We start from the raw sequence: 225,018 nt of genomic DNA, 5'->3' as shown, positions 1-225,018 counted from the left end.
TCTCCGGGACCACAAACGCGATATCATCGTTTGTTTCATCGCCGTTGCGTTCTTCAACATTACGAACTACATGTTACTGTCGTATATGCCGTCTTACCTGAATGAAGTCATGGGCATCTCAAGCTCAACGAGTACGATTTTGATTACCGGTGTCATGTTCATCATGATTCCGCTCGCGTACTTCTTCGGTAAACTCAGCGACAAAAAAGGGAATCGTAACATCGTCCTGTTTGCATTGGCCGGTCTGTCGATTCTGTCGATTCTCGCGTTCTACCTGATTGGTCTGAAGCCACTCTTGTTCGTCGGAATCGGAATCTTCATTCTTGGATTCTTCCTCGCCATCTTCGAAGGAACGATGCCAAGTCTGTTGCCGAGTATCTTTTATACAGACGTCCGTTACCGGACATTGTCTGTCACATTTAACGTTTCCGTCTCGATTTTCGGCGGAACGACACCACTTGTCTCGACATGGCTCGTCCATGCGACACAAAATCCGCTCGCACCGGCGTATTACCTGACAGCTGTCAGCGTGATCGGCTTCATCACGTTCTTCTTCTTCTTCAAGAGCACATCGGGTAAAGCCTTAAAAGGTTCCCACCCGACCGTCTCGACGGAAAAAGAACTGCAAGCCGTTGCCAAAAAACCGGATGATGCTTTATGGTGGACTGAATAATCGATTAAAAAAGACCGGTGTCGCTTCTGCGATGCCGGTCTTTTTGCTTATTTTGAAACGGACGTCTGCGTCAATGCTACACCGTTTGAGGCAATGACTTCCTTGTACCAGTAAAATGAATCTTTTCGTGACCGGGCTAGCGTCCCTGAGCCATCATCGTGTTTGTCGACATAGATGAATCCGTAGCGTTTGCTGTACTCGCCGGTTGACGCACTGACGAGATCGATACAGCCCCAGCTCGTATACCCCATCATGTCAACGCCGTCCTGAATCGCTTCCATCATTGCTTTCAAGTGGCCTTCGAGATAGGCAATCCGGTACGAATCATGAATCGCACCGTCGGCTTCGACTTTATCGTAGGCACCAAGTCCGTTTTCAACGATGAACAACGGAATCTGATACCGGTCGTATAATTTATTTAATATGATCCGCAACCCTTCCGGATCGATTTCCCAGCCCCAGTCGCTCGCTTTCAAGTACGGATTTTTGACCCCGCTCATGATGTTTCCACCGGCATCGTTTCCGTCTTTCTCCGCTTTTTCCGTCCGTGACATGTAGTAGCTGAGCGAGAAGAAATCGACGGTGTAGTCACGCAACAACTCAAGATCGCCGTCTTCGACAACCAGTTCGATGTTGTTTTCAGTGAAGAAACGGTCGGCAAACGCCGGATAGGTCCCACGGACGTGAACATCCCCGCAGAAATAGTTCATCATCCGTTCTTCTTCCAGTGCAAACTGGACGTCGACCGGGTTTGAGCTGAACGGATAAACCGGAGCGGCGATCAGCATGCAGCCGATTTGCATCGTCGGATCAATTTCCCTGGCGGCCTTCGTCGCCAGACTGCTCGCGACGAACTGGTGATGCAGGCCTTGATAGGTCGACTGCAACATGTTTTCGTCTTCGCGGACCGCCATCCCGAGACTGAGCATCGGCATGAACTGGGCACCATTGATTTCGTTAAAGGTCAGCCAGTACTTGACCTTTCCTTGATAACGCTCGAACAGCACCCGGCTGTAGCGTTCAAAGAACGTCACGAGCCGGCGGTCGCGCCAGCCGCCGTATTCTTTTGCCAAATGGAGCGGCAGTTCGTAATGCGAAATCGTGACGAGCGGCTCAATGCCGTGTTTCAGCAATTCATCAAAGACGTTGTCATAAAACTGCAGACCCGCTTCATTTGGTTCCGTTTCGTCCCCGTTCGGAAAGATCCGGCTCCAGGCGATCGACATCCGGTACGTCTTGAAGCCCATTTCGGCAAACAGGGCAATGTCTTCCTTGTAGTGACTGTAAAAATCAATGCCGTCATGATTCGGATACGTATACTCTTCTTTTAACTCGAAATCGAACTGCGGATCATGGATGACCTGCATCCGGTGTTTGCCGCCCGGCATGACGTCGGCAATCGACAATCCTTTGCCGTCTGTTGCGTACGCCCCTTCGAGTTGATTGGCAGCCGTTGCGCCGCCCCATAGAAAATCGGATTTGATCTGTTTCATGAATAATTCCTCCTCTGATTGGTTTTAGACTAAGATGCGTAAGACATCGCGTGACGGTTCGACCGTTCCTTGATACGTCGGCAAGACGTCGAGATAACTCGCTGTATTCGTCACGATGATCGGCGTGATGACGTCATATCCGGCTTGTTTGATCTGCTCGATGTCGAAGCGGATCAACGGATCACCGACCCGGATAGCCTGACCGCTCTCGACGAACGACTCAAAGTGTTGTCCGTTCAACTGGACGGTGTCGAGACCGATATGGACCAAAATCTCGACGCCGGTGTCCGACCGTAAACCGATGGCGTGTTTCGACGGATAAACCGTCACGACTTCCCCGTCAAACGGGGCATAAACGATACCTTCATCCGGAATGATGGCCAACCCTTTTCCCATTGCACCGCTTGAGAAGACGGCATCATCGACTTGTTCCAGCGAAATGATTTCGCCTTTGACCGGTGCGAGGACCGGCAAGCCGACCTGTTCACTGATGACCGGCATATCTTGTGTCACCGGTTGTTTTTCATTGGCGAAGAAATACGTCAGCGTAAAGGCGACGACTGCTGCGACAGCAAGACCGATGAGCGCTCCTCCAAACGCAAGGTTGAGACCCGTCTGAGGAATCATGACCGGAATGCTGAAAACGCCGAGTCCGCCCATTGCGTAGGAAGCCGTTCCGAGCGCACCGCCGACCAGTCCGCCGACCGCTCCACCGATAACACCAAAAATAAATGGTTTTTTACGCGGTAACGTCAACCCGTACATCGCCGGTTCCGTGATCCCGAAGATACCGGCAATCGTTGAAGATGTTCCGAGTCCTTTGATTTTCGGATCTTTCGCGCGCATAGTGATGGCGAAGACGGCTCCGACCTGACCGAACGTTGCCATCAGGACACCGACCGTGATTGTATCGAATCCGTTGACGGACAGATTATTGATGATAATCGGGACCAGTCCCCAGTGGAGACCAAACATGACGAAGATCTGCCAAAAGGCTCCGATGAAGGCAATCGCGATGATCGGGCTCAAGTTGTAGAGGAACGAGTAACCGGCTGCAAGCCCTTGGCTCGCGTATGTCGCAAGCGGTCCGATCGCAAGGAACGTTACCGGAACGACGATCATCAGGACGAGCATCGGTGTCGTAAAGTTTTTGACCGCTTCATGCGAGTGACGGTTGAAGAATTTTTCAAGTTTCGATGAGACATACGTCGCCAGAATAATCGGAATGACGGATGAAGCATAACTCATCAGAACGACCGGAATCGTCAGGAAGGTCAGACTCTCGCCGGAAGCTTGCAAGGCAACGATCGACGGATAGACGAGCGCCCCCCCGATAATCATCCCGATATACGGATTACCGCCGAATTTTTTCGCCGCCGAATGCCCGAGGACGACCGGCAGGAAGTAAAACAGGGCGTCCGCCGTCGCGTTCAGGACGATGTACGTGCCCATCGTCGGCGTCAACAGACCGGTCGCGACAAGAATCGCGAGTAACCCTTTTAAAAGCCCGCTGCCTGCCATTGGACCAAGGATCGGTGTGAAAATCCCGGCAATCGTATCGATGAAGCGGTTGAATAGACTGGTTTTTTCCGTTTCTTCCGAAATCTCATGACCGATTCCGTTCAATTCGTTGTAGACGTCGCCGACATGGTTTCCGATGACGACCTGGAACTGCCCGCCGCTCTTGACGACAGTAATGACACCATCCACCTGTTTCAACGCTTCGGCATCGGCTTTTTGTTCATCCTTTAATTTGAACCGTAATCGTGTCGCGCAGTGAAAGACTGTCTTGACATTGTCTTCGCCCCCGACCAATCGGACGATGTCTTGCGCAAGTGCTTGATATTTGCCCACTTGACTCACTCCATTCTTATTGTTGGAATAAAAAAACCTAAACGACGACAAGTGAAAAACACCTGTTATCATTTAGGTTTGGCCCGTCGATGCGGTAACCATCCTTAGGATCGATTCTGTTTCATGAGATTTTCGATATGAATCATCAAGTAAAGCCGTTCATCTTTCGAAACCATGTAGTCATACTTTCCAGTAATCAGGTTGGCAATCTTTTCGACACACTCAAATGCCAGCGGATATCGGGATTTGACCATTTCGTACAGTTCTTCGTCCCCTCCGGTGTTCAGCTTTGTCTTTGAGACAATCCGCTGGACAAAAAACTTTAAATGGGTTAAAAACCGGGCATACGCGTGGGACTCTTCATCCAGTTCGACTTGAAAATGATACGTGATGATCGTCATGATGGCCTGCGTTGCCTTTGTCATTTCGGTAACGATGTGCAAACTTTCACCTTTGACGCCGGACATCGAGGCGTTGACCAGATGCAGCGCAATCGAGACCGATTCCTCTTCGTCGAGATTGACGCCATGCCGTTCATTGATCAGGCGGACGGCTTCTTTTCCGGCAGCAAATTCCGGACCGTAAAACCGTTTGACTTCCCAGACGAGTGGATTCCGGATCATGATTCCATCTGCATACCGTGACAGTGCGTAATGGATATGATCGGCCAGTGTCACGTACACCGTATCATGGAGCGATTTGTCGAGTTTGACTTCGGCCATCTTGACGATCTCCTTGACCGTCTCGATTTCAGCCTGCGGCATCTCGTTCAAAAAATCGATGAATCGTTCCCGGCTCTCTTTACTCTCGAGCGTAAAGACTTTTTCGATCCTTGATTCGTCAATCACATCGCCCATTCGTTTTTGAAATGCGATTCCCCGCCCCATGACGACATGTTCCTGTCCGTTCGATTCAATCGCCACGACATTATTATTAAACACTTTCACGATTTGCACGGAATCCCTCACCTCCACTCTAGAGCATCGTATTGAAAAGAAAAAACCTAAATTCATATCCATCGCCGCAACATGCAACAGATATCAATTTAGGTTTTGCCTGCTATCGCAGTAACAATCCTAGTTGGTTTATTCTTTTCATTACTAGAATACGATGGAAAACGGATGGCGTCAATCATTTTATGAAGCGCTTTCAAAAATAATAATGAATACCCGCCCCACCGGAAAAGAGGAGCGGGTATTTCTCGTCAGGATGTCTGTTTCAATACCAGTTTTACCTGCTGGATTTGATAGTTTTCGACGTGTAACAGTTCGAGATCGTATGTCTCCATCTCGAGCCGCTCACCAGCTTGATAGTCCGTTCCTTGTGCTTGAATGAAGCCGGCAATCGTATCGATTTCATCCGCGTCAGTAAACGTCAGGTTAAACCGTTCCTGTAAATCTGCCAGCAACACGGTCCCCGACAGATGATATTCCGTCTTCGAAACCGTCTCGATGTCGGCTTGTTCATCTTCGTCGAATTCATCGCGGATTTCGCCGACGATTTCTTCGAGCAAGTCTTCCATCGCAATCATTCCGGCAGTCCCGCCGTACTCGTCGATGACAAGCGCGATGTGGGAACGCGTCACCTTCATCTTCAGCAACGTTTCCTGGAGCGGTGTCATTTCGGACACGGCCGGAATGTCTTTCATGTACTTCTTTAAGTCGCGTTGTTGATAGTTCGCCTGATCGGTCAGGACTTCCTTGACGTTGACGTACCCGATGATTTTATCTTTATCAAAATCCTCGATGACTGGGTAACGCGTGTATTGATTGTCCGTCATGATTTGTAAGACTTCGGCCCACGTCATGCTGAGCGACAGCGTCGTCACGTTCATCCGGGGCACCATGATGTCTTTCGTCACCCGCTCGTCGAAGGCAAAGACGTTTTGCATCAACGCGAGTTCCGTCTGGTTGATTTCACCGCTCTTGAAGCTTTGCGACATGATGATTTTCAACTCTTCTTCCGAGTGAGCTTGTTCGTGCCCGGTCGGCTGAACGCCGAACAGACGTAAGAAAATTCGTGCCGAACCGTTCATCACCCAGATGAATGGATACATGATTTTACCGAACACATACAAAGCCGGTGCGAGCAGTAACGTCATCCGTTCCGCGTACTGGATGGCGAGTGTCTTCGGAGCAAGTTCACCGATGACAACGTGCAGAAATGTCACCGAAACGAACGCAATCGTATAGGAAAGAAACGTCGACAGTGCTGCCGCGACGCCAAACTCGTCAAAGACCGGTCCGAGCAGTTTCTCGACGGTCGGTTTCCCGAGTGCTCCGAGTCCCAGTGCCGTGATCGTGATTCCGAGCTGACAGGCGGACAAATAATAATCGAGGTCACTGGCGACCTTCTTGGCCAGGACCGCTCCTTTGTTTTCTTCCTGAATCATTTGATCAAGTCGTGACATCCGAACCTTGACGACCGCAAACTCCGATCCGACGAAAAACGCCGTCAAGACAATCAACAACACCAGTAACGCCAAATTCAATACCAACAATATGTCCAATTCTTTCCCCTGAATCAGGGGGTCACCTCCAATAAAATAATTTGAATCGAGAAATGATTCCACAATTTAAAACCGTACAGTGAAACGTTCTAGTTACAATCATAACGAATCTTTTTCCGGATTTCAATTGTTTTGCCTCAGGTAATGACTTGATTATTCAGAATAATCTGATTGAATTTTCTAAAAGGAGTACTTTTGATACTAGGTTTCTTACCATGGTTTAGCGGCTATATAAGAGCTATGCACATCAACATCTCAAGTTAAAGTAGTTTAATACAAAGCTTCTTGAAATCAAATGATGTTCGTAAAATCGTCAGTGGAGAGGTAGTGGATTATTATGGAAAAAACAAGAAAAGGTTTCTCGTCGTACTTGCGACCAGAGGCAGACGGAGCAGGTCGAAACATCTCGTGGAGTTCAATCATCGCGGGGGTCGTATCATTTTTTGCACTTTTAATTACATTCAGCTTAATCGGTTCAGCGATCGGCTTTGGTGTCACGGACGTCACGTCCGACAAACCGTTTGACGGTGTCGGCATCGGATTAGCCATCTGGGCCATCCTGTCGTTGTTAATCTCATTGTTCGTCGCCGGTTTCGTTTCCGGTGTGACATCATCACGTGCCGGACTCGTTCACGGTTTTCTCACATGGTCGACAAGTGTCATCCTCTTGTTCGCTTTGTTGACATTCACGACAATCAACACGTTCCAAACAGTTGGTTCCGTGCTCGGTACAGTCGGTGGTGCAGCAGGTCAAGGTGTCGGCGCCATTGCCAGCACAACATCAGATGCTGTTTCAAAAGGATTCAGCTCAGTGACAGATAACGTCTCAAACGTTGATACAAAAGAACTGGAAGGTAATGTCGATGAAATTCTAAAAGATACAGACATTAAAGAACTACAACCAAACTACTTGCAAGGTCAACTCGATGCAGTCAAAGATGATGCGACTGCAGCAGGGAAAGATGTCTTAACAAAACCGGAAGATTTCGATAAAATCGTCAGCGATCTTGGTGACAAATTGACAGCACGTTCAGAAAAAATCCAAAACTCGGTCGATGAAGATAAAATCGCTGAAGCCGTTGCTCAAAACACAGATCTCTCACAAGCAGAAGCAGATAAAGCAACGAAAAACATCGTTGACGGTTTAAACCAGGCAACAAGCGAAACAAGCAAACAAATCGAAAACGCAAAACAAACACTTGATGAAACATCAGCTGATCTCAAGAAAACAGTTGAAGATGTCCGTGTTCAAACAGAACAAGCGACACAAACAGCATCTAAAGTTTCAATCTGGGGCTTCGTCGCTCTCATCTTAACGATGATCGTGACATCAATCGCCGGCATCACAGGTTCACGTGTTGCATCACGCGGTCGTATCGCCAACAAATAATCGAATACATGCAGCCGAAGGTCCCAGAGACCTTCGGCTTTTTTGTTTGACAATCGTTTTGAATCTGTTAGGCTGTTAACTAACGACCGTTAGGAAGGTGAATGAATGAAAGCTTCATTATTATTGCAAACTGCCCTTCGGCATTTTGCACAACACGGCTACGAAGGCGCTTCCTTACAAGAGATTGCCCAGGAAGTCGGCATCAAGAAACCTTCGATTTACGCCCACTACCGTGGAAAAGACGATTTGTTTCTCACAGCGATGACACATGCGCTCGAGACACAGAAAACACATCTCGCCACGTACTTCATCTCGACGCGCCATCTCTCGCTCGAAGCGAGCCTAAAAGGTTTTTTTGATTGGTTTCTCGAGGAAAGCACCCAAAATGATCAGCTGAAATTCATTTTACGGATTGCCTACTTCCCGCCTGTCAAACTAGAGCGGGAAGTAACGGATTTGATTAATCCGTTTTTTGATTCGATGCAACGCCACTTGACCCGTTTGTTGCGGGAACGCGACCGACAAGAACAGATTTTATATTCGGATGATTACGAAAGTGCCGCCCTCGCCTACTTGACGGTGACGGAAGGTACGATGACGGAGTTCGTCTACAACGGTGTCGAAGCCTATCAACGACGTTTTACTGCCGTCTGGCCAATTTTTTGGCGGGGACTTGTCCGCTAACTAAAAAAGAAACAGAGGAATTCACCATGCAAAATAACAAATTGATCTTAGGCACCCTGCTGCTTAATCTTTTTATCGCGTTTTTAGGAATTGGTCTTGTCATTCCCGTCACCCCGACCATCATGAACGAACTGAACATCTCCGGTTCGACCGTTGGTTACATGGTCTCAGCATTCGCCTTTGCACAGCTCGTGTTATCGCCGCTTGCCGGTCGTGCCGTTGATAAATATGGCCGGAAACCGATGATCATCATCGGTCTGTTCATCTTCAGCATGTCAGAACTGTTATTTGGTCTCGGTCAATCGGTCGAAGTCTTATTCGCGTCGCGGATTCTGGGCGGGGTCAGTGCCGCCTTCATCATGCCGGCTGTCACAGCGTTCATCGCCGACATCACGACGAATGCAACCCGTCCAAAAGCCCTCGGCTACATGTCAGCGGCGATTTCGACCGGTTTCATCATCGGTCCGGGAATCGGTGGTTTCCTGGCGGATATTGGGACTCGTGTCCCCTTTTTCTTTGCCGCAGCCTTTGGACTCGTCGCGATGATTTTGTCGGTCTTTACGTTACGCGAACCGGAACGCCATTATGAACAGACGACAACACCGCAACAAAAAACCGGTTTCCGGAAAGTCTTTTCACCGCTCTACTTCATCGCCTTCATGGTGTTGCTGATTTCTTCATTCGGACTCGCTTCGTTTGAGTCACTGTTTGCGCTGTTCGTCGACCGGAAGTTTGGCTTTACGGCGAAAGACATCGCCCTCGCGATTTCACTTGGTGCCATCGTCGGTGTCATTGTCCAGGTCGGCTTATTTGAACGTCTGACGCGCTGGTTCGGTGAGATCCGGCTCATCCGCTACAGTCTGATCGGTTCGACGTTGCTCGTACTTGTCATGACGTATGTGACAAGTTACCTTTCGATTATTCTCGTGACGATGGTCGTCTTCGTCGGCTTTGACTTAATGCGTCCTGCGGTCACGACGTATCTGTCAAAAATCGCCGGAAACGAACAGGGTTTCGTTGGCGGGATGAACTCAATGTTTACGAGCATCGGGAATATTCTCGGACCGGTAATCGGCGGCATCCTGTTTGATGTCGATCTCAACTACCCGTTTTATTTTGCGACCGTCATGCTTGCAATCGGGATCGCCTTGACATTCGTCTGGCGGGAACAACAGCCGGCTGATCTGACGGCTGAAGAAAAAACATCATGACAAAAGGCCCGCACGTGTTACGTATTCTTAAAGGAATTCGTGTCCGTTCGGGCCTTTTTTGAATTATGATTGTCAAACAAGCAGATTAGCCAGATTTTTCAGATCGGAAACAACATACGTTGCGACAGTTTGATCCGCCGGCATGTCCGCAATCAGGCAGGAGTCAATTCCAGCTTGATGTCCCGATAGTACGTCAAGTTCTCGGTCACCAATCATGATGGTTTCAGCTGGTTCCATCTGATAGTGTTTCATCAGATACTGAATTGCGGCCGGATCCGGCTTTCGGGCAAATCCCCGCTCCGCCGTCACTACATCCCGGAAGACCCCGGTCAATCCGTTCGCCTGTAACAGTTTAAACGTCGATGCTCCGCGATGCGTCAGGATGTAGTTGTGTCCGTCATGTTTTTGAATGGAGCGGCAGAGCTGCGATATGTCGGTAAACGGTTGAGCCGATTTAAGTTCTGCCTGTGCTTTTTGTTCTTTGAACTGTGAAATCGTGTCCGCATCAAGGCCATACTTTTCATAGGCCGTTTTCGCCGAGATTTTCATCGCTTCCAAAATCGACTCAATCGCAACATTCTGTCCCTGCCTGCGTAACGTCTCCTGCAAGACAGTAGCCATGACCGGATAGGTATCAAACAGCGTCCCGTCAAAATCCCAAATTACATGCCGGTACATGGAATCGCCTCCTGCCGGACAATCCAGTCCTGTACTCGGGTCAGTTTATCCGTTTCCGGATTTTTCAAATAGTCGAAGGCTTTTAAGACAAGCGGTGACGCGTTCGACGCTTCGACGTCCGTCCGGCTGACCCAGGACGAACCGGTCGAATCCTGCCCGTCAAATGTCTTTGGTACAGACCGTTCCCCAACTGCTTCTAACACGCGGAAAAATACGCCGATATGATGCAGATGCGACGCCCGGTGCCAGTCGGACTGAAGGAAAATCCAAGCAACTGTTTGGAACGGACCGTCAGCCCGGTTTCCTCTTGGAATTCACGGTCCAGCGCGTCCGGCAACGTCTCGAAATCTTCCAGACTCCCACCCGGCAAATCATACCGGTACGTGTACGGTCCACCCTGCTTATGAATGACGAGCAGTTTTCCTTCATTATAATAGATGCCGTATGTACCGAATGCCCGGTGAAATGTCGGTTCGTTTGTATTCATGATTCATCCTCCCTCATATACGTTGTTAACCATCGCTCGACCGATTGTAACGTCCCTTCTAAATGGCCGCCGAACGTAGGATCACTTTCCGTTCCAAGCAGCGTGACCTTGTCCTGCAACGCATCTTCCAGTCGAATCGGTCGATAGTCCGGAAAATCGGTTAACGGTTCAGCATCTGCTTTCACTGCCGTCTCCGGTTCCTTTGCCCAATCCTGATACAAAACGGCAATCGGATGACCGGCTTCCTCTCCGAATAAACGGATCAACTGTTCGATGACCTGCCGCTTTACTGCTGTTTCTCCAAGCGTTGCACGCTCCGTTGCCGTCAGGCGGAAAAATCCGAATAGGGCTCCGGGGCCGGTCGGCGGTGACGCATCATGGATTTCCTGCAGCACACCGGACCAGCTGATGGCGAAACCGGATCGACCGCTTTGCCGCCAAAATGGGGTATCGTACACGGCGACCACCTTCGCTTGCCCGGCCATCCAGGTTGGTGTTGTCCTCAGTTGATCGTGCACGGATTCTGGTAAAGCGGGACGCCATTGGATCAGTCCGCTGAGTCGCGGCGGGAGTGTCACGATAACGTGATCAAACGTTTGCCGGATTCGACTCCCACTCTGCTCCATCGTCAGTTCAACCTGATCCGTTGCCTCAATCGCCGTCACACGGTGCGCCAGTTGAATCGTTCCGGGATGCAGCCGTTCCGCCAGCGCCTCCGTCACGCTGTGCATTCCGTTTACCAGTCTGTGCGATAAAACCGTTTGACCGTCCGGTAACCGGTGTTGTTCGACTTGCCCCGGTGACCGTTCGAGCATCATCGTCTCTTCGATCGCCTGAACAAGGACCGGCAGTTGCAGACGCTCAATCAGCGTCGTCATCAACCGTTCTGTTTCCGGCCAATACCAGGTCGGTCCGAGATCAAACGCATAGGACTGATCTTTAAGCGTCAACGTTTTCGTCAGAACCCGGCCGCCGATCCGGTCACGTGCCTCAAAAATCGTGACCTCATATCCCCTTTCCTGCAGACGCCAAGCGGTGTACAAACCGGTCAGACCGGCACCGACGACAGCTATTCGTGGCATGTTCATCCCTTCTTTCTCATGTTTCTTTCTAGTGTACCGAATATTTTTTGGAAGGCACAGAAAAACAGAGCGTCATCCGACACTCTGTTCGCTGTTGCTTAGGATGATTGCATATGTTGCCAGTCGTCTTCATCAAAGATCGACTGGACCCATTCGGTGGAAACATATAATGATTTGGCGATGGCTTCGTCGGATTTCCCGAGTTTACGCAGCAAATGGACGATTCGAATCCTTCGCTCGAGTTCACGCTCGTCAGGTAACAATTCCGGCATCATGTCGGCGCCTCCTTTCTCTCTTTAAGCCAACCGTCATCGTTTTGTCTAAGTTACCCGTTTATCGGTTGAATATTCCGATAATTCAAGAGGTTCGATGATTTTTGATAAAGAGTCTCAAAAAAGTAACAGTATGTTTTTCATTTAAATGTAAAACAGACTTTACAAAAAGTAAAACACACTTTACAATTTAAGTATCAACTAATGAAGGAGAAACTGTGATGAAGCTGACGAACCGGGTTAAATCGTTGCGAAGCAGCAACGGATGGACGCAGGAACAATTTGCTCAGATGATCGGTGTCACGCGTCAAACCATCATCTCGCTTGAAAAAGGCAGTTACACCCCGTCTCTGTTGCTCGCGATGCAAATTGCACGGGTATTCGCACTACCGGTCGAATCGATTTTTTATCTAGAGGAGGAATCGGAATGAAACGTGTTATCATTCAATCGTGTTTAAACATTTGTATGTATTTTTTAGCAGCTGTTTTCATTAGTTCTATTCACGATCAACTAAATATTTTTCAAAATGATCCGGTCAACGGTGCCGGCTTCAATCTGACGTTGGACCTTTCCATTATTCTTCCCGTTATATTGGTCGCAATCGGTCTTTCGGTCACCGGCTACTGGATGCGGACAGATAAGAAGAGTTCGTTTTCCAAGTGGTCGTCGTCGACGACTGAGTTTTCTGATGAAGATGAACGGGAGGAAGTCATTACAGGAAAGGCGACACGTGCCGCATACGTGAGCTTTTTAATCACCTTACCGCTATTGATGATTGCCTTGTTGTTTGATGTTCCGCTGATGTCGATTTTTCCAAACTTTGCGTTTTATGCCATTGCGCTCGTCTTAACAGCAGGAACCTTTTCTTACATGGCGGCCTGGGTCTATCATTACCAACGCTGACCCTTCATAAATACTTGACGAAAAAGTACTGGGTCTGTCCTTCCGCCGGATGATCGTCGAGACGACCGTATTCCTCGAATCCGAGTTTTTTATAAAAGCCCGGCGCCTGAAAATTGAACGTATCGAGTAGAATCTTACTGCATGATTTTTCTTCGGCAATCGATTCGATTTTTGCCATAAGTTGTTTCCCGACACCGCCTGTTCGGTTTTCCGGGTCGACCCACAAAAAATGCACCTGCAGATGATTCCACACATAGCTTGCCGTAACACCACCGAGGAGTTCTTCGTCTTCATTCCATGCCAAAAAACAATATGGTTCCGCTTCCGTAAAGAGCGTTGCCGGAACGTGTTGGCGGTTATATGTAATCAGTTGCTCCCGGATCCATTGCCCATCTTCCGTCGTACCGCTTGTGATTTCCATCATTCAAAACCCCCGATTGAAATATTTTACAATACGTTCTCATCATATCATGGAGAGAAAAGAAAAAGAGGCGCCGCTTGGCACCTCTTTTTTTTACTTCTTAAATTCTTTTTCTGTACCATCGGCAAACTCGATCTCGATTTCAAGACGGGTCGCGTCATTGATGCCAAAGACTTTCTCGACTTGAGCAATCGCGTCATCATTTGACGTATCGGCATCAAGGTTCAGTTCGTCGAGCTTGGCATCCAGCGTCTTCATCGCTTCATTGCCTTGCGCCTGCTCACCGTTCATCTTGTAATCGGCTTCCGTCCCGTCGTTATCACGGTCATAACTAATGTCGACGGCGTCCATCATGTCCGAAGTATCTGCCTCGACTGACAGACTGACGAATCCGTAATCTTTGTCGGCATTGTCCGTCACTGTATCCTGATCTTGTGTACCTGACGTATCGTCGTTCATCGTGCTGTCATCCGTCATCGAATTATCATTTGTCGTTGTCGTTTCCTCGACTTTTTCAGTTTCCTGATTGTCCGAATTGCCGCATCCTGCGGCAAACAGGGCAAGACCAAGAACCGGTACCAAATATGTCTTCTTCATTAGAATGACCCCCTCTTTTTTTGACTATCCCCTGGGTCAAGACACATAAATCATTTTAATGTGCGATTTCAGAAAAAGATTCACTCGTCACTTCACAATCAAAACCGGACCTTTGACGCGTTTGGCAATCTTATGACTGACACTACCGAGCATCATCTCCTACAGACTGTTTAACCCCCGGCTGCCGATAATCGTTAAATCGACCTGCTTTTGATTGGCGTGATCCACAATTGTCGGACCCGGCTCACCGCGAAGAATCGTCACGTAATAGGAGACATCCGCTGCTTCGAGCTTTTCTTCGACCGGTGCCAGTCTTTTTCTGCGGGCCACTTCAAGCCCTGCCGTTCCTTCCGTATGCAGGACATCGTCTTTAATTTTTCCAAAATCGGCGACGAAAACGACTTCCACCTGACTGTCCGGACTGAGCTGGGCAATCTTAATTGCTTCTTCCGCCGCCCGGACGGAATGGTCCGAACCGTCGACGGCTAATAAGATATGTTGATACATAACCGTTCCCCCTTAACTCAATGTGTGGAAATTTTCGGGATCGGATCCTGATGAACCGCCAACCGATCAATCAGTTTCTTACTTTCCGGATTCAATCCAATCAGTTCGACTTTGTTTTGATTCGCCATCAAGCGGAGCATCACCTTGTCAATCGCTCCGACGGCCGAATCATCCCAAATTTGGGTGCTGCTGAAATCAATCCGGATTTGTTGGTTCGTCCCCTCATAATCAAACGAAGCGATGAAATGATCAACCGACGCGAAGAATAACGGACCTTTGACGGTATATACCGTTTTTCCGGACGTTATCTGTTGCTTGATCTTGATTTTCGAGACTTTGGCGACAAAGAACAGGGCACTTAACACGACACCTGCCATGACGCCGATTGACAGATCATGTGTGGCAACGACGATGCTGACTGTCGCGAGCATCACGAAGGCATCGGCTTTCGGAGCTTTACGGAGATACGTAAACGACGACCAGTCAAACGTGCCAATTGAGACCATGATCATGATTCCGACAAGAACCGGCATCGGAATTTGAACGACCCAGTTTCCGAGGACGATGATCAAAAACATCAGGAACAGCCCGGCGATAAGTGTCGACAGCCGCCCACGTCCTCCTGACTTGACGTTGATGACCGATTGACCGATCATCGCGCAACCCGCCATTCCGCCGAAGAAACCGGTGATGAAGTTCGCAATCCCCTGCCCGCGGGCTTCCTTGTTTTTTTCGCTTTCCGTGCCCGTCATATCGTCGACGATCGTCGCCGTCAGCAATGATTCCAGCAAACCGACAATCGCGAGTGCCAGTGAGTACGGGAAAATGATTTGAAGCGTCTCGATGTTCAACGGGACGTCCGGTAAGAAAAACGACGGTAATGACCGTTGAATCGTTCCGAGATCACCGACCGTCCGCAAATCAATATTCAAGTAGATCGCCGCAATCGTCAGCACGATGATTGCGATCAGCGGTGCCGGGATCGTTTTAAGAAAACGCGGTAACAGATAGACAATCGCCAGCGTAATGGCGACGAAGACGTACGTCATCGTGGAAATCCCGATGAAATGCGGGACTTGGGCCATAAAAATCAGAATCGCCAGTGCATTGACGAACCCGATCATGACGGCACGCGGAATGAATTTCATGACCCGTGCAATCTTGAAGACCCCAAAGAGAATTTGAATGACTCCGGTTAAGATCGTTGCAGCAAGCAGATAATCGAGTCCGTGCTCCTTGACGAGCGGAACCATCAACAGGGCCATCGCACCGGTCGCTGCTGAAATCATCCCCGGCCGGTCACCAACAAAGGCAATGATGACAGCGATACAAAACGAAGCGTATAATCCGACCATCGGATCGACTCCGGCGATGATCGAAAAGGCAATCGCCTCCGGAATTAACGCCAGGGCGACGACGATGCCTGCCAACACATCACCTCTGATATTTGAGAACCACTGTTCTCGTAGACTCATTTTCATTTATTTCTTCCACCTTTCTGTTGAGAACTGTTTCTTTCTCAACATCCTGTCCTGTTTTGAATATCCACAGTCTAGCACCATTAGTTTCAAAAAGGAACACTTTTGGTCTGATTTATTTTGCAACAATCAACTTAACCGTATGAAAAAGGAGTTCATCCGAATCGATGAACTCCTTTTCGCGTATCTTATTTAGTTGCGTCAGTCCGCCAGACATTTCTTGCAGTGTTGGTAATTTTTGTTGCCGCCGGATAAGTTACAGACATCAGTAAACCCAAGGTTCTTGAGCACGTTTTGTGCCGCGTTTCCGGTCACACCTTTGTTGCAATACACGATCGTCGGTAGAGTTGGATCAAGTTCTTTCGCCCGTGTCCGCAGTTCACCGAGCGGGATGTGAATCGCCCCGTCCACACAACTTTTCTCGAACTGGGTTTTGGAGCGCGTATCGATGATTTGGAACGACTTGCCGTTTGCGACTTGTTCGATCAACTCATTTGGTGTCATCAAACGGGCTGTTTTTTTAATTGCATTGTCAAGTGCCATCCCGGTATAGAGCACCGGATCCTTTGTCGTCGCAAACGGTGGCGCATAGGCGAGATCGAGATGGAACAGATCCTCCGCCTTTGCCTTGAATGTAATCGCCGTCGCGAGGACATCAATCCGTTTGTCGACCCCTTGCGGACCAACGATTTGTGCCCCGAGGACACGGCCCGTTGCCCGGTCAGCAATCGCCTTGATGACCATCTCTTTTCCGCCCATGTATTCCGGACGATCCGGTTTAATATTATGGAGGACTTCAATGTCATATCCGGCTTCCCGCGCTTCTTTTTCCGTCAATCCGGTCTGCGCGACCGTCAGATTAAACGCTTTGAAGATGCCAGTTCCAAGAATGCCGCGGTGTTCCGCTGCTTCACCGGTGATGACCATCCCGGCAATCCGGCCCATTTTGTTGGCGGTCGAACCAAGTGGGCGGTAAATCGCTTCTCCGGTAATGACGGAGAAACTTTCCGCGACGTCGCCGACAGCATACACATCCGTCAGATTCGTCTGCATCTTCCGGTTGACGGCAATCGCACCCGTCTGACCCATCTCAACACCAATCTGTTGCGCGAGTTTGGTATTCGGTTTCACTCCGACCGACAGGATGACGAGATCTGTTGCAATCGACTTGCCGCTCTCGAGCGCCACTTCCGTTACACGCTCCGTCCCGTTGAATGCCGTCACCGATTCACCGAGCAACAATTCAACACCTTTGTCTTTTAAATGATCAGCAACCCGCTCCGCCATATCACGGTCAAGCGGCGGCATGACTTGCGGCAGACGTTCGACGAGCGTCACCTGAATTCCGCGGTATGTCAACTGCTCGGCCATCTCAAGACCGATGAAGCCGCCGCCGACAATCGTTGCCGTTTTTGGATCATGCTGTTCGATGTACGAGCGAATCGCATCAGCATTCCGGACATTACGAACCGTAAAGACGTTGTCATGGTCAACACCTGGTAAGGGCGTAACGATGCTTGACGCACCGGTCGCAAGGACCAGCGTATCGTACGTATCGGTAAACTTGTCACCGGTCACGAGATTCACGATGGTCGCCGTTTTCGTTGCATGATCAATTGATTCGACTTCATGTCGTGTATGGATGTCGATGTTATAACGTTTTTTGAAGAATGCCGCATCGCGTGGTGTCAATTCGTCGATGTCGGCAATTTCACCGCCGACGAAGTACGGAATCCCGCAGCCGGAATAGGAGATATCCTGGTCGCGATCGTAGATTGTAATCTGTAAGTTTTCATTGTTCCGGCGCGCTTTTGCACCAACCGATGTCCCGGCCGCAACAGAGCCGATAATTAACAATTTCATCTGAAATTCCTCCTCGTTAATAAAGCAGTAAGCTGATATATAACCCAAGCAATGTAATCGCAAGCGTCGGAATCGTCAGGATCGTCCCGATTTTAAAGTATTGTCCCCAACCGATTCGGACACCTTTCGAACGTAGGACATGTAACCAAAGTAAAGTCGCAAGACTGCCGATCGGGGTAATCTTCGGACCTAAATCGGACCCGATGACGTTGGCATAAATCAAGGCCTCACGAATCACACCTGTCGCCTGGCTATGTTCAATCGCCAAAGCATCAATCATCACGGTCGGCATATTGTTCATGACGGAGGATAATAACGCAGCGAGGAAGCCCATCCCGAACGTCGCGCCGGCAAGCGTCGTCGCAAATCCGTCGATGCCGACGGCCAGTATTTTCGTCAGTCCGGCATTTTGCAGACCATAAACAACGATATACATCCCGAGTGAGAAGAAGACAATCGCCCATGGTGCACCGGCGATGACTTTTTTCGTCCGAATGTTCGAGGAGCGCCGTGCCATCAATAAAAAGAACGAGGCGATGACACCGGCAACCAAACTGACCGGAATGCCGATCAAGTCACTCGTGAAATAGCCGACGACAAGCAATACGAGCACAAGCCACGATAACTTGAACATCCGCTGATCTTTGATTGCCGTGCTCGGCGCGACGAGTTGCGTCACATCATAGGTCTTCGGAATACTTTTGCGGAAGTACAAATACAACACAAGCAGACTGCCGATGACGGAAAAGACGTTGACGAACACCATACGCGACGCATATTCTGTAAAGCCGATGTCAAAGAAGTCGGCCGAGACGATATTGACGAGGTTCGAGACGACGAACGGCAGACTCGCCGTGTCCGCAATGAAGCCGGAAGCAAAGACGTACGCCAAAACGACATAATCCGGTAATTTTAAGTAGCGGACAATTGCGAGAACGATCGGCGTCAAAATCAACGCTGCGCCGTCATTCGCAAACAAGGCCGCCACAATGGCACCAAGCAGTGTCAGATAGACAAACAGTTTGACACCGCCGCCTTTGGCGATCCGTGCCATATGAAGCGCCGCCCATTCGAAGAAGCCGATTTCGTCTAAAATCAACGAGATGATGATCAGAGCGATAAAGGTAAATGTCGCGTTCCAGATGATACCCCAGACAGTCGAGACATCATCGAGATTCACAACGCCGGTCAGTAAGGCAATCAATGCCATCCCCATGGCGGAGTAGCCGATGCCGAGACCTTTTGGTTGTTTGATGATTAAGAATAACGTGATCAGGAAAATTCCGATCGCAAGTAGATGTGTGCCGGTCAATGCGTTCACTTCATTTCTCTGTTAATTTTTCTTTTTCTGTACATAACCAATCTGTTATGTTCAAAATCGCTTTATTTCTGACTTAACACTGTTTCCGTTGAACATCCGGTAAAGGAGTTGTCGTTAAGATTGTCAGCAGCAATGCATACCGGGGATGATCCGGATTGAGACGAAAATACGTCCACTGCCGTTCACGACGTTCCAAAATCAAATGCGCCTGCCGTAACAATTTTAAGTGCCGGCTCACGGCCGGTTGTGAAATGGCAAACAGTTCAACAAAATCACAGACACAATGTTCGCGGACTGCCAAACGACGCAGGATTTCAAGACGTGTTCCATCACTAAGCAATTTCAGGAACTGACTCATCTCAACGACCGGTGTCACGGTTAGAGTCATGGGAAGACCTCCTTTTTTTAGAGTAAACAATAAGAAAATCGTCAGTCGACAGTTGCAGACGGACGATTTATATATAACCACTTTATTATATAACCTTTTTGTTATGCAATCCTTTTTTTGACTGGCGCCGGACAAAACGCGGATACAGCTGATTGACTGTCAAAAAGTAGACAAAAAAGACAGTGAAGTAAAAATTGATGAATTTTTTCATTTCTTTGGTACTCAGCCAGATTGATTCATCGTACATCAACCGTCCCGATGCCGTGATGACGACAGGATGCGTCGCAAGCGTCAGACCAATCAGGACGAATAAGCAAACACCAAGATCATTGAGCCAGACTTGGGTGCTGCCTTTTGGATTACGAAACATCCAATCCCTCCTTTATTTTGGAATCGTTTCAGCCAGTTCCAGTAAAATCCCCTCCGGTCCCCGGACATAACAAAGACGGTATGTTTCTCCAAACTGTTCGACCGGATGAATGGCTGTATATCCCTGCTGTTCTACAAGCCGGATCATTTCGTCAAGCGACTCGACGTTGAGGCAAAGATGACGAAGACCCCTTGAGTAGACTTCGTTAGATGACGGATGAGAATCAACCGGTGACTGATAGTGAACGAGTTCAAGCCAGGTCTCTCCATTCGGAATACCGAGTGCGACACACGTTGTTTTCGCTTCATGCAGACCCGTCACCCGGTCGAGTTGCGGTCCGGACGCCTCCCATTCACCTTTGACGACGAATCCCAGGCTGACGAAAAAGCGTGTTGCCTCTACAAGGTCCAAGACGTTAATGCTGACATGATCCATCCGGTTGATGTTCATACCCGGTTTTCCTGTTTACGTTCTTGCCGGCTCACTTCAAAGTCCGGCTTTAATAAAGAGAAAATCCGTCCGTCATGCGACGTTCCGCCTTGGAACAGATAGCCGCGTAACATCCCTTCTTCTTCAAAACCGATTTGCGTCAACAGCTGGACTGATGCTTCATTTTCTACAAAAATCACCGCCCCCATCCGGTACAACTCAAGTGTCTCAAATGCATATTCCAAAACAGCTTCAATCGCTTCCGCCGCGTAGCCGCGCCGCCAGTGTGCCGGATCAAGTTCAAAGCCGATTTCCGCCTTTTTACTGTACAGACTGAGATGATTCAGTCCGATGGTGCCGATGAACGTTCCACTGTCACGGGTGACGATCCCCCAGCGGATGCCTTGCCGGCTGGCAAAGGTGTGTTTAAACGAACCGATGATGTTCAAAGCATCGTCTTGTTTCTGAAGCGAATCCATCCCGTAAAAGCGGGTGACGTCCTCGTTCGACAGAATGCAAAAGATGGCCGGCGCGTGTTCGTCTGTGACTTCAATCAGTTGCAGTCGTGCAGTTTTTAGTATTGGAAAAGGCATAGGGGATTCCTCCAGTATTTAAATTTGTAAGTTATGTACTGATACTTAACTGTTTAATATTTGTATCCTAGTCATGCTTTAAGTGCTTGAATTCATGCGTGTCGTTTTTATTGTGAAATCCACTCAATTCCACACGTCCTTCGGGATTGACCTTATACTCATACGCAGCATCCGGTTCGTTTTGAAAGGGTACGGTCGAGATGGTCCACTTTTCGCCCGGAAATTCCTTCGCGAGATATGGTTTGACGACTGTCACGTTTTTCTGAATCTGCGCCTTGATGTCTTCCTCATCCGGCTGATTCATTAAAAAACTGCCGAACATCAGACAGAGCACTCCTGCAGTCATCAAAGCCAGCATACGCTTTTTTCCCGTCTTCACTAAGCCGAACACTACAATCGGAAGCACAATCAAACCGAATATCTCGTAAAGAATCCATTCAATGAGTTCATGTGGTCCCATATCCGTAACCTCCTTTTCTCTATTGCTACTTATTACCGTTCCTTTTTCAAAATCCCTGCTTTTTCCATAAAAAAACAGGTACCTATTTTAGGTACCTGCTTGATTCATTACACGTTAAAACGGCTCGACAATCGTTTTAAGTCTTCCGCCATCGTCGCCAGTGATTGTGACGCTGACGAGATTTCCTGCATCGATGCCATCTGTTCTTCCGTCGAAGCCGAGATGTTTTCCGTTCCGGCGGCCGTACTTTCCGTCACGCCTTGAATCTCGCGCATGATCGCAGAAATCTGTTCGCTTCCGGCTGCCATTTCCTGCACAGCGCCGGACACTTCCTCGACTTGCCCTGTCACTTCGCTAATCGAACGTTCGATCGCCTGGAATGAAGCACTCGCTTCACCGGCCACTTGAATTCCGTTCGTCATCTCAGTCGTCACCTTTTCCATCGAAACAACGGATTGTTCTGTTTCCTGTCGGATAACTTGGATCAAGCTCTCGATCTGCTTCGCCGCAAGAGCAGATTGCTCTGCAAGCGTCTTGACTTCCGCTGCAACCACCGCAAATCCGCGTCCCTGTTCACCGGCACGCGCCGCTTCGATCGCCGCGTTCAGTGCCAACAGATTCGTCTGTGCGGCAATTCCCGTGATCGAATCGGTAATCTGTCCGATTTCCTGCGACCGGTTTCCGAGACCGACGATGACTTGACCGAGTTCCGTGAAATCGGTGTTGATCCGCTCCATCTGTTGACCGAGTTGCCGGACGACTTGTCCGCCGTGCGTGACTTTATCCATCGCGTCACCTGTCGCATCTGTCATCTGTTGCGCGTTACCGGCGACTTGACTGACGCCGGACGTTAAGTCCTGAACAGTCCGTGATGCACCGGAGACTTGGTTCAATTGCTGGCTTGCACCACTCGCGATTTCTTCCATCGTCACGGCGACCATTTCCGTCGCTTTCGTCGTCGCTTCCGCATTCGTGCTTAGCTCATCCGATGCTGTCGCAACGTGTTTTGATGTATCCGTCATCTCAATGATGACCTGGTGAAGTTGCTCCGTCATCGTGTTGAATGATGTCGTCAATTGACCAAGTTCGTCTTTTGAGACGTAATCACCTCGGACCGTTAAATCACCTTCACCCGACTGCTTCATCCACCCTTGCAACGAACGAATCGGTTGTGTGATCAGACGTGTGATGTAAATGGCGAGACCTGCAAACAACATCAGGGCGATGACGAAAATACCAAGCATGATGTAGAACGCAGTTTGTTGTTCCTGCTGGTTCAACGCGTTGATGTCTTTCGCTTGTTTCGTCATCGTCTTCATCAGACTTTTTGCCGAGTTCGCGACGTTCTCCCGAACTTGCTCCAGGTTTTCTGAATAACTCTTATACGCGTCTTCATTTTCATTTCGTGACGCAAAGTCTTGGACCATACTCATACCATTATCATATGCCAGTACATTGTCCTTTAATGTTTCCAATTGCTTACTTGATTGTTCCGTCATCTTGGCTGTACGTTCGTATGTATCTAAAGACGACCGGATTTGCGCTTGACGTGTATCAATTTCGCCTCCCAATTCTTCAATCCGCTTCGGATCCGTCGTTAGAATCATTTCGACCAGAAATGAATCAAGCGCCCGGGTATCAATCCGGATTTGAGCGACTTCCTGGACCGGCAACAGATTTTCCTGATACATCGCTTCCGATGCCTTTGACATCTGATTCAGGAAATAAAGCCCGGCGCTTGCCAGTAAAATCATGGCGATGATTGCTGTCGCAATCAATAGTTGAATCTTTTTACGTACCGTTAAATTTTTCATGTTCTCATCCCTCCATCTCCTTTATCGGTAACTTGTTCAAATTATTCAGTGTTTTTTCATGATTGGCGTGAGCAATGTGTTGTCCTGAGCCCTTGATTACGACAGCGGGTACCGGATTCGATATAATCAGAATCATACAGAAACAAAAGGAGTGAAGTCTGTGCAGTCTGTCTCGAATGAAATCACGCAGTTCCGCGGAACACACTATGACTTCGGCCGCGAACAGGGCCGTTACGTCAAACGCAACCAACTGTTGCATAACCGCGAAGACAATTGGAAAATCCGGGTTCCCCGTTTTCAGGTCGACCCTGTCGAAACGAAAGAGATGTTTCTCCGCTATGCCCCGTATATTTGGGATGAGTTGCTCGGGTTACAGGATGAACTCGAATTATCGCTCGCCGATACACTGCTTCATTTTGGTCACTACCGGGTCGAAGGACCGAAAAGCGGCTGTTCGATCATGACGGGTGATAATTTCCTCGTCCGCAATTATGATTATCATCCGATGACGTACGATGGACGGTTTTCCGTTTTTCAACCGACGGATGGCGGCTCCGCTATCATCGGACCGGCGTCCCGCGTCACCGGACGAATGGACGGAATGAACGAACATGGCCTTGCGATGGGGTACAACTTCATCAACCGCCGTCGTCCTGGAGACGGCTTCGTCAGTTTCATGATTGGACGGATTATCCTCGAGACATGTACCTCGGTCGAAGATGCAATTTCGCTCGTAAAGGAGATGCCGCACCGGGGGTCGTTCAGCTATGTCGTCCATGACCAATCGAACCGCTCATTTGTCATCGAGGCGACGGCACGGGATATCGAAGTCCGCGAGACGAATCTCTGTACGAATCATTTTGATTTGTTGCAACACGAAAACCGGTTCCATCTCGACGATTCAAAACGGCGGATGATGGAACTGAAGACGCACCAGCATTTGATTCAGGACGCGGAATCGGCTTTCCGGCTGTTGAACGATTCCGATAAAGGAGTTTTCTCCGACCTGTACAGTCACTGGGCAGGGACGATTCATACATCGGCCTATTTCCCGTCCGACATGAAAGTCTGGTTTGCGCTCGGCGGCGATCAGGAGCCGGTTGAGTTCAATTTTAAAGACTGGCTTGCCGGAAATGACTTTACCTCAACCCACATTCATGGTGAACTTGAAACCGATATCCAGTTCGCCAATACGCTTCAAACGTGGCGCTGAAAACAACCAAACTCCTCTGTCATCCCATTGGGACAGCAGAGGAGTTTGGTTGTCAGTTCAGCGTTTTTGTCATATGTAAATCCGTTGTGAGAAATCCCGTCGTTTCATAGAGATGAATCGCACGCGTGTTATGCGCAAAAACGTGTAATTTGATTTTTTTGATGTTCATCCTCCGGGCGACCTGTTCGAGCATCTCCATCGCTTGCCGGCCATAGCCTTTTCCTTGATGAACGTCATCGATTTTAAAGTCGAAGATAAAGGCGGTCCGTCCGTGCGTCGATTCGCTTACTTGAAACCAGATCATGCCGACGTCTGTCTGTTCGATGTCGTCCAAAATCGAAAACAGATAATGCTGTTTTGTATGAATCCCGTCCGGCAACAATTGCCCGTACTCAGCTGCCGAACGGTCAACAGCTTCCACTTCTGCCCATGTTCCGGCCTTGACCTTCTCCTGCGCGTACTCTTGGATTGCTTCCGGTAGATACGCTGCGTATGCCGTTTCCGACATTTTTTCAAATTTAACCATCGTCCCTCTTCCTTTCTCTTTCCCGTCAGTTTGAACGGTAGCTTACGCGTTGATCAGACACCAAGGTATTGGACCAGTCCTGTGCAAGCATCGCATAAACCGCAACATCATGATACGCGTCGTACAATTTCTCCGCATCACGAAGGATTCCTTCCTGCTGAAAACCTAAACGTTCCGGTATCTTCCGGCTTCGTGTATTGCCGACCGCACATTCGATGACGACCCGGTTCAGTTGTAATGTCGTAAAACAATAGTCTGTGATAAAAGCGACGACAGGTGTCATCAATCCTTTGCCGCGCCCGTTCCCGGTCAAATAATACCCAATCGACGTTTGCCGTAACATCTGATTGATTTCGTGTAAGGCAATCGTCCCGACGAGCTCACCTTTGAAGTAAATGCCGCAGGCAAAGCCGTTGCCGTTCGCATAGTCCGTCAACCAGGCCGGAATGATTTCGTTCCGGTAGATGTCGGGTCCGGTCGCCCCGTCGACCCAGCGGAGCCATTGCCGCAAGTGGTCCCGGTTGGCGTCGATCAACGCATACAGCTCGTCGGCGTCCTGTCGTTCGATTAATTTTAAGCTCAATTGATCGGTAATATGATGCATGAACATCTGATTTCACTCCTTATGTACGTCTAAAGCTATACTTTAGACGTCGACGCTCAAAATACCTGCTTTAGAATATGGTGTTGACTCGATTGTGACAAATTTTTATGGATGACTTGTTTCGGTTTCGTCGTTAACGCCCGCTCGAGGAAGTTTGCTTGTAATCGTTCGCCGATGACGATGATTTGCTCCTAACCGAGCGGTCAATTTAGTTTCTCGACTTCACCTGATAGTTCCCCGTCAATTTTCCTCCATCGTCATAGCGACCGAACAATCGACGTTGCGCCGTATACGCCAAAAACTTTGCTAGACGTTTTTCATACTCCGGGCTGTCTCGCTTGCTGACCTGGATATAACTGATCCGGACACGGATGTAGAGCTCCGGCAACGTCCGGAAAAATTGATAGGTGTCCGGATCTTTTTTCAGTTCCCTGATAATGGATTGATCGATGTCGAACGGTATCGTCAAGTCAGGTGTCACCTTTAACCCCTGTTCCTGCATCTTTCCGAGTGCTGTCAGTCGGCGGACCCGTTCTTTATTCAGTTCAGTCCAGTGACTGTTTGTCCGACGTGGCGTAAATCGCTGAAGCAGTAGGTCCCCGTCCCTTTTTTAATCCCGTCGATCCAACCAAAACAAAGAGCTTCTTCGACGGTTTCGATATAATCCAACTGATATTTTTCTGCATCCTTTTTATCAAATATAAGCCAAACTTCGGTCTCCGTTAAATGATGATTCTCCAACCAACTATGCCACTGTTCAATATGTTCGATATAAAGCCGTGTTGTGATGTCCATTGGTCGCCCCTTACTTCAATCAAATCATTTTCAGTTTCGTCTCGAACTCACTTCCCCTCCGCGAACGACCATATCCATTGACCTTTAATCATCAATTGCATCGATGGTCCTGCGGCATCGGTCTCCGATGTTAACTACTTCTTCATGTTTACTAGTTTTCCTGTTTCCGTCGCTTTACCGATTAATTTTCAGACAGAAAAACGCTAACAGGTAAAATCGGCAGAATCAACCGTTTTTACCTGTTAGCGTAAATTCATCAAGCTTCTGTTAATAAGGATTGAGCCTGTTCGAGGACCAAGTCCCCTTTCATCAGACCATAGGCCATCTGATTGATGATCGCGACCCGAACCCCTTTTGGTTCTGCTACTTGACGAATCTTTGTTTCTAAATACCGGACTTGTGGTCCGATTAAAATCACGTCCGTCTGATCCAGATGATGCGATAATTCACTTTCGGGAATGGCTTCGATTGTCACATCAAGTCCTTGCATCACCGCCTGTTCACGCATTTTCCGAACTAAGATCGACGTCGACATGCCGGCCGAGCAAACGAGTAAAATGTTCATGATTTTTCCTCCAGTCGTGTGAGTCGCGTATACAGTTCGACCATCTCGACAGCTAAATCTCTGACGGTCATCGCTGTCATCAAATGGTCTTGGGCATGAATCAACAGAATCGATAACGGCGTCTCAAGCCCTTTTGCTTCGTCCTGCAGTAAGGTCGTTTGGGCACGATGCGCCTGCAGACTTTCCTGATTGGCTTCTTCCAGTTTAGATTGTGCTAACGCAAGGTCTCCTTTTTTAGCGGCCTGAATCGATTCCATTGCTGCCGAACGGGCATTACCTGCATGAAGAATCATTGTAAACGATAGGATTTGCAGTTCTTCTGTCATCAGCTTGCCATCTTCCCTTCTGTTTGTTTTTTCATCGCCCGGACACCGGCTGCGACGAACGGGACATAAATCGCTGTCGCGAGCGTCAAATTGACGACTTGTAGTGCGATTCCGCGCCAACTCCCGCCTGTTACGAGATATCCGCTGATTAAAGGCGGTGTCGTCCACGGTAAAATCGCGACGGTTTTTGGCACCAGTCCGGTCGACAGCGCGACATAGGACACGATCGTCAATGTGACCGGAACCAGGATGAATGGAATCAACATAATCGGGTTCAAGACGATTGGTAAGCCGAAAATCACCGGTTCGTTGATGTTGAATAATCCAGCGGGTGTCGATAACTTGGCGACTTCACGGTACGGATGATTTTTCTGTTCGCGGATGACAAAGAAAATGGCAAAGAGAAGAGCAAGCGTCGTACCGGAACCCCCTATGAATACGAAGGAGTCGAGGAAAGGTTTCGTCACCGTATTCGGGACATCGTAAGCAGAAGTCCCGGCTTGGAATGCTTCCAGGTTCTGCTGAATCAACGGCAGATAAATCGGTTCGATGACGGCTCCGATGATGTTTGTCCCATGTAAACCGAAGAACCAGAGAATATGATTTAAAAAGGCAATCGCGATTGCAGCCGGAAGTGTATCCCCGAACCCTTGCAACGGTTTTTGAATACTGTTGAAGATGACTTCAAACAGACTCGACTCAATGGCAAGCGTCATGAATAATTGGAAACCTCCGACGAGGATCAAAATCAACGTTGCCGGAATCAACGCCTGGAACGAGCGGACGACACCATCCGGAACCCCATCCGGCATCGAGATCGTCAACCGTGTCTTCAGTAAGATGCGGAACAGCTCGGTCGTCAAAAGAGAAAGAATGATGGCGACGAATAGTCCTTGCGCGCCGAGCCAGGCAAAACTGAGTCCCCAGTCTTTCGTGACCGGAACGAGAATGATATAGGAGGCGACGGAAATCAACCCTGCCGACAACGGATCGACATCGTAACTTTTAGCCAGGCTGTAGGCGATCGAAAAAGCGACCAGCAATCCTAAAATCGCAAACGATCCGTTCCAGATGTTCCCCCCTAACCCTTGCCAGTTTCCTTCTCCAAACAGCCCGTTCATCCAACCGACGAAATCAAGACTGCCGATGGCGGGGAAGTTATTGATCAGTATCGCGAGAGACCCGACGATGATCAGAGGCATAATGGCGACGAATCCATCCCGTATCGCGACGAGATGGCGTTGGGCCCCGATTCTTCCTGCGATTTCAATGAATTTATTCATGTCCGTTGCGCCTCCTTGGATTGAAATTGTGGTAACCATGCTGCGTGCGCAAGCAACATCTCCTCGAGTAGCGGTTGCGCCCGCTTTTCATCTTGAATCAATGGATTCATCAAAAAGGCTAAGTAAGCGTCTTTGACGGATCCGCTTAACGCGGCTTGAATCGTCAGTTCTTCCATCTGCTTCATCTGCAGAATCAATCCTTTGACGGATAATGGTATTGGTCCGACCGCAATCGGGAGTGGACCGTCTTTCGTAATGACGGCGTTGACTTCGATGACGGCATCGACCGGTAAGTCGGAAATCGCCCCACGGTTTAATGTATTGACGGTCTGGATGTCTCCTCGGTTATTGTAAATCGAATCCATCAGGGAACAGGCAGCATCACTGTAATACGCGCCACCGCGTAATTCGAGTTCAGCCGGTTTTTCGTCCAACTGTTCATCCTGATAGGCTTCGAACAATGTCCGTTCGACTTCCTGGACAATCTCGGCCCGGGTGCCGTTCGTGTTGTAGGCGGCGAGGTCCTTCTCGAGCGTCTCAGCGGTTTGGAAATAGTACTGGTGGTAGGGATTCGGCAACATGTTGACGGCTTGCAAGAAGGAGTCGGACCAACCGAGGCTGACAATATTCGCCGGTGAAAAATCAAGCTGATTCGACATCAGACGCTGCATCACCTCTTGCGTTCGGTCGCTTCCGTCGACAAAGACCCGGCGACCAAAGACAAAATGGTTTAAACCGATAAACTCGATCGAGACGCGTTCCACATCGACGTGCAAGACTTCGGCAGTCGAGTTCCGCATGTTAAACGGAATGTTGCAGACACCGATGACTTTTTGGTGGGGACCGTGCTTCAATAACGCTTCCGTCACGATACCGGCTGGATTCGTAAAGTTAATCAGCCAGGCATCGGGACAGATTTCGTGCATCTCTTTTGACAGTTCGAGCAGGACGGGAATCGTCCGGAACGCTTTGAAAATCCCGCCCGCGCCATTCGTTTCCTGACCGATAAAACCGTGTTTCAAAGGAATCCGTTCATCGAGTGCCCGTGCCTGCAACCCTCCGACGCGGATTTGTGTGGATACGAAGTCTGCTCCTTCCAGGGCATGACGGCGATTTAATGTTGAACTGACACGAATCGGCAAACCGGACCGGTGAATCATCCGCTCTGCAAGCCGGGTAATGATGTCTAACTTGTCTGTTCCGGATTCGATATCACATAAGACGATTTCAGAAACCGGAAAGGATTCATACCGTTTGATGAACCCTTCGATTAATTCAGGTGTATAGCTTGATCCACCTCCGATGATGACGACTTTGATCCCCATGATAACAACCTCCCGTTTTTTTGTAACCGCTTCCTCTTTTTCTTGATTGTAATGTATCATACAAAAAGAACAAATGTAAATACAAATATCAAATGTATTAATACAAATTTTCGTAACTTGTTATAACATTTGCATTCAGTTGTCTTTTATCGCTACAATAAAAGAAAACTCGTGAAGGAAGGTCCGTCATGGAAACCAACCAATCGTTACACTCCTATATCAAAGAAGAGTTGTTAGAACGTATTAAATCGGGACTCTATCAAGCCGGTCAACAATTACCGACCGAATATGAGCTCTGTGAAGATTTTGATGTCAGCCGGACGACTGTCCGGGCCGCCTTGAATCAATTGACGCTCGAAGGGTACCTGATTCGGCAACAAGGTAAAGGGACGTTCGTCGCCGATCAAAAGGTACGCCAAACCTTATCGGATACACCTGACAACTATACCGAACAGCTCGCTGTCCAAGGCAAACGGGGGCATGTTGCGGCCGTTGATTTGACGGTCGTCCCGGCAAACGCGGCAATCGTCGCCAAGTTAAATGTCAAACTCAATGATCCGATTCAACGGATCGAACGGATTCGCCGGGCCAATGACGAACCGACGCAATACGAAATCTCCTATATCCCCTGGCACATTGCGCCCGGCATCACGAAAAAACAAGCGGAACATTCCCTGTACACGACGCTCCGCGAAACCTTTTCAATTTCCGTCGCCAAAACGACTGAGTCCCTTGAAATCACGTTGGCAGACGAACGAATCAGTGAACATTTAAACTGTGAACTCGGCATGCCGTGTTTTTATATCGAAACGGTTGCTGAAAACAGTGCCGGTGAGCCGATTGAGTATTCGCGGTCTTATTTCAGAGGTGACAAGACAAACTTCGTCATCGAACGGCACTATGCCGCGGGTGACGTCTTATGAACATTTTCATTAATGCCGATGATTTTGGTTTGACACGCGGTGTGACGGACGGCATCGTCCGGGCACACGAACAGGGCATCGTCCATGCGACAACGCTGATGATGAACGGGCTGGCCGTCCCCTATGCCGTGCAACAAGCAAAACGTTTTCCACAGTTACAGGTTGGTATTCACCTCGTCTTGACTTACGGACGTCCATTGACGACGACGACCACGACATTAACGGACGCGTCCGGTCACTTCCGCTTTACCAACCAATATGCGGAACAGGTCCCCCCTTCTCAAGAAGACGTCTTGACGGAATGGACCGCCCAAATCGAAGCTTTTTTAGCAACCGGTTTGCCATTGCATCATATCGACAGTCATCATCATATTCACGGGTGGAATCCGTTGCAGGAAGTCGTGTTAGAGTTGGCCCGGCGTTACGGGGTGCCTGTCCGTTTTGCCCCGACGCTTGCCGCTCATACGGACTATCTGTTGACGGACACACTGTATACCGGTTTTTATGGCGAAGGAATTTATCTCGACTTGTGGCAGGAACTGCGTTCACTCGATAGCGATTCGGTCGAAATCATGGTCCACCCGGCTTATGTCGATGCCGATCTTCAAGACGTCAGTTCGTATACGACACAACGGGAGGAAGAACTCGCATTATTAACAAGACTTACGTTGCCTGACGACATGACCTTCATGAGCAGATGACAAACCCCGCTTTTGAAAATACGCCAAGGTCTTCGATCAAATCGATTGCCTTAGCGTATTTTTTGTATAGAAATCTTTTAAAACCATTTGCCATTTGAGTCTTTGCTTGCTACACTCAATCCGACTACTTATTAAAATATTTTAAAAAGTGTAAAGGAGATTGCTTATGGCTGGAACCAATACCGATTTATTAAAACAACTCCGTCAAGCCATCCTGTTTCAACAGATCAATACGATTCCGGAACTGAGCCGGATGTTGTCGGCCAGTTTTCCGACGGTCAAAAAGCACGTGGACATCTTGATCGCACATGGAGAAATCGACGAACAGATGTCGGAATCGTCAAATGGCGGCCGCCCGGCAAAACAGTACCGGTATCGGGCCGATCATACCCATGGACTTGCCCTCTACCTTGAACTCGATGCGATCGGCTTTCGGATATTCGATGCACTCGGAACGGTTCTGTCGTTTGGCACCAAACCGGTCGGGGCAGATGAGCCGCACGTCCCGGCTTTGATCCGTCTGATTCAGCGACTGCTGGAAGAGAATACGCGGATCACCTTCTTGAGCGTCGGGGTTGCCGCATCGGTCGAAGACGGGAAAGTCTTTTTTGCACCGGACTATCCGTCCCTGCAACAGATCGATCTGAAACAGACGCTCGAATCCGAGTTCCGGTTACCGGTCGTCGTCGAAAACGACATGAATGCGGCTGTGGTCGGATTCCACGAAGCAGATCAGAACCGTCAACAATCATTGATTTATTTGTACTTAGGAAAAAACGGTCCCGGTTCCGGGATTTTGATCAACGGTCAGCTCGTGCGCGGAAGCAGTCATTTTGCCGGTGAAATCTCCGTCGTCCCGCAATACGACAAGATGACATTCGGACAAGCGATTGCCAAGCGGCAAACCGCCTTGGATGCCCGGACGATTGATGCGATCAGCCGCTTGACGGCGACGTTTGCCGCGACATTGAATCCGCGTCTGTTGATTTTTAACGGGGAGGAACTGACGGAGCACGATTTGGAACAAATCCGGTTCAAGACAACCGAATACATCCCGGAAGCACATATCCCGCTCTTGATCCGGAGTAACTGGGAAACCGATTACCTGAACGGTTTGACCCGAATCGGATTACAGCTTCTGACCGAACAACCTTTATCAGCGAACAGGAGGAATTCTTCATGAGTGGTGTCTTATTACTCAGCATCATCTATCTGGCATTCATCAGTTTAGGGTTACCGGACTCGTTGCTCGGGGTCGCCTGGCCCGTCATGCGGACGGAGTTCGGGGCCGATCTCGAAGTCGCCGGCTGGTTGTTCATGACGATTGCCGGCGGAACGATCATCTCGAGTCTGTTCAGCGGCAAGATTCTCAACCGGTTCGAGACGAGTCATGTCACAGCCTTTTGTGCCGCGATCACGGCCGGCAGCCTGCTCGGATTTTATTTTGCCCCTTCGTTACTGTGGCTGTTTCTGCTTGCGGTTCCGCTCGGTCTCGGTGCCGGAGTCGTCGATGCGGCGCTCAATCATTTTGTCGCGACCCGTTACAAAGCCCATCATATGAACTGGCTCCATTGTTTTTGGGGCGTCGGCGCAACGACCGGACCGTTGATCATGGCGGCGATGATGAGCGGATCCGGCGACTGGCGCAGCGGATATTTGACCGTCGCCCTGACACAGTTTGGTCTCGCTCTCCTGCTCCTTCTCAGTCTACCGCTCTGGAAACAGGCACCGGTCGCTGTCTCGGACGTACCGGACGATTTGTCGTTAACTGATACGCCGTCGAAACGGTTAGTCGGACTACCGTTTGCGTTAGCTTCATTTGTCCTTTATTGCGGTGCCGAAGCCTTGATTGGTTTATGGGGCAGCAGTTACCTCGTTCAAGTACAGTCGTTTTCCGTCCAAACGGCAGCGACGTGGATTTCCGTCTATTACGGCAGCATCACGGTCGGGCGGTTCTTGAGCGGTTTCTTATCGCTACGGATGACGAACCGACAGTTGATCCGGGTCGGACAAGGCACTGCACTGCTCGGCAGTCTGTTGTTCTTTATTCCGGTCAACGGTCTGATGTTCACCGGTTTCATCCTGATCGGACTCGGACTCGCTCCGATTTACCCGGCGATGTTGCACGAAACACCGGTCCGGTTCGGACGGGATGCAGCGAAACGATTGATGGGGATCCAGATGGCATTTGCCTACAGCGGCAGCACCTTTTTACCGCCTCTGTTCGGTGTCCTCGCCTCGCTCCTGACGTTGCAGTTGTTCCCGGTGACAGGATTCGTCATGATTTTATTCTTGTTGCTCTGTTCAGAACGTCTCAATCGTGTCCTTGCCAAGCGAGCGTTGTCGCGCGCGTCTTAACTCATTAGAAAAGGAGTTTTCTATCATGAAAATTGAACATATCGCCATTTGGGTCAAGGATCTCGAACGGATGAAACACTTTTACGAAACATACTTCGAGGCGCAGGCCAATGCGTTGTACCATAATCCGCTCAAAGGATTTTCGTCCTACTTTCTCCACTTTAACTCAGGCCCCCGGCTCGAATTGATGCACCGGACGGATATCGATCACGATGCGCCGCGCGACCGGTTCGGTTACGCGCACATTGCCTTTTCGCTCGGCAGCCGGTTCGCTGTCGATCAACTGACGGCACGGCTCGAGCGGGACGGCTATTCCCGGCTCGACGGGCCACGTCTGACAGGCGACGGTTACTACGAAAGCGTCTTTCTTGATCCCGAAGGACTGACGATTGAATTGACCGTCTGACACTAATTCAAAAACACCATGCTGTTTCGTACGCTTCCGGTCAAGGAGACGTCGAACTTCATGGTGTTTTCTTTTGCATGTGTCCGGCCAATCATTCTGTAAACAGTTTGTACCTGTTTTTCCCCGATGATTTTGCTTCGTATAACGCGATATCCGCTTGGCGGAGCAGCGTTTTCAGACTGATGTCAGCGTCTTTGTAGGCGACGATTCCGATGCTGGTCGACAGTTCATATGTGTCCCACGTACTCAACCGGACAAGAATTTCATCTGCTTGATCGATCAATGCTTGCTGAGAATCAAAGTGCGTAAACCGAATGACGAATTCGTCTCCGCCCAAGCGGACGGCATAGGCTTCTTTTTGTCCTGCAATCAGTGTCTTCAATCGTCTTGCGACCTCCTGCAGAACAGCGTCCCCGGCATCGTGCCCGTACAGATCGTTGACATTTTTGAAGCCGTCCAAATCAAGGAAGAACAAAGCGCCTTCCGTCTGAGGATGTTGGTCGAATTGATGTGTCAAATACCGCCGATTGTACAGATCCGTCAACATGTCACGCCAGGCAAACCGCTCGAGTTCCAGATAATACGAAAACAGGCGGACGATCCGTTGCAGTAACTCGATACTCTTGCTCTCGAACAAACTGACTTCATCATTGATGGCGCACAATGTACCGAACTTTTCTCCGTTCGCAAGCGAAATCGGAATCCCTAAATAGGACTGAACATTCGCCCCTTCCAGTTCTTCCCTCATGCCGTCGAGACTGCGGTCTTTTGTGACATCTTCGTATATAAGCGGTTGTTTCGTTTGAAAATCGATTCGTTGGCAGAGCGAGTAATTCAAATCAATGACCATTCCTTCTGTGACCGGCATCCGGGTCTGCTCTTCGGACAGTTTAATGATCAATTGCTCGGTCTCATTGATGGCTGATAAATAAAACAGCTGTTCCGGCAGAATTTCTTTTGCAAGATCCAGTAAATCATCTGCTAAATCATCAAATTTCGTGTACATTTTCAGTTCTTCAAAGTGTATGTTCATTCAGCACCTCGACACGTCATAGTTTTTAAACACTTCGTCTGAGTTTTTTTATAGACAGCATCTGCTGATCTATTTCATTTTACCATATATCGGATATTGATTTACTGTTCAACTCAAAAAAACACCGCCTTGTCGCACAGTCTCTCAACAGAGAAACTGGTACAAGGCAGTGTGTTTTGGTCGCATTCACGCGCGGTTTTTCCGCAGCAGATACAAGAAGTACGGTACACCAATGATTGCTGTGATCAATCCGGCCGGAATTTCAAGCGGCGGATGAATCCCGCGCCCAATCGCATCGGCGACGACCAACAGTCCGCCGCCAACGAGGACGGCCATCGGAATCAACAGGTGGTGCCGGTGACCGATCAAACGTCGGGCCATATGCGGGGCGACGAGTCCAAGGAACCCGATTGATCCGACCATCGCGACGGCGACACCAGCGAGAACAACAGCAAGCGCGAGAAAGACATACCGAGTTCGTTTCATCCGTAACCCGAGACCGATCGCCGCGTCTTCACTGAGTGACAGAATATCGAGTTGCCGGTGTCCGGACCAGATGGCGAGTCCGAGAATCAGAAAGACCGGCGCCAGGACATACACTTCAGTCCAGCCTTTGCCGAACAGACTGCCGGCAAGCCAAACGAGTGAATCATTCGTCTGGAGCGGAAACTTGATCAACAGATATTCCGTTCCCGACGCACAAATCGCACTGACGGCGATGCCGAGCAAAGCAAAGGAACTGTGTTGCAGCTTGCCGTGATCGGCAAGTAACATCAGGGCAATCATCACGAGTGCCGCTCCGCCCATCGCTGCAAGCGGCGTCAAAACGAGCGGACCGTCCGGAAGTAACGCAATTGTCAAAACGGCAAACAAGGCCGCTCCGTTCGTCACGCCGATGACGTCCGGGGAGACGAGCGGATTCCGGATGATCGCTTGCAACAAAACACCAGATAGGGCAAAACAACCGCCGGCGAGTAACGCGAGAAGTGTCCGCGGCAACCGGTAGTTCCAGACGATGAAGGCACTTCCATCTCCTTGCAGGGCTGCGACGATTTCACCCGGTTTCAAGTAGACGGAACCGACGCCGAGCAACAGAAAACTGAGCACAGTGACAAGGAGCGACATGAGGACGAGACCAAGCCATGGTTGTTGACGGAGTCTGTTCATTTACGCCACCCCTTTCGTCTGACGTTTCGCTAAATACAAGAAGAACGGCGCCCCGAGTAATGCCGTCACGATCCCGACCGGTGATTCATAGGGATAAGCGATGAACCGGGCGAGGACATCGGCAGACGTCAGCAACAGTCCGCCGCATAACGCGGACACCGGCAGGACATACCGGTAATCCTCCCCGACCAGGCGCCGGACGATGTGCGGGACCATCAGACCGATGAAGCCGATGGCTCCGGCGACGGCAACCGTCACACCGGCCAGCAAGACAACAGCGACGGCTGCCAGCATCCGGATCCGGGTGATGTTTTGCCCCAGTCCGACGGCGACGTCCTGACCGAGTTGGAAAATGGCCAGCGATTTGGCCAGGCTGAAGGCTAAGATCAAGCCGATGATCGACCACGGCACAATCAACCGGACTTCAAGCCAGCCGCTGTCACTGATCGAACCGGATAACCAGTACAAGACATTCGTGATCCGGTCATTGAACAAAATCAACCCTTTCGTCAAAGACGTCAGCAACAAGTGGATCGCCATCCCGACGAGGGCCAGTTTCAGACTCGTCATGCCGCGGACGGAAGCAAACGAAAAGACGAGCAACCCGCCAATCATTGCACCGAGGAAAGCGAAGTACACGAGATTGGCCGTCCCGAGCGCCGGGAACAGCAATAACGCGAGAACCACGAACAACGAGGCTCCGGCGTTGACACCAAATACCTGCGGGGAGGCGAGCGGATTCCGGGTGACCGCCTGCATCAATGCTCCGGCGACGGCTAGGTTTGCCCCGAGTATCAGTCCCAGTACTAATCGTGGTAATCGAAGTGTCGTCAGGACCAATGTTTCTTTTGACAAATCACCGGATGACCATTCCCGGATGGCTTCGAGCGGCCGGATCGTCGTCACGCCGAGAAACAGACTGAGATAGGAGCTGAGTCCAATCAGCACAATAAGTAGAACGAGCAAACGGATCAATCGTGTTTTCCGAATCATCAACGGCTTCCCCTTTCATCAACAAAAGCCAGATTGCTCTGGCTCGTGTCGTCGTTTACGATTTTTTCGGATACAGCAGTTGAATCGCTTCGTCGACGATTTGTTCCGCTGCGTCCAGTCCGCGGTAACGAGTCCACAAGTCACGATTGACTTCGTAGACTTCACCTTTTTTCACAGCCGTGATTTGATTCCAGAGCGGATTCTTTTTCCACTCGTTGAGCAGTTTCGGGTCGGCTTCCGCCATGAAGATGACGTCCGGATCCCATTTGACAATCTGCTCCAGCGTAATCGTCACGGTTGGTTCTACTGTTTTCGTGATGGCATTATCGATGCCGAGTTTTTCAAGCAGTTCCCCGTCAAACGATGTCTCTCCGTGTGCCGTCAATGAATCGGACCGGAAGACACCGACCATGATTTTGCGTTGATCGTCCGGATCGACTTTTTGTTTGGCGACTGCGAGTCGCTTGTCATGCAATTTCAGACGTTGCTCCATTTGATCGGTCTGCCCGACGGCTTCCGCGATGCTCTTGAATGATGCAAGGTTTTCCTGATAGGTCGCATTCCGGCTTTTTAAGATGATCGTCGGTGCGATTTGCTGCAATTGTTTGTAGATGCCTTTATGCCGGTTGAAATCTCCGATGATCAAGTCCGGTTTCAGCGAGCTGATGACTTCGAGATTCGGTTGCTGGCGTGTCCCGACTTCCGTAAAGGAAATCTTCTTATCGAGCAGCCCCGATACATCATCCTTGTTTTCCTGTGCGATGCCGACCGGTTCAATACCCAGTTCGTCGAGCGCGTCGACGAACGAGAACTCAAGGGCTACGATCCGTTTCGGATGGTCCGGCACGTTCGTTGTTCCTGCTTCATGCGTGACAGCGTGCGTCTTTTTCGTCGTCTCTTCTTTCGCTTGTCCGGCACACGCCGCAAGCATCAGACAACCCATTACTAAAAGCGCTAATGCGCCGGTCATTCGTTTTCGTAACATGAGGAGCCTCCTTCTTCATCCGGAATGAGAATCATTCTTAATTAATCCTGTTTCAGCATAACAAAGTTCATCACGAAACAAAAGACCAAATCTTATTTTCAGATAACATGTATCCTGTCATGAACGGGAATATGCGATAATGGAGTCATCGATTAAAGGAGGAATTGTCTTGTCTACATTTATTAAAGACGTAGCCGGCCGGATCCATTATCCGCTCGGTCATACGTTAACGTTTGCCGATTTACCGGCGCTGCTTGAAGCCTTTGCCTATCACCTGCCGTTTGATAATGCAGCGGTTCTTAAAAAAGAGTCGGTTCCGTTTGACCAGAACCGACTACGACAGACCTTCATCGAACGTCAGGCGGGCGGTGTCTGTTATGATCTCAACCATTTGCTGTACGAAGTGTTACGAATCAAAGGGTTTGACGTTTCACTTCTCAAGGCGACCGTCTTCGATCAGGAAAATGACGTCTGGTCCGCGACCGGTCCGACCCACGTCGCCGTCCTGCTGTCGCACCAGGAGCAGACCTATCTCGTCGATACGGGATTCGGTGTCAATCTCGCCTTACGCCCAATTCCTCTGACTGGAGAAACGATCACATCACCGAGCGGCAACTACCGGATTGCCCCGAACGGCGCCGGTTATCAGCTGGAGATGTTACGGACCGGTCAGGATGACGAGTTTGTCATCGGGTACCATTTCTACACGCAACAGACGATCGAACCGGCTGCTCTATCCGACATGGAACAGATCATCCAGGAGCATCCGGCTTCCCCCTTCAACAAACGCAGTCTGCTCGCCATCCGTATGGCCGATGGACACCGTATTCTGACACGACAGGCGTTGACGACCTGGACCGACGGCAAGAAAACGATTCAACCGGTCACATCCGACGACCAGTACGCGGCCTTTAAACACGACTTCTTTTAAGGAGATGAGGAGACTTGTATCGCTATACACTCTGTTTGATTCGCAAGAACGATCAGTGGTTGCTGCTGAACCGGCAAAAACAACCGGCAATGGGGATGTGGAACGGGGTCGGCGGTAAAATCGAAGCCGGTGAGTCACCGGCGGAATCCGTCACCCGGGAAACGTTTGAAGAAACCGGTCTGACTCTGACCGATGTCCAGTTTTCGGGGACGATTCTTTTGCAGGCGGACGAGACGGTCGGGATTTATCTGTTCCTTGCCGAACTTCCGCCTGATCAGCTCCTCGTGACACCGCTCGCGATCCGGGAAGGCATTCTCGACTGGAAACAACTCGACTGGATCCTCGACCCGGACAATACCGGTGTCATCAGTAATCTGAAGACTTACCTGCCGCACGTCTTAAAACAGACGACACCACAGCTCCACACGTTTCACTATGACGGGCACCGGCTGCTTGAGCACCATATTTCTGAACTGGAACAAACCATCCGTTAAAAAAGACATCCGTTTGCCTGCTGCTGACCGAAATCAACAGTGCAAACGGATGTCTTTTAAGTTTCAGTTAAAACCAAGCAGTTCCAAACCGGTCACGATCAATCCGACCATTACGATTCCGGGTAACAAGTTCGCGACCCGGATTTTGGTGATGCCGGCTAGATTCAAGCCGATTGCTAAAATCATCACACCGCCGGTCGCCGTCATCTCCACGATGAATTGCTGAAGGATAGCGTCCGGAACAAATTGCGTAATCGCCACTGCGCTGAGAGCAATTGCTCCTTGATAAACGAGAACCGGAATCGCCGAAAAGATGACGCCGATCCCGAGAGTCGAGCTGAGGACAAGTGCCGTGAAGCCGTCAATCAATCCTTTTGTATAGAGGACGTCATGGTCCTGACGTAAACCGCCGTCAAGCGCCCCGAGTACGCCCATTGCTCCGATGACGAAAATCAACGTGGCTGTGACGAAACCTTCTGCGATATTCGATGGATGACCCCGTCCGATTTTTAGTTCAAGCCATTCGCCGACTCGGTTCAGCTTTTCATCAATTCGTAACCATTCACCGATTGCCCCGCCTAAGACGAGACTGCCGATGACGATCAGGAAGTTCTCACTCTTCAGCCCCATCTGAACACCAAGCACGACGACAGCGAGTCCGATTGCCTGAACAACCGTTTCCTTCGTCCGTTCGGGAATTTTATGAAACAGCAGACCGAGTAGTGTACCGATGACGATTAATCCTGTATTGACAAGTGTGCCGGTTAAGACCATCCTGCGTCCTCTTTTCTAAGTAATCATATTTACATATGGTATTTGAAATAATTATATATCCGGTACTTCTTTTGACTGGACCTGCTTTAAACTGTGGATCGTCATTCCAAGCATGACAAGCAGCATCCCGAACAACGCGAGACCGGTCGGAAAGACGGCGTGTAAAAACAGCATCTCCCCGAGGACGGTGAACAGGATTTCAAACGACTGTGTCGCTTCGACCGCTGCAAGACGGACCGGTTCCGTCCGGACGAGTGTCGTCGCGTAAAAGAACAGTGATGTCGCGATGACGCCGGAGAATAAGGCGACCAGTCCCGACTGACCGACTTGTCCCGCGGACGGTAAGCCGACCTGCACGTAGGCAATACCGGACAGGATGAACCAAAACGGCAGACTGGCAATCGTCATCCCGAGAATCCGGTCAAAGACATCCAACTCGTTGCCGTACCGCTCCATCATCTTCCGGTTGCCGAGCGGATAGGCAATCGCAGCACAAAGGACCGGAATAATCCCAAGCAACAGTGTCTTAAGCGACAGTCCTTCCGCGACTGACAGTTGCATCAGGAAGACACCGGCGACGATCAACAACGAATAGCGCAGTGACGCCCAGGGAATCGATTGCTTAAAGAGTGGCGCCAGCAACGGTCCTGCTAGAATCGTCACCTGCCACGTCCCGGCAATCAGCCAGCCGGGCGAATAGTCAGCAGCAAGACAAATCCCGCTGTAAAAAATCCCGAAGCCGATCGTCCCGTAGGTCAGCCAAAAGCGCGGCGCTTCTCGGAGTGCCGACCAGACACGACCGAGCCGACGCCGGTAGGCGACAATTAGTATCAATAACGGCAACATCAAATAAAAGCGTAAGGCCGCACTGTATATCCAGTGCCCCCCGCTCCCTTGCATCGACTGGTTCAGGATGAAGGTGACGGCAAAAAACATCGCCGCGAATATCCCGATCACGATTGGTCGCATGGTGGTTCCTCCTCTAAGGCGGCGACCAGGTGTCGTCCTAGACCATTCCAATTTTGTTCCGTTGCGCGGACGAGTGCTTCGATATTCGCGCTTTGACAGGCTTCAATGATTGTTTGGTGATCCGTGACCGAATCATGACCGTGGCGGCTGAACTGTGCATACTCGAGCCGGCGGATCAGCGGCGTCAGACGGTTCAGTGTTTCCGTCAGTTGATCGTTTTGACTCCGTTCGAGGAACAGACCATGAAAGGCATCATCCAGTCGTAGGGCCGACTCCGCGTCCTGACGTTCAATCGCTTCTTCAAATGTTTTCTCGATCTCAATCAATTGTTCGATGTCTGTTGCTTGCAGCAACGGGAATGCCAGGCGTGCTGCCAACGCATGAAGCGTCGCGACAATCGGAAACGTCTGGCAGGTTTGTGTCGCATCAAGTAGCGTGACGTTCGTCCGCGAGCCGCGTTTCATCGCGACCAGTCCCTCCTCCTCCAGTTTTTTCAGCGCTTCGCGGACCGGTGTCCGGCTGACGCCAAACGCTTCCGCAAGCTCCTGGTCGTTCAGCTTTTGACCCGGTGCAAGCGTCAAAGTAATGATTTGCTGTTGCAGTCGTTGATAGACTTCTTCACTTAACGAGAGTCGTTTAATCGGTTGAGTTTTCATGAAACTAATATATTACATATCAATTCCGGCTGTACAGTCTTTTTTCCAAAAAAAATGAAGCAACCAAAATCAGTTGCATTCTAAAGGCGTGCTCTGTTTCTTATGCCGCAAGCGGTCGTTTCAAATGACTGAGATCATGCCGCTTAAGCAGCAGCTGAATCAGAATCGCCAAGGCAACAAACACTTGCGTCAAGAGATTCGGGATCGCGAGATTCACATTCAGAACATCCGCGGCGATACTTGAAAAATCCCACAAGGTGTGGAAAAAGATCAACGACCACAGATTGTTGAGCTTCAGTGCAATCAAGGCAAAAAACAATCCGAACAAAAACGTATTGCCGAGTTGAAAAATCATCGCACTTACCGGAATGAAAGCAATCAAATTCAAGAGATGAAACGACGAGAACAAGGCGGCACTGATGACAATCGCCCGGTACGGGTGTTGCTCCGGATGGAGGTGGCGTAAGATGATTCCGCGAAATAACACTTCTTCGTTAAAGCCGACGAACAAGGTCGTCACGAAGATGATGGCGACGAGCTGAATCGTTGCTGCAGACAAATCGTCATAGGAGGCGACGAACGCATTAACGACGAGCACGACTTGATACAACACGATCAACAAAATCGGAATGTACCAGACGAGTCCCCGGATTTTTAACGGGGAGAAACCGACGGCTGCAAACGAACTGTTGCGACGGATGAACCAAACTAAAAAGACTGCGGTCAAGATTTCACCAAAAATCGCAATCCGCAACAATTCCGGATCCCCGTAGTAGATGCCGAACCCAAATGCCGAGACGGCCATGACAAGCGCCATGATCAAAAAGACGACGGCTGCCGAGATGATGATCGTCCGTTTTTCCACCTTTGTCCCCTCCTTACATGAGTGACTGGTTTTCCGCTCCTTTTACCTTTTATTTACCTCGTTCCCGTAAACATAATCCTGACTTTCCTCATTACCTTGCAATGCATGATAGCATGACGTACAATTACCTTGTATTACATGATAGTGAAACGAGGAATAGCGATGTCATCAACCCAAATGTTAAAAGGCATTCTTGACGGTTGTCTCCTCGCCTTGATTGCCGAGGAAGAAGTATACGGTTATGAACTGGCAACAAAACTCGCCGCCCACGGTTTTGCGGACGTCAGTGAAGGGACGATCTATCCGTTGTTGATGCGGATGCAAAAACGGGGTTGGATTGAAGCGACGCAACGGGTCTCACCGAGCGGACCAAAACGAAAGTATTATGCCATCACCCACACCGGACGCGAGGAACTTGTAGCGTTCACGACGCGCTGGCAGCAACTGGCGGCGAGCGTACAGCATATTTTAAAGGAGGACTCCTGAATGCAGACGTTATCTGACGAATCAAGACGGTTTCTAGAAGATTTAACACTCTACTTGCTCGCCTCCGGAAAAAACGAACAGGCGACGCAAGACATCGTTACCGAACTCGAGGATCATTTACAGGAAGCCGAGGCGGACGGTAAGTCGGTTGCGGCCATCACCGGTGACAGTCCGGCCGCCTATATTCAATCCATTGCCTCAGAGATGACGACCGATTACCGCGAATCGTTTTGGCTGCTGTTTCAAATTCTCGCAGGCGTCTTCAGTTTTCTGTTGTTTCAAGACTTGCTCGACGGACCGTTGTCCTACAGTCTGTACTTTTTAGTCGGCTTCATCATCTTGATCAGTTCTTTGCTGATCGTTTTGAGTCGATGTTTACGCTACAGCGCGACGCACACTCCTTCGAAACGTCCATTCCTGGTGTTTGGTCTGTCCACAGGCGTAATCTTCTTGTTGCTGATGGGACTGTTTTTAACCGACACACAGGTCACGTCACCGACGATTCACTTTTCCTGGTTGACCAGTTCGATCATTGGTCTCAGCGCCTTCCTCCTCATCGGATAAAGTGCGTACCGGGCGAAGACCTGGATCTTGCCACTTGGGCTCCTGGCTTATTTGTTGCCGCAATTTTTCCTGCGTTATCAGCTCGATTGGTCCGCTTTATCCGCTGTCGGTGTCGGCTATATCTGCGGTTCTATTTTGATGACCGGACTATTTTTTTACGAAAAAAATCCAAAAAAACGAATCAGACTTGAATCGTTTACCAAACAGATCGGAGATGGAACATTGAATATTTGGGATCAAGAAGACGATTATGGCATTCTCGCGCCCTTATCAGAACAGGACATCCAACAAATCGAGCATGAACTGCAGATTACATTTCCTGAAAGTTTTCTCAGCGTATTAAGAAAGCAGAACGGGGGTTGTCTCTTGTATAACGCTGTCTCGGTAGATTTTGAAAATACGTGGTCGGAACCTGGAGAAGCCAGTTACTTACCCATTCGGTACCTCGAAGGTCTCAGCTACGACTCGTTCACCGAGTCGACTAAACTTGTTTTGCCGGAATGGGGCATCACAGGGAAACATGTCACTATCGGTGACGGTGAAGGAATCTATATTTACTACTTAAACTTTGATCAACAGGATAATAATCCGTCCGTGTGGTACCTTGACACTTCCGATGAATCCACACGCGAAGTGGCTCCAACCTTTCAAGATTTTCTGTCCCGGTGGATGATTCAAGAACCAGACTTAGAACCACTTGATTTAGAGGCGTTTTATGCCAGTTATCCTTCGATGGAAGAAATTAATCTTTCTATTCAAAGTGAGGATATCGATACCGTCTTATATGCATTCGGTAGTTGGATGACGATTGGTTTGGAACAAGAACGGTTAGTCCACGAAATGATGAAACGAATTAACACGACGACGGATCCGGACCTCCTTGACTTCTTCGCCCAAAGTTTGACGAATTTAGTGTTGAATACAGGGGCGGACGTTTACGTTTCCAATGAACAATTGGCAAGACTCCTGGAATCAAAAGGAGTTGATTCCGATTTAAATGTTTACATCAACTGGTTACGCGCTGAAGATTAACATTCATTCCGGGAGGTCTACATCATGTCTGAAACCTTTTTGTTTTTGATCATTATCGCTTCTCTGACCATTTGGATCAGCCTGTCAAAAGAAGTATCTAAATCATCTCAAGATTTTAACCGTCCCAAAATGCTGACCTTATTGACCGCCGGATCAATCTCTACGATTATTTTAATCATTGCGCTTGTACAGCCATGACAGCCGTCTGATGTGAAAAACTGTCTTCACAACACGACAGAAATTGAGGTGCTTCAGTATGAAGATTAAAACGTTTCTCCTCGGCTTCATCAGCGTCTATCTTTTGCTGAGCGTTCCTGCACTCTTAGGCATCGGGTCTGTCATCGACTGGGTCCCGGAAGCAACTTTCGCTCAAAAATTTAATGGAATCGTAATCGACGGTCTGACGCGTCACGCTCTGATTAAAAGTGTCCTGGCTACAATCATCAGTCTGTCCGTAAGCCTGTTGTTCTTTAAATACAGGTTCCGTAAAAGACGGTGACGGGACGCCTGCTTCCTTTCCAACGATTTTTTCCAAAAACAAGACGTCCCTCTTTCGAGAAGGACGTCTGTTACTGTTTTATGTGATGCTGCTCGACTGTGCTTCATACCGTTCCCGTGTCCAGCGGTACAGCCGGCTCGTCACGGTCCGCCCGTCAATCCGTTCCATGACGAACGGTCGGTCCAACACATGTTCAAATCCCAGTTTTTCGACGACCCGGCGTGACGGACTGTTAAAGTCAAAATGCGCACACCAGACAAGATCGACTTTCATCGTCTCAAATGCCACTGCGAGGGCGGTCCGGACGATTTCCGGCATCCGTCCCTGCCCCCAGTAGTCGGGATGAAGGACAAATCCGAACTCGACCTGCTTCAAGTCGGCCAGTTCCTTGACCGGACGCCGGTCATGAAAACCGAAGCTGCCGATGACCCGTCCCGTCGCCTTGTCGACGATTGCATAGCCGTCGTTCACCTCTTGAAAGATGTTGATGACGTCCTGACTTTCAGCGAGCGACGCATGCGGTGCCCAGCCGGCGTTTGGTCCGACACGCGGATCCTTCGCATAGGCATAAAGACTGTCGGCGTCACTTTTCTGCCAGCGCCGTAACCGGTGCCGTTCTGTTTCAATGATTTCCACTTTTCTATCCCCTTTCGCTTTTATGAAGCCTGCTGTTTTTCAGCGATTTTTTCTTTTCGGAACAAGCCAAGGTAAACCAGTCCGAGGCCGAGACAGACGATCAGTCCGATGTAGACACTCATCATGAACGGCGCAAGGACCGCTCCGAGGATGAGCGTCGACCGCGACAATAAATCGGCTCCGGCGTGAGACGTGCCGGCAAAGGCCGAGTAGGCGCCGCGTTGGTCGGCCGGCATCATATTTGCTTTTTCCGCGTTCAGTGTCGGTGAATAGAGCAGCTCCCCCATCGTCGCGATGAAAATGAACGTCAGTAACAGCGTCAATGAATTCGCACTCGTCACCGTCGCGTAACCGATGATGTAAAGGGCCAGTCCGCCGACGAGCGCCTGCTTATTTGTAAAGCGGTTGGACAAACGCTGGATGAAAAACGTCAGACAGACGACAAGAATCGTATTTTCGATATTGATCAGACTGAGCATCCGGACACCATTGACACTCAGATCGCCGATTGTCACCGTATCAAATTCGTCCGCTAATCGGACGGCGACATAACTGCCCATCGAAAACTCGGCGGCGAGAATACACATCGAACCGAAGACAACCTTGACAAACGGCCGGTCACGCAAGGCAATCTGATAACTTTTCCCGAGATCCCGGAACACATTCAGGAGCGGTTGTTTCTGCCAGACGTGTTTCGACTCGTCAAGCAGGAAATGATAGGCGACCGGCAGTAACAGCGATGTACACGTCAGCAGGCTGAACAAAAATAGCCGGTTGCTGACGTAAAGCCACCCGCCGAGCGCCGTCCCGAGGGCAATCGACAGATTGATCAACCAGTAGTCGATCGCATAAACGGCCCGCCGGTTTTCCGGTGTCGTTGCGTCGATGATGATTGCACTCATCGCCGGCCGTCCGATGTTGCTCGTCACGGTAAATACGGCATAGGCAATCGTAAAGAGCAGCATTTGATTGGCGGCGAGACTGATCGTCATGACTAAAAACATTAATCCGGTCGCCGTCGTCGACAGGACGAGCAGGCGTTTCCGCGGAAAGCGATCCGCGAGGTAACCACCAATCAAGCCGATCAGGAAGCTGATAATCACTGTCCCGATTAAAAAGATCCCGGCAAATACTTTGCTGTACGCCTGAACAAATAACAGGGCCATAAACGGCATGATGGCGAACGAAATCGTCCGGTTGATAAACGATGTGACCAATCTGACTTTAATTGGCCGAGGCATTTCTTTCCATTTCATATTGTCACCTTCCATTCTCTACCTGTATGATAAACAAGACACAGTGACTAAAAAATGGACATCGTCAAGAAAAGATGTCCCCTTTTAGAACGGAGGAATGAGATGGACGCTTATCTGTTCACGTTATGGAAATCCTGCCGGGAAGGATCGTACTCGATTGCCGAACTCGCCGACACGATCCATTTAAGTCCCAAACAAACGAAACGGTATTTGAACCGCTGGCAGGAAGACGGTTGGCTCGACTATACAAGCGGTCGGGGCCGCGGGCATCTGACGGTACTTGTCTGGCTCCGTCATGTCGAACGCGAATATGCGAAACAGATGCTCGAACGGATCGAACGCGAGTCGGTCGATGCCGTGACGGAAGAACTGAGCTGGGACTGGTCACCGGCGCAGACGGGACGCTTCATGCGAAAGCTTGAGCAAAAGTTCGGCTATACACAAGAGTCCTCGGATGCGTTACTGATTCCGCGAAGGCGCCCCTTTTTGACGACCGATCCGCTCGAAGCCGCCGATATCCACAGTGCCCACCTTGTTCAAAACGTCTTCAGTCGGCTGTTCGCAATTGACGCCGACGGTAAACTGCAAGGGGAACTGGCCCACCATTACGCCTGGAACGGCTCTACCTTATCGCTCTATTTACGAAAAGACGTCCGCTTCCATGACGGATCACTCTTAACGAGTAAGGACGTCACGAAAAGTCTCCGCAAACTGGTCGCTTATCCGGCCTATGCCAAGTCATACCGGCACGTCTTACATATTCAGTCGAACGGTCCTTATCAGGTCGATTTGACACTCGATCAACGGCGGCATTCGCTGTTACCGAAACTGGCGACGATTCATACGAGCATCGGCAAGGACAACGTCGGAACAGGACCGTTCCAGCTGACCCGAAACGATCCGAAAAAGACGGTGTTATCTGCCTTCCCGAATTATTACGGCATCCGCGCCCTGCTCGACCGGATTGAGTTCATTCAGATGCCCGATGCCTATGATCCCGTCTACCGGACATCACGGTCGGACTCCGGTGAAACGGATACGATTTCGACCCAGTCCGGTTTCGGCCTCGTCTTTTTGAATCCGCGTCCCGGCGGCCCGTTCGAGCACCCGGAAGCCCGGCACTACCTTCACCGGTTGATTGCCGCGATCCGTCCGTCGATTCAGTCGGTCAGTGAACGGAGTTTTCCGAACGACCGCGGGTTCCTCGAACAGTTCAGCTCTGTCCACCCGCTTCCGGATGGTCCTGCCGTTACGTTTACGCAACCGCTCCGGATAAAATTGACCGACTTTACGGATAAGGTGACCCGCTGGTTATGCGAGACGCTCGATGCGCACGGTATTCCTTATGAGTTTGTACCGGTCGGCTTTAAGGAGAGTATCACCAATTTCCATGCCTTTGAGACGATCGACCTCGCCGTCCATGCGGAAGTATTCGAACGGAACTTACCGGTCGCCTTCCATCAGTTTTTGACGAATGATTTTTCACCGCCTGCGAAGCTGTTTCACCGGATGCCGGACATGGAGACCTGGCTGACCCAATATGATGAAACCCCGTTCGAAGATTGGATAGTTCTGCACCAGGCGGTCGAACGGCATTTGATCGACTCGTCCTACTTTATTCCGTTGTATGATGATACGCGGATCATTCCGTTTCCGATTGAGCTGCAAAATATTACGATTGATTCGTTCGGCTATTTGGACTTCTCAAAACTGTGGATTTCCTCTTGACCTCCGACCTTCCTCGGAGGTTTTTTGTCGGTTGCTTGACGAATTGATGGCATACTTGTGACAAATATCACGTACTATTTTAAATCTAGTATTTCATCTATTGCATTAAAACAAGTCTTGACGGATACTGAAATCGAACCTGATCTGACATCCATTATCCGAAAAGGAAGTGTCTTTATGTTAACGTCATCGACAATCGCCATCATCAAATCAACCGTCCCGGTGCTCGCTGAACACGGTCACAGCATTACACGTGTCTTCTATCAACGACTGTTTGAAAATCATCCGGAAATGAAACATATCTTTAATCAATCGAATCAAAAAAATGACCGCCAGTCGCAAGCTTTAGCGACAGCGGTCTATGCGGCAGCTGCTTACATTGATCAGCTCGAAACGCTCAAACCGACGTTATTGCCGGTCCTTCATAAGCACCGCAGTCTGCAAATCAAACCTTTCATGTACGACATCGTCGGAACGGAACTGATCGGGGCAATCCAGGATGTCCTCGGAGACGCGGCGACACCGGAGATCATCGAAGCCTGGACGATTGGCTACGGGGAAATCGCCAAGCTGTTCATTTCGCTCGAAGCGGAGCTCTATCAGCAGGATGAACAAGCGACTGCCTTTGAAGGCTATCAGCCGTTCGTCATCGAACAGATCACACGTCAGTCAAGCGACATCCAATCGTTTACGTTACGTCCGGCTGACGGACGACAGCTCGCACCGTATCAAACCGGTCAATACGTTACGGTCCGCCTCCAGGCACCGGATGGTCTTTGGCAAAACCGTCAGTACAGTTTAACGACGATCGCAAACGGCACGTCATATACGATCGGTGTCAAACAGGACGGGTCCGTCTCGAACCAAATGCACGGTTTGTCCGTCGGCGACAGCGTGTTGCTCAGCGCGCCGGCCGGTTCGTTCACGTTACCGGACGCGCCTACTCCATTCGTCGGTCTCGCCGGCGGTATCGGTTTGACGCCACTGCTCGCAATGACTGAAGCAGCGCTTGCGGCAGGTCGCGACACGACGTTATACGTTGCCGTCCAGGACGATCTTGACCGGCCGTTCGCCGAACAATTGGCACGATTTGAAGAACAAGGCGCAACAATCCTCCGTTTTGCAGAACGAAATGCGTTGCCGGGCACGATACCGGGACGCTTGTCGATTGACGACGTAACGCAGATCAACCGGACAGCGGACGCATTCGTCTGCGGACCGGAAGCGATGATCCAGTTCGTCCGCCGCCACTGGAGCGGTCAGCCGGACAAGCTGCATTTTGAAGTCTTCGGACCAAGTCTCGCGCTCGAAGCACCGACTGCCGTTTCGTAACTTTCCTTTAGTCTAGTCAGAAAAAAACGACGCTGCCCGTTCCTGCGGGCAGCGTCGTTTACTTTTAGCGCGGTTCCGTTCGAACCGGTTGTATGTACAGGCTTACTTTTCGAGCTCCGGTGTAATCCGGCGCCACAAAACATTCAACATGACCGTCATTCCACCAATTGGAATCAAAAACATCAAGGCAAGCATCGTCATTCCATCCATCCTGCACATTCTCCTCTGTAAGCGTTTTTTTAAGTATAACGCGTCCGCTTTCTGTCGCCCTCAGCCTGAAGACCGATTTGTTATCCGACCTCATCCTGTCGCACTTCCGTCGCCGGTGTTTTACGCTGAAGACGAAGGAGCAGCAAGACGAGCAGACCGGTTCCGGAAAAGAACAGAAACACGGTGTCGATCGCAAATACGGTCGTCAAATACGCGGATAATCCGAAAAACAGCGCCGAACTGAAGGTCGAAGCGGCGACCATCGCCGAACGGATCCGTCCGAGTAAGGCATCCGGTGTCGTCTGCTGCAGTAACGTCGAGAACGGGATTCCGAACAGACTGAGCGCCATCCCGAGCAATAACATGCCGCTGAACGCAAACGGCAACGTCGTCGTCAGTCCGATCAGCAACGTGAATCCTCCCTGTAACGCCATCGACAGGTAAAACATCTGCATCAGGTCGAGCCGGTCCGCAAGTTTGGCATAGATGAGCGACATGCCGATTCCGCCGATGACAAGTGCCAGTTCGAGCAGCGAAAACGTATTCGCCCCGCCCTGGATGACGTCTTTCGCAAACGGCGCGAGTAACGCGTTGACCGGTGTAATCATCCAGTTCGCGAGAATCCCGAAGACTAAAATCCGGATTAAGCGGGTGTCACGGGTGAGATACGTCAACCCTTCCCGTAAATCCACCCAATAGGTCAGTTTCGGTTTGTCCGCCGCTTCCTCCCCGGACCGTAACGGGAACAACAGGAACCAGGCAAGCAGGTGCAAAACAGCCTCCATCCCTAAAATCACTGTAATTGAAAATCCGGTGATCAACAGCCCACCTGCCAGTAAGCCGGCAAGCGTTCCGACCCGGTCGAGCGTACTCAAGTAAGCATTAGCGACCGGCAGCTGTTCGGACGCGACAATCCGGGTGACGACTTTAAACGCGGTATTGCCGCCGATGACTTGCAGGAACGTCTGGACGGCGAGCAAAGACAATAACGGCACAAGCTGGGCATCCGTCTGCGTCAGGATATACCAGGCGGCAACAAGCAGGAAGCAACGGATCAGGACGGTCGCTTTCAGCAGGCGGACCGGTTCAATCCGATCAATCCACGGTCCGACCAGACTCGAACTGATGAAACGAATCACAAACACGGCGCCGATCACTAACGAGACGGCTGCCGGCGACAACAGCTGGGCACACGTCCAGTAAATCGCAATATAGGAGATACTGGCGCCAACGACAGCAATCAGGTCGGACACATAAAAATAACGAAACAGCCGGTTCATGCCAACGTCTCCTCTCCAGACGGATTTCACCGTCATTTTCTCTCTTCTCAGTTTACACTTTTTTACATAATCCAGACAGAAATCTTTCCATATTTTACAGTCTTACATGTTCCCGACATCTGCTCGTCATATTTAGTTCATCTTGTTATCGACTTCTAATCGGACTGTAACGAAGATTTCGTCGTCAGTCCTCTATACTGAAAGCAGAAGGAAGTGAAGAGCCATGAGAATGCATACACGAACAGTTACCCAGCACGAATCGACGGATCATCCATCGGAAGAACGGCTCGGCTATTACTTTTTATTGATCGTCTTGCCGCTAGGTCTGGCGCATCTCGCCCAGTCGCTCATTCCGTCAGTCGATTCCCATCAGTCGTTTTTATTGTCCACGCTTACGATTTGCGCGATCAGTCTGTTTTCGATTCTCGGAAGCCGGACGGATGGCAGCCCTAAAACTACATTCTTCAGCTACGCGCTGTTTTTAGTCGTCAGCTTAACGTCGACGTTTGTCATGCCGCTGATTTGAGATGAACTACATATACGTTTCATCCGCTTCAGACAAAAAAAGCCAGTTTCCGCTATCCGGAAACTGGCTTTTTGTCGAATTTAGTTGTTTGCACCGACATACGTAAAGAGTGGTCCGCGCAGTTCAAACGAATAATCTTCCGCATTGACGATGCCGACGATTTGGTCACTGTCGAGCAGTTGGTCGAGGAATGTCGCCATTTCCGCCGCCGTATGATATTTGGCGACGTTTTTGCTGTAATCAAATCCTTGTTCCCCGCGTGACCGGTCGGCGAATTCCGTTTCCGTCGCAGCCGGTGCCAGGACTTTCGCCCGCAGTTTCGCGCCGGCATTTTTCAGTTCCTGTGCGAGTCCTTCCGTATAGGCGCTGACATAAAACTTCGTCGCGCAATACGTGACCGCGTTCGGAACGATCCGGTAGCCGCCTCCGGACGAGACGTTGAGGACCGTCGCTCCTTCGACGTCATGATAATCATGGACATAACGGCTCGTTAAGACGGTCAGTGCTTCGATGTTCAGTCGGAGCATCTTTTCTACTTTCGGGACTGACACATCCTTGACGTTGTCGAAGTCACCGAACCCGGCATTGTTGATCCACGTCTCGATGTCGAGGTCTTGTAAGGAATCATACAGTTCATGGACATTCGCCGATTCCGTCAAATCAACGGAACGGAGAATGACGTCACTGTCCGGTGCCAGGGCTTTGACTTCGTCGCGTAATTTTTCCAGTTCATCCGTCCGGCGGGCAACGAGGACCAATGACTTCCCTTTTTGTGCGAGTACTTTCGCTGTTTCGTATCCGATGCCTGAGCTGGCTCCTGTAATGACCGTGTATTTCATCTGTAATTCCCCATTTCTGTTTGGTATAGTAAAAGTCTACAAGTTAGAGTGAACTCTAAGTCAAGCAAGAAAGGTCTGACACGATGTATACGATTTCAGAAATCAGCCAACTGACCGAAACGACGGCCTATACAATCCGCTATTACGAAAAAGAAGGATTGTTGTTCCCGACCCGGACCGCAAGCGGAGTCCGACGTTATGATGAAGCCCAGCTGGCCTGGCTCCGTTTTGTCCTCCGCCTCCGGGCGACACATATGCCGATCGATCAGATCCGGGAATATGTCGAACTGTTTCTCGCCTCATCCGAAACGCACGACACGTCGCTTGAGCGGCTGCGTCTGCTCGAAGTACACCAGCAAAACGTCCGAAATCAGCTCGCGGAACTCATCCGGACGGAACAGATGATTACGGAAAAAATCGCCGTTTACCAACAACTCCATCCGACGGTCAAAGAACCACTTTAAGAAAAGGCTTGCCGAAGCCGGGTAAATCCGGTTTCGAGTGTTTCCGGATCCAGCTCCCCGTAAGCATCGCCGACACTGATTTCTGTTGAACAATACCCGTCTTTGTCGACGAGATAACCCACGAAGCCGAGTCCCGTTTCTTCCTGAACCTGTTCCAGTTTCGGGGACACATCCGCCGCCTGACCTTCAAAGTGCAGGTGGAACATGTTCGAGACCGGGACTTCCGGTGTCGTATGCACACCCGGCAACGCATTGAACCGTTCCGCCAGTTGTTTCGCATCCGCATAGTACTGCCCCATCCGGTCCTTTCGCAGTTCATAATAATAATCGGCCGAAACGATATACGGATACAAGCTGATCAAGTCCCCGCCATACCGCCGTTTCCAGATCCGGGCCGTCTTACAAAACGCTGCCGGTCCTGCAAGAATCGCCCCGGCAATTCCGCCGAGTCCTTTATAAAATGAAATGTAGACACTGTCGAACAGACCGGCGATGTCAGCTGCCGTCTTCTCGTAATACGGCATTATTTCAAACAGACGGGCGCCGTCAAGATGCAGACGGATTCCCTGTTCCCGGCAATACCGGCTGATCGCATCCAGTTCACTGAAGGCCGGAGCGACCCCGCCGATTTCCCGTTGCGGTAATTCGAGCAACAGACAGGCAATCTCCGGCAACGCTTTGATTTCGTCGAGTGTCATCAACCGGTCGGCTTCTCCGACAAGAATCGTTTTAATCGGATGCAGTTCCTTTAATCCGTCCTGCTCATGAATTTCGAGATGACAGAGCGGATGATAGGCGACGATCCGGTTATCCGTCTCATCCGACCAAATCCGTATGGCCACCTGTTGCGCCATCGTACCGCTCGGGAAAAAGACGGCGTCCTCCATCCCGAGTACATCGGCAAACTTTTCTTCGAACGGTTGGATGATGGATCCCGTCCCGTATTGATCACTTGCCGTCTCGTCCGCGGTTTCTTCAAATGCTGTTTTTAACACGCCGACATTCCGTTTCCCGTGCCCGCTGATTTGTCCCGTTGCTTGTTGAAAACTGGTGCGTAAGCGATTCATCTGGTAACCTCCATTTTTTTAGGAAATAATGACTAATTTTTGAAAAAATCAGAACGTTTTCCTGTCTTATTTGCTATACTCAGTTCAGACTTGTTTATCAACCGTTTTGACGGTATCAAAGAGGTGGTCTCATGCAAACTTCGTTCCGATTAAAAATCGGTTTGTTTCTTTCCGGGGTTTTACTGGCCGTGTTCGCCATCCAGTCCGTTGTTCCTCGTTTTCTGACGTCGTTCGTTTCTCTTTTCGACAGTCGGACGACCAGCTCCTGTACGACACGCTGTGGCGACACGCATAATCTTCCGCTTCCGTCCGATCCACTCGTCGTTAACTTTGACCCGATTGCCGAGACCGTCGCAACAGAGCCGGACCCGCTATTTTTACGAACAGGTTTCGATTCTCCAGTCGTCGCACCACCGTATCCGTTCATCTTCATTTTCCTGATGGTTGCATCCGTCCTGTTGCTCGTCTATTACATCAAAGTCATCCGACCGACCCGCTTCCAACCGCTGCTGTTAACGCAAAGTCGCGTCGAGGTGCTTTATTATCCACACCATGAATTACCGGCAGAAGTTATTCGCCAACATATGCTGCTGTTTAACCGCCGGCTTCCGCAATCGATGCAACGGCGCGAGCAGGAGACGATGACCGAGTGGTTCGCACGGATCAAGTTTCCATCGCCGGTCAATCCCCATTACTTAGAAGTCCGTTATGGCGGACACGTCTCGATTCCGGTCCACCAGTTAACCTTTTTTAAGCAAACGACCGAAGACTTTTTGCGTCATGTCGGCTCGACGATCATTTGATCCAGCAGCGCCTGATTCCAGACCAGGCACTGCTGAATCAGGTGATTTTTTTGTGTTCGTTAAAAGATTCCCTAATTCATCAGTATTCGGTCCATTTCCGGACAGAAACTGATATTTTTCAAAAAAATTGGGTATTATAGACTATATAGTTAACTAACAGCTTATAATTTTTTGAACTGTTTTTGAAAGAGAGCGAGGCGAAACGAGATGATTACAGCACAAGAAGCGTACTTCATAAAAAATGGTCTGAACGAACAGTTTGAAGACCCTCGAATCGACTGCGACTTTTCCATTTTCTCGCTCGAACCGTTTCAACTCTTGTTACATGTACATGATGACGAGGTCGATGAATTGAGTACGGAAACGAGGTATGTCCTAAGTCGAAAGATTCGGTCTCAGCTGCATCAATTAGACGCGAAAGTCGGCGGTACACCCGTCAAGACGGTGTTCGTCATTTCTGCGCCATTGATTTCCGACCGTTCCTATTGTGTGATTTTGCAATGATCCGAAAGACCAACTATGGATTAAAAAAGCTCTGATCCCATTTTCGAATGGAATCAGAGCTTTTTCGTTGGAGAAACGTTCAACTCGCTTCATGGCTTGAAATTTGATTGCGTCCGCTTGACTTCGCCCGGTACAGGGCTTGGTCGGCCAGGACGATCAAGTCGCCTTCCGTCAACGTCTCGCTCGGCCGGACGACGGCAAGTCCGATACTGACACTGAGCTGGCAAAGCGGTTCGTACGCACTGTGTTCAATCTTCAACCGGAGGATTTCACTGCGGATCCGTTCGGCGACATGTGTGATTTGCTCGACATGCTCCGTCAAGATGACGGCGAATTCTTCTCCTCCGTACCGCGAGACCAGTCCAAACTCACCCGCCTGTTTTTTTAATGTAGCGGCGACTTTCTGCAGACACCAGTCGCCTTTCAGGTGACCGTACGTATCGTTGTACAGTTTGAACTCGTCGACATCAATCAAAATCAAGCCGACGTCCATCTGCTGTTCCCGGGCGGTCGTAAAGCATGCTTCCAAATGCTCATCGAACGCGCGCCGGTTGGGAATCGAGGTTAAGGCATCATGTAACGAGCGGTGGATCAACGCCTGTTGACTCCGCTCGAGGCGGAACGTCTGCAGGAAGGCCATCAACAGCAGGACAGCGACACTGACGACGATGACGATGACCCATTTGGCAGACGCCGACGCCTGTTTGGAACGGTCCGTAGCTTCCTGGATGATTTTATCGATGTCCTGATTGATTTTTGCATTGATCGGCCGGAACTGATTGATATAGTCCATGCCGCTGTAACGTTTCAGTGTCGCCCGTTCGATTTGATTGCTTTGAATCCATTGAATCTGCTGTTCATAAAAACCGTCCGTTCGTAAAATCAGTGGAATCGCCTCATCTGCCAGCAATTGCTTGAGAATCGGATGGCGTTGATCGAGCATCTTCAATGTGGCAATCGTCTCTTTCAGTTCGGCATTCGTATTTTTGAATTGCTGGAACGTCTGATCATTTTGGTCAAGCAAATAACTGCGCACTGTCAACTCCTGATCGAGCAGCAATGGGAACAGTTGCGAAGCAGCATTCGAAATCGGGATCGCTTCCATCATAATCCGATTGTTTTCTTGTTCAACTTTCAGGAAAGCATTGTAACTCCAGATACTTGTAAACATCAATGAAAACAATGCGAGTAACAGGTAAAATTGTAACGTCGATAATTTCAAGTTCAGTCTGACCTCTTTCTTTTCCGTCGGCAGCAACTGAGGAATGCTGGCGATACGGGACGCTACCTTATTATCGGTATCTTGGGATCAAACCATTAGCGCTCTACTCGAAATATTGCCCGTTGCCTGCACATTTCAAACAAATTACCAGTTCAGGTTGCACATTCATCCTGGTTTTTCCTGTCCGTCTCGCTGGACATGATTTTTCCATTCCGTTAAAACGACTTGCGCATGTTGCGCCGCCTCGGTCATATTGTTATTTTTCCACCACGCATACATCAGACCGCCTGCTCCGAGGAGCGCCGTCAGAGCGGTTTCGATTTGATTCGTCTCAAACGGCAGCGGTGTATAGCCGAGTGCAAGTAACGTCAAATTCACGAAACTGTAGAGCGGCACGATCAGTCGGATCAGGGCGATTGAACGTTCCTTCATCGTTGAAGTCCAAACAGATGACGCCACGTGACCGGACCAATGACACCGTCTGCCGTTAACCGGTGCTGCCGCTGAAACTGCTCAATGAGTTGCGTTAATTTCCGATCGAATTGACCGGTCAACGGCAACCGGAGCCGTTTTTGAATCAGCCGGATCAGCGTCCGGTCCATCCGCTTTGCTCCTGCATATAGCGGTCGACCGGGATAACGCGGTCCGAGTAACGGTTTCGCTTGACCGTTGACCGCATCATACAATTGAAAATGCGGATAATCGGGAAAATTGCCCCAGTCACCGCCCCACTGCATCTGATAACGTTTCATCGCGGCGACGAGCCGTTTCAGCCGCGGATCTGGCGGTGCGAGAAACTCCGCCCGTTTGCCGCCGTCCGCATAGACAAAAAGATCAACGGCAACCCCGAAGTTATGGTTTGATCTTCCCCCTTTCGCATAAGTGACGATTTTTCCCGGACGGGTCCGCCCGTTGGCATACAAGGCATCCTGTTCCTGTTTTGTCCGGTAAGCTTGTGCAATACCGATCGGCAGTCCTTCTGCCGCCAGTTCCGTAATGACGGCGCGGGTAATCGCGACGACGTCCGGATCCATTTCTCTTGTCAGTTTTCGGTTCGCTTGTACGAGGAGCCAGTCAAGTGATGGTGTCATAAAGTCCTCCTTGATCAGATAAGTTCTGCGAGCAGTAATGCCAGTTCCCCTTGATCGGGAACAGCTTGTTCAAGCCGTTGTTTTTGCTCCGCTTCTGCCTGCTGCTGTTGCCGGCGTTCCCGTTCGACCCAATCCGGCAACCGACCGCGGTCTGTCAGGCGGGACGTTCGCTTCCGGGAAGATGCACGGCGGCGTTGTTCATGACGGTCAATCTGTTCCTGCGTCAACAAATTCCGCTGTTTCAGACTGTCGATGATGACCTTAATGTAGTTGAAGTTGCGGATGTTCGCCGCCGATGCCTGTTCGATCGCATGGTGCAGGACAACCGGACTCGTTTCTTTTAACAAACGCTCAAGTTGCCTGCCAATCGACGGGGTGACACGACCGATTCCCCTCTCAAAATGAGTGATGATTTCCTTGACTCCGGGTGATGGTGGTTCTTTTTTTAAAGACGGTTTTTTAACCCCTTTTTCTTTGGAGGCGACAGATGTCTCCCCGGAAGTCGTCTCATGACTAGGGACCTGTCCGGAAGCACCCGGGGACCCCGCCCGGATCCGGTAGCCGTTTGACGTTTGTCCGCCGTGCCGGTCAAACCGTTCGACCTTTTCAATCCATCCTTTTTCGACGAGTGTCTGGAGACAGTTTTTGACGGTCGTCTTGCCGCACGGAACGGCGTCCGCGAGCGTCTGATGCGACGGGAACGCGAGTCCGTCCCGTCCGGCATAACTTTGCAGCAGCAGATAGACCATTTTTTCATGGACGGAGGAAAAAGCGGCTCCGTCGCGTAACAATTGATGCTCGACACGTAAGTAAGGTTGCATAAATTTGTCCCCCTTTAGATTCAGGAGGAATTTCCTCCTTTCTATCAAGAAATAACAGGACGAATCACTTGGTTGTTCGGATTTTTTTAGACAACAAACAGGCACGACTTGATCGGAAGCGACTGTTCCGAAAAAATCGTGCCTGACGGTTAGAGGAATCTGAAATACAAATACGGCAGTACACCGGCGAGCAGGATGCTGAAGACGACCATACCCAGGATGACGAAGATTGCTTTTGAGATTGATAGCTGTTGTTTTCGATAAGACAACATGACAGCTTTGACAATCGTCCAGATCATTAATCCACTCAAGAGACATGAGCCTATCAGGAGAATCAGCACTTCCATATCAATCACCCTTTCCTGTTCTAAGTAATTATTTTATCTTGAATTAGACGATTTTTCCTTGACGGACCGTTTAAGCTTGCTAGACTGAACAAGAGAACGCTTACACCATATAAAAGGAGTTTTTCTAATGTCACGCCAACAGACCCTGCTCACACGTCTCGACCAGATTGGCCAACAGCTGGAACAAACAAATGACGCCTGGTTATTGCTCGGACTCGGTTCCGTCGGTCGGGAGCTGGAACGGCTTGATGCCTATTCCGACCTCGATTTTTTCGTCATTACGAAACCGGGTCAAAAACAACGGTTCCTCGACCGGCTCGACTGGCTGGAATCCGTTCATCCGCTCAGCTTTATCTTTCAAAATACCGTCGACGGGTTTAAGTTATTGTTCGCGGACGGGATCTACGGGGAGTGTGCGATTTTCGAACTCGATGAGATGCCGGACATCGCTTTTTCCCCGGGACGGATTGTCTGGCAGGATCCAACATTTCCGGGCGTCGACTTGACGGTTTCAAAACAATCACCTCCACCGATCCGGCGCGATACACTCGACTTTGCACTGAACGAAGCCTTGACGAATCTCTATGTTGGACTGTGCCGCTATGCCCGCGGCGAACGGTTGTCCGGTCTCCAGCTGGTCGAACAGCATGCTTTTTCAAACTTTTTGTCGATTCTGCATTTAATCGAGCCGGAAGTCGTCTATTATCCCGACGCCTACGGCAATGAACGCCGGGCCGAGAAACGGTTCCCCCAGACGCAGGAACGGTTCACCGATGTCCTGCAAGGATACGCCCGCGTCCCGGAATCGGCGCTTGCACTGCTTGACTGGCTCGAGCAGATTCTGCCGGTCAATTCCTCGATGGCTGCTGAAATTCGGCGGCTGGCTGCGGAGTGTCAAACGAAACACCCTAATTGAAAGCAGACTCAGAGCCGTTTTAAGGAAGTGGAGTTGTCTTACTGTCGTGCCGTACTCGATTCAGCCAACTTTCCAAAAACCCGTCAAACGGAAAGACCTGTCTTTGAATCTTGTCTTGCAGCCGGCGTAACGTCCGTTCCGCTACTTCGATGACGTCAACCGCATAGTGATATGTCAGTTGATTTTCTAAAAACTCTTCTTCGTCGACGACCGTCCACTGACCGGTTGTATCCCGGATGAGATCCAGGTCAAGATCAACGAACCGGAGACCGGACGTTGTCCGTAGACCAGCACATGCTGATTGGTTTCCTGTAACAAAGTCGTTTCCCAGTTGCAGTGAAGCGACCCGTCATATTTCACGGCTTGGACTTGAATATTTGAATGAATAGACGAATGAATTTGGTTCCTCCTCAGTCTTTTTTCAAGCGGGACGTGACGATAAAACCGTGTTCATTCGTACCGGACACTTGAAAATGCGGTGTATCCGGAATACGGATTGACCGCATTTTCGTGTATTGAACAAAATATGTTTGATTTCCTATTTTCATCTTGTACGCGTTCTCTTGTTCGACATAGCGTATGTATTCCTCCAGCACCAAATCTTCCTCGTACATCTTGCTGCTGTGCGGTAAGCCGACATAACGAATATGCCACGGTTCAAACGAAATTCCCGTTACTGCTTCCTTTCCTTTTGGATACCGGATGATAAAACCGAACTTATGGGCATTTTTCGCAAGCCATCTGCCTTCTTTGGATTGACTCATCTTCCCGCTTGTCGAACCGAGATCGACCGACAGACCCGTTTGGTGCTCGCTGTGACCAGCAGGCAACGCAAAGTCCGCACCATATTCTTCATACAGCCGCTGTTGCAGCTTCCCGCTTCGGTAGGCACTATTGATTTGAAAATGTCTGACTCCCACTTTTTCCGCACGACGTATCATCTGTCGTAAAGCTGTCCCGACATGCTGTTGTACTAATAAACCCGCTTCGATATGTGTCTCCGTTGCCGCCTTCGGGATTTTGCCAAGATTGCGCGGATCTTCCTGAATCTCCGTTTGTTTATTGATCAATACTAAATCTCCTTGATACAACGATGCATCCTTCAATGAAATTTTGTTCGTCAAAGCCGGTGTTCGTGTCAGATAAAATTGAAATAGAATAAGTACAATCAAAAGCACGCCGATTAGTTTTTTCATGTTAAACCCTCTCCTTTTCTTCATTACAGACAGCATAAAGAAAAGGGTTTAAATGAAAGTCGGGAAAATTCTTAAGAATTTCTTAAATCAGCCGGAAAAACGATTTCAAATCGAATCTGTCCTGCGCTTTGCTGTAAGTCAATCGTCCCTTCATGTCTTTCGACAATCGTCTTTGCTATGAACAGGCCAAGACCGGTTTGTTTCGTCGGTATGTTCCGGACTTGATCGACTGTATAAAACATATCAAACAGGTACGGCACATCCGCCGCTTGAATCGTCGGACCGGCATTCGTGATCTGAATCACAATTTCCGCGCCGCGGCGGAATGCACTGATGTCAATCGGATAATCTAGATTGCCGTAACGTATCGCGTTATTAAGCAAATTCTCAAACACCCGGGCCAGTTCTTTTCCGTTTCCCGTCATGTTCAAGGACGGACTAATCTGCTGATTTAGACGGGCGTTGACACGACTGATCAACGGATACATTTCATCCAGGAGTTGGAGCAGGAGATGATACAAATCGACCTCTGTCTGTTCCGTTGTCTTCAGTGATAAATCAAGTTTTGAGATATCAAACAAGGTTTCAAGGAGTTGTTCGAGATCCCGGGATTTTTTATAGGCAATTTTTATGTAGACAGCCCGTTCTTCCGGGGTTGTCGTCGGTTGATTCAGTAAATCCAAATATCCGGTCACCGATGTCAACGGCGTCCGTAAATCATGGGCCAAATTGGCAATCAGCGTTTCTTTACTGCGTTGCGCCAACGTCTCTGCCTGAATGGCCGTCCGTAAGCCTGAGCTTGCCGCATTCAAGTCGTTTGCGATTTGGCGGAACTCATCTTTCGATGCAATCTCGATACGATGTGAAAAATCACCCGCTGCCAACTGACGAATACCGCTTGAAATGTCCTCAAAATATTTGGTATATGTCCGCGTCAGCAGATAAAAGATGAGAATCGAAAATGGAATGTACAGCGCTAAAAAGACATAGATGTCACCGACTTCGCGCATCCAAAACCGGTATCGCATATACGTGTCCCCGTAAAAGACGTGATGATGGTAATAATATTGTAGCGCCTTATAGATTGCGAATGTGATGACCGAAGCCATCAACAGACTTTTGATAAACAGATAGATGATTCTGGTCCGGAAGCCATTGATGAACTTACGCATTGACTTTATACCCGACGCCCCAAACGGTCTCGATCAACCGTTTGGTCTTATTGGTGTCGGAAATCTTTTTCCTTAATGTCCGAATGTGGACCATGACCGTGTTGGCCCCGTCAAAGTAATCTTCCTTCCAAACCCGCTCAAAGATTTTTTCCGTACTGAAGACCTGATTCGGAGAACCGGCAAGCAACCAAAAAATATCAAATTCCTTTGGCGTCAAATTGACAGGCTGTTCATTAACAAGGACTTTCCTTTGGTCGGCATCGAGAATCACGTTTTGCAGTCGAATCAAATTACTCTCAAATGGTTTCGACTGTCCCGTCCATTGAAAGGCACGCCGTAACTGGGCGTTGACCCGGGCGACCAGTTCAAGCGGATTAAAAGGTTTCGTCATATAATCATCTGCTCCGATCACAAGCCCGCTGATTTTATCAAAATCCGACTGTTTGGCGCTTAAAAAGATGACCGGCGTCTGATCGATTTGCCGGATTTGTGTCAAGACTTCGTGCCCGTTCATGTTCGGCATCATAATGTCCAGGATGACGAGATCAACCGGATGTTGCCGGAAGCGTTCTAGACCTGACATACCGTCATAGGCGAGCAATGTCTGAAATCCTTCGTTTCGTAAATGAATCGAGACGAGTTCGGCAATTTCGACCTCGTCTTCGATGATGAGAATCGTTCGTATTGGCATAAGCTGTCCCCTTTTCTAAACTTGAACAGCTTAAATGATGGCATATCGGTTGATTCATTCCCCTTTTTTCAAAACATATTCTAACAGGTATTTCCATTTCCTTTTAAAATCTTCTCAATCCAAAATGACATTTTTTCCTTCCTTCGTTAACCGGGCTAAGGAATCCTTCATTTGAAGAATCGTCTCTTCCGAATGCCGCTCCTAAACGCCGAGCTCTGCGACGACGAGAAGCGGTTCCTTCGACCGGTAGGACCGTGTCGGATTGCCGGGAAAGCGCTGATCCGTTAAGTTCGGATCATCTTCAAACGGTCCAAGCGGTTCGGCGAGATAAATCCGTTCCCGTTCGTCACCTTTGGCAAGCTCGGCTCCCCACTTTGCAGCTTCAAGTGTTGCGGTGAAATAAATATAATTCGAGCGTTTTTCCTGATAGTTAGACAGGTAATTAATTTGTAATTCATCTCCGACTCGTAATACGGCTTTTGTCCCATGCAGAAACGGTCCCTGGTCGAGCACTTTGGTTTGTCCGGTCATTACTGTTCACGTCCTTTACTACAATCTTATTTGAAGTGTAGAACAGAACAAAACGTAAAAGTAGTCTGTTTTCGTCTACAGATTCGCGGTATAATTCCAGTAGAGAAGAATGAAAAACTCCCGACATACGTCACGTTCCGGTTGGAGCGGTGCGTTTTGTTCGGGAGTTTTTCGTTTAATAATGATAACGGCATTGAAGGATTTCCACTTGTTCACTCGTCGACCTGTAAACGAGACGATGTTCCGAGTCAATTCGCCGGCTGTAAAAGCCTTGTAAATTTCCTTTTAATGCTTCCGGTTTGCCTATGCCAGTCAAATTGCCGTTTCGTTTTACGTCTTCAATCAGTGTATTGATCCGCTTCAATTTTTTTCTGTCTTCTTGTTGCCAATACAGATAATCTTCCCATCCATGATCCGTAAAAAGTAGACGGACTTTACTCATCAATCAACGTTCTTTCTGTCAGCTTTTTTTGTTCCAGCTGTTCGATTGACTCCAGTAGACGGACTGAATTTTGAGGACTTCGCATTAAATAGATGGTCTCCATCAAACGATTATATTCTTCTTCAGAAAGTAAAACGGCATTTTCGTTATTTTTTCGTGAAATGATGACAGCTTCCTTATCATCATGCACTTGATCTAAAATCTGTTTAAAATTTTTCCGGGCATCACTGTATGTGACAATCGACATCATTAGTTCCTCCTTACGTGGTTTTCTCTATTTTTATTGTACATGATTTCGTACAACTACTCAATCTTCGTTTCTGTTTCCTTTCACAATAGAAAGCCCGGCTCCCTTCCAGATTGACAACTTTTGTCAAAATGGTATCGTAAAAGTATCACGTTCAAGGATGTGGAAAATCATATTCATCGTCGAGCTGCTCGTCAACGCCTGCATCGCGTTTACCGGGTTTTATATGATATCAAAAATCATTCATTCCACCCGATTCTCATCCTATACCGTTAAGTCGCTGATCATTGGTCTTGCGACCGGATTACTCGGGGTAATACTGATGTTCAAGGGCATCCAGATCAATGAGTCGTTACGGATGGATTTACGTCATTTGCCGCTCGTCCTGCTCGCTTTTTACGGCAGCCGCTTCCCGCTTGTCATTGCCACCTTGATCATCGCCGGTTCCCGTTTTTTGTTTGGTGTGACCCCGCAAGCATTTATTGCCTTTATCGCCATCATTGCCATCAGTACCGGGATGATTTGGATTCATCGCCAACTCCTGAATCAGCCGTTTCGGCAGAATCTCGCCCTCAATGTCTGGGCGCTGTTGATGATTACATTCGCCGTTCTGATTAATTTGGGCTTTAACGATGCCTCGCTTCGTCTGTTACTTGCGACCTGGACGATCGGTCTTGCCGTTGGTGTCCTGTCGAGTATGCTGACGCTTGATTTCCAGACGCTGAACCGCCAAGTCGAACTGTACAAACAGTCTTCAGAACTTGATCATCTGACTGGACTGTATAACCGACGGGTCTGGGACAGCAGGACAGCAGGACTGGAACAGGAAGGTCGCATTTATAACGTGCTTGCCCTCGACATCGACCACTTTAAACATGTCAACGATACATACGGTCATGGAAACGGGGATCTCGTGTTGCAACAGTTCGCGAATATCCTAATGGAAGAAACGCGTCACCACGATATCACGGCACGGATCGGCGGAGAGGAATTCATGCTTCTGGTCTATGACCTGACTCCGTGCAAAGTCATCAAAGTCGCGAACCGGATTCGGGAACGAATTGCGAATGAACGGTTCCAACTGGACGGATTTCCTGCCATCACGGTCACAGCTTCCATCGGAATTGCTCACGGAAAACAGATTCACATCCAGCACATGAACGGACTAGCGGACGAAGCCTTATATACGGCGAAACAGCAAGGAAGAAATCGGGCGATCCTGTTCAATCAGCTCGATCAGCCGGACGTTGAGGTATCGCACACTTCAACGGAAACAACTACTTAATGACATATCATCGGAGGTTTTACTTATGTATGAACCGAAAAGGGAATTCATCACGACTTCGGAAACAATTCTTTTTGTCAGCAGCCTATTCATGTGGATATATGTGATCCAATACTTCGGCATCGCCGATTCATGGTGGTGGATGTTGCCGACTATGACGTTAGTTTTATTTTTACGCTCGTTCGTTGGCCGACGGGTCGATTTGAGCATTAATTGGGCTGATGATGAGGAAGAATCCAGAAAGTCCGAATCAAAACAAGGGTAAACAAAAACAACAGCCCGGTTTCTCTCACTTTTTTAGGAGCAGAACCGGGCTGTTGTTCATTTACTGCTCTAAATAACGTTCCCGCGTTAAGACCATCAGAATCGAATCAACTCGTCGTCCGCCAACTTCGAGATCGTCCTCTTCTACACCGGTCACCTGAAAGCCCAGTTTTTCATAGACGTGCCGCGCCCGCGGATTAAAGTCAAAAACGCTTAACGTCAAGCGATCAAGCGATGTCTGTTGGAACAGGTAATCAATCAGCAACCGGGTCGCTTCCGTTCCAATCCCGCGGTTTCTGCCGGCTTCTCCAATCAGAATCCGGAAGTTCATGCTGTGGTCGCTTGACTGATACTCATTGACGACGACCTCTCCGACCAGCGTGCCGGTTGCTTTGTCGATGACTGCCAAATCCAGACGATCCGGCTGGTTATACCTCGTTCCGTACCAGGTTTTAAGCGTCTCCCGGTCAAAATCCGCTTCACTTCCGGTCAGTTTAAGGACTTCCGGATCTCGCAAACATTGTTCGATCAAAGGGAGATCTTTTGCTGCAAACGGCCGGAGGATGGTCGTGGTTCCTACTAAGGTTGGTTTTATTGTTAAATGAATCATCAGTTTCTCCTTATCATTCTTTTTTAGCCTCAAACTAACCGACTCCTGGGAACCTTTTCCTTTTTCCGGACGTAAAGAATGATAACGCACTTTCAGGAGGAGATAGTATGTATGAATATCAATATATCCGGATTGACTTCAAACGATTGTCCGGAAATCCAAAAGAAGATTACCAGGAAGTCATCAATCAACAGGCGGAAAAGGGTTGGCGGTTCGTTCAGCTTATCGCTCCGGATTTCGTGACGTCCGGTGTCGGTGTCGGAACCTATTACGAACTCATTTTTGAACGTCCGTCTTCTTTAAGCCGTAACAGATGAGGACTTGTCCCTATCCATTATACAAGACATGCAAATCAAAAATGACACTTCCTTACAATTTTGTACGTTTTATTTACAATTCCAGTCCTTTATACTGGATGTATTCTAACCGTATACAAAAAAGGAGTAATGCTCTCTATGAAATTCCCCAAATGGCTCCTTTACCTCGGTGCACTTCCGACGTTCATTTTTTCCTTTTATGCCATCACGAATCCATCCTTTCGCGCTGATATCGCAGGATCGTTACCGATTGCGGCCCCTGTCCTTGCTGTCATTCTTACTTTATTTGTCGGTTACTGGACCCTGTTCTTTATTTTTGTGAATGGCCTCCGCCGGCACCTCGACTTAATCGTTTTATCCGCCCTGTTGCTGATTTGTTTTCTGTTAACAAGCTTGTTTGCGACACTCGACTATTTCCTCACGTAATGGGTGTACCCCAGTCATCTTCCGGATGACTTTTTCCATTTTCTTCTTGCTTTCTTCCTTTCTGTCCCTTAATATCAATTGTAATAAATTTCTATATATTCAAAAAACATTTGGGGAGGATGACGCATGCGTGAAACCTGGAAACACCCTGCTCTATTGTTGTCGAGCGTCGGCATCTCCAATCTCGGGGCATGGGTCTATTTTATCGCCCTGAACCTGATTGTCCTCGAACGGACGAATTCAGCGTTCGCTGTCTCGATTCTCTACATGCTTGTCCCGATTGCCGCCCTGTTATCAAGTTTTTGGTCCGGCACGGTCATCGATCGCGTCGATAAACGAAATCTGATGGTGCTGCTTGATGTGTCCCGGGCCGTCTTGATTGCTATCTTACCGTGGATCGACTCGTTATTCGTCTTGTATACACTGGTTTTCTTGATCAATATCGGCAGCTCGTTGTTTGAATCGGCTTCTCTGATCTACATGACGAAACTCGTCTCGAAAACCAACCGGCAACGGTTTAATGCCTTAAAAAATTTCATCCAATCCTGCGGCTTCATTCTTGGACCGACGATTGCCGGTCTCTTGTTCCTCGTCGGCTCCCCGACGTTCGCCATCTATCTGAATGCCGGTGTACTTGGTATGTCGGCACTGATTCTGTTTTCCCTGCCGGATATCGAAAAACAGGCAATGATTTCCGGTGCCGAGCGGCTCAGTTTCAGCATGATCGTCGCCGACTGGAAAGAAACGTTCCGTTATGCGCGCAAACACCGCTACATCACACTCGTTTATGCCCTGTTCTGTGTGATGACGATTTTCATGTCCGGGCTCGATTCACTCGAAGCAACGTTCGCGACCCGGGTTCTTGATTTTTCCGAGAGTACATACGGCTTTCTCGTCAGTATCGCCGGGCTCGGCATCATTGCCGGTTCCATCATTAACGCGACGTGTACGAAATGGCTCAGTTTACGCTTCCTGATCGGCTTCGGAGCCATCGCGACTCCGGTCGGTTATCTCATCTTTGCGACGGCGACCGATTTCAGTTTCGCGGCAATCGGTTTTTTCCTGCTGACGTTTGCGTTATCGTTCGCGAATACCGGATTCTTGTCGTTTTATCAAAACAATGTTCCCGTTTCGATCATGGGACGATTCTCCGGCGTCATCAATGTCGCGGAATCCATCTTGATCATCGGACTGACGTTGTCGATCGGTCTTTTAGCCGAAACGTTTTCAATCCGGTCAACCTATATCGTCTGCTCGCTCGGCTTTTTACTGATTAGTCTCGTGTCGTTACCGATCGTCTTTAAACGGACCAAACAAGCGCTGTATGCGATGACGGTCGACGACGAAATCAAAGCATCTTGAACCGGACAGGTCAACGGGGAATGATTCCTTGTTGCCCTGTTTTTTTTTCGTCCAGGCGACAAGCGGACATGCTATAGTCAAGAAAATGGGTATCCGCTGAAGGAGGGATTTACATGACGGGAATCGACTGCCTGTTGTATCTGCATCACGAACTGGACCGGTATACCGAAACCGAATTACATTACATTTCGCAACCCGGTGTCTGGTCGCTTAGTCAAATGTATGATCATATTTTACTTGTCGCCCATGAATATCTGGACGAAGTCGAAATCTGTGCTTCGCTGACGACCGATACAGCGGACGGTAAAACACCGTTCGGAGAAGAATTATTCCGTCAAAATGCCTTTCCACCCGTCAAAATCAGACTGCCGGACGAGATGAACGCCCCGCCGGACAATACGGACAGCCGGAATCGCTTAAAAGAACGTCTGCTTGAACTGATTGAACGGATGGAAGACTGGTCGAAACGGCTCGATCACATCGAACCGCAACGGAAAACAAGACACGGTGGTTTCGGTTCGTTGAATGCGCAGGAATGGTATCAACTGATCGAAATGCATACCCGGCACCATTTCCGGCAGAAAAAAGAGCTGGAGCAAATTTTTCTAAGCTGACGGTTATTTCACGTGAATACTATGTCTTATACTAAAACCTCCCGATGCCATGATCCGGGAGGGGTTTTTGAGGGCTTGCTATTTTTGACTGATATGAGTTCGTTTCGTTTTACAATGTCTTTGTCAGGACCAAATCGATTTGTTTATCTTCTCCCATATAGAATGCGTGTGCTCCGGTTTGTACAAAACCAAAACGTCGATAAAAGCGTAACGCCCGGTGATTTTCTTCCCACACCCCTAACCAGACTTGCTCCATCCCCTGTGCTTGAGCAATCTCGAATGTTTTCTCAAGCAACTGCTTTCCAAGACCTGTCCCCTGATATGCTGAACGGATATAAATCCGTTCGAGTTCCAACGACTTCCCTTCCGTCGGCTCAGTTTGAGCTTTTCCGATGTTCAGCTTTAAATAGCCGGCAATTTCCTCATCACTTTTAATAAAATAGAAAAACGAATCTGTACGTTCAAGCTCCCCTGTTAATTTTTCGAGATTATAGGATTGGTTGAGATAATCCTCTAGATGCTGCGGATCATTTTGGGAACCAAACGTCTCCGAAAAGGTTTCTATGCTAATCACCTGTAACGTTCTGACATCCTTGACGTCACAGCGGACAAACTCAATCGTTTCTTTCACCCTATTCACTCCTTCAAATAATGTCGAGTTCCACCTTTTTTGACAAAGTCCCATTCCCGCTCGATATTTTCACGGACGCGCTCCGTCAACTCCAGTAACCGGGCTTGTTCTTCTTCACTCAAACCAGCTAAAGCAACCCCTTTCGAATAAGCGTGTTCCTGAAGAATCACCGGACACGTTGCCTGTCCTTTTGCAGTTGCATACAGTTTTTTGATTTTTTTGTTCACGACATCCGGTCGTTTTTCGATGAATCCGGCTTTTTCTAATTTTTGAATCGATCGGGCGGCTGTCGTCCGGTCCACGAGAATCAGTTCAGCCAGTTTTTCCTGAATGATTCCTGGATTTTCACAAATCCGGACAAGATAAATGTATTGTCCTTTTGTCAGTTCCAGCTCTTTGAATTCAACATTACTGATGGAATCGAGTGCCCGCGCAATCATTCCAATTTCACGTAATATTTCTCCCATATCGTCTCCTTTTTTTGTCTGAAGAATTATATAATTTTATTATATTGTTTTTTGTTGCAAATGCAACATTTTTTTAATTTGTATGATTTTGTTAAAAACCCTTTTATCCAATTGACAAAAAGTGTATATTAAAATCATCTATTCGTTTAAAGGAGGATCTACCTATCCCGTGAAATTCTTTAGAACAAACCGGACCAAAGAGTTGTCATGGATTCCGGAGCAGGAATGGCAAACCGTCTGCGCCAAACGATCCATTCAAATTCAGCAGCATCCGAACGAACAACTCGTCGGTCTTGCTTACAATAATCAACAGCAGGTCGTTCAAGTGACACGTAACATTCATGCACCGCTGTTCAGTTATTACGTGACGTTACTGGAAAATCGTCACACGCATAAAACGGTTTTATCGAAACGTTCGCATATGACGATTCAACACTTGTCGACACGTCTATTCGACTCGAATGAATTTGCTGAATTCAGCTTGCTCGACATCCATGTCCGCGAGGAAGGTCTTGGCGAACGTGGTTTACTGCTCGAATCGCTAATTCATGATATTCAACATAAATATACCCATTACCGGGTCAGCGGAGACTTTACCGCCATTTCTTACGGTGGACGCGTCTCTGCCGAATGCTTTACCCGTTACGGCTTTACGATTGAACAGGATCGGTTGATTTTAAAAAATTTTCATGACCGACTGTTCGTCAGCTAATCATGGCTCAGGAGGTAACTGGTTTGGATTTAATCAACCGAAAGTGGTTCAACAATATCGTCCACATGCTTGGATTCTTTTTAATGGTCACGGCTTATCGCGACTTATGGAAACGTCCGAAGACACGCGGTCCCAAATGGCTTTGGGGCATCCTGATTTTTCTCGTTAATTATCTTGGACCGATTTTCTATTTGGTTTGGGGACGGCATGTCCCGACACCGAAAATAGCATCGCGTGTCAACTAAAAAAGCATCTTTCGTCCACCCGGTTGTCGGGTCAAACGAAGGATGCTTTTTTATCAGGCGCAAGTGGTAGGAGATCAACCGATTTTGTGTTAATTTGAATATATGAAACCGCTTGATAATCAACAGCGGCTTTCATTATTTTACCGTTTATTCGGTGACAGAAAAGAGGGATCTGATGACTTCACACCTGTCTACTCCATCCTACCGTCATTGGCAGGCCATCCAAAAACTGCATCACCGCTATATGAAGGAAGTCAACGCGGTCCTGAAAGATTGGGGCTTATCGAAATCACAGTTCGATATGCTTGATACGTTATACCGGGAACAAAGTGCGACACAAAAATCACTCGAGACGACACTTGAACTGTCGAGTGGTGCCATCTCCCAAACCTTAAAAAAACTATTCGAACTTCACCTCATCACCCGCAAACGAATCGATCGGGAAAAACGGTTGGTCTTGACACCGTCAGGCGAAACGATCGTCCAGGAATCGTCCCCTGTCGTCGAAGTCATTCATGAACAGTACTTCAAACAGTTTACGATGGATGACCATGAGTCGTTTGACCGTCTTCTCCATAAGATGCAAAGCAATCATTTTTAATCCGGAAGGAGCTCTTCCAATGATTCTTCGACATTTTACACACCGCCGCTTTTTACCGGCCATCGTCGCCCGCGGCGGGCTGTCCGTAAAGGATACAGGTGGACACTACTTACAATTCGAATGGAACCCTCCGAGTGACCGGTTGTTACAGACGATGCATGACATGCGCTCTTCCGGTGAACTGACGTGGGACGAGACGGATACCGTTGCGCTTGACTTCGATTTCGTCAAGATGCAGGCGGCAGACATTGAAGTCCTTGAGCAAGTAAAGGATGTTATATGGAACGTCGACCCTGACTCAAGCGTCGGTCCCTCCCGCTTCGTCAAAAGCTTTTTATCGCTCGGCTACTTGACGGAAGAATCACGAGAACAGTTATCCGAATACTACTGAAGAACAGGTCACTTGATCTGTTCTTTTTTGGTTCACCTTCAGCTTCGTCGACTGTACATAAACAGCGTCACCGGGAACGTCATGACTTGAATGAACAGCACACACAATAGTGCAGTTAGGACATCTTCGATGATTCCCCACTGCACGAGCATGACTACCGCAAACACATAGAGGATACTCAACGCATATGACACCTGACCACTTTTCATCTTAATCGCTTCTTGCCGCTCGTCATACGTATCAGCGGAAGGAAAGACGAATTCAATCGCCAATTGACTGATTCCGACGAGGATGAGGATGATACTGTGCGGGCTCGGTCCATCAACAAGAGTCAGATAGGTACCGTAGACAAGTAGAATGGCGAACAGTACCCGATTAATCAAAGGCATTCGTTTCATTTAACATCATCTCCTTTTTTCTTTGCTTCTGGTCTGAAAATCGTTTCGATCGGACAATCAAACAGAGCAGCGATTGAAAACGCCAGCTCGAGCGACGGATTATAACGCTCTTTTTCGATGGAGATAATCGTCTGCCTTGATACACCCAGTGCTTTAGCGAGTTCGCCTTGCGACCACTGACGGGCTTCCCGTAACACCTTCACGCTATTCTTCATTCCTGTCACCTCTCGCTTCCAATAATAGGTAAAGTGAATCCTTGTGTCAAGTTTCCTTTACAGGCAAGATAAAAGAAAAACCACTCAACCGTCTCGATTGAATGGTCGATGACACATCAGAAATCCTATTTCCGGATCGTCCGGTACCGTGGATGTGTCGCGAGCACCGCATGTCGGATCGCTTCGACATGTCCATCCGTCGCTTCCGTAAACGATTGGAGCGTCGGATAATCACCGACCAGCTGACCGTGATCCAAAATCACGAACCGGTCGCTCAGCGTCTGCGCCGCCTGGACATCATGCGTGATGAAGACGTAGGCGAGACCAAGCGTCGCTTTTAACTCCCGTAACAAGTCGAGAATCATCGCCTTGTTGACCATGTCGAGACTGCTGACGGCTTCATCCAGGATAATCAGCTTCGGATTCGTCGCAATCGCGCGGGCGATGCAGATCCGTTGCAACTGTCCGCCGCTGAACTGATGCGGATATTTCGTCAAATCCGCTTCAGTCAGTCCGACCTGTTCCAGCAAGGTGATGAGCCGTTGCTCGAGTGCATCCGGCGTCAAACGCAGGAAGTTCGTCAACGGCTCGGCAATGATTTGTCCTGCTGTGAGTTTCGGATTGACGGCAGCAAATGAATCCTGAAAGACGACCTGGATGTCCTGCCGTGAAGACAGATTCTGATAGATATCCTGTCCTTCAAACAGCACCTGTCCCTCTTTCGGCCGCTCAAGTCCGAGCAGAATCCGTCCGAGCGTACTTTTACCGGCACCGCTCCGGCCGAGTAGGCCGAGGCACGTCCCGGCTTCAAGTGTCAGCGAGACATCCTGTAAGACGGTCTGCTCCGGCTGCCGCGACAAAAAACGCTGATTGCCGTACCGGTGCGAGACGTGTTTGATCTGCAGAAGACTCATGCGTTCATTCCTCCCGCCTGAAGACCGTGCTGTTCTAGCAACCGTCGTGTATACGGATGTTGCGGCCGGTCGAACAAATCAAAGACATCCGCCTGTTCGACGATTTCCCCTTCCCGCATGACGAGAACGTGATCCGCCATTTCAGCGATGACGCTCAAGTCGTGCGATATCAACAGAATCGCCGTGTCGTATGTCGCCCGGACTTTCTCCAGATAATACAGCACCAGCTTTTGATTGTAGACGTCAAGCGCCGTCGTCGGTTCGTCGGCAATCAGGACATGCGGACGCAGGCAAACCGCAAGCGCAATCATGACCCGTTGTAACATCCCGCCGCTCAGTTCGAACGGATAGGCTTTTAAAATCCGGTCCGGCTGTTCAAGATTGACTTCAAGCAGCGCTTCAATCGCCCGCTCCTTCGCTTCGCGTTTACTGCACTGGTCGTGTGTCCGGATCGTTTCCATCAATTGATGACCAATCGTGAAGACCGGTGTGAAGGCACTCATCGGATTTTGCATGATGAAGGCGATTTGACCGCCACGGACACGACGAAGCGTCCGGTCGGACAATGTCATCAAATCGGTCGCATCGAGCAGAATCCGTCCTGATTGACGGATGACCTTTTCATCGAGCAGCCGCAACAGCGCGAGACTCGTCACGGTCTTCCCGCAACCGCTCTCACCGACCAGTCCGGTGATTTGTCCGGCCGCGAGCTGAAACGAGATATTTTGGACAAGCGGCTGACCGTCCGCGATCGTCTCAATCGTCAGATGTTCGACGGATAATACAGGTTTCATCCGGGTGCCTCCTTTCATTTTGATTATTTGTTCATACCGAACCGTTCCGATAATGATTCTCCGAGCAGGTTAAAGCTCGCAATGACGAGCATGATCATCACACCCGGATAAATCATCAGTTCCGGATTCGTCCGGATATACGATTTTCCTTCGTGAATCATCGCTCCCCATTCTGCTCCGGGGGACTGGACGCCAAGACCAAGGAACGACATCGCTGAGATGTCCATGATGGCCCAGCCCATCTCGAGGGTGCCGATGACAAGCAACGGCGGCAGGATATTCGGCAACAGGTGCATCCGGAAGATTTTCCAGTGCGAGGAGCCGTTGACGCGTGCCGCAGCGATGAAGTTCTTTTCCTTCAGCGTCATGACAAGCCCACGGAACATCCGGGCATAGTAAACCCACTGGACAAGCATCAGGGCGATGATGACTTGTTTCAGTCCCGGTCCGAAAATTCCGACGAGACCGAGGACGAGAATCAGACTCGGGAACGCCATCACACCGTCACAAAACCGCATCAGCAGTTGGTCGACCCAGCCGCCGATGTAGCCGGCGAGCGTGCCGATCAACAAGCCGATTAACAGCGATGACGCAAAAATCAGGACGGCAAATCCGAGCGATACCCGGGCGCCGTATAACAGACGCGATAACGTACAGCGTCCGAGGTGGTCGGTCCCGAGCGGATACGTCCAGGACGGGTCCTGCAGTTTCACCGCCAGATTGACGAGATACGGATCATGCGGCGCAAGCCACGGTGCGGCCAGTGCCGCGAGAAACAGCAGACCTAAAAAAACAGAACAGCCGATCAAAATCAGCTGTTGGTTCGACAGGCGGTCCAGCAGACGTGGTCGTCCGAGCGGCACATTCATCGTCTGTTCCCTCCTTTCCGGGCAATCCGCGGATCGATTGCCAGTTGCAACAAATCAACGAGCAGACTGCTGCCGATAAATAATAAAGCAGCCAGGAACACATACCCTTGAATGATCGGCATATCCCGGTCAAAAATCGCTTCGATGAAATAACGGCCAAATCCTGGCCAGGAGAAGACGGTCTCGACGATGATCGTTCCCGTCAACAGTTTCCCGAGATTCATGCCGAGTCCGGTGATCATCGGAGGAATCGCGACCCGTAAGACGTGTTTCCCGAGGATGACCGTTTCACGGATTCCGCGTGTCCGGGCAAACTGGACGTACGGTTCGCGCATTGTCTCGATGACACTTGTCCGCAACAGCCGTGTGTAAAGGGCAATCAACGGTAACGCAAGCGTGATCGCCGGCAAGATGACGTGACTCGGACTGCCGATGCCGCCGACCGGTAACAAATCGAGCTGGACGGCAAAAAAGAAAATCAGCAGATAGCCGAGCCAAAATGACGGAATCGACGCACCGATGAAAGCAATCACCCGGCTGAGATGATCAAAAAAGCCGTTTTTGCGAATACCGGCGAGAAAACCGAGCGGAATGCTGACGATGATCGCCAGAAATAGACTGGTCGTCGCCAGTTGCAAGGTCGCCGGCAATCGCAGAATGACTTCGTCCAGTACCGGTTTTCCCGAGACATAGGACGTTCCGAAATCAAACCGGGCCAGCCGGGCGACTGTCGTCACGTATTGTGTCAAAAAGGATTGATCGAGTCCGAACTCGGCCCGTTTTTGGGCGAGCACTTCTTCTGTCGGTTGAATATGGGCGGCAGACAGATAGGCTTCCGCCGGATCAACAGGTGACAAATGAATCATTGCCGTCAGCAGTAAAATCGCGAGGAGCAGAATCGGAATGACCGACCCGACCCGTTTGAGAATATAGACGCCCATTCCGTTCACCTCCCTTATTTAATGCCGATTTGTGCGAACGGACTTTCATCGCGGTTTGCCGCAAACTTGAAGTTCGTGACATCCGACTGGTAAATCGCCATCTTCTTCAAATACGAGATCGGGACGAGAGCACCTTGATCTTGCAGCGACGGCAGAATTTCGGCATACATCGCCTGACGTTTCGTTTCATCCGTCGTTTTTAGGACATCTTTCATCTCTTTCAATAACTGATCCTTGTTCGGGTAAGCGGAAATCGCTTCTTTGAAGCCGAATCCGTCAGTCCCGATGATATTAACGAACGTGTGCGGATCATATGGTGCACCGAAGTTACTGTACATGTTGATGTCAAACTTATTGTCTTTGAAACGCTGGACCTGATCCGGTAGCTCAACACCGACGATCTTCAGATCGACGCCGATATTCGCCCACTCCGATTGTAACGTCTCCGCCATCGCTTTTTGGACAAGTTCCGCTGCATCGTACATCATCTCGACCTGTAACGGTTGACCGTCTTTTTCGCGGACCTTTTTCCCGTCCGGCAGTTTCCAGCCGGCTTCGTCGAGTAGCGTTTTAGCCTTTTCGACATCAAAGTCCCGTTTTTCAACGTTCAGTTTTGATGTATACGGCAGGTTCGGCGGCAGGATGAAGTCAGCCGGTGCTTCAAGACCGGATGTAATACCTTCAACGAGTGTCTTTTTATCAAAACCGTATTGCAGGGCTTGACGGACGCGTTCGTCTGCCAGCTGTTTTTTCTTCGTGTTCATGATCAACAGACGTGTCGCAACCGGCTCCGACATCGTCGTCTTGTAAGATTTTGTTGCTTTCAGTTGATTATAGGCGTCAACACTGATCGCCCCTTCTCCGAAAATCAAATCGATGTCGCCTTTTTCAAAAGCGAGTACGCGGCTTTCGGCATCCGGAATGATGTCGACCTTGATTTTTTTCACTTTCGGCTTCGGTCCCCAGTAGTTTTTGTTGACCTTAAACGTCGCATATTGATCCGCCTTATACTCGTCGAGCACCCAGGGACCGGTTCCGACTTCTTGTTCGACACCTTTTGACGTGTCGCCGTTTTTCGGGAAGCCCGCTTCGCCGAGGAATCGGACCGGACGGACGACCGCCAGTTCCTGAATCGTCGGATAGTACGCTTCCGATAAGGTCATCCGGAACGTCTGCTTGTCGACAGCTTCCGTTTTTTCGATTTTGGAGATGAAGCCAAGCCAGCTATGTAAGGCTTTGTTTTTAAGGACTGCATCAAAGTTCTTTTTGACGATCGTCGCATCAAACGTCGAACCGTCCGAGAACTTCACATCGTCACGCAACGTGAACGTATACGTTTTGCCGTCTTTTGAAATGTCCCATGATTTCGCGAGGAACGGTTCGAGCTTTCCGCCTTCCGCGTAATGGACGAGCGGCTCATAGACCATCGACTGGGCAAACAGTTGCGACGGGTTATAGACATGCGGATTCATCTCGCCGATGTCACGCGGCCAGGCCAGCGTCAATGTATCTTTGTTTTTCTTATCGTCAGCACCTTCGTTCGGATTTGAGCAACCGAACAACAGTGTCGTAATCGAGAGGATGGAAACAGCTTGAATAATGGATTTCTTACGGCGTGAAACGTTCATAGTAAACAAAACTCCCATTCGTATTGATAATCATTTTCAATTGTAAGAGTCCGTGCTAAGAATTGTCAATGGATAATCCGTGGAAGCGTTGATTTTCCTGTGCTTTAAATTGATTTTGATTCTTTTTTATATTTTACGTAACTATCATTTACAAGTTTAAAAATCCTGTCTGAAACAAGAAAAAAGACTACACTCATGCTCGTTAAAATATATTTGCCAGATACGAAGTGTTTTTGATCTGGGTAAGCAAGTGGATGGTACCAGTTGTAGAAGGTAAAAATAAAAAGAACTAAATAATAGATTAACCTTTTTTGGTTGATGCAAATTTCAGATGTTTCAACAGAAAAATGATTTTTCAGTTCTTCGCGATAGTAAAAATATTCGAAAAGCATGGTGTTTGAAAACAGCGATAATAAAAAGATCCATCCTATAAATGCACCTACTATAAAAACTCCCTTATTCTCCAAAAGAATAATAACAACTTCAAGAACACTAACGCTTAAGAAAAAGGACATACCGAAAAAAAACATAGTTTTATCATATAAAAATTGGGCGCGCTCTTTTATGAAAGTTTTAAACGTTTTATTAGAAGTGACGACTACTTTGCTCTGAGTTTTCTTACTTCTTCTTTTCTTTAAAAATGCTGATTCTTCAGCAATTAAAGAAGAGACAGTTAAGATGAAGATTATCGTTAAAACAAATGTCAACAAACCGTTCCATAAAAAATTAACTTCTCCATTTAATCCAGTAAGTATCCATAAAGTACCCAAGACGATTAAGGTGATATATACGATGATAACGAAAATACTCATTATCCCACCACGCTTCAGTTGAACTTTTCCGTTAACGATTTTACGAACGATGCTCTGGTAAGAGTTTATGACGGATTCAAGTCTATTTCCTGAACGATTTATAAAATAAGCTAACAAAAAAATGATAAAACTAAACAATAAACAAAAAATGATACTTCCAAAAAATATTTCCATACTCTTTCTCCTTCAACATAGTAAAGCACCCATCAAACTGCATGAGTGCTCAAAAATCTGATTCCTTTTATTTTGTCTTGAAGTCCAATGTTAACACTTCGACGTCACATCCCTGAGCTTCGAGATTCGGACTGCAGGCATACGGTCCGACTTTCCAGTCCCCTTCCGCATGCAGATGGGCAATCCGTAGCTGCTCCTTCGTCTCACTGTCGACGAAGTACAGTTCGACGTCCTGTTGATTGCAGACCAACTCAAACGTCAACGGATGATCAAAGACCGTGTTTTCGATATCCCGCGATGACCAGTCGGAATAACCGAATGATGTGACAACGGCTCCGAGATGCGATTTTCCATCCGGAATGAATTCCGCTGAAACTTTTAACCAGTTGTCATCGTTTAAATAGAGAAGAATCCCCGCCTGATCATACGTTAGACGCGGGTGCAGCTTCACTTCGATCCGGCAGGAAAAAGACGCTGCCGGAATCGGTTTAAGTAAGGCATGTCCCGTCATCCGGTTAAATTGATAGTACGTGTTGCGCCAAAAGTCGGTATCGCCCTCTGTCGTGAACTTCAATTGTTGTTGATTGTCGATTGCAGACGGTTGGTTGAGCCATTGGTAATCTTGCCACATGGTGATTCCTCCTATTTTTACAGGTTAGCGCGCTATAACTCGCTAGTCATTTCTCATACGTTCGAACTCTAGATGCTCAGGCGACCCATCATTGGATGAATCCAAAAAACCGTGTCCCCAATATGCGGCTGTGTATTTGCCGTCTTTTTTCTTTACATTGAATAGATAAGATGTTTTTGGTTCGTCCTCTAAAATTATGTCATATGCGTATCCGAATTTCCAAAACTGACCTTTTATTTGATAATCTTCTTTTTCTAAACCAAATTCTTGTTTCAGCTGGCCTTCTAAATACAGTTGGTGCAACACCTTTTGATGATAGATAAACAAAAAGCAAGATATAATAGCAAGAAGAATGCTAAGTAAGATCAACCGCCCCATCCGCCACTTGCCCTTTGCTTTCCAAAAGTTTGTCATCGGCTCTTCTTTCCTCCTGTCTCTACGTATGATACGGTACGAATAAGGAAGATATTGTTAATGCAAGTTCCTACTCTTACGAAAGAAGTGATTCACTTGAAAAAACATCTTCTGAGCCTCTGTTTCCCGGTCGTCTTTTTAATCGTTCCGCTTTGGGCCGGTCAACTTTCGCCGCTCTTACAGGCACTCTTTTTCCTGATGTTATTCATCTCAATCTGTCTGTCACTACATACGGCCTGGACGTTACTCAGCCCACGTATTCCGAACTGGACGGCCCGCGTCAACAGGATTCATCCGGCGCTTGGTATCTTGCTTGGTCTCGTTCTCCTGGCAGCGTTCGGCTATCTGTTCTTCACCGTCTTTTCGCTCGTCACGTTCGGAATCATCCAAAGTGTCCTGACGATTGTCCTGATGTACATCGGCCTGGCGATTTTTGTCTTCCTCCTCAGCTGTTTCGTCGAAGGAATCACGCGTCAAGCCAAAGACTCGCTGTTTCAGCCCGTCTTGATTTTTGTCTCGGTTTCTTATGTCGTCTTGACGACGTTCGGGATTTTACAACTCATCGCTTAACCCCTTAACCCGTCTCCGAACGGGTTTATTTTTCGTGGTGCAAGATCCCCTCTGCATCCAGCCGGACGTGCAGATTTCCGTCAAGTTCGAGAATGAGCGGACTCGTAATGGCCGGTTTCGGTGAGAACAACCATGTCCGGTCTTCTCGCCCGAGCAACAGATGGGTCCCGTCTTCCGGTGCTCCGAGGAAGTTCAGGAAGTCGATGTTAATCGGTTGATGGTAGCGGTGAAAGACACCGAGCTCGGCCAATTTTGCTCCGACACCAGCGACGTCCGGCGTCGTGACGTTCATTTCACCGATGTCAAGAATGTTCTGTTCGGTAAACGTTTCAAGCGACTTGTCCGGATTGACATCATGCCGGGCAATCAGTTCGACGACGTTTTCGTCCGGATCATAAAAGTAAACGGAATGGGCATTGATATTTTCAAAATAGATTTCGTCTTCCCCATCCTCGATCAGTAACGGGACTTGGTGTTTCAACCAATCTTTCGCAAGTTGGAAGGCATCCCCCGGAACATTAAACGCAAAGTGGTATTGTTTCGGTTGCTGTGTCGTATCGAGCTCGAAGCGAAGCTGACTCGTTCCGATTTGCACCGCAAATGTCGTTTTCGTCTCTTCGACGAGTGGAAAACCGAGTGTTGCCGTGTAAAATTCCTGCATCGGTTTTAACTCATTCGTCCAAAGTGTCGCTACTGTAATTTTCATCTTCCTTCTCCTTCGTCATCGCTTTAAATTGATTAGCTTTAGTATACAATAAATGATGTATAATACTGGTTAAAAAGTAAGTACATACCTATTTAGAAACGGAGGCAGACAGATGAAACGTTATACACTGGAATGCGGCGGTATTTCAACACAGATTACCGAATGGGGCGAAGCGGACCGCCCGGTCATTTTTTGCCTGCATGGTCTCGGCGGAACGAGCCTCAGCTTCATTGAACTAGCGGACGCCTTACAAGATACGTACCGGATCGTCTCGATTGATGCACCCGGTCATGGAAAAACCGAACCGTTTCCGGACGAACGCGACTATCGGTTCGCCCGGTTCTCCGATTGGCTGAACCGGCTGTTTGACCAGCTGCACATCGAGGACTTTTATTTCCTCTCGCACTCTTGGGGCAGCTTCATCGCACTTTTTTATCAGAAGGAACAGCCGGAGCGGGTCCTCGGATCTATCCTGCTTGACGGTGGATATCAGAGCAAACGGTTACGCGGGACACCACTCGAACAGGAATCTGCGTTTTACGAGACGGATTTTGAAGAATCCGTCGCGACCTGGGAAGAATTCCGGGACGTTGCCGTTTACGGACCCAAGATGCGCCGGTCACCGCTGCTTGATTTAGCCGGAAAGGATTTCGTCCGGATGCAGGACGGGCGATACTACTGGCATGCCCGGGCAAAGACGGCGCGTGCGATTCTGACCGCGATGTACCAGGACGAAATTCTCGATTTCCTCGACGACGTCCCCGGTGACAACCTGGTGTTACTCCGTGCGACGTTACCTGTCTCCGATGAGCCGTTCCGGCAAAAAGCGATTACCCTATGGCAGGAGAAAACCGGTGGAACCGTCGTGTCTGCTCCATCGACGTCCCATATCATTCACTGGGATGATCCGGCATTCGTACTGCAGGTTATTCAGGAATACTGGACGAACTCCCTTGCCGTCAACGAACAACACACTAACATCTGAAAAGATGGACTGATTAAAAAACGACTCCCTACTCATGAGGAGTCGTTTGCTTTGTCTATTCTTCAATCAGGCGACGTTTTCGATGAAGCGCCGGACTTCTTTCCGTGACTTTAACACGATAATTGTCTTCGTCGCTTCGACTTGAGCGAGTCTCGCTTGAATGTCGGGCCGCTGTTCATCCGGATAACGCCAAACCCACTTCAAAAAGGCAACATCAATTTTTTCCGGACATCCGGCTGCCATATCTAGTCGTGACTTGTGCCGGTACCGGATCGACCGTTTCAGAATCCGATAGACACAGGTCGCTCGCGGCAGATCGAGAAAGATGATCGTATCCGCGGCGTTCAACCGGAGATCCATCGTTCCGCCGTAGTTCCCGTCAATGATCCAGTCGTCCCGGCTGATCAAATCCGTTTGAATCTGTCGTTGTTCCTCGCGCGGCACCGCCTGCCAGTCTGCCCGCCATAATAAACTGTCGAGATGGTGAACGCGAATGCCCAGTCGTTGACCGAGTTGACGGGCTAACGTCGACTTGCCCGATCCGCCGGAACCGATTAGCATGATTTTTTTCATTCCGTTTCCTCCTGCGTTTCCACCCACTCCAGCAGGAACCGCCCGCCGGGACCAATCTGTTGCACCAACGGCCGGTCTGCTTCAATCACACGACCGATGACGTTGACCCGTTCGTCGGCCGTTAGATCCCGTTTTGTGATTTGTAATTCACCGGCATACCGTCCGTAATTCAGATTGTCGATCGTGATTGATCCAACCAGTCGGTCTGCCAGGACGACGGATTCAAGTAATCCGTTTCCAGGTCGTCCGTAAGCACGTGACTCCACCGACCGGATGACGTCCCGCGCCGGATCCATCCGGTTTGTCTGGATACTCTTTAAAAGCGGATCATCAACGGTACCGGTTGCCCGGAGAACAATGACGCCCTCCTGATACGCGGCGAACTGGTGCATCGTTCTTTCCGAAATACCGGGATCGCCAATCAGAATCCGGTCGACGGACGATTCCAACTCGAGATAGCAGGCAAATGGTGCCTGTCCCCGGTGATCTTCGAGCGTCGGTAACGTGGCATGCAACGGACCTCGTAATGGCCCGTCTCCCGGGATAAAAGCTTGGACACGGATTCCTTGCCCGTGAAGCCACGCATTTTTATCGTTGAACCAGTTCCGGTCAAGTCCCGTTTCCGGTCGTGGATAAAAGTTATGCCATGCCTCGACGTGCTCAAGCACCAGCCCCTCCGCTTTCATCGCGTCAAGTTCTTCTGCCGTCAGCGTACTGGCGTTTAAGGCCACCATCATCTGTTTTGATAAATCCGCGACCTGCTTCGGTGTCACGCCGTAGTCGACGCGTAGGCCGGTCACGCCCCACTCGGTCAACGTTCCGGCATCGTCCCATGTCTTACCGAGCGCAGCAAGGGAAGTCGGGGCGATATCGGCGACGAGTTCCATCTTAAGCTGTCGCGCCAATTCCCCTAAATTCCGCAACCGTTCGGTATAGAGCGACGGATCGTCTTCCGGAATATGTAACGAGGTAAAGATTAAGGTAAAACCAATCGTCCGCATCTGTCGGATGCTGTCTTTCGCCTCATCTGTCATTGGTTCACTTAAATAAACGGCAAGTCCTTTCATCTGTTCCACTCCTTCTTGTCAGCGTAGTGTTTAAAAACCATAAATTGTTACTAAAATTCCAATATAAGAATTTTTTAGGATATACTTCATGAATTATGATACCATTAGTACGAGATCCATAAAGGAGAGATTGTATGAAACGAATTTTGATTCCGTTCCTGTCGATTGCCTGTCTGGTATTGATCTGGAACGGCTACAGTCAGCATGCCGATTCAAAGACGGACCTGTTCCAACATAAACATTCTTATGTCGGTGACAACAGCGCCGTCGCGAATATCGTCAAAGAACTGGCACACCATCAAGAGTTGCATCAGATTGCCCTCGAAACGAAACAAACACCGTATGGCATCCATTTGACTTACAAGGACATCGAGACGGAACAAGTCGAACAGGAAATCAAAGAAACGGTCCTGTTCAACGCGACCTACCTGTTTGTTCTCGTCGATAACGTGGACCGGATTACATTCACCTTCCCGGATTATACTTTCACTGTGACCCGCGATAAACTGGACGGCTGGTACAACACGCAACTGAGCACAATCGAACAGGAACAAGCAGTCACAAAATTGATTCAGCGTCATCTAAAGTCTGAAACCAAGATCAACCAGTTTTTCGCTGACTGATCTTCACCTATTTAGAAACCAATGGAGGTCATCTGTATGTTCGCTTGATTCGGCATGACACAGGTTAAACAAACGGATCGTCAGTTCTTTAGGAATCTGTAAAAACGGACTGTGACCTTGATCCTGCTGACAGCCCTTCTCGTGTTGAATGGCGTGAAGTCTCTGTTGACTTACCTGATTCCCGCAGCATACCTGTCTGACTCAATCATTGCTGTTCTGCAAGGGACAGCGGGAGTTCTTGTTGCCTTGGTCTATGTCCTGGTTTTCGAACGTATGTTACAGGACAAGACCGTCGATACGAAGATTCAATGAGCGGTTCAAGTCTGTCCTCGTTCAGGGGATACACTTCACTTGAAGACAAAAGTGGTTTTTCTCTTGATCGAGAAGAACCACTTTTTTGCTCACTTCAAATCGTATGCCTAAGACAAGCACCACGTTGCTATTATCGATAATAAATTTACTAAAAATAATCGATTTTTTATGAAGAGTCTTATATATTAGATATTTTTACAGAAACGCCAACAACCTTCGCATCGATTTTTCTATCATCGGGAGCGAAGTTCGAATATCGATCCATCTTTTACTCTCCGAATCAAAGTACAATCCCTCTTGACGTATTTTTTCTTTTGAATTGATTTCGTCGTATTCTAAAAACAGGTCTATTTGCTGCTCCGCCTTCTTGAAGTCATCAAAAGGACCTGTCCCAAAATAAAATAAACGTCCCTCTTCCGTATAACCTGCTAGTTCCTCCAGTCTCTCTTCCATTTCTGCTTGCGGTCTTATTTTTCCTTTGACCATATCAGTGATGGTCGCGTACACTCGAAACGGTACCTGAGTCTTCAAAAATCGTTGTGAATACCATTCCCAAATCGCCACCCATTTAAAGATAATGTATAGAATATAGTCACATTGAGTTCCTTCCTCTCGTTCGTGAAAATCAACAGTCCAAGTGACCATGCCTGTACTAAATTTAAAATTCACGATAAACTCACCCACTCTTGTTTCATCGTCCACAAAATCGCCTAGTCGAATACTATACTTTTCCACGTAATCCTCTAACGGAATTGGCTGCTGTTCCGATTCTTGTACAAAGATTGTAATGTCCTCGAAGATACTACTATTCATGCTAAAACCTCCAAAATCACCTAAAAAAAAAGATTTATGCTTTTAATGATGAGAAACATATATTACTCGTAACAATTTAACCATGATAGTCTACTACTCTGATGATTTGTTTAATTGCAGGTAACGAGTACTCTAAATCAATCCACACGTTTAAGTCATGATCGTAATAAATTTTTTCAGTTCTCATCCGCTCAAATGAATTTCTTTCGTCAAAATCCAATACCCAGTCCATATTGTCGTAATTTATTTCCGAATCACTTGTTTCCTCAAAAACCAAATTGATAGGAATGGGTTCGGATGATGATAATTCACGATATTCTTGACTATGTTCACCAAATCTTTTTTTTATATCTTCTTCATCCAATATGTAACTTTTATTCGTAACAAGATCAGCCTGATAAAACCATTCCCAAATGATTGTCCATTTCTGGACTAATTTATCGACCCAATAATGTCCCCACTCTATGTCTTTTCTGTTGAAATCAAAACTGAACGTATCGTTTTTAAAATTAGAAGTGACATGCATGACAACTCTTGTTCCAGTGATTACATCTGGATGCTCAACGAAATAAAAGCCATTATCAAACTTCTTAGAGAATTCTTCAATCGATTGGATTTGACCATTTCTTTTTTTGAACTTCAGTTCGATTTTGTCAATTTTCATTATAGTTTTCTTCATAGGCTAAAAATCTCCTTATTTTATACTGATTTCAGTTCATCTGCTGATCAACAATTTGAACTCTAGTTATACAACGAATTGCCTACAAAACGACACTTTCTTACATTATTGTTAGGAAAGTTAATTTATAAAGATCAAAAGAGATGACTCAAATATGAGACACCCCTTTGATCGGAAATTATTAAATCCCATCTGCCATTTCTTCTTTGAAACCAAACCAGAAGGTAAACAAGAATCCAAAAGCATACGAGATGACGAGACCGCCGATATACGTCAAGTACATCCCGTTATCGATCAACGGTGTCAACGACAGACCGGATACACCGACCCCAAGCGCCGCCGTTTTCATCGTCGCTTGGAAGGCACCGCCGACTGCGGCTCCCATACAAGCCGTCAAGAACGGACGACCAAGTGGTAACGTGACCCCGTACAGCAACGGTTCGCCGATTCCGAGGAAACCGACCGGAATCGCTCCCTTGATAATGTTGCGCAACCGTTGATTCCGTGTCTTGACGAAAATCGCCATTGCTGCTCCGACTTGTCCGGCTCCTGCCATCGCAAGAATCGGCAAGAGTGCCGTATTTCCAATCGTATTTAACAGCTCCAAGTGAATCGGTGTCAGTCCGTGATGGAGACCGACCATGACGAGCGGCAGGAAGAATCCGGCGAGGACGGCACCGGCAAGCGGACCACCGACTTCAAGAATCACGTTGATCGCTTTCATGATACCGTCTGATAACACGCCGGCGACCGGCATGATGGCATACAGCGCCGTAAAGCCGACAATCAAGACGGTGAAGAGTGGCGTAAAGATGATATCAATTGAGACCGGCATGAACCGGCGGATGTGTTTTTCGAGATACGTCATCAACCAGGCGGCAAAGATGACGCCAAACAAACCACCCCGACCGACGACAAGCGGTTCCCCGTAAATGACGATGTCGACGAGCAACGGATTAAACAGAATCCCCCCGGCAATCGCCCCGAGGACCGGTGTGCCACCGAATTCCTTCGCCGTATTCCAACCGACGAGAATCGCTAAGTAGGCGAAGACCGTACTACCAATCAATAATAGAATCTGCATCCAGGTTTCTGTCGCATCGACTCCGGCGTTTTTCGCAAAGTTTGCCGCACCGTTGATGATTCCTGACGCGACCAGTCCCGGAATGAGCGGGATGAAGATATTACCTAAACGGCGTAAAAAGCGTTTGAACGGTGATTTTTGTTTGTCCTTCACTTTTTGCCGTTCAATTGCGGTCCGTTCTTCAAACGTCAAATTCTCATCGACCGACTCTTCACCGATCGCAAGCCCTGTCTCGCGGCTCAAGTGGTCGGCGACCCGGTTGACCGTTCCCGGTCCGACGACGATTTGCAGCGTCTCGTCATCGATGACGCCCATGACACTGTCAATTTGTTTCAGTGCCGGTATATCGGCTTTCGTCGGATCCTTCAGCGACAACCGGACACGTGTCATACAGTGGGCCAGTTGCCGGAGGTTGTCTTTTCCCCCGACATGTTCGAGGATGGCGGATGCCAACACTTCTTCTTTCTTCATGTTCGTCCCCCCTTAAAGCGCGTCGCGGACGAATCCGTGCGCACGTTGTAATCGTTCGACTGCCTCAGTATACGAAACGTCCGCTAAAATCATGACGATCGCCGTCTTGACGTGGCCGTTCGCCGATGTGAAATAACGCGCGGCTGTCTCAAGATCAACCCCTGTCGCTTCCACAATCATCCGTTTGGCCCGAATTTCGAGTTTTTCATTCGTCGATTGGACATCGACCATCAGGTTTTGGTAGACCTTCCCGACGCCGATCATAGCCGCCGTCGAAATCATGTTCAGGACAAGCTTTTGTGCTGTTCCGGCTTTGAGCCGGGTCGAGCCGGTCAAGACTTCCGGACCTGTCTCGACTTCAATCTGGAGGTCGGCATGCTGGCTGATGATGGCTTCTTTATTACAGGATAAGGCAGCCGTTACCGCACCGACTTCACGTGCATAGTCGAGACCGCCGATGACGTATGGGGTCCGGCCGCTTGCCGCAATGCCGATGACTGTATCGTTTGCCTTTAACTGCAGGGCTTGTAAATCTTCGACGGCCAGCGTCTTGCTGTCCTCCGCCCCTTCAACGGCTTTGATCAGTGCCCTTTCGCCCCCGGCAATCAGTCCGACGACCATGTCCGGTGAGACCCCGAACGTCGGCACACATTCTGCCGCATCGAGCACACCCAGTCGTCCGCTCGTGCCGGCTCCGATATAAATCAGCCGTCCACCTGATTGAAACGATTGAACGACTCGATCGACGACTTGTTTGATGACCGGAATTTCCTGCCGGATGACACTCGCGACCGTCTGATCTTCCTCGTTCATGACCGTCAGGATGTCTTCGACTGACATATCGTCTAGACTCATCGTTCGTTCATTGCGGCGTTCTGTCGCCAATTTCTCTAACATAACTTTCATCCTCTCTCAACAGCTCCTTTTTTCCTGATCATAACGAAACATTAATCCAAAGATAAATCGATATATTAGAAATAAAATTTCAGAAGAAGTCAATAGGGAAAGCCCAATCGAGTCGATTGGACTCCCTCAAACGAGCCTGTTATTTATTCCAGTTGCGGAATCCGTCCCCGAACTCGCGGTACAAGCCGGTTTGGAACGTACCGTCCTTAAACTTCGGTACATCAACCGGTAATTTCCCTTGTGGTACGAATTCACCAAAAATGGCGCGGATTCCTGCCGGTAAATTCGGTCCGGCTGATTTTGTGTTCCCTGCTTCCGAGTCCGGTCCGTTCGGATCACCTTTGAAACCGTAAACGAGTAATTGAGCGTCAGAATCGGGTTGGACGGCGACGTCATACGGATTCCGCAGACTGAGCAGGACAGATTTTTTACCCGTTCGGTTTGCCTGACGGAATACTTCAGCCGGCACATAATGATCTGCGGAAGATGTTCCGAGCTTCGCACTGTTATTGACGTTCGAGCCGACAATCAGATAGTCTGCTTGTCTAATTTTCTCTTGAAGCGCCGGATTTTGATCGAGATGCGGCGTTGAGGCTCCATAATTTTCCGTCAGCACGTTGACCTGCTTCAGGTTCCCGGCATTTTTCTCAAGCGACCGGATCGTCTTGACCATGCTGTCCGTCTGATCTTTTGTTGGTGACAGGACAAGGACCGTCTGCCCTTTTTTCGGTTTGAACGGCAATGTCTTCCGGTCATTTTTGACGAGCGTGACTGCCGCTTCCGTCATCTGCCGTTCAAGCGTCTTGTGCTCAGGACTGCCGACGACCGACTTCGCCTCGACCAGTTTTTCCTCAAGCGTCACATTCGAAGTTGCTTCACTCCAAATACCGCGTTTCGCTTTGAGTGTCAGAATCCGTTCGACCGAACGATCAATGTCCGCTTCTGAAAGCTCCCCGATTTCAACCGCTTCGATCACGTCGTCAAAAATCGACTCCAGTTTCGTCACATCGTTCACGGACCGGAGGATCGTCGGCATCAACGCGATATCGACACCAGCTTTAAACGTTTTGATGACGGCTTCCGACTCCGTGAAATTGTCGGCAATCGCCTGCATGTTCAACGCATCGGTGACGACAAGTCCCTGATACCCAAGCTCTTCCCGTAAGACACCGGTAATGACGTCATCCGACAATGTCGCCGGTAACGGGAATGTTCCTTGTTTAGACTCGACGACCTCATCCTCGATCTGCGGCATCCCGATGTGTCCTGTCATGACCATGTCGATTCCTTCCACCACTGCCCGCTTGAACGGAATCAGTTCGAGCTGTTTCAGTTCCGCCAGTGATTTATCGACGACCGGCAGACCGTAATGCGAATCAACCGCCGTATCGCCGTGTCCCGGGAAGTGTTTCGCCGTCGCAACGACCCCTTGTTCCTGGATACCGCGCGTCATGGCCGAACCCAGTTCCCCGACCAGGTTCGGATCACTGGAAAATGAGCGGACCCCGATGACGGGATTGCCCGGATTGTTGTTGACGTCCAGGACCGGACCAAAGTTGACGTTGATGCCGAGCGCATGCAGTTCGGAACCGATAATTCCGCCTGCCGCTTCCGCATAAGCCGGACTGCGGGTCGCCCCGAGTGCCATGTTGCCCGGTAAGTTCGTTCCCGTTCCGAGTCGCGTCACGATTCCGCCTTCCTGGTCGATTGTTACGAACAACGGAATGTCGTTGCTTGGATCCTGCTCGACGACTTCCTGCAGATCATGGACGAGTTTCGTCGTCTGTTCCGTCTCGCTGACGTTTTCCGCAAACAGGATGACACCGCCTAAATCAAACCGGTCGATGACCCGTCCGACTTCCGGTGCCAGTTGCGTATGATTGACCCCATCCCATAACCGGAAATCCGGCATAATCATTTGACCGATTTTTTGTTCAAGTGTCATCTGTTCCAGTTGCGCGTCGACCCGTTGCGTGACGGAAGATGTCGTTTCGGCCGCGACCGGTTGCACCGGCAGAGACGCGGCAAGTAACGCCGTCGTCAATCCGAGTGTCGCCGTCCAGTTGAGTTTCTGTCCCATATGCTCAGCTCCCCTTTTGTTTTGACTCCTGCCTGATTGCTGTTGCTTCCCCGTGTTCACTGTTAGTATAACAAGCCTAACAATCAGAAACAATATTTTATTTGAAAGCGTAAACATTTTGAAACAAAGTTTCTTTAATCATCTTTTCTCTTTAAGACTAAAGATAGGAATTCCGGTACAATTAATACATCGTCACATCTAAAAAGGAGACAATCATTGCATGAAAAAATTCCGCGGCAAACGCCGCTACTTCCGACAACTTCAAGCTGAGCAGCACCTGACGGCTCACCATCTAGATTTCAGTCCCGACAGCTGGTTTGATTTTTGGCACGTTCATCTTGATTTTCACGGACGCGGAAATGGTCATCTTAAAGTCCGAAAAGCGCATATTCAGGCACTGTTTCAGCTGATGAATGAGCTTGATGACGCTCTTCAGGCATGGGGACACCCTTATCAGCTGTGGATTGAACTGTCACGGTTGGACGCAGGGGCGGACGCCGTTTTTGTTCATACGAACAATCCGAACGGAAACAATTTCCCGTTCGTACTCCCGACCTTAACGAAAAATCCTGAACCACTTCCAGCCTATCTACAGGATATCGCTGACCTCGAGCAGTATCATATTCGTTCATACGAACGGTGCACTTTCGATGAATTTGATGACGAACCGGAAGAAAGCTTTGATCACATACTCGTTATTGAAAAGAAAGACATCATCCGTTCGGTGAGTCCGTAAAAAAAAAGCCCATTCATCACGGTCCTGGAAGGACATGACGGATGGGCTCTCGTTTAATCGTCAAATGAAGATGATTTCAAACATTTCTTACTTCATATAATCAAACATCTTCTTCGGACCGCCGAGTCGTAAATCGGCGATAATGTGTTGCGCATCCATGATTTTTCCGACCGGGAAGTCGGCCAGTGGTGCCATGACATGATGGAACAATTCCAGGCGGGCCGGGCCACGATAGGCTTCCTTCACCTGAATATCCGTGATTTGACTGCGCGTCAATTCAGAAATGATCAGCTCCCCTTCGTAGCCGCGGTGTTGCTTCAGCATGAATTGCGGCGTCCCGATGATGGCTTTCGCCTCTTCTTCCTTGATCGGATAGTACTTATAACCCATCGTCGCCTGGGCGACACGAAGCGAATGATAATCGAGTGTTCCAACGAGAACGTCGTTGTCTAAAAATAGCTTCGGTGAACCATATTTTTTCGGGAACGAGGCGACTTCCCGTCCGGAAGCGATCGCCGCCTGATTGTTGACATACATCGACAGGTAGAACTCCCCGATTTCTCCGTTATACCGCACCGGGATGACATGTCCGCATTCCAGATACGATCCGAGTCCCGTACTGTCCGGCATATTGATGACTTCGAACTTGATTTGGTTACCGATCAGCTCAAGCGGTTCCGGTACGACGGCTCGCAATTGTTCCAGGTCCGTTTCATAGACGATATTCAAGTATTCCCGGTTCCGGAAGAAAATATCGACCGCTGGAAAGACCGGCGCGTTAACTGGTGTCGCGACGATATTTTGGACATCCTCTTTTTTCATCTGATCATCCCCCTTATTTAACTTCGAGAAGTGTCTTGAACTGTTCGACACTCTGTTCAAAGTCGGTTACTTCCTGTTTGTCCTGTGCATTTCGGACGAGTGCCTGAATCATGGAGTTGACCGGTGTCGGAATGCCGTAAGTTTCCCCGTACATCGTGACGACACCGTTAATGTAGTCGATTTCGGTCGGCTGGTGTTTCCGTAAATCCTGCAACATGCTCGCTTCAAGATTTCGCGAGCTGTTCATCAGCTGCGGCAGTTCGATCATCTTTTGATCAATATCATCGAGCTCGCTGTACACCGTCAAATCCGCTTCCCCCATCCGCGCAAATTCGATTCCATGCGCATGACCGACATCAAGGACTTCCTTCATCGCGTGAATCGCGGCCCGCAACAGGACCGGATGGTCAAGCACGTCGCCATACGTCCCGTTACACGCAGCAGACAATCCGCTGAACGCACTGTTGATGATTAATTTTGACCATTTGGTTCCCGGCAGGTTATCCGAGATTTCTGTTCCGCCGATTGTATCGAGGATGTCTTTTAAGGCTATGATTCGCTCCGTCGTCTTCCCGTCGAGTTCACCGATCTGTAAGGCATATTTTTTAAAGAAGGCATACTCCGTTGTCAAACGGGATTGACCCGGTCCGACATACGTCGCTCCAAATTCTACCGAGCCGGCGATAATCCGTTCGCTCGGAATATGCTGACGGATGATTTCTTCCGGCACTCCGTTTTGCAAGGAAACGAGGATGCCGTCTTCTTTTAAAATGGCTTTGACGGCCGGTAAGACTTGCGGATTGTAGAGCTGTTTCGTCAGCAGCAGCACGACATCGTACATTTTATCAATTTCTTGCGGCAGCATCGCCGTCACGGGTTGCGTGAACTCCGGTCCGACAACGCGTGCCCCTTTCGTGTTCAGTGCCGTTACGTGTTCTAAGTTCGTATCAATCAAGTCAACGACAGGATATGTTTCACTCAAATACGCACCCATGATGGTACCGAGCGATCCTGCTCCATATATTGCGATATTCATTTCCATCACCTCTGTTATGAGCATATACCTGTTTTTACATAAACGAAAATATATAATAATATATACTACTATAAACCATTAGTTATACAGGAGGATTTAAGACATGGAACTGTTGCATTTAAAATACTTTCGAACCGTCGCGGAAGATTTGAACTTCACCCATGCTGCGAAACGTCTGTTCATCAGTCAACCGGCACTCAGCATGACGATTAAAAAACTCGAACGCGAGTTACAGACGGAACTGTTTCACCGCAATGGGCGGACGATTACTTTGACGAATCAAGGATTGATTTTACTGCGGTCCGTCGAAAAAATTGAGACTGAATTGGAACTGGTCAAAGAACGGCTGGCGAATCCGCAACAGGACGTAACGATCAGCCTCGCCAGTTCGCACGGTCGATTCATCCAGCTGCTGCTTGCGGAATTTTTAATGAATCCGTCATCCACTTTGTTTAATACGGAAATCCTGTCAAACCGCGAAATTCTGTCGCAACTTTTGTCGGACGAAGTCCATTTCTCAATCAGTTTCATGGAAATCAAACATCCGGAGATCACGAGTGAACCCGTCATTGAAGAAGACATTGTCCTGACGTATCCCGGCCACTGCACGGAACAGGACGTCCTGCGTGTGCTCTATGACAGCGAGACGACAAAATCTTTCCTGTTCCCTTCACACAATAAGGATTACAACAACTTCATTAAATTAAAGATGACGGAATTCAGTCTGTACGCCGACTCGATTCGTTACATCGATGACGTCTCGTTACAAATTGCTTTGCGCCAGCAACGGTATTTCAGTTTCGTTCCCGTCTCCGTCTGCCGTGAACTGCAGCTTCCGTACGTCTCCAAGGCTAACCTGACGATTGTCTCAAAAATCTATCTGTCACGCTTAAGCCGTGGCCTGACCGAAGAACAGCAGACTGTTTACGATGCCATCAAACACTTCTTCCTCCGCGAAGCCGCTTCCTTCGTTAAATAATGGAAACCTGAAAAAACGACCGTCCTGATGACAGGCGGTCGTTTTGCTGTGCTATTCGATTGTTACGATTTAAGAAGACACGACTTCCTCGCCCGTCAGATCGATATGCCCTTCGCCCCAGGCACACATGGCGTCTAAGATTGGGCGCAATGACCAACCGTAGTCGGATAACGAATAGATGACTTTCGGCGGCACCTGTTCGTAGACCGTCCGGATGATTACACCGTCCTGTTCGAGTTCCCGCAGTTGCTGCGTCAACATTTTCTGTGTGATGTTCGGCATCAGCTTTTTCAATTCGCTCGTCCGGCGTTCGCCTTTGATGAGGTGACACATGATGACGACTTTCCATTTGCCTCCGATGACTTGCAGGGTTGCTTCGACCGGAATGTTATAGGCCATGCTGATTCTTCCTTTCGTTTCCCGAAGTACGGGGACAGGTACTTTTTAGTGCCTATCGCACTTGAAAGTGCGTACTTCTCAGGTAGATTTGATGGGTTTATGATAACAACTGTCAATAGAAAGTACAAGCCACCTTCGTCTGTTACTTCGATCTTGGAGGGTAAGGTACTTTTTAGTGCCTATGGTACTTGAAAGTGCGTACTTCCATGAAAAGCAACGCCGCTCTATGATGGGATCACGCAGAAGCGTTCTCCCTTCATCCAAACGATCCGGGCCCGGTCGTTCAGAGCAGCCGTTGCGTTGTCTACTATTATCTATTTCACTAATTCAGGAGGAATCATCATGAATCAATTAAACCCGCGTGCCGAACAGGAACAGGTCCCGCAAAACGGCCGCCTTGCCCTGCTCGCACTTGCCATCAGCGCCTTTGGAATCGGAACAACCGAATTTGTCCCCGTCGGCTTGCTCGCAGCGATTGCCGGTGATTTAAATATCGGTATCACTCTGGCCGGACTGATTATTTCCGGATATGCGATCGGCGTCGCCGTCGGTGCGCCGATCTTAACCGCTCTGACGAACCGGATGAACCGGAAAACGCTTCTCATGTCGTTGATGGTCGTCTTTATCGCCGGTAATCTCGTCTCTGCCGTCGCTCCGAGTTTTGAACTGTTGATCGTCGCCCGCTTCATCACGGCGTTCTCGCACGGCGTCTTCTTCTCGATCGGCGCAACGATTGCCGTCCAGCTCGTACCGGCCGATAAAAAAGCCAGTGCCATCGCTTTGATGTTTACCGGACTGACGGTTGCAACCGTGACCGGAGTTCCGCTCGGCACATTCATCGGTCAAGCATTCGGCTGGCGCGCGACATTCTTCGCCGTCGCGGCACTTGGTCTTGTCTCGATCATCGCCAGTTTCTTCCTGATTCCAAAAGACTTAAAACAATCTCCACCGGCGAAATTTTCCGACATGTTTAAACTGTTGACGAATGGACGCTTGATTCTCGGATTCCTGATTACAGCGCTCGGTTACGGCGGAACGTTCGTCGCCTTCACCTACCTGACACCGATCATGCAGGACGTCACGAAAATCAGCCCGAGCCTGATCAGTATCATCCTGCTCGTCTACGGAATTGCTGTCGCCATCGGTAACGCAGTCGGCGGAAAACTCGCCAACGGTAATCCAATCAAAGCGTTATTCTATATGTTCATTCTGCATGCGATCGTCATGATTGCCCTGTCGTTCATGATTCCATTTAAAGTCGCCGGTATCATCGGCATCATCCTGATGGGCTTACTCGCCTTCATGAATGTCCCGGGGCTTCAGCTCTATATCGTCCAACTGGCGGAAAAATATGTCCCGGCAGCCGTTGATGTCGCTTCGGCGTTAAACATCTCTGCTTTTAATATCGGAATTGCCCTCGGTGCAACGATCGGCGGAATTGTTGCCGACACGATCGGACTCGTCCACACACCGTGGGTCGGAGGCATCATGGTCATCTTAGCCGTCATCCTGACTGCCGTTTCCCGTCGTCTGGAACGTCTATAATCATGACGACGGATCTGCGTGCACTTGACTACACCCTCCGGATACTCGGAATGGTGTTCGAGATGCAAGTCATTAGTGTCTTGTTACAAACGCCTTATTCATTCGACCAACTGTTATCGATCCGACTGTATCCTTCACCACGTGATTTGACCGTTTGTCTCGCAAAACTCGAACAACGCGGAGTCATCGAACGGTCGTCAAGCATTTACCAGCTGACGCCAACCGGTGAAAGTTTATAACCAATCTTTCGAGTAATCGAACAACAAACCCAGCGTCCTCATGGACGCTGGGTTTTAGTTCGTCGCGACAAGCGTGAACTCCCAGGGGATTTTTTCGCCCTTCCACCCCGGATGTTCGTCCAGTTGCAAGAGGGTAAAGCCGCTCCGGATGACGGTGTTCACAATTTCACTCATCGTATAGTGCCGCAACAGCACCTTCGGAAAATCCGTTTGCTCGACCGGATCAAAATGATTTTGATGGGCAATATCGGCTTCATATGTATCCTGATCAAAATAACGCGGGATGTACTTGTCTTCATGAATACAATGTTTGATCGGATGATAATCACTCAAAATCAGTTTCCCGCCCGGCTTGAGCAAGGCAAACAAAATCGCCGTGAATGCCTCCAGGTCATGAAAATAATGCAATATCCCGCCTTCAAGATACAGGACATCGAATTGGTGCTGATAGGTATGCAAATCGATGTCATAAATATCACCGACGATATAGTCAATCTGCGTCCCGGCACAGGCGGCAAGCTCAAGTGCATAGCGGCGGTTGTCTTCCGAGATATCAAAGACGGTGACGTCCGCTCCAAGCAACGCCAGTGGAACCGCCTTCCGTCCGTTCGATCCACAGAGATTGGCAATTCGTTTTCCGACAACTTCTTCAAAAAAGTTCTGATGTTTCTTGAGACTAGCCATCGGATTTAACATAATATCTTTTGCCTTGTCCGCCGGCGCCCCGTCGCGTTGATTCCAAAATTCATAGGCCCGGTATTCCCAAGGGGTTTTGTTGATGGCACTTGATTTTTCCATACAATTACCTCCTTTTACCCTTCATTTTGATTTTAAGTCGAAAAAGTGTCTGATTCCGTTTTTGTAAATAAACAGCATACTCACCCCTTTACTTTGAGTTCTTATGAACTTATAATCAAAATATAAACCGAACACAACTTAAAAGGAGGAAGCGCTGTTGACACTATTGATTGTATTTTTAGCGATCGTCTTCATCATGCTCGCACTGGACCTTGGCGTATTTCACAGGAAAGCCCATGAGGTCTCGCTTCGCGAAGCCTGGACGTGGACGTTCGTCTGGATCGGACTCGCCGTCGCCTTTGGCGGTTGGTTATTCTATGCGCAAGGCAGCGACGCTGCAATTGAATACACGAGCGTGTATTTCATCGAGAAGGCACTCGCGATTGACAACGTCTTCGTCTTCTCACTCGTCTTTGCGTACTTTGCCATTCCGTTGAAGTACCAGCACAAAGTCTTGTTCTGGGGAATTCTCGGAGCCATTCTCTTCCGCGTCATCTTCATCGTCGCAGGGGTGTCGCTTCTTGAAAACTTCACTTGGGTGTACTACATCTTCGGTGCGTTCCTCGTCTACACCGGTTACATGATGTTCAAGAACATCGGACAGGAAACGTCGCTTGAAGAGAACAAAACGGTCCGTTGGCTCGAGAAACGTTTGCCGATCACCCAGGACATCTCGTCCGGTAAGTTTACGCAACGGATCAACGGTAAATTGTTCTTCACGCCGCTGTTAATCGCGTTGATCTTCATCGAGATTTCGGATATCGTCTTCGCCGTCGACTCGGTCGCAGCCAGCTTCGCGTACTCGCGTGATCCGTTCATCATCTTCTATGCGAACATCATGGCAATCCTTGGACTCCGGAGTCTCTACTTCGTCCTCGCGAACCTGATTGACCGCTTCTACTACCTGAAACACGGTCTCAGCTTCATGCTTGTCTTCATCGGAGCGAAGATGATTTTCAGCGATGTCTACAAAATGCCGATTTGGATGTCACTCGGAACAATCGTCCTTGTCATCCTGATCAGTGTCATTTATAGCTTTAAAAAGACAAAAACACAAAAGTAACTTCAGTTAACCGCAGACAAGGAGGGAATTACAGATTCTCTCCTTGTTTTTCGTTCAATCCATGACGACAAAAAAGATGAAAGACATCTCTTCTTACGGGATGCCTTTCATCTTTTTCATGATCTCATCAACGCAAATCAGCTGTTGACGACTTGTTCAGTTGGTTCTTCCGCCATGATCGGCCGATTGATTGACAGTTGTTCGCCGTCTTTTAACCGCTTTTTAAATTCAGCAGTCGCTGTAAACAGCACATCCGTTGAAGAGTTGAGTCCTGTTTCAAACGAGTCTTGTAAGACACTGATGATGAATCCGACAGCGATGACTTGCATCGCAATCTCATTCGGAATTCCGAATAGGCTGCAGGCAAGCGGGATCAACAGGAGTGATCCGCCCGCAACACCGGAAGCACCACAGGCACAGACAGCAGCCAGGACACTTAAGATGATGGCTGTCGGAAGATCGACCGGGATGTTAAGCGTATTGACCGCAGCAAGTGTCAGGACGGAAATCGTTACGGCCGCCCCCGCCATGTTGACGGTCGCACCGAGCGGAATCGAAATTGCATACGTCTCTTTATCGAGACCCAGTTTTTTACACAGCTCCATGTTAACCGGAATATTGGCAGCCGAACTCCGTGTGAAGAAGGCTGTAATTCCGCTCTCACGGATACATTTGAAAACGAGCGGATAAGGATTTTGACGAACGTTGATGAAGACGATCAGTGGATTGACGACAAGCGCAACAAACAACATCGTCCCGATCAACAGCACAAGCAGTTTACCATAGTTGAGAAGGGATCCGAGACCGTTTTTCGTAATCGACTCAATGACAATTCCCATGATTCCGAGTGGTGCGAGTTTAATGATCCACCCGACCATCTTCGCGATCGCATCCGAAAAATTTGAAATGAACGTTTTCGTTGAATCGGAAGCATTTTTCAGTGCCAACCCTAACACGATGGCCCACGTTAAGATCCCAATGTAATTGCCTTGGACTAACGCATTGACCGGATTGTCCACCATATTCAAGACAAGTGTCCGGATGACTTCAATCGCATTACCCGGCGCAGCTAATTTCTCCGTACTTTCCGTCAGCGTGATGCTGACAGGGAACAGGAAACTGAATACAACTGCAACGGCTCCCGCCAAGAATGTCCCGAGGAGATACAGGAAGACAATCGACTTCATGTTCGTCTGTTGTCCTTTTTTATGCTGGACGATCGCTGCCATGACCAGGAAAAATACTAAAACCGGCGCAACGGCCTTCAGCGCGGAAACAAACAGTGTTCCAAAGATGGTGATGGACTGGGCAGCTTCAGGAATCGATACAGCTAAAATAATACCAATAATCAAACCGACTGCAATTTGTTTCACTAAACTGATTTGGTTCCACACCTTCAAAACTTTCATACGTTCCCCTCCAGGTTCAAAACGAATAAGTTATTTAGAATTTGAAAAATAACGATTCTCTCTCCTATCCAAAAGACAGATAGTTTACTCGTTTACTTTTCTAAAAATTCTTTCAGTTTGTTGTGTTCTATTTTTACATAAATCCGGTGAAATAAAAACTAGTTTTTTGCAAGAAACCTGATTCGTTTAAGACTAGGTGTTAAAAATTTCAAGATGCAATCGATTGCATAAATAAGAAATTAGAGGCCTGTTTTTTCTTATAATTTTCACGAAATCGCTTGATAAGTAATAAAAATGGACTGACCAATTTCAAAAAACGCACCTTCCTTTTTTACGATAAATCGTCTCAATGAAAATAAATAAAAAAAGCATCCCAAAAAGATGCTTTTTGTTGTAAAGTCAGACTTTTTTTTACTTTTTCGTCATGTAGACTTCAATGATTTTTGTGTATAACGCATCCAATCGGGCATTCTCTTGTACCAGGATTGTTTCTTTTGTATTCACAAACAGTTGATTCGCTTCTTCAAATTTCCCGGCGTAAACCAGCAGTCTGATTGCACCGCGTTTGTCTCCGACGATTTCCGATGCGTCTTCCCGTGCGTAAAGTAATCGATCATATACTTGATCCATGATTTCGATTTTCTCGTCTGCACTGAAGTTATTGGCATCCAGGTAAGCTTTCAAACGATTGGCGTAGTCCTTATAGTCGAGAACCGTTAAGGCTTTTGTAATGGATCCGTACTGACCTTCAAATAACTTGATTTGGTTCTTTTCGTAGTCAACGATCACTTTGTACAGAGCCTGTCCTTCTTTAGTCAACACCTTTTCCGCCTTCGTCAAACGGGTGGTTTCTTTTTTCAACGCTGCAATCCGCTTGTCCGCAGCCTTTCTTTCCTTCTGCGTGTTCACTTCTTTAATCAGCTTTTTCAGAGCTTCCGCTTCTTTTCGTGCCTTCTTACGGTCCGTCATATACTGTTTTGATTTTTTGTTATTCGCTTCCACTTTGGCGCGGTACACAGAATCCGTGATGTATTCCGGTACTTTGATTCCGCCCAGATTCCCCATATGGAAGAGTGTACTGCCGTACGATGCTACGACTTTCATTTGTTTGGCGCGGTACTTTTTATAGTCGAATTTTTTCTTGGCGACTTGAGTCGTCTTGGTCGCCGCATCCGCTACATTGCTGTTTACTCCGACTCCCGTCAATACAAGAGCCGTTACAAGCGTACTTGCCATTGCTTTACGAACTGTTACCTTTTTCATACGTTCACGTCCTTTTTTATGTAGATTGTGTTTAGGTCATTTTCTATTTCAAGGAAATAAGTAAATATATTCCACGCCTTCAGTTTAGCATTTTTGGTGCTCTTTGTTGAACAGAATTCCTACCGGTTACCACTTTATTTTATCTTCTGGAACGACGAGATAAATTCCTAAAATAATCAGAATTCCGAACAGGATATAATCAGTTGTCGGTAAGCCTCCTCCCCAGGCAAGACTGCCTTCTTTCGTGACGATCATGGATCCCACCTCAGCAATCGTATCCGTCATTTTGTCGAGTTGAATGATCAGCATGCCGAATAAAACCGTCTGAACAATAATCAAGACCCCGATCCATTTCTTCACGTCGATTTCCTCCTGCTCAAGTTTGTAATAAAGCTACGGTTTCCGGATAACGATGTTTGACGGCAAAGTCGATTGCAGTTCTCCCTTCCGTGTCTGGATGTTGTTGATTTGCGCCGTGTTCTAGTAATAATTTGGTGATTTCAGTCAAACCGTACTGACTCGCAAGCATCAACGGGGTATTGTTCTCATTTAACGGATTTTCGATTTCAATGTCGGCTCCTGCTGCTAGTAATGCCTGTACCGCTTTGATATGCCCTTCCCCGGTCGCCAGATGGAGCGGTGCAAAGCCGTTCATTTCAATCCGGTTGATATCGGCTCCCGCTTCCACCAGCATACGAATTTTCTTTATCTTTCCTTCTTGAGCCGCATAATGCAGCGGCGTATGCCCTTCTCCATTATCTGTCTGCCAATTCACTCGTGTCCGGTCTTCCAGTAATCGCCGGAGAACCCGTTTGTTGCCGGAACGGGCAGCGATAAAATGCAGTGCCGTAAAGCCGTCTCCGTCAAAATCAAGGGTAGCACCGCGGTCAATCAGCTGAATCGCGATTTCACCCTGCTTTTCATACAATGCGAGATGCAACGGCGTCAGACCATCTTTATCGTATTGGTTGATGTCCGCCCCATGATCAAGCAACAGCGTGACGATTTCGTCATACCCTTCCTCGACCGCCCAATGCAGTGCGGCAGATCCTTCTTCATCGAGCGCATTCAAATCATCTCCGCACTCGATACATGCCTTCACCTTTTTGACATTTCCGAAAAAAGCATGATTTTGAATTGATTTTTTAGCCATGTTGTCTCTCCTTTTTTCGTTATGTATAGAAAAAGAAGAAAACGAGTAAAATCGTTTTCTTCTTTTCGATTAGTCGGATCAGTAAACGTTTCCATCTGAACTCGAGCATCTTGACTGTCCCGACAAGATACAACATATCGATATGGAGCAACACACTCGACTTTGCTCTCGGTTCCTCAAGCCGCACGACGTGTTTCACTAACAATGAAATCGCCCGTCGTCTCATATCGAACATGGACAGTTGTGTAGCACCGGGTGACCCAGATGTATCAATTCATGCTTAACTTCTTTACGTATCAAAAGTTCGTTTGTTTTTTACGCTTGACCATCAAAAGAACAATCAGCAGTAGGACCTCAAGATTCAAGAAAATACCAACGAGGAAATAAAAGACCAGAACCTGACTGACTCCATCAATCGCCACTTCAAAAAAACATATTAGGGAGATGACCAGTGTCCAGTTTAGGGAGATGACCAGTGTCCAGTGTATAGATGAAATTGACGACTGTTCCTCTAAACAGACTTTCTTTTAAGTTTTTGGTGTTCCGAGCTTGACTAGTGATGACAACGATTGCTCCTATTGCCCAGATGACCAACAAAAGCTCAAAGTTGAACTACCTCCACCTACGCTATGCTAAGAGGTGAAGGATTCCTGAGTTATCCGACCAATTGGTCGGAAATTTATCAGGCTAACCCCGTCGTCCCGACGGTTGGATTTTAATCTTGTCAGTTTCTTTTGTGCGGACGCTTACTCTGCTTGGTTTTCGCTACTTCAGTCATCTACAAGTTGAACGTTGAAGATTTTACGTGACAGACGAACTTCCTGTCACAACCCTATACCTTCAGTTTTCAAAGAACACGACATATTGTTTTTTCCTGTTTTTAAGTGTTTTCAAACCGAGAACGTCGGGCAATTGACGTGTCGTAAGACACGCCTTGCCCGAAGGCGATTCATCTCCCACCTACGCTGTGCTTCGCCCGAGACGCTTAGAGGTGAGAGTATTCTCACCTAATTTTTGATAAAATCAGAATTCCGTTGTACGTCCATGACATCGCTCCCTTTTTCGATAGACTGATTCAGTTCATGAATCGTGCCGATTAATGTGCTACGTATATTTCACAGGATTGTTACACCCACCAGTCTTCCGAAAGTTGAGTGCATGGGATTTTAAGTTTCACTCATCGAAATCCGGATACTCTGTAATTTTGCGTCTACTGACACGTTTATCTTGTCCGATTTGATCCGTTTCTTTCAAATGGTACTGCACGACAAGTAACACCAACATGACCGCGGACAAAACAGATAAACTGGCGTAGTATGGCTGTACTTCCCGCTCCAGTTCAAAAGCGGACAAGACTTGCAATACCATCAATGCACCAAACATTCCGTGAAAATACCGCCGGAAAAATTTCGGCAGACCAACCTGACCAAATGTCTCATACCAGACGTAAAGTCCTAAACCGAATGCAAAATTATTAAGCCTCTCGTAAGGAAGGACGAACAAGAGAATCCCGAGTCCAAGGAGCAGCCACGCCAAACGAATGGCCGGCTCAAAAAAGCCAGGATCAAGAGGTGGTTCTTCCGGTTCATCAATGACGTGCGCTGCCTGTTCTGCCTCTGTCAGCGGTCGAAAGCCGAGTGCTTCTTTTTCTTCGGCCAACTGACGCATCCGCTGTTTCATGCCAAAATAAAACGGGAACCGCTCTGTCGTGACCTCCCCTTCGTTCGTTTGACCATTGGCCTGCTCTTGGACGGAGACCTGATAAAGCGTCCGCCCCACCCGGTAACAGACCCAGTAATCGACGGTTTGACTGATCTCTCGTTTTAATTGAATCAGTGATTCTTGTTTATCCTTCATGCGGTGTGATCTCCTTCGTCGTAAGTTCCTTTAATTGTTGAGTCGTGTACAGCAAGAGGATGAATCCTGCGATAAGGCAGACGGTTCCGTTGGCAGAAAGATTAAATGGTTCTAAATAATCTTTTGATGAACCGGCCAATACAAAAAAGAATACGCCTCCCGACCAACGATAAAAACGGGCACGGGCTGTTTTCCCTTCAATATAGATCGGATAAAAGAAAGATAAGAACACAAGCGGAATATATCCCGAGATCGGTAACAGACCGGTCAATGTCGATAATCCGCACAGCATGAGTAATAGAGCACTCATAAGGCGCAGTTTGATGTTGCGCCGATCTGCACGGTAGTCAATCGCCTCAGATTGAGAAAAAGGTGCTTTCAAATACCCATCCTCCATCTTTTGATGCATCCATTCTTTTTTCTGACGATAGGCGGCAAACGTATTTTTAAAAAGCATTCGGACAGTCGCCGTCTCTTCGTTAATTTCAATCATGTCGTCACTATCTGAGGCTGGTTCTTTCCGCGCGACGCCTTCCCTGATGAATAACGTGCGTCCTTCTTGATGATAGACGATGTGATAGACTTCATCGTCGATTTGCTTTAATAATTGCACCATGCTGGTAGCTCCCTTTATTCTGCTCTATATGAATTAAAACTATTGATTGAATTCAGACATTCAGCCGTATCTGATGAATAATGCTGTCCTTCTGTTTTCGGTCTGTTCCTTAGCAAACCGCGTTGACACCATACAGTAAAAGCACTCCTCCTGCTAAGCATAAATAACCGTATTGTCTGACGGATAATGAACTAAAGAGGATGACCCCAATTGATAAGAGAAGACTGAGTATAAACGAATCGACATGATCGAACCCGTCTCCATGCCCGGATAGCGGCGTTTGTTTGCATGCTTACATCGGATGAAGTACGTTCCTAACATCAATAAAAAGAGTCCGGCAGCAAGACCGATGAATGGTAAGACCACGAACGGTTCCTCCAAAATATGTATTCATTTTCATTAGATAACAAGTTTATTTTGATAAAAATATTATACTACTAATAAATACGATATTTTCCTTTAGTAAGTTTCATTAATGAAAAAAATCCCAAATTAAGTGTTTAGAGATCGTAATCAAGGATTGTGATTCTCACAGTTAGGTATCCACAAGATGTTTAGAAATACCACCTATAGAAAAAACCGACATCGCTGATTGGATGTGGGCTTTGTTTGAATACAGTGAGTTTTCATGGATTGACCTTCTCTTGATCGCAACAATCAATTATGAAGTTTTAAAATCTGTTATACGAAAGGCTTACGGGTGAAGTTTACTAGTTCATCCGTATTGAACAATCGATCTTCGAATTGATCCGCTCCATGCTTTTCGATATATTTTTCTTCGAATTTAAATATTTTTACAGGAATACTACTATAAGTACAGAAAAACAAATGATGGTGATTAAAATCATACCAAGCGTCATAAATAGGTTAAACGTCCAATAAGGTATCGTTTGGTTCTTATAAACATCCAGTCTTTTGACCGGCAAGAAAAATATTAACCAAATGATTATCATGAAAAAAGCAGATAAAATGCGTTTATCAGGAACTAACTCATCGATTGAAAATCTTATGATGATCCATAATAATATGTTAATCACAAATGCCACGATGAAAGATCTTATTAATATTGATTTATTCATATTGTCTCCTTAGTTGTATTGATCGTTGATTCTTATTTGCTCTTCTTGTATTCAAAAATAGCCCACGGAAACCATAGTACAGATTCTGTCTCTTCACCCAATGCATTACAATAATCTGAATAACGATTAGCTTCTTCTATCGAATTAATCAACCCATAACGATTTGGTGAAAAATTAAAATGCTGACGAAAATCACGCTCTAATCCATTACACAAATAAGAATGAAACGAGCCAGAGTCAAATCCCAAAACTTCGTATCCTACTTTTTTTGCTCCCTCTATCCCAGGTGGGTGGTGCTGTGACAACATTTTTTCCACTCCATATGGTTTAGGATTTTTACCGCTAAACAATTCTACATCTTTAAGAAAATCCGATTTATAACGTTCAGGTAATCCAATGCTGATGATGCGTATACCAGGAAGATGGACCAAAAAACGATTTAAAAAATCTCCCGCAGAATGTAAGCCGGAAAATACTTGGGCAAACAAAACATCACCAGTATTCCTATGTTTTTCTATCCATTGTTCGAATAACTGAAAGTTGTTAAGCGAAAGACCAAGTTGATCCATTTAGCGTTCTCTATTCACTTCAGAATTCCCCCATAAGATACTGGTATTAGGATATTGATTACAGAGACAATCACTCACTGATAGCACGGTTTCGGGAACAACCTTTTCATCCATATAATCTTTACGGGGTGTTGGCATAACAAGAAAATATCCTGCTGATATGTAATTCAAATTTTCGTCTCCTTCTCATACGAGATTACTATGATACTCACAAAGTATTTGAACTTTTAATGAATCTTCATGCTGAAGTGTTTGAATAGAAAGGAAATCATCACATGAATAAAGAACAGGAAACGATTATCGTTAAATCATTCTTCGTCAAACGGGTGCAAGAACGTGTACTCCATGAACTGTTTTCGCCTAAAAAACGAGATCAAGCTCTTTATCGACTGGACCACTTGTATAAAAATATGCTCAAAAATGACTACTTGATTGAAATCCCCCCACCCAATTCGTGGCATGAAGATATTTATGACTTATTAAAACAACATGGTGCACCAGATACCTGTTACTGTTTGTCAGAGAATGAATGGATTAATGGAAAAGAATTATCTTTGAAAGAAGCACTTGAACATGCCGTCGGATTTGGCTTTTCCTCCATCATTTCCTGCATCCCTGGTGAACTGGCTTACTTCGAGGCAGAACAATCATTTGGGGCACCACCTCGTTATTTACTATTGAAACCTACATATAACTAAAATACGAAGGAGGATTTGCAGATGTTTTTGATTAGAAACGATTTAATCGATATTTCAGATCAAGAGGAGACGTTAATTTATCCTGATCACCTACAGATTTTTTTATATCGGGATGCTGAGGTCATTAAACACCGCTGTGCTTTACTCATCCAACTGGATGAATACGAAGATACATTATTCAAGCCAACTGAAGTCCTTGAACTCCTTGGTATTTGTGAGGTTCTTTCTCATCGACATTGTTTCCCTCATGAACCATGGAGGTTGAAGTCAGCAGACCCTCTCATTCAAGATTTGCATTATTTTTTGCAAAAATTAAAAGGTATGTGTATACAGGCTGTTTATCAAGATCGACTGATTTTATTCCTAGGATTATCCTGAGAGTGATTTTTAAGCAATAAATTAACGGATTACAATTTAGTGAATCAGTCACCCCAAAAACAAATCAACGCGTTCTGGTATACAGACTCGATGCACATTCGCTTAAGCAATTCTAAAAATTGATGTAGCTCCATTATTAACTCATTTGATTGATGGATCATCCAAGGTTCGTTTGGATAATAATGTGCCTGATTCACTAACCATGCTTCCTTCGGCGTACAATACCGTTGAATAAGTAGTTCACAAATTCCAATCAGCTCGTTTACTTCTCTTGCTAAAAACAATTTATCAGAATAGGAATCCAAATGAATCAGTAAATCACAACAATCAGAAACGCTGGAGAAGTCTTGAATCAAAAAAATGTGGACGCGAATCGGGTAACGGAGAATATCCTTTTCTTCTTCCGGAACTTCTTTTAAGCTCGTACTGATACCAAACATATTTTCGTCTCTCCTTTCTTTAAGGTTTTCCGGCTTTGCTTTCTCTTACTCATAGTAATCGATGCCGTCACCTTCAGGCAGAAACGCTTTCACCTTGTCCTCTGTATCAAAACAGGCTTCATTCGAAAACAGATAATAGCCCATGAAATCATGCTCAATCGTAATGAAGGACATCTCTTCCGTCGTATTAACAACAGGAACAATCATTTCCCTTTTAAAGAACCATCGTCTGATCATCCTCGATTCAAAAGTCAGGAGATTCTTAAACGAAAGGAAGTAAAAATTGTTATCAGCGGCATACCAGTACGTTTCGTCCAACAGACGTTCCAGTTCGCTGGCATCGTTCACTTGAACACTGTAATAAAGTCTGCGCTTATCCGGTGAAGACTTCGTGTAAGACAATTTTTCCCGCTGAAAAAACAACTCTATATCCTCGTCTGTAAACCCACCACCAAACGTCACGAAGATTGGGAATCGATTCAGACGTATCAAAAAATGCTTTAATACATCGTTCGAATCAGCTTGGTAGTCTCTTTTCTCATCGTTTGGGATACACCCCATCGAGTAGATTGATTTGATGTGTTCTGGTTCATCGATGTCTAAATAGCGTTCCTTGATCACTTTTTTATGATCGTTATGCTCCTCGAGATAGATATATAGCATAAGTCCTCCCTCCACGTATCCTTTTTGTTCTACATTCATTAAACGAAAATCCCCTATAGATCGTGGTTCAGTTATGAATATAGCTACTACTTTCTCAGTCATAGAATTCAATGGTACCATCGTCAGGAAACACTGATTTCACCTTGTCCTCGGTATCAAAACACGCTTCGTTCGAGAACAGATAATAGCCCATGAAATCACCTTCAATCGTGATGAAGGACATCTCTTCCGTCGTATGAATGACAGGAACGATACGTTCTTTTTTGAAAAACCATCCTTTGACCATTCTCAGCTCAAACGTCAGGAGATTCGTAAAAGATAGGAAGTAAAAATCGTTTTGAGCCGCATACCAATAGGTCTCATCTAGCAAAAGCTCAAGCTCTCTAGCATGATTCACTTGAACGCTATAATAAAGGCGCTTGTTTGGTCGAAACTTTGTATACGATAAATTGTTCTCATGAAAAAACGGTTCGACCTCATCCTCCGTAAAAACTTCACCGAACGTAATAAAGATTGGAAAGCGATTCAGCCGCATCAAAAATTGCTTCAAGACTCGATTTGAAGCAATTTGATAGCTACTTTTTTCGTCATCTAGAGTACCGCCCATCGAATAGATGAAGTCGATACGCTCTGGTTGATCGATGTACAAGTATCTGTCTTTGATAACTTTTGCGTGATCCATATGTTTCTCAAAATAGACATTCAGTATGATTTTTCCTCCTCTTTCTCAATCAATCCATCTGCCTACTGTTCGATTTCATCTTCAGGAAAGAATGCTTCTATCTTTTCTAATGCATCGAAACATGCTTCGTTTGAGAAGATCAGGACATTCTCGAAATCAAATCCGATTTTCAAAAACGTCGTCGGTTCCGTCATATCGACCACTGGTACGAGTCTTTCTTTTTTGACGAACCACCGTCTTGTACTCCGCGTTTCAAATTTCAATAGATTCGTCAAAGAAATCAAATAGTAGCCATTGTAACTAGCCAATGAAAGTGACTTCTCTAGCACTTGAAGCAAGTCTTCTGGTTGATTTACTTCAATGATCATATAAGTCTCACGTTTATTAATCGAAGTCTGCGTATAAGGTAACTTTCTTTGCTTAACCGTAGATATCACATCTTCTATTTCTGAATCAGTCAGTTCATACAACCCAAAGGATAGATAGACGGGAAAACGATTCAAACGCGTGAATAATTGCGTTAAAACTTTCTCATCTGAGATGATTTCATTTTCATTCGAGTCCTCGCTATAATACTCGACTAAAAAAATGGTTTTCAGTCGTTCTTGTCCTTTCATCACTACATGGTACTCTTTGATTATTTTCGCGTGATCCGGTTTTTCTTCGATATAGATGTGCATGTTGCTTCTCTCACTTTCGCTGGATTGCTTGCTAAGCGATGATGAACTACCTCTATAAACTTCACTTATGTTTGACAGTGAGACCTATCTATTTCGTTTAAGAGATAGCTGCGATGAGACAATCCATCCCATCACAAACATCGTCTGTAGGGGAAAGCGAATCACTTGAATCATCATCTCTGTTAATTAACAGTTTTAGTTCCCACGAGTTTTTGTGATTAAGATATGAGTTCTTTCAGGAATCTCAATATCCTCCAACTGTTCAAGTTCTAAAGAGAGCGTCATACTTTTTTCTTTAGGATAGGACTCTTCTCCAAGCCAACATGTATATAGTTCAAAGGATTCCCCCTCGTCTAAGAACTCGTTCATGAGTGTAAACAAATACTGCAATTTTTCTTTTGACTTCACTGAAACAACGGAATCGAAAGGTTCTACGATTTCGATGCCCCAGTGACTTGAAATCTCATATACATACCATTTATGAAACTGTGAAGTTTTAACATGGTAGAGACAATTCTCATCTGCAAAACACCGCCCTATATAAAATGGAAGTGTTTCATCTTCGTCATCCAAATCTAGATACTTATCAGGTATCTGCCTATCCATACAAATATACGAAGCTAAGCTCATCTTTTTTTCCTCCTTCTTCTTTTTTATCTGTGTCGACCTGGATTTGCCTCTTCATTCTCTATATTTCCAAAGTGCGCAATCTGTCCATTGGTACAGAAATGATCGAGCATACCAAACCGTCCATTTGCATCGCGTGTCACAATAAAGTTATACGGCATGCACAACATGAACTCTGTCATGAAGTTCTCGAGCGTTCGTCGAGAGGGCTTTGAGTAATTCGTTGGCAGGAATCCAGAAGTGATTTCTTTTCGGTTCAGCAAATGCAACAAACGATCTTCGAAGACGCCTTGCCAATTCGTATCGGTTAATGTCATCGCATGGATCGAGTCATCATCATTTAAAACGCCACGGCCGCAAAAGACGACCTCAACCGGGAACGTCGCATTTGGTAAGACAGCATCAAAAAAGTTTTCGTACTCCGTTCCCGAATCCTTTAATTCCTCATAAATGACTCCTTGCATGGTCACCTCTTGATTCGAAACCAGGACGATGTCTTGATCTTGTTTGCGAATTCTTAATACCGTATCGGATTCTTCAGAGAGCATATCCATTGGGGGAATCGTCAAGCCTTCTAAAAATCGTTCCAATTGTATGGATTCCGTCGTGATGAAATGGGATACGATTCCCCACTCCTCATAATCCTGCTGCTGTTTTTTGTTCCGGGGGCGTTCCAGCAGTTTGATCTCAAACGGATAACTGTATTGATTCAGCTGAATGCGGACAAGCTCTTTCCAGTCATCACGGGGTAACAGTTGCCGGTAAACACTAACTGACTCATTTGGTTGAAATGTCATTTGTCGCTCCCCTCGTCGAATTACATCTGGAAATACTCTGCTTTCCTCAAACGCTGTCATTAAATTTTCACCAAACAGTGTCACGCTCTGTTCCCATGGGTGACCAAGGTAGCCCCACTGAAAATCTCGGGCGACGAAAAAGTTATAATCTCCATCCGGTAATGCCTGGATGATCCAGGTGCCCTCTTCGTCTCGCTCAAACGGCTGTCTTGGATCGATCCAGTAACCTTGATGATTCCAGTCGAGCGCCATGATGCGTTCGCCTTCATCTGTCAACGTAATCAGAATATGTGACAGCACCGTTTCAATTTCTTTCCATTTCACATCACGGGTAGAATACGTCACAAATGGATGCGGCACTTGAAAGGATGGAAATTCGGTCGTGCTTGGCGAAAAGTGAAACTGGCGGCAAATGACGTTCCATACCTGTTCATCTTCTGCTCCCGTCATCGGAATCCAGCTCCAACTATTCATTTGGAACGCTATCTTCCATCAGCTCGAAAGTTACACCCGGAGGATACAAGACGGTATAACTATCTTCTGATTGCACCGCAATTTTCGGGACACCACGGACATCATGTTCTTTCATCCCCTCAAAAATCAACGCGACTGCTGCCTCAACATCAACGACGTGGTAATAGATGTTCGTCGTACCGCTACCAATATCTCCACCTTCACAGGATCCGTTTCCCGTGTAGAGCAGACCTTCATCAATCATTTCTTCCATCATATGACGTCGCTCCAGCGCTTCTTCTTCCTGACCAGCGTCATATCGAAACTGGACGACCAATTCTGTATAATCTGTCTCCTGTAACTCTCGATATCCTTGACGTTCTAAATCCTCAATCAGTTGCAGAATCTGTCTACCTAAGCGTTTGAAGCGAGAGACGCGTATCTCTTTCACGTCTTCTTCTTTCACCCATGCCCCAACGATTCCTTGATGCTGGACGATGATGCGTCCTTCCGTATAAATGGTTTTGTAGAACGCTTCTGACCCGTTCCGTTTCGTCAGCTGTATCATATGATTCCTCCTCTAGTCTCGTTGTCCCGTCAGGTTAAAGCGCATGCAAATCATGATCCTCTAAATAGCCTAAGAACGTCCCATCATACCTCGTTCTTCATGACCTGATTCTTCTATATTATTCAGTCCCACCGACAGGTCACGCTTTGGTCTACCTCAAGCCGTAAATGAATCAGGGTATTTGCGTTTAGACCCGAGAGTTTTAAAGAACGAGTTTCCCCACCCGTATAGGACAATTCGAAAACGACACCTTTCATCTCTTTTAGTAAAAAGAATGCCCAGTGAAGATTGTATTCACTCTCATACAAAAGATCCCATAATTCTTCAGTGAAAGTCGTTTCGTTTACCGCATACAGTTTCATGAACTCATTTTCATCCAACAATTGAAACGCGGAAAACACCTTTTCGTTTGGAATCCGCGGTTTTTGAATGACCAAGGAGTAACCTTCTGCGAGCTTCTCAAACAGTGTCGTTTTACTGTCCGGAATATCTTCTTCCATCACGGATGAGGGCAGGTCATTGATCTTCAACGGGAGACCAAATTCATATTCAAACGGGTCGTCAAATTTTAAAAGTTCTGCATAGGAATACGTTGTTTTCATCGACCTAGTCCTCTCTGCATTAGCTTGTCTTTTAAATCCTCTTTAACACCCTGTGATCAAGTTTTCGGATATGGATACTAAAACATCTCACCCTCAACTTGAATGGTTACTTCAACAAGTTTAGGTGAGACGCTTTCAATCGCTGGTATTGAATTATTCGAAGTCCTCTTCAAAATCTTCATGTTCCCCGATGACCAGCAAAATACCGGTGACCTGATCCGCATCGTGTCGTACACGAACCTTGTAGTGACCGTCTCCCATCAACTGGACGGCAACACCAAACGGAAACAGAAAAATTTCCTCTTCCATCAACTCATCTGAGATCGCGATATAAAATGGATCAATCTCATCATCGAACTCAAGCGTATTTCGAAGCTCCCAATCAATGGTCTCGCGTTTCCCGTAATCCGCTGTATTCATGACGACGAGCTGTGAGGAATCCACCACTGCATAACCTTCAAGAATGTCAAAATCATCCGTTGCAATATCTGCGTGATCATCAATCGTCAAGTACACCAGATTGATTTCCGGCTGGTCGTCCTCGTTATACCAGACCGTCCATGTCGAACCAGGTGCAACCGGAATCGTGATGTTAAATTCCGAATCCGGTTCAAGAAAAGCTGGGTCCGAAACGATCATATTGCCTTGTTGATTATGAAAAGTACCTAGTTTTTTCATTGTATGTCATTCCTCATTATTCAATAAATAGATTTTTCTACTTAGAATTAAAGATGGCTATTTTCTTTTTACGCGTCGTCCTCATCAAACGATTCATATAATTTCTTATTCCATTCGGAGCAATGGGCTATCCAATCCGGTTCACTCGTTTTCAAGTATGTAAAAGCCTCTTCAGCCAGTTGTTCGTGCTCTTCTTCAGAAGATAGTCCTTTCATCATAAAATACATTCCATCATGATTGGCTACAATGTCTGACCCGATTGTAAATCGTTCATTCCCTTTTAAAGAAAAGACTGTCACTTTATTTGGAGGAATGAGGTCTCCTTCAGAGTTAAGATAACCGGTTAACGGGATGACTCCCGTCTCAATATAAAAATTTTCACTGTACTTTGTAATATAAAACATCAAGAGTTCCTGATGGGTATCTTGTTCCCGTCTGAAATGTGGATAGCTCCCTTTAAATCCTTGTTTCCTCAATTCAGGGACAATAATTTTTTTAATGGCTTGAGCCATCATCTTTCGATTTCCTACCGGCACAATTCCCATTTCCTCAGTTTCCCTTCTCCATTAGACTAGACGATACTTTTTGACAGAGGTATCCAACGATATGATCATGGGTCGTTCTTTCCTCCAAGTCATCGTTTTCAATCAATTCGTCAATCGCTTCCGAAATGACGTTCCACAGTTCTGTATTCTTGTATCGATCGTATGTGGTATTCATTGTTTATTTTCTCCCTGCTTTTCTTGTCGTTCCCGCCACTCCATGAACCCTTCCGTCTCTTCTTTTAAAAAGCGCAACCAAAGTTCATACGTCCGGGCGTGTTCCTGCCATTCCTCCATGAACTCGGTCTTTTGAACCGAATCATCGAGCTGATCCATCAACAAACGGGTTTCTTTCAGCGTCTCCGCATCGTCCTCCGTCTCACTTAAATACAAATCTTCATTGAGATGATGAAAGGCGTACCACAGCCAATTCAACAGATGACGAATCATCGTCTCGATTGCCAGTTGTTCCTGCCGACCGCCGCGGTCAATCGCCGTCTGCAGATACTCAAGACGGTTGTCTTCTTCAAAAGAGAAAATCCCAAACCACCGATATGGTCGTACGTCTTCCGGCAAATCATTCATCCATTGTTTCAGGACAGGCTTCAATAACCTCTCCTTCAGCGGATGAATCAGCAGTTCATGCACATTTTCTTCTCGTTCACATGCGGTCAGCAACCAGTCCGTGAACTGCCGTTGTCGCTGAATGTCCCATACAAGTGCTTCCGCTATGAATTTGTTCATCTGCTGTAAAAACACGTTTTGCAATACCTGTTGTTTCGCAAGATAACCGGAACATAATGATACGAAGTCTGAACTCTTTTTCTCTTGCAACAACTGCTTTAAAAATGTTGTCGGCATGCCTGACCCTCGCGTTCCTTGTCAGCTTACGTATTAAAACGTTTTTTGCTTTTATTCATGTAAGCCCATAGGAACATACCCGTTGCGATTAACAGACCGGCGTCCAGATATTTTATGTCCGGTGCCTGTCTGTAACTGATGTTAATCAGGAAATAACTGATAAAGCACATCGCTTTGACCCAAAACGGCAGCATTTTTTCGCTCGCTATCGACATGATGAATAGGAGTCCTGCAAGGGTGAGCGTGACGTACGGAGATAAGGACCAAGGTGTCAAAACTGGAAATAAACCTGCTCCGATGAGTCCGCATGACAGAAACACCGTCTGCCTACGAAACATGAACTTTTCTTTTCGACTCGGCACCGGATCCGGAATTATTTCCTCTTTGTACCCGTCCGCCTGCTTCTCGGCAATCAGTTCCTGCATCCGGCGACGGGCTTGAAAACCAAAAGAAAACCGTTCTTCCGTATTCTCATGGATGTCTTCATCAATCATCCACGGTTTATCAACACCGAAGCTAGCCTGAACCGTCCGGCCATCGCGATAAATGGACCAGTAATACATCAAGCCGTCGATGTGTTTTCTAAGTATGATCATCAGGATGCTTCACCTTCCCTTCATGAACTCTATTTTGCTGGATAAATCGGTTGATCCAATCTGAAATCATACACCTCTTTCCAGATGTTTAAGCGGGTGTCATTAATAATGACAATGTCCCGTCGCCATTTCACACTTACCTCTCTGCACGGATATTCCCAATAGACACGCCGCTGTTCTTTTGTTTTTTGGTCTTCCATGATGCCGAGCATCGCAAATCCCGTCGTCGCCCCTCCGCTTGAACGATAAAATCGTAACGTATACTGCTCGTCCGGAGAAGTAACCGTCTTGTATAAATTGCCTTGCGGTACGTATTTGATATCTACGGCGAAGAGCGAGATGTAGATTTGCCAGGCCAAATATCCTGCCAGCAGTATGCCAAGTAGACTGGCGATGATTCTAATTTTTTTCCACACGTTCATTTCCTCTTTTCTTGCTTTTTACCATGACGCACTGATCCCGTATAGCAGTAGAAAGCCGCCGGCAAAGCACAGGTAGCCGTACTGTTTGACGGATAAGGAACACAGGAGAAACATCACGACCGATCCAATGATTGAATCTGTTCCGTTAGCCGCGTCCAAAAAAGGTGTCTTGTCTGGATGTTTGGATCGGACGCATTTCAGACCCAGTCCGAACAAAGCAAGGACGACTCCAATTCCGATGAATGATACGATCATGTTTTCCCCCCGATTCGTTAACTTGTCATTTCAACTACGTCTTGTTTGAAAAGTCGGTTTCATTAAAAAGCCACTTTTTCGCTCATCCGCTTGAAAAAGTGGTGCTTACTCTGTCGTCACCCTTCGAGTTCCTCGAGAACGTTCTCCGGGTTCAGCTCGAGTCCTTGCAGACTGGCATCCCAGTTCAGTCCGCAATACAAACCGTCTTGAATCATGTTCGGTAACCAGCCGTCTCTAAAGACATCAAGATCGAGACGAATCAAATGATAATTCTCCCATCCGTCTGTCTGACAGGCACGTGCGCCTTCTTCCGTCGAGAAAAACAGCAAAACATCCGTTTCCTCTTGATTTGACGGGCAATACGCCCATCCCGACTGCTTCAATTTTGATAATCCGTAGACAGCTTCTGTCTCGAGCACGGTTTCAAAAAATTCATCCGCTTGCATGGCACTGTCTAATAGCTGTTGCTCTTGTTCCATAAAGGCTGCAAGCGTCGGGGCAACCGGGAATAATTCCTGTTCCTCGTGATCCCACAGGATAATCGTCTCAGCGTCGGGCAAGAGATAACCGAGCTCATCTCCGGAACCGTCGGCAGCAATCCGGAAAAAGCCGTCCGGATAGTCTTCTGCATCTGTCGAGTTGACATGGACGATGTCTTCCCATGTCCGCTTGATATACTGTTCGTCCTTGATCGGATGAAATTGCCACTCACCGGCTTCGAACTTGTTTTCTTTTTTAAAGTACGCCCGCAACTCGGACGGCAACGAAAAGCCGAGTTCTGCCTCGACTTCCTGCAACCGTTCTTCTGTAATGAAGGGTAAACCGATCTGATGTTCCATTTTCACTACTCCTTTATGTACAAATTCGTTTCTTCCATTTACGTCTCTGTATCAATGATGTGATCGATCTCATAATTATCCGGTAATATCGTTTTTAGCTGATCTACCGTCTTGAAGACATCTCCATTCGCGAACCACATGAAACCGAGCGCGTCATGAGAAGGAAGGATGAACGGCAACCCATCACGTACATCGAGTACATGCGTATATTTCGCTTCTTTGAAAATCCATTTTCCAGAGATCTTTAATTGATACGTGGGTCGCGTAAATGTAATGATCAACGTTTCACTCCAAGCGGCTCGAAAAAATGTCTCGGCTAACACGAAATGTAAATCATTCGCATTCAACACTTCGATACAACAATAAAAATCCGTGCGACGCTGATCGCCTTTATATCGTGGATGTTCATAGCAACTGAGTGGCCGCGTTTTTAAATGCTCCAGGATATGCAGATCATCTTCTCTCAATTCATCAAAACTCGTCGTGATGTATAAGGGAAAACGATCATAACGTACTAACACATCACATAACACTTTCTCGGTCAGTTCACTCATGTAGCCGTCTACTGCATGGTCATAACACATGACTTCATAGACGGTTTGCATTTGACCAATCACGTTGATTTGATACGCCTGAAGTGTCCGCTGGATACTTTTTTTCTGAAAAGGGGTTTCGAAGATTATCAGCTCATTCATGCCTTTTACTCCCTTGAAATTCGTCACTTTTCAATTTTTCCGATTAAAGTTCTTTCCTGCAGGATGAAGTCCAGTCAAGCGCCTGCCGTAATGAACTTTTGCTTGACCCATCCGGATCTGAGTCACGTCATATTGTTCCTTAAAATATTCAACGACCGGTTCGACGATATAAGACGGGTCGAGGACATAAAGTACGAATTCGATTGCTTCCGGCCCATAATCATCCTCTAAAAAATAACCATTTCCGGTCACTCCGAGAAATTCTTCGAGATCTTCCTCGATTTTCGAACGACTCTCCCAAACGGCATCATACTGTTCCTCGTTGCAGGTCAGCTCAACGATGACTTCTTTAAAGTCCTGTTCATCGACCAAGCGGTAGCCGTCTACAATCTTTGCCTCCACCAGCTCCTGGATATAGCCATCCAGATTGAAAAAACGAGAAAATTTCTGTTCACTTTCCGGTTCTTCCGTTATCTCTCCGACGATGCCTTGCAACGTATACAACGTCCGGCCGTCCTTGACATACATCCAGTAATGATCACGACCATCTTTCGTTTGAATGACTTGCATCCAGTCGTCCTCTCCTTCACGTTCGCTCGATTCCTTAGAAGTGAGATAAATCTTTCATTCCCATGAATATGACGCTCAAATCAATGGCTGACGTGTTAAATCAAGCAGTTCCCTTTCTGTTGCATCAATAATTTCCTGAAAAGCGTCCACACCGTGTTTCTCAAGATAATCCGCCTCTGATTCAAAAATCGGAACAAACCAAACCGGCAAAACGTGTTCCGGCTCATCAAACTCGGCGTCCCCATGATGGATGAAAAAGCTCTCATCAAAATAAATCGGTGCCGTCACGTAGACTCCTGCAAATCCGTATTGGCCGAACACCGTCTCAGGCATACTGTAGAATTCGCCCAATTCAAAAGCCTGTCCGGTTTCCAAAGCATGCGTCGTCAGCCGCCATAGCAATTCGATGACATCTTCCTCTGCTTCCAGCTGTTTGACTGACATCATCACTTCCTGATGAGCAAACCGTCCATCCTCGAATTGAAGTGAATGCCAGAGCAACCCGAGTGAAGTCGCTGTATACGTCTCGTTGATGGGTGCGTTCTCAAACTTCAGGAATTGAATGTTTTCTTCCATCATGTCTTCCAGTTCAAGATTTCCTGTGATTTCACCACAATGTTTTTCCAGATGCTCAATGTAATTCATATGTACCTCCTGTTTTCTTTCCGCGGCGGTCATGTTCATCCGAAGAAATTCCATTTATACCTTTCATTATATAATCGACTGACAGTTTTGGGGATTTTTATTTCTGGAAAGTATGTACAAAAAAAGTACAAACTCTGTACGTTTCTAACGTACGTTTGCACTTCAATCATTCTATTTCCATGTTTTTACACTCACTCAACTTCCTCAATTGCTACTGTTCTTTGTTGATACGGATGATCTGAAAAATTCGCAGCAAAGTCAAACCCGTTCCCATCATGATTCACCCACAGAAAGAAACAATTCCGTGCATCAGCGGGAAAGGCCAACCTGAACTTTTTAAAATAGAAGTCATTGTTTGTCTCTTCGATTTCAATCGTCTTTTCGCTTGAAAACAATATACTCTCGTTATTGTATGCATCTTGATAGGCTTTAGGAAAATAATGAAGAAATGCTTCTTCTGAAGTGATGGTCAATCGATGATAGATATTCCATCGGTCAAATCTTGTGCTGCTGTCAGCGTCAGGTGAAAGATTGATTTTGCCCGAACCACTCATACTATGGACGTACAAAGGATAATGATTCAACTCCAGTAAAAATTCTTGAATGTTCTTGCTGTAAAGAGCCATCCCTTCCTGCCACGACTCTTTCAACAACTGATCCATATCGACATCTGCGTATTCTTCATCATCCTCATGACAGTGAAAACGAACTTTTCCTTTGTCCTCGGATGGAAAGATAAAAGCAGTTCCTTCACCGACCAACATACTATCCAACTCCATTATCCCAACTCCTTCATTCATCCTCTGCGAAGTTGACCCGTACACCGACGATTTGCCTCGAGATATCATACTGTATGTCCACATCGTACAGTCCGTCCCCAAAACCTGACGTTGAGACGGCACCATATGAGACGATACCGGCTTGATCGTCGGCAGAATCAACTGTCTCGAACTCCATCGCTGGATGCTGACGATAAGCTGTTCCATCAAAAATGCCAGCCAGTGCCGAGTCCACGCCGATTGGTTGATCCTGCCGGTGCCATTTGCCGCTCCGCTTTTTGCCCCCTTCAAAAACAAGTAATTGCTTAACCCATTCGTCTTCCGTGTAAATGATAGCTGCGGTCCAGCTGCCTGATTTCACATTCGACAAAATCAGCTGTAGATCTGTTTCTTCCTCTAGTCCATAGTAAGGATCCGTCACGATTAGTTCGTTGCCCTCTACCATGAAACGGCCAAGTCGGTAGGCCTGATTCGTTTTTCGTTTCGGGACATGCCAATCGACGAACTGTTCCAAAGAAGACGACGGATATTTTGCGATTCCCGTTTTTTCGTTCCATCTAAAGACGAGCTCTTGCAGGAAACGTTTCCGGATTCGGTAACACAGCTTGTCACCCGTTAGATTTTCACCGATACAGATCAAGTCATCGGGCAAGCCAGCCGGACGCTTCTCATTGTGACGAACGAGATCGATCGAAACTGTTCGTTTGGTTGATAGAGGATACAGGCTCCATTCGCCAAACTGTGCACCGTTCGTCTGTAAGAACAGATCTTTGTATTCATCCGGAAACAAAACACCTAAGGCACGTTCTGCTTTTTTCAGGTCAACAGCTGATGCCCCGGGCACCCTTGAATCGGGGTGGAGACGTTTGATGAGTTTACTCACGACATCTTCGCTCCTGTCCATGTTGTTTAGACGGCTTCAGGCAACCAAATAATTAGTATAAGTGCCAGCACCGTTTTCGAAAATTGTTTTTTCTCAAGAAACCATGGGAATAACACCAGTCCGATTAGTGTCATGGTAAGCAACACCAGTCCCAGATTAAAGTAATGCGCTCCCGCTGCTAACGGAATATTCATAATCCGAAAATCTGCATTCGGAAAATAACCGAGCCGGGTAAAAAGTATGTTTCCAAATACGCCGCCTGCCATCAATAGAATGGAGATGACCAATATTTTTTTCTTCAATATGAACAGCTCCTTTTTAACGTCTATGTACGATTTCTACCATATGTCATCCTAAAACTGTTCCGAACAACACCACAACTAAGGCCATCGTCAGCGACCAGACGATGGTTTTCCTATTGTTCCCTTCAATTCTTACATACCAAAGCGGAAAGATATTCATGACTAGCAAGCCAAAAGACCGGTACAGCTTTTCCTCTGCAGCATCCCACCCAATCCACGCGGTTACACTCACCAGGACCAACAACAAAACGGTCACGCTGATACTGATTGTCCAGACACGACTGCCCGGTTGCAACCGATTAAACAGAAAAGCCACGACCGTTCCGATACAGACAATCAGACACAAACTATATAAAACAAGCTCCACTTTCATTCCTCCATCTCCGTTCGATATTTCTTTTACGTATTTCAAGGTTAATCGGTTTCGCCTTCAAACAACCGGTCGTCATTAATTTGTGAATATAGAAAAAGCCAGCCTCCATAAATCTGGAGAACCAGCTCTTTGCATGTCATACATTCCTTTTTTGATGACTCTTCTCATTTTTACTTTGTAAAGCTCTCAAGAAACTTACTCGCTTCACTGTTAAATTTCCATGTCACACCAAATTGATCAATCAGCATTCCGAAACTGGCCGACCAAGGGGTGTTTGATAAAGGCATGATGACAGTGCCTCCTTCAGAGAGACCGTTAAAAAGAGAGGAATTCACTTCCGGTGTCGCATCGACAATACTGATCAGAAGAGAATTCCCTTTATGAATTCCTCCTGTCACCGTTTGCATTGCAGAAGGAACATCTGAAAGCATTAAGGTATTCCCCGCAAATTCAATACGTGACTCCATGATTAACTCTTGATCCTCTTTTCCAAGCGGCATATTAGGGTTCTCTCCTAAAGCATTGAATCGTACTTTCTTAACATCTGTTGCCTTTAATGCCTTCTCATAGAACATCAATGCTTCTTCTGCTTGACCATCGAATTGTAAATAAGCTACCGTTTTCATTTTTTATCTCCTCCTTTGTTTAATCCAAGTATAATAGGCTATAGGTGACAACTAGGTGTCGTATATAGGAGGACTCCATGAAAAAAATTGAACGGCTTATCTCCATCGTAATGATTCTACTGCAAAAAGAAATAATCTCCGCTTCAGAATTCAGCCGGCTATTCAATGTCTCGAAACGGACGATTCAACGAGACATGGAAGCATTGAGTTATGCAAACATCCCCATCTATGCGCAACATGGTGCTGAAGGTGGATATGCATTGATGGACGAATACAAGTTCGATAAACGGTTAGTAAATCATAATGATTTAGAAAATATCCTGATTTCGTTGGCCGGATACGATCAATTAATAACGAATCCCAACATTCAGATGACGATTCAAAAAATCAAAGCCATGTCTAAAACGCATATCCCATCAAAGCTTGACCTGTCCTTCTATGAGTGGCCGGGAAGAGAAGAAATCAAAGAAGACATTACGTTCATGAATCAGGCAATCGAACATCATTGGTTGTTGAAGTTTGACTATATCGATCAGGTTGGACAAAGAACGTGTCGGATCGTAGAACCATATAAACTGCAATTCATCGAGAGGCTTTGGTATCTGGTTGGTTACAGCCGGGAACGAAACGACTACCGTACGTTTAAGTTGACAAGAATGTTAGACATTCAAAAAGCAGGTTTTTTTAAACCAAGATCTGAAGAAGACCTAATAAAAAGCAATGACAAGGCAGCAAAATTAGATATGGTCACGGTGCAACTATTAATTGATGCTCGCGTACGAGATCAATTCATCGAGAGGTATGGAAAAAAATCTGTTACGGAAGTGACGATCCATCACTATTTGGCGAACATTGAATTACCCGAGAGCCCGTTTTCCTATCAGTTCTTAGCCGGTTTGGGAAACATGGTTAAAATTCTAAGTCCACAACATTTCATAGACAACTACTTGGAATTTTTACGAGAAGCTATTGCATCGTACGATTAAGTATTTTTTAATCATTCATCACAACGGTCCTAACGCAGCAAACATCATAAGTATTATAGAAGAGAGAAGTCATCGTCTTCCTCTATGACTTCATCATTAATTTGCGTAACGACCATCTGATCCGGCAAACTGGCGATCACTCCAGCAAGAGAAGCATACTGCTTATCCCGGCTGAGGATACAAAATCCTAACCCGTCATAATCAGTGGTGATGTAGGTCTTTGAAGCATTAAAATCAAACACAGCAATGGATCGTCTTCTTTTGACTCCCCATTCTAAGAAATCTCCCCATTCGAACGTTAAAGAATCTGAATGACTGATGCAGTAGAATACATTTTCAGATGCGAGCCAGTATGTTTTGTTTAATACAAGCAGTAAGTCAGCAATGTTTTGGATTTTCACCGTAATACAAGAGTAGTAGTTGTACCTTTTATACCCGTAAGATTTCAAGTTGCCGCCACAGTCGTCGACCGTATAGTCAATCTGATGTTGTTGAAAAAAGGTCGTAAAGTCTTCAGACAGTTCATACTCGTCGACAAAATGCACATACAACGGGAAGACCGCTTGATGTGTTAAGAATGCCATTAAAAATTCTCGACTTTCTTCGACATGTCCTTCTCCGCTTAAAAGATGCACAACAGGTAAACCTCCGTCAAACCGATGGGGATGCACTAAATCTTCTATAAAATGTTGAGTGACAGGCTCTTCTATGATCAGGATTTCAGTCATTTTATGCTCCTTACCGAAAAATAATGTTGTACTACCTATAAAGAATAACGGAACCTGTCTAAGGTTTCCATTTTTTCTAATATAAAGTCTATTTTTTGATATACTACATGATAGATTCACCTTGAAAGGATGAGCTTGATGTGGAAAGCGCTATTATTTTTTTCTGTCTGGAACGGTATCACCATTCCAATTCTTCTGTCTATCGTGTTCACTATCTTTAAACCGCTTGTTTTAGCAGATGAGACCGGTATCAGTATGATTGTCATCGCAGCTATCGTTTCAGTATGTAATCTTTATATCGCAACACGTATTTGGAATCGAATCGAAGAGAAAATGTACAAACGAAAGACTTTCATGTGAAAAACGCAGATCCTCCTGTTCACGGAAGAACAGAGCATCTGCGTTTTTTTCGTTCACACCTGAAAGTGAGCTATAAACATCCTCTACATCAAATCTTGCATTACAAAAAAATCCTCTTCACAATTATTGAACCGAATGAATACGCTATAACGGTAGCCTAATTAGGATATCTTTTAGTTTTTCACACTTATTTAACACTTAAACTTTTTCCAAAGATATTAATGATGAAGTGGTCAGCTCTTCGCTTTCTATCACGATTGCAGTCAATCCCGTATCTGTTTTGGTTTCATGCCATTCATCTTTATCCCAGAATACGGCTTCCCCACTATGAACTTTGATGTATTCATCCGTTTCACCTCTGACCCAGCCTTCTCCGCTTACAGCTAAAAGAAGTTGAGGAACAACAGCTGGATGATAACCAATTAACCCATCCTCATCTAAATGCACACATCCTATATGTGCTACTTTGTCTGTCTGTGTAATACGTGACATCACAAAATCTGAGTCGAACTTTGTAATTTTCTTACCCACTTCTTTTTTAAATTGATAGATTTCCATATAATCCTCTCCTGACCAACCGCTTTTGAATACGACCGCTTTGCGAAGATAAACCGCTACGTTTACAAACTTTACAACTTTCAAGTATCATGTCGTTTAACGCACAATCAGCTCGAGTGGAATCGGCTGACAGATGGGAAGCTCTTTTCCCGCAGCCAATCGATCGAGCACTTGGACCGCTTCTTTTCCGAGTCGTTCAATCGGTTGGGCAACGGTCGTCATCCCCATCGCTTCAGCAATCGGATGATTGTCAAAACCGGTCACAGCAAGCATCTCCGGAATGTTAATCCCTCCTTGTTTCGCCTGATGAATGATGCCGGCAGCAACGTAATCATTCCCGACGATGATGGCAGTTGGTCTGTCCGTCAGTTTCAGCAAGCGTTTCATCACGTCCTGTCCATCCACAAAGGAATAGTTCTCCTCAAAATACCAGTCCGGCGAAACGGATATATCGTGTTCTTGAACGAACGCATCGAAGGTGTTGCGACGAATTAGTCCAACACCGCTCGCCGGATTTCCGAGACACAGTTCAAGAGAAGAATGTCCCCGTTCCACTATATGAGACAACACTGCCAAAATCCCACTTTGATGATCAACAGCGACCTACGCGAGACTTTCTTCCCGCTGTTCGCAGATTACGACCGGACCATCGCGTCGGACACGCTCGAGCACGTCAGGCGGACTGACCGACGAGCCGATGATCAGCCCGTCGATTTGCTTATGCCGCAGTTGTGTAAATGACTGCTGTTCCTGTTCCCTGTCATTAAACGTTTGATGAATGAGCATCGAGATATTCCGCTCGGCACAGGCGATACCGATCCCTTCAATCAATTGACTGAAAAACGGATGGTTAATTTGCGGGACCATCACTCCGATGACATTTGTTTTGCCTCGGGATAAATGAACCGCGTTTTGATTCGGTCGGTAATCCAGTTGTTTCATTGCCCGTAAGACAGCCTCCCGTTTCTCAGCAATGACATACGGCTGATTGTTCAACACACGGGAGACCGTCGAGCGGGAAACGCCGGCTGTCTTTGCGATTTCAGTAATATTTGCCATCCTGCCCTCCTTTATGTCCGACTTGAATCGAACAGAACGTTTCTAACGCCATGGCAACTCCATCGTCATCATGATGTCCCGTCTCTTCCGTCGCCTGTCGTTTAACGGCGTCTTCCGCATTCCCCATCGCAATACTTGTCCCGGCAACCCGAAACATCAGCAGGTCATTGTGATGATCACCAATTGCTACGGTTGCTGTCAGTGGAATCCCCAACCGTTCAGCAAATTGTTGCAACGCCATTCCCTTATCGCTTCCGCTCGCCGTCACCTCAAGGTTAAATGGGCCGGAGCTTGTAACGGTGCAATTTCGTGACGATAAGTCGTTTTCGATCCGTTTCAGTACAACTGCTTTGGGACTGACAATCATGAACTTCATGACTTTCGCTAAATCGACGTCTGAGAAATCCGTTACTTCCAGGACGCCGTATTGCGTCAATTGCGGCTGCACGGATTTAAGGAATTCGTCAGCTTGAAACAACGGATTGGTTCTCTGTTCCTTTTTGATTTATTTCATCAACTGATCCGTCGCGTCATACGTCATCAGAATTTCGTCTTCCAAGTAAATATGAAGATATACGTCTTGCTTCAGCAAACAGTTCAAGATGGCTTCACTCTCGTCAGATGGAACATAAGCATTTTTCCGTATCGGTTCTCCTTCGCATTCTGCCTGGATTTCTACTCCGTTTGAACTGATAATCGGACAATCCAACTGGTGGAGCCGCAACAAATGCGCTGCGTCAAACGCGGCTCGCCCTGTCGCAATCACGACGATGTCTCCGTTCTTCTGACATCGCTTGATGGCTGAGACATTTCGTTCTGAAATTATATGAGTTGAGTGTAACAAGGTACCGTCTAAATCAATGGCAAATAAGCGCATGGTGTTCCTCCTCACGGGATGATGTACTGTTCGTTTCCAGTCTAGCTTCTGAAACGCATCCCAGAGCAACCTCTTTATTCCCATTCCACATAGGTTAAAATGAATGTCTCTTTTTTGTGAAATGGCTCATAATAATCAAGAAGGACCAACCCGCTTACTAATCATTAGGACTTTGACCTGATTTGTCAGCTGTATCCTTTAATTTTTACCTCATCAATCACTTTACTCCATCACAGAAAGGAGGATTTATCTCCTATGACAACTATTTACTTTGTAAGGCACGCTGAATCTCCGAAAACCGATTTGGATGAACGAACACGCGGCTTAACCGATGCCGGACAAATGGCTGCACAACACGTCACAACCTACTTAAAAGATAAAAACATTGATCTGTTTTTCTCGAGTCCCTATCAGCGTTCGTTGTTGACGATCGAAGCGGCAGCACGTCATTTCGGGAAAGACATCTTGATTGATGAAGACTTACGAGAATGTGCCTTTTCCGGACGACATCAGACGATGCCGCAAGCTGACGTCTATCCGCTCGTCCAACAGATGTTTACTGATCACGATTTTTCTCACGACGGCTCGGAAACATTTCAATCCTGTCAGCACCGTGGAATTCAGGCATTGATGTTGATTTTGCAAAAGAACGCTGGAAAACGGATCGTCATCGGCACGCACGGTTTCATCATGACTGCGATTTTTCATCATTTTGATGCTATGTACGATTTTAATTTTCTCCGCCAAACGACAAAGCCGGATATCTATCAACTTACCTTTAAAGGGACAGAGCTCGTAAACATGTCACGCATCACGTTACCGCTTTACGATTGATGAGACGTGATGAACTCGAGCAAAATCGGTTGTTCCGGCGGATTGATTCTGTCTGTTGAACTACCTCCACCTACGCTTCGCTAAGAGGTGGAGGATTCCTGAGTTATTCAACCTAGCGGTCAAAAATTTATCCGGCTAACCCCGTCGTCCCGACGGTTGAACGTTGATCTTGTCCGTTTCTTTTATGCGGATGCCTACTCTGCTTGGTTTTCGCTACTTCGGTCATCCGCAAGGTGAACGTTGAAGATTTTACGTGACAGACGAACTTCCTGTCACAACCCTATATCTTCAGTTTCCAAAGAACATGACTCTTTTTTTATTCCTGATTTTAATTGCTTTCAAACCAGGAGTGTCGGGCAATTAACGTGTCGCAAGACACGCTTTGCCCGAAGACGATTCATCTCCCACTTGCACTAGGGCTTCGCCCTGAACGTTTAGAAGTGGGAGTATTCTCGGCTGATTTTGATAAAATCTTCCTCTTTCACATTTTACCATCATCTGGTTTTACAATTATCCAAATGTTAAAATGATGGAAATGCATTTTGAACATCAGCATCGTCATTTTTTAGGACAGGAGTCGAAACAAGTGGTCAATCGGGATACACAGATCAAAGTACTTCTTTATGGAAATCCGCTTCAGTTCGCCTGTGAAACACTTGGTGTCCCGAATATGCGAAATCATTCCTACGCAGACGTTTTTACTGTCAGTCGAGCGGAAGTCTTAGCTTATACGACGGTACACGGAATACCTGAACAATCTTCGACCGAATCCTATCGTTTGCTGGACGGATTTCATTATTATGAAGAATACGGTACGTGGTACACGTTTTTTCGGGAACGTGGCATGACGTTTGACCAAAAGAAGTTCATCGACGAAACGATCGCCAAAGAATACATTGTATCGATGCTTCTGAAGCTGACCATGACCGGATTATATTAAATCCATGGAAGGAAGGGATTACTTTGACTACTTCTCCATTCCCATCCTGCAAACCACAAGACTGACACTCCGCGAGGTGACACCGCTCGACGCTCCGAGTCTCCTGATATATCTCGGTCGTTAAACCGATGGAGCTCGCGAAAGAAGCGGTTCTTGTTGTGCTCAAATACGGTTTTACGGAGTTGAACCTGAACCGGATCGAGGCACTGGTCCTGCCGGAAAATGCCGCTTCTCAGCACTTGCTCGACCGCCTCGGCTTTCCACAGGAAGGATTGCTGCGTCAGTACGAGAAGACACGTGGTCAATTCGATGATTTGTATATGTATTTCTTGTTGCAGACGGAATGGCAGGACGGCTCAATGCACAATAAAAACACGTCCATTGAATGCGACGTGCTTCATACTTTCTTAACCTCTTGGAGGAAACGGATCATTGCCGTACGAATCCTTATCGCGGATCTGCCCTTCCTTATTATGAATGATCAGCTCAACCTGTTGATCCTTCGCAATTTTCCGTCCTGCTGCGATGGCTTCTTTTTGTGTCGGAAACCGTTCCGTTGCTTTGGAAGCCCCTTCCTCAATGACCTGATAACCGCCATCCGGATGTGGTGTAATATGCTGATTCGCCATGAATTCACTTCCTTTTTGATGGATCGTTTTATCCTGCTTCTATCCTTGTTACCCTTAACTAAAAGTCTTCATTCGTCTGGAGACAGTCTCCAGCGCATCGAAACCTTGTTCACTTAGCAGTACACGATAACCGCCCGGAGAGGAGCACTCGCATGAAGTTACACGATTATTTACAGACTCACTTTGGCAATCCAGACGTGCTAGCAGAATCGTTCGCGGAGCGTCCATTGACACTACGTCTCGACTTGGAAAAAGAACTCTACCAAATACAAGATAATTCCGATGAACTGAATATGGCGTATTTCGAGAAGGTTTATCAAAAATCGCTCACCTTGTTTGAAGACCTGTTTCAGGAAGATGACCGTCTATATCTCGTTGTACGTGTCAGAAAAGACCGCCATTCTCCTCCGGCGAAAAGTACGGAGATTTTTGAGCGCTATCTCAAAAATAACAAGAATCGATACACGATTGAGTTTGAAAAAAAGAATGTAAGCGACGAGGAAGTCATTTTCCAATACACCCGCTTGTTGCCGAACAGACAGGTCATTTATTATACAAAGTTGCTTAAAGCAATCTGTAATCAGGACTTTCCTGAGTTGTATCCCCGCTTCAAATCGAGACAGACGTACTATCCTGAAATCTTTTTTGTGCATGCCGATCAAGATATCATCCTGCATATTTTTGACGACCGAGGCTGTTTTATCTTAACTAACAATGAAACGAGATTTGAGTTTTTGAAAGAACAGTACACATCTGATTTATCCGAAAGCTTTCCTAATCAACTTGAAGAGTAGTGAATCATTTGAGCCTATCTTGTGATAATCCTACTGTATCGATTCAATCAAATGATAAGAGCGAACAAAAACGCTCATGCCCGATAGCCTTTACAAGTAACGGAATCCGAGGACCAAAAGAGCTATCAATCGTCAATTCGTACAACATCGTCGAGCGAATCTTTTGCATCCCCATCGTTTCTTTCTTTTCTACTTGCCGAGTCAGACGATAGAAGACCGCCAGAACATCTTCTTCTCCCCGCACTGCTTCTGCGAAACGATTTAACCAGTCTTGTTCTTCCATCGAGTACGCCGCGAATTTTTGATCATTTCGTTGCTCACGAATCCGAATCTGTCTTTCCGGACACCAACTTGTCACGAATTGGCGGGCACGCTCGACTTGAGCTGTAATTGTCTCGTCTGCCTCGTTGCATTCCAGTAATTGACGTAGTAACGGTTCATTAAAATCAACCATCGGACCAAGGGTCGTCCATTGCGAAAACGGGATCAGTTCGTTCTTCAAGTCCGCCTGACTCCAGCGTAAACTTTGTTGGATTTCTGGTGTTTGCCGTTCATAATGCATCACCATCCGCTCATATTCCGCGTAATGCCGTAACACATCTTCGTCTATTCCGATATGAAACGCATGCTCTGGTCGGTGTTTTGCGAATAGGAATAAGATTTGATGAGCCGGATAGACCTGCAGCAAATCTTGTGGTGTTAACCCTCCACCACTCGAACTCGACATTTTCTTCGTTTCTCCTTTTAATCGAATGAATTCGTACGGGAGATACAACGGAGGTTCCACACCAAAAATTTCACGTGCAATCTCGGATGAGACGACATAACTTCCGTTTGCCGCGGAGTGATCTTTCCCACCCGGTTCAAAATCAACACCCTCCATTGCCCAACGCATCGCCCAATCGACTTTCCAGTTCAATTTCGTTTGATGGTTGCTACGCATGTCAATCGTCTCATACCACCCGCATATACACCGATAGTCGTATGTCGCTTCATGATCGTCAAACGACTCGATTGTCGTTGCATCCGTCCCGCAAGCTGTACAGTAGACGGAAGCTGGAAAATAACTTACCCGCTCCGCTTCAGAAGGAGTAGCTGATTTATATCGCATCAAGATTTCATAAATTGCTTGACGTTCCCGAAAAGCGTGTAGAATCAACTCCGCATATCGGCCCGACCGATATTCGGCGTGTTGGTACCGATATTCCGGTTCCATCTGAAACAATCGCAACGTTTTCTCGAACATTTCCTCAAAATGACGTGCATATGAACCTTCACCTGTGGGTGCCGGTGTCTCACTGTACGGCCGTCCCAAATAACGATCATGCCCTACGATATCAGCCGGAACTTTCCGGAAGCGGTCGTAATCATCCCACGAGAATAAAAATTGGACGTCTTTTCCTAAGTCCCGTAACGCCTGAACGACGAAGTAGGTAGTCACGACCTCCCGAAAATTACCGATGTGAACCGGTCCCGACGGACTGATTCCTGCTGCACATACATACTTTTGTTTTTCAGGATTTCTTGTAATAATGGCACGTGCGGTTTCTTCTGCCCAATGCATATTGATTCCTCCTGAGTTCGGCAAAAAAGCTGATTTCCGCCGTTTAGTTTTCACTAAAGGACGAGAATCAGCTTCCCGTGGTACCACCTTTGTTCGTTGACCTGTCACCAGATCAACCTTTACATGTACAAACATACACGCTCTCGATAATGGGAGAATCCATCGTAGCATCATCCAGTTGGAATCCGTACGAAGCTCAGAGGCTTTTTTCAGATTGAAACCCGGTCATCCGCTCTCACCAGTTCGGACTCGCTTGGCACCGTCAGTTTCTTCCTACTCTTCTCTTCACAGCCATGTCTATTTGATTTTGATTAGCATACAAATAATGGAGATAGATTGTCAATCTTTTTTCAGTTACTTTGATAGATCGTCTTATCAAGTTTCCATTTTACTTTTTAATTTTAGTTAAAATATATATCAAAAATCCGGTGATACTCCTTAAATAGAAATCACCGGATTTTTTTGATTTGCTCGTTAATTGGTTTTGTTTCAATTGTTTTTAAATCCGTTTCTTATTTCGCTCATACCCCATAACCCAACCGTGCAATAACATTCCGATGATCCCCCATAAGATCATTACTAATCCGATAAGTGTAAAAACTACTTTCAAAAATGGAATCATTTCTGTATTTGACAAAAAACGCATGAATATGATGCCTGCTACCGTTAACATCAATAAAAAATTAAAGTTCTTTACCATTTCGTTTCACTCCATCTCAAGAAATAAGTTTATTCGACCGATTTTTTTGTTTCAAGTAATTCTTGTTTTTGCGCCTGTTGTTTCAAGTCTTCCTTCCACCAGCCATTAATGAAAAACGTACATCCAACAATCAGTGCACCAATCGGGAAATATTTCAGATAATAGTCATCGAGCGACTCACTGGAAAAATTCGGTGACAGCTCGATGTAGGCACTGAACAGTTGAACGATAAAGAACAAGAAAAAGCTGACAATCAAAGCCCACGTGCCATAACGATAATTTGGATTTTTCAACATGTATGTTCCTCCTGAATTGAATTATTTTAATCTGATTTCTATATCGCCACCGCTACTTTCACCTTTATCGTCACGAACGATATAGTCGATGTCATAGACACCCACCGGAATGACACCGGCTTTGACCGTTTTCTTCAGCTTCACCGTTGTATGCGGTTGAACTTCCTTCGACAACCGTTTCGGCTCCACTTCCTCGTAAGAGTCATAGACGACTTTTTGCGTATCGTGCTTGCGGACCTTGACATTGAGCAGATGACCGGCCCGGGAGACGACTTTTACCGGATAATCGCCTGTGTTCGTCAGTTTATATTCAAATACAAATCCGTCTTTGATGCTTCCTGTATAGCCGGTTTCGACCGACTGACTGCTCGGTTTCATGTCGAGGGACATACATCCGGTTAAACTGAATAACAATGGCATAATCAGTAGTTTTTTCATTTCCATTCCTCCTTTTCGCATGCATTTCAAAAGAGTGGAAGAAATGAAGATGCTCCTTGAACGTAATGCTTTGCTTACTTCCAACCCGGTAATGGACGAGGCAACTGGTCCGCAAAGGCCCGGTAGCCGTCATAACTGAGCCCTTGTTTTTGCGGGCTTTCATTTATAATTAATGAGTCGCCTGTTTCTTCTTCATTTTCCCAAAATCGAGATTCTGTCTGAAAGACATTAATTAATGAATAATGAAATTGTCGACCAGACAACCGGTTACGGACATCCTCAATTAGCTTGTTAAAACGGGATCCGCCTTCATAACGCGACATCAACCGTTCTTTCCCAGACTTCCCTTCGTAGATCGAGACGGTATATTCGTAATCTGAATCAGTTTTTGAGATCGGATATTCGATTTCGACCCTAACGGAATCGACAAATTTGATCGGCAGCGGTGGCTTGACGTCTTCTTTCGGAGGATCTTCGTCGACGAAATAATTGTCCTTCTCAATGCTGAAGTCTTTAAATTCCCAAAACACGTCCCCTTGGGCGATGATTGAATACTCGAGGAATGTTCCGAAATTCTGGCCGATTAGATCGGCGTCCTCAGTGGTTCCCTCATGATACTTCCAGTACATATAAGGTGTGTCTTCTGTTTTAGCATGTTCCGTATGAATTAAGAGATATCCTTCATTGACTTCACCAATCACCCAAAAATAATCAAAATCTTCATCAATAAGACCATCTTCTTTTGCTTCTGTTGTCGATTCGATTACTTTATCAAGAGAATACAACACTAGACCAAGACCGTCGTCAAGAATAAACAGATCCGCTCCGTCATGCAGCTCAAGAAACGTTTGGTATTCGCTCGGTAATTTTTGATTGAATTCGTCTTCGAATGCCGCAAGCGATGAAGCGGTCACCGGTTCCGGAAAATTGAATTTTGCCTGACCGATTTCATTGTACTTCCGTTGAGTGAAGGTTGATCCGTGATTGATTTTCTGTTGAAGCCCACCGAGTACTGCTGCGATTTGATTCATATCATTCTCTCCCTGTCATGCTTTTTCCCAACCCGGTAACGGACGCGGCAAATCATTAACAAAGGCCTGGTAACCGTCATACTGCATGATTTGGGTTTGCGGATGTTCAACACGTTTTGCAATCTGTTCACCGGATGCATCTTCACTTTCCCAAAGCGGTGCTTCTTTTTGGAAAACGACGATTTCAGAATAGTAGTATCCTGGTTCATCCAAAGTACCCACTAGATAACGATGGATTTGTTTAAAATTATCGAAACCGTTTGATTCCGACCGTAACTGGGCTTTTCCATTTTCATATGTATAAAAAGAAACGATAAACCCTCCCCGGCGGTAAATCGGATACTCAATTTCAATCCGGACCCGTTCCTCGGATGCAATCGACACGCCCGCCTGTACCTGTTCGGTGTCTTCTTCGACATAGTAATCGTTTTCCCGGACATCGAAAATGTTAAATTCCCAGTACATGTCGCCCTGGGCGATGATCGACCGTTCAAGAAACGTCCCGAAGTTTTGACCGATGGCATCGGTGTCCTCGGTTGACCCTTCATGATACTTCCAGTACATATAAGGTGTATCTTCTGTTTTCGCATGATTCGTATGAATCAGCAGGTATCCTTCGTTGATTTCACCGATGATCCAGTAATGATCATAGTCTTCATCAATCAGACCGTCTTCCTTGGCTTCGATCGTCTTTTCGATCATTTCCTCGAGCGGATACAAGACCAGCCCTTCGTCACCCAACATAAACAGTTTCGCTCCGTCGTGCAGTTCGAGAAAAGTCTGATATTCGCTCGGTAACGGTTGCTTGAACTCGGCTTCGAACGCGTCCAGTGTTTTCGATCTAACCGGTTTTGGCAGATGGAACGTAGCGTGACCGATTGAATTGTAACTGCGTTGAATAAACGTCGATCCATGGCTGATTTTCTGTTTGAGTCCATCGAGGACAACTGCGATTTGATTCATAATATCCATCCTTTTGTTTCTCTATGTATGAGCCGTCTTGCCTCATCTTCCTTTAGTCTACCATTTTACCAATAATTTGGGTGGTTCAAGCTTCCTGTTTCTGTGGTATTCTTTTTCTAACCAAAATGATGCCCGAACAGCATCTATGTCTATCCATCTGGAGGTGAACCATGCAGAAACAGTCTTCGATGCTGCTGATTTTACTGGCGGCAATGCTTTGGGGTACGACCGGCACGTCGCAAGCCTTTGCGCCGGAAACGGCCCACCCGATTGCGATCGGCGCCGTCCGTTTAGCCGTCGGCGGCTTCTTTTTACTCAGTCTCGCCTTACTGACCGGAAGGTTGACCTTAAAAGATTGGCCGTTGCCCACGATTTTCCTCGCTGCCCTCAGCATGGCCGCCTATCAACCGTTATTCTTTTCCGCCGTCCTCATGACCGGTGTCGCCATCGGAACCGTCGTCGCGATCGGCAGTGCGCCGATTTTTTCCGGATTGATTGAATGGATTTTCTTAAAAAATCGACCGGGCACGATTTGGTGGCTGTCGACATTGCTTTCGATTGCCGGTTGTTTACTGTTGGTCATGAATCAAGCATCTGTCTCGGTCGATCCGTTCGGGATCGTACTCGCACTTGGTGCCGGAATGTCCTTTGCCGTCTACACGTTTGTCAGCCGGGACTTAGTGAAAACACATCCTCCGCTATCCGTCGTCGCGGTCGTGTTTACACTCAGCGCCCTCTTGTTATCGCCACTGTTGTTCCTGTTTGATCTGTCGTGGGTCTTCAGTCTCCGTAGTGCCGGTATCAGTCTCCACCTTGGTGTCCTCGCAACAGGACTTGCCTATCTATTGTTTGCCCGCGGTCTTGCGCACGTCTCGTCTTCGACAGCCGTTACGCTGTCGCTCGGTGAACCGTTGACCGCTGCCTTGCTCGGCGTTTTTGTCCTCGGGGAAACACTCAGTCTGTTATCATGGGTCGGCATTTCGCTTTTATTTTTCGGCATCGGACTACTCGTCTGGTCGTCGCGTTCGGCACGTCAGCCGGACATCCTCGAACTCGCCGAGGAAAAACATTCTTAAGGAGGGAATCCGTCATGCACATCACATTCGAGAAGCTCTTGTACCGTGAAGACTATCAGATTAAACTCGATCACATTGTCATGAACGAGGAAAACGGCAACCGGTTGGCACTCTATTTTCGCGGCCATACGGACGAAGTCATGGTGCTCATCGGCGACTATTCCTGCAATTATTTCGAACTGTTGTTTGAAGCAGATTGCGTCCTGCTCCGCTCGTCGGATTTGCATGAACTGGATGACGAGGTAGAGTTCAGTCCGGTTCCGCTCACCCTGTATCAGGACTCGGCACTCCTGACCTTTGCGACGGCCTGGATGGGCTTGAAGCGGGACCCTTCGCGCGACTGGACGCACTATGCCATCCGGGCATTCGAACAGGACTTTCATGTCCTGTCCCCGCGTCCGCCGGTCTTTACGGATCTTGGTCATAAGAGGAGTGACTATATCGTTAAACAGACGTTTGATCCTCCGACGAATATCTGACATAAAAAAAGCCCTACCTCGCCAAAGGTAGGGTGATGCGACACGTCCCGCCCGACGGCTTGCGCCGGACGGGACGTGATTTCATTATACATACCTCGCCAGTGTTTTTTCAATCGTCTGAATCGAGTCGACCGGGGCAAATCGTTTGACGACCCGCCCTTGACGATCAACAAGAAACTTCGTGAAATTCCACTTGATGTTTGACGACAGCAGTCCTCCCTGCTGTTGCTTCAAATACGTATACAACTGATGTTCCGTCGGTCCGTTGACGTCAATCTTCTGAAACATCGGGAATGTCACACCGTAATTCAACTGACAAAACTGCATCGTTTCCTGCTGATCGGCAAACTCCTGATTGTTGAATTGGTCACACGGGAATCCGAGCACTTTGACGCCTTGATCCGCATACTTGTCGTGTAGCCGCTGTAAGTCTCCGAGTTGCTTGACGAGCCCGCACTTACTTGCTGTATTGACGATGACAAGAACCTTTCCGGCGTAGTCGTTAAGTGAAACCGTCTGACCGGTTGCGTCCTGTACCTCGATTTCGTAGAGCGATGTATTCATTTTCATTCCCCCTTTATCATCAGTATACATCGCTGAAAAAGCGCCATCTTTTTTGAACACACGTCAACTCGCTTACCAGATGTGTTCTTCCCGGTCACTCAGCTTGATGACAAACGGCATGATCAACAGAAAAAACAGACTGATGTATCCGAGTGACAGATAATGTTGGGTATCTTTTGAAAGATATTGCTTCTTCCCGCAGTTCGGACATGTTTTGCCGTGGTTTGCAATAGTGACAGCAAGCACATCCTTCATCTTCCACTTATAGTCGCAATTTGTACATCGAACCATTTCATCATCCCCTTTCCTCTTTTTACCTGTTTCTTTAAGCAAAGGTTTCATGAATATGATGATTGGTTGAGAAAAGCCAATCAGCGAAATGTACTCAATCCTTAATTTTAAAGTTTCTCTCCTCTTCCTGAAATGCTTTGATCCAATCCCGAAAATCGTTGTCTACATGAAAATACTCGTTCGGAGTATTTTGCAAATCCATTCCATAGACTATCGTCAGACAACGAAAGACAGCCAATTCCTGCTTCGTCAACGATTTGCCTTCTTTCTCTTCCATCCACTCCAAAGCCGCCATCCGTTCATATGCCCACTCGGATACTTCCTCTCGTGTCAGTTGTTTTTTCAGAACGTGTTCCAGTTTTTTTATTACATCATCGATTTGAATAGTTCTCATGTCATCATCTCCCAATTAAATAATCATATGAATAATTCAGGCATTAAATCCTTTAATTTTTATGGTATAATTTTACATATGAAGTTCTGAACTCTATCCTCATCGTGCAACAAAGAAGTTCATAGTCCTAACGATTTAGAAATGGAGGTCATCCCGTTGAAAAAAGTAATTACTCCTTTGCTTTGCATCCCGTTCCTGCTGTTATCATCCTGTACAGACGAAACAGAAAAAACAGTGACGCACTCTGAAAGTAAAGAATTTAAACCGGAAACTGTGAAAATCAACAAGGATAGTGAATTAAACATCGTTCCGCTTTATACGCCCTATCAAAACTATTTGAAGGCATCCCTTAAAGAAAATGATCCAGAAGCGGATAAAAATAGTTATGCGAAATCTGTTCTCGGTTACATAGGTGAAATTGGAGAGAAGGAAAACTTTGATACGACCAGTTTAAAAGGCTACTTTTTATTGCAATCAACTGTTTACGAGCAAGAACTGGTGGATCGGACAAACGAGTTGATGAAACACCATGACGAAATCAAAGACATCATCATAAAAAACTATACCGCTGCAAATAAGGTACTTCCGAAAAAGAAAAGTACGATTTTCATCGTACCTACCAACTCGGAATATTCTTCTATGAGTGAATCTATGAAAGGCGTATTTGCCGCAGCATATAAGGACACGTTCATCCTGTATCTCGATACAAACTTTGATCAGGATACACTTGCTTACACAGTCGCACATGAATACCATCATTTGATTCTTCAAGATACAGCCGAATATAAAATGAATGAGATTCTTGATTCAATCATCACCGAGGGCAAGGCGGATGCCTTTGCCGACCGTGTCGTCAAGGACGTTTCACCGCCGTGGAACGTACCGATGGATGACAAGTCCAAGAAACATGTAGCCAGTTTGATCGAGAGCGGTGAAGCTACTTATGAAGAAGTTGTAGGCGGTAGTCAGCAAAAAGACATTCCCCAATGGAGTAACTATATCTTAGGACGGGATGTCATGGATCATTACTTTAAAACGAATCCTGATCATTCCATATCGGAATGGACATTTGCAGATCAACAGGATATTTTAAAAGGCTACAAGTACCAAGATATTCTGGAATGATACATTAATACATTTCGAAAAAACTATCATTGTAGGATGGTTACTTAGTAAACGGATTTCAATCTTCTCTTAAACTTACGTTGGATAATGCCCGAATTACATTTTCGATGATGTCGAGAGAAGCTGGAATCTGAATCCATTTTTCCATTACCTGGTCAAAATAAAGTCCTTGTTTTCGCATGTTTTCTTTATTGTTCACTTCATCAAATTCTAAAATTTGATTCAGATTTCGATTGGCTTCCTCAAAGTCATCGAACGGTCCTGAGCCATAATAAAAGAGTAAGTCTTCTTTTGTAAATCCTTCTAATTCTAGAATCTTTTCTTCCATTAATTCGAGCGGACGTATGCGGGCTTTCGCGTAATCGATGATTGTCGGATAAATGCCAAATGGTATGTCGTATTCTAAAAATCGTTCCGAATACCACTCCCAAATCCATTTCCACTTACAGATGAAATACACGATGTATTCTACTAGCGATGTTTCTTCCAGCTCATGCATTTCGTAAGATAATGTGATGGTGTCTTGTTCCAGCTCGAATTCAATAATAAATTCACCATTCCTATTTTCATCTTCCAGAAGTTCATTGATTCGTAAATCATTTAGTTTAAGATAGTCCAACAATGAAACTGGTCTTTTCGCTTCTTCACGAAATAAAACGCTAATATTTTTAATCACTTCAATTGTCATTTAGAACCTCCAAAAGGAATCAAGCAAGATCACCTTGCTTGATTCCAGTAGTTTTATCAAAACCAGGTACAAATATACCTACTCCTAAACCTTAAGAACGAAATCCTAATAAAAGTCATAACCGGGTACCTATATACAACAAATACAAAATGAAGGAGTAGAAAACATGTTTTATGATGAATACGAACTGCTTGAGTTATTCGAATCCGAACCGGAAGAACTTTATCAGGAAGGTGCCGGTTTTTATATGTATAAGAAGGTCGACAAACTTGGGTTTCAGCTATTATTGTATATCTCACAATATGAACATAAATGCAACGTCAGTCTAAGTAATGATATGTACAGGTGAACAATCTTCGAATTTGAACTATATCATATAGAATCAATAAGAAATGAAAATGAGTGTTTAAAAATCAGAGCCAATTCAGGAAAAACAGAAATTGATATACAGTGTAAGCCACATTTCAGTTTAACCCATATTAGATTATCGGATTAAGCATACGATTGACCTTTTAAGATACCATTTACGAAGGAGGACAGTTTCAGATGCGTAAATTTTTATTAATCGGCTCTTTGATTATCATCATTGCTTTGTTCGTTCAATTCGAACCCTTCCGTGATGAACCACCCGATCCCCGTGTCGAGATACAGGGAAAAAGTATTCCAACGGTTCAAGGGACATTTTGCTGGAGTGGCCTGTTTAGCGGCCAATGCGTAGACAAAATCTATGTAGACGGTTTACACATGACTGAAAAAAGTAAACCGGTCACCGTCATGCCGAACGAGAAAATCCGGATTGCCTTCGATCCAGAACCTGATACAATCAACATCCTTCAATTTAACAACAAGAAGACCGGTAACCCGGTTAGGTTAAAAAATAATCAACTCGTAACACCGAAAGAAGCCGGCACATATGCCTATGAACTTCAAGCAAGATGGTCAAAGAATGGTGACGGTCAGTTTGCTTTCTTAATCAAAGTAGATTGAAGGAAGAACGAATAGATCTTGTGTCTATACATCTAAATACGTATTACAATGTATTGCAAAGGAGATGTACGGTATAGTTTGAGCGCGGAGCTCAAAAGTCTCTTAACAAGATAGATCCGCGGATCATCATGTCCTGGATCAAGAAGAATATGGTCAGGACGGATGATTCGCGTTGTCATGGAAAGGGACTTGTTTCGAATCGTTCGGGTGAATGGCGGTATCGCATCGGACTATCGTCTGATCGCTTACAAAATTCGTCATCTTGATTCTCGATATCGGGCATCGTCGTGATGTTTATAAATGATTGTTGTGAAGAATAATTAAATAATTAACCTAGCAAACAGCATAGTTACTATAGAAAGAAGTCCACATCATTCCTCAGATGTGGACTTTTTTTCTTTCAAATCTACCCTAGAACAGTTCGTCTATCTTGTTCACCTTTATCTACATAGAAATTTAGATTATCAACAATATTTTATAAAAATCATTTTTATATTAAAAATCAATCTAAAATATCCGATATTACTTTAAGACATACTTTACTTATTTTTAAAAGGAGAGGAACTATTTTGCCCAAAAATAAAAGTTATCCTTTTCTTTTAACCACTGGAATTGGTTTGTTATTTTGGTATGGTAACAACTTTTTTGAAGCATCTCAATGGAATGCATTGATTTTACTAAATATTATTCAGTTTCTAGTTGGTCTATTAAGCACTTTTTGGATTGCAAGAGCTTACTATCGCTCTCATCCATCACTCAAGCAATTTTGGCTTTTTTTGAGCCTAGCAACTAGCATGTCCGCTACAGGTACCTTCATATGGATCATTTTACTTTATTTCGAACAGACGATGAGTTTCCCTACTACATCCTATCTTGCATGGACAGGGTCCTATCTCTTTTATTTTGCAGCACTTTTAAACAGACTAAAAAAAAGCTCGCTTGGAGTATCGAACGCCACCTACCTTTTTAATACCATGATCTATATGATTACAGCCAGCTCAATCAGTTATTACTATCTACTTTATCCGCTTTATCGGATCGAGCAACATTCGATATGGAATATAGCCTTCACATTTCTTTTTCAACTTGCCGATTTAGGCATTTTATTTTTTGTCATCACACTTTTTTATCTGATTCAATTCAATAAAAAAAACCATTCACTCCTCTTTCTTGTTACTGGATTATCCCTTCAAGTTCTAGGCGATGTTCTTTTTGCACAGATGAATATGGAGAGCGGTTATAAAACCGGCGGGATTGTGGATTTCATTTGGACAATCGCATTGCTCTTCATTGGATTCACTGCTCTTTTTTACAAAGATGAACAGAATGAGAGAGATGTTCCTCCTGCGACAGGACCTTACTTAAAAAAAGAATTTATCTTTCCTTACACGAGCATCCTTATTCTCTCTATCTTGATGATGCAGAGTTACGAATGGAATTTAAATGCATTGAGTGCCGGTTGGATCATCATTTTTCTTCTCGTCATAGTCAGACAAGCTTTTACTGTCCTTAAAAATAATACGTTGTTACTTGAATTAAAAAAGACTGCTTATATAGATGTATTGACAGGACTAGGTAATCGTTCTGCGTTTAAACAAGAAACAGCATCCTTGTTCAACAATAAAGAACGATCTCTTTCTTTCATATTGTTACAAATTGACCGGATAAAGATATTCAACGACGCCTTTGGTCATCAGGTCGGCGAACAACTCATTCAGGAAGTTTCTTCACGACTGAAAGAGTTAGATACGATGAAGGTTACGATCTATCGTTTCAGTGAAGATGAGTTTTTACTTGTTCTCAAGAATAGTTCGAAATCAGCTATTGGAAAAGTAAAGGAACATATCCTGATGTCTTTAGAAGATTCATTTAAATTAAAGGACTTTGAATTAAATATCATCGCGCACGGTGGCATCACGACATTCCCTGATCAAAGTCAAACCATTGAGGAAGTGCAGTTACAAACAGCGGAAGCTCTATCTCAAGCGAAACAACATGGAAATCATTCTTTCGTATTTTATGATTCCGAACTAAAATCAAACGTGGTGCGTAAACTCGAAATGGAATCTCATTTACGTCATGCCATCAGCCAAAATCAATTGACTGTCTACTATCAATCTAAAATTGATTTGAAGTCGGGACGGATTGTCGGAATGGAAGCTCTACTCCGTTGGTATCATCCAAAACATGGATGGATATCGCCTATAGAATTTATTCCAATCGCTGAAGAATCTGGTTTGATTAACGAAATCGGTGAATGGGTGATTCGAACTGCGGCCTATCAAAGTAAGCAACTCCAACTGATTGGATTTGATCCGTTACTCCTGTCTGTGAACGTATCGGCACTTCAATTCCAAAATCCGTACTTCTGCAAAATGATCCATCAGATCATTCAAGAAACACAGTTAGATCCTCAATGGCTTGAACTGGAGATTACAGAGAGTATCGTTCAAAACATTCAGGAAAGTGTCTCCATCTTGCAACAACTGAGGTCTTTAAACATCAAGACATCCATCGATGATTTTGGGACGGGATATTCCTCTTTGAATGTATTAGAACAATTACCCATTGATACGTTGAAAATTGATAAGTCATTCATCGACCGCTTGACTCAAAATACGTCTTCCCCCATGGTGAAAACGATTATCGATCTTGGATTAAATCTCAATTTAACCGTCGTAGCGGAAGGAATCGAAACGATTGAGCAAAAATCGCAGCTGGAATCCTATGGATGTATGATTGGCCAAGGCTATCTATTTTCTCGGCCCATCGATTTTGACTCGTTCATTCATCTACTACAAAATCATCCTATTCCTAAAGAAATGTCCTATTGAAATTGAAGTGCATGATGGAGACGATGCTTGACTGTCTCTATCATGCATTTCATGATTTGTTAATCGTATGATGAATTCAGTTATATGACAGGAATACCTAGAGTTCACTTTATAAAATCATAGACCTGTTTTATAAACCATATTTTATGAAAGAAGAACTCATTGTATACTTAGAAAATATGATTAAAAGGAGTATATGAATAGCATGTCTAAACGACCTAAGATTTTTATCCTGATCATTCTCCTATATGTTTTAGGATATTACGGCTGGATATTCACCTTCCCTGATTCAGCCTCTCTACAAATAGTAGGAGGAAGTCTCTTTTCGATCGTCGGACTCTTGATTGCGCTCTTCTATCTAAAATTAGCCGTCAGTCAAGCGAATTCCAAAGACCGTAAGTTTTGGTCCTTCATCGGACTCGGAACCTTTTTTTATTTAATCGCTGAATTGATTTGGTTTTTTTCAGAGAGTGTCTTAAACGAAGACGTGTCATTTCCAGGATCACCAGATATTTTTTACATTTTACAGGCTCTTTGCCTCCTCTATGCTTTGATCCATAAAATTTTAAAGGAAGCAGCTATCCAACAACGGATTTCTTTTTTGTTTGATGTCATGATTATTCTAGTCGTGGCCAGTACGTTCTCATGGCACTTTTTGATTGCACCTATCCTGACTACAAGTGTTGCTTCTATGGAGGCTTTAGTCGTTTCTTTGATCTATCCGATTGGAGACCTAGGCATGCTGGTCGCTGTTTCTTTTCTATTTTTCAATTTATCGACTAAAGACAAAAATCATTCAATGTATCTCATTATCGTAGCGGTGGCATTGCAAGCCATTGCCGACTCCGTCTATCTGTACTTAATCGCGCAAGACACTTATATTACAGGTAGTTGGATTGATCCTTTGTTCATTGTTGGAATGATTCTCTTAAGCTTCGCTGGTCTTCAAAGTAACTTAGACCAAAAAAATATAGATTCTCCTGAAGAAATCGAAAGACTAAACGTGTTTCAAATGCTGACGCCTTATGGCGGCGTGTTGATCCTGTTCGTCTTCATGGGATTTCACTCTACAAACTTTGATATCGTGACGATGGGTTCTGGTCTTTCGATTTTATTGGTCATCATCCGGCAAATTTTAATCATTTTCGAAAATCACAAATTAGTCCGGCGTTATTATCATCAAGCTCAGATTCTCGAAATGAGTGAGGAGCGCTATAAATCGTTATTCGAATACCATCCGGACCCTGTCTATTCAACGGATCTCAGCGGGAAATTTGATAGTGCCAATACAGCGTGTACTCATCTACTCGGCATATCCAAGGTTGATTTGATCGGCCAAAACAGTTTGCGGTACGTCAAGGACTCTCACCGAAAGCGTGTATCGCAAGAATTAAAAGAAGTCTTTAATGGCATGCCCCGTAGTTATGAGACGGTCGTCCAAAACGTGGCTGGCTCCGCACTACATGTGAACATCACGAACGTCCCGATCATCGTCCGAAACGAATTGGTCGGAATTTTTGGCATCGGTAAGGATGTAACCGAAGCGAGACGAATTGAACAAGAGATTCATTACCTCGCTTACCACGATGCACTTACGGGACTTTTCAATCGTCCTGCTTTCGAGGAGCGTCTGTCTGGACTTATTAAACACCGCCCCTCGAAAAATGACTCAAACGTTTCTTTGTTTTTTATGGATTTAAATCAGTTTAAACATGTCAACGATACACTCGGACACGATGTCGGAGATCAATTACTCAAAGCCGTTGCTACACGATTAAAAACATTCGAAGATCTTTTCGACATGATGGCGCGACAGGGAGGCGACGAGTTCACACTTTTGTTGAGAGATGTTGCCACGTATGAACAGTTGCTTCATTTAGCAGACCGATTGTTGACGGCATTACAGGAACCCTATCAAATCGATCATCATGTCATCACTTGTCCCCCAAGTATCGGAATTTCTTGTCACCCGAATGATGCTTTGACTATGCTAGAAATGATGAAGCACGCGGATCTCGCGATGTATCATGCGAAACAAACCAAAACAGGAAGCTATGTTTTTTACAGTGAACTTCAACATATGCCACTATAAGCGCACCCCATTCTACTGAAACTTTTTCGTTTCCATGGACGTATCGAATATCTCGAATAGACTGTACAAAATACGGTTATTGAACTATTTCAAATCAATTTTTTTAAATTTCTAAAGCGCTCCATGTTTTATAGAGCAATAAAAAAACATGTCTTATCATACTATTACTTCTTTTAATTGGATTAGCAGGATATGGAGTTTCTGCACTGATGAAAGGAATAACAAGTTCTTTAATATTTGAAAAACCCGGATATATAGTATTGCTAGTTGCTTATATGGCTTTAATACCTTTAATATTCTCTATTTTTCATGGCCTTCGTATATTACAATTCATATCAAAAAGCTCTAAATCAATCGATTTGATTTTTTTATCGGCTCAAATGATGAGAAAGTCGTTTTTATTTATTGCCTTTTTAGCTCTTTGTATTTTACCGATATTTTTTTATATTGGGCAAATGGACGATGCTCCAGTTTTGGTACTAGTGGGCATAATTCTTATTGTAGTACCGTTAGCAGTAAGCGCTATATTTAGATGTTTTCAATACATTCTTAAAGATCATTTTCTTTCTTAAAGATTAAAAACTAGTATGAGGAATTAAGTATAAAACAGTGTTACGCTTTCTTATACAATCAAGAAATCATAAAAGGTATACATTTCGACGTCGAAATGTATACCTTTTATGATTTCTATTACTTATTCAGAAGGTTTACCAAAGATGGGTCGCATATCTCTATCCCATGTAAACACTTGTGCGCGTGTATGCCTATTAGGATCATACAATGGATCGCCCTCAATGTTCGTATAAGTGCGGGCATGATAGACAATGACATCTTCACCATATTCGTTCACAGTAAAACTATTGTGCCCAGGACCATATTGGCCGGCCTCTATATTTGTTTTAAATACTGGCTTAAGTACTTTTTTCCATATGGAAGGATTGAGTATATCTCCTTCTTCAGAAGCACTTAACATACCTATGCAATAGTTTTCATCTGTTGCACTAGCAGAGTACGTTATAAAAATCTGACCATCGCGTTTTAATACTGCCGCACCTTCATTGACGAGAAACCCTTTTGTTTCCCATTCTAACTCGGGTTTTGTAAGCATAATTTGTGGTAATTTGATGGTCCACGGACTTTCTAACTCTGCAATATAGAGATTAGAATTCCCTTCAATAGCTGGATCTTTTTGTGCCCAGACTAAATAATGAACTTCTCGATGCTCAAATACAGTCGCATCAAGCGCAAATGAATCCCATTCCGTTTCGATTTGTCCTTTTTCTACCCACTCGCCTTCAAGAGGATTCGTAGAACTACTTTCCAGTACGAACATCCGATGATCAAAGAGTCCATTCACAATCTCACGTGATTTTGCAGCTGCGAAATAGATATACCATTTCCCATCAATATAATGTAACTCTGGAGCCCAAATCAAATCACTCATCGGACCTGTTTCGTGTTTGACCCAGGCTGTTACAGGTGTTGCATCACTTAATTCTTGAAGCGATGTGGCACGACGTAATTCAATTCGGTCATATTCAGGAACGGACGCCGTGAAATAATAGTAGTTATCAGAATGTAAATACACCCACGGATCTGCTCGTTGCTCTACTATAAGATGCTGATCCTCTGTCTGATTCATCATATTACCTCCTCGTTTGCTAAACTCTTCTCGAATACAGGTAGTTCTCCCTGCCAAGTAAACGGTCGTATATACGTATGACGATTTGGATCCCATAGTGGATCGCCATCGATTTCTTTATAGCTACGGGCATGATAAACCAAAATATCCGTCCCATCTGTAAGCGTCGTAAAACTATTGTGACCCGGTCCGTATTCGCTGATCGCTTCATTTGTTGTAAGAACAGGCTTCGGATGCTTCTTCCAACGGGTTACGTCCAGCACATTCTCCGTCTCATCAATACTAAGAAGACCCATACAGTAATTATGATCGGTCGCACTTGCTGAAAACGTTACGTATATACGCCCGTGTCGCTTCAAAACAGCCGGACCCTCGTTTACAAGAAAACCAATCTTTTCCCATGGATGCTCCGGACTAGCAATCATCGTTTGTGGTCCGATTAAAGTCCAAGGATTTTTCATTTCTGAAATGTACAGATTAGAGTTCCCTTCAATTTCAGGATCTTTCTGTGCCCAGATGTAATACAGATGTCCTTCATGTTCGAACGTTGTCGCATCGAGTGCAAACGATTCTCGCCATGTTTTGATCTGCCCTTTTTCTATCCAGTCACCTTCCAAAGGATTAGCTGCGCTATTTTCAAGAACATACATACGATGATCAAAAATAGCATCCTCACGTGCTGCTGCGAAATAGAGATACCATTTCCCTTGAATATGATGCAGTTCAGGCGCCCAAATGTTAGCACTCATGATACCTGTCGGACGTTTCGTCCATATGATTTGTTCCTCTGCTTCTGTTAACTCTTTAATAGTCTGAGCTCGACGGAGGGGAATCCCACTAAAATCAGGTAAGGAAGCTGTGAAATAATAATAGCCGTCTGTATGACGCATTATCCATGGATCTGCGCGTTGTTCAACGATAGGGTTTATAATTGCTTCTCTCATAAAGAATTCTCCTCTGCCTCAGAATGAGTAGACTGTAGGCTCATCTGTTTTAAAAGTGTATGCCGTTCTCGCAATCGGTAAGCTTCTTGTTTACTACTTGCTAGCAGAAGGGGTGACACACTAATTTCTTCCGGTCGAAGAGGTGCTTTTAAAGCACCAAAGATATACTCCATCTCCTGTCGAGTCGGCATATGTTGTGCCCAATCGTTCAGCTTCACTGGCGTATCAGAACGTTCCTGGATCATTGTTCTGTAGAGATCAATGAGTTCCATTGTGGCGACAGCCACCTTTGTACCATGTAAGACTGCCGGGCGATGGTGCGTAATGAAATCCATCTCCCAGTAATGAGACAGGTGATGTTCCCCACCAGAAGCGGGATGCGAATGACCAAAGATCAACATGGCAATTCCAGATAGGAGTAGCGAGTCCATGAGTTGATCCAAACCTTTCGCTTTTCCTTCGTAGATCTCTGGTAGAACCTCCATACAGGCAAACAATGCTCGTTCTGTTAATCGAGCGACAATAGGACAAAACGGTTCATTTCCATCAAAAGCGCCAAAGTGCCAATCCAATAAGGATGTATATTTTCCGAGCATATCACCTACACCTGCTGCCACTAAAGCTTGTGGTGCGTTGCGAATAATATCATTCGGTACAAATACAGCAATCGGCGAAACAAGTTGATAGGTGATCTTTTTACCTCTTACAATCAATGGTGCCCCTTTCGATGTAAAACCATCCACTGAAGGAGCAGTTGGCACCGAGAGAAATGGCACTTTTGTTTTTGCAGCACAGAATCGTGTCACATCATGAATCGTACCTGTTCCTAGTGCAATCAATGCATCTACACTCGCATCTTGCTCTAACAACACTTGAACAACTGATAATTCACCAGCTAAGACATCCCCTTGTTCGTTCGAGGAAAGTGAGACGAATGATACGTCGATGCCCACTTCTTCTAATACTTTTTTCAATGGAGAATAACCGACAGCCTGCGTATTTGCATCTGCGATGACGAGAAGGTGACGCCATTCTTTTTTCTGTACAAACTCGGCTAACGATTGCCAAACATTTTCTGAAGCACTAATCTGTTCTATTGTAATGGTGTGATGCGGATTTCCACATGTGCAAGCGGCTACCTGTTCCTGAATCTGTTCGAGGTTCATCGACTGACTCCTTTCTCGACTCGATACACCGTTTCCCATCGATATGTCTGTCCTGCTGCTAATAGGATAGAAGGGAACTCTTCATGATGGACCGCGTCAGGAAGATGCTGCGGCTCTAAACATACACCGTAATGTTTTCTTGATTGTCCTTCACGTAACATCGTCTCCTCATTCATCTGATTTCCTGAGTACAAAACGAGTGCGGGAGTAGATGTAAACAATGTCAATGTGCGTTGGCTTTCAGGATCATAGAGCTTCGCTTTTCGTTGATCGGCGAACACAAACGGATGATCATAACCACCGACCAATTGGTTTTGAGGATGATGCGAAGCAGAACCTTCCGATAAGGTTCGGCCTAATCGGAAGTCGAATGGTGTTTGGTCTACCTCTAGTAATTTTCCTGTAGGTATCAAATCCTCACGTAGCTCAGCAAAGCGATCAGCAGATAATGTCAATTCATGTTGTAAAATATCACGTTTACCTGCACTCAGATTAAAGTACGTATGGTTCGTCAGATCACACACCGTATCAGTATCACTGGTTGCCTCATAGCTAATCCTCACACCATCAGAAAGTAACTCAAAAGAAGCCCGAATATCAAGCATTCCTTTATAGCCATTCTCACCATCAGGACTTACGTAACGAAGGGTTAGGAAATCTGCTGACACGTCTTCTACTTTCCAAAACTGACAGTGCAGACCGTCTCCACCATGTAAATGATGATTCCCTTCGTTTTGCGGTAACTGATACGTCATTTTCTCTAGATCAAATGCGCCGTTTTCGATTCGACCTGCGACGCGCCCGATGGTAGCTCCTAAGTAATAGGTATCTGCCATATACTCTTCCAACGTATCGTAAGACAGGATAAGATTTTTCCATCCTTCATCTTGTATCGAAAATTCTTGAAGCGTAGCTCCATATGTCAAGATACGCAAACGACACGTCTCATTCTCAAGCATGATTGCCGTCTGATCCACTACTTCTGTCTGTCGTTCCATATTGTTGCTCCTTTCTCACCAAACCTTCATAGGACAATGCTTCGTTGCAAGACGTGCTCGGTAAGAGATATAACATCCACACTTTAAACAGGTATCGTCCTGATGAAACGGACAGGTCGAACACTGACGAAGTCGTTCTTGATACTCGGCATCCGTAACTTGTTGCATCACTTCTGCATCGATGGTCAACAACCAATCTGTCTCTAGCGCTGTGGGAGAACAAGTCCGACAACGTCGTGTCTCTGCGACCTTCATCTCAGCGAACCGTAAGCGTAATGACGCTCATTGCGGGTACATCAAAAATAAGTTTTCCTTCTTCCGTCAGCTGCACTTCATGATCGCGTGGAGAAACCAGATCAGGTTGTTCGAACGTATTATGGGCATTGAGATGATCTGCTGTTAAAATACGTGCCGATACTTCAGAAATTGTCCCGATACCACGCAAATCAATTTCTACCTTATCGCCGTTCTCGTGATCGAGCTGACAAAGACTGATATGCAACACACCTTCTGCGTCACGAGAAGCTGTTGCATTTATCGCGGGAATGGCTTCCTGTTTAGTGACATAGTCACGTGTAATGGCTGCTAGTTCGACACGTTCAGCATCTTGATGGACACGATACATTTCAAACACGTGATACGTCGGAGTAAGAATGAACTGATCACCTTCCGTCAATATCATCGCCTGAAGCACGTTGACCATTTGTGCAATGTTCGCCATGTGAACACGATCATTGTGCTTATGGAAGATATTGAAGTGAATCGCTGCTACGAGTGCATCACGGATTGAATTTTGTTGATACAAGAAGCCTGGGTTCGTTCCTGGTTCTACATCGAACCATGTTCCCCACTCATCGACGATCAGGCCGACTCGCTTCTCCGGATCATATTGGTCCATAATTTGACCGTGCTTCGTGATCAATTCATCCATGTAATAAGCACGTTTTAATGTGATGAACCACTCGTCTTCTGTGAAATCTAACGCCGATCCTTTACCTAACCAGAAATCACCCGGGATTGTGTAATAGTGAAGGCTGAGTCCGTCCATCATCGTACCTGCTTCACGCATGAGAACCTCTGTCCATTTGTAGTCATCAATATTGGCGCCACCAGCAATCTTGTAGAGCTGATTGCCATCATAGTTTCGTACATAAGTCTGATAGCGGCGATACAGGTCTGCGTAATACTCAGGACGCATGTTTCCACCACAACCCCAGTTCTCGTTGCCGACGCCGAAGTATGTAAGCGACCACGGTTCCGTGCGACCATTCTCCTGACGCCAGTTCGCCATCGGTGACTCTCCGTTGAATGTCATGTATTCGACCCACTCAGACATTTCTTGAACCGTTCCACTTCCGACGTTCCCACAGATATATGGCTCGCATTCGAGTAGTTCACAGAGACGCATGAATTCATGTGTCCCAAAATGATTGTTTTCGACAACGCCACCCCAATGCGTGTTGACCATCCGTTTTCGGTTCTCGTTCGGTCCGATTCCATCTTTCCAATGGTATTCATCAGCAAAGCAACCGCCAGGCCAACGCAAGACAGGAATACTCAATTTCTTCAGCGCCGCTAACACGTCATTCCGAATGCCATCCGTGTTTGGGATGTGCGATTCCGGACCGACCCAGAGACCTTCATAGATGCAACGTCCGAGGTGTTCCGCGAAGTGCCCATAGATATGCTTGCTGATTTTGCCTCTCGGTAGATCCGCATTGACGATCAGTTGTGTTGTCGCTTCTTTTGTCTTCAGTGTTGATTTAATGAGTTGGTTATTCATAATATCTCCTCCATGAAAAGGGACCTGATCAGGTCCCGATAGATTATGGTCGATAATACAGCTCGTTCCAGCGTAATTCATTATTGAACCTGACTGTCTCCGTTTGTTCGTCGATGACAGCAATTTCGACATTGAGAAGTTCCGCAAAGTCGCGCAGTTGGTCTGTTGTGACTTCATAAGAGTAACAAGTATGATGAGCGCCTCCAGCTTGAATCCAGTTTTCAACGGCCTGAGCCATCGACGGTTGTGTTTTCCAAAGAACACGTGCAACTGGTAAGTTCGACATTTCTTCATCAGGTTGGATTCCTTCCACCGTGTTGACTAGAAGGCGGAAGCGATGTCCTAGATCAATCAGACTGGCATTAAGTGCCTTACCGTTCTGTCCTTCGAATACCATTCGCGCCGGTGCCTCCCGATCTCCGATGCCGAGCGGATGTACCTCGATTCGTGGCTTGTCTACAGCAATCGTCGGACAGATCTCGAGCATATGTGCACCGAGGACCATCTCGTTTCCAGGCTCAAAGTGGTACGTATAATCTTCCATGAAGGAGGTGCGCTCGTTGCTGGCCATGATCTTCATAAGACGCACTAAAGCCGCTGTCTTCCAGTCCCCTTCTCCCGCAAATCCGTAGCCTTGTTCCATTAAACGTTGAACAGCTAGACCGGGTAATTGCTTGATTCCATGTAAATCTTCGAAAGTTGTAGTGAAAGCTGTGTATTCTCCCGCTTCCAAGAAAGCTTTCATCCCGAGTTCGATGCGTCCTTGGTAGCGAACTGAGGCGAGGAATGCTTCTTCTTTCATTCCTTTATTCGTCAATTCATATCGTGTTTGATATTCTTCCATCAGCTCATCCAACGCTGTCTCCGTCACTGCATCCATGTATGTGACGAGATCCCCAACGCCATAACCGTCAACCGTCCAGCCAAGCCGAATCTGTGCCTCAACTTTATCGCCTTCCGTCACGGCAACATTACGCATGTTGTCACCAAAACGCGCTACCTTCAAGACTTTACTTTCCGCTAAAGCATGGGCGACACTCATCCAAGACGCCATCTTTTGGCGAGTACCTGTATCTTCCCAATGCCCGACTAGCACTTTGCGTTTCACATTCATCCGGCTTGTGATGAAGCCATGTTCTCGATCCCCGTGTGCCGACTGATTGAGGTTCATGAAATCCATATCGATGGCATCCCATGGAATGTCACGGTTGAATTGTGTACCAAAATGAAGCAATGGTTTTTGTAGAACGCGCATCCCACTGATCCACATTTTGGATGGAGAGAAGGTATGCATCCATGTAATGACACCAGCACACGTATCATCTGCATTGGCTTGGAGCATCATCTGCCGAATTTCCTCGGCATTTTTGACGACTCCTTTAAAGACAATCCGATCACGAAAGACGTCGGCTCCGTCTAACCCTGAAACCATTTCTTTTGAATGCGTTTCGACTTGGCGCAGAACATCCTCTCCATAAAGCATCTGGCTTCCTGTTATAAACCAAAATTCATGCGTATTTGCTGTCAACATCTAAAGTCCCCCTAATCTAGCTATGAGCAGGTATTATTTCTGACCGTAATATGCGTTCGCTCCATGCTTCCGCAGATAGTGTTTGTCTAATATGCTTTGTTTGATTGGTGTCAAATTCGGATTCAAGTTCAAGGCATGGATTCCCATCTTTGCTACTTCTTCAAGTACGACGGCATTATGCACTGCTTCATCCGCATCCTTTCCCCAACAGAAGGGAGCATGATTGGCGACAAGCACACCAGGTACAGCAACGGCTTCTAAGTGGAGTTCGCTCAATGTTTCAATAATGACATGTCCCGTCTCTAACTCATAAGCTGCCTCGATTTCTTCATCTGATAGCTCCCGCGTACAAGGAATTTCTCCATAGAAGTAATCAGCATGCGTCGTCCCAAAAGCAGGAATCGATCGTTTTGCTTGGGCCCAGCTCGTCGCCCACGGTGAGTGCGTGTGAACAATGCCCCCAATCTCTGGAAGAGCACGATACAATGCAAGATGAGTCGGTGTATCTGAGGATGGACGCAGTTCACCTTCTACAATATTTCCTTCTAAATCAACGACGACTAAATCTTCTATCGTCAATTGCTCATAGGGCACCCCGCTCGGTTTGATGACAACCAAGCCTGTATTGCGATCGATTCCACTGACGTTGCCCCACGTGAACGTAACCAAATCATGTTGAGGTAAAGCTAGATTGGCTTTTAGTACTTCTTCTTTCAATTGACGACTTACCATACGGGTTCCCCCTTCTGACGTGACGCTTCAGCTTTAATTTTTTTCAAACGCTTCATCACATCGTTCTCTCCACGACCGAAATAATCATACAGTTTCGTATACTCAGCGAATAAGGCATCGTACACCTCGACATTTTCTGGAATCGGAACATAGGTCTTGTCCTTCACGCGTCCCATTTTCGTCGCTGCTTCTGTGATCGTGGCATATCCTCCTCGCTCTGCTCCTGCTGCGACGGCACCGAACATTGCAGATCCTAACGCTGGCGTTTGAGAAGAGGCTGAAATTTTGATTTCCATATTCAATACGTCCGCGTAAATTTGCATCATCAGTGTGTTCTTCTCTGCGATTCCACCTGCTGCATAGACTTCGTGTACCGGAACGCCACTTGTCCGAAACGCTTCGACGATGGTTCGTGTTCCATAGGCAGTTGCTTCAATCAGCGCTCGATACATATCCTCCGTTTTTGTGAGCAAGGTGGCTCCAAGCAGTATTCCTGTCAGATTCGTATCGACAAGCGTAGAGCGATTTCCATTCCACCAATCTAGAGCGATCAGACCATGCTCTCCGACACGCTGTGCTGCCGCCTTGTCTGTCAGGAGTTGATGGATACTCATTCCTTTTAGAGCTGCTTCTTCTATATAGTTGCTTGGCACACAATTTTCAGTGAACCATTCAAAATGATCTCCGACACAGGACTGACCCGCCTCATAGCCCATTAATCCGGGTAGAACGCCATCTTCTACGATTCCACACATACCCGGTACGACTTGTTCGTCTTTTCCAAGCAAGATATGACAGGTGGATGTGCCCATCACCATCAATAATTTACCCGGTTCGGTAATTCCAACGGCTGGTACTGCTACATGCGCATCTACATTCCCTACCGCAACGGCTGTTCCTGGAAGAAGTCCAATCCGAGCGGCGAAAGCTTTCGTTAGTTCACCTGCTTTTGCTCCGATAGGCGAGATGTCGTTGGAGAGTTTCTCTTCCACCACGTTCTCTAGTCGGGGATCCAGCGCTTTAAAGAATGATTTTGAAGGATAGCCTTCTTGTTTATGCCACATTGCTTTATATCCAGCCGTACAACTATTACGTACAACTTTTCCTGTTAACTGAGAGACCACCCAGTCTGTCGCTTCTAAAATTTCATGTGCTTCCGCATAAATAGTCGGTGCCTCATTTAAGATTTGCCAGACTTTCGGTATCATCCACTCTGATGAAATTTTCCCACCGTAACGTTGCAAGAAGCTTTCTCCACGTTCACTAGCAATCCGGTTCAAAGCATCTGCTTCATCTTGGGCTGCATGATGCTTCCACAACTTTACATAGCTATGTGGGTTTTGTTGATGTTCATCACGGAAACATAACGGATTCAAGTCTTTATCAATCGGTAAAATCGTACATGCCGTAAAATCAATACCAAGACCAATCACTTGATCTGCCAGGACACCTGCTTTTTTTACAACGGATGGTATGGTGACTTCTAACACTTCAAGGTAATCTCGCGGATGCTGGAGTGCCCAATCATGTTCCAAACGCGTTTTTCCATCTGGTAAAAATTTATCCATGACACCATGTGTATACGTTTTGACAGCAGTCGCTACTTCGCGACCTGTTTCTACGTCGATCAAGACCGCTCTACCTGATTGTGTCCCATAGTCAATTCCAATTGTATACTTAGACATTTCATCACCCTACTTCCAAAAAGAATACGCTTACATTTCGGAATAAAAAAATAAAGTGTGTGGGCACTCTTTTTTTCATCCGGACAATTTATAGAAATGTGTAGAAAAATAAAATAAAAATAAAAATTTGTACGTATAACTTACACTATGATTGTATCAATTATTTCCAATTAATCAACTATTTTTTCGTAAATAAGGCTATTTTTTTGTTCAAAAAGACTTTTAAGGTTGTTTCAAGACTCTTTCATGTCTATTTTATCACCATTGGTACGTACATGTTGAATTGCGTTCAATAGTTTTAGTTCATTCAGATGACTAATTTAATGATGAACACCATTTGTGTTTGTCTAATTATTCAGAGACTAGATTAGAATTCAAACCAAAGCACACAGTAAGATAGGTTGCTTTTGAATCCGCATTTGATTAGTTGACCCTTCTTACATCAGGTATTCGTTTCAATATATGCTTCTCTTATTCAGCATTGCATTCTTATTTTTCATAAGCGTTTTGCCCAAATAGTAGTTCCATCCTTACTCATACCGGTCATAATTATCGTCGACTTCCAGTTCTCCCAATCCCATGCTGCACCCATTTGCATATCATACGTTTCTTGCCCTACACGAAGTGTAAGCATATGGTTTTTCAGACGCCATGATCCCTTTTCATTTAGTAACTTTCCATTCTTTTTCAACGTCACTTTTTCCGATTTCTGTTGTCCATCATCAAAGCGGGGAAATGTAAGGATGTCCCATTCACCGACCATATGCGCGTCTTTAATTTTAATTTCAGATTCTCCCGCATAGCGTTCAGGTGAGACGACGGGCCAACCGTCTTTTGTCCAGTACACTTTTCGAACTTGCAATTGGGACCAGTAAATATCTTCATTAGGCCGCGCTTGGTGAATGATGAACGTATCTTTCCCATCCTTTAAGAATGCAGCGTGGCCTGTGCCGACGTATCCATCATCTCCTCTAAATTGATAACCACCTATAATCTTCACGCCAGTATCAAACGATTCATCTGATGTATCACGTAAATCACGCCCACGGGAGTCCACATAAGGACCCTTTATCGATTTCGAACGGCCGATTCGAACGTTATATGTATCTTCTAACCATCCATATGAAACCATCAAATAGTAATAACCTGTTTTAGCATTGTAGAGAATTTCCGGCCCTTCGATTCCCATCGTCATATCTTTTCTTTTGGCGAGCAACATACCTTCGTAGGATTCCTTCATGAGCTTACCGTCCTTCGGATCAATCTCCGTCAAGAAAATACCACCAAAGTACGAACCGTACGTCATCCACCACTTACCGTGCTCATCTTGAAGAACGTGTGGATCAATGGCGTTCACCGTCTTTCCATCTCCGTCTTTCGATGCTACGACGACTCCTTTATCTTCCCATGGTCCATCAATGTGCGCAGCGGTCGCTAATCCAATATAAGAAGTACGACTCCCGACTTTGGAGACAGAATAGTACAAGTAAAACTTCCCTGCTATTTTCGTAATGGCTGGAGCCCAGAATGTGTTTCCACCTGTCCAATCAAAGGCTTCTTCTGTTACTTGATCAAATACACGACCCGCGAATTGCCAATGAATAAGGTCTTTTGATTTTCGTATTTGAATCCCAGGTTTTGGTGGACTTTCTACCATATAATCTGTTGAAAAGACGTAATAGGTATCCGCTTCCTTTAGAATGGCACCATCATGCGTAAAGTTGGTCGTCCATTTGTTCTCTTGATGGAGTATTTCAGGTCGTACATCTGAAATCTGTTTTTCAAAAGGTGCTTTTGGTAGTGCCAAATCTTTGATAGATGCACTCGTAGACCACCAAAACAAAAAACTGCCAATCACAAGGATTAACATTGTTATTCCTATCATGATTTTTCTCATACATGTTTCCTCCTTCAATCAAAAGCACCCGCCTTTAATCAAGACGGGTGTTCTTCTCTCTATACACCTCAGCCCTTCACACCAGAAATAGCAATCGACTCGATGATCTGTTTTTGAAATATCATGAAGACGATTAACATCGGGAGTAATGCCACAACGGATGCAGCCATGATTAATGGATAATCACTTTGAATTGCATAAGATGCATTGAAATTTGCAATAACCAGTTGAAGCGTTTGTTTCTCAGGTGAATTCAGATATAGAATTGGACCTAGATAATCATTCCAAATGGCCATAAACCAAAGAATCAATTGTGCCGCTACAGCGGGCTTGATCAGTGGAAAGATGATTTTATAGAAGATTTGGAAATACGAACAACCATCGATTTTAGCTGCTTCGATAATTGAGTTCGGAATGCTGTTCAAGAATTGACGCAAGAAGAAAATCATGAAGATGTTTCCAAACAATCCAGGTACAATCAGCGGCAGTAATGTATCGACCCATCCAATATTCGAGAACATCATAAACTGTGGAATCATCAGGACCGGGTATGGAATCATGACTGAGGCGAACAAAAGTAGAAAGATTTTATTTTTCCCTCTAAAATTCAATTTAGCAAAAGCGAACGCTGCTAAGCTTGAAGTAAATGTTCCTACGATCGTGACAGACAACGCAACAATTAAACTGTTTGATATCCCTGATAAGAGTGGACCCATATTCCAAATCTCAAAATACTTATTAAACGATATGTCAGTCGGAATCCATACCGGTGGAAGCGAAAATACCTCTTCTTTCGACTTCAAGGATGTCGATACCATCCAAAGTAACGGTGCGATCATGACGACCGCTCCCATCGTTAAGAAGACAAAGACAAAGACATCCGTAATCCGATCCTTTTTCTTTACTGACATCTTCTCCACGTTTTCTTTTTTACGCGTAAGAGCTAACTGCATGGTTATTCTCCTTTCCAAGGTGCTAGTTGCTTAATCGATGTCGAATGATGATTTTTCGTTCATCCGGAATTGAAGTAGCGTGATGATGAAGATAAAGAGACCTAGCACAAGTGCCATCGCCGAAGCATATCCCAACTGGAAGTTCCCGAACGACTTTTGCCAAATATAAAAGACAGCAGAAGCAGAAGAATACTCCGGTCCACCCGTTGGCGTCATGACGTTAATTTCCGTAAAGATTTGAGCACCACCGATAATGTTTGTCACGATAATGAAGAATGTCACAGGCTTGACCATCGGGAGAGTGATGTACCAAAAACAGTGCCACGCATTCGCACCATCTAATTTCGCTGCTTCATAGTAGGATTTAGGTACACTTTGCAATGCCGCCAAATAAAGGAGCATCGTATAGCCTAACCCTTTCCAGATGGCCATGACAATCAATGCTGGTTTGACCGTATTTGTATTTTGTAGCCAATTCGGACCGTCAATACCAATCAGATCTAAGAACTGATTTACTAGACCGTAATCTCCGTTATACGCCCACTGCCATAAAATCGAAACAGCAGCAATAGAGGAAATGACGGGGATGTAGTAAATGACTCGGAAGGTATTCGTGCCAAAAATTCCGCGATTCAGTGCTAAAGCGAGCATGAGAGCGAGTACGATCCCGATTGGAATACCAAGCATCATGAAGAGCGTGTTATACATCGACTTATAGAAATACTCATCTTGGAACAAATTAATGAAGTTCTCTAGACCAATGAATTTCATTTGTCCAAGTCCATTCCAATTGGTGAATGCGCCATAGAAGGAGTACATCAATGGCAATAATGCGAAAAGAAAGAATCCAATGACTGGCGCTGCAACAAACAAGTAGGCATAACGTTGCTCGGTTCGATATAACTTAGAAATCGTTTTTGTTTTCATCGTTCTTCCATCCTTTCCACGTCAAAGGGTCAGGTGGTGATAAACACCACCCTTTCTAAAACCTTTGATCAGTTCGCCTGTTTCTCTTGTGCGATGGCAGCATCCAGCAACTTCTGCATTTTTGGTTGCTCTTTCTTTACATAGTCTTCGACTGATGTTTTACCATCAAGGACAGGTTGGATGTTTTTAAAGAACTCGTCGTACCATTCTGCTGTGTACGTTTTCTCGGCTGGGAAACCACGACCGTAATCATTGATCAAGTCTAAGAACTCTTCTTTGTTCTTTGGTTGGATGGATGTGTCCTCCACCCAGTCTTTTGCAATCTCCATGCTATTTGGCAACTGGACTTGTGCATCGACTAATGCCTGTTGTCCTTCCTGATCAGCCGATAAGTACATGGCTAATTCAGTCGCTTCTTTTTGGTGTTTCGTCGTAGATCCGACACCGATACCGAGCGAACCGACCCAACCAGATGCCTTACCCGTTGATCCCGCTGGCCAAGGAAGTAGATCATACTCAAATTTCAATTGATCTTTAAACGCTGCCATATCCCACGGCCCGACTGGGAAGAACGCGAGTTGCCCCTTCATCCAACGTTGATACGTATCCAGTGTTTGCGTCTCACCGATAGAAGGCGTAATTTTATGTTTCACTTGTTGGTCGACGAAGAATTGCAAGGCCTCGATAAATTTCGGGTCGTCGATCGTCACCTTTGTTCCCTCTTCATTGATCCAATCTGCACCGTTGCTCCAAACGAACGGTTGTAGTGCCCAGTTCGCATTAAAACCAGTACCATACTGATCCATCTTTCCGTCGCCATTCGTATCTTTCGTCAATTTTTTAGCTACTTTCACAAATTCATCCCATGTATAGGGTTTATCTTTATCCGGAAGTGGAACATTCTCTTTCTCAAACATCGTCTTGTTATAACCAAGTGCAAAAGGTCCTAAGTCCTTCGGTAGCCCGTAAATCGCACCTTTACCAAGGGCTTTTCCATCATAACGGTACTTATCAACACCTTTTTGCCAGATGTCTTCTAATTTGATGTCTTTTGAACCTTCGACGTCTTTTGTAATATCTAATAGCACACCCGAGTTTACATACGCTTTGACTTGCGCTGGATTATAGAAGAAGACGTCAGGTACTTTGCGTCCCGCAATAGCAGATTTTAATTTTGTATCATATTGATCGGGGGCCGTCTGAACCATCGTTACTTTGACATCTTTATGTGCTTCTTCAAATCGCTTAACTGTCGCTTTATAGGCTTTTAATTCTTCAGGATTTCCACGGAACATGAATGTCAGTTCCACTTTTCCATCGGCGCTCTTTCCGTCTCCTGAACAACCAGCAAGTGCGATAGAAGTTGTCATGAGGGCAGTCATCGTTAACGCAAACATCTTTTTTGATTTACGATTCATCGTCAATTCCTCCATTGATTAATTTTTCGGATTCAAAAAAACTAAGATGTACGTACATATTTAATTAATAAAAAGTAATAGATGTATAACGAAGCCCACACAACATTATACTTAAATCGACTAAAAAGCTTTCATAACGGTAATGAAAGCGTTTTCTACACAACTTGAGTCTATTACATGGATTTGAACATGTCAATTTGATTTTTGTCATTTTTTCCTTTTTTGTACGTACATATATTCAACAAATCTGGTTTATTTCTTTATATTCGTAGCAAACCATACAATTATTTGCTACTATGAAGTTAATATCATGTCTTGTACGGATGAGTTGATACCGGTACAAGAAAGAAAGCAGGGACGCCTCATGGCACAACGTACAAAGTACAGTATGGTCAAAGATCATATTCTTAATTGGATAAATGATGGAACAGTAAAACCAGGCGAAAAAATTCCTCCGGAAAGTGAACTGGTCCACTCTTTCGGAGTAAGTCGACATACGATTCGACAAGCTGTCGGTGAGCTTGTCAATGAAGGCTATCTTTATCGCGAACAAGGTTCAGGAACTTATTGTTCCCATGTGTTACCGAATCCCATTCCGGAAACCATTGAACGAATAAGTAATGGAAAAAACATCGGCGTCATCACGACCTATATGTCAGATTATATTTTTCCCTCCATCATCCGTGGGATAGAATCACACTTAGCCTCTAAAGGTTATACGTTAACCTTATCGTGTACAGATAATGATGTAGAAAGAGAACGTCAATGCCTTGAAATGATGATTGATCGTCAAATCGACGGTTTGATTGTCGAACCAACGAAGAGTAGTAACTATAATCCAAATATTAAGTATTATTTGGAACTAGAACAGCAACATATACCTTACCTCATGATCAATCAGTTCTATTCACAATTGGTACCTGCTCACCTCATAATGGATGACGAAAAAGGTGGATTTTTAGCGGCGGAACATTTGATTAAACTCGGACATGAACGAATCCTAGGTCTATTCAAAACAGATGATTTACAGGGTGTCCATCGAATGAGTGGTTTCATCCGAGCATTTCGTGAATACGGTCTTCCTTTAGAACCAGAGCTGATCGTTACCTATACAACAGAAGACATGGTTCCGAGTTTCTATGACTCGATTGGATATTTTTTTGAGAATGCGGAAGAAAGACCGAGTGCTGTTGTTTGCTACAATGATCAACTTGCATTAAGCGTATTGGATCAGTTACGAAAGTTACATTTATCAGTGCCACAAGATATCTCGCTCGTCGGATATGATGACTCGATTCTTGCGGTCGCGACAGAAGTAAAGCTCACGTCAGTCCTTCATCCTAAGCAAGAATTAGGCCGCGCAGCAGCAGAATGGATTATCGCTGCAGTCGAAAAACAGGAGGCTCCACCCTCTCACATCTATGAACCTGAGCTTATCATTCGGAATTCGACAGCACCCTTCAATCGTCTCGAATCCAAATTAGGTTAATTTTATGGAAATTTCAAGGAGGCCATTATGAATTTAAAACATGAACAAAGTAAATTATTTCAGTTGCTTGAATTCGTCACTGGGCTCGTACAATTAAATTTCATTTTTCTGTTAACCCTATTACCCGTCTTTACGATATTTCCAGCTCTGTATGCTCTGACCTCAGTAGCTCGGCAGTGGTCCATTCATCAAGATTATAGTGTGTTTCGTTCATACGTTCATTTTTTTAAAGAAGCGACGCAACAGCATTTTAAATTCGGAATCGTATGGACGTGTATAGCGTTGTTCTTGATATTCGATTTCTTGATCATTCTTCAGATTAACTCGGGTCAGACTATTCTATTTACGGGTCTCATCGTCGTTAGCTTGGTCTTTTGTGCTCTTTCTCTATTTCTTTTCCCGATTTTGTCACATTTTGAAATGAAAAAAATCGATGTCTTGAAGTTAGCTTTCTTTAGCACTATTCGTTACGTGCACGTTTTATTGCTTGCTTTCCTCTTACTAGCAACATTAGGTGTCCTGGCATATCAATCACCTCTCTACCTATTGTTTGGTTTCTCTTTTATTATGTTTTTTACAACAAAGTTGTATCTTCATCAATTAAATTGTACATTATCGAAAACATAAAAAATGTATTTTTAAATTTTAACGAAGAGAAAAGAAAAATTCCCTTTTTATTGCAATTAGGATAATCTAAATTTATGAGATAACATGAAACACCTCCGATACTAGTACTTTTAAAAGTACTAGTATCGGAGGTGTTTCAGATTGAAGACAAAGTAGTCATTCTTTTCTTTATCAAGAAAAAGCGTTTTTTGTTCGCTTCGAATCGGGCATCCTCATCATTTCCTTTAATTGTTTCTCGAATTTCATCCATACTAGGATAGTCCGCAAATACATCGTCGTATAATAGCTCAACATCGTTATCTCGTTTTTCGAGATTTGGTAGTAGTTCTTCAAAAGATTCTGTTACAAAATGTGCAGTCTCGTCAGAGATTTCTAAACACCATACTTTTGGATTTTCAAGTTTTCATCAAAAATCAAAATACCAAGAATAATTCCCTTCATTTTCACCAAATATCATTTTTTCCCCAGCTAAGCCCCATTCTGAACTGAACACTAAATGGGGGCTTTTATCAAGTGTCCACCATTCAAGGTTCAGTTCATCAATCAGGAAGGAGGGGGTAATTATGTTCCACCCGAAAAATATAATCACTTCATTATTAATTCCTACCGTTATTTTTCTAATAACCCTCAAATAAGAATTAAATTTTTCACAATACATTTGTGTTTTTATTTTTATCGACCGATGTGAACAGACGTAAAGACAAACTTGTCATACCGGTGCCTCGAAAATGAATACTCGAACGGTTTTCCGTTTCCGAGAAAGACGACTTGTTCGACTTCAATCACAGGATCGGTCTCTTCGTTCCCGAGGTATTCACGGTCCCACTGATTCGGTTTGTCTGCGCGAATCATCTTGTGTGAGCTAGTGATCGTGTACCCAAGCTCTTCCTGAATATACCGGTAAATTGAAGTATCCAGAATTTCTTTCGTCAATCCGGTGATCAGTGAAGAAGGCATGAACGTATGTTCAATGACATATGGTTCTTCTTCTACGTAACGGACACGTCGGATCTCGTAGACCGGATCCGTCTTTTCAATCATCAGGTGACGCGCAACTTCCGCTTCCGGAAAACGGACCTCGAACTGCAAGACCTCACTCTTGACTGCCCGTTCGCCAAGCAGCTTTGTTAAGCCCTGCGATTCTTTGTTCAATACATTGATTCTTCCCTGCGAAAAGCTCGACGGCAGGATGAACGTTCCTTGTCCTCGTTGCCGGTAGATGATGCCTTCGAGTACTAAGATCTCCAATGCGCGTTTCATCGTCATCCGGCTGACCTCGAATTCCTCGGCTAATTGAATCTCGTCCGGCATCGCCTCTTCGACATCATAACCTCCGTTAAGAATCCGTTTGCGTAACTCATCTGCGATTTTTTCATATTTTGGTTTCTTTTTTGTAGACATGATTCCACCCCATGTATAGACATATAAGAACAATATAACAAAAAAAGATAATCAGGGCTAGATATACCCTGATTATCTTTCCTCATTTTACGAATCCGTTCTCTTCAATCAAATGCTTGAACCAATGCCCACTCTTTTTGACCGTTCTCGTCTGACTGGACAGATCTACCCCGACAAAACCATAGCGGTTTTTATAGGCGTTGCTCCATGACCAGTTGTCCATGAACGTCCAGAGATGATACCCTTTGACGTTCGAACCTTCCTGTAAGGCAAGATGCACCCACTTGAGATGCTCCGCGATGAAATCAATCCGGTAATCATCCTGAATGCTTCCGTCCGCATCACGATACCGTTCTTCCCCCTCGACGCCCATGCCGTTCTCCGAAATGAAGCACTCGATGTTTCCATAGTTCTCACGCAAGTTCGTCAAGATGTCATAGACACCCTTCTCGTAGATTTCCCATCCCCGGTGACGGTTCATTTTACGTCCCGGCATCTCATAATAATCGAACAGATGCTCCGGCATGAATGGAGCCGCCGGATTCGGAAGATGCTCCTTCACTTTGATGCGTCTTGGCTGGTAATAGTTGATACCGAGCAGGTCGACCGTATACGTCGCAATCATCTGCCGGTCCGTTTCTTCCATGACCGGTAAAGCGTCCTGTTCTTCTAACAGTTTGACCAATTCCTGCGGGAAGCTGCCTAAGACGGACGGATCCAGGAAGGAGCGGTTGAACAGGATGTCCGCCAAATGAGCAGCTTGGACGTCCGCCTCATTCTGACTTCTCGGATAAGAAGGCGTCAGGTTCAGAATGATACCAATCTTGCCCGCCTGATCTGAATCCTTATACGCCTTGATCGCCAGCGCACTTGACAGGATCGAATGATACGCGACCTGAACGGCTCTTTTGAAGTCCACCACGTTCGGATAGTGGAAATCATATAAATATCCACCCTCGACCGGGACGATCGGTTCGTTATGTGTGAACCATTTCGCCACGCGATCCCCGAACAAATCAAAGCATTTCTTAGCATAGTCGACAAAATGCAGGACGACGTCCCGGCTCTCCCAGCCACCTTTCTGCTGTAACGCAAGCGGCATATCGAAATGATAGAGATTGACGAAAGGTTCAATGCCTGCCTCGATCAGCTCATCGATGACACGATTATAGAAATCCACGGCCAACGGATTGATGTCCCCTTCACCTGTCGGGAACAGCCGGGACCAGGAGATCGACATACGGAAAGAGTTGTGTCCCAGTTCCTTCATCAGGGCGATGTCTTCCTCATACTGATGATAGAAGTTCGAAGCTACCGTGGCCCCAACGCCGTCAAAGAAGCGATTCGGTTCCTGTTCGTACCAATAGTCCCAAATGTTCGGGCCTTTCCCCGCTTCATCAGCGGCACCTTCCATTTGCGTTGCGGAAGCAGCCGTTCCCCACCAAAAGTCAGTCGGGAAGGTATATTTTTTTGTCCGTCCGGTCATATTTTCAATCTGATTCATCGTATGCACATCCTATCTGTAGTCTTCACTTAACCGATTTGTTGGTCCTTCTCTTGTGTAGCCTTTTCTTCTTCTCTTTCCTTCTTCAGGTTCAGACGATCGATGAAAACGAGGAACGGGAACCATACGGCCATGATGATGGCGAAGTTGACGAGCTGTAATAACCCGCCGGCAAGGGAATTCGTCGCCATCATTCCACTGATGAACATCGGAACGGTCCACGGAACGGCGACACCGGTCGGAGGAGGAACGAGACCGGATGACATGGCGAAGTACGTCACGGTGACAGTAATCAGCGGTGCGACGATCCACGGAATCATGATGAGTGGATTCATGACGATCGGGAGTCCGAAAATCATCGGTTCATTGACGTTGAAGACACCCGGTCCAATCGACAGCTTCCCGATTTGTTTCAATTGTTTGGAGCGCATGAACAACAGGATGGCGACGACAACAGCCAATGTCGAACCTGATCCGCCGATCCCGACGGTATAGATCTCGATAAACTGTTTGCTGATGATGTTCGGAATTTCTCCGTTCGATGTGTAGGCGTTCAGGTTTTCGAGAGACAGCGTGTTCCAAATCGGGTCCATCACCGAGTTGACGATGACCTGACCATGCAGACCGAAAAACCAAAACAGCTGGACAAAGAAAATCGCGATCAAGGTCGGGACGAGTCCATTTCCTAGATTGACGAGCGGCTTTTGAACGAGATCAAAGATAAGGTCATGTAAGTTCGTGTTCAAAATAGAAGTGACTGCAATGTTGATCCCGAGGAAAATCGTGAGGGTCAACAAGGCTGGAACGAGGGCCGAAAACGATTTGGCGACCGCGGTCGGTACGCCGGCCGGCATTTTGATCGTCCAGTTCTTTTGGACGACGAAGCGGTAGATTTCTCCTGCCAAGAATCCGGTGATCATGGCAAGGAACATGCCTTTCGCACCTAAACGGTCGAGTGGAATGACGTTTCCGACCGGACCTGTGACATTTTCAACTGAAACAAAAAACGGAGTAAGTAATAAGAACGAGACTAAAGCGATGACACCACCGAATACGGCTTCAACTTCGTAACTTTTAGAAAGATAATAGCCAATTCCAAACACCACAAACAATGACATGATTCCCATCGTCGCGGACGGTGCATTTCCGAGTGACGTCTTGAAGGCATCGAGTACGCCGGGAGACATGAACTTATCAAGAAACGGCAGATTGGCGACGACGACGATCAACGAACCGAACATCGTAATCGGAAAAGCAAGCATGAACGCATCACGTAACGTTTGCAGGTAACGACTGTTATTCAAAAATGCCGCCATCGGCATCAGGAAACGACTCAACAGGTCGAACCACTTACTATTCTCAGTCATCTCAAACACTCCTTATTATTTTTTAGAAAACTTATGTTCCATGAGCTCAATGAGCCCTGAGGTTAAATCAAGCATCGTCTGTGTCGACATCAAATGGTCTTCTGCATGCAACAAGAGAAGAGATAACGTCGTCGGTTCACCATTCGCTTCCTTTTGGACTTGGCTGAAGTGAACCTGGTGCGCTTCCTGCAGTTGCGAACGTGCACTAGTCAGTAATTGATCAAACTCTTCAAAAGTGCCCTCTTTGTATACTTCGATGGCTTCGCGGATTGTGCTTCGTGCATTCCCGCTGTGCAAAATCATCATGAACGCTACTTGTTCGATCGTCTGTTCATTTGTCGGCATATTGTTCACCCCATTAATTTTACGGCTTGTTCGTACGCCGCTTTTCCGTCAGCCATTCCATATGCCATCATATCGATCACTTCGACCGGCTTATCTGTCGCCTTTTGAAATTTCGATAATAAAAAGCGCATTTGAGGTCCGATCAGAATGACATCAGCACCGTCGATCTCCTTCAATGCCTGATCTTGACCCACTGCCCAAATCTTGGCTTCTTCTCCGATTCCCTTCGCATGTTCCTGCATTTTCGATACCAGGATACTCGTCGACATTCCCGAGCTGCACGCCAACATAATTTTTTTCATTTGATATTTCCTCCTTTTTTGAAATCGCTTACACATTTGATTATACGGATTTTCAAAACCATGTCTATACTTGATAATTATTTTGTTTATTTTTATTTATCAAAAGTGTAGAGTTGTCATTGAAAACAGATTGAAGGAGGAATGAAGCATGCAGAAACCGATTTTTTTTGAACCCATCGTAAAAGAGCGGATATGGGGTGGTCAGAAGCTTCAACAGTATGGGTTTTCCATTTCAGATGAGCAACGGACAGGCGAAGTCTGGACGCTCGCCAGTCATCCGAACGGTATGACGACCGTCCGCTCCGGTCCGATGGCAGGCATGACACTGGAAGAATTATGGTCAAACCACCCTGAAATATTCGGAAGGGAGACGGACTCCGACTTCCCGCTTTTGTTGAAGTGGATTGATGCCTCGACGGATTTATCCGTCCAAGTCCATCCGACCGATTCAGATGCCAGACGCTATGAAGACCAGCCGTTCGGTAAGAATGAATGTTGGTACATCATCGATTGTCCAGAGAATGCCACGCTCATCTATGGTCATTCCCTGTCCTCACCATCCGAGTTTGATACGGCAATCGACCAGGGAACCTTAGTCCAATCGCTGAAACACGTCCCGATATCAAAAGGTGACTTCTTCTATGTCCCGGCCGGAACGGTCCATGCTTTGACGAAAGGCTGCGTCGTCCTTGAAATCCAGCAAAGTTCAGATACGACATACCGGCTGTATGATTATGATCGTCTTGATCCTGTGACAGGAGTGAAACGTCCTCTTCATCTCGAGCAAGCCCGACGTGTCATCCGTTTCCCGCATTTTCACTACGCGGAGCCGCCTGTCGTTCTATCTCCATTCCGCAAAAGACTGACGCAGACACCTGATTTCTTCGTCGAAGAATGGACCATCCGCCAGACACATACCTTGGAGTCATCCCCTTTGTTCCAGATCATTACGGTCATTGAAGGAACGATCGAACTGAATGGTGTCAACTTATCAGTCGGCACAACGGTCCTCTTACCCGCCAACAGCGAGCATACCGTCTCTGGAACAGGACTTCTGATCGTCACCGGTCCCGCACTAAAAATAACACGTCCGCTCCGGATCGGTATCGATTTAGGTGGCACTCGAACACGGGTCGCCGTCGTCGATCAGGATACCATCATCAAACAGCTGTCATTTCCGACACGTCCGGCAGCCGGTCCGGAACAAACTATCTCTCACATCAAACAAGCCATTCAACTGTTCTCGGACGAATTCCAGCTGACGACAATCGGTATCGCCGCACCTGGTCCGCTCGATACCAAGACCGGCCATCTCCTGTCTCCTCCGAATCTGCCGGGTTGGGATGACGTCGATCTCGTCACCCCTCTATCCTCGATGTTCGACATCCCGGTGTCGCTTGAGAATGATGCGAATGCCGCAGCACTCGGCGAAGCATTGTTCGGAGCGGGTCAACCGTACTCTTCTGTCTATTACGTGACGGTCAGCACAGGGATCGGAGGCGGATATGTTTATGAGAAAAAACTCATCCGCGGGGCACATGGGTATGCTGGAGAAATCGGCAATACGATCATCGATTCATCCGGTCCGGTTCATCCTGTGCTTAATGCCGGTTCGCTTGAAGGACTAGCCAGCGGCACAGCTCTTCAATCACGTGCTTTAGAAAAGCGGGCGTCGTCTATCGAACTGTTACTCGAGGACCCACAGGAACGGACTCGTTTCATCAACCACCTGGCGACAGGACTCGCCAATATCATCCACACGATTGATCCAGATGTCATTGTCATCGGCGGCGGTGTTACCGGATCAGCCGATTTGTATTGGGAGCAGTTGCTTGAAGCAGTCAGCGGACTGGTTTATCCGGCGCTCCGATCAAATATCGACATTCGTCTCGCGACGCTGGAGGGTCATGCAGGAGTCATCGGGGCGGCATATATCGATTAATTCGTCCACTACCCCACAGACTTTTTCATCTCAAAGATGTCCTCTTTATTAGAACTTTCGCTGATTGTTTTTATTTAGGAATCTAAAAAAGAGGAGCCTGCACATCAATTTCATGTGAAGGCTCCTCTTTTAGGAAATATGTAGACTGAATTTTCCTTTGTTATGGCAGTGAATGCATTTGGTAGTTCAGTTCTTCAACATCTTCTTCGAACTATAGAATGCAAAAGCAATCAGACTACCCACGATACTTCCTGACCTCAATAGATCGTATTTGAATCAGTTTTAGTCATCGATGATTTCTATCTCTTGAAAAGAATGCTCCGTAAAGTTCCCAACAAAATCAAAACCCGCGGCATCATAAAAAATCATCAGCTGTTTGATTTTATTTCATCATTCCTGTGTGTAGACGCATTTTGACGAATTCATAACTTCCGCCGTTCGTTTCCTGCTGAAACCGTTCGACCGGCTCAAAACCGCTTTTTGTGTACAGCCGGATTGCCCGTTCGTTAAACGTCGCGACGGCTAATTCGATTTGATGTGGTTGATATTTCTCGATCGCAAAGGCAAGACCGCTTTCTAAAAACGTTGTACCGTTCCCCTGCCCCGTCAAATCCGGACGCATCCCCAGTGCCACATCAAGGATGTCCTGTCCGAGCTCAAATACAAAAAATCCGATTAGTTGTGTTCCATTCATCACCGCATAATAATGTTCCGTCCGTTGATTGGGATCGAGAAATTCCGCCAAGTCTTCTTGGTCGTTCGGCATATCGTAGAAGGCAAAGTCACCCTCGTATGTCCAGTCATAGGCAATCTGTTCCGCCTGATTTTGCGTCAGCGGTAAAAAGGTATAGGTCATCATACATTCTCCTTTTTTAAAATCACTCAGAATGCTTTATTTTTTATTTTCAAGGTAAAGTGTTTCGTCAACTTCTTCATATGTAGAAGCATCATCGTATATTACAGTTAGCTCAGTGTCTTCTAACCACTCCCAAAAGTATTCGCCTTGGGCAATAATAGCGCGTTCTAAAAAACATTCGAAATTTAAATTTAATGGAACCGCCATATCGAGACCATCTGATGGATGCACAACTGTGATATATGGTTTTTTAAAGGATCCTTCTGCATCCGTACATTGATTTTTATCAATTAAAATCCAATTCTCATCTATTTGACCTATGATCCAGTAGTTTCCGTCTGAAAGGAGACCGTCTTCTGAATGGTGTTCTTCCGACATTTCCAGCATTTCCTTAATAGAAAACAATTCTAGGATTAGATCAGATTCAGTTCTAAATAAGCCACATCCATCATGCAACGTTAAAAAATGTTTATAGTCTTTCGGTAAAGAAAAATTATCTTCAGACAAGCAGGATTCAATTTCTTGAGAAGTTAAAGGTTTATTAAAACTACAAGTTGCCCATCCGTTTCTACCGTATCTTCCCATAATAAATCTCGGCTCATCTTTAAACATTTGTTTGAGCAAAGTCAAGGTTCTTTCAATCGGTTTCATCTTATATCCTCCTCAATTTTCGAACTGCTCCTACATAAAAGCATTCTCTTCATTCTATACCTTTAATTGGAAATAAAGATACCAACTTCTCGCGTTTATGATATGATCAACTCAATAAAAAATACATATATTACCTTTTTTAAAAGGAAGGAGGTTTTTGAATGAGTGGTGATGGACTAGTTTGGAGTGTTCTAATATCAAGCTTAATCGTATTAAATTTGTCGGCTGTTCTTTTATACAGGAAAGGTAAAATGCCCTTATGGGGATCCGGTTTAATAATCGGATTTCTTGGACCAATCATTGCTTTAATATCAGGTTCTATCTTTTTAAAGATAGACTATAGTGCGGACGGAGAGGGTTTTGGGGCTGCTTTTTCAGCAGCTTTTATTGGATTCGTTATCGTTGGTAACGGAATCCTTTATTTTATTGTCGGTCTTGTAATAGTGATTACGAACTTCATTAGAAAACGTCAACTAAATCAACGATGATGAATACAAAAATATGAAGTGAATTTATCTTATTAAATTAAAGAACAGATAAATCTGTATAAACTCATTGAACAAAGTGTCTCTATTTTCAGAAACAACAATTTTACAATTAACTCAATTAATTTTATGGAACAAGGAGGGACTTCGTGAAAAGACGTTTAGATAAGCAACGTTCTACACTTAACGGGAAATGGACTTTGATCGCAATCTTTGTCGTGCTGATGATTGGTGCATTTTTAGGGGCTATAAACAATCAAAGCAAAATCGCAGATGAACCTAAGAAGGAAATCAAAGTGGCTGATGAGAAAAAAACAACTGCTGAAAAGCAACCAGAAATCAAAAGTACAGATTTGAAAAACTCGGCGCCGGACACAATCGAGAACGACTTGAAATTGTATGATGAGAATATTGATAAGGTCGTCGTGCGAGATAAAGCATTGATTGTGACCTATAAAGATTCGGCATTTTGGAGTGACAATTCTCTTTTGGAAGAATACGCCTATGATTCAATCAACCTGATTGAGGATATTTATTCGAACCAAAACTTTGATTTATTCGCTTTTGAACGCCCTACCGTGATGACAGACGATAACGGGAATGAGAAGTTAGATACGGTATTCAAATCTTTTTATACCCGCAATACACTGGATCAGATGAATCTTGATAACTTCACGGACATGGTTCTGGTTGATAGGAAGCGTTATTTTCAAAAAGCAGACGGGTACTGGCTACATCCTGGCATCTTCTTGAATGTCGATAAGAAGTTACGTGAAGGTATTCGCTCCCCTATCAACTTCGACAACATGGATGAATCCCGTTACAACATGCGAGATGGTGCTACGAATGATGTAGTAGAACAACCTGATTCCGTGAAAAAAGAGAAACCGATCGTTGCGGAACCAGTCACGGAAGACGCAGTGGAAGAACCGCAAACAGAAGCTGAACAATCTATTTCATATGATGCTCCCGCCATCGTCAATAGTACATTCATCATTACGCAAGGATTCGATCAACTCTCTTTCAAAATCGAAGAACTTAGCGTCATGGTTGGTACGAAGGGGGACCTCATCACCGCCCCACTATCGTCTTCGCTATTCAGCTTGAAAGAAATGATGGATCACACTGGTCAAGAAATCACAAAGTTACAACAAACAAGTACACCGTCTGATATTGGCGCCACGACAGAACAACTTGCCACTAACCAAGCTGAAATGAATCAGATTTATGAGGAACTTCAACAACAGTTTTATAGCATCGACAAACAGGATTATCCGGATGCTGCACAACTCGTGAGTGCCATCAAACAGAACTTTAGTATGATGGAGAAACTCACTCATCCTGACGTTTCGGCATACAGCAAATATTTTAAAGAAAACGCAGATGAACAAGGGAACTAACCGTATTACACTGAAGGCACCCAAGTGCCTTTTTTTATAACTAAGAATAGAACATATGTACGTCAAAGGATGAGAATAAGAATATAAAAATCACCAAGCAACCAAACGGCCGATGGAAAGTACGAATCAATCCGGGATTTGACAAGACTAGGAAACGGGTTCAACTCGCCTACTCGTCTGAACATAAGAAGAAAGTCGAGTTTTTGATGGCAGACCAACTCCGAAAACGACGAGAGGGTTTCATCCGTCAGATGATCAATAAGCGTCGTATGGAAGACCTGTTCGTCGTTTGTTTGGAAAAACACGTTCGCCTGAGCAAAGCGAAAAAGACCTATCATTCGTATCAAAACATCGTCAAGGGAATACCGCTACTTTAGTTCAAGAACTCTAATCGAAGAAAGTCACACACCACCGTATACCCAGCGTGTACTCATCGAGCGGGACAAAAAAGGACTCAAGGCATCGACCATCAACTCCTACCGGGCCATCATGATCGTTCTGTTTTCTTGGATGAAACGGATGGGACTTCACGGACCATCACCTGAACCCATTCTCAAAGATGACGAAATTGAGTGAAAGCGTCAAGGAACTGACACGAATTCAACAAGAGAAATATGGCTTCTCAGTTCGCATCTTCATTGGACGACAAAAAACCGCTCAACAGAGCGGTTCGTGAATATTCGGCAGAAAAATAAAAAAAGTGGGAACTGAATGGGAACTAGCGACTTCCCTACCCTTGAAAACCGCTTAAGACTGCGGTCTTTTCCGACGGAGACCATAATACTGATAAAATTGAACTTCGATATTCCCGTTATACAGCTTACGGCGTTTCGTCGCTGGGCGGCCGAATGCTTTTTCGAACTCGACGTATGACGTAATCATGTAGACACTGTAATACGGGAATTCACGGAACGCATTGCCGATTTTCCGGTACAGCTGATGGACTTCACGTGCGTCCTCGAGACGTTCCCCGTATGGCGGGTTCCCGATGATGACACCAAAGTCTTCCTTCGGCTTAAAGTCGGCCGCGTCGCGTTGCATGACGTTGATCGCGTCCCGGACGTCTGCGAGTTCGGCGTTTTGTTTCGCGAGCTTGACCATCTCCGGGTCCGTATCGTTGGCATAGATTTTAAGCGGCTTGTCCCACTCGGCTTTGTCGTTCGCTTCCTTGATCGCATCGAACCAGGCTTTTTTCGGAATACAGGCCCATTCTTGCGACGCGAACTCACGGTTGATGCCGGGTGCGATGTTACGACCGATCATGGCGGCTTCGATTGCCAGTGTCCCGGATCCCGTAAAGACGTCGTAGAGCGGCATATCCGGTTTCCAGTTCGTCAGCATCAGCATCGCTGCCGCCATCGTTTCTTTCAGCGGTGCCGCCGAATGAAACTCGCGGTAACCGCGTTTATGGAGGGCATCGCCTGACGTATCGATCGTCAGCGTCGCGATGTCTTTTAGAAGCGCGACTTCGATCGGGAAGCTGGCACCGGTTTTCGGTAACCACTCATCGCCCATGTTGTAGGCTTCCTGCATGTGCGAGACGATTGCTTTTTCCGTGATTTTCTGACAGTCCCGGATCGAGAACAACTTCGATTTGACCGAGCGGCCGTTGACGACGTAGTTCGCTTCCCACGGCAACAGTTCGCTCCACGGGAGGTCCTTGACTTGATCAAATAATTTTTCGAATGATGTCGCCTTGAATTCCGCGACGACGAGTTTGACACGGTCTGCCGTCCGTAACCAAAGGTTGAGACGGGGAATGTCCTCGAGCTCACAATCGATGTAGACTTTTCCGTCCTCGACCGTACACTCGTATCCTAAATCGCGGACTTCCTTGGCGACGAGGGATTCGATTCCCATTGCCGCCGTCGCGATGACTAAACGTTTTGCCATGATTGTTCACGCTCCTACCTGTTTCTAAAATTTCCAAAAATCATTTCAATAAAAAAAGAGCCCAGTTGGACCTGGACTCTCGTTCAAAGTAAAAATAACAGCCTATGTGGTCCTGTAAGCCATGTTCTGTTCCCTAGTGTTGCAAACGGTTTGACCCTCACACGTGGGCGACAATCATCTATCTCCGTATTTACATACGCTCTCCTTCGCGTTCAGTTCCGCTCCGGAAATTCCCCTACCAAATTTGGGTTTCTCGCTCGTGGGGTTTACCTCGTTCCACCCTTACTGTTTCCAGTAAGGCTCCGTCACTGTGGCACTTTCAAGAAGTTTCGGCCATATCCGAAGACTTAGGCGTTCCTTCTGCCGTCAGCACGACGCTGCCTACACTTATCTTTTCGTGTAGCACGATCACTACAACCATCGCAGGTTGTGCGAGCATGGACTTTCCTCAAAGCACCGAAGTGCCCCGCAATTGTCCGAACCAACATAGTCACTGCTTAACAGTGTAGCGCACGTAAGCGTTTCTAGCAAGAGGTATTTCGCGATTGATGGGCGGAAAAGTTGCAATTCTTCCTGATTTTACGGTATAGTACAATGGTTCAGAAAGGGGCATATACCATGAAAAAAAGACGCTCTGGTACGAACCAGCGTACCGTACGGAAGTTGACGTTCTTGATCGAGATTGATGAAATCAAGGCCCTTCATCTCCGGAACGGCATTTTTGCCTTTTACCGCAAGGGTGAACTCATCCATGCGTTCGAGCCATTTAATGTAAAACAACCTGATGCATTTTCGAAACGGAGTTACCATTTTGACCAGCATGACATCTTATTGATGAATGAACGGTTCCCGCAACAGATTCCGCTGTACAATGAAGCGATGACGTTACGGTCGTGGGCGAATCAGGTCGAATACGGCTTGTATCAGCTGATCGATTCAGGACGCTTGTCGTTCATCCATGAAGACGATACCGGGTACAAAATGGAAGCAACGATTCAGTGGACCGGCGAAACGCTAGACGTTCCGACGCCCATCTATAAAAAAGGAAAAGACCCAAAGTAAATACTTTGAGTCCTTAACGAGCTGTCTCTCCTCAGGTGAGACGGCTTTTTTGTTGTTATTTGACGGTGATGACCCGCTCCGTCACACGTGTATGACGCCCGCTCGATGTCGCAAAGACGAGTTTATACGTCCCTGCTTCTTTTAAGGCGTACGTATACTTATGCGTGCCGTTACGCAAATAGTCATTTGTAAACGTCTTGACGATTTTGCCGTCCTTGTACAGACGGGTCAGCGTCTTCGCATTCGAATACTCGTCAAAATAAAGCGCGAACGGCTGATTCGGCTTTAAGACGGACGGGACGGACACTTTCGAGACCGGTGACGGAATCGTTGCGAGCATCCCGGCATTCAGACGGCCTGTCCCGTAATGCAGCGACGTATCGCCGGTCTTTTTCGCCGCTGCCGCATACAGCTTGCTGCGAAGCGTACTGTTCGTAATGAACGGGTTCTTCGATTTTGCCAGGGCAATGACACCGCTGACGATCGGTGTCGCCATCGATGTCCCGTCGAGATACCCGTACTTGTTGCCGACCATCGTCGAATAAACCCCTTCACCGGGTGCCATGATATTCAGCCCTCTGCCGTAGTTCGAGAACGTCGAAGCGCGTCCGAGCGTTCCGACTGAACCGACGGCAATGACGGATTTCATCGACGCCGGGAATAACAGTTTATTGCGGCCGTCGTTTCCGGCCGCACTGACGACGACGATATTTTTCGCTTCCGCTTTTTTAATCGCGGCTTCCATGTACGGATCGTATTCGTATTGACCGAGCGACAGGTTGATCACATCAGCGCCTTGGGAAATGGCATACAATACGCCGTCCCCGATATCGATTGAACTGGCGAAGTCGCCGTCAAAAACGTCTGCGCCGATCAGTTTGACACCAGATGCGACTCCGACCGTTCCTTTCCCGTCTTCCGCCGCCGCAACGATTCCCGCGACATGCGTCCCATGATCGTCCGGTTTCCGGATCCCGGAAATCGTCGTCGTCTTATAGATGACGTTTTTGAACTCGGAATGATTGACATCAATCGCATCATCGATGACCGCTACACGAACATCGGATTTACCGCGACTGTACTTCCAGTAAGTAGGAATACGCGATTGATCAAGATATGTCTGTTGCAATTGCGCGGAATCCGTCGCCTTTTCAACGACACTGACCGGAATCAGGTCGGCTTCGACATCTTCTTTATCGACATGCGGCAACGGTTCGACGAGTGAAAAACCGTTCTGTTTCAGTTCCCGCACTTCCTGCAGACCCTGTTCTGCAAGCCATGTTTGTTTCTGTTGTTCATTAAATGTCGGATCATACTGCACATATTGAGAATTAGCGAACGCAGAAGTAGGTAACCCTACGACAACAGCAAATGTGAGTAGTGCAAGTTTCTTTTTCATTGTGGACCCTGCCCTTCACTTTTTACACGCCGATTCTATTGATGTGCTGATCCAAACAGACTAAAAAAATGGTACCGTCCCATCGGATTCTTCGCTGACTTCAAATGGAATGATTTTTCCGATCGTGACATAGGAGTAATAACGGACGAGAACGGCACGCCAACGCTTGGCATCAATCCCGGTCAAATCTTCACCGAGTGGGGATCCGTCAAACGTTTCGAACTGTTGGCAGAAGAATGCTTCCTCTGCCTCGCTCCACGTCACGGCCTCCCCGATGAAACCGGTGGAAAACCGAACAAAATCAGCAATCGACGGACCGATTACTTCAGACGGCAAACGTTCGCTCATCCGACCAACCAGTTCATATCGATCCCGTTCCGCCTGATCGGCCTCTTCCAGCGAGTGGCACAATAAGACTTCCCGGTTGATTTCAACCAAAACGACATAATCACCTTGCGGCAAATTGACGTGTATCATCCCTACACCCCTTGAATTAAATTCATGCAGTATCTAGATGTCACTTTCTATGGGTTAATTTATAATGTCCATTTTCGATCAAACATCAATTCTATCGGTTCGTTATCCTTTGACTTTAACATACGAACCCGTGTCGTATCAATTTGATCAAGTAAATCCGCTTCTGCGAGCGAACGGATGACCGGTGCGTCCGACTGCTCAATCCGTGACCGGAACGGTGTCAGTAAATCCTGCTGACCGCTCGCGAGCGCGTACCACGCGAGGCGGGCAAACGGTTCATCCTTCGCTGTCTCAAGCGCATAGCTTTCAAAAATGTCTGGTAAGTAACTGGAAAATTGATCAAGCGCGTCAATTCGTTCTGCGAGATCAAGTACCGTCAACCAACTTGGTAACGACAATAACGATTCACTTGACCACCAATCGATTAAATCAATATGTTCTTTAAACAACTGTTGCGCTTCATTGCGGTCGATGAAATGGTGCATCGTCTGAATCAATTCGTTCCAGGCGATGGACCAGTATTCTTCCGACGGATTGGCGGAAATGAAGAATTGGCGATAGACCGTCAACAGTTCCGAGACTTCCTGAAGCTGCTCCACTTCGAGTCGCTGATTTAACCGACTAACTGCTTTTGTGAAATAACTTGGCTCTAATGTCAACGCCATATAGAGTAATTTCGGGACATCTTTTAATTCCCCTTGATCGACCGTCTCAAATAATTCCTGAATCCATTCTGGTTGTGGGTTTGTCATACACTTTTCTCCTCTTCATAGTAAATGTATTTACTATACCCGAAAAAGAATTAATGTAATCCTTTTCCTTATAAAGCCCCGATTCGCTGCGCCGTCTCTTCACTGCATAAGACAATCAGCGTCGTATTCGGAGGAATCGGTTCGTTCAGCCGCCGGTTCAAGTCGAGTCGTTTACCGTCCGACAAAATCGTCACCCCGTCTTCGAGCAGGACGTGGAATGCGTCCCGAAACGTTTGCCACTCTGGTTTCGCAGGAATCGAAAACATGCCGTCCCCGTCCTTCGTCAACAGGTTCGTCACGACTTTCGAGACGCCGGGATGATACGCGGCAAGAATCGCCATACGGGCGACCGTCTCGTCACCGAGCAGCACTTCATCGACTTTGACCTGTTCAAAGCTGTCAAGATGTTCCTCAAGCATCATCTCGACGATCGTATAGATGTTTGGATTCGCCCGTTCGATACTCGCGGCAATCAACAATGTCCGGCCGTCGGCAAGTGCCGGCGGAATCGAATGATCGGCGAGAATAATCGCCCGGGTCGCTTTTTTGATGTTCGCCCGCTGTAAGGTCGCGTCAAGCGCCGGATCACCGCTGACATAATGGAACCGCGGATGACTGAACGGTTCCCGCTCAAGATCGTCAATCAGGATGACGTCCGTCGTTTCAAGCAACTCGTCGATGACGTGTTTTGAACGCCGGCTGTAGCCGAATACTAACGTATGTCCCGTCTCTTTCACTTGCAATAACCCTCTTTCCTTTTGATTGCGAATCAGTTGGACACCATCGACGAGTTTCGAAATCAAACCCCCGACGATTCCGATCCCGAAGATGAAGACGAAAATCGTCATGAAACGTCCGAAATCCGTATTCGGGAAAAAGTCCCCGTACCCGACCGTCACGACCGTCGTCATCGTCCAGTAGACAGCCCGGAAGTAAGTTCCGAACGTGTCCGGCTCCGCCAGATACATGATCAGGGCGACACCGAATACAAACAGAAACGACGCATAGGCGAGCGTTCGCATCTTTAAAAAGGACATCCGTCGTAAAAATCGTAACCAGACCATACTTTTTTTCACCCTTTCCGAACATTTGCTGTTTTCGTCCTGTCAATAAGGGCGAAGGAGGTGATACACATGACACAAGCTGAGGAAATCAAAACCAGTCTAGTCGTCGTCTTCGAACGAAACGACAAGGTGACACCAAACGGGGACGCTGTTCTCGCCCGTCGCCGTTTTAACGGTCTGCGGTCGGATCTCGAACCGCAAGTCGTCGCGTCGATTGGTCAAGCCATCGGCAATATGCTTGCCGGTTCGTACACACACACGGAAATCAGCCGTGACTTCGCTTTACTTAACGCTTAATTCACTCTCACTACACTAATGAAGGAGGAATTGGATGGAACACACGATTGTTTTGACATTCGATACGTTACTTAAAAAACCGTACCGCTTACGTCTGACGGGTGCGAAACCCGACACGTCGGTCGCCGAGATCAAGGCACTCGGACAATTGATGGTCGACCACGATCCGTTTCATGACGGGCTCGTCAAGTTGAGCCAAGCCGAGCTGCAAAACAGTTCGGAATCACCTTACGTCATTTAAGCTGAAAAACTTATTCCGTCATCATCACCAATAAAGGTGATGGTGACTTTTTTTTGGTATACTAGAAACATCAAGCAACTGGAAAGGAAGTCAATTTATGGCCAAACGCCCTCTTACGCCCCGCGAATGTGAACTCGTCGTCAGCAGCCTCTACGTGATGGAGCTGATTCCATTCGAAGGAATCATGGAACGACTCGAATCCATCACATTGCGCGACATCATCGGACCGGTCGCTACCGGCGAGATGTCCCGGGATCAGGCTGCCGACGCCCTCGATCAATACATCAAAGTGCGCCGCCGCCGGTTCCGAAACGTCCCTCCGGAACATCTTTGGTCGCTCGACGACCGGATGGAGCAGGAAGCGTTACGGATGATCCGCAAACGCGCGCCGTTGACGGCCGGTGAAAAACTTCAACCGAAAGCCATCCCGTTCGAGATGGGCGACACGGTCGAAATGACCGTGACGGAAGTCCAGGAACGTAACGGAAAAGTCAACGTCATCGGCAAGGTCGGCCAAGTGACGGCGAAACTGCCCGTCGCGAACCGTCAAGCCATCAAAAGCAGCAAGACGATGTCCGCCTGGATCACCGGAATTGAAAAGAAACCGGCCTTGATTCACCTGTCGACGTCCGACTACGGAAAACACCAACCGTCCGCTGACGTAAAAGAAGCCTATGTTACGGCCATCGCTTCGCTTCGCCAGTACTTCGAGACGATGACGGTCCCGTCGACGGAAGAAGTCGATCTCGCGAAATCACTCTTCCAACGGATGATCCGCCGTGATCAGAACGACTGGTTTACGGTCTACGTCGCAATGGGTCGTCCGCAGCTCGATCACGTCCGGCGCTGGGTCAAAGTCATCCAAATGCTCGGTAAGTCGTTACGCGGTGACGAGGAAGCGACACGTTTGCTCGCCTCGCAGGAAGACCGGTTCTTCAAAGATGCCTTGCTCCGGGCATGTCGGGCGGCTGAAAAAAGCTTCTCGAACCCTATGTAAGGCATTCGACTACGGGGAAGTCTTTTCCTCGTTAGTTTTAAAATCATTTTTCAATGACGGTCCCCCCATCTGTTTCGGCGATGAAGGGGATCGTTTTGCTGTTCACAAAAAAAACCGACGGCATCTGCCGTCGGTCAAAAGGAATTATGCGATATCAACCGTTGATTCAAGTGCCCGGCAGGTCCGGCGCACGGTCGGAAGGAAATCCGTCCGTTTGGCGACCCCACCCTCAATCAAAAAGTGCTGGATGCCTTTTGTGCGTTGAATGGCCGTCAAGACGGTGACCAGTTCGATGAACCAGTTCGAAATCAGTTCCACGACCTGTTCATCAAATGCTGCTGCTCCATACACATCATACCCGTTCTCGCAGAGATGGTTCGGGAAACGCTCCTTGAACCGAAAAATCAGTGTAGCCGTCGTCGGAATGTAAAAGTGATCGAAGATGATCCGTTGTTCTTGATCTGTTTCTTTCTCCGTCAGTCCATCCATCATCAACTTCGGTTGACTCCCGATATTTAGAGTCCAACTTGTTTTCTTTCGTTCGCCAGTGGAAGTGATCGTTCGCATGGTTTCGTCCATCTCCTTTGATGTGTAAGCGTTTACCTCTTCATTTTACAAGCCCATCAACAGTTCCTGCAACCGTCAATTTCTTAAAAATGAACGATGACTTCATCTGACGTTTAGTCTAACAAATTTTCGTTGTGTTGACGATGTCAGTAATTAACATCCTCATTCCCATTTAGCTGTTTTTTAAATCCACTCTGCTCTTGTTTCATGTTAAAAATCGGACATGATCCATCGAAGGTGTGACCGCTCTCACCGTTGCCCGGGAACGGAGTTCATAAAAAAACTATTAGAGCCTTGCGAAATATGATACCATTCAGTGGAATCACAGAAAGAGGAGAGAACAATATGCGAAAAGTTTTTCGATTAAGCATCTTGTTCGTACTGATCGTCCTCATCGGTAGTAGCATCATCTACTGGCAAAACCGGGAACGCGTCCAAAATGAGCTGTATCGCACCTATTATGGACAGTACGGTGTCCCAGCCGAGAATATCGACATCTACGAACAAGCCGGTGACCGGTACGAGGTCGATTGGAAGTTGCTTGCCGCGATTCACCGCGTCGAGACCATCTTCTCGAAATCGTCCGCGATGCAGTCTTCTGTCGGCGCAATCGGCCCTTTTCAGTTCATGCCGAAAACGTGGGTCGGTTGGGGGTATGAAGGCGGAACGTCACTTGGCGACATCGAGCATGACGGAATTGATTTGACCGATCCAGAAGCCATCAAACAATATGGTGGCCTTGGCGTCGATGCAAACGGAGACGGTAAAGCCGATCCGACAGATTTGACGGACAGCGCCTACACGGCAGCAAAGTACCTCAATCAGCATGACGTCACGAAACGGTCTGACCGGGGAACGCTTGAAACTGCCCTGTTTGAATACAATCGCAGTGAACAGTATGTCATTGACGTCCTCGACCAATACGATGCCTATCAACAAAAAATCGAATTGATTGATGCGAACGATCTCGATTTCAAACAACAGACACTTGCCCAACTCCTTCGCATCAGCTTACGTTTGACCAACTAAAAGGAGGCACCACCATGACACAACCCGATCGTTCGTCATTGACGATTGAGGAATCGTCAATCCGCGTCAAGACGACGTTTGACGAAGCAAAAACAAAACGCTATCTCCGGAGTTACATCTTTGATGATGTGACGGACGGCGCGTACGTGGCCGCCCTGATTTACACACCGCGGACGACGGATGCTTTTTTATCCGGAACGACGACGCAGCGTGCGTATAATTTGATGAAGAAACACATTGAAGATCCAATCAAACAATACGATATCATCAGCCTGATGCCGGACCTGCTTGTCAGTGAAGATTTACCGTTCGCTCAAGCCAGTTTCGACGAAATCAATTACGAGTTCATCGAACAGACGTTACGCCGGGTCAAGGAAACGAATGGTGTCGTCTTGTGCGGTTGGGGTTCACCCGGCCGCCTGATGCACCATTTGCCGGCTTATGAAAAGCTGTTTGACCAGTATGCCGACATTCTGTATTGTTCCGGTATCACATCAAAAGGTGAACCGAACCATCTCCGGTTGACCGTCGACGACAGCCCGATGATCACTTATCAGGATATGAAGTTGAAGGCGAAGAAATTAAAACGTAAATGATCTTAAAGGTGTTCTTTTCGCAGTTGCGGAAGAACACCTTTCTTGTATACTGTTTTTTATATCTTGCAAAAATGCTACCAATTGAATACTACTAGAAAGAAGGTTAGATACTTTGAAGTTTTGGAATGAAGAGGAAGAGTTGAAAGCACCTGCTTTAATTGAAGCGGACATCCACAGGATTCAACAGGAACTTGCTGGTCGTTTTCCTGAAGGCTACATAGAAAAATTATCAGAACAAAATGGAGGATCTGTCGTTTTTAATTCTGTTTCAGTGGATTTTGAAAACACTTGGTCAGATCAGGACATTAAACCGTTTTTGCCGTTCTCCTTCGTACAACCGTTATCTTACGATGTTTACCAATCAAATGTAGGTACTTTAAGTGAATGGGATGTAACCGGAAAAAAGATGATTTTTGCCAATGGTGATGGCAGTTACTTCTACTATTTCAATTTTGAAGACAATACGCACGAACCGTCCGTCTGGTGTTTGGATATCTCAGTTATTTCTAATCATTTTGTGGCAAGCTCCTTTGACGAATTACTGATGAAGTTGTCTGTCCAGGAAGGTGAACCGATTGATGCAACTGACGCTTCTGTGAGTTTTTTGACGATGGAAGAAATTCTTGAGTTAATTAATCACGGCGATGAGGATAACGCTTTACTTGCTTACTCCCATTGGATGGTGATTGGTCAAGAACCGGAACGATTGGTACGTGAATTGATGCAACGGATTGAACAGAGTAATAATGAAGATCAGATTGACAGTTATGCGGGATACCTAGCCGAGACAATGATCAATCATTCAGAAAAACTGAAGAATTCTCTTGAAAACGTCATCGACTTATTGAAGAGCAAACATCTTATTACAGATTTGAGTGATCTTATCGAATGGTTGGATGAAGAAATTTGATGAAAAACGGATCTTGAAGTTTGGTGCAATGCTGATTGACCAATTGATGTTTGCATAAAAAAGAAGCGATGGACGTATCCACCGCTTCTTTTTTATTTTCGTGAATCTCACTACTCTTCATACGACTCCTATAGGGAAAAGCAGATGAAAAGACAGTGAGATTTCACATCACCTTGCTTTGTTTTTAGAACAACATGATTTCAAGCAGACAGTCGACCAGATTCTTCTCAAGATTTAGGGCCTGCAACTGATGCATCATATTGACCGGATCGAGTCGTTGGGACAACAAACGGTACAGGCGGTCTTTCAGATCATAACCGATTTCCGCCTGGTCGAGGAAGGTATAGAGCCGCTCCATCCGGTTATCGTTCGTCGACATGTCAACCTGCAGCGACAGGACTTGCGTCTCACCGAGTTCACCAAGATCAACCGACAACGATTGGGTCTGATGATCATAACGGCTCGGCAGCACTTCTCCGTCCCGTGAGACGTGTCCTTCGTTGACACCACGCAGGATTAGTGTCACTTCACGTTTTTCCGGCAACAGTTCCCGTTTACCGAACGGCGTTGCAATCGTCAACGTCCGGGCCGCCCAGTCGAGTTCAAAGGCCGTCTCGACATTTTCCCCGTCGCGGTGCGCGACACCGACGTTATCATCCTCAAATAACGTGAAGCGGTTCGACGCCCCCGGGAAGACAAGCAGTTCGAGATGCTCCGGATTGTGGAGCGCGTTCGAATGTTCGAGGTGTTGACCGAGCGGAACGATGGCTCCGGCTTTCGCGAGGACGCCTTGATCCTCGAGCTTACGGAACAGACGCATCTGTTTGCCGCCCGAGTAGCGGTGACCGGTGAAGAAATCAAACCATTCCCCTTCCGGTAACCAGGCCGTTGTCGCCGCGACGTGCAGCTTCGGATTCATCGGTTCGACGATCGGCGTGACCATCAGTTCCGTCCCGAAATAGTACTGGTTCGGCACCGCGTAGGCGAGTTCTTCTTCCGGATGTTCATAATACATCGGGGAGACGAGTGGTAAGCCGTCAAAGTGATTGCGGGCGTTCATCGTATAGATGTACGGCACGAGCTGATGACGAAGTCGTAAATACTTCTTCATCACTTGTTCCGATTCGACCGAATACCGCCACGGTTCTTTCCCGTTAAAGATACTCATCGTACTGTGCAGACGCATAATCGGGCTGAATACGCCGTACTGTAGCCAGCGGGTCGACAGTTCATCGTCCTTTTCCCCGCGCTGGTGACCGCCGATATCATGACTCCACCAGCCGTAACCGATGTTTGATGCCGTCGCCGTGAAGTACGGTTGGAACTTGAGTGATGCCCAGGAAATTAACGTATCGCCTGAGAAACCGACCGGATAGCGATGACTGCCGGGTCCGGCATAGCGTGAGAAAATCAGCGGACGATTGCCGTCACGCGCGATATCGAGCGCATGGTAATGATTGAGCATCCAAAGCGGATCGAGCCCTTTCATCTTTGAGTTCGCCCCCTGTTGCCAGTCGATCCACCAGAAGTCGACACCATCCTCTTCGTGCGGATGATGGAGTTTCGTGAAGTAATGTTCAATGAAGTCGCGGTCCGAGAAGTCAAACGGAATCCGGTCTTCCGTATCCGGGTCGACACCCAACGCAACGGCCATTGCTTCATAAGACTCTTCAAAACCACGGACTCCGTCCGCCGGGTGAAGGTTGAGCGTCACCATCCGGTCGTCCGCTTTCAGCCACTGCAGGAAGCCTTTCGGATCCGGGAACAAATCACGGTTCCACGTATAGCCCGTCCAGCCGCTGCCGTATTTCTCCGGAATATCCGTCACATGCCAGTCCATGTCGATGACGCTGACTGAGAATGGAACATCCTCCGCCTTGAAGCGGGTCATCAAATCTTTGTATTCTTTTTCGTTGTACCGCCAGTACCGGCTCCACCAGTTTCCGAGCACTTGCCGCGGCAACATCGGCGTCGGACCGGTCAGACGGTAAAAGTCCTTTAGGGCTTGTTTATAATCATGGCCGTAACCGAAGTAATAGATGTCCTGCGCCCCTTCCTGACGCGGTTCGACGAAGTGGTCTTCCGTCAGGACGAATGACGCCGAGTCATCGATTGCCGCGTAGCCTTGGCGGGAGATGATTCCTTCTTCGAGCGGAATCTCACCGTCGGCATGGTCAAGCGTCCGCGCCGTCCCCTTAAGAGTCCGGAGGGGTCCGCCGAACGTGTAGCGGCTGTAATACGTACTGAAGTTTCCAAGGACGTCGATGTAGAGGGTGTTCGACGCAAAAGGTCCTTTCGTATAATGCAAATGGACGTGTTCCGTGATGATTTGCAGTTCCGTCTCGTCCTCGACAATTCGATACGAGGGGACCGGAAAATCGCGGTTCCAGACGGTTTGGGTCGGACGATCTTCAAATCGACCGTCTGCTGCGTACTCGAGTCGAATCAGACGACTGGTGAGAACGGTGAAGCGGTAAGTGTCTCCTTGAACAATCGCTTCCGGTCGTGCCAATGGTTTCATGTCTCGGGTATAGAAATGGGATTCGTCAATTGTGCGCATACGGGATCAGGACGCGAACGTCCTTGTCACTTCCTTCCAAAAATGAATGTGCAACCGATTACACTAATAGTGTATAAGAGTTGTTGTTCCCGTTTCAAGTCACAACTAATCAAAAAACGCACCAGTCCTCTGAAAATCAAGGATGGTGCGTTTGTCATCATAACAATGGTGAAATCAAACGGGAGAACGATTCAAAGATCCGGAACCGCATCGGCCGTTTGAGATAATCCGCCGAGGACAACTGAATCGAGACGTCGAAATCATCGATGAAATCGCGCTCGAGCCGGGCCGCACTCTCGGAATCATACATGAAGGCCATCAGTTCGTAGTTCAAGACGAAACTCCGGATATCCATGTTCGCCGTTCCGACGACGGCAATCTTTCCGTCGACGAGAAACAGTTTGGCATGGATGAAATGACGGTTGTACGTATAAATTTTGACTCCGTCTTTTAGCAAGGGTCCGAAATAAGACCGTGTTCCATAGTAGGACGTAAAACTGTCCCCCTTACCCGGTGTCAGAATCCGAACATCGAGTCCGGCACGGGCCGCGAGACGGAGCAGTGTCATCGTCTCGTTATCGGGAATCAAATACGGTGTTGAAATCCAAATTGACCGCTGAGCCGAAATGATGGCGGCAATCAAAGCGTTCCGGATCGCCGGATCTTTGGACGTCGGTCCACTCGTCACCACTTGGACCGCACCGTCCGTCTCGACATCGTGTTTCGGGAAGTAATGTTCGATTGCACCCTCACCGGCAAATGTCTCCCAAGTATCACTGCCGTCTAGATGGGCATACAGCCAATCATCGAGGAACGTCGCCTGTAATTCCTTGACGGCACGTCCTTCGAGCCGCAAATGGGTATCGCGCCAAAAGCCGAACTTCTTACTTTTTCCGTCATACTCGTCGCCGACGTTCAGCCCCCCGGTAAAACCGATTTTCCCATCGACGACAACGATTTTCCGGTGATTGCGGAAGTTTGCCGTGAAGATGAACAACGGACTGGAAATCGGATCGTAGGCAGCAATCTTCGCCCCGGCTTCCCGGAGCGGTTTCAAAAATCCTTCGCCGAGCATGTAACTGCCAAGACCGTCAAACATGAACCGGACTTCGACTCCGTCGTTCAACCGGTCAATCAATGCTTCGCGGATCGCCTGCCCGGTCTCGTCGTTCCGGTAAATGTAATACTGGATGTGAACATGATGCTTGGCGGAGCGGATCATCCGGAGAATTTCCGGGAACGTCTCGTTGCCGTTCGTCAGGATTTGACTGGCTGTATGGACGTCGACCCCACCTCCACCAAAGTTGCGGATCGTATTGGCAAGCTTCAGGTGGTTCGGCGGCAACTCACTGACCGCGAGCGACCGGACGGGACGAATGGCCTGTTTCAACAACATCCGTTCATCGTGCGACCGCCGGTTCCGGCGACGGCGGCGCGGATTGCGCCCGAACATCATCCAGATGATGACACCGAGAATCGGTAAGAAGATCAAAACTAAAAACCAGGCAATCGTCGACTCCGCCGTCCGGTTCTCAATGAAGATAATCATGATGACGGCCAAGGGTACGACGGTCGCGGAAATCGTCAAAACATAAAACAGGTAGCCCAATTGGTATAGTCCCCAAATGATTCCGCCTGCGACTAAAAACACGAGCGCGAACTGTAAAATCCGATTGCGCACTAGACTTCCTCCTCTGTAACGTACTCTGTTCTTCTAATTCCCTGTCTCCTCTAAAAATATAGCAAAAAAAGAAACCACAGATGTGATTTCTTGAAAAGTTGACCTATTTTGAAAAATTCATATCGTATAGCTCGCGTCCCGGAATCGGATCACTCAGGCTGACCCAATCCGTTTCGTGCTCTTGAACAAGGCAAGCATCAAACTTCGCTTCGAGTGTCTGCTGATCAAAGCCGATGCCGATCAAGACGAGTTCCGTCCGGCGATCCGCGACTGACTCGAAGCGTCCGGCGTATTCCATATTCGACGCATATCCCGCCTGATGGAACAGCAAGGCGATTTCCGGACGGGTCGCAAGGTAGACAAAGCCCTTCGCGCGAACGATTTCTTCCGGCCAGGCTTCAATCAACGCCATCAACCGTTCGGGATGAAACGGGACATCGCGCTTATAGACGAACGAGCTGATGCCGTATTCTTCCGTTTCCGGTACGTGTTCCTCGGCGTTCAGCTCACGGATCCAGCCGGCACTTGCTGCCGCCTGTTCGAAGTCAAACAGATCGACGTCAAGAATCTCAGCCGGATCGACTTGCCCGTGGGTCGTCTCGATCAGTTTGGCGATTGGATTGAGCGCCTTTAAGTAGCTTGTGACATCATGTTTTTCCGACTCGGTCAATCGGTCGATTTTATTCAGCAAAATGATATCCGCGAACTCGACCTGATCGACGAGGAGATCGACGACTTCCCGGACATCCGTCTCGTCGACTGCCTGTTGCCGCTCAATCAACGATTCACCGGACTCAAAGTCTTTCAGGAAACGATAGCCGTCGATGACTGTTACCATCGCATTGATTTTTGTCGTCTCCGTCAAATCAATCTGACTGTCTTCGTCAAGATATGTAAACGTCTGGGCAACCGGAATCGGTTCCGAGATCCCGCTTGATTCAATGACGATGCCGTCGATATCGCCCTGGTCGACGAGACGCCGGACTTCCTGCAATAAATCGTCCCGCAGCGTACAGCAGATGCAACCGTTCGATAGCGTCACGAATGATTCTTCCGTCCGTGAAAAGCCGCCTTGTTCAATCAACACGGCATCGATGTTCACTTCACTCATGTCGTTGACGATGATGGCCAGCTTGCGTCCTTGCCGGTTGTTCAACAGATGATTTAATACAGTTGTCTTGCCGGCACCCAGGTAGCCGGACAAGACGGTGATCGGAATCGGATTCATACACAGTCTCCTTTTTAAATCGGAATCATTACGTTTTAAATAGTAATCGTTCCGGTTTAGCTTGTCAACTGCTGTTTCACAACATTATAAAATCCCCGTTTCCGTGACAATCCTTAAGGCGTCATGGAAACGGGGTATTCGGATCAAACTCATTTAAAAAAGGCGTTGCGGATCAAGCGGACGATTGTTGTCGCGGCCTCTTCCGAGAAACCGGCAATCGTATAATGATTCGTGTCCGGAATGACGTGAAATTCCGCGTCCGGCAAACTCGCAGCAAACCGTTCATGCGCCGCATTGATCCGCTTCGTCAGTTCCGGGTTCAGCCAGTTCTCGGGCATTCCGCCGGCCCAGTCTGATGCGGATAACACGAGGACCGGCGGCGTGATATGCTCGACGACTTCCAAGACGTTCTGATTATTCGCTTCGACTGCCTGCCACTCATCCAGCGTCCCCCGCCAGTGGTTTTTCCGTGCCATATTCCGCCACATCGGAATGCGGTCGGCTTCCGGCAGACTCGTAAACATCCGGGCACCGAGGTCATCCGGAATCAGCCAGGCGAGTGGCCGGACATGACTCAAGACATATAAAAAACGGTTCCATTCCTCCTGCGTCCGTTCGTACCAGTTCGGCAGTTCGGCGTCGACTTCCGGATGCGACGGATCGAGCAGAACGATTCCCGCCGTCTCGTCCGGACGGCGGCGTCCGAGTTCAAGCGAGATGTAGGCACCAAGCGAGTGGCCGATGAAGACGAACGGACCTTTAATATCAAGCAAAGCGAGAACCCGTTCCAGTTCGTCCGCTTGTTGCGTAAACAACCGTTTCGTTTTGCCACGGGTCGATCGACCGTAACCGAGTCGGGAGTATTCAAAGACCCGTCCCTGTTTCAACAATTCTCCGCGGAGCCAGCCCCATTGGTAATGACTCGACATCATCCCGTGATCAAGAATGAATGTCACATTGCCCGTCCCCGTCAAGCGTGTATCAAAGCGGCCGTCTGCTGTATCGACAATCCGTTCCATTATAAATCCTCTCCTATTCAAACAAATCCAGCTTGATGTCATACCCAAGCAGGTTCAAGTAATCAAATAACTGTGACCGGTGATGATACAAGTGGACAGCTGCTTCTAGCAGCCAACCGGTCGAATTATCGGTGACGCCCCAGTAGGTCGTCTCCGTCGAAAAATCGGCCGTAAGCCGATCTTGATAATACCGCCACGACTGCTCTAGCCGGTCGACAAGTTGCTCCGGCCGCACCGGAACGGCATAGAACTGTGCCATCTCGTCCGCCGTCGTCCCTGTCGCAATCCGCAGATCGGCTTCGAGCAACACAGCGAGATGAACCGCCACTTCATAGACGGACCGTTTGCCGGAAATCGGACGTTTGTCCCAATCCTCCGGCTGAATCAACCGGATCAGCTCACGTGTCGTCCGGACGCCGACACCAACGTGCCGGTCAAGTGCCTGTTGCCAATCAGTCATGCGACCACCAGGCCAGTGCCCGTTGTTCCATCGCTTTAACGAAGCTGTCTTTTCCGGCAATGTAGGCGCTGATGTCTTCCGGATACCGGTTCGCCAGTTGCTCTTTGATTGTACTGTAAGCTTCGACTTCGTGCGGATGTTCCCGCAAGTAATCCCGAAAGACGACGTGACGGGTGATTTCCGGGTTGCCGCTTGCATAAAGATGAATGTGATGCGTCCGCGCGTCTCCGCCCTTCCGGTAATAGCGGCGCCCGGGCATCCCGAACTCCCCTTTCGCTTCATAGCCGATTTTTTCCATCGCTGCGTCAAACGCTTCAATCCCGTCGAGTGAATCGACGACCGGCAGAATATCAAGAATCGGTTTAGCCGATAATCCCGGGACCGATGTACTGCCGATATGATTAACCGCCAGCAGACGGTCTCCGAAAATGGCTCTTAATCGATCCGCTTCCTGTTCAAATGCCTCCGGCCACGATGTTTGATATGGTGTGACGATGACTTGCCGCATGCTATCCGCTCCCCTCGTTATTAGTATGCCAGTTTTTTCCGCAAAACTAAAACGACTCCTCAGATGAGAAGCCGTTTTCCTGCCTTATTTTTTCGTGATGAAGTAACGCGATTGATCGAGACGATCAGATGCTGTATAGATGTTCATCTTGTATGACCCTGTCGCAAGACCGGTCCGCATCTTCAGGACGTAGTTGCCGTGGTTGTCGGCAACGTCCTGCGCAATCAATTTGTAGCCGCTGCTTGTTTTTTCGAATAAGCGGACGATTTGACGTTTTTCGACTTTGCCCGTCAAGGTCTTTTTACCCGCCCATTTTTTGACCGGATACGTATTTTTAATCGTAAATGACGCCTTTTTCGTGATTTTATTTGAGATGTCCGTCGACTTGACTGTGTACGTGCCCGTCATCAGACCATTTTTGACCGGAATCTTGAAGCCGCTTGCCGTCGTTTTCGCTTTCGCGATTTTCGTCGACCCTTTATAGAGCGTGACATCGAGTCCTTCCGTTGCTTTTCCTGTCAAGACCGTCGAACCGTAGACGGCTGATTTCTTATCGATGGCCGGTGTCGCGACGACACCTGTCCCGACTGTCACCGTCGTTTCTTTTTTCATGAAACCGAGCTCCGAGACGACCGTCAACTTGTCACGCAGTTTGACCGGACGGACCGTCACGGCATACTTGCCGGTTTCGTCGGCTGTCGTCGTGCCAAGGACCGTCGTGCCGCGTTTGACTGTAACTTTTGCTCCAGCAACCGCTGTTCCCGTGACGAGCTTCGCTCCTGGTTTCACAGCGCTGACGCTGACGTTAAAGTCTTTCATCGGGACGTCGAGTTTAAACTTCAGGAACGTACCGGTCTCACCGGCGCGTTTGACGCCCGTGTTCGTGATGCCTTCGTAACGTTTCGTGTAGTCCGCTGCGGCTTCGGCTGAATCAAAATCAACCGTGATCGGTTTGCTTGCGACGAGTGACCAGTTGTTGTCCGCTTGATAATCAACAGGCTGTTTTGCTTTGATGAAATCCGAGATGACGTTGCGTGTTTCGTAAGCCGATTTGTAGACGATTTTCTTTCCGCCGCCGAGACCAGGGAAGCTTGCGCTGCCGGCACGGTAGTTGTTCGTTGCGACGAGGAACTCCTGATCATCCGTGATTTCCTTGCCTTGGTATTTGATGTTTTGAACACGGCTTGCGTCTTCTTTGACGACCACCCCGTTGAAATCAAACTTCGCCGGTTTCGTGATGTCGATATCGTACGTCAAACCGTCCAGAATATCAAAGTTGTAGCTACGGAACTCTTTGTTCAGCAAATCTGTCTGCGCATCCGTCACTTCGTTGAATTGACCGGCTGACATCTCGAGCCAGTTTTTGACGTCAGCTCCTGTCACTTTGACGACTTCGAGTGTGTTCGGATAAACATACAGATCGGCGACGTTTTTCAACGCGATCGGTCCTTTTTTGATCAACGTATAGTCTGACGCGTTCACTTGATTGCGACCGCCGGTTTTAAACGGTGCACCGGCAGACAGGAGCGGTAAATCTTTATATTGGGCGAGATCGGCATTTTCTTTCAGTTGTTTCTCGACGTACCATTTTTGCGCGTTCGTGACGAACTGGACGGAATCGTCATCCTGAACGAGCGCAAAGAAGCTTTGGATATCATCATTGATTGTTCCGACTTGCTGGCGGATGTAGGCAAGTGTGCCTTCGTGTGCTTTTTCAATCAATTTGACGGCACCGGCATCAGCTGCCGTGTCTTTTGTGACGTCCGCCAGTTTTGATCCGGCTGTATCGACGATCCATTTCTCGCCGTCCTGCTTCAATTGCAAATCAATCACGCCGACGTTTTTCCCTTGTGTGTTGGCCATGACAACCGGTTTGCCGTTGATAAGACCGTTTGCTGCGTCGACGTTCGGTAAGTTATTGAACGCTGATGTCTTGTCCGGGAATTTTCCGTGCTGGTGACCGGTCATCAAGACATCGATGTCCGCGATTTTTGTCAACGCGTACCCGACATTTTCATCGCCGTCTTTTTGATCCGCTGTATCACCGATTCCTGTGTGCGCGAGTGCGACGACGACGTCTGCACCGGCATCTTTTAATTTCTTCGCCGTTGCTTTAGCGACCGGTACGATATCTTCCGCTGTCACTTTTCCTGTCAGGTTTCCGGCATCCCACGCCATGATTTGTGGAGTGACGACACCAAAGACACCGACTTTGACCGTTTTCATCTGACCGTTTTGGTCTTTGACTTGACGTTCGATGATTTGATAGTCTTTCCCGTCCGTGTTGAATTCGGAAACGATTGGTTTTTTCGTAACGGCATCGAGCACATTCGAGTTCACGAATTTGATTTCACCGCTTGATGCTTTCATCGCTGACTTCAGGAAGTCGAGTCCGAAGTTGAACTCGTGGTTGCCGAGTGTCACTGCGTCATAACCGATGTATTCCATCAGTTCGTACATCGGGTGTTTCCCTTTGTTGCCTTTGTCGTACTGATTTTTGACGTAATCGCCAAATGGTGTCCCTTGTAATGTATCCCCGTTGTCGAATACGAAGCTGTTGGCTTCGCCGACGACGTTTTGTTCCTGCTTAATGACGGTTGCCGCTTTGACAAGACCGATTGTCTCATCTTGCACATCCTTGAAGTAATCGTAGTTCATTGAGTTTGTATGTAAATCAGTAGTCTCTAAAAAACGAAGTTTGACGACGCTGTTATCGGCGGCGAGTGTCTTGACTTGAATGACGGGCGCAAGCATCGGTGCGATCAACGTGCTGGCAATGACGATTTTCGTGATTTGTTTCATCTGATTTCCCCCTAAGTATAAATGACTGCTCAACTAATTTAACACGCTTTCATTGTAGCTTATAGCTTCTTTGAACAGGTCGGACATCCGTCTTATTTAACCTACTTAACTAATTCCAAATACTGGCTTAATAATCTTCAAATGAACTTTACATGCTAAAAAAAAAGCGCCGGTCTGCCTTTTCAGGCCAACCGGCGTCATTGACTATACAGTTGGTTTTCGTTTAATGACAAATCCGATCAATCCGGCAATCAATGCCATCCCCGCAGAATAGAGCGGTGTCAGTCCGGTCGGTTGCTGTGAAAATTGCAGTAACGCTTCATTGCGCCAAGCGACCGTAAAGTCTGCCGTCGTCGCTTGAGCGACGAGGAAACTCGTGACCCCAACGAGGACAGCGAAGACAATCGGATCAAGGATGGTCTTGAAGGACCGGATACCGGCAAGCAGATACAGCAGGAACGGAATCAGAATCAAGACCCAGTACGCACTTTCCGAGTTGACCGGCTCCGGCGTGACTCCGGCCGATTCAGCATCAAGCGCTTGAATCGTCTGCCGGGCGATGCCGTAATCGATCGGTTCGAGATTCAACCGGGTATCCGACAAATCAGGTCGTTCCCCGCCGATAATCGTCAACAGTTGTTCCGTCACCCGATCGGTGTCGACTTCTTCCAGAACATCTTCGATCGATTGATTTAATTGACCGGTCGAGGTCTCACCGTTCAGCATCGTCACCGGGACATCAACATCCGCACCGAGTACATTCGCCTTATAGGTGATCTGTCCACCATGCAACAATTCATACATGCCGCCGCTGCCGGCATCAAGACTGGCGACGGTCAAAGCTGTCCGAAGGGCCGAATCCCCGTCATACTGCGTTTCATCCGTCACGACGAGATACAGCTGAAGACAGCTCGCAAACATTAAGACAAGCAAGCTTCCCCGTGCGGCTGCCGACAACCCGGACAACCCTTGCGGATACAAGGCCAGATAACTTAATGCAATCACGATGCCGAGTGCAAGCAACCCTTGGGTCAACACACCGTCCCGGAACGATAAAAAGGGAACCGAATCACTGCGCTGAACGAGCATGAACCAGCCAATCCACGCCGTTATCAAAAAACTGACGGACCGGACTGTCCAGCCGAGCCGGTTGGCTTTGATCCGCATCATTAAAAAGAGAATAAAAACAAAAACGATACCAAATACCGACAGCAACAAGGAACCATACGTCACGTCGAACGTCAGCGGTGATAGAACCTGGTTCAAATCGATTCCGAAGATAGACAGGACATCACCGGCCGAACTGGCACCAATTACTTGGTTGATGATTGCTTCCCGGACGGCAGCCGGCATCGTTACGTCGAGTCCACCGATAAACAGCAACATCAGTGTGACCGTCACGTCGCTGCTTCCCCAGGTAACGTCCGCGTCCTGCATTTGCTTCACGAGTGACTGATAATCACTGGAAGACTCGATTTGTCCGGTTACGACTGTCATCAGGCCATATAACACGGCAAAGAAGATGAGCCCGAACCCGAGCCCGAACACGATATCCATAATCGAGAAACGCCTGTTGCGCCGCTCTTGTCGTTGCTCCATCGTCAATCCCTCCTTTTCCTTTGTTTAATTATTCCTGTTCTATGCCGTTCAGAAACGCCAACCGCCTAATTTCAATGACTTCTGGTCGTTTCTGTACGATATACTCTAATTATAACCAAATCTGTATGGAAGAGGGATTTTTGATTCCATGAGGAGGAACGACGTGACAACAAAAGCAAATCAAATACTCTTTGAGAACATCAGCAGACAGGCAAAGCTTGGCCAGCTGCTTACGAAACCGACAGTACTGTCCGGTGGTCTCCTGCATCAGATGAATCAAATTCAGACAACGACCGGGACATATGCGGTGAAGTTGCTGAATCCATCCATCCTTTCTCGTCCGACCGCACGACAAAACTTCATCGACTCGGAACGGATTGTCAACGCTTTAGCAGGCAAAGTCTCCGCTCTGCCTGCCTTGACGATTGATGGATCTGCCTTGCAACAAATCGGTACACACTATTACCTTGTCTTCCCGTGGGTGGACGGTTCGATCTTGCCGATTAACCAAGTCACACCGAGCCACGCTGAACTGATCGGCGAACAGTTGGCGCAGATCCACGCTGCGGACCTGTCCTCGCTGACGATTCAACAAACCCCTGCATCACCAGAGTCTCCGCTTCCATGGGACACATTCGCAGAAAAAATCCGTCAGCAAGGACTCACAGTGCTAGAACCTTACTTGTCGGATTTAAGACGAATCAAGCGTTGGGACAACGAAGCGTCTTCTGCCCTAAAACAATGGCGAGGAACATCGGTCCTCAGTCACCGCGATTTGGATGCCAAAAACGTGTTATGGAAGTGCGGTGCACCGGTTCTCATCGACTGGGAATCGGCCGGTCCGATTCATCCGATGCACGATTTTTTAGAAACAGTCCTCTATTGGTCGCTCGATGAGCAAAATCGTGTGCGACGAAATCATTTCGAGGCATTCGTCAAAGGGTATCGTTCGGCAGGCGGTCGACTTGACTACCCTCTTGAGCCCGCTCTGTCCGCTGGATATGCGAGTAAACTCGGATGGCTTGCCTATAGTCTGTCCAAAGCTCTTCACCTTGAACCCGTAACTGAAAAGGAGCAACAAGTTGCCGTTCAACAGGTGCACGAGACGTTAAAAGCACTCAAAGACTACGAAGCGCTGTGTCCGGTGATTAAAAAGTGGTGGCATGACAGTCAACAGAACACGACGAGTACTTTTCAGTAAGGAGCTGGATTTAAATGCCAATCGATTACACTTACCTCACGACACTGATTAAAATGAATCAATTCAGCAAGGCAAAAATCTTATTTGAGACGTATGACATCGATGAAATCAGTGACGAATTCATCGGGGACGCCTTTGATCACGAGACAGACATTTTGTATCAGTTCGTCTGTTATCTGATTGAACAAAAAGAAACAGTCAAACTGCACGAGTTAGCGTTTGGTCTATTGATCCATCCTTTTTGTCATTATGACCGCGCCTACTACCGAGCGTATGACCATGTTCAGCGAATAGTTGCCCTGACCCATCGTCAAGACGTCGCTTTCCTTGAGTGTTTGTTGTTCTTAGCGGGAGTGCCCGATCAAGTCACACCAAAACAGGAAGCCCTTGCTGTGGCGAATGAAATCTTACGGATGGAACCAAAGAATCGAGTCGCAAAAGACTTTTTGAAGGGGATGAAATAAACACATGTATCAAGCAGGGATGGAAACATTACTTCACTTACAGGCCCGTTTAATCAACGGTCAGCTCGAAATACAAAAGGAAGAAGGATACGTAGAGGTCGAATCATTCCTTTTTAATCCGGGTGCCAGTACGGACGAATTGGCCCGACTTCCAAAAGGTACACCAAAAGAAATCGTCCATTTTTTAAGTGTCCATAATGGGGCTCGGCTTTATTTTACCCCGGAGGATGGCGGTGGTTTCGAGTTGTTCACGATTGATGACATATTGACGTACCTTTCGATTTGGGAATGTCCGCAGGGCTTCACCCCGATTGGTGCCGGACCTGACGGGGAATGGCTCGTCTGTGAAGCAATCGGTGAAGACGACAACCGGATCTTGACCGGCGAATTTCTGACGTACGAAGACCCTGACTTCGAGCGGCTCCCCTTCTCTTTCTCGAAGTGGCTCGATTATCTGATTGTTGCGCAAGGGGCGATGTATTGGGACTGGTTTCGTTAATACGGTTTAACGAATCAATCTGTTTTGGTAATACGCGGTTTAAAGAGGAGAAATAACAGAATTCCCGCAAACTTTCGCAACAACTGATAAAATTCATGTGTTTCTACCGCTGCTCCATGCAATAACACTTCATATTTTGCCCATCGGTCTTCGTACACCAGCCCTGAATCCCGATAGCCGTTCCGCACATAGAATTTTTTCCGCGTCACCCGTTGTTGATAATTTTCAGCACTCTCATCCAGATTCTCAATGTTTAATAGTATCCGATTTCCCGGCCGGTGTTCTTCAATCTTCTTTAAGAGTTGACTGCCGTAGCCGCTGGATCTTGCCTGACCGTCAACAGCCACATATAACACATACGTTAAATCTTGATGCGTGATCAGATAGGTAAAACCAACAAAAATATTTTGATCATACAGCGCCCAAAAATCCACAGAGCGTTTGTTGGCTTTTCTTAACAACATGTTCATCGGCATCCGTTCATGATCCGGGAATGCTTCCAGGTATAATTGAGTTACCCGGTCGATATCCCGATGGCCTTTCGTCAAGTGTTCTATTTCCAAAAACATGTTCACTACTCCTTTTAAAAAAATAAACTCGATCCGGTCGAAGGACCAAAGTCTTCTCCGACCACATCAAGTTTTTTTAAAGTCATTGTTTTGCAAGAGGTGCATCCTATGTTGCATTCATCGCAGAGACAAACGCCGGTAAAAAAGAATCGTCAACAGCACGATGATTCCAAGCAGTACATACATGACCGTATATCCAATAACCGGTAACATCAAGCCGAGTAAAACCGGACCGAGTCCATTTCCGATATCAAAAAAAATAAGAAACGTCGCCGTTGCACGGGCTTTTCCTTCGTGCGGGACAGCTCTCACAGCCATCGTCTGGCTGATCGAAGAGAGATTGCCGAATCCGAGTCCAATCAACAGGCTAGCAAATAAAAAGACGACAGCATCAGTTGCACTACTCAGTAAAAACAGTCCGACGGCAAACAGGAGAAGGGCAGGATACATGACCACGTCGGGTCCACGCTGATCCATCAAACGTCCCGTGACAGGACGTGAAACCAAAACCGTCAACGTGTAGACGATAAAGAAATAACTGGCAGCAGTGATTAGGTTACGCTCGATGGCAAATAAACTGATATACGAGAGGATACTGGAGAAACAAAAAGTCATCACTAAAATAATCAAGCTGATGGGTAATGCTTTTCGTTCAAACACATGCGTCCACTTCAAATCCGAAGTCGGCTTATTCGTTTTCTTCGATGGAACCGAAAGGAACCATCCACACACCACACTCAGGACCGCCAACAGCAGACAGAATAAAAAGATTGTCGTAAATCCGGTGCGGGGCATCAAAAACAGTCCGACGAACGGACCGATTCCGGTGGCCAGTGCTGTACTTACTGCAAAGTATCCGATGCCCTCTCCGCTTCTTTCTTCCGGAATTGTCAAGACGACGATCGTTCCGATGATAGTTGTTGCAATCCCCATTGCAAAACCGTTTAACAAACGGGTAAAGGCAAAAAAGGTAAATCCAAAATCCAAAATATAGAGAGCCATCGTCAGGGCAAAAAACAGTAATCCAAAGCGTAATAAAGACTGACCGTTCACTTTCGACAAAAGCATCCCTGTCACCAGACGCCCTGCCAACGCACCGATGATAAAAATACCTGCAACTAACCCCGCCTGACCAGTCGTCATACCCAACTCATTGAGGGCATACAGTGTGATGATGGAGTTGAGCAACAAATACATAAAAATCAAGAAAAAGTTGAGACTTGATAACAGCACAAATTCTTTTGTCCATAAAGACCGTTTATCTATCTGTTTCAAAATGAGTGCCTCCAAAAATTACGGCAACTCCAGTTAAACTTAAAACACAAACCGCTCGCCATCTTCCGGCACGATGAGTTGAGAAGAAAAGTGATGTTCAACGGCAAACGTTCTTAAATCTGTCCGAGACAATGCCCAGTGATTCACAGCTTCCATATGGACGGAAAGAATCCGTGCGGTTGGTGCGGCCTCGTGGACAGCTAAGACGTCTTCCGCTCCCATCACCAGTGAGCCGCCTTCCACAAACTGGTTATCACCCGCGTTGACGACGATGACTTCCGGTTGATGCTGCTCGATCACTTTCTCCACTTCTTCATACCAGACCGTATCGCCAGCGATATATACGGTTTTTTCATCTTCATGTTTAAAGACGACTCCGCACACCGAACCGGCGATTTCCAAAATGGGTCCTCTGCCGTGCTCGCCTTTTGTTTGAATCAACTGAATTCCTTCAAAAACCGTATCTTCTTGTAAAACTTCGACGTTTTGGAATCCGCTGTTTCTAATTTCTTGGGCATCCTGTTCATTCTGAGTGAACAAAGGAATGTCTTTTGATAGTACTTCTTTTGCCACATCGTCCCAATGATCGAGGTGCAAATGTGTGACAATGACAGCATCTGCCTCGATAATAGAGTCGAGTGAAACCGGCAATTCGTTTAACGGATTTTTTTGATCTTGTCGTGCCGAATTTGGAAATGCCGGATATGCTCCCTTGTCTGCTAAAAACGGGTCAATCAAAAATGTTTTACCGGCATAGTCCAGTTTTAACGTTGCATTACGGATATGTTGGATGTTCATGTATACCACTCCTTTTCGTTGTTAGGAGCCTAGTATATAATTTGAACATCATCCCGATACAGAGCTTACTGAAGGTATTTTTGCCGTTTTACTTTACTTATGAAGGGATTTGAAATCGTGTTGGATCAAACGGACTTACAAATCATCAACGAGCTGTCACAAAACAGCCGGATCACGATGAAAGAATTGGGTCAAAAAATTCACTTAAGTGGACCCGCAACATCGGCCCGGGTCTTAAAATTAGAGGATCAAGGCATCATCGAAGGGTATACGATTCTTGTTAACCCTTTAAAGATGGGCTATACGATTCATGCGATGATTAGTATCTATACGAAAGATACCCATCACCAGCCGTATCTCTCGTTTCTCAAAAAACATCCATTATATGTTCTGAATAATTATAAAATCAGTGGGGACAGTTGTTATCTATTGGAGTGTCGTTTTCCATCGAACAAGGAACTGGATTCGTTTTTAACTGAATTAAATGAGCATGTGAATTATCAGTTATCGATCGTGATTAACAAATGAGTAAACTTTACTTCACGATTATGAACATACGAAAGCCTTGCCTCCGTTAACCGGAAGCAAGGCTCTTTTGAATTGCCATGATGTTTTTCTCTATTAGATACCTTCGTAAGCGAGTTCCATGATTTGACGGAGTTCCGTCACGAGCGGCATTTTCGGATTCGCAGTCGTACATTGATCCTCAAACGCATCGACGGCCATCTTGTCGAGTTTCGCTTCAAAGTCGGCTTTTTTGATTCCTTGGGCTTTGAACGACATCTTGATGTTGAGGCGTTGTCCGAGTTCACTGACAGCTTGGATGAATGATTCGACACCTTGTTCTGTCGTCGCTGCCGGCAGACCGAGGTAACGGGCGATTTCCGCATACCGTTCATCTGCAATAAACGATTCGTATTTCGGGAAAGCGGCCAGTTTTGTTGGCTTTGTTGCATTGTAGCGGATGACGTGAGGCATCAGAATCGCATTCGTCCGACCGTGTGGTGTGTGGAACTCCCCACCGATTTTGTGTGCGATCGAGTGGTTGATGCCGAGGAAGGCATTGGCAAACGCCATTCCGGCCATCGTTGACGCATTGTGGACTTTTTCGCGTGCTTCGGCGTCTGAACCGTTATCGTAAGCGCGTGGCAAGTACTCAAAAATCATCTTGATTGCTTTTAATGCCAGTCCATCCGTGTAGTCGTTTGCAAGGACAGAGACGAAAGCTTCCGTTGCGTGTGTCAAGACGTCCATCCCTGTATCGGCCGTGATAGAGGCCGGCACCGTCATGACGAACTCTGGATCAACGATGGCAACGTCTGGTGTCAACGCATAGTCAGCAATCGGATACTTAACGTTTTTCTCTTTATCGGTGATAACAGTGAACGGTGTGACTTCTGATCCCGTACCGGATGTCGTCGGAATGGCGACGAACTTCGCTTTATTACCGAGTTCCGGGAATTTATAGGCCCGTTTCCGGATATCCATGAATTTTTGACGGAGGTTCGAGAACGTTTCGTTTGGCTGCTCGTAGAACAACCACATCCCTTTCGCAGCATCCATCGCCGATCCGCCACCGAGGGCGATGATCAGGTCCGGTTTAAAGTCACGCATCGCCTGGGCACCGACTTGAACGGTCGTCACGGATGGATCCGGTTCGACCTGGTCAAAGATCCGGTAGCTGACGCCTGCAGGCAAGTTACGGATGACTTTGTCGGCATAACCGAACTCAACCATCGATTGGTCGGTGACGATCAACACCCGTGAGACATTTTGAATCGATTTCAAGTATTGAACCGAGTTTTTCTCAAAGAAAATCTTTTCCGGTACTTTGAACCACTGCATGTTCACGCGTCGTCTCGCCACCTTTTTGACATTGAGTAGATGTTTCGCCGTTACGTTTTCTGAGACCGAGTTTTTCCCGTATGATCCGCAACCGAGTGTGAGTGACGGTGTCAATTCATTGTAGAGATCGCCGATTCCGCCGTGTGCTGACGGACTGTTGACGAGAATCCGGCAGGCTTTCATCCGGAGACCAAACGCTGTCATCAACTCATCATCTGTCGTATGAATAACCGCCGTATGACCGAGTCCGCCAATTTCAAGCATTCGTTCGGCGACATGGAAGGCGTCATTCGTTGACGCAACGCTGTACGCACCGAGAACCGGACTTAGTTTTTCGTGTGATAACGGTTCTTCAGCCCCGACTTTTTCGAGTTCCGCGACGAGCATGACGGTGTTGCCCGGAACATCGATGCCGGCTTTTGCTGCAATCCATGTCGCAGGTTTTCCGACGATATCCGCATTGACGGCACATGTATCGGTTTTGATGACGAGTGCTTCGAGACGTTTTTTCTCATCCGGTGTACAGAAGTAACAACCGAGTGCTTCCATCTCTGCCCGGACTTCCGCATAAATCTCTTGATCGACGATGACGGCTTGCTCGGACGCACAAATCATTCCGTTATCAAATGTTTTCGAGAGGACCAAATCACTGACGGAGCGTTTGATTTTAGCTGTTTTTTCGATGTAACACGGTACGTTACCCGGTCCGACACCAAGTGCTGGTTTACCGGTTGAGTAAGCGGATTTGACCATGCCGGCTCCGCCTGTCGCGAGGACCATCGCGATGTCGGTATGGTTCATCAAAACTTTTGTTGCTTCAAGTGACGGTTGTTCGACCCACTGGATACAATCTTTCGGTGCACCCGCTTTGACGGCCGCATCGCGTAATGTTTTCGCTGCTTCGAGGGAACAGTTTTGTGCTGATGGATGGAAGGCGAACACAATCGGGTTACGCGTCTTGATCGCGATCAACGCTTTGAACATCGTCGTTGACGTCGGATTCGTCACCGGTGTGACGCCACAGACGACACCGACCGGTTCCGCGATGTACGTGATACCGTTTTGGACGTCTTCTTCTAAAATCCCGACCGTTTTTTCATTCCGGAGACTATTGTAGATGTATTCTGTTGCGAACATGTTTTTGATCATTTTATCTTCAAAGACACCGCGTCCTGTCTCTTCAACCGCGAGACGCGCCAGTTCGACGTGACGTTCAAGACCGGCGAGCGCCATGTCCCGCACGATCGTATCGATTTTCGTTTGATCAAATGTCAGTAATTCTTGAAGTGCCGTTTGACCTTTCGCGACGATTTGATTGATTGCTTGTTCGACAGGTGAGACATCTTGTTTGATTTTTTCTTTGACAGCCATGTTAGGTTTCCTCCCTATTTTGGAACGAATCTGAGTCTGCAATTCCCTATTAGATGTTAGGAATGCCAAGCTGATTTTCAATAGTTTGTGCTTTCCTTCACAAATCAATCATACCGCCTTTTGTTACATTTGTGCATGGCTATCCTGTGAACTATTTCACATGAATGATAGCGTTTTCAAAGAAACAACCTGTTCTGACGTAAGGATTCGCTTTTTTGTACCGCTCCTGTGATAACTGTCACAGCAATCGATGAATCTGCTTGTCTGACCAATCGTTCATCGTGTACGCTAGGAATAGTTCCATCATTCATTTGTCTTAAAGGAGGAAGTTTCAATGTCAGTCGTTAATCAAATGCTTGCGTTTAATCAACAGTTCGTTGAAGAAAAACAATACGAACCATTCATCTCGGATAAGTTCCCGGATAAGAAGGTTGTGATTCTGACCTGTATGGATGCACGTTTGACGGAGCTCCTTCCCCACGCACTTGGTCTGAAAAACGGTGATGCGAAAATCATCAAAAATGCCGGAGCCGTCCTGTCCCATCCATTCGGATCTGTCATGCGGTCGATTCTCGTCGCGCTCTATGCTCTTGGAGCAGAGGAAGTCATTGTCATCGGACATCATGACTGCGGCATGAGCACGATTGACCCGGCGAAGATGATCGCCGAGATGCAGGATCGTGGCATCAATGAACAGGTTCTGCACACGCTGGATGCTTCCGGCGTCGATTTGAAGCAATGGTTACGCGGCTTCACATCGGTCGAAGAAAATGTCAGCCACTCGGTCGGACTGATCAAAAACCATCCATTGTTGCCACCGGGTACGGAAGTCCACGGACTTGTCATCGATCCGGGAACAGGTAAACTCGACCAAGTCGATTGCTGAATCACATTTTAATGAAGAAGAAAGGTATGGCCGGCCTCAATTTGACGTCGGTCATACCTTTTTTGTGTTTTTTTCTTGACAGTCAAAAGATCGGTCTGTATGATACTTTAGTATAGTACAGTGATACCAAAAGAAAGTGTGGTTTTAGTTCATGTTTAATGCAGTCATTATTGCCGTTGCTCTATTATTTCTTTTAGCCATCTTCCGGGTCCATATCGTCCTCGCGATGGTTCTCAGTGCCGTCGCCGGCGGACTGATCGGCGGTCTCGGCATCAACAAGACGATCGCAACGTTTGCTGAAGGACTTGGCGCCGGTGCCGAAATTGCCCTCAGCTACGCCTTACTCGGTGCGTTTGCTGTCGCCTTGTCAAAAACCGGTCTTCCGGATGCGTTGGCACACGCTCTGATCAACCGTTCGAAAGGATCCGCTGACGCGGCGTCAGTCAAGAAGTTAAAAGGCTTTATCGTCTTTGCAATCTTGTTGCTCGCGATCAGCTCACAAAACGTCTTGCCGATTCACATCGCCTTCATCCCAATCATCATTCCACCGCTCCTCGGTCTGTTTAATGATATGAAGATTGACCGTCGCCTGATTGCTATCGTCATGACGTTTGGTCTCGTCACACCGTACATGTTCCTGCCGGTCGGCTTCGGGGATATCTACTTGAACCAGATCCTTCTGCCGAACATTTCGAAAAACGGAATGGACACGGCTGGTGCTTCCGTCATTCAGGCAATGGCGATTCCGGCACTCGGAATGCTCGTTGGTCTGTTGATCGGTCTTTACGTTTACCGGAAACCACGGGAATACGAAATGCGGAATATCGCCCCGGACGACTATGAGATTCCCGTCATCACGAAAACAAAACTACTCCTCAGCGGACTCGTCGTCCTCGCGACACTCGCTGTCCAGCTGACGACCGAATCGATGATTTTTGCTGCGACAACAGGTCTCGTCCTGTTTCTCCTTCTTCGTCTCGTCCGCTTCAGCGAAGCAGACGATGTCATCACCCGCGGTATGCGGATGATGTCGTTCATCGGATTCGTCATGATTTCAGCGAATGGATTTTCGAACGTCCTCCGGAAAACCGGCGATATCGATCCGCTCGTCGAAAATTCAAAAGCCTTGATGGGCGATTCCCAACTCGTTGCCGCTTTCGTCATGCTGTTGATCGGACTACTCGTCACAATGGGGATCGGCTCGAGTTTCTCGACGGTTCCTGTCATCGCTGCGATTTTCGTCCCGCTTTGTGTCCAGTACGGATTCAGTCTGGAAGCGACGATTGCTATCATCGGGACGGCCGGTGCCCTTGGCGACGCCGGAAGCCCGGCATCCGATTCGACGCTCGGTCCAACAAGTGGACTGAACGCTGACGGACAGCATGATCACATGCGGGAAACCGTCATCCCGACATTCCTGCACTACAATCTGCCGCTGCTCGTTTTCGGAACGATTGCCGCGATGGTGTTATAAAAAGTATGTTTTCAGGAACCAATGCCGTAATCGGTATTGGTTCTTTTTTTGAATCATTTTGCTTCATTAAACGGGCTGTACCTTCTACTTAAAGATGCTTAGTAAATATTTGCTTCGTCAGATTAAAGATTTTTTCTTTCATTTTCCGGCTTTCTTCTCTAATATAAAGGAATGAAGTGAAGCTGAAGGAGTGTTCGATGTGTTATCTCAAGTTGTTAATAACGTTTTATTATACCTCGCTGATCTAGGGTATTTCGGTATTGCCTTAGGATTGATGATTGAGATCATTCCGAGCGAAATCGTCTTGTCTTACGGCGGATTCATGATTTCCCAAGGAACGATCGGTTGGCCGCTTGCCGTTGTTGCTGCTGTCATCGGCGGTTTGTTTTCGCAATTATTTTTATACTGGTTTGCCCGTTACGGCGGTCGACCATTGATTTTAAAATACGGAAAGTACCTGCTGATTACGGAACACCATCTCGATCTCGCAGAACGCTGGTTCCTGAAATACGGACAAGGCGTCATTTTCGGAGCCCGCTTCATTCCGGTCGTCCGTCATGCGATTTCGATTCCAGCCGGTCTTGCAAAAATGGATCAGACGAAATTCTCATTCTACACTGTCCTCGCCATCATTCCCTGGTCGATTCTTTTCCTCTACCTCGGTGAGACGCTCGGAACGAACTGGCGCTCGATTAAAGAAGTGGCCGCACCTTATACGAACGGTGTCCTGATTGCTGCTGTCGTTATGATTCTCTTATATGTCTTCCTGAAAAAGCGTCAACGTACAACCTAATTCAAGTTTTGCAGTCTGTCCCCGCGGCAGACTGTTTTTAAAAAGGAGCGACTTATCTTGGATACTTCCAACACATTAAAAATTCACCTCGACCGCGTTACGGCGTCTCAAGTTACCGGTAAACACATTGCCACGGGATTGACGATTTCAGGACAAATCATGATGATTGAAGAAATTTATGATACAAAACGACATCGGAACGTACTGCATGTCCATCGTCTGCATGACCAATGGCGGACAACGACGATCATCGCTCAGGCCGAAACAGATTTCAGTTATGTCGACTCATTTTCTGACGGACGGATTCTCCTTGTCGCTTCACGATGCGACGATGATATCGACGGTTTGTGGCTGCCGAATGCTTTTATTTACGATTCAGCGGGACATCTCCTCGATAGTTTTTGTCTTGATGACGGGATTCAAAACGTCCATATTGATGAAAAAAACCAAATTTGGGTCAGTTACTTCGATGAGGGCGTCTTTGCCGATGCCGTGACCAATTCGGTTGGTTCCTTTGGATTAGTAGTCTTCGATGAATTTGGACAAGCCGTTTTTAAGAACAAGGATTATCCGATTGATGACTGTTATGCGCTGAACGTCTGTGCGTCGGACGATGCCTGGTTCTTTTATCATCCGGATTACCGGGTCGTCCACTTTCATCAAGGAAACAGTACAAGCTATCAAGTCCCGCGTCGGCATTTTTCAGATTTCGTCGTCCAAGGCGGGTATTTGATTTCAACGGACAATGAACATACGTATTTGCTAAAGCGGGAAAGCGATAAGTATGTCGAGATGGCACGGATTTTATTCGAGTCGGAAAAAGGCTCTCCGCTGCAAGGAACCATCAAAATGCGCCAAAACCGAATCGTCCTCTCTACGGATACCCGTCTTTATGCGGGAACGTTTACAGATTTCATTCCAAAATGACAAGTTGCCGAATCCCTTCATTTTGAAGGGGTTCGGCTTTTTTTCATTTCTTTTCATTTATATTAGGAAAAACGAAAATGTTTTCAGAAAAAGCTTTCAATTCTCTTTTTTAAGATAGTATACTCATGGTTATAGTGTTTCGGACTTGTCTGACAAGTTCAAGAGTAATCATTTTTTTGGTACATGGGGGTACTTATGGAATCGAACTTAAAGCGGGAATTAACAGCACGACAAGTACAAATGATTGCCTTAGGGGGGACCATCGGCGTCGGCCTATTTCTTGGATCGTCAAGTACGATTGCCTGGACCGGTCCATCTGTCATTCTTGCCTACATGTTGGCAGGGGCCTTCATCTTTTTAATCATGCGCGCCTTAGGTGAGATGGTCTACACCCATCCACACACCGGATCGTATGCAAAGTTCGCGAATGATTACATTCATCCGGCAGCCGGCTTCATGACGGCGAGCAGCAACATTTTCAACTGGGTCATTGTCGGGATGAGTGAAGTCATTGCCGTCGGGACCTACATGCGGTTTTGGTGGCCGGATCTACCGACCTGGATTCCGGGTGTCGTCGTCATCGTCATCCTGACGCTTGCGAACCTCGCCTCGGTCAAAATGTTTGGTGAACTCGAATTTTGGTTTGCCTCCGTCAAAGTTATCACAATTATCCTGATGATCATCGCCGGTCTAGGCATCATTCTGTTTGGTTTCGGAAACGACGGGACGCCGATCGGCTTCTCAAACCTGTGGTCACACGGTGGCTTCTTCACCAACGGCGTCAGCGGCTTCTTCTTCGCCCTCTCGATTGTCTTCGCGTCTTATATCGGCGTTGAACTAATCGGTGTGACAGCCGGGGAGACGAAGGATCCGGAAACGAACATCACCCGTGCCATCAACGGCGTCATCTGGCGGATCCTGATTTTCTACGTTGGAGCAATTTTCATCATCGTCACCGTCTATCCATGGGATCAGCTGGCAGATCTCGGCAGCCCGTTTGTTGCGACGTTTGCTAAAGTCGGGATTACAGCCGCAGCAGCCGTCATCAATGTCGTCGTCATCACGGCTGCGATGTCCGGTTGTAACTCCGGCATCTTCAGCTCGAGCCGGATGATTTATACGCTCGCGGAAAAAGGACAAATGCCGTCGCTTTTCCTGAAGGTCAACAAAAACGGGATTCCACTCTACACGGTCCTTGCCGTGTCAGCCGGTATCTTTGTCGGAATCATCCTCGACATCGTCCTGCCATTGTTTCTCGGCAAAGACACGAATATCTTCGTCTATGTCTACAGTGCGTCAGTCTTGCCGGGAATGGTACCATGGTTCGCCATCCTGGTCAGCCATATCCAGTACCGGAAAATCGAAGCCGACCGGATTGCCGATCATCCGTTTAAGATGCCCGGCGCACCGTATACGAACTACATCACGATTGTGATGCTGCTGATCGTCCTCGTCGGAATGTTGTTCAATGATGAGACCCGTGTCTCGATTCTGATCGGACTCGTTTTCCTGATTCTCTCCGGTATCTATTATGTAGTACGCACACCTAAGTCGTCTTAAAACAACGCTGTCCCCGGCTAAAAAAGTCGGAGACAGCGTTTTGTCATTTCTTCAAGGCACCCCTTGCGTTGAGTGCCGCAAATACGACCATCGCAATACTCAAAACGGCAGCGACGATGACACCCTGTGTATAAACACTCCAATCAATCGTCTCGCGTAGCAGGACGGCCCGCATCCCTTCCATGATATACGTCGTCGGATTGAGGGTCGCGGCTACCTTTAACCATTCCGCTTCAATCAACTCTTTCGGGACAAACGTCGTCGATAAGAAAATCAACGGAAAGAACAGTAATGTCCCGGCTTGTGCCGCCTGGGCGTTCCGAGTTTTCAGAGCAACACCGACGGAATAACCGGCAAAGGCAAGACCGAAGCCGAGAGCGAGGACAATCGTCAGGAAAAAGCCGCTGATCCCCGCCGGAATCGATAGACCAAGTAGAAAGCCCATTCCGAAAATCAATAACGTCTGAACGAATAATTGCAACATCCCGGCAAGCATCGGACCGAGAACGATCGCCGTCCGTGAGACCGGTGTCAACAGCAAACGGGCAAAATAACCGCTCTCAATATCTTTGACGAGTGCCTGCCCCGCTCCCCCGGCTCCTCCGACGGCACCGGAGACGATTGAGACCGGCAGGATGAAGTTCAAATAGTCGACGCCGCCGAACTGGGGCAGACTGGAGATGCCGGACAGCCCGCTCGTGTAGACGAGCAGGAAAAAAACGCTGATGATCAAGTTCGGGATGAACGAAAACGGATTGCGTAAGGTCACGAGCAGGCTGCGTTTCGTCAATATCAAAGTTTCCCGCCACATATCAGCTCTCCTCCTTATAGGCCTGACCCGTCAGTTGAATGAAGACATCATCCAGCGACGGCTGTTTGACGACAAGCGAACGGGCCGTCAAGTGCTGTTCATCGAGATAGCGGACGACCTGCTTCAGCGTCTCTGTCCCGTCGGACGGTAAAATGATCAGACCCTTCTCGATCCGACCATCAAACGCCTGGCGGAAAGCCTCGCTCGACTGTTCCCCTTCAAGGACGACCTCGATCCGTTCTGTTCCGTTCAGCGCTTTCAGCTCCGCCGCCGTGCCCTCGGCAATCAGCTTCCCGTCATTGATGATCGCGATCCGGTCCGCCAGCTGATCCGCTTCTTCCAGGTACTGTGTCGTCAAAAAAATCGTCGTTCCGTATTCTTCATTCAATCGCCGGACTTCCGTCCAGATTTGCTGACGGCTCGCCGGATCAAGTCCGGTCGTCGGTTCATCCAAAAACAGTATGGTCGGCTGATGAACAAGGGTCAAAGCTAAATCAAGCCGGCGTTTCATCCCGCCGGAGTACGTTCCGGCGCGGCGTTTCCCGTCTGCCGATAATCCGACGAGCTCAAGCAATTCAACGGCCCGCCCGACGGCTTTGTCGTGTGAAAAACCAAACAGTTTCCCTTGCAGCACGAGTAACTCCTCACCTGTCAAATCATTGTCGATCCCAGTTTCCTGGAGGGCAACACCAATCTGCAGCCGGACGTCTTTTTGGTTTCGCTGAATGTCGTACTGGTTGATCGTTGCACTGCCGGACGAGACGGCAATCAATGTCGTCAGCATTTGAACCGTCGTCGATTTACCGGCACCGTTCGGTCCCAAAAAGGCAAAAATCTCTCCCTTGTCGACATGAAAGGAAATCTGATCCACGACTTTTTTCCCGTTATATTCCTTCGTCAACCGGTCTACTTCAATCATGTTCATCCACCCTTCCGTTGGTCAGACAATCGTTCAGTCACTTCCTTATTTTTATCTTTACCCGTTTTTTTATCGGTTGCACAAAAAAGGACAAATCCCAAATTGGATTTGTCCCTCGGTTTCTTCAGTTAGATGACACCATGCACGACAGAAGCGACAGACCACTTTTCTTTTAAGGCTCGAATCCGTTCCTGTCCTTCATAGGAATTCATCCATAGATTCATGACATCCAGGACTTCGGTCTGTCGATCCTGAATCAGATAACTTTTTTCGGCCGGAATCCACTTTTCAGTGATTTTCGGAGCCCCTAGCCGCGTATCCAGCGACGCATAATAAATCGCTTCAACCGTATCCGTGATCATGACATCGACTTCGCCGGTCGCGACAGCTGCCGGGATAGCCAAATTATCGGCATACATGACGATATGGGCTTGATCAAACGTCTGCCGGACGAATTGTTCGTTCGTTCCTCCTGGGTTTAAGCCGATTGTCACGTCCGGTCGATTGATTGCCTCGATTGACGTCAGCAGGTCGAGATCCGTTGTCCGGACGAGCGGTGTCTTTTGAAACGACAAGTAACTTTTCGTGAAGTCACCGACGATTTCGCGTTCAATGTTTTTCGTGACACCACCGACGACCATATGAAATTTTCCGGCACGCAGATCACGGGTCAGTGTTCCCCATGTCGTTGGAACAAACTCGACTTCAAGACCGGCTACTTCCGTAAACGAACGGATGACATCGATGTCAAACCCTTCATATTGGTTGGTCTGACGGTTCAGGTACGTAAACGGTTTATAATCTCCGGTCGTTCCGACGACAATCTTCTTCTTGGTGAATACATTTTGTTTACTAACGCTGAATGAACCCATCGCATTCTTTAATCGTGTCGCTACCATGAGACCGGAAAGCAACAGACTTCCTCCAAGTGCCAATCCTCGTTTATTCACTCTGCCCGCTTCCTCTCTCTGTCTGACACTCTGTTTTGTATAATACTCAAAACAGTACCATATTGTTCTAACGGTTCCAACAATTTTTTGATTATTTCGTCAAAAAGAGGCAATGTTCTTTCATCAAGTCCTCTTGATTGCAGGATACACTTACTTTCTTCCATACTGACAGAGAACGAATCAACGAATGGGAGGAATGGAAGATGAGTAACGTATTCATTATTGGAGCAAACGGAAAAGTCGGTCGTCAGGTGGCGAAACAATTAAGCGGATCGAGTCACGACGTCCGCGTCGGATTACGTTCAAAAGAACAGTATGCCGATTTTGAAGCCCTCGGGGCAACACCGGTTTTTCTCGATTTGGAGCAGGATGTCGCGTCGATTCAAGATGCGATCCAAGGCAGTGACATCGTCATCTTCACAGCAGGATCCGGCGGTCACACCGGTGCCGACAAAACCATTTTGATTGATCTCGACGGAGCCGCAAAATCGGTTGCGGCAGCAGAAGGGATTCAGGCAGGCCAGTTCATCATGGTCAGTGCGTTAAATGCCGATTCGCCGGAAACGTGGTCCGACAGCATGAAACCGTATTATGTCGCGAAACATTATGCGGATCGTCTGTTGCGTGAAAGTTCTCTTGCCTATACGATTCTGCGCCCGGGTGGCCTGACGGACGAGGCGGGAATGGGAGCGGTGACGACGGATCCGGCATCAACGGACGAAACGACGATTGCCCGCGAGGATGTCGCACGTGTCGTCGTCGCATCAATCGGACAACAGTCGGCATTCCACCAAACGATTCCGTTATTGACGGGTCAAACCGCGATTGCTGAACTGTTTGCTTAACTAAAAAACGAGCTGATCCATTGGATCAAGCTCGTTTTTTTGATTCAGGAAGCCTGTTTGACTTCGACGATATGTGCCTGTTCCCGGCGAACTGCTGTCAAAATCAATGTGACCACAAGCGTCACGAGCAGAATAACCGCCAATCGTAAGAGATAGGTCGAGATATCACCGTCAAAATACAGCAACCGGGTCAATCCGCCGACGGCATTCGGAACCGGCAGATAATGACCAATCGTTTGGTAAAACGGAGCCAGCATCGAAGACGGAACGATATTGCCCGCCGTCATCAGTTGGAACGGAATCAATGCGACATTCACAAGCGGGGCAATCGGACCAAAAATTGTGAAGTTCATCTGCGTGACACTGATACACGTTGCTGTCAGCAACAGTTGGAACGCCCATACTTTCAAGAATGATGTCTCGATATCGGCAAAGGCAAACGCAAGCGATACCATGACGAGCGGAACAACCAGCAGGACGATCCCGTGTAACAGTTGTTTGCTCCAAAAGAGTGACCATTTCGGAAAACGTTTTTGGAGAATTTGTGTCACGAGATTAAATTGAATTCCCATCGTCATGACGGCAATATAAATCACGAATCCAAGCAACAACGGCAACATAGACATTGAGAAATCGGATACCTCGTGTTCGATGATGATGTCCGATTGGATAGCCGGTTGACCGTTGATTCCTTTGGCGATTTCAGCTGTCGCCTGTTTCAGAATACCGTTCGCGAACTCGGCATTTGCCTGGTTGACATGAAACGTCATTTGTTTTGCACCGGTCAAGTCTGCCGCAAGCACCATCTCGACGTTTCCGGCATCGAGTTGTTTCATTCCTTCCGCTTCGGACGAAACGGCTTTGACGGTAAACGGACTATCGGCTTTGAGGTTTTGATATAGTCCTTCCGTCGTTGCATCTTTGACGACGGCGACGCGTAACTGATCCAATCGGTCCGTCGCGCCGTGGTAACCGGTCATCCAGACGACAAGGAACAAGACCGGAACAATCAAGGCAAACATTAACCCGACTTTCGTTTGTGTGATGGACCATACTTCTTTAAAACTCTTCATGTAATGTACTCTCCTTTTTATATGCATTACTTATAATGGCATGTGCAACTATTAGTTTAAAAAGAGAAACCACTTACGTCACATTTTTGTAAATGGTCTCGAGTGTTTTGATGAATTGTTTAATCTCTTTTTTCGACAGACCAGAAAACGCCTGCTGCTGGAGTTCATCGAGCGTCGGTTCGAGCAGCTGAATCGTCTGTATGCCTTTTTTTGTTGTCAACAAAATGAAAGCCCTCCGGTCTCTCGGATCCGCTGAACGAATGACAAGACCTTTCTTCACGAGCTTATCCAGGATTTTTCCCACTGTCGTCTGATCCCGCTCGGTCGTCAACGCCAACTGTTTTTGTGAGATGCCTTCCTGCTTATGCAGCTCACTCAACACTGAAAATTGTTCCGGTGTCAGGCCATGTTGTTCCATCCGTTTCGTGGCAGCCCGTTTAAAGGAAAGATAGCTGCGTGACAATTGCATACCAAGTGACCAATCCGCTTCTTTCATTAAGACTCCCCACTTTCGGCATAATAGTTGCACTACTTATTAATTGAACTTATTTACTATATGCCGGAATCGGTGGATTGTCAAACAGATGTCTGATTTTCTCTCTTTTTATCGTTATAGACAGCATTGCGGTCTTTCAATCGGGTCATTGCAGCCATCACTTTATCGAAGTCCGACAAATCATTCGGGTGATTCGGTGTCGTTAAGATGTGCGCGACTCGGCGATACATGATTTTTTCCTCGTATCCCATTAACACGTAGATCGCCCGATGAAAGTTTTCATTTTCCTCCCAGTCGACATCCCCGTAGACAACCCGGTAATAGGCGCCTTCACTATGTTGCGGAGCAGGAATATCAATGTAATCAATCGGCTTTTTATGAATGGCCATGTTTCCACTTCCTTCTGATTGTTTAATTTAAGACGTAAACGATTTAACCGATTCGATATGGGCATCCTTGATTTCTTGTTCAACCTGCGATTGTTGCTTGAGCTGCTTATAGACAGCATCAACTTGCGCTGGTGTTAAACGGTTGACGGTCGCCAGTTTCTTAATTGTCCGGTGTAACTCATTCCGTTTGATGACGTGGACATGACTCGAATCCACCTTGATTTTTTTTAGTTCACAGCGCTCGCTGAAGACGATGACCGAATGGAACACTTCTTCTCCGATCGTGCCTGCTAAAAACTGCTCCATACTTTTGAGGTGTTGCTCATTTTGTTTAATCGGATTATAGAACTTTTGTTTGTACCGGTTTTTAAACATCTGAGTCCACTGCCGGTCCGCTTCTTTTCCAAAAATCCAGCCGCTGTAATTTTTCGACTCGAGCACGTAAATGCCACTCTCATGGATAAACGTCACGTCGATTTCCGTCAATCCTTTTCCGCGCGCTTTCGGGACATACGTATTCATGACAAATTTCCCGTAGCCGCCGACTTTTTCAAGTTGCCGGGTCGTTAAATATTCTCCCCAAATCCCTTTGTCACGGACGGCCTTCAGAAACCGCTCTTGCGTAACCTGCTTATATGTACTCTTTTCAAACGACCGCCGGCGGAAATAAAATAAACTGCCGAGCGTAACCCCGAACCCGACCAATAGGACACTACCCATCAGAAGCAACGTCGGAATCAGCGTTTCTAACAAATCTTCCACACTTTTCATTCCTTTCTTTTTTAAATCCTTAATTTTCCACTATTTCAGAATAAACGGTATTCTTTTCAATTTCCACTAATTGTTACATCATTCTTGTTATGGTAGGGTGAGGGAAAGGAGGGATTTTATGCTGGACTCATTTTTTTCGATTTGGTTGCCCTTTATTCTATTGATTCTGTTTTGGCAATTCGTCTCGCAACAACTTGTAAAACAAAGGGTCATGCAGCAACAGCTCCTGCGCGAACTGACCCGGATTCAGGAACATCTCGGCATGACGGATGCCGCAAGCAGTCATACCTTACTCAATGAACAAATCCAACGTCTTATTAATGAGCATCAAACGGTCGAAGCCATCAAGCTTGTCCGGAAAACGCTTGGTTATCCGTTACTTGAAGCGAAACAATATGTCGATGCGTTCAAAGATACCTCGTCCGAGAATCGTTAAATGAACAACAGGCAAGTCCTCCGTTATTTCGGAAGGCTTGCCTGTTGTCATGTTCAACGGACTTGTTCCAGCAATCCTACATGATTACTGTACATTTCAGTTTTTCGAACGTGATCCTTATATATAAAATGGCTTGCACCATTTTCAGTCAGCGTTAGTCTGATTCAAATTTCTGAATCAATTGATCGATCTGGCGAACAAACGGCAGGATATCTTTCTCATCCGTCATAATTCGGTGTAGTACTTCTTTTCCTTCAATATACAAATAAGCATAATGACGATTTGAGTTTGTCTCTTTCGTCAAGCAAGCGGTTAAAAGATGATTCGAATGATGTAGTGTATGTGCAGCTAAATGAATCAATTCCTTCGTTAACACTTCCCTTGCTTCATCCGTCGCCTCTTCCTCGAACAAACGGACAAGGGGTTCTAGCAATTGAGCTTTGGTTGTAGAACGCAACTGTGCGTATCGAATCTCAACCGTTATGTTTTCAGGCTGTTCTTTTTTCTCTACAAGAAATAGGGGAGGTCTGATTATGGTCTTGATAAAGGATGTGAATGTGTCAATGGTGATCTCAGACATTCTGGAAACTCCTTTCTGACAGAATTCAAGTTATGATTATTCCGGATGAGGACATGCAACGAAAGAAACCACTTTAGTTTCCTATTTTCATCCGAAATTAAGTATAACATTTACCAGTTTTATTAGGGAATTTTATCTTCTGTTCATGACAAAAAACACGTTACAGAATATTACCAATCTGCCACGTGTTTTAAACTCTTTTTTTACACACCGTCAATCCGTTTGAATCAAATCTTGCAGTGAGTATGCCTTGAGTGCTTCCGAAAATTGAAAAAATGCATCATCAAACGCTTCTTTCATATTTCCCAGATTTTCATCTTCATGGACAGCTGGAATACTTTCAAGATAAGAGACCTTTTCAAAAAGCTGTACGATTTCACCCAACGTGATGTCCAACGGATCTTTCGCCAACTTAAAACCTCCGTTACGTCCCTGATAGGATGTGATGAGTCCGAATCGGCTTAGTGCATGAACAATTTTCATTAAATGATTTTTCGAAATATCATAATAATCGGCTACTTCTTGAATTTGAACGAGTCGAGTCGGGTGAAGAGTCGTATACAATAGTACTCGAATCGCATAATCCGTCGATCGAGTCATTTTCATTATTTCCACCTACTTTGTTCTCTATATCACTTATAGTACAAAAAAAACGACATAAGATATAGTTTTAAGTGTTATGAAATGTATCTATTTTTTTGCTGAAATACGTTTCCTTTAAACATGTACAGGAAATACTTAATATATAAAGAACGATTATAGGAAGGAGTTCACTCATATGAAATTTTTTAGTGGTTCGGACTTTTTAGTATTTATCAAAAGACAATTCTCTGAAGAACGCTACCGGGTCGATCCGACGTATTTAACTGCTAATTCAGCTAAAATTTCCGTTTTCCGTCGCGAATTTTCTGAAGAGCGGATCATGGATATCGAATATCTGCTGTTTTTACCGACACTCGAAAAACGAATTTTCATTCGCGGCATTCGGCATCCATCCAATTATCAATTTTTTCTAGAGAGTTTTGAGCCTCTTGATGAATTAATTGGATCCATTCATCACTTAATAGAATAAAGTCCAGACTAATCGTCTGTATACTACCATCAAAAATTTAATAGAAGTTCCATTGATGAAACGGGTCAAAACCTCTCCCATAACATGTATAATCATAGTATGTTATTCACACAGCGATCATCAGGGACACGAACTACGTATCTCCGTTGTCCGCTGTAGAAAGAGGTCATGATGAAATGGATATTCAGTAAAATTACCCGGACCTTTTCAGGACTGCTACTATTAAATTTTATGATTTTAGTGTGCGTGACGATGGGTGCCTATTCCTATTCCATTCAGCAACTAGAAGAGAATAATGTCATGCTGTTGCGTTTGACCAATCAAAAAACTGCTGCACGTGAGATTTGGAATGATTTGCAGGAGACGAATATTGAGATTCAGGAAGCCTTATTAAAGGAAACACCGGCTTCTCTCGGACTGTCGAATGACTTAAAGCGGACAAAGCAGGATCTTGAACATTTGGCGCATACTTACCCTTCCGCAGAAACAGATTCTTACTCAAAAACGGCAATGATTTTAATACAGTACTACGAAAAAATATTGATTCCATTGACGGAAAATCGACAGTCCGCCAACCGATATACCGATTTTACCGCCATGCGACGGATGTTAAAGGATGCGTCCTTCGTCATCCCGTTGCAATCGACTATGAGCGGGACAGAACGTTCTTCACTCGATACCATGTATTTTTTTTCGACGACCCGACAAGCAGCGGATCAATATATCAACTCTATTCATACACTGGAAAAAAGAGCACAGCAGACACTTGCCGATCAGATGCGAACGACCCTTTGGAAAACGTTGACAGTTCTTGTTGCTGTCTTTTTCCTTTTAAACAGCTGGACGTTCCGATTCATGCAACGGTTGACAAATGATCTCGTTCGTCTGGTCAAGCAAACAAAAAATCCATATGCTTATTCTTCGATGCCTCTGATCAAACGACAGGATGAAATCGGCGTCCTCGCCAAAGCCATGCAGAACATGATGACGATGCTTGCGTTTCAACAATCCGAAACAGATCGTGCCAATCAGCAATTATCAAGCCGGAACCGTGAACTTTCTGACAGCCTGTCGGAAAAAAACAAAACGGAAATCAAGCTACAACTTCAGACGGATCTTGCCCGTCACTTATTGGAATACGAGACGTTTCACTGCACGCAAGATTTGCTACGGGATGTGGCCCGATCGTTCGGCTTATCGGAGTTGAAGCTGACTCTGGTTTCGAGGCAAGAAGAAGTCATTTACCGGCAAAACCCTTTGTCTGAAGGCAGCATCCCCCGGCTGGCGCAGCCTGTCAGAGAGGATCAATACCTTGTTGAACGGATTATTCCATTGCTGAATTCGCGTGAAGCTGAACCGTTTGCCTTGTTGACATTCACTGACCCGACGGCAGAAGTATATGAAAAGCTTTCGGCAGTCAGCGATATTCTGTCACTCGGGATTTTGCGAATCGAGCATATGCGGGCACTGAAAGAAGATAAACAGCACGTCCAACGGATTTTGGACAGCCTTCGAGAAGCCGTCATGTACGTCAATTTTCCCGATTCACGATTGATTCACAACGGGACGTTGGTCACTATGTTCCCCGAATTACGAGACCTGCCGGATACTTTGCATGATTTTGAATCCATCATGGCCATCCTTCGCCGGGTCTTTACTGAAAAAGAGGCCCTTACCGACTATATGAAACAATTAAAAATTCATTTAGCGAACGGCCATGCCATGGACGCCCAAGATTTCGAAGTCAGCAGGAATCGTCACGTCCGTCTGTATACGGAATTTCTGCCGGACAGCAAAGGTATCATCTTTGTCTTAAGTGAACGGACGGCTGAAGTCGAAGCGGTACAAAAGGAGCATGCCTTCATTTCAATGATTTCACATGAACTCCGGACGCCCCTAGCCTCGATTGAAGGATTCAGTGAGCTGATGATTCACCGCAACGTCTCCGGTGAAAAACAATTGAAATATTTAAAAACTGTCCGCAGTGAAGCCCAACGCTTAGGTAAGCTTGTCACCGCTTTCTTGGACTATCAACGCTTGAGTCACCAAAAGGAAGTCTATTCGTTTGAATCCTTTGACATAGCAGCTTTGGTACAGGAAGTAGCCGACTGGATGAATGTCTCCAACACCTCCCATCAGGTCCTGTTTGATTCGGCTCATACGACCTGTACGATTGAAGCGGACCGTGGAAAAATACGTCAACTGCTGACGAACCTTTTGGGTAATGCAATCAAATACTCGCCGTCGAGTCCGAAGATCGAGGTCCTGCTCGACTGCAGTGAGGAAGAGGTTGTCCTGACAATCAGCGATAACGGACTCGGCATTCCGAAACAAGACCTACCGTATTTGTTCGAGTCCTTTTACCGTGTGGAGCGCAACGACCATAAGCGGATTCAAGGAACCGGACTCGGGCTGATGATTTGTAAGGAAATCGTCGAAGCTCATTCCGGACAAATTTCTGTTTCATCCGAACTGGATGTCGGAACGGATTTCCTAGTCCGGCTGCCGATGGTGCAACGGACCAAAGACGGAAAACCATAAATTGATTTAAAGACAGAGGAAGTGAATACGTATGGATTATGAGTTAGATCGTATCATTTATTACTTGAACCGAGATTTTCGCAATCATCTCGGATCATTCTCAGGCACGATTTTGAAAGATACCTCGCCGGCCATTATCTTAATTGAGGATCATGTCCGGCGGCATTTAGCGTATGCCTTATATCAATATCCGGAATTCGTCTCTGAAATCGAAGAGACGATTTTCCGGTGTCTCATCGATGTCCGGGGGGAAAAAGAATCGGAAGATCCAACGGAAATCTTTATTGCTAAAGCCCAGTTATATTCTCCCTATCATTACCTCATCACATTTTTATAAGGAGTGGACTGCAGTATGAAAATAACCGGAACCGCCTTGTTAATCGTTGATATCATCAATAAAATGGATTTTGAAGGCGCAGAAAATCTGCTTGCTGAGACACGCCCCATATTGAAGTCTTTGATCGACCTTAAACATATATGTAAAGAACATGATATACCGGTCATTTATGTAAATGACAATTTTGGTTTATGGCAAGAAAACGTTGATCAGATTGTCGAAGAGTGCCGCGGCGGGCTCGGCGATGTCTTCGTTCAAGCGTTGCATCCGCAAGAAGATGATTATTTCATCATCAAGCCGAAACATTCCGGTTTTTACGGGACACAGTTGGATATTCTCTTAAAGCATCTCAATATCTCACGCCTGATCATTACGGGCATCACGACCGACATGTGTATCCTGTTTACGGCAAACGACGCTTATATGCGGGAATACGAAATCTGGGTGCCAAAAGACTGTACCGCAGCCGAGACGCAAGATGCGAAAGAGCACGCATTGGAAATTCTCCACACGACATTATCCATTGATTGTTCCAGCAGCAGTGACGTATCGTTCGACTAAAAGGAGGACAGCATCATGTTGCAATACTTTTCAGGAACATGTGAGACGGCACGAAAACGACTCCTCGAAACCGCACTGCATCATTTGCCGACAAAATACCCGTCCATTTCACACCTGCCGATCAACCAGGCACAAAATGCCAGCTGCGACTTGATTCATGCGAAACGTGAGGGAAATCATGCGTTGCTCATTCTCAGCAGCGGTCTGCATGGAATCGAAGGGTTTACGGGGAGCGCGATGCAATTGCGATTTTTAGAAGAACATCTCGCCCGGCTTAACAGCAGCGAAGTCGATCTTTTATTCATTCACGCTATGAATGTAGACACCATGGACCATCACACTTATGCACCGTTGCGTGGTGTTTTCATCCCGAAGGCGGGCTCCGGTAGTCGATTCGGACACTTCCCGTTTTCGTTCAAAACAGTAAGCCGGTTACTTCCAATCGGTCCCGGTCGTTTGTTCAAAAGCGCCACAACCGTACCAGTTCCTCAACCGATAAGTATTCATTTTGACGGACAGCCGCCTGACCCGTATATTCATGACGTCCTTTCTGCAGTTTCCGACCTCATCACTCCCTACTCGCACGTTTTGTTTCTTGACTGTCACACGGGTCACGGCCTCCAGACAGAAGTTCAACTGGTCCTGCCTTCCGCTGATTGCCGCACAGCGGATCATTTAAAAGAATTCACCCGTTATCCGATTGTCGAACATCCACTTTATCTCTTTGAAGGGGAATGGTTGAACTCACTGTATCAGTGGACGCATGAAAAGGAGATTGGTTTCCTTGGACTGATCATCGAATGCGGAACGGCTAAAGACTCATCCGGTTTACGCCGGCCTCTGCAAGCGGTCTTTACCGAAAACCGGCTTTGGCGTCAGCATGTCATGAACGAAGCGGATCTGCTCTTTTCGCATATGGTGGAATTAATGAATGATCCGTTGAACTATCCGTTGCTCAAGCGGAATCTGACTTGGTCGTCCTCCTGATAACTGCCTACATCACCGGTCCAAATCATTTTCTAAAACATTACATTTTGATGACAATCCTTCCCCTTTGGTTTTCGTTTTTCTTAAACAGGTATATATATCATGTACGTTTTATATATGTTTTTAATCTGAGGGAGGAATGAATCATGTTCAGACACCAAAAGGAATTACAGTTCGAAGTTAAGGTCGACCGGCCGGATCCGAAACTTGCACGGGCTGTCCAGGAAGTATTAGGCGGACAATTTGGGGAAATGACCGTCATGATGCAGTATCTGTTCCAAGGATTCAACTGTCGGGGAAATGAAAAGTACAAGGATATGCTGATGGATATCGGCACGGAAGAAATCGGTCACGTCGAAATGTTATGTTCTTTAATTTCGCAATTGCTCGACGGTGCTTCACCCGACGACCAAGCTGAGGCGGCCAAGGATCCTGCCATCGCCGCAATTCTCGGTGGAATGAATCCGCAACACCTTCTTGTCAGTGGACTCGGCGGACTTCCTTCCAATTCAAACGGGGTGCCGTGGAACGGTTCCTACATTGTCGCGAGTGGTAATCTCTTGGCGGATATGCGATCCAACCTCCATGCGGAATCGCAGGGGCGACTTCAGGTCGCACGTCTCTATCACATGACGAACGATGAAGCAGTCCGGACAACACTCCGGAAAATGCTGGCCCGCGACCGGTATCATCAATATCAATGGATGGCAGCCATTGAAGAGCTGGAAGAGAAAAACGGCATCGTCGTCCCGGCCACGTTTGCACCGGAAGAAGAAATGGAAGCCCAGCCGCATGCTTATGAATTTTGGGACTTGTCGGAAGGAACGGCTTCAAAAGAAGGACGCTGGGCGCAAGGAAGCGCGCAGGATGGAACCGGTGAATTCGTGTATCTCGAAAATCCGGCACCGCAGGGTCAAATTCCAAATCCTGAAGTTCCGGCACACAATCTGCACCATGATTTGAATGAACCGCCGCAAAAACGAGGCGTCGCGGATACAGTCAAACGCATTCTAAAGGACAAGGAGTGAGGCAGGATGGCGAA

258 protein-coding genes, 1 other RNA gene and 6 pseudogenes (2 of these 265 running past the window's edge) are annotated in these 225,018 nt (G+C 46.7%); 90 read left to right on the top strand and 175 right to left on the bottom strand.

Annotation, left to right across the window (positions count from 1 at the left end; all coding sequences use genetic code 11):
• Positions 1-673 carry the 3' portion of an MFS transporter gene (locus AC3IRK_RS07720; RefSeq protein ID WP_214854806.1) on the top strand. Its footprint begins 713 nt before the window's first position, so 673 of the gene's 1,386 nt are visible here — the last part of the coding sequence; the start codon falls outside the window, past its left edge; its stop codon occupies positions 671-673.
• Positions 674-720: 47 nt separating this feature from the next.
• Here AC3IRK_RS07720 and AC3IRK_RS07715 read toward each other — a convergent pair whose 3' ends face one another.
• The 4 genes from AC3IRK_RS07715 to AC3IRK_RS07700 form a co-directional block, all read right to left on the bottom strand.
• Positions 721-2,166 carry a glycoside hydrolase family 1 protein gene (locus AC3IRK_RS07715; protein ID WP_489170679.1) on the bottom strand — a complete coding sequence of 482 codons (1,446 nt, stop codon included), beginning with the start codon at positions 2,164-2,166 and terminating at the stop codon, positions 721-723.
• Between the two features lie 24 nt (positions 2,167-2,190).
• Complete coding sequence (locus tag AC3IRK_RS07710; protein WP_489170678.1) at positions 2,191-4,020, bottom strand: beta-glucoside-specific PTS transporter subunit IIABC; 1,830 nt, start codon at positions 4,018-4,020, stop codon at positions 2,191-2,193.
• A 104-nt stretch (positions 4,021-4,124) separates the two neighbouring features.
• Positions 4,125-4,976, bottom strand: a complete 852-nt coding sequence (gene licT, locus AC3IRK_RS07705) for a BglG family transcription antiterminator LicT (RefSeq protein WP_489170677.1) — start codon at positions 4,974-4,976, stop codon at positions 4,125-4,127.
• Between the two features lie 248 nt (positions 4,977-5,224).
• Entirely contained in the window at positions 5,225-6,529 is a 1,305-nt protein-coding gene (locus AC3IRK_RS07700; protein WP_489170676.1) for a hemolysin family protein, read from the bottom strand.
• A gap of 337 nt (positions 6,530-6,866) precedes the next feature.
• Here AC3IRK_RS07700 and AC3IRK_RS07695 point away from each other — a divergent pair, with 337 nt between their 5' ends.
• The 3 genes from AC3IRK_RS07695 (at position 6,867) to AC3IRK_RS07685 (ending at position 9,814) form a co-directional block, all read left to right on the top strand.
• Positions 6,867-7,919, top strand: coding sequence for a hypothetical protein (locus AC3IRK_RS07695; protein ID WP_131972793.1), 1,053 nt, complete (start codon positions 6,867-6,869; stop codon positions 7,917-7,919).
• A gap of 105 nt (positions 7,920-8,024) precedes the next feature.
• Entirely contained in the window at positions 8,025-8,603 is a 579-nt protein-coding gene (locus AC3IRK_RS07690) for a TetR/AcrR family transcriptional regulator (RefSeq protein ID WP_426355285.1), read from the top strand.
• 26 nt (positions 8,604-8,629) lie between these two features.
• Positions 8,630-9,814: an MFS transporter gene (locus AC3IRK_RS07685; RefSeq protein WP_489170675.1), complete on the top strand. Its 1,185-nt coding sequence runs from the start codon at positions 8,630-8,632 to the stop codon at positions 9,812-9,814.
• Between the two features lie 72 nt (positions 9,815-9,886).
• Here the strand turns inward: AC3IRK_RS07685 and AC3IRK_RS07680 are convergent, their stop codons facing one another.
• From AC3IRK_RS07680 to AC3IRK_RS07660, 5 genes are all read right to left on the bottom strand, one after another.
• Positions 9,887-10,492 (bottom strand): HAD-IA family hydrolase, encoded by a 606-nt coding sequence (locus AC3IRK_RS07680; RefSeq protein ID WP_489170674.1) that lies wholly within the window; start codon positions 10,490-10,492, stop codon positions 9,887-9,889.
• Positions 10,477-10,695: a hypothetical protein gene (locus AC3IRK_RS07675; RefSeq protein ID WP_489170673.1), complete on the bottom strand. Its 219-nt coding sequence runs from the start codon at positions 10,693-10,695 to the stop codon at positions 10,477-10,479. The genes AC3IRK_RS07680 and AC3IRK_RS07675 overlap by 16 nt, the downstream gene beginning before the upstream one ends.
• Positions 10,689-10,979, bottom strand: coding sequence for an NUDIX domain-containing protein (locus AC3IRK_RS07670; RefSeq protein ID WP_489170671.1), 291 nt, complete (start codon positions 10,977-10,979; stop codon positions 10,689-10,691). The genes AC3IRK_RS07675 and AC3IRK_RS07670 overlap by 7 nt, the downstream gene beginning before the upstream one ends.
• Entirely contained in the window at positions 10,976-12,061 is a 1,086-nt protein-coding gene (locus tag AC3IRK_RS07665) for a flavin monoamine oxidase family protein (RefSeq protein WP_489170670.1), read from the bottom strand. The genes AC3IRK_RS07670 and AC3IRK_RS07665 overlap by 4 nt, the downstream gene beginning before the upstream one ends.
• A gap of 98 nt (positions 12,062-12,159) precedes the next feature.
• Positions 12,160-12,336, bottom strand: coding sequence for a hypothetical protein (locus AC3IRK_RS07660; protein ID WP_012370320.1), 177 nt, complete (start codon positions 12,334-12,336; stop codon positions 12,160-12,162).
• Positions 12,337-12,554: 218 nt separating this feature from the next.
• Here AC3IRK_RS07660 and AC3IRK_RS07655 point away from each other — a divergent pair, with 218 nt between their 5' ends.
• Positions 12,555-12,764 carry a helix-turn-helix transcriptional regulator gene (locus tag AC3IRK_RS07655; protein ID WP_131972797.1) on the top strand — a complete coding sequence of 70 codons (210 nt, stop codon included), beginning with the start codon at positions 12,555-12,557 and terminating at the stop codon, positions 12,762-12,764.
• Positions 12,761-13,237 (top strand): hypothetical protein, encoded by a 477-nt coding sequence (locus AC3IRK_RS07650; RefSeq protein ID WP_131972798.1) that lies wholly within the window; start codon positions 12,761-12,763, stop codon positions 13,235-13,237. Before AC3IRK_RS07655 ends, AC3IRK_RS07650 begins: the two co-directional genes overlap by 4 nt.
• A gap of 4 nt (positions 13,238-13,241) precedes the next feature.
• Here the strand turns inward: AC3IRK_RS07650 and AC3IRK_RS07645 are convergent, their stop codons facing one another.
• The 12 genes and pseudogenes from AC3IRK_RS07645 to AC3IRK_RS07590 all read right to left on the bottom strand — a co-directional run bounded on the left by AC3IRK_RS07645 (position 13,242) and on the right by AC3IRK_RS07590 (position 23,478).
• Positions 13,242-13,661 (bottom strand): GNAT family N-acetyltransferase, encoded by a 420-nt coding sequence (locus tag AC3IRK_RS07645; RefSeq protein ID WP_489170669.1) that lies wholly within the window; start codon positions 13,659-13,661, stop codon positions 13,242-13,244.
• 90 nt (positions 13,662-13,751) lie between these two features.
• Positions 13,752-14,255, bottom strand: coding sequence for a YusW family protein (locus tag AC3IRK_RS07640; RefSeq protein WP_012370314.1), 504 nt, complete (start codon positions 14,253-14,255; stop codon positions 13,752-13,754).
• 87 nt (positions 14,256-14,342) lie between these two features.
• Positions 14,343-14,762 (bottom strand): annotated as a pseudogene (locus tag AC3IRK_RS07635) (universal stress protein).
• Positions 14,763-14,779: 17 nt separating this feature from the next.
• Positions 14,780-16,243 (bottom strand): SulP family inorganic anion transporter, encoded by a 1,464-nt coding sequence (locus AC3IRK_RS07630; protein WP_489170668.1) that lies wholly within the window; start codon positions 16,241-16,243, stop codon positions 14,780-14,782.
• Positions 16,244-16,441: 198 nt separating this feature from the next.
• Positions 16,442-18,103, bottom strand: a complete 1,662-nt coding sequence (locus AC3IRK_RS07625; protein WP_489170667.1) for an FAD-dependent oxidoreductase — start codon at positions 18,101-18,103, stop codon at positions 16,442-16,444.
• Between the two features lie 16 nt (positions 18,104-18,119).
• Complete coding sequence (locus AC3IRK_RS07620; RefSeq protein WP_489170666.1) at positions 18,120-19,424, bottom strand: arsenic transporter; 1,305 nt, start codon at positions 19,422-19,424, stop codon at positions 18,120-18,122.
• A 73-nt stretch (positions 19,425-19,497) separates the two neighbouring features.
• Entirely contained in the window at positions 19,498-19,812 is a 315-nt protein-coding gene (locus AC3IRK_RS07615; RefSeq protein WP_131972805.1) for a metalloregulator ArsR/SmtB family transcription factor, read from the bottom strand.
• 85 nt (positions 19,813-19,897) lie between these two features.
• Positions 19,898-20,182: a hypothetical protein gene (locus AC3IRK_RS07610; RefSeq protein WP_131972806.1), complete on the bottom strand. Its 285-nt coding sequence runs from the start codon at positions 20,180-20,182 to the stop codon at positions 19,898-19,900.
• A gap of 12 nt (positions 20,183-20,194) precedes the next feature.
• Positions 20,195-20,632 carry a VOC family protein gene (locus tag AC3IRK_RS07605; RefSeq protein ID WP_131504087.1) on the bottom strand — a complete coding sequence of 146 codons (438 nt, stop codon included), beginning with the start codon at positions 20,630-20,632 and terminating at the stop codon, positions 20,195-20,197.
• Complete coding sequence (locus AC3IRK_RS07600; protein WP_489170665.1) at positions 20,629-21,204, bottom strand: GNAT family N-acetyltransferase; 576 nt, start codon at positions 21,202-21,204, stop codon at positions 20,629-20,631. The genes AC3IRK_RS07605 and AC3IRK_RS07600 overlap by 4 nt, the downstream gene beginning before the upstream one ends.
• Positions 21,205-21,271: 67 nt before the next feature.
• Positions 21,272-21,664, bottom strand: coding sequence for a hypothetical protein (locus tag AC3IRK_RS07595; RefSeq protein WP_214854835.1), 393 nt, complete (start codon positions 21,662-21,664; stop codon positions 21,272-21,274).
• A 107-nt stretch (positions 21,665-21,771) separates the two neighbouring features.
• Positions 21,772-23,478 (bottom strand): methyl-accepting chemotaxis protein, encoded by a 1,707-nt coding sequence (locus AC3IRK_RS07590; protein WP_188004264.1) that lies wholly within the window; start codon positions 23,476-23,478, stop codon positions 21,772-21,774.
• A 160-nt stretch (positions 23,479-23,638) separates the two neighbouring features.
• Between AC3IRK_RS07590 and AC3IRK_RS07585 the strand changes: the two genes are divergently transcribed.
• The gene (locus tag AC3IRK_RS07585; RefSeq protein ID WP_131972810.1) at positions 23,639-24,691 is read left to right on the top strand and encodes a C45 family autoproteolytic acyltransferase/hydrolase; all 1,053 of its coding nucleotides are present in this window, start codon (positions 23,639-23,641) and stop codon (positions 24,689-24,691) included.
• Between the two features lie 52 nt (positions 24,692-24,743).
• Here AC3IRK_RS07585 and AC3IRK_RS07580 read toward each other — a convergent pair whose 3' ends face one another.
• From AC3IRK_RS07580 to AC3IRK_RS07540, 9 genes and pseudogenes are all read right to left on the bottom strand, one after another.
• Entirely contained in the window at positions 24,744-25,217 is a 474-nt protein-coding gene (locus AC3IRK_RS07580) for a GNAT family N-acetyltransferase (RefSeq protein WP_489170664.1), read from the bottom strand.
• 25 nt (positions 25,218-25,242) lie between these two features.
• On the bottom strand, positions 25,243-25,827 hold the full coding sequence (locus tag AC3IRK_RS07575) for a GNAT family N-acetyltransferase (RefSeq protein WP_188004262.1): 585 nt from the start codon (positions 25,825-25,827) through the stop codon (positions 25,243-25,245).
• Positions 25,828-25,877: 50 nt separating this feature from the next.
• Positions 25,878-26,003: a VLRF1 family aeRF1-type release factor gene (locus AC3IRK_RS07570; protein ID WP_370528999.1), complete on the bottom strand. Its 126-nt coding sequence runs from the start codon at positions 26,001-26,003 to the stop codon at positions 25,878-25,880.
• Positions 26,004-26,029: 26 nt separating this feature from the next.
• Positions 26,030-26,323, bottom strand: coding sequence for a YdeI/OmpD-associated family protein (locus AC3IRK_RS07565; protein WP_489170726.1), 294 nt, complete (start codon positions 26,321-26,323; stop codon positions 26,030-26,032).
• A 39-nt stretch (positions 26,324-26,362) separates the two neighbouring features.
• Positions 26,363-26,616 (bottom strand): annotated as a pseudogene (locus tag AC3IRK_RS07560) (YdeI/OmpD-associated family protein); the annotation flags it as partial.
• A gap of 256 nt (positions 26,617-26,872) precedes the next feature.
• A complete protein-coding gene (locus AC3IRK_RS07555) occupies positions 26,873-27,181 on the bottom strand; it encodes a PTS sugar transporter subunit IIB (protein WP_131504080.1) in 309 nt (102 codons plus the stop codon).
• A complete protein-coding gene (locus tag AC3IRK_RS07550) occupies positions 27,178-27,507 on the bottom strand; it encodes a PTS sugar transporter subunit IIA (RefSeq protein WP_131504079.1) in 330 nt (109 codons plus the stop codon). Before AC3IRK_RS07550 ends, AC3IRK_RS07555 begins: the two co-directional genes overlap by 4 nt.
• The gene (locus AC3IRK_RS07545; protein ID WP_026833097.1) at positions 27,507-28,790 is read right to left on the bottom strand and encodes a PTS sugar transporter subunit IIC; all 1,284 of its coding nucleotides are present in this window, start codon (positions 28,788-28,790) and stop codon (positions 27,507-27,509) included. The genes AC3IRK_RS07550 and AC3IRK_RS07545 overlap by 1 nt, the downstream gene beginning before the upstream one ends.
• Positions 28,787-30,115 (bottom strand): 6-phospho-beta-glucosidase, encoded by a 1,329-nt coding sequence (locus tag AC3IRK_RS07540; protein WP_489170663.1) that lies wholly within the window; start codon positions 30,113-30,115, stop codon positions 28,787-28,789. Before AC3IRK_RS07540 ends, AC3IRK_RS07545 begins: the two co-directional genes overlap by 4 nt.
• 188 nt (positions 30,116-30,303) lie before the next feature.
• On the opposite strand from AC3IRK_RS07540, the gene AC3IRK_RS07535 reads away from it, so the two are divergent.
• From AC3IRK_RS07535 to AC3IRK_RS07515, 5 genes are all read left to right on the top strand, one after another.
• Positions 30,304-31,038, top strand: coding sequence for a GntR family transcriptional regulator (locus tag AC3IRK_RS07535; RefSeq protein WP_131972814.1), 735 nt, complete (start codon positions 30,304-30,306; stop codon positions 31,036-31,038).
• Positions 31,035-31,739, top strand: coding sequence for a chitin disaccharide deacetylase (chbG, locus tag AC3IRK_RS07530; protein ID WP_131972815.1), 705 nt, complete (start codon positions 31,035-31,037; stop codon positions 31,737-31,739). Before AC3IRK_RS07535 ends, chbG begins: the two co-directional genes overlap by 4 nt.
• 166 nt (positions 31,740-31,905) lie before the next feature.
• Entirely contained in the window at positions 31,906-32,922 is a 1,017-nt protein-coding gene (locus AC3IRK_RS07525; RefSeq protein ID WP_489170662.1) for an ROK family protein, read from the top strand.
• Positions 32,919-34,097 (top strand): MFS transporter, encoded by a 1,179-nt coding sequence (locus AC3IRK_RS07520; RefSeq protein ID WP_489170661.1) that lies wholly within the window; start codon positions 32,919-32,921, stop codon positions 34,095-34,097. Before AC3IRK_RS07525 ends, AC3IRK_RS07520 begins: the two co-directional genes overlap by 4 nt.
• A 25-nt stretch (positions 34,098-34,122) precedes the next feature.
• Complete coding sequence (locus AC3IRK_RS07515) at positions 34,123-34,503, top strand: VOC family protein (RefSeq protein WP_489170660.1); 381 nt, start codon at positions 34,123-34,125, stop codon at positions 34,501-34,503.
• Positions 34,504-34,594: 91 nt separating this feature from the next.
• Here AC3IRK_RS07515 and AC3IRK_RS07510 read toward each other — a convergent pair whose 3' ends face one another.
• The 4 genes from AC3IRK_RS07510 to AC3IRK_RS07495 all read right to left on the bottom strand — a co-directional run bounded on the left by AC3IRK_RS07510 (position 34,595) and on the right by AC3IRK_RS07495 (position 38,681).
• Positions 34,595-35,536, bottom strand: coding sequence for a GAF domain-containing protein (locus tag AC3IRK_RS07510; protein ID WP_489170659.1), 942 nt, complete (start codon positions 35,534-35,536; stop codon positions 34,595-34,597).
• A gap of 186 nt (positions 35,537-35,722) precedes the next feature.
• Complete coding sequence (locus tag AC3IRK_RS07505; RefSeq protein ID WP_449403560.1) at positions 35,723-36,703, bottom strand: FecCD family ABC transporter permease; 981 nt, start codon at positions 36,701-36,703, stop codon at positions 35,723-35,725.
• The gene (locus tag AC3IRK_RS07500; RefSeq protein WP_489170658.1) at positions 36,704-37,696 is read right to left on the bottom strand and encodes a FecCD family ABC transporter permease; all 993 of its coding nucleotides are present in this window, start codon (positions 37,694-37,696) and stop codon (positions 36,704-36,706) included.
• Between the two features lie 55 nt (positions 37,697-37,751).
• Positions 37,752-38,681, bottom strand: coding sequence for an ABC transporter substrate-binding protein (locus AC3IRK_RS07495; RefSeq protein ID WP_489170657.1), 930 nt, complete (start codon positions 38,679-38,681; stop codon positions 37,752-37,754).
• Positions 38,682-38,850: 169 nt separating this feature from the next.
• Here AC3IRK_RS07495 and AC3IRK_RS07490 point away from each other — a divergent pair, with 169 nt between their 5' ends.
• Together AC3IRK_RS07490 and AC3IRK_RS07485 are read left to right on the top strand one after the other, a co-directional pair.
• On the top strand, positions 38,851-39,612 hold the full coding sequence (locus AC3IRK_RS07490) for an arylamine N-acetyltransferase family protein (RefSeq protein ID WP_489170656.1): 762 nt from the start codon (positions 38,851-38,853) through the stop codon (positions 39,610-39,612).
• Positions 39,613-39,626: 14 nt separating this feature from the next.
• Positions 39,627-40,106 carry an NUDIX hydrolase gene (locus AC3IRK_RS07485; RefSeq protein WP_489170655.1) on the top strand — a complete coding sequence of 160 codons (480 nt, stop codon included), beginning with the start codon at positions 39,627-39,629 and terminating at the stop codon, positions 40,104-40,106.
• 63 nt (positions 40,107-40,169) lie between these two features.
• On the opposite strand, the gene AC3IRK_RS07480 is transcribed toward AC3IRK_RS07485, so the two are convergent.
• The 4 genes from AC3IRK_RS07480 to AC3IRK_RS07465 form a co-directional block, all read right to left on the bottom strand.
• Positions 40,170-40,880: a DUF554 domain-containing protein gene (locus AC3IRK_RS07480; RefSeq protein ID WP_188004255.1), complete on the bottom strand. Its 711-nt coding sequence runs from the start codon at positions 40,878-40,880 to the stop codon at positions 40,170-40,172.
• Between the two features lie 51 nt (positions 40,881-40,931).
• Positions 40,932-41,849 (bottom strand): DMT family transporter, encoded by a 918-nt coding sequence (locus tag AC3IRK_RS07475; RefSeq protein ID WP_489170654.1) that lies wholly within the window; start codon positions 41,847-41,849, stop codon positions 40,932-40,934.
• On the bottom strand, positions 41,834-42,505 hold the full coding sequence (locus AC3IRK_RS07470) for a GntR family transcriptional regulator (protein WP_489170653.1): 672 nt from the start codon (positions 42,503-42,505) through the stop codon (positions 41,834-41,836). Before AC3IRK_RS07470 ends, AC3IRK_RS07475 begins: the two co-directional genes overlap by 16 nt.
• Before the next feature lie 100 nt (positions 42,506-42,605).
• On the bottom strand, positions 42,606-43,370 hold the full coding sequence (locus AC3IRK_RS07465; protein WP_489170652.1) for a CPBP family intramembrane glutamic endopeptidase: 765 nt from the start codon (positions 43,368-43,370) through the stop codon (positions 42,606-42,608).
• A gap of 162 nt (positions 43,371-43,532) precedes the next feature.
• Here AC3IRK_RS07465 and AC3IRK_RS07460 point away from each other — a divergent pair, with 162 nt between their 5' ends.
• From AC3IRK_RS07460 to AC3IRK_RS07440, 5 genes are read left to right on the top strand one after another with little or no spacing between them, the layout of a single operon-like run.
• Complete coding sequence (locus tag AC3IRK_RS07460) at positions 43,533-43,856, top strand: PadR family transcriptional regulator (RefSeq protein ID WP_131504065.1); 324 nt, start codon at positions 43,533-43,535, stop codon at positions 43,854-43,856.
• Positions 43,857-44,420, top strand: a complete 564-nt coding sequence (locus tag AC3IRK_RS07455) for an HAAS domain-containing protein (protein ID WP_489170651.1) — start codon at positions 43,857-43,859, stop codon at positions 44,418-44,420. It abuts the gene before it with no gap.
• 27 nt (positions 44,421-44,447) lie between these two features.
• On the top strand, positions 44,448-45,452 hold the full coding sequence (locus AC3IRK_RS07450; protein WP_489170650.1) for an SMI1/KNR4 family protein: 1,005 nt from the start codon (positions 44,448-44,450) through the stop codon (positions 45,450-45,452).
• Positions 45,453-45,476: 24 nt separating this feature from the next.
• Complete coding sequence (locus AC3IRK_RS07445) at positions 45,477-45,650, top strand: hypothetical protein (protein WP_165871633.1); 174 nt, start codon at positions 45,477-45,479, stop codon at positions 45,648-45,650.
• 58 nt (positions 45,651-45,708) lie between these two features.
• The gene (locus AC3IRK_RS07440; RefSeq protein WP_214854895.1) at positions 45,709-45,951 is read left to right on the top strand and encodes a hypothetical protein; all 243 of its coding nucleotides are present in this window, start codon (positions 45,709-45,711) and stop codon (positions 45,949-45,951) included.
• 78 nt (positions 45,952-46,029) lie between these two features.
• Here AC3IRK_RS07440 and AC3IRK_RS07435 read toward each other — a convergent pair whose 3' ends face one another.
• Positions 46,030-46,587: a GNAT family N-acetyltransferase gene (locus AC3IRK_RS07435; protein ID WP_489170649.1), complete on the bottom strand. Its 558-nt coding sequence runs from the start codon at positions 46,585-46,587 to the stop codon at positions 46,030-46,032.
• Positions 46,588-46,607: 20 nt separating this feature from the next.
• Positions 46,608-47,843, bottom strand: coding sequence for an MDR family MFS transporter (locus AC3IRK_RS07430; protein ID WP_489170648.1), 1,236 nt, complete (start codon positions 47,841-47,843; stop codon positions 46,608-46,610).
• 102 nt (positions 47,844-47,945) lie between these two features.
• Here AC3IRK_RS07430 and AC3IRK_RS07425 point away from each other — a divergent pair, with 102 nt between their 5' ends.
• Together AC3IRK_RS07425 and AC3IRK_RS07420 are read left to right on the top strand one after the other, a co-directional pair.
• Positions 47,946-49,571: an ABC transporter substrate-binding protein gene (locus tag AC3IRK_RS07425; protein WP_131972833.1), complete on the top strand. Its 1,626-nt coding sequence runs from the start codon at positions 47,946-47,948 to the stop codon at positions 49,569-49,571.
• Between the two features lie 177 nt (positions 49,572-49,748).
• Positions 49,749-50,903 (top strand): globin domain-containing protein, encoded by a 1,155-nt coding sequence (locus AC3IRK_RS07420; RefSeq protein WP_489170647.1) that lies wholly within the window; start codon positions 49,749-49,751, stop codon positions 50,901-50,903.
• 290 nt (positions 50,904-51,193) lie between these two features.
• On the opposite strand, the gene AC3IRK_RS07415 is transcribed toward AC3IRK_RS07420, so the two are convergent.
• Entirely contained in the window at positions 51,194-52,393 is a 1,200-nt protein-coding gene (locus AC3IRK_RS07415; RefSeq protein ID WP_489170646.1) for an MFS transporter, read from the bottom strand.
• A 229-nt stretch (positions 52,394-52,622) separates the two neighbouring features.
• On the opposite strand from AC3IRK_RS07415, the gene AC3IRK_RS07410 reads away from it, so the two are divergent.
• A complete protein-coding gene (locus tag AC3IRK_RS07410; RefSeq protein WP_426355249.1) occupies positions 52,623-52,919 on the top strand; it encodes a hypothetical protein in 297 nt (98 codons plus the stop codon).
• Positions 52,920-52,999: 80 nt separating this feature from the next.
• Here AC3IRK_RS07410 and AC3IRK_RS07405 read toward each other — a convergent pair whose 3' ends face one another.
• The gene (locus tag AC3IRK_RS07405; protein WP_131504056.1) at positions 53,000-53,758 is read right to left on the bottom strand and encodes an SDR family NAD(P)-dependent oxidoreductase; all 759 of its coding nucleotides are present in this window, start codon (positions 53,756-53,758) and stop codon (positions 53,000-53,002) included.
• 83 nt (positions 53,759-53,841) lie between these two features.
• On the opposite strand from AC3IRK_RS07405, the gene AC3IRK_RS07400 reads away from it, so the two are divergent.
• A complete protein-coding gene (locus AC3IRK_RS07400; RefSeq protein WP_131504055.1) occupies positions 53,842-54,222 on the top strand; it encodes a MerR family transcriptional regulator in 381 nt (126 codons plus the stop codon).
• On the opposite strand, the gene AC3IRK_RS07395 is transcribed toward AC3IRK_RS07400, so the two are convergent.
• Positions 54,219-55,289 carry a threonine aldolase family protein gene (locus AC3IRK_RS07395; RefSeq protein ID WP_489170645.1) on the bottom strand — a complete coding sequence of 357 codons (1,071 nt, stop codon included), beginning with the start codon at positions 55,287-55,289 and terminating at the stop codon, positions 54,219-54,221. The genes AC3IRK_RS07400 and AC3IRK_RS07395 overlap by 4 nt on opposite strands.
• A gap of 131 nt (positions 55,290-55,420) precedes the next feature.
• Here AC3IRK_RS07395 and AC3IRK_RS07390 point away from each other — a divergent pair, with 131 nt between their 5' ends.
• Positions 55,421-56,092, top strand: a complete 672-nt coding sequence (locus AC3IRK_RS07390) for a hypothetical protein (RefSeq protein ID WP_489170644.1) — start codon at positions 55,421-55,423, stop codon at positions 56,090-56,092.
• A gap of 207 nt (positions 56,093-56,299) precedes the next feature.
• Complete coding sequence (locus AC3IRK_RS07385) at positions 56,300-56,596, top strand: hypothetical protein (protein WP_114595950.1); 297 nt, start codon at positions 56,300-56,302, stop codon at positions 56,594-56,596.
• 79 nt (positions 56,597-56,675) lie between these two features.
• Here AC3IRK_RS07385 and AC3IRK_RS07380 read toward each other — a convergent pair whose 3' ends face one another.
• From AC3IRK_RS07380 to AC3IRK_RS07360, 5 genes are all read right to left on the bottom strand, one after another.
• Positions 56,676-57,818: a GGDEF domain-containing protein gene (locus tag AC3IRK_RS07380; RefSeq protein WP_489170643.1), complete on the bottom strand. Its 1,143-nt coding sequence runs from the start codon at positions 57,816-57,818 to the stop codon at positions 56,676-56,678.
• Positions 57,819-57,983: 165 nt separating this feature from the next.
• Complete coding sequence (locus AC3IRK_RS07375) at positions 57,984-58,250, bottom strand: phage holin (protein ID WP_131504051.1); 267 nt, start codon at positions 58,248-58,250, stop codon at positions 57,984-57,986.
• Entirely contained in the window at positions 58,247-58,909 is a 663-nt protein-coding gene (locus AC3IRK_RS07370; RefSeq protein WP_489170642.1) for a M15 family metallopeptidase, read from the bottom strand. The genes AC3IRK_RS07375 and AC3IRK_RS07370 overlap by 4 nt, the downstream gene beginning before the upstream one ends.
• Positions 58,910-58,923: 14 nt before the next feature.
• On the bottom strand, positions 58,924-59,730 hold the full coding sequence (locus AC3IRK_RS07365; RefSeq protein ID WP_489170641.1) for a helix-turn-helix domain-containing protein: 807 nt from the start codon (positions 59,728-59,730) through the stop codon (positions 58,924-58,926).
• A gap of 149 nt (positions 59,731-59,879) precedes the next feature.
• Complete coding sequence (locus AC3IRK_RS07360) at positions 59,880-60,077, bottom strand: hypothetical protein (protein ID WP_131504048.1); 198 nt, start codon at positions 60,075-60,077, stop codon at positions 59,880-59,882.
• A gap of 127 nt (positions 60,078-60,204) precedes the next feature.
• Here AC3IRK_RS07360 and AC3IRK_RS07355 point away from each other — a divergent pair, with 127 nt between their 5' ends.
• Positions 60,205-60,993, top strand: a complete 789-nt coding sequence (locus AC3IRK_RS07355) for a hypothetical protein (RefSeq protein WP_489170640.1) — start codon at positions 60,205-60,207, stop codon at positions 60,991-60,993.
• A gap of 19 nt (positions 60,994-61,012) precedes the next feature.
• On the opposite strand, the gene AC3IRK_RS07350 is transcribed toward AC3IRK_RS07355, so the two are convergent.
• The 7 genes and pseudogenes from AC3IRK_RS07350 to AC3IRK_RS07320 all read right to left on the bottom strand — a co-directional run bounded on the left by AC3IRK_RS07350 (position 61,013) and on the right by AC3IRK_RS07320 (position 65,272).
• A complete protein-coding gene (locus tag AC3IRK_RS07350) occupies positions 61,013-61,324 on the bottom strand; it encodes a DUF402 domain-containing protein (protein ID WP_370528997.1) in 312 nt (103 codons plus the stop codon).
• 79 nt (positions 61,325-61,403) lie between these two features.
• Positions 61,404-62,189, bottom strand: a complete 786-nt coding sequence (locus AC3IRK_RS07345; protein WP_188004242.1) for a M15 family metallopeptidase — start codon at positions 62,187-62,189, stop codon at positions 61,404-61,406.
• A gap of 71 nt (positions 62,190-62,260) precedes the next feature.
• Positions 62,261-63,361: a sensor histidine kinase gene (locus tag AC3IRK_RS07340; RefSeq protein ID WP_489170639.1), complete on the bottom strand. Its 1,101-nt coding sequence runs from the start codon at positions 63,359-63,361 to the stop codon at positions 62,261-62,263.
• Positions 63,354-64,052 (bottom strand): response regulator transcription factor, encoded by a 699-nt coding sequence (locus tag AC3IRK_RS07335; RefSeq protein WP_131504044.1) that lies wholly within the window; start codon positions 64,050-64,052, stop codon positions 63,354-63,356. The genes AC3IRK_RS07340 and AC3IRK_RS07335 overlap by 8 nt, the downstream gene beginning before the upstream one ends.
• 114 nt (positions 64,053-64,166) lie before the next feature.
• Positions 64,167-64,583, bottom strand: a pseudogene (gene arr / locus AC3IRK_RS07330) (NAD(+)--rifampin ADP-ribosyltransferase).
• A 175-nt stretch (positions 64,584-64,758) separates the two neighbouring features.
• On the bottom strand, positions 64,759-65,025 hold the full coding sequence (locus AC3IRK_RS07325) for a Txe/YoeB family addiction module toxin (protein WP_290830926.1): 267 nt from the start codon (positions 65,023-65,025) through the stop codon (positions 64,759-64,761).
• A complete protein-coding gene (locus AC3IRK_RS07320; RefSeq protein WP_114595958.1) occupies positions 65,018-65,272 on the bottom strand; it encodes a type II toxin-antitoxin system Phd/YefM family antitoxin in 255 nt (84 codons plus the stop codon). Before AC3IRK_RS07320 ends, AC3IRK_RS07325 begins: the two co-directional genes overlap by 8 nt.
• Positions 65,273-65,432: 160 nt before the next feature.
• Here AC3IRK_RS07320 and AC3IRK_RS07315 point away from each other — a divergent pair, with 160 nt between their 5' ends.
• Entirely contained in the window at positions 65,433-66,557 is a 1,125-nt protein-coding gene (locus AC3IRK_RS07315; protein ID WP_489170638.1) for a diguanylate cyclase, read from the top strand.
• A 25-nt stretch (positions 66,558-66,582) separates the two neighbouring features.
• Positions 66,583-66,822 (top strand): hypothetical protein, encoded by a 240-nt coding sequence (locus tag AC3IRK_RS07310; protein WP_131504040.1) that lies wholly within the window; start codon positions 66,583-66,585, stop codon positions 66,820-66,822.
• A gap of 60 nt (positions 66,823-66,882) precedes the next feature.
• Here AC3IRK_RS07310 and AC3IRK_RS07305 read toward each other — a convergent pair whose 3' ends face one another.
• The gene (locus AC3IRK_RS07305; RefSeq protein WP_426355235.1) at positions 66,883-67,431 is read right to left on the bottom strand and encodes a GNAT family N-acetyltransferase; all 549 of its coding nucleotides are present in this window, start codon (positions 67,429-67,431) and stop codon (positions 66,883-66,885) included.
• Positions 67,432-67,538: 107 nt separating this feature from the next.
• Here AC3IRK_RS07305 and AC3IRK_RS07300 point away from each other — a divergent pair, with 107 nt between their 5' ends.
• From AC3IRK_RS07300 to AC3IRK_RS07285, 4 genes are all read left to right on the top strand, one after another.
• Positions 67,539-67,748 carry a DUF4177 domain-containing protein gene (locus tag AC3IRK_RS07300; RefSeq protein ID WP_131504039.1) on the top strand — a complete coding sequence of 70 codons (210 nt, stop codon included), beginning with the start codon at positions 67,539-67,541 and terminating at the stop codon, positions 67,746-67,748.
• 138 nt (positions 67,749-67,886) lie between these two features.
• Entirely contained in the window at positions 67,887-68,174 is a 288-nt protein-coding gene (locus AC3IRK_RS07295) for a hypothetical protein (RefSeq protein WP_131972845.1), read from the top strand.
• A 126-nt stretch (positions 68,175-68,300) separates the two neighbouring features.
• Positions 68,301-69,536: an MFS transporter gene (locus tag AC3IRK_RS07290; RefSeq protein ID WP_131504037.1), complete on the top strand. Its 1,236-nt coding sequence runs from the start codon at positions 68,301-68,303 to the stop codon at positions 69,534-69,536.
• 113 nt (positions 69,537-69,649) lie between these two features.
• Positions 69,650-70,150 carry a DinB family protein gene (locus AC3IRK_RS07285; RefSeq protein ID WP_131504036.1) on the top strand — a complete coding sequence of 167 codons (501 nt, stop codon included), beginning with the start codon at positions 69,650-69,652 and terminating at the stop codon, positions 70,148-70,150.
• A 109-nt stretch (positions 70,151-70,259) separates the two neighbouring features.
• Here the strand turns inward: AC3IRK_RS07285 and AC3IRK_RS07280 are convergent, their stop codons facing one another.
• Both AC3IRK_RS07280 and AC3IRK_RS07275 read right to left on the bottom strand, forming a co-directional pair.
• The gene (locus AC3IRK_RS07280) at positions 70,260-70,781 is read right to left on the bottom strand and encodes a GNAT family N-acetyltransferase (protein WP_489170637.1); all 522 of its coding nucleotides are present in this window, start codon (positions 70,779-70,781) and stop codon (positions 70,260-70,262) included.
• Positions 70,782-70,786: 5 nt separating this feature from the next.
• Positions 70,787-71,248 (bottom strand): MarR family winged helix-turn-helix transcriptional regulator, encoded by a 462-nt coding sequence (locus AC3IRK_RS07275; RefSeq protein ID WP_131504034.1) that lies wholly within the window; start codon positions 71,246-71,248, stop codon positions 70,787-70,789.
• 169 nt (positions 71,249-71,417) lie between these two features.
• Between AC3IRK_RS07275 and AC3IRK_RS07270 the strand changes: the two genes are divergently transcribed.
• The 4 genes from AC3IRK_RS07270 (at position 71,418) to AC3IRK_RS07255 (ending at position 73,197) form a co-directional block, all read left to right on the top strand.
• Positions 71,418-71,960, top strand: coding sequence for a hypothetical protein (locus AC3IRK_RS07270; protein ID WP_131504033.1), 543 nt, complete (start codon positions 71,418-71,420; stop codon positions 71,958-71,960).
• Between the two features lie 23 nt (positions 71,961-71,983).
• Entirely contained in the window at positions 71,984-72,205 is a 222-nt protein-coding gene (locus AC3IRK_RS07265; protein ID WP_251138750.1) for a PLD nuclease N-terminal domain-containing protein, read from the top strand.
• 175 nt (positions 72,206-72,380) lie between these two features.
• Entirely contained in the window at positions 72,381-72,806 is a 426-nt protein-coding gene (locus tag AC3IRK_RS07260) for a MarR family winged helix-turn-helix transcriptional regulator (protein WP_131504032.1), read from the top strand.
• 19 nt (positions 72,807-72,825) lie between these two features.
• Positions 72,826-73,197 (top strand): hypothetical protein, encoded by a 372-nt coding sequence (locus tag AC3IRK_RS07255; protein ID WP_131504031.1) that lies wholly within the window; start codon positions 72,826-72,828, stop codon positions 73,195-73,197.
• Between the two features lie 38 nt (positions 73,198-73,235).
• Here AC3IRK_RS07255 and AC3IRK_RS07250 read toward each other — a convergent pair whose 3' ends face one another.
• The 10 genes from AC3IRK_RS07250 to AC3IRK_RS07205 form a co-directional block, all read right to left on the bottom strand.
• Positions 73,236-73,595: a hypothetical protein gene (locus AC3IRK_RS07250; protein ID WP_131504030.1), complete on the bottom strand. Its 360-nt coding sequence runs from the start codon at positions 73,593-73,595 to the stop codon at positions 73,236-73,238.
• The gene (locus tag AC3IRK_RS07245) at positions 73,592-73,810 is read right to left on the bottom strand and encodes a helix-turn-helix transcriptional regulator (RefSeq protein WP_131504029.1); all 219 of its coding nucleotides are present in this window, start codon (positions 73,808-73,810) and stop codon (positions 73,592-73,594) included. The genes AC3IRK_RS07250 and AC3IRK_RS07245 overlap by 4 nt, the downstream gene beginning before the upstream one ends.
• A gap of 125 nt (positions 73,811-73,935) precedes the next feature.
• Positions 73,936-74,724 (bottom strand): ATP-binding cassette domain-containing protein, encoded by a 789-nt coding sequence (locus AC3IRK_RS07240; RefSeq protein WP_131504028.1) that lies wholly within the window; start codon positions 74,722-74,724, stop codon positions 73,936-73,938.
• The gene (locus tag AC3IRK_RS07235; protein ID WP_131504027.1) at positions 74,721-75,518 is read right to left on the bottom strand and encodes an ABC transporter ATP-binding protein; all 798 of its coding nucleotides are present in this window, start codon (positions 75,516-75,518) and stop codon (positions 74,721-74,723) included. The genes AC3IRK_RS07240 and AC3IRK_RS07235 overlap by 4 nt, the downstream gene beginning before the upstream one ends.
• A gap of 23 nt (positions 75,519-75,541) precedes the next feature.
• Positions 75,542-76,387, bottom strand: coding sequence for a nickel ABC transporter permease subunit NikC (gene nikC, locus AC3IRK_RS07230; protein ID WP_489170636.1), 846 nt, complete (start codon positions 76,385-76,387; stop codon positions 75,542-75,544).
• Positions 76,384-77,328: an ABC transporter permease gene (locus AC3IRK_RS07225; RefSeq protein WP_214854976.1), complete on the bottom strand. Its 945-nt coding sequence runs from the start codon at positions 77,326-77,328 to the stop codon at positions 76,384-76,386. Before AC3IRK_RS07225 ends, nikC begins: the two co-directional genes overlap by 4 nt.
• A gap of 14 nt (positions 77,329-77,342) precedes the next feature.
• Positions 77,343-78,956 (bottom strand): nickel ABC transporter substrate-binding protein, encoded by a 1,614-nt coding sequence (nikA, locus tag AC3IRK_RS07220; protein ID WP_489170635.1) that lies wholly within the window; start codon positions 78,954-78,956, stop codon positions 77,343-77,345.
• Between the two features lie 104 nt (positions 78,957-79,060).
• Entirely contained in the window at positions 79,061-79,942 is an 882-nt protein-coding gene (locus AC3IRK_RS07215; RefSeq protein WP_489170634.1) for a hypothetical protein, read from the bottom strand.
• A gap of 67 nt (positions 79,943-80,009) precedes the next feature.
• Positions 80,010-80,573 carry a DUF1349 domain-containing protein gene (locus AC3IRK_RS07210; protein WP_489170633.1) on the bottom strand — a complete coding sequence of 188 codons (564 nt, stop codon included), beginning with the start codon at positions 80,571-80,573 and terminating at the stop codon, positions 80,010-80,012.
• Positions 80,574-80,615: 42 nt separating this feature from the next.
• Positions 80,616-80,987: a hypothetical protein gene (locus AC3IRK_RS07205; protein WP_489170632.1), complete on the bottom strand. Its 372-nt coding sequence runs from the start codon at positions 80,985-80,987 to the stop codon at positions 80,616-80,618.
• Between the two features lie 87 nt (positions 80,988-81,074).
• On the opposite strand from AC3IRK_RS07205, the gene AC3IRK_RS07200 reads away from it, so the two are divergent.
• Positions 81,075-81,557, top strand: coding sequence for a hypothetical protein (locus AC3IRK_RS07200; protein WP_255508444.1), 483 nt, complete (start codon positions 81,075-81,077; stop codon positions 81,555-81,557).
• Positions 81,558-81,582: 25 nt separating this feature from the next.
• Here AC3IRK_RS07200 and AC3IRK_RS07195 read toward each other — a convergent pair whose 3' ends face one another.
• Positions 81,583-82,263 carry a VOC family protein gene (locus tag AC3IRK_RS07195; protein WP_489170631.1) on the bottom strand — a complete coding sequence of 227 codons (681 nt, stop codon included), beginning with the start codon at positions 82,261-82,263 and terminating at the stop codon, positions 81,583-81,585.
• A 112-nt stretch (positions 82,264-82,375) separates the two neighbouring features.
• Here AC3IRK_RS07195 and AC3IRK_RS07190 point away from each other — a divergent pair, with 112 nt between their 5' ends.
• Positions 82,376-83,248 (top strand): alpha/beta hydrolase, encoded by an 873-nt coding sequence (locus AC3IRK_RS07190; RefSeq protein WP_489170630.1) that lies wholly within the window; start codon positions 82,376-82,378, stop codon positions 83,246-83,248.
• A gap of 66 nt (positions 83,249-83,314) precedes the next feature.
• On the opposite strand, the gene AC3IRK_RS07185 is transcribed toward AC3IRK_RS07190, so the two are convergent.
• Together AC3IRK_RS07185 and AC3IRK_RS07180 are read right to left on the bottom strand one after the other, a co-directional pair.
• Positions 83,315-83,821, bottom strand: coding sequence for a DNA topology modulation protein (locus AC3IRK_RS07185; RefSeq protein WP_489170629.1), 507 nt, complete (start codon positions 83,819-83,821; stop codon positions 83,315-83,317).
• A complete protein-coding gene (locus AC3IRK_RS07180; RefSeq protein ID WP_489170628.1) occupies positions 83,818-84,888 on the bottom strand; it encodes a DUF871 domain-containing protein in 1,071 nt (356 codons plus the stop codon). Before AC3IRK_RS07180 ends, AC3IRK_RS07185 begins: the two co-directional genes overlap by 4 nt.
• Positions 84,889-85,022: 134 nt before the next feature.
• On the opposite strand from AC3IRK_RS07180, the gene AC3IRK_RS07175 reads away from it, so the two are divergent.
• Entirely contained in the window at positions 85,023-85,511 is a 489-nt protein-coding gene (locus AC3IRK_RS07175) for a DUF4825 domain-containing protein (RefSeq protein ID WP_114595990.1), read from the top strand.
• A 165-nt stretch (positions 85,512-85,676) separates the two neighbouring features.
• The gene (locus tag AC3IRK_RS07170; protein WP_489170627.1) at positions 85,677-85,823 is read left to right on the top strand and encodes a hypothetical protein; all 147 of its coding nucleotides are present in this window, start codon (positions 85,677-85,679) and stop codon (positions 85,821-85,823) included.
• A gap of 195 nt (positions 85,824-86,018) precedes the next feature.
• Here AC3IRK_RS07170 and AC3IRK_RS07165 read toward each other — a convergent pair whose 3' ends face one another.
• The 5 genes from AC3IRK_RS07165 to AC3IRK_RS07145 form a co-directional block, all read right to left on the bottom strand.
• On the bottom strand, positions 86,019-86,636 hold the full coding sequence (locus AC3IRK_RS07165; protein WP_214855021.1) for a hypothetical protein: 618 nt from the start codon (positions 86,634-86,636) through the stop codon (positions 86,019-86,021).
• 76 nt (positions 86,637-86,712) lie between these two features.
• Positions 86,713-87,315: a hypothetical protein gene (locus tag AC3IRK_RS07160; RefSeq protein WP_489170626.1), complete on the bottom strand. Its 603-nt coding sequence runs from the start codon at positions 87,313-87,315 to the stop codon at positions 86,713-86,715.
• A 181-nt stretch (positions 87,316-87,496) separates the two neighbouring features.
• On the bottom strand, positions 87,497-88,870 hold the full coding sequence (locus AC3IRK_RS07155; RefSeq protein WP_489170625.1) for a PTS transporter subunit EIIC: 1,374 nt from the start codon (positions 88,868-88,870) through the stop codon (positions 87,497-87,499).
• 12 nt (positions 88,871-88,882) lie between these two features.
• Positions 88,883-89,767, bottom strand: a complete 885-nt coding sequence (murQ, locus tag AC3IRK_RS07150) for an N-acetylmuramic acid 6-phosphate etherase (RefSeq protein ID WP_489170624.1) — start codon at positions 89,765-89,767, stop codon at positions 88,883-88,885.
• A 148-nt stretch (positions 89,768-89,915) separates the two neighbouring features.
• Entirely contained in the window at positions 89,916-91,856 is a 1,941-nt protein-coding gene (locus tag AC3IRK_RS07145; protein ID WP_489170623.1) for a glycoside hydrolase family 3 protein, read from the bottom strand.
• A gap of 220 nt (positions 91,857-92,076) precedes the next feature.
• Between AC3IRK_RS07145 and AC3IRK_RS07140 the strand changes: the two genes are divergently transcribed.
• Positions 92,077-92,592 carry a hypothetical protein gene (locus AC3IRK_RS07140; RefSeq protein WP_489170622.1) on the top strand — a complete coding sequence of 172 codons (516 nt, stop codon included), beginning with the start codon at positions 92,077-92,079 and terminating at the stop codon, positions 92,590-92,592.
• Between the two features lie 87 nt (positions 92,593-92,679).
• On the opposite strand, the gene AC3IRK_RS07135 is transcribed toward AC3IRK_RS07140, so the two are convergent.
• Entirely contained in the window at positions 92,680-93,414 is a 735-nt protein-coding gene (locus AC3IRK_RS07135) for an acetoacetate decarboxylase (RefSeq protein WP_131972862.1), read from the bottom strand.
• Between the two features lie 13 nt (positions 93,415-93,427).
• On the bottom strand, positions 93,428-94,450 hold the full coding sequence (locus AC3IRK_RS07130; protein WP_489170621.1) for a ketopantoate reductase family protein: 1,023 nt from the start codon (positions 94,448-94,450) through the stop codon (positions 93,428-93,430).
• Between the two features lie 103 nt (positions 94,451-94,553).
• Here AC3IRK_RS07130 and AC3IRK_RS07125 point away from each other — a divergent pair, with 103 nt between their 5' ends.
• Complete coding sequence (locus AC3IRK_RS07125; RefSeq protein ID WP_426355198.1) at positions 94,554-95,429, top strand: LysR family transcriptional regulator; 876 nt, start codon at positions 94,554-94,556, stop codon at positions 95,427-95,429.
• A gap of 69 nt (positions 95,430-95,498) precedes the next feature.
• On the opposite strand, the gene AC3IRK_RS07120 is transcribed toward AC3IRK_RS07125, so the two are convergent.
• Entirely contained in the window at positions 95,499-95,828 is a 330-nt protein-coding gene (locus tag AC3IRK_RS07120) for a winged helix-turn-helix transcriptional regulator (RefSeq protein ID WP_012370213.1), read from the bottom strand.
• A 342-nt stretch (positions 95,829-96,170) separates the two neighbouring features.
• On the opposite strand from AC3IRK_RS07120, the gene AC3IRK_RS07115 reads away from it, so the two are divergent.
• Together AC3IRK_RS07115 and AC3IRK_RS07110 are read left to right on the top strand one after the other, a co-directional pair.
• Positions 96,171-97,373 (top strand): MFS transporter, encoded by a 1,203-nt coding sequence (locus AC3IRK_RS07115; RefSeq protein WP_489170620.1) that lies wholly within the window; start codon positions 96,171-96,173, stop codon positions 97,371-97,373.
• A gap of 2 nt (positions 97,374-97,375) precedes the next feature.
• Positions 97,376-97,612 (top strand): helix-turn-helix domain-containing protein, encoded by a 237-nt coding sequence (locus AC3IRK_RS07110; protein WP_131972866.1) that lies wholly within the window; start codon positions 97,376-97,378, stop codon positions 97,610-97,612.
• 54 nt (positions 97,613-97,666) lie between these two features.
• On the opposite strand, the gene AC3IRK_RS07105 is transcribed toward AC3IRK_RS07110, so the two are convergent.
• Positions 97,667-98,410 carry a class I SAM-dependent methyltransferase gene (locus tag AC3IRK_RS07105; RefSeq protein WP_489170619.1) on the bottom strand — a complete coding sequence of 248 codons (744 nt, stop codon included), beginning with the start codon at positions 98,408-98,410 and terminating at the stop codon, positions 97,667-97,669.
• Positions 98,411-98,567: 157 nt separating this feature from the next.
• Here AC3IRK_RS07105 and AC3IRK_RS07100 point away from each other — a divergent pair, with 157 nt between their 5' ends.
• A complete protein-coding gene (locus tag AC3IRK_RS07100) occupies positions 98,568-99,473 on the top strand; it encodes a TerC family protein (protein ID WP_489170618.1) in 906 nt (301 codons plus the stop codon).
• A 137-nt stretch (positions 99,474-99,610) separates the two neighbouring features.
• Here the strand turns inward: AC3IRK_RS07100 and sstT are convergent, their stop codons facing one another.
• The 9 genes from sstT to AC3IRK_RS07055 all read right to left on the bottom strand — a co-directional run bounded on the left by sstT (position 99,611) and on the right by AC3IRK_RS07055 (position 107,419).
• Positions 99,611-100,882, bottom strand: coding sequence for a serine/threonine transporter SstT (gene sstT, locus AC3IRK_RS07095; protein WP_489170617.1), 1,272 nt, complete (start codon positions 100,880-100,882; stop codon positions 99,611-99,613).
• 411 nt (positions 100,883-101,293) lie between these two features.
• Complete coding sequence (locus AC3IRK_RS07090; RefSeq protein ID WP_489170616.1) at positions 101,294-102,145, bottom strand: hypothetical protein; 852 nt, start codon at positions 102,143-102,145, stop codon at positions 101,294-101,296.
• A 126-nt stretch (positions 102,146-102,271) separates the two neighbouring features.
• A complete protein-coding gene (locus AC3IRK_RS07085; RefSeq protein WP_489170615.1) occupies positions 102,272-102,505 on the bottom strand; it encodes a hypothetical protein in 234 nt (77 codons plus the stop codon).
• 16 nt (positions 102,506-102,521) lie between these two features.
• The gene (locus AC3IRK_RS07080; protein WP_489170614.1) at positions 102,522-103,298 is read right to left on the bottom strand and encodes an ankyrin repeat domain-containing protein; all 777 of its coding nucleotides are present in this window, start codon (positions 103,296-103,298) and stop codon (positions 102,522-102,524) included.
• A gap of 19 nt (positions 103,299-103,317) precedes the next feature.
• Positions 103,318-103,503, bottom strand: a complete 186-nt coding sequence (locus tag AC3IRK_RS07075) for a hypothetical protein (RefSeq protein WP_489170613.1) — start codon at positions 103,501-103,503, stop codon at positions 103,318-103,320.
• A gap of 968 nt (positions 103,504-104,471) precedes the next feature.
• The gene (locus AC3IRK_RS07070) at positions 104,472-105,155 is read right to left on the bottom strand and encodes a hypothetical protein (protein WP_012370201.1); all 684 of its coding nucleotides are present in this window, start codon (positions 105,153-105,155) and stop codon (positions 104,472-104,474) included.
• Entirely contained in the window at positions 105,145-105,771 is a 627-nt protein-coding gene (locus AC3IRK_RS07065) for a hypothetical protein (RefSeq protein ID WP_489170612.1), read from the bottom strand. The genes AC3IRK_RS07070 and AC3IRK_RS07065 overlap by 11 nt, the downstream gene beginning before the upstream one ends.
• A 153-nt stretch (positions 105,772-105,924) precedes the next feature.
• On the bottom strand, positions 105,925-106,137 hold the full coding sequence (locus AC3IRK_RS07060) for a hypothetical protein (protein ID WP_489170611.1): 213 nt from the start codon (positions 106,135-106,137) through the stop codon (positions 105,925-105,927).
• A 745-nt stretch (positions 106,138-106,882) separates the two neighbouring features.
• Entirely contained in the window at positions 106,883-107,419 is a 537-nt protein-coding gene (locus AC3IRK_RS07055) for a hypothetical protein (RefSeq protein WP_489170610.1), read from the bottom strand.
• A 275-nt stretch (positions 107,420-107,694) separates the two neighbouring features.
• Between AC3IRK_RS07055 and AC3IRK_RS07050 the strand changes: the two genes are divergently transcribed.
• Together AC3IRK_RS07050 and AC3IRK_RS07045 are read left to right on the top strand one after the other, a co-directional pair.
• Entirely contained in the window at positions 107,695-108,117 is a 423-nt protein-coding gene (locus tag AC3IRK_RS07050; RefSeq protein WP_188004205.1) for a hypothetical protein, read from the top strand.
• A gap of 21 nt (positions 108,118-108,138) precedes the next feature.
• Positions 108,139-108,495, top strand: a complete 357-nt coding sequence (locus tag AC3IRK_RS07045; protein WP_489170609.1) for a hypothetical protein — start codon at positions 108,139-108,141, stop codon at positions 108,493-108,495.
• Positions 108,496-108,539: 44 nt separating this feature from the next.
• Here AC3IRK_RS07045 and AC3IRK_RS07040 read toward each other — a convergent pair whose 3' ends face one another.
• The 24 genes from AC3IRK_RS07040 to AC3IRK_RS06925 all read right to left on the bottom strand — a co-directional run bounded on the left by AC3IRK_RS07040 (position 108,540) and on the right by AC3IRK_RS06925 (position 123,073).
• Positions 108,540-108,935 carry a hypothetical protein gene (locus tag AC3IRK_RS07040; RefSeq protein ID WP_188004203.1) on the bottom strand — a complete coding sequence of 132 codons (396 nt, stop codon included), beginning with the start codon at positions 108,933-108,935 and terminating at the stop codon, positions 108,540-108,542.
• 45 nt (positions 108,936-108,980) lie between these two features.
• Positions 108,981-109,598 (bottom strand): hypothetical protein, encoded by a 618-nt coding sequence (locus AC3IRK_RS07035; protein WP_489170608.1) that lies wholly within the window; start codon positions 109,596-109,598, stop codon positions 108,981-108,983.
• A gap of 94 nt (positions 109,599-109,692) precedes the next feature.
• Positions 109,693-110,280 (bottom strand): hypothetical protein, encoded by a 588-nt coding sequence (locus AC3IRK_RS07030; RefSeq protein WP_489170607.1) that lies wholly within the window; start codon positions 110,278-110,280, stop codon positions 109,693-109,695.
• A gap of 62 nt (positions 110,281-110,342) precedes the next feature.
• Positions 110,343-110,960 carry a hypothetical protein gene (locus tag AC3IRK_RS07025; protein ID WP_214855068.1) on the bottom strand — a complete coding sequence of 206 codons (618 nt, stop codon included), beginning with the start codon at positions 110,958-110,960 and terminating at the stop codon, positions 110,343-110,345.
• 195 nt (positions 110,961-111,155) lie between these two features.
• The gene (locus tag AC3IRK_RS07020; RefSeq protein WP_131972881.1) at positions 111,156-111,590 is read right to left on the bottom strand and encodes a hypothetical protein; all 435 of its coding nucleotides are present in this window, start codon (positions 111,588-111,590) and stop codon (positions 111,156-111,158) included.
• A gap of 23 nt (positions 111,591-111,613) precedes the next feature.
• Positions 111,614-112,858 carry a DUF2716 domain-containing protein gene (locus tag AC3IRK_RS07015; protein WP_489170606.1) on the bottom strand — a complete coding sequence of 415 codons (1,245 nt, stop codon included), beginning with the start codon at positions 112,856-112,858 and terminating at the stop codon, positions 111,614-111,616.
• Complete coding sequence (locus AC3IRK_RS07010; RefSeq protein WP_489170605.1) at positions 112,851-113,405, bottom strand: hypothetical protein; 555 nt, start codon at positions 113,403-113,405, stop codon at positions 112,851-112,853. The genes AC3IRK_RS07015 and AC3IRK_RS07010 overlap by 8 nt, the downstream gene beginning before the upstream one ends.
• A gap of 122 nt (positions 113,406-113,527) precedes the next feature.
• On the bottom strand, positions 113,528-114,007 hold the full coding sequence (locus AC3IRK_RS07005; protein WP_489170604.1) for a hypothetical protein: 480 nt from the start codon (positions 114,005-114,007) through the stop codon (positions 113,528-113,530).
• 153 nt (positions 114,008-114,160) lie between these two features.
• A complete protein-coding gene (locus tag AC3IRK_RS07000) occupies positions 114,161-114,685 on the bottom strand; it encodes a hypothetical protein (protein ID WP_489170603.1) in 525 nt (174 codons plus the stop codon).
• 68 nt (positions 114,686-114,753) lie between these two features.
• Positions 114,754-115,200, bottom strand: a complete 447-nt coding sequence (locus AC3IRK_RS06995) for a DUF4304 domain-containing protein (RefSeq protein WP_489170602.1) — start codon at positions 115,198-115,200, stop codon at positions 114,754-114,756.
• Between the two features lie 34 nt (positions 115,201-115,234).
• A complete protein-coding gene (locus AC3IRK_RS06990) occupies positions 115,235-115,405 on the bottom strand; it encodes a hypothetical protein (RefSeq protein ID WP_489170601.1) in 171 nt (56 codons plus the stop codon).
• Positions 115,402-116,088 carry a hypothetical protein gene (locus AC3IRK_RS06985; protein ID WP_489170600.1) on the bottom strand — a complete coding sequence of 229 codons (687 nt, stop codon included), beginning with the start codon at positions 116,086-116,088 and terminating at the stop codon, positions 115,402-115,404. The genes AC3IRK_RS06990 and AC3IRK_RS06985 overlap by 4 nt, the downstream gene beginning before the upstream one ends.
• Before the next feature lie 26 nt (positions 116,089-116,114).
• Complete coding sequence (locus AC3IRK_RS06980; protein WP_489170599.1) at positions 116,115-116,684, bottom strand: hypothetical protein; 570 nt, start codon at positions 116,682-116,684, stop codon at positions 116,115-116,117.
• A gap of 29 nt (positions 116,685-116,713) precedes the next feature.
• Positions 116,714-117,106: a DUF5412 family protein gene (locus AC3IRK_RS06975; RefSeq protein WP_489170598.1), complete on the bottom strand. Its 393-nt coding sequence runs from the start codon at positions 117,104-117,106 to the stop codon at positions 116,714-116,716.
• Between the two features lie 18 nt (positions 117,107-117,124).
• Positions 117,125-117,361: a hypothetical protein gene (locus tag AC3IRK_RS06970; protein ID WP_489170597.1), complete on the bottom strand. Its 237-nt coding sequence runs from the start codon at positions 117,359-117,361 to the stop codon at positions 117,125-117,127.
• Between the two features lie 116 nt (positions 117,362-117,477).
• Entirely contained in the window at positions 117,478-118,200 is a 723-nt protein-coding gene (locus AC3IRK_RS06965) for a DUF2750 domain-containing protein (RefSeq protein WP_489170596.1), read from the bottom strand.
• Positions 118,201-118,238: 38 nt separating this feature from the next.
• Positions 118,239-118,895, bottom strand: coding sequence for a hypothetical protein (locus AC3IRK_RS06960; RefSeq protein ID WP_489170595.1), 657 nt, complete (start codon positions 118,893-118,895; stop codon positions 118,239-118,241).
• A gap of 30 nt (positions 118,896-118,925) precedes the next feature.
• Positions 118,926-119,465, bottom strand: a complete 540-nt coding sequence (locus AC3IRK_RS06955) for a hypothetical protein (RefSeq protein WP_489170594.1) — start codon at positions 119,463-119,465, stop codon at positions 118,926-118,928.
• A gap of 75 nt (positions 119,466-119,540) precedes the next feature.
• The gene (locus tag AC3IRK_RS06950) at positions 119,541-120,110 is read right to left on the bottom strand and encodes a suppressor of fused domain protein (RefSeq protein WP_489170593.1); all 570 of its coding nucleotides are present in this window, start codon (positions 120,108-120,110) and stop codon (positions 119,541-119,543) included.
• Positions 120,111-120,301: 191 nt separating this feature from the next.
• Complete coding sequence (locus AC3IRK_RS06945) at positions 120,302-120,889, bottom strand: hypothetical protein (RefSeq protein ID WP_489170592.1); 588 nt, start codon at positions 120,887-120,889, stop codon at positions 120,302-120,304.
• Between the two features lie 13 nt (positions 120,890-120,902).
• On the bottom strand, positions 120,903-121,772 hold the full coding sequence (locus AC3IRK_RS06940; protein ID WP_489170591.1) for an SMI1/KNR4 family protein: 870 nt from the start codon (positions 121,770-121,772) through the stop codon (positions 120,903-120,905).
• Positions 121,773-121,798: 26 nt separating this feature from the next.
• Complete coding sequence (locus AC3IRK_RS06935) at positions 121,799-122,074, bottom strand: hypothetical protein (protein WP_489170590.1); 276 nt, start codon at positions 122,072-122,074, stop codon at positions 121,799-121,801.
• A gap of 46 nt (positions 122,075-122,120) precedes the next feature.
• Positions 122,121-122,441 carry a hypothetical protein gene (locus AC3IRK_RS06930; protein WP_131972900.1) on the bottom strand — a complete coding sequence of 107 codons (321 nt, stop codon included), beginning with the start codon at positions 122,439-122,441 and terminating at the stop codon, positions 122,121-122,123.
• Between the two features lie 176 nt (positions 122,442-122,617).
• Positions 122,618-123,073, bottom strand: a complete 456-nt coding sequence (locus AC3IRK_RS06925) for a VOC family protein (RefSeq protein WP_489170589.1) — start codon at positions 123,071-123,073, stop codon at positions 122,618-122,620.
• Positions 123,074-123,150: 77 nt separating this feature from the next.
• On the opposite strand from AC3IRK_RS06925, the gene AC3IRK_RS06920 reads away from it, so the two are divergent.
• Complete coding sequence (locus AC3IRK_RS06920) at positions 123,151-124,059, top strand: helix-turn-helix transcriptional regulator (protein WP_489170588.1); 909 nt, start codon at positions 123,151-123,153, stop codon at positions 124,057-124,059.
• Between the two features lie 53 nt (positions 124,060-124,112).
• Here AC3IRK_RS06920 and AC3IRK_RS06915 read toward each other — a convergent pair whose 3' ends face one another.
• Positions 124,113-124,787 (bottom strand): hypothetical protein, encoded by a 675-nt coding sequence (locus tag AC3IRK_RS06915; RefSeq protein ID WP_489170587.1) that lies wholly within the window; start codon positions 124,785-124,787, stop codon positions 124,113-124,115.
• Positions 124,788-124,925: 138 nt separating this feature from the next.
• On the opposite strand from AC3IRK_RS06915, the gene AC3IRK_RS06910 reads away from it, so the two are divergent.
• Complete coding sequence (locus AC3IRK_RS06910; RefSeq protein WP_489170586.1) at positions 124,926-125,147, top strand: hypothetical protein; 222 nt, start codon at positions 124,926-124,928, stop codon at positions 125,145-125,147.
• A gap of 198 nt (positions 125,148-125,345) precedes the next feature.
• Here AC3IRK_RS06910 and AC3IRK_RS06905 read toward each other — a convergent pair whose 3' ends face one another.
• The 3 genes and pseudogenes from AC3IRK_RS06905 to AC3IRK_RS06895 all read right to left on the bottom strand — a co-directional run bounded on the left by AC3IRK_RS06905 (position 125,346) and on the right by AC3IRK_RS06895 (position 127,641).
• Positions 125,346-125,705, bottom strand: coding sequence for a cupin (locus AC3IRK_RS06905; protein ID WP_489170585.1), 360 nt, complete (start codon positions 125,703-125,705; stop codon positions 125,346-125,348).
• Between the two features lie 96 nt (positions 125,706-125,801).
• Positions 125,802-126,764: pseudogene (locus tag AC3IRK_RS06900) on the bottom strand (LacI family DNA-binding transcriptional regulator).
• A pseudogene (locus tag AC3IRK_RS06895) lies at positions 126,748-127,641 on the bottom strand (Cof-type HAD-IIB family hydrolase). Before AC3IRK_RS06895 ends, AC3IRK_RS06900 begins: the two co-directional pseudogenes overlap by 17 nt.
• A 255-nt stretch (positions 127,642-127,896) precedes the next feature.
• On the opposite strand from AC3IRK_RS06895, the gene AC3IRK_RS06890 reads away from it, so the two are divergent.
• The 3 genes and pseudogenes from AC3IRK_RS06890 to AC3IRK_RS06880 form a co-directional block, all read left to right on the top strand.
• Complete coding sequence (locus tag AC3IRK_RS06890; RefSeq protein ID WP_489170584.1) at positions 127,897-128,475, top strand: histidine phosphatase family protein; 579 nt, start codon at positions 127,897-127,899, stop codon at positions 128,473-128,475.
• 586 nt (positions 128,476-129,061) lie between these two features.
• Positions 129,062-129,415, top strand: coding sequence for a hypothetical protein (locus AC3IRK_RS06885; RefSeq protein ID WP_489170583.1), 354 nt, complete (start codon positions 129,062-129,064; stop codon positions 129,413-129,415).
• Between the two features lie 128 nt (positions 129,416-129,543).
• Positions 129,544-129,663: pseudogene (locus AC3IRK_RS06880) on the top strand (GNAT family N-acetyltransferase); the annotation flags it as partial.
• A 159-nt stretch (positions 129,664-129,822) separates the two neighbouring features.
• On the opposite strand, the gene AC3IRK_RS06875 reads toward AC3IRK_RS06880, so the two are convergent.
• On the bottom strand, positions 129,823-130,044 hold the full coding sequence (locus AC3IRK_RS06875; protein ID WP_026833220.1) for a DUF2188 domain-containing protein: 222 nt from the start codon (positions 130,042-130,044) through the stop codon (positions 129,823-129,825).
• A gap of 152 nt (positions 130,045-130,196) precedes the next feature.
• Between AC3IRK_RS06875 and AC3IRK_RS06870 the strand changes: the two genes are divergently transcribed.
• A complete protein-coding gene (locus AC3IRK_RS06870) occupies positions 130,197-130,838 on the top strand; it encodes a DUF3885 domain-containing protein (RefSeq protein WP_489170582.1) in 642 nt (213 codons plus the stop codon).
• A 43-nt stretch (positions 130,839-130,881) separates the two neighbouring features.
• Here the strand turns inward: AC3IRK_RS06870 and lysS are convergent, their stop codons facing one another.
• From lysS to AC3IRK_RS06845, 5 genes are all read right to left on the bottom strand, one after another.
• Positions 130,882-132,402 carry a lysine--tRNA ligase gene (lysS, locus tag AC3IRK_RS06865; protein WP_489170581.1) on the bottom strand — a complete coding sequence of 507 codons (1,521 nt, stop codon included), beginning with the start codon at positions 132,400-132,402 and terminating at the stop codon, positions 130,882-130,884.
• Positions 132,403-133,131: 729 nt separating this feature from the next.
• The gene (locus tag AC3IRK_RS06860; RefSeq protein ID WP_489170580.1) at positions 133,132-133,398 is read right to left on the bottom strand and encodes a hypothetical protein; all 267 of its coding nucleotides are present in this window, start codon (positions 133,396-133,398) and stop codon (positions 133,132-133,134) included.
• 21 nt (positions 133,399-133,419) lie between these two features.
• Positions 133,420-133,836 carry a hypothetical protein gene (locus AC3IRK_RS06855; protein WP_489170579.1) on the bottom strand — a complete coding sequence of 139 codons (417 nt, stop codon included), beginning with the start codon at positions 133,834-133,836 and terminating at the stop codon, positions 133,420-133,422.
• A 74-nt stretch (positions 133,837-133,910) separates the two neighbouring features.
• Positions 133,911-134,867 (bottom strand): SMI1/KNR4 family protein, encoded by a 957-nt coding sequence (locus AC3IRK_RS06850; RefSeq protein WP_489170578.1) that lies wholly within the window; start codon positions 134,865-134,867, stop codon positions 133,911-133,913.
• 15 nt (positions 134,868-134,882) lie between these two features.
• Positions 134,883-135,830: an SMI1/KNR4 family protein gene (locus AC3IRK_RS06845; RefSeq protein ID WP_489170577.1), complete on the bottom strand. Its 948-nt coding sequence runs from the start codon at positions 135,828-135,830 to the stop codon at positions 134,883-134,885.
• A 170-nt stretch (positions 135,831-136,000) separates the two neighbouring features.
• Between AC3IRK_RS06845 and AC3IRK_RS06840 the strand changes: the two genes are divergently transcribed.
• Positions 136,001-136,906 (top strand): EamA family transporter, encoded by a 906-nt coding sequence (locus tag AC3IRK_RS06840; protein ID WP_489170576.1) that lies wholly within the window; start codon positions 136,001-136,003, stop codon positions 136,904-136,906.
• Positions 136,907-136,920: 14 nt separating this feature from the next.
• The gene (locus AC3IRK_RS06835; protein WP_489170575.1) at positions 136,921-137,385 is read left to right on the top strand and encodes a hypothetical protein; all 465 of its coding nucleotides are present in this window, start codon (positions 136,921-136,923) and stop codon (positions 137,383-137,385) included.
• Positions 137,386-137,469: 84 nt separating this feature from the next.
• Here AC3IRK_RS06835 and AC3IRK_RS06830 read toward each other — a convergent pair whose 3' ends face one another.
• The 3 genes from AC3IRK_RS06830 to AC3IRK_RS06820 all read right to left on the bottom strand — a co-directional run bounded on the left by AC3IRK_RS06830 (position 137,470) and on the right by AC3IRK_RS06820 (position 138,634).
• A complete protein-coding gene (locus AC3IRK_RS06830; RefSeq protein WP_489170574.1) occupies positions 137,470-137,949 on the bottom strand; it encodes a glutathione peroxidase in 480 nt (159 codons plus the stop codon).
• Positions 137,950-138,021: 72 nt separating this feature from the next.
• Positions 138,022-138,240, bottom strand: coding sequence for a hypothetical protein (locus AC3IRK_RS06825; RefSeq protein ID WP_489170573.1), 219 nt, complete (start codon positions 138,238-138,240; stop codon positions 138,022-138,024).
• A 94-nt stretch (positions 138,241-138,334) separates the two neighbouring features.
• Positions 138,335-138,634 carry a hypothetical protein gene (locus AC3IRK_RS06820; RefSeq protein ID WP_489170572.1) on the bottom strand — a complete coding sequence of 100 codons (300 nt, stop codon included), beginning with the start codon at positions 138,632-138,634 and terminating at the stop codon, positions 138,335-138,337.
• A gap of 156 nt (positions 138,635-138,790) precedes the next feature.
• On the opposite strand from AC3IRK_RS06820, the gene AC3IRK_RS06815 reads away from it, so the two are divergent.
• Complete coding sequence (locus AC3IRK_RS06815; protein ID WP_131972951.1) at positions 138,791-139,759, top strand: DUF2268 domain-containing putative Zn-dependent protease; 969 nt, start codon at positions 138,791-138,793, stop codon at positions 139,757-139,759.
• Positions 139,760-139,817: 58 nt separating this feature from the next.
• Here AC3IRK_RS06815 and AC3IRK_RS06810 read toward each other — a convergent pair whose 3' ends face one another.
• Positions 139,818-140,447, bottom strand: a complete 630-nt coding sequence (locus AC3IRK_RS06810; RefSeq protein ID WP_489170571.1) for a hypothetical protein — start codon at positions 140,445-140,447, stop codon at positions 139,818-139,820.
• Positions 140,448-140,993: 546 nt separating this feature from the next.
• Here AC3IRK_RS06810 and AC3IRK_RS06805 point away from each other — a divergent pair.
• From AC3IRK_RS06805 to AC3IRK_RS06790, 4 genes are all read left to right on the top strand, one after another.
• Positions 140,994-141,434, top strand: a complete 441-nt coding sequence (locus tag AC3IRK_RS06805; protein ID WP_489170570.1) for a hypothetical protein — start codon at positions 140,994-140,996, stop codon at positions 141,432-141,434.
• 569 nt (positions 141,435-142,003) lie between these two features.
• Entirely contained in the window at positions 142,004-144,268 is a 2,265-nt protein-coding gene (locus AC3IRK_RS06800) for a putative bifunctional diguanylate cyclase/phosphodiesterase (RefSeq protein ID WP_489170569.1), read from the top strand.
• A gap of 205 nt (positions 144,269-144,473) precedes the next feature.
• Complete coding sequence (locus AC3IRK_RS06795; RefSeq protein ID WP_489170568.1) at positions 144,474-146,360, top strand: DUF4084 domain-containing protein; 1,887 nt, start codon at positions 144,474-144,476, stop codon at positions 146,358-146,360.
• Between the two features lie 209 nt (positions 146,361-146,569).
• Positions 146,570-146,932 (top strand): hypothetical protein, encoded by a 363-nt coding sequence (locus AC3IRK_RS06790; RefSeq protein ID WP_489170567.1) that lies wholly within the window; start codon positions 146,570-146,572, stop codon positions 146,930-146,932.
• 122 nt (positions 146,933-147,054) lie between these two features.
• On the opposite strand, the gene AC3IRK_RS06785 is transcribed toward AC3IRK_RS06790, so the two are convergent.
• From AC3IRK_RS06785 to AC3IRK_RS06725, 13 genes are all read right to left on the bottom strand, one after another.
• Complete coding sequence (locus AC3IRK_RS06785; protein WP_489170566.1) at positions 147,055-148,005, bottom strand: glycoside hydrolase family 43 protein; 951 nt, start codon at positions 148,003-148,005, stop codon at positions 147,055-147,057.
• Positions 148,002-148,946 carry a glycoside hydrolase family 43 protein gene (locus tag AC3IRK_RS06780; protein WP_489170565.1) on the bottom strand — a complete coding sequence of 315 codons (945 nt, stop codon included), beginning with the start codon at positions 148,944-148,946 and terminating at the stop codon, positions 148,002-148,004. Before AC3IRK_RS06780 ends, AC3IRK_RS06785 begins: the two co-directional genes overlap by 4 nt.
• Positions 148,943-150,112, bottom strand: a complete 1,170-nt coding sequence (locus tag AC3IRK_RS06775; RefSeq protein WP_489170564.1) for a sn-glycerol-1-phosphate dehydrogenase — start codon at positions 150,110-150,112, stop codon at positions 148,943-148,945. Before AC3IRK_RS06775 ends, AC3IRK_RS06780 begins: the two co-directional genes overlap by 4 nt.
• A complete protein-coding gene (locus AC3IRK_RS06770) occupies positions 150,109-151,110 on the bottom strand; it encodes an aldose epimerase family protein (RefSeq protein WP_131972964.1) in 1,002 nt (333 codons plus the stop codon). Before AC3IRK_RS06770 ends, AC3IRK_RS06775 begins: the two co-directional genes overlap by 4 nt.
• A 15-nt stretch (positions 151,111-151,125) precedes the next feature.
• Positions 151,126-151,278, bottom strand: a complete 153-nt coding sequence (locus tag AC3IRK_RS06765; protein WP_426355398.1) for a DUF6171 family protein — start codon at positions 151,276-151,278, stop codon at positions 151,126-151,128.
• Positions 151,279-151,366: 88 nt separating this feature from the next.
• The gene (locus AC3IRK_RS06760; protein ID WP_131972965.1) at positions 151,367-152,893 is read right to left on the bottom strand and encodes an alpha-N-arabinofuranosidase; all 1,527 of its coding nucleotides are present in this window, start codon (positions 152,891-152,893) and stop codon (positions 151,367-151,369) included.
• A 43-nt stretch (positions 152,894-152,936) separates the two neighbouring features.
• The gene (gene araA, locus AC3IRK_RS06755) at positions 152,937-154,424 is read right to left on the bottom strand and encodes an L-arabinose isomerase (protein ID WP_131972966.1); all 1,488 of its coding nucleotides are present in this window, start codon (positions 154,422-154,424) and stop codon (positions 152,937-152,939) included.
• 33 nt (positions 154,425-154,457) lie between these two features.
• Complete coding sequence (gene araD, locus AC3IRK_RS06750; RefSeq protein WP_188004151.1) at positions 154,458-155,156, bottom strand: L-ribulose-5-phosphate 4-epimerase; 699 nt, start codon at positions 155,154-155,156, stop codon at positions 154,458-154,460.
• Positions 155,150-156,841 carry a ribulokinase gene (gene araB, locus AC3IRK_RS06745; RefSeq protein WP_131972968.1) on the bottom strand — a complete coding sequence of 564 codons (1,692 nt, stop codon included), beginning with the start codon at positions 156,839-156,841 and terminating at the stop codon, positions 155,150-155,152. The genes araD and araB overlap by 7 nt, the downstream gene beginning before the upstream one ends.
• Positions 156,842-157,337: 496 nt before the next feature.
• Positions 157,338-158,738: an arabinan endo-1,5-alpha-L-arabinosidase gene (locus tag AC3IRK_RS06740; RefSeq protein WP_489170563.1), complete on the bottom strand. Its 1,401-nt coding sequence runs from the start codon at positions 158,736-158,738 to the stop codon at positions 157,338-157,340.
• A 68-nt stretch (positions 158,739-158,806) separates the two neighbouring features.
• Positions 158,807-159,649, bottom strand: a complete 843-nt coding sequence (locus AC3IRK_RS06735) for a carbohydrate ABC transporter permease (protein WP_131973272.1) — start codon at positions 159,647-159,649, stop codon at positions 158,807-158,809.
• Between the two features lie 72 nt (positions 159,650-159,721).
• Positions 159,722-160,618, bottom strand: a complete 897-nt coding sequence (locus AC3IRK_RS06730) for a carbohydrate ABC transporter permease (RefSeq protein WP_131972970.1) — start codon at positions 160,616-160,618, stop codon at positions 159,722-159,724.
• Positions 160,619-160,686: 68 nt separating this feature from the next.
• Entirely contained in the window at positions 160,687-162,036 is a 1,350-nt protein-coding gene (locus AC3IRK_RS06725) for an ABC transporter substrate-binding protein (RefSeq protein ID WP_489170562.1), read from the bottom strand.
• A gap of 364 nt (positions 162,037-162,400) precedes the next feature.
• On the opposite strand from AC3IRK_RS06725, the gene AC3IRK_RS06720 reads away from it, so the two are divergent.
• Together AC3IRK_RS06720 and AC3IRK_RS06715 are read left to right on the top strand one after the other, a co-directional pair.
• Positions 162,401-163,525 (top strand): GntR family transcriptional regulator, encoded by a 1,125-nt coding sequence (locus AC3IRK_RS06720; protein ID WP_131972972.1) that lies wholly within the window; start codon positions 162,401-162,403, stop codon positions 163,523-163,525.
• A gap of 27 nt (positions 163,526-163,552) precedes the next feature.
• A complete protein-coding gene (locus AC3IRK_RS06715; RefSeq protein ID WP_489170561.1) occupies positions 163,553-164,152 on the top strand; it encodes a YesL family protein in 600 nt (199 codons plus the stop codon).
• A 672-nt stretch (positions 164,153-164,824) separates the two neighbouring features.
• Here AC3IRK_RS06715 and AC3IRK_RS06710 read toward each other — a convergent pair.
• The 5 genes from AC3IRK_RS06710 to AC3IRK_RS06690 all read right to left on the bottom strand — a co-directional run bounded on the left by AC3IRK_RS06710 (position 164,825) and on the right by AC3IRK_RS06690 (position 169,071).
• Positions 164,825-165,553: a GntR family transcriptional regulator gene (locus tag AC3IRK_RS06710; protein WP_131972974.1), complete on the bottom strand. Its 729-nt coding sequence runs from the start codon at positions 165,551-165,553 to the stop codon at positions 164,825-164,827.
• Positions 165,554-165,635: 82 nt separating this feature from the next.
• Positions 165,636-167,057 (bottom strand): glycoside hydrolase family 1 protein, encoded by a 1,422-nt coding sequence (locus AC3IRK_RS06705; RefSeq protein WP_255508279.1) that lies wholly within the window; start codon positions 167,055-167,057, stop codon positions 165,636-165,638.
• Positions 167,058-167,086: 29 nt separating this feature from the next.
• Complete coding sequence (gene celB, locus AC3IRK_RS06700; protein ID WP_131502823.1) at positions 167,087-168,424, bottom strand: PTS cellobiose transporter subunit IIC; 1,338 nt, start codon at positions 168,422-168,424, stop codon at positions 167,087-167,089.
• Between the two features lie 15 nt (positions 168,425-168,439).
• Positions 168,440-168,769 carry a PTS sugar transporter subunit IIA gene (locus AC3IRK_RS06695; RefSeq protein ID WP_165871650.1) on the bottom strand — a complete coding sequence of 110 codons (330 nt, stop codon included), beginning with the start codon at positions 168,767-168,769 and terminating at the stop codon, positions 168,440-168,442.
• A 5-nt stretch (positions 168,770-168,774) separates the two neighbouring features.
• Positions 168,775-169,071 (bottom strand): PTS sugar transporter subunit IIB, encoded by a 297-nt coding sequence (locus AC3IRK_RS06690; RefSeq protein ID WP_131502825.1) that lies wholly within the window; start codon positions 169,069-169,071, stop codon positions 168,775-168,777.
• A 148-nt stretch (positions 169,072-169,219) separates the two neighbouring features.
• Between AC3IRK_RS06690 and AC3IRK_RS06685 the strand changes: the two genes are divergently transcribed.
• A complete protein-coding gene (locus AC3IRK_RS06685; RefSeq protein ID WP_489170560.1) occupies positions 169,220-171,013 on the top strand; it encodes a type I phosphomannose isomerase catalytic subunit in 1,794 nt (597 codons plus the stop codon).
• A gap of 382 nt (positions 171,014-171,395) precedes the next feature.
• Here the strand turns inward: AC3IRK_RS06685 and AC3IRK_RS06680 are convergent, their stop codons facing one another.
• Both AC3IRK_RS06680 and AC3IRK_RS06675 read right to left on the bottom strand, forming a co-directional pair.
• Positions 171,396-171,869, bottom strand: coding sequence for a GNAT family N-acetyltransferase (locus AC3IRK_RS06680; protein ID WP_489170559.1), 474 nt, complete (start codon positions 171,867-171,869; stop codon positions 171,396-171,398).
• A gap of 36 nt (positions 171,870-171,905) precedes the next feature.
• A complete protein-coding gene (locus AC3IRK_RS06675) occupies positions 171,906-172,520 on the bottom strand; it encodes an SMI1/KNR4 family protein (protein WP_489170558.1) in 615 nt (204 codons plus the stop codon).
• A 161-nt stretch (positions 172,521-172,681) separates the two neighbouring features.
• On the opposite strand from AC3IRK_RS06675, the gene AC3IRK_RS06670 reads away from it, so the two are divergent.
• Entirely contained in the window at positions 172,682-173,008 is a 327-nt protein-coding gene (locus tag AC3IRK_RS06670) for an ABC transporter permease (RefSeq protein ID WP_188004143.1), read from the top strand.
• A gap of 146 nt (positions 173,009-173,154) precedes the next feature.
• Positions 173,155-174,405 (top strand): hypothetical protein, encoded by a 1,251-nt coding sequence (locus tag AC3IRK_RS06665; RefSeq protein ID WP_489170557.1) that lies wholly within the window; start codon positions 173,155-173,157, stop codon positions 174,403-174,405.
• 747 nt (positions 174,406-175,152) lie between these two features.
• On the opposite strand, the gene AC3IRK_RS06660 is transcribed toward AC3IRK_RS06665, so the two are convergent.
• On the bottom strand, positions 175,153-176,298 hold the full coding sequence (locus AC3IRK_RS06660) for a THUMP domain-containing class I SAM-dependent RNA methyltransferase (RefSeq protein ID WP_026828599.1): 1,146 nt from the start codon (positions 176,296-176,298) through the stop codon (positions 175,153-175,155).
• Positions 176,299-176,408: 110 nt separating this feature from the next.
• Positions 176,409-176,782, bottom strand: an RNA gene (gene rnpB / locus AC3IRK_RS06655) — RNase P RNA component class B.
• Between the two features lie 134 nt (positions 176,783-176,916).
• Between rnpB and AC3IRK_RS06650 the strand changes: the two genes are divergently transcribed.
• Positions 176,917-177,360 (top strand): hypothetical protein, encoded by a 444-nt coding sequence (locus AC3IRK_RS06650; RefSeq protein WP_489170556.1) that lies wholly within the window; start codon positions 176,917-176,919, stop codon positions 177,358-177,360.
• Between the two features lie 55 nt (positions 177,361-177,415).
• On the opposite strand, the gene AC3IRK_RS06645 is transcribed toward AC3IRK_RS06650, so the two are convergent.
• The 4 genes from AC3IRK_RS06645 to AC3IRK_RS06630 form a co-directional block, all read right to left on the bottom strand.
• Positions 177,416-178,759 carry a S8 family peptidase gene (locus AC3IRK_RS06645; RefSeq protein WP_489170555.1) on the bottom strand — a complete coding sequence of 448 codons (1,344 nt, stop codon included), beginning with the start codon at positions 178,757-178,759 and terminating at the stop codon, positions 177,416-177,418.
• Positions 178,760-178,819: 60 nt separating this feature from the next.
• Complete coding sequence (locus AC3IRK_RS06640) at positions 178,820-179,236, bottom strand: hypothetical protein (RefSeq protein WP_147511357.1); 417 nt, start codon at positions 179,234-179,236, stop codon at positions 178,820-178,822.
• A gap of 59 nt (positions 179,237-179,295) precedes the next feature.
• Positions 179,296-179,988: a hypothetical protein gene (locus AC3IRK_RS06635; RefSeq protein ID WP_114596059.1), complete on the bottom strand. Its 693-nt coding sequence runs from the start codon at positions 179,986-179,988 to the stop codon at positions 179,296-179,298.
• Between the two features lie 68 nt (positions 179,989-180,056).
• The gene (locus AC3IRK_RS06630) at positions 180,057-181,052 is read right to left on the bottom strand and encodes a potassium channel family protein (RefSeq protein ID WP_233494548.1); all 996 of its coding nucleotides are present in this window, start codon (positions 181,050-181,052) and stop codon (positions 180,057-180,059) included.
• A 69-nt stretch (positions 181,053-181,121) separates the two neighbouring features.
• Here AC3IRK_RS06630 and AC3IRK_RS06625 point away from each other — a divergent pair, with 69 nt between their 5' ends.
• The 3 genes from AC3IRK_RS06625 (at position 181,122) to AC3IRK_RS06615 (ending at position 182,587) form a co-directional block, all read left to right on the top strand.
• Complete coding sequence (locus tag AC3IRK_RS06625; RefSeq protein ID WP_114596060.1) at positions 181,122-181,349, top strand: DUF1659 domain-containing protein; 228 nt, start codon at positions 181,122-181,124, stop codon at positions 181,347-181,349.
• A gap of 34 nt (positions 181,350-181,383) precedes the next feature.
• Positions 181,384-181,590 (top strand): DUF2922 family protein, encoded by a 207-nt coding sequence (locus AC3IRK_RS06620; RefSeq protein ID WP_131502839.1) that lies wholly within the window; start codon positions 181,384-181,386, stop codon positions 181,588-181,590.
• Between the two features lie 97 nt (positions 181,591-181,687).
• Positions 181,688-182,587 carry a hypothetical protein gene (locus AC3IRK_RS06615; protein ID WP_131972986.1) on the top strand — a complete coding sequence of 300 codons (900 nt, stop codon included), beginning with the start codon at positions 181,688-181,690 and terminating at the stop codon, positions 182,585-182,587.
• 144 nt (positions 182,588-182,731) lie between these two features.
• On the opposite strand, the gene AC3IRK_RS06610 is transcribed toward AC3IRK_RS06615, so the two are convergent.
• Positions 182,732-183,154, bottom strand: a complete 423-nt coding sequence (locus AC3IRK_RS06610) for a hypothetical protein (protein WP_131502841.1) — start codon at positions 183,152-183,154, stop codon at positions 182,732-182,734.
• A 345-nt stretch (positions 183,155-183,499) separates the two neighbouring features.
• Here AC3IRK_RS06610 and AC3IRK_RS06605 point away from each other — a divergent pair, with 345 nt between their 5' ends.
• From AC3IRK_RS06605 to AC3IRK_RS06595, 3 genes are all read left to right on the top strand, one after another.
• Positions 183,500-184,183: a lytic transglycosylase domain-containing protein gene (locus AC3IRK_RS06605; RefSeq protein ID WP_489170554.1), complete on the top strand. Its 684-nt coding sequence runs from the start codon at positions 183,500-183,502 to the stop codon at positions 184,181-184,183.
• 14 nt (positions 184,184-184,197) lie between these two features.
• Positions 184,198-184,779: a DUF1643 domain-containing protein gene (locus tag AC3IRK_RS06600; protein ID WP_131502843.1), complete on the top strand. Its 582-nt coding sequence runs from the start codon at positions 184,198-184,200 to the stop codon at positions 184,777-184,779.
• A gap of 112 nt (positions 184,780-184,891) precedes the next feature.
• Positions 184,892-185,689 (top strand): SMI1/KNR4 family protein, encoded by a 798-nt coding sequence (locus AC3IRK_RS06595; RefSeq protein WP_489170553.1) that lies wholly within the window; start codon positions 184,892-184,894, stop codon positions 185,687-185,689.
• 184 nt (positions 185,690-185,873) lie between these two features.
• Here the strand turns inward: AC3IRK_RS06595 and AC3IRK_RS06590 are convergent, their stop codons facing one another.
• From AC3IRK_RS06590 to AC3IRK_RS06555, 8 genes are all read right to left on the bottom strand, one after another.
• Complete coding sequence (locus tag AC3IRK_RS06590; protein ID WP_131972988.1) at positions 185,874-188,249, bottom strand: glycoside hydrolase family 31 protein; 2,376 nt, start codon at positions 188,247-188,249, stop codon at positions 185,874-185,876.
• 157 nt (positions 188,250-188,406) lie between these two features.
• Positions 188,407-189,930, bottom strand: coding sequence for a cardiolipin synthase (locus tag AC3IRK_RS06585; RefSeq protein ID WP_131502848.1), 1,524 nt, complete (start codon positions 189,928-189,930; stop codon positions 188,407-188,409).
• Between the two features lie 103 nt (positions 189,931-190,033).
• Complete coding sequence (locus tag AC3IRK_RS06580; protein ID WP_489170552.1) at positions 190,034-191,158, bottom strand: GTP-binding protein; 1,125 nt, start codon at positions 191,156-191,158, stop codon at positions 190,034-190,036.
• Between the two features lie 149 nt (positions 191,159-191,307).
• On the bottom strand, positions 191,308-192,177 hold the full coding sequence (locus AC3IRK_RS06575; RefSeq protein ID WP_131502850.1) for an alpha/beta fold hydrolase: 870 nt from the start codon (positions 192,175-192,177) through the stop codon (positions 191,308-191,310).
• Between the two features lie 13 nt (positions 192,178-192,190).
• Positions 192,191-192,637: a DinB family protein gene (locus tag AC3IRK_RS06570; RefSeq protein ID WP_489170551.1), complete on the bottom strand. Its 447-nt coding sequence runs from the start codon at positions 192,635-192,637 to the stop codon at positions 192,191-192,193.
• Entirely contained in the window at positions 192,630-193,145 is a 516-nt protein-coding gene (locus tag AC3IRK_RS06565; protein ID WP_489170549.1) for a GrpB family protein, read from the bottom strand. The genes AC3IRK_RS06570 and AC3IRK_RS06565 overlap by 8 nt, the downstream gene beginning before the upstream one ends.
• An 84-nt stretch (positions 193,146-193,229) precedes the next feature.
• A complete protein-coding gene (locus tag AC3IRK_RS06560; protein WP_489170548.1) occupies positions 193,230-195,947 on the bottom strand; it encodes a bifunctional 2',3'-cyclic-nucleotide 2'-phosphodiesterase/3'-nucleotidase in 2,718 nt (905 codons plus the stop codon).
• Positions 195,948-196,151: 204 nt separating this feature from the next.
• A complete protein-coding gene (locus AC3IRK_RS06555) occupies positions 196,152-197,546 on the bottom strand; it encodes a hypothetical protein (protein WP_489170547.1) in 1,395 nt (464 codons plus the stop codon).
• A 163-nt stretch (positions 197,547-197,709) separates the two neighbouring features.
• On the opposite strand from AC3IRK_RS06555, the gene AC3IRK_RS06550 reads away from it, so the two are divergent.
• The 3 genes from AC3IRK_RS06550 to AC3IRK_RS06540 are packed head-to-tail and all read left to right on the top strand — an operon-like array spanning position 197,710 to position 199,710.
• Positions 197,710-198,747, top strand: a complete 1,038-nt coding sequence (locus tag AC3IRK_RS06550) for a phosphotransferase (protein ID WP_165871655.1) — start codon at positions 197,710-197,712, stop codon at positions 198,745-198,747.
• 14 nt (positions 198,748-198,761) lie between these two features.
• Positions 198,762-199,211 (top strand): hypothetical protein, encoded by a 450-nt coding sequence (locus tag AC3IRK_RS06545; protein ID WP_489170546.1) that lies wholly within the window; start codon positions 198,762-198,764, stop codon positions 199,209-199,211.
• A gap of 4 nt (positions 199,212-199,215) precedes the next feature.
• Positions 199,216-199,710, top strand: coding sequence for an SMI1/KNR4 family protein (locus AC3IRK_RS06540; protein ID WP_489170545.1), 495 nt, complete (start codon positions 199,216-199,218; stop codon positions 199,708-199,710).
• Positions 199,711-199,724: 14 nt separating this feature from the next.
• On the opposite strand, the gene AC3IRK_RS06535 is transcribed toward AC3IRK_RS06540, so the two are convergent.
• From AC3IRK_RS06535 to AC3IRK_RS06525, 3 genes are all read right to left on the bottom strand, one after another.
• Complete coding sequence (locus AC3IRK_RS06535; RefSeq protein WP_489170544.1) at positions 199,725-200,279, bottom strand: GNAT family N-acetyltransferase; 555 nt, start codon at positions 200,277-200,279, stop codon at positions 199,725-199,727.
• Between the two features lie 117 nt (positions 200,280-200,396).
• A complete protein-coding gene (locus AC3IRK_RS06530; RefSeq protein WP_489170543.1) occupies positions 200,397-201,554 on the bottom strand; it encodes an MFS transporter in 1,158 nt (385 codons plus the stop codon).
• Positions 201,555-201,593: 39 nt separating this feature from the next.
• Positions 201,594-202,352, bottom strand: coding sequence for an MBL fold metallo-hydrolase (locus tag AC3IRK_RS06525; RefSeq protein WP_489170542.1), 759 nt, complete (start codon positions 202,350-202,352; stop codon positions 201,594-201,596).
• Positions 202,353-202,469: 117 nt separating this feature from the next.
• Between AC3IRK_RS06525 and AC3IRK_RS06520 the strand changes: the two genes are divergently transcribed.
• Positions 202,470-202,880, top strand: a complete 411-nt coding sequence (locus AC3IRK_RS06520) for an Lrp/AsnC family transcriptional regulator (protein WP_131502861.1) — start codon at positions 202,470-202,472, stop codon at positions 202,878-202,880.
• Between the two features lie 93 nt (positions 202,881-202,973).
• Here the strand turns inward: AC3IRK_RS06520 and adhE are convergent, their stop codons facing one another.
• Complete coding sequence (adhE, locus tag AC3IRK_RS06515; RefSeq protein ID WP_489170541.1) at positions 202,974-205,568, bottom strand: bifunctional acetaldehyde-CoA/alcohol dehydrogenase; 2,595 nt, start codon at positions 205,566-205,568, stop codon at positions 202,974-202,976.
• 334 nt (positions 205,569-205,902) lie between these two features.
• Here adhE and AC3IRK_RS06510 point away from each other — a divergent pair, with 334 nt between their 5' ends.
• From AC3IRK_RS06510 to AC3IRK_RS06490, 5 genes are all read left to right on the top strand, one after another.
• Positions 205,903-206,454: a beta-class carbonic anhydrase gene (locus AC3IRK_RS06510; protein ID WP_026828619.1), complete on the top strand. Its 552-nt coding sequence runs from the start codon at positions 205,903-205,905 to the stop codon at positions 206,452-206,454.
• 151 nt (positions 206,455-206,605) lie between these two features.
• Positions 206,606-207,928 (top strand): Na+/H+ antiporter family protein, encoded by a 1,323-nt coding sequence (locus AC3IRK_RS06505; protein ID WP_489170540.1) that lies wholly within the window; start codon positions 206,606-206,608, stop codon positions 207,926-207,928.
• 199 nt (positions 207,929-208,127) lie between these two features.
• Positions 208,128-208,721: an undecaprenyl phosphate transporter UptA gene (gene uptA, locus AC3IRK_RS06500; protein WP_131502864.1), complete on the top strand. Its 594-nt coding sequence runs from the start codon at positions 208,128-208,130 to the stop codon at positions 208,719-208,721.
• A gap of 57 nt (positions 208,722-208,778) precedes the next feature.
• Positions 208,779-209,648 carry a hypothetical protein gene (locus tag AC3IRK_RS06495; RefSeq protein WP_131973001.1) on the top strand — a complete coding sequence of 290 codons (870 nt, stop codon included), beginning with the start codon at positions 208,779-208,781 and terminating at the stop codon, positions 209,646-209,648.
• 195 nt (positions 209,649-209,843) lie between these two features.
• Positions 209,844-211,208, top strand: coding sequence for an amino acid permease (locus AC3IRK_RS06490; protein WP_131973002.1), 1,365 nt, complete (start codon positions 209,844-209,846; stop codon positions 211,206-211,208).
• A gap of 43 nt (positions 211,209-211,251) precedes the next feature.
• Here AC3IRK_RS06490 and AC3IRK_RS06485 read toward each other — a convergent pair whose 3' ends face one another.
• The 3 genes from AC3IRK_RS06485 to AC3IRK_RS06475 form a co-directional block, all read right to left on the bottom strand.
• The gene (locus AC3IRK_RS06485; RefSeq protein ID WP_131973003.1) at positions 211,252-212,019 is read right to left on the bottom strand and encodes an ABC transporter permease; all 768 of its coding nucleotides are present in this window, start codon (positions 212,017-212,019) and stop codon (positions 211,252-211,254) included.
• A gap of 1 nt (position 212,020) precedes the next feature.
• Positions 212,021-212,938, bottom strand: a complete 918-nt coding sequence (locus AC3IRK_RS06480; RefSeq protein WP_131502868.1) for an ATP-binding cassette domain-containing protein — start codon at positions 212,936-212,938, stop codon at positions 212,021-212,023.
• 128 nt (positions 212,939-213,066) lie between these two features.
• A complete protein-coding gene (locus AC3IRK_RS06475; protein WP_489170539.1) occupies positions 213,067-213,888 on the bottom strand; it encodes a transporter substrate-binding domain-containing protein in 822 nt (273 codons plus the stop codon).
• 203 nt (positions 213,889-214,091) lie between these two features.
• Here AC3IRK_RS06475 and AC3IRK_RS06470 point away from each other — a divergent pair, with 203 nt between their 5' ends.
• Positions 214,092-214,733: an SDR family oxidoreductase gene (locus AC3IRK_RS06470; RefSeq protein WP_188005384.1), complete on the top strand. Its 642-nt coding sequence runs from the start codon at positions 214,092-214,094 to the stop codon at positions 214,731-214,733.
• A 44-nt stretch (positions 214,734-214,777) separates the two neighbouring features.
• On the opposite strand, the gene AC3IRK_RS06465 is transcribed toward AC3IRK_RS06470, so the two are convergent.
• The 4 genes from AC3IRK_RS06465 to AC3IRK_RS06450 all read right to left on the bottom strand — a co-directional run bounded on the left by AC3IRK_RS06465 (position 214,778) and on the right by AC3IRK_RS06450 (position 217,462).
• Complete coding sequence (locus AC3IRK_RS06465; protein WP_489170538.1) at positions 214,778-215,806, bottom strand: YhgE/Pip domain-containing protein; 1,029 nt, start codon at positions 215,804-215,806, stop codon at positions 214,778-214,780.
• Between the two features lie 73 nt (positions 215,807-215,879).
• Positions 215,880-216,302, bottom strand: a complete 423-nt coding sequence (locus AC3IRK_RS06460; RefSeq protein WP_489170537.1) for a MarR family winged helix-turn-helix transcriptional regulator — start codon at positions 216,300-216,302, stop codon at positions 215,880-215,882.
• An 80-nt stretch (positions 216,303-216,382) separates the two neighbouring features.
• Positions 216,383-216,691: a hypothetical protein gene (locus AC3IRK_RS06455; RefSeq protein WP_131973007.1), complete on the bottom strand. Its 309-nt coding sequence runs from the start codon at positions 216,689-216,691 to the stop codon at positions 216,383-216,385.
• A 27-nt stretch (positions 216,692-216,718) separates the two neighbouring features.
• Positions 216,719-217,462: a nuclease-related domain-containing protein gene (locus AC3IRK_RS06450; RefSeq protein ID WP_255508436.1), complete on the bottom strand. Its 744-nt coding sequence runs from the start codon at positions 217,460-217,462 to the stop codon at positions 216,719-216,721.
• 118 nt (positions 217,463-217,580) lie between these two features.
• Between AC3IRK_RS06450 and AC3IRK_RS06445 the strand changes: the two genes are divergently transcribed.
• Positions 217,581-217,898, top strand: coding sequence for a hypothetical protein (locus AC3IRK_RS06445; RefSeq protein WP_489170536.1), 318 nt, complete (start codon positions 217,581-217,583; stop codon positions 217,896-217,898).
• A 154-nt stretch (positions 217,899-218,052) separates the two neighbouring features.
• Here AC3IRK_RS06445 and AC3IRK_RS06440 read toward each other — a convergent pair whose 3' ends face one another.
• Together AC3IRK_RS06440 and AC3IRK_RS06435 are read right to left on the bottom strand one after the other, a co-directional pair.
• Positions 218,053-218,478, bottom strand: coding sequence for a hypothetical protein (locus AC3IRK_RS06440; RefSeq protein WP_131973009.1), 426 nt, complete (start codon positions 218,476-218,478; stop codon positions 218,053-218,055).
• A gap of 213 nt (positions 218,479-218,691) precedes the next feature.
• Entirely contained in the window at positions 218,692-219,084 is a 393-nt protein-coding gene (locus AC3IRK_RS06435; RefSeq protein WP_131973010.1) for an RrF2 family transcriptional regulator, read from the bottom strand.
• A gap of 172 nt (positions 219,085-219,256) precedes the next feature.
• Between AC3IRK_RS06435 and AC3IRK_RS06430 the strand changes: the two genes are divergently transcribed.
• The 7 genes from AC3IRK_RS06430 to AC3IRK_RS06400 form a co-directional block, all read left to right on the top strand.
• Positions 219,257-219,550 carry a hypothetical protein gene (locus tag AC3IRK_RS06430; protein ID WP_131973011.1) on the top strand — a complete coding sequence of 98 codons (294 nt, stop codon included), beginning with the start codon at positions 219,257-219,259 and terminating at the stop codon, positions 219,548-219,550.
• Positions 219,551-219,718: 168 nt separating this feature from the next.
• Positions 219,719-222,091 (top strand): sensor histidine kinase, encoded by a 2,373-nt coding sequence (locus AC3IRK_RS06425; protein WP_489170535.1) that lies wholly within the window; start codon positions 219,719-219,721, stop codon positions 222,089-222,091.
• A gap of 31 nt (positions 222,092-222,122) precedes the next feature.
• Positions 222,123-222,428, top strand: a complete 306-nt coding sequence (locus AC3IRK_RS06420) for a hypothetical protein (RefSeq protein WP_131973013.1) — start codon at positions 222,123-222,125, stop codon at positions 222,426-222,428.
• Between the two features lie 15 nt (positions 222,429-222,443).
• Positions 222,444-222,989 (top strand): cysteine hydrolase family protein, encoded by a 546-nt coding sequence (locus AC3IRK_RS06415; protein ID WP_131973014.1) that lies wholly within the window; start codon positions 222,444-222,446, stop codon positions 222,987-222,989.
• A 15-nt stretch (positions 222,990-223,004) separates the two neighbouring features.
• Positions 223,005-223,976, top strand: coding sequence for a DUF2817 domain-containing protein (locus AC3IRK_RS06410; protein WP_489170534.1), 972 nt, complete (start codon positions 223,005-223,007; stop codon positions 223,974-223,976).
• 146 nt (positions 223,977-224,122) lie between these two features.
• Positions 224,123-225,004, top strand: coding sequence for a manganese catalase (locus AC3IRK_RS06405; RefSeq protein WP_131973016.1), 882 nt, complete (start codon positions 224,123-224,125; stop codon positions 225,002-225,004).
• 6 nt (positions 225,005-225,010) lie between these two features.
• A protein-coding gene (locus tag AC3IRK_RS06400; protein WP_131973017.1) for a spore coat protein crosses the window boundary here: on the top strand, positions 225,011-225,018 show its 5' end (the start). It continues 181 nt past the right edge of the window; the window shows 8 of its 189 coding nt (coding positions 1-8); its start codon is at positions 225,011-225,013; its stop codon lies beyond the right edge, outside the window.

It is taken from the genome of Exiguobacterium sp. GL_137 (assembly GCF_057834585.1).
This window is presented reverse-complemented; position numbering and strand designations above follow the sequence as displayed.

Bases quoted from the DNA above. Each gene is read 5' to 3' on its own strand.
- AC3IRK_RS06725 (WP_489170562.1), bottom strand. From the start codon at position 162,036: ATGAATCGTAAATCAAAAAAGATGTTTGCGTTAACGATGACTGCCCTC.
- AC3IRK_RS07645 (WP_489170669.1), bottom strand. From the start codon at position 13,661: ATGATGGAAATCACAAGCGGTACGACGGAAGATGGGCAATGGATCCGG.
- AC3IRK_RS06960 (WP_489170595.1), bottom strand. From the start codon at position 118,895: ATGAATGAGCTGATAATCTTCGAAACCCCTTTTCAGAAAAAAAGTATC.
- AC3IRK_RS06575 (WP_131502850.1), bottom strand. From the start codon at position 192,177: ATGGAACGGATTGTCGATACAGCAGACGGCCGCTTTGATACACGCTTG.
- AC3IRK_RS07065 (WP_489170612.1), bottom strand. From the start codon at position 105,771: ATGGTGCAATTATTAAAGCAAATCGACGATGAAGTCTATCACATCGTC.
- AC3IRK_RS07195 (WP_489170631.1), bottom strand. From the start codon at position 82,263: ATGAAAATTACAGTAGCGACACTTTGGACGAATGAGTTAAAACCGATG.
- AC3IRK_RS07640 (WP_012370314.1), bottom strand. From the start codon at position 14,255: ATGAAGAAGACATATTTGGTACCGGTTCTTGGTCTTGCCCTGTTTGCC.
- AC3IRK_RS06455 (WP_131973007.1), bottom strand. From the start codon at position 216,691: ATGGCCATTCATAAAAAGCCGATTGATTACATTGATATTCCTGCTCCG.
- adhE (WP_489170541.1), bottom strand. From the start codon at position 205,568: ATGGCTGTCAAAGAAAAAATCAAACAAGATGTCTCACCTGTCGAACAA.
- AC3IRK_RS07615 (WP_131972805.1), bottom strand. From the start codon at position 19,812: ATGACTCTAACCGTGACACCGGTCGTTGAGATGAGTCAGTTCCTGAAA.
- AC3IRK_RS07215 (WP_489170634.1), bottom strand. From the start codon at position 79,942: ATGGAAATATTTTTTGGAAGTATCATTTTTTGTTTATTGTTTAGTTTT.
- AC3IRK_RS06860 (WP_489170580.1), bottom strand. From the start codon at position 133,398: ATGTTGAAAAATCCAAATTATCGTTATGGCACGTGGGCTTTGATTGTC.
- AC3IRK_RS07505 (WP_449403560.1), bottom strand. From the start codon at position 36,703: ATGAACAGACTCCGTCAACAACCATGGCTTGGTCTCGTCCTCATGTCG.
- AC3IRK_RS06525 (WP_489170542.1), bottom strand. From the start codon at position 202,352: ATGAACATCCAACATATCCGTAATGCAACGTTAAAACTGGACTATGCC.
- AC3IRK_RS06835 (WP_489170575.1), top strand. From the start codon at position 136,921: ATGCACATCACATTCGAGAAGCTCTTGTACCGTGAAGACTATCAGATT.
- AC3IRK_RS07130 (WP_489170621.1), bottom strand. From the start codon at position 94,450: ATGAATATCGCAATATATGGAGCAGGATCGCTCGGTACCATCATGGGT.
- AC3IRK_RS06855 (WP_489170579.1), bottom strand. From the start codon at position 133,836: ATGAAAAAACTACTGATTATGCCATTGTTATTCAGTTTAACCGGATGT.
- AC3IRK_RS07395 (WP_489170645.1), bottom strand. From the start codon at position 55,289: ATGAATCGCTTACGCACCAGTTTTCAACAAGCAACGGGACAAATCAGC.
- AC3IRK_RS06955 (WP_489170594.1), bottom strand. From the start codon at position 119,465: ATGCAAGTCATTCAAACGAAAGATGGTCGTGATCATTACTGGATGTAT.
- AC3IRK_RS07515 (WP_489170660.1), top strand. From the start codon at position 34,123: ATGAAAATTGAACATATCGCCATTTGGGTCAAGGATCTCGAACGGATG.
- AC3IRK_RS06630 (WP_233494548.1), bottom strand. From the start codon at position 181,052: ATGGTCTGGTTACGATTTTTACGACGGATGTCCTTTTTAAAGATGCGA.
- AC3IRK_RS06435 (WP_131973010.1), bottom strand. From the start codon at position 219,084: ATGAAAATGACTCGATCGACGGATTATGCGATTCGAGTACTATTGTAT.
- AC3IRK_RS06980 (WP_489170599.1), bottom strand. From the start codon at position 116,684: ATGATCATACTTAGAAAACACATCGACGGCTTGATGTATTACTGGTCC.
- AC3IRK_RS06730 (WP_131972970.1), bottom strand. From the start codon at position 160,618: ATGAAAACAAAAACGATTTCTAAGTTATATCGAACCGAGCAACGTTAT.
- AC3IRK_RS07115 (WP_489170620.1), top strand. From the start codon at position 96,171: ATGAATCAATTAAACCCGCGTGCCGAACAGGAACAGGTCCCGCAAAAC.
- AC3IRK_RS06635 (WP_114596059.1), bottom strand. From the start codon at position 179,988: ATGACAAACCCACAACCAGAATGGATTCAGGAATTATTTGAGACGGTC.
- AC3IRK_RS07305 (WP_426355235.1), bottom strand. From the start codon at position 67,431: ATGATTCATTTAACAATAAAACCAACCTTAGTAGGAACCACGACCATC.
- AC3IRK_RS07120 (WP_012370213.1), bottom strand. From the start codon at position 95,828: ATGGCCTATAACATTCCGGTCGAAGCAACCCTGCAAGTCATCGGAGGC.
- AC3IRK_RS07575 (WP_188004262.1), bottom strand. From the start codon at position 25,827: ATGTTCATGCATCATATTACCGATCAATTGAGCTTAAAATTAATCGAA.
- AC3IRK_RS06680 (WP_489170559.1), bottom strand. From the start codon at position 171,869: ATGACCTATACCTTTTTACCGCTGACGCAAAATCAGGCGGAACAGATT.
- AC3IRK_RS07105 (WP_489170619.1), bottom strand. From the start codon at position 98,410: ATGGAAAAATCAAGTGCCATCAACAAAACCCCTTGGGAATACCGGGCC.
- AC3IRK_RS07580 (WP_489170664.1), bottom strand. From the start codon at position 25,217: ATGGTTAAATTTGAAAAAATGTCGGAAACGGCATACGCAGCGTATCTA.
- AC3IRK_RS06405 (WP_131973016.1), top strand. From the start codon at position 224,123: ATGTTCAGACACCAAAAGGAATTACAGTTCGAAGTTAAGGTCGACCGG.
- AC3IRK_RS06820 (WP_489170572.1), bottom strand. From the start codon at position 138,634: ATGAGAACTATTCAAATCGATGATGTAATAAAAAAACTGGAACACGTT.
- AC3IRK_RS07020 (WP_131972881.1), bottom strand. From the start codon at position 111,590: ATGAGCTTAGCTTCGTATATTTGTATGGATAGGCAGATACCTGATAAG.
- AC3IRK_RS07385 (WP_114595950.1), top strand. From the start codon at position 56,300: ATGATTACAGCACAAGAAGCGTACTTCATAAAAAATGGTCTGAACGAA.
- AC3IRK_RS07470 (WP_489170653.1), bottom strand. From the start codon at position 42,505: ATGAAAACTCAACCGATTAAACGACTCTCGTTAAGTGAAGAAGTCTAT.
- AC3IRK_RS07285 (WP_131504036.1), top strand. From the start codon at position 69,650: ATGACGGGAATCGACTGCCTGTTGTATCTGCATCACGAACTGGACCGG.
- araB (WP_131972968.1), bottom strand. From the start codon at position 156,841: ATGTCTAAGTATACAATTGGAATTGACTATGGGACACAATCAGGTAGA.
- AC3IRK_RS06775 (WP_489170564.1), bottom strand. From the start codon at position 150,112: ATGAACCTCGAACAGATTCAGGAACAGGTAGCCGCTTGCACATGTGGA.
- AC3IRK_RS07160 (WP_489170626.1), bottom strand. From the start codon at position 87,315: ATGAAGAAAACTATAATGAAAATTGACAAAATCGAACTGAAGTTCAAA.
- AC3IRK_RS07010 (WP_489170605.1), bottom strand. From the start codon at position 113,405: ATGATACAGCTGACGAAACGGAACGGGTCAGAAGCGTTCTACAAAACC.
- AC3IRK_RS07390 (WP_489170644.1), top strand. From the start codon at position 55,421: ATGCAAACTTCGTTCCGATTAAAAATCGGTTTGTTTCTTTCCGGGGTT.
- AC3IRK_RS06540 (WP_489170545.1), top strand. From the start codon at position 199,216: ATGTATCAAGCAGGGATGGAAACATTACTTCACTTACAGGCCCGTTTA.
- AC3IRK_RS06705 (WP_255508279.1), bottom strand. From the start codon at position 167,057: ATGAATCAGATTGAAAATATGACCGGACGGACAAAAAAATATACCTTC.
- AC3IRK_RS07050 (WP_188004205.1), top strand. From the start codon at position 107,695: ATGAATAAAGAACAGGAAACGATTATCGTTAAATCATTCTTCGTCAAA.
- AC3IRK_RS07715 (WP_489170679.1), bottom strand. From the start codon at position 2,166: ATGAAACAGATCAAATCCGATTTTCTATGGGGCGGCGCAACGGCTGCC.
- AC3IRK_RS07295 (WP_131972845.1), top strand. From the start codon at position 67,887: ATGAAATTCCCCAAATGGCTCCTTTACCTCGGTGCACTTCCGACGTTC.
- AC3IRK_RS06490 (WP_131973002.1), top strand. From the start codon at position 209,844: ATGGAATCGAACTTAAAGCGGGAATTAACAGCACGACAAGTACAAATG.
- AC3IRK_RS07240 (WP_131504028.1), bottom strand. From the start codon at position 74,724: ATGAGTCTTCTGCAGATCAAACACGTCTCGCACCGGTACGGCAATCAG.
- AC3IRK_RS07250 (WP_131504030.1), bottom strand. From the start codon at position 73,595: ATGAAACGAATGCCTTTGATTAATCGGGTACTGTTCGCCATTCTACTT.
- AC3IRK_RS07370 (WP_489170642.1), bottom strand. From the start codon at position 58,909: ATGACACCATCACTTGACTGGCTCCTCGTACAAGCGAACCGAAAACTG.
- AC3IRK_RS07345 (WP_188004242.1), bottom strand. From the start codon at position 62,189: ATGAAAAAACTAATCGGCGTGCTTTTGATTGTACTTATTCTATTTCAA.
- AC3IRK_RS06675 (WP_489170558.1), bottom strand. From the start codon at position 172,520: ATGAAACCGATTGAAAGAACCTTGACTTTGCTCAAACAAATGTTTAAA.
- AC3IRK_RS07690 (WP_426355285.1), top strand. From the start codon at position 8,025: ATGAAAGCTTCATTATTATTGCAAACTGCCCTTCGGCATTTTGCACAA.
- AC3IRK_RS07415 (WP_489170646.1), bottom strand. From the start codon at position 52,393: ATGAACCGGCTGTTTCGTTATTTTTATGTGTCCGACCTGATTGCTGTC.
- nikA (WP_489170635.1), bottom strand. From the start codon at position 78,956: ATGAACGTTTCACGCCGTAAGAAATCCATTATTCAAGCTGTTTCCATC.
- AC3IRK_RS07420 (WP_489170647.1), top strand. From the start codon at position 49,749: ATGTTAACGTCATCGACAATCGCCATCATCAAATCAACCGTCCCGGTG.
- AC3IRK_RS07290 (WP_131504037.1), top strand. From the start codon at position 68,301: ATGCGTGAAACCTGGAAACACCCTGCTCTATTGTTGTCGAGCGTCGGC.
- AC3IRK_RS07605 (WP_131504087.1), bottom strand. From the start codon at position 20,632: ATGAACATCAACCGGATGGATCATGTCAGCATTAACGTCTTGGACCTT.
- AC3IRK_RS07625 (WP_489170667.1), bottom strand. From the start codon at position 18,103: ATGAAATTGTTAATTATCGGCTCTGTTGCGGCCGGGACATCGGTTGGT.
- AC3IRK_RS07310 (WP_131504040.1), top strand. From the start codon at position 66,583: ATGTATGAACCGAAAAGGGAATTCATCACGACTTCGGAAACAATTCTT.
- AC3IRK_RS06555 (WP_489170547.1), bottom strand. From the start codon at position 197,546: ATGGAGCAACGACAAGAGCGGCGCAACAGGCGTTTCTCGATTATGGAT.
- AC3IRK_RS07500 (WP_489170658.1), bottom strand. From the start codon at position 37,696: ATGATTCGGAAAACACGATTGATCCGTTTGCTCGTTCTACTTATTGTG.
- AC3IRK_RS07055 (WP_489170610.1), bottom strand. From the start codon at position 107,419: ATGGATCAACTTGGTCTTTCGCTTAACAACTTTCAGTTATTCGAACAA.
- AC3IRK_RS07360 (WP_131504048.1), bottom strand. From the start codon at position 60,077: ATGGAAGTGCTGATTCTCCTGATAGGCTCATGTCTCTTGAGTGGATTA.
- AC3IRK_RS06485 (WP_131973003.1), bottom strand. From the start codon at position 212,019: ATGTGGCGGGAAACTTTGATATTGACGAAACGCAGCCTGCTCGTGACC.
- AC3IRK_RS06995 (WP_489170602.1), bottom strand. From the start codon at position 115,200: ATGATGGCTCAAGCCATTAAAAAAATTATTGTCCCTGAATTGAGGAAA.
- AC3IRK_RS07225 (WP_214854976.1), bottom strand. From the start codon at position 77,328: ATGGGCGTCTATATTCTCAAACGGGTCGGGTCGGTCATTCCGATTCTG.
- AC3IRK_RS06770 (WP_131972964.1), bottom strand. From the start codon at position 151,110: ATGGAACGACAGACAGAAGTAGTGGATCAGACGGCAATCATGCTTGAG.
- AC3IRK_RS06790 (WP_489170567.1), top strand. From the start codon at position 146,570: ATGAAAGGAATAACAAGTTCTTTAATATTTGAAAAACCCGGATATATA.
- AC3IRK_RS06735 (WP_131973272.1), bottom strand. From the start codon at position 159,649: ATGTCAGTAAAGAAAAAGGATCGGATTACGGATGTCTTTGTCTTTGTC.
- AC3IRK_RS06565 (WP_489170549.1), bottom strand. From the start codon at position 193,145: ATGCGGCAAGTCATCGTCACACCATATCAAACATCGTGGCCGGAGGCA.
- AC3IRK_RS07410 (WP_426355249.1), top strand. From the start codon at position 52,623: ATGCATACACGAACAGTTACCCAGCACGAATCGACGGATCATCCATCG.
- AC3IRK_RS07400 (WP_131504055.1), top strand. From the start codon at position 53,842: ATGTATACGATTTCAGAAATCAGCCAACTGACCGAAACGACGGCCTAT.
- AC3IRK_RS07145 (WP_489170623.1), bottom strand. From the start codon at position 91,856: ATGGGACAGAAACTCAACTGGACGGCGACACTCGGATTGACGACGGCG.
- AC3IRK_RS07545 (WP_026833097.1), bottom strand. From the start codon at position 28,790: ATGAATAAATTCATTGAAATCGCAGGAAGAATCGGGGCCCAACGCCAT.
- AC3IRK_RS07665 (WP_489170670.1), bottom strand. From the start codon at position 12,061: ATGCCACGAATAGCTGTCGTCGGTGCCGGTCTGACCGGTTTGTACACC.
- AC3IRK_RS07320 (WP_114595958.1), bottom strand. From the start codon at position 65,272: ATGTCGATTGTCACATACAGTGATGCCCGGAAAAATTTTAAACAGATT.
- AC3IRK_RS06625 (WP_114596060.1), top strand. From the start codon at position 181,122: ATGACACAAGCTGAGGAAATCAAAACCAGTCTAGTCGTCGTCTTCGAA.
- AC3IRK_RS07080 (WP_489170614.1), bottom strand. From the start codon at position 103,298: ATGGCTAAAAAATCAATTCAAAATCATGCTTTTTTCGGAAATGTCAAA.
- AC3IRK_RS06410 (WP_489170534.1), top strand. From the start codon at position 223,005: ATGTTGCAATACTTTTCAGGAACATGTGAGACGGCACGAAAACGACTC.
- AC3IRK_RS07175 (WP_114595990.1), top strand. From the start codon at position 85,023: ATGAAACGAATTTTGATTCCGTTCCTGTCGATTGCCTGTCTGGTATTG.
- AC3IRK_RS07460 (WP_131504065.1), top strand. From the start codon at position 43,533: ATGTCATCAACCCAAATGTTAAAAGGCATTCTTGACGGTTGTCTCCTC.
- AC3IRK_RS07520 (WP_489170661.1), top strand. From the start codon at position 32,919: ATGAGTGGTGTCTTATTACTCAGCATCATCTATCTGGCATTCATCAGT.
- AC3IRK_RS07205 (WP_489170632.1), bottom strand. From the start codon at position 80,987: ATGACAAACTTTTGGAAAGCAAAGGGCAAGTGGCGGATGGGGCGGTTG.
- AC3IRK_RS06535 (WP_489170544.1), bottom strand. From the start codon at position 200,279: ATGTTTTTGGAAATAGAACACTTGACGAAAGGCCATCGGGATATCGAC.
- AC3IRK_RS07595 (WP_214854835.1), bottom strand. From the start codon at position 21,664: ATGGGACCACATGAACTCATTGAATGGATTCTTTACGAGATATTCGGT.
- AC3IRK_RS07670 (WP_489170671.1), bottom strand. From the start codon at position 10,979: ATGAATACAAACGAACCGACATTTCACCGGGCATTCGGTACATACGGC.
- AC3IRK_RS06920 (WP_489170588.1), top strand. From the start codon at position 123,151: ATGAAAAAAATTGAACGGCTTATCTCCATCGTAATGATTCTACTGCAA.
- AC3IRK_RS06915 (WP_489170587.1), bottom strand. From the start codon at position 124,787: ATGACTGAAATCCTGATCATAGAAGAGCCTGTCACTCAACATTTTATA.
- AC3IRK_RS07355 (WP_489170640.1), top strand. From the start codon at position 60,205: ATGTCACGCCAACAGACCCTGCTCACACGTCTCGACCAGATTGGCCAA.
- AC3IRK_RS06470 (WP_188005384.1), top strand. From the start codon at position 214,092: ATGAGTAACGTATTCATTATTGGAGCAAACGGAAAAGTCGGTCGTCAG.
- AC3IRK_RS06560 (WP_489170548.1), bottom strand. From the start codon at position 195,947: ATGAAACAAATCACGAAAATCGTCATTGCCAGCACGTTGATCGCACCG.
- AC3IRK_RS06450 (WP_255508436.1), bottom strand. From the start codon at position 217,462: ATGAAAAGTGTGGAAGATTTGTTAGAAACGCTGATTCCGACGTTGCTT.
- AC3IRK_RS06785 (WP_489170566.1), bottom strand. From the start codon at position 148,005: ATGATGAATCAGACAGAGGATCAGCATCTTATAGTAGAGCAACGAGCA.
- AC3IRK_RS06985 (WP_489170600.1), bottom strand. From the start codon at position 116,088: ATGCCGACAACATTTTTAAAGCAGTTGTTGCAAGAGAAAAAGAGTTCA.
- AC3IRK_RS06600 (WP_131502843.1), top strand. From the start codon at position 184,198: ATGACACAACCCGATCGTTCGTCATTGACGATTGAGGAATCGTCAATC.
- AC3IRK_RS06910 (WP_489170586.1), top strand. From the start codon at position 124,926: ATGTGGAAAGCGCTATTATTTTTTTCTGTCTGGAACGGTATCACCATT.
- AC3IRK_RS06685 (WP_489170560.1), top strand. From the start codon at position 169,220: ATGCAGAAACCGATTTTTTTTGAACCCATCGTAAAAGAGCGGATATGG.
- AC3IRK_RS06965 (WP_489170596.1), bottom strand. From the start codon at position 118,200: ATGGAACATCAGATCGGTTTACCCTTCATTACAGAAGAACGGTTGCAG.
- AC3IRK_RS07685 (WP_489170675.1), top strand. From the start codon at position 8,630: ATGCAAAATAACAAATTGATCTTAGGCACCCTGCTGCTTAATCTTTTT.
- AC3IRK_RS06605 (WP_489170554.1), top strand. From the start codon at position 183,500: ATGCGAAAAGTTTTTCGATTAAGCATCTTGTTCGTACTGATCGTCCTC.
- AC3IRK_RS07610 (WP_131972806.1), bottom strand. From the start codon at position 20,182: ATGTTTCGTAATCCAAAAGGCAGCACCCAAGTCTGGCTCAATGATCTT.
- AC3IRK_RS07015 (WP_489170606.1), bottom strand. From the start codon at position 112,858: ATGAATAGTTGGAGCTGGATTCCGATGACGGGAGCAGAAGATGAACAG.
- AC3IRK_RS06510 (WP_026828619.1), top strand. From the start codon at position 205,903: ATGTCAGTCGTTAATCAAATGCTTGCGTTTAATCAACAGTTCGTTGAA.
- AC3IRK_RS06590 (WP_131972988.1), bottom strand. From the start codon at position 188,249: ATGCGCACAATTGACGAATCCCATTTCTATACCCGAGACATGAAACCA.
- sstT (WP_489170617.1), bottom strand. From the start codon at position 100,882: ATGAAAGTTTTGAAGGTGTGGAACCAAATCAGTTTAGTGAAACAAATT.
- AC3IRK_RS07650 (WP_131972798.1), top strand. From the start codon at position 12,761: ATGAAACGTGTTATCATTCAATCGTGTTTAAACATTTGTATGTATTTT.
- AC3IRK_RS07565 (WP_489170726.1), bottom strand. From the start codon at position 26,323: ATGCAGGAACAGGGGTTAAAGGTGACACCTGACTTGACGATACCGTTC.
- AC3IRK_RS07135 (WP_131972862.1), bottom strand. From the start codon at position 93,414: ATGAAAAAAGAGGATGTCCAAAATATCGTCGCGACACCAGTTAACGCG.
- AC3IRK_RS06715 (WP_489170561.1), top strand. From the start codon at position 163,553: ATGAATTTAAAACATGAACAAAGTAAATTATTTCAGTTGCTTGAATTC.
- AC3IRK_RS07140 (WP_489170622.1), top strand. From the start codon at position 92,077: ATGAAAAAATTCCGCGGCAAACGCCGCTACTTCCGACAACTTCAAGCT.
- AC3IRK_RS06990 (WP_489170601.1), bottom strand. From the start codon at position 115,405: ATGAATACCACATACGATCGATACAAGAATACAGAACTGTGGAACGTC.
- AC3IRK_RS06825 (WP_489170573.1), bottom strand. From the start codon at position 138,240: ATGGTTCGATGTACAAATTGCGACTATAAGTGGAAGATGAAGGATGTG.
- AC3IRK_RS06430 (WP_131973011.1), top strand. From the start codon at position 219,257: ATGAAATTTTTTAGTGGTTCGGACTTTTTAGTATTTATCAAAAGACAA.
- AC3IRK_RS07155 (WP_489170625.1), bottom strand. From the start codon at position 88,870: ATGAAGAAAGAAGAAGTGTTGGCATCCGCCATCCTCGAACATGTCGGG.
- chbG (WP_131972815.1), top strand. From the start codon at position 31,035: ATGAACATTTTCATTAATGCCGATGATTTTGGTTTGACACGCGGTGTG.
- AC3IRK_RS07030 (WP_489170607.1), bottom strand. From the start codon at position 110,280: ATGGATCACGCAAAAGTTATCAAAGACAGATACTTGTACATCGATCAA.
- AC3IRK_RS06795 (WP_489170568.1), top strand. From the start codon at position 144,474: ATGTCTAAACGACCTAAGATTTTTATCCTGATCATTCTCCTATATGTT.
- AC3IRK_RS06480 (WP_131502868.1), bottom strand. From the start codon at position 212,938: ATGATTGAAGTAGACCGGTTGACGAAGGAATATAACGGGAAAAAAGTC.
- araA (WP_131972966.1), bottom strand. From the start codon at position 154,424: ATGTTGACAGCAAATACGCATGAATTTTGGTTTATAACAGGAAGCCAG.
- AC3IRK_RS07440 (WP_214854895.1), top strand. From the start codon at position 45,709: ATGAAGATTAAAACGTTTCTCCTCGGCTTCATCAGCGTCTATCTTTTG.
- AC3IRK_RS07040 (WP_188004203.1), bottom strand. From the start codon at position 108,935: ATGTTTGGTATCAGTACGAGCTTAAAAGAAGTTCCGGAAGAAGAAAAG.
- araD (WP_188004151.1), bottom strand. From the start codon at position 155,156: ATGGTAAGTCGTCAATTGAAAGAAGAAGTACTAAAAGCCAATCTAGCT.
- AC3IRK_RS06545 (WP_489170546.1), top strand. From the start codon at position 198,762: ATGCCAATCGATTACACTTACCTCACGACACTGATTAAAATGAATCAA.
- AC3IRK_RS06850 (WP_489170578.1), bottom strand. From the start codon at position 134,867: ATGAATCAAATCGCAGCAGTACTCGGTGGGCTTCAACAGAAAATCAAT.
- AC3IRK_RS06875 (WP_026833220.1), bottom strand. From the start codon at position 130,044: ATGGCGAATCAGCATATTACACCACATCCGGATGGCGGTTATCAGGTC.
- AC3IRK_RS06425 (WP_489170535.1), top strand. From the start codon at position 219,719: ATGATGAAATGGATATTCAGTAAAATTACCCGGACCTTTTCAGGACTG.
- AC3IRK_RS07455 (WP_489170651.1), top strand. From the start codon at position 43,857: ATGCAGACGTTATCTGACGAATCAAGACGGTTTCTAGAAGATTTAACA.
- AC3IRK_RS06845 (WP_489170577.1), bottom strand. From the start codon at position 135,830: ATGAATCAAATCGCAGTTGTCCTCGATGGACTCAAACAGAAAATCAGC.
- AC3IRK_RS06975 (WP_489170598.1), bottom strand. From the start codon at position 117,106: ATGAACGTGTGGAAAAAAATTAGAATCATCGCCAGTCTACTTGGCATA.
- AC3IRK_RS06870 (WP_489170582.1), top strand. From the start codon at position 130,197: ATGAAGTTACACGATTATTTACAGACTCACTTTGGCAATCCAGACGTG.
- AC3IRK_RS06890 (WP_489170584.1), top strand. From the start codon at position 127,897: ATGACAACTATTTACTTTGTAAGGCACGCTGAATCTCCGAAAACCGAT.
- AC3IRK_RS06620 (WP_131502839.1), top strand. From the start codon at position 181,384: ATGGAACACACGATTGTTTTGACATTCGATACGTTACTTAAAAAACCG.
- AC3IRK_RS07090 (WP_489170616.1), bottom strand. From the start codon at position 102,145: ATGAAAAAGGTAACAGTTCGTAAAGCAATGGCAAGTACGCTTGTAACG.
- lysS (WP_489170581.1), bottom strand. From the start codon at position 132,402: ATGCATTGGGCAGAAGAAACCGCACGTGCCATTATTACAAGAAATCCT.
- AC3IRK_RS07235 (WP_131504027.1), bottom strand. From the start codon at position 75,518: ATGAAACCTGTATTATCCGTCGAACATCTGACGATTGAGACGATCGCG.
- AC3IRK_RS06780 (WP_489170565.1), bottom strand. From the start codon at position 148,946: ATGAGAGAAGCAATTATAAACCCTATCGTTGAACAACGCGCAGATCCA.
- celB (WP_131502823.1), bottom strand. From the start codon at position 168,424: ATGACTGAGAATAGTAAGTGGTTCGACCTGTTGAGTCGTTTCCTGATG.
- AC3IRK_RS07590 (WP_188004264.1), bottom strand. From the start codon at position 23,478: ATGAAAAATTTAACGGTACGTAAAAAGATTCAACTATTGATTGCGACA.
- AC3IRK_RS07045 (WP_489170609.1), top strand. From the start codon at position 108,139: ATGTTTTTGATTAGAAACGATTTAATCGATATTTCAGATCAAGAGGAG.
- AC3IRK_RS06710 (WP_131972974.1), bottom strand. From the start codon at position 165,553: ATGTCTACAAAAAAGAAACCAAAATATGAAAAAATCGCAGATGAGTTA.
- AC3IRK_RS06505 (WP_489170540.1), top strand. From the start codon at position 206,606: ATGTTTAATGCAGTCATTATTGCCGTTGCTCTATTATTTCTTTTAGCC.
- AC3IRK_RS07475 (WP_489170654.1), bottom strand. From the start codon at position 41,849: ATGCGACCAATCGTGATCGGGATATTCGCGGCGATGTTTTTTGCCGTC.
- AC3IRK_RS06610 (WP_131502841.1), bottom strand. From the start codon at position 183,154: ATGCGAACGATCACTTCCACTGGCGAACGAAAGAAAACAAGTTGGACT.
- AC3IRK_RS07025 (WP_214855068.1), bottom strand. From the start codon at position 110,960: ATGCACATCTATATCGAAGAAAAACCGGATCACGCGAAAATAATCAAA.
- AC3IRK_RS06695 (WP_165871650.1), bottom strand. From the start codon at position 168,769: ATGCCGACAAATGAACAGACGATCGAACAAGTAGCGTTCATGATGATT.
- AC3IRK_RS07525 (WP_489170662.1), top strand. From the start codon at position 31,906: ATGGCTGGAACCAATACCGATTTATTAAAACAACTCCGTCAAGCCATC.
- AC3IRK_RS06670 (WP_188004143.1), top strand. From the start codon at position 172,682: ATGAGTGGTGATGGACTAGTTTGGAGTGTTCTAATATCAAGCTTAATC.
- AC3IRK_RS07340 (WP_489170639.1), bottom strand. From the start codon at position 63,361: ATGCGTAAGTTCATCAATGGCTTCCGGACCAGAATCATCTATCTGTTT.
- AC3IRK_RS06945 (WP_489170592.1), bottom strand. From the start codon at position 120,889: ATGGAGTTGGATAGTATGTTGGTCGGTGAAGGAACTGCTTTTATCTTT.
- AC3IRK_RS06420 (WP_131973013.1), top strand. From the start codon at position 222,123: ATGGATTATGAGTTAGATCGTATCATTTATTACTTGAACCGAGATTTT.
- AC3IRK_RS06445 (WP_489170536.1), top strand. From the start codon at position 217,581: ATGCTGGACTCATTTTTTTCGATTTGGTTGCCCTTTATTCTATTGATT.
- AC3IRK_RS06415 (WP_131973014.1), top strand. From the start codon at position 222,444: ATGAAAATAACCGGAACCGCCTTGTTAATCGTTGATATCATCAATAAA.
- AC3IRK_RS07430 (WP_489170648.1), bottom strand. From the start codon at position 47,843: ATGAAATGGAAAGAAATGCCTCGGCCAATTAAAGTCAGATTGGTCACA.
- AC3IRK_RS06950 (WP_489170593.1), bottom strand. From the start codon at position 120,110: ATGAATTACATTGAGCATCTGGAAAAACATTGTGGTGAAATCACAGGA.
- AC3IRK_RS06810 (WP_489170571.1), bottom strand. From the start codon at position 140,447: ATGACAATTGAAGTGATTAAAAATATTAGCGTTTTATTTCGTGAAGAA.
- AC3IRK_RS07260 (WP_131504032.1), top strand. From the start codon at position 72,381: ATGACTTCACACCTGTCTACTCCATCCTACCGTCATTGGCAGGCCATC.
- AC3IRK_RS06740 (WP_489170563.1), bottom strand. From the start codon at position 158,738: ATGAGAAAAATCATGATAGGAATAACAATGTTAATCCTTGTGATTGGC.
- AC3IRK_RS06765 (WP_426355398.1), bottom strand. From the start codon at position 151,278: ATGCAACAAGTTACGGATGCCGAGTATCAAGAACGACTTCGTCAGTGT.
- AC3IRK_RS07245 (WP_131504029.1), bottom strand. From the start codon at position 73,810: ATGAAGAATAGCGTGAAGGTGTTACGGGAAGCCCGTCAGTGGTCGCAA.
- AC3IRK_RS07535 (WP_131972814.1), top strand. From the start codon at position 30,304: ATGGAAACCAACCAATCGTTACACTCCTATATCAAAGAAGAGTTGTTA.
- AC3IRK_RS07600 (WP_489170665.1), bottom strand. From the start codon at position 21,204: ATGCCTTTTCCAATACTAAAAACTGCACGACTGCAACTGATTGAAGTC.
- AC3IRK_RS07190 (WP_489170630.1), top strand. From the start codon at position 82,376: ATGAAACGTTATACACTGGAATGCGGCGGTATTTCAACACAGATTACC.
- AC3IRK_RS07510 (WP_489170659.1), bottom strand. From the start codon at position 35,536: ATGAACATACACTTTGAAGAACTGAAAATGTACACGAAATTTGATGAT.
- nikC (WP_489170636.1), bottom strand. From the start codon at position 76,387: ATGAATGTGCCGCTCGGACGACCACGTCTGCTGGACCGCCTGTCGAAC.
- AC3IRK_RS07180 (WP_489170628.1), bottom strand. From the start codon at position 84,888: ATGAAAGGACTTGCCGTTTATTTAAGTGAACCAATGACAGATGAGGCG.
- AC3IRK_RS06460 (WP_489170537.1), bottom strand. From the start codon at position 216,302: ATGAAAGAAGCGGATTGGTCACTTGGTATGCAATTGTCACGCAGCTAT.
- AC3IRK_RS06760 (WP_131972965.1), bottom strand. From the start codon at position 152,893: ATGAATAACCAACTCATTAAATCAACACTGAAGACAAAAGAAGCGACA.
- AC3IRK_RS07110 (WP_131972866.1), top strand. From the start codon at position 97,376: ATGACGACGGATCTGCGTGCACTTGACTACACCCTCCGGATACTCGGA.
- AC3IRK_RS06840 (WP_489170576.1), top strand. From the start codon at position 136,001: ATGCAGAAACAGTCTTCGATGCTGCTGATTTTACTGGCGGCAATGCTT.
- AC3IRK_RS06925 (WP_489170589.1), bottom strand. From the start codon at position 123,073: ATGAAAACGGTAGCTTATTTACAATTCGATGGTCAAGCAGAAGAAGCA.
- AC3IRK_RS06645 (WP_489170555.1), bottom strand. From the start codon at position 178,759: ATGAAAAAGAAACTTGCACTACTCACATTTGCTGTTGTCGTAGGGTTA.
- AC3IRK_RS06580 (WP_489170552.1), bottom strand. From the start codon at position 191,158: ATGAATCCGATTCCGATCACCGTCTTGTCCGGCTACCTGGGTGCCGGC.
- murQ (WP_489170624.1), bottom strand. From the start codon at position 89,767: ATGTTAGAGAAATTGGCGACAGAACGCCGCAATGAACGAACGATGAGT.
- AC3IRK_RS07210 (WP_489170633.1), bottom strand. From the start codon at position 80,573: ATGTGGCAAGATTACCAATGGCTCAACCAACCGTCTGCAATCGACAAT.
- AC3IRK_RS07335 (WP_131504044.1), bottom strand. From the start codon at position 64,052: ATGCCAATACGAACGATTCTCATCATCGAAGACGAGGTCGAAATTGCC.
- AC3IRK_RS06615 (WP_131972986.1), top strand. From the start codon at position 181,688: ATGGCCAAACGCCCTCTTACGCCCCGCGAATGTGAACTCGTCGTCAGC.
- AC3IRK_RS07660 (WP_012370320.1), bottom strand. From the start codon at position 12,336: ATGATGCCGGAATTGTTACCTGACGAGCGTGAACTCGAGCGAAGGATT.
- AC3IRK_RS07405 (WP_131504056.1), bottom strand. From the start codon at position 53,758: ATGAAATACACGGTCATTACAGGAGCCAGCTCAGGCATCGGATACGAA.
- AC3IRK_RS07480 (WP_188004255.1), bottom strand. From the start codon at position 40,880: ATGGTCTTAACCGGCACACTTGTCAATACAGGATTAATCGTCATCGGT.
- AC3IRK_RS07000 (WP_489170603.1), bottom strand. From the start codon at position 114,685: ATGAAAAAACTAGGTACTTTTCATAATCAACAAGGCAATATGATCGTT.
- AC3IRK_RS07315 (WP_489170638.1), top strand. From the start codon at position 65,433: ATGTGGAAAATCATATTCATCGTCGAGCTGCTCGTCAACGCCTGCATC.
- AC3IRK_RS06440 (WP_131973009.1), bottom strand. From the start codon at position 218,478: ATGTCTGAGATCACCATTGACACATTCACATCCTTTATCAAGACCATA.
- AC3IRK_RS07070 (WP_012370201.1), bottom strand. From the start codon at position 105,155: ATGAAGGATAAACAAGAATCACTGATTCAATTAAAACGAGAGATCAGT.
- AC3IRK_RS06720 (WP_131972972.1), top strand. From the start codon at position 162,401: ATGGCACAACGTACAAAGTACAGTATGGTCAAAGATCATATTCTTAAT.
- AC3IRK_RS07655 (WP_131972797.1), top strand. From the start codon at position 12,555: ATGAAGCTGACGAACCGGGTTAAATCGTTGCGAAGCAGCAACGGATGG.
- AC3IRK_RS06690 (WP_131502825.1), bottom strand. From the start codon at position 169,071: ATGAAAAAAATTATGTTGGCGTGCAGCTCGGGAATGTCGACGAGTATC.
- AC3IRK_RS06660 (WP_026828599.1), bottom strand. From the start codon at position 176,298: ATGGCAAAACGTTTAGTCATCGCGACGGCGGCAATGGGAATCGAATCC.
- AC3IRK_RS07540 (WP_489170663.1), bottom strand. From the start codon at position 30,115: ATGGGGATCAAAGTCGTCATCATCGGAGGTGGATCAAGCTATACACCT.
- AC3IRK_RS07425 (WP_131972833.1), top strand. From the start codon at position 47,946: ATGGACGCTTATCTGTTCACGTTATGGAAATCCTGCCGGGAAGGATCG.
- AC3IRK_RS06970 (WP_489170597.1), bottom strand. From the start codon at position 117,361: ATGATCGTATCATTCATCGGAATTGGAGTCGTCCTTGCTTTGTTCGGA.
- AC3IRK_RS07035 (WP_489170608.1), bottom strand. From the start codon at position 109,598: ATGCTATATATCTATCTCGAGGAGCATAACGATCATAAAAAAGTGATC.
- AC3IRK_RS07375 (WP_131504051.1), bottom strand. From the start codon at position 58,250: ATGAAGGAACGTTCAATCGCCCTGATCCGACTGATCGTGCCGCTCTAC.
- AC3IRK_RS07165 (WP_214855021.1), bottom strand. From the start codon at position 86,636: ATGAATAGTAGTATCTTCGAGGACATTACAATCTTTGTACAAGAATCG.
- AC3IRK_RS07365 (WP_489170641.1), bottom strand. From the start codon at position 59,730: ATGCAACCTTACTTACGTGTCGAGCATCAATTGTTACGCGACGGAGCC.
- AC3IRK_RS06465 (WP_489170538.1), bottom strand. From the start codon at position 215,806: ATGAAGAGTTTTAAAGAAGTATGGTCCATCACACAAACGAAAGTCGGG.
- AC3IRK_RS07325 (WP_290830926.1), bottom strand. From the start codon at position 65,025: ATGAGTAAAGTCCGTCTACTTTTTACGGATCATGGATGGGAAGATTAT.
- AC3IRK_RS06570 (WP_489170551.1), bottom strand. From the start codon at position 192,637: ATGACTGATTGGCAACAGGCACTTGACCGGCACGTTGGTGTCGGCGTC.
- AC3IRK_RS07495 (WP_489170657.1), bottom strand. From the start codon at position 38,681: ATGTTACGAAAACGAATGACCGGCGCATTAGCGCTTTTAGTAATGGGT.
- AC3IRK_RS06640 (WP_147511357.1), bottom strand. From the start codon at position 179,236: ATGATACACGTCAATTTGCCGCAAGGTGATTATGTCGTTTTGGTTGAA.
- AC3IRK_RS07255 (WP_131504031.1), top strand. From the start codon at position 72,826: ATGATTCTTCGACATTTTACACACCGCCGCTTTTTACCGGCCATCGTC.
- AC3IRK_RS07125 (WP_426355198.1), top strand. From the start codon at position 94,554: ATGGAACTGTTGCATTTAAAATACTTTCGAACCGTCGCGGAAGATTTG.
- AC3IRK_RS07550 (WP_131504079.1), bottom strand. From the start codon at position 27,507: ATGACAGAAGAACTGCAAATCCTATCGTTTACAATGATTCTTCATGCA.
- AC3IRK_RS07185 (WP_489170629.1), bottom strand. From the start codon at position 83,821: ATGAAAAAAATCATGCTAATCGGTTCCGGCGGATCGGGCAAGTCGACG.
- AC3IRK_RS06805 (WP_489170570.1), top strand. From the start codon at position 140,994: ATGCGTAAATTTTTATTAATCGGCTCTTTGATTATCATCATTGCTTTG.
- AC3IRK_RS06650 (WP_489170556.1), top strand. From the start codon at position 176,917: ATGAAAAAAAGACGCTCTGGTACGAACCAGCGTACCGTACGGAAGTTG.
- AC3IRK_RS07695 (WP_131972793.1), top strand. From the start codon at position 6,867: ATGGAAAAAACAAGAAAAGGTTTCTCGTCGTACTTGCGACCAGAGGCA.
- AC3IRK_RS07630 (WP_489170668.1), bottom strand. From the start codon at position 16,243: ATGAAAATGAGTCTACGAGAACAGTGGTTCTCAAATATCAGAGGTGAT.
- AC3IRK_RS07680 (WP_489170674.1), bottom strand. From the start codon at position 10,492: ATGTACCGGCATGTAATTTGGGATTTTGACGGGACGCTGTTTGATACC.
- AC3IRK_RS07005 (WP_489170604.1), bottom strand. From the start codon at position 114,007: ATGAAAACAACGTATTCCTATGCAGAACTTTTAAAATTTGACGACCCG.
- AC3IRK_RS07300 (WP_131504039.1), top strand. From the start codon at position 67,539: ATGTATGAATATCAATATATCCGGATTGACTTCAAACGATTGTCCGGA.
- AC3IRK_RS07275 (WP_131504034.1), bottom strand. From the start codon at position 71,248: ATGGGAGAAATATTACGTGAAATTGGAATGATTGCGCGGGCACTCGAT.
- AC3IRK_RS06830 (WP_489170574.1), bottom strand. From the start codon at position 137,949: ATGAATACATCGCTCTACGAAATCGAGGTACAGGACGCAACCGGTCAG.
- AC3IRK_RS07555 (WP_131504080.1), bottom strand. From the start codon at position 27,181: ATGAACATTTTACTCGTTTGCTCGGCCGGCATGTCGACGTCGATCTTA.
- AC3IRK_RS06905 (WP_489170585.1), bottom strand. From the start codon at position 125,705: ATGGAAATCTATCAATTTAAAAAAGAAGTGGGTAAGAAAATTACAAAG.
- AC3IRK_RS07445 (WP_165871633.1), top strand. From the start codon at position 45,477: ATGTCTGAAACCTTTTTGTTTTTGATCATTATCGCTTCTCTGACCATT.